Raw genomic sequence first — 225,081 nt, 5'->3', positions numbered from 1 at the left:
GCCCGGCAAGAAACCGCAAGTGATGACGCTGCTCTCCGGCGGCGAGCAGGCGCTGACCGCGACCGCGCTGATCTTCGCGGTGTTCCTGACCAACCCCTCGCCGATCTGCGTGCTCGACGAGGTCGACGCACCGCTCGACGACGCCAATGTCGAGCGCTATTGCGACCTGCTCGTCGACATGGCCCGCAATACGCAGACCCGCTTCATCCTGATCACGCATAACCCGATCACGATGGCGCGGATGGAGCGGCTCTTCGGGGTGACGATGGCCGAGCGCGGGGTCAGCCAGATGGTCTCGGTCGATCTCGCGACGGCCGAGCGCATCCGCGATGCGGGCTGAGGGACCAGCGGCGGGCCCAATCATCCCCAAAAACGAAGCCGGGAACGGCCGCACCCCGCTGAAAAAATGCCACATTCGGTCCCGCAATGCGGCAAGATTGTCGCACTTTGCCAGAATTTATAGATATTCCAATGCGTTAGCTATTATCCACCTGCCTTGACAGCGCCGGGGGCTGCCAATAAAGGAGGCCGTGCTGACGACGGCTCGATGCGCGGGTTTGGTCGTGGTTATAGTGGTTTTTCGCGGGATCGCGGCGTAAACGCGATCAAGACGGAGGCCCAAGACCATGTCCGAACCCGACCCAAACGCCTCAGACTCGGAGTTGCGCGCAAGACTGGGCTCCCTGAAATCCGCGATCAAGCGGGCGGAAGAGAGCGAAAAGCCGGGCGCGAGCCCGGTTAGAGAGGACAAGGCGCTTGCGGGCGCGATGTCCTCAGGCTTTCGCGCCGCGACGGATCTCGCAGGTGGCATCATCGCAGGCGCCCTGATCGGGTACCTCGGCGACCGATGGCTTGGAACGTCCCCGTTCCTGCTGATCGCCTTCCTGGTGATCGGAGCCATCGCGGGCTTCAGATCCGTCTATCGGCTCGGTTCGCGTCCGACCTCCGGGTCGAAGGGCGATCCGAAGGCGAATTGATCGAAAGGCGGCCTTATCCGGCCGCGCGACGAGGAACGAGACCATGGCGGCCGGCGGCGGAATCGATCCGATCCACCAATTCCAAATCACGAATCTCGTTGAGCTGAAGCCGCTCGGCATCAACCTGTCGTTCACCAACACTTCGCTGTGGATGGTGATCGTGCTCGGCGTCGTCTCGGCGCTGATGATCTACGGCTCGAGCCAGCGCGCGGTCGTTCCCGGCCGTCTGCAGTCGCTCGCCGAGATGACCTACGAATTCGTCGCCTCCACGCTGACCGGCGTGATGGGCAAGGAAGGCATGAAGTTCTTCCCGTTCGTGTTCTCGCTGTTCATGTTCGTGCTGGCGAGCAACATGCTCGGCATGATCCCCGGCTCGTTCACCGTCACCAGCCAGATCATCGTCACCGCCGCCTTCGCCGTGCTCATCATCAGCGTCGTCGTGATCTATGGCATCGTGAAGCATGGCAGCCATTTCTTCGGCCTGTTCGTGCCGTCGGGCGTGCCCGGCTGGCTCCTGCCCTTCATCGTGCTGATCGAAATCGTTTCGTTCCTGTCACGCCCGGTTTCGCTGTCGCTTCGTCTGTTCGGCAACATGCTGGCCGGCCATATCGCGCTCAAGGTCTTTGGCGGCTTCGTCGTCGCGCTCATCGCCGCGGGTGGCGCTGCAACCATCATCGCGCCGCTGCCGCTGCTACTGGCGGTCGCGCTCACCGCGATGGAGTTCCTCGTCGCCTTCCTGCAGGCCTATGTCTTCGCGATCCTGACCTGCGTCTATCTCAACGACGCGCTGCACCCCGGCCACTGAGGCCAGGGCAGCGCTCGCGAGAGTTCATCCCACCCCGTTAAAACCTTCCACACTGGAGATAAGACCATGGATCCTGTTGCAGCCAAGTTCATCGGCGCCGGCCTCGCCTCGCTCGGCATGGGCCTCGCCGCCATCGGCGTCGGCACCATCTTCGGCAACTTCCTCTCGGGCGCCCTGCGCAACCCGTCGGCCGCTGACGGCCAGTTCCCGCGCGCCTTCATCGGCGCGGCGCTCGCCGAAGGTCTGGGCATCTTCGCGTTCGTCGTCGCGCTCGTCCTGCTCTTCGTGGTCTGACGCTTTCGTCGACCGCTTTCTCGTCGCGCGTTCGGGCCATCCGGCCAAACGCGCGACGGTTTCCTGTCTTTAAGCGCTGAAAGGCACGCCATGCCGGTTCGATCTTCAGGGTTCGTGCGAAAAGGATGGCCGGTGGCTGTCGCCTCGTTCGCTGCTCTGCTGGCGGGTGCGGCGCAGGCTGCCACTCCGGGCCTGAGCGGCGAGAAGGCCTCCTTCCCGCCCTTCGATCCCACGCATTTCGCCAGCAACCTGTTCTGGCTCGCGGTCACCTTCGGTGCCCTTTACTGGCTGATGTCCAAGGTTGCGCTGCCGCGCCTCGGCTCCATCCTGGAAGAGCGTGCCGACACGATCGGCCGCGATCTCGACCAGGCCACTGAGATGCAGGCCAAGGCCGAGGACATGGCGCAGGCCTATGAGAAGGCCCTCGGCGAAGCCCGGAAGAACGCCCAGGGCATCGCCCAGACGGCGCGCGAAGCCGGCGCCAAGGCGAGCGACGCCCAGCGCCACGCTACCGAGGCCGAGCTTGCCGCCAAGATGGCGCAGGCCGAGGCGACCATCGCCAAGACCAAGACCAAGGCGATGGGCAATGTCCGCGATCTCGGCAGCGACATCGCCACCGCGATCGTCACCAAGCTGACCGGTCAGGCTCCCAGCGCCAGCGAGGCGTCGGCGGCTGTCGACCAGGCCATGACGCGCGGCTGAGGAGAGTTCAGATGGATACTTTCTGGGTCGGCGTCGCGCTCGTCATCTTCCTGGCCATTCTGGTCAAGTTCGGCGTGCCGAGCGCGATCGTGAAGGCGCTCGACGCCCGCGGCGAGAAGGTCGCGCAGGAGCTGGCGGAAGCCCGGCGCCTGCGTCAGGAGGCCGAGAAGCTGCTTGCCGAGTACGATGCCAAGCGCAAGGCCGCCGAGGCCGAAGCCGCCGAGATCGTCTCATCCGCCAATGACGAGGCCAAGCGCCTCGCGGCGGAAGCCGAGGCCAAGCTCGCCGATTTCGTCGCCCGCCGCACCAAGGCGGCCGAGGAGAAGATCGCCCAGGCCGAGAGCCAGGCCGAGGCCGAGGTTCGTGCCGCGGCTGCGGAGGCTGCCACCAAGGCCGCCGAGACCATCCTGCGCGGCCAGATGGCCGGCAAGGCTGGCGAAGCCGCCTTCGCGGCCGGGCTTAGCGAGGTCAAGGCCAAGCTCAACTGAGCTAGTGCCGATTGCTCGATATGATGACGCCGCGCCCGCAAGGCCGCGGCGTTTTTCTTTGCCTCTCTCCCGCCCAGATCGCTGGGCGAGATACGATGACCACGCTCGCCCGCAGCGCCTCCGGAAACGAGGGAGTTTCGGAATGATTGGCCGCCTTGTTCGCGCTTGCGTCATCGCACTTTTCCCGCTCGCAGCGTCACTCAGCCCTGCGAGCGCCTTCGAGAAAGTGGCGTTCCCATCGCGCGATCCGGTTGGTCTCGTCGGCTGGCTGGCGCGGCCGGCAGGAGCGGGCCCCTTCCCGGTCGTCATCGGCCTGCATGGCTGCGCCGGGCTCTATGCGCGCTCAGGCGAGATCAATGCCCGCGAAAGCGACTGGTCGCGGCGCCTGACCAGCGCAGGCTATGCCGTGCTCCTCGTCGACAGCTTCGGGCCTCGCGGCATCAAGGCGCTGTGCAATGACCGGGAGCGCTCGCTGACACCGGCGGGCCGTGCGAGCGATGCCTTCGCCGCGATCGATTGGCTGGACAAGCAGAGCTTCACGATGAAGCAGCGCATAGCGCTGATCGGCTGGTCGAATGGCGGCTCGACGGCGCTGCGCGTCGCCGGTGCATCGGAGGCGAAGCGCCTGCGTCATGTCATCGCCTTCTACCCCGGCTGCCGCGTCATCCTGAAGCGCGGCTGGCAGGCGCAGACGGATACCGCGATCTTACAGGGCCTCGCCGATGACTGGACGCCGGCGGCGCCTTGCGAGGAACTGGCCCGCAGCGGCGGAGCGCGCTTCGTCGGGTTTCCGGGCGCCTATCACGATTTCGACCACCCGAGCTTGCCCCTGCGCGAGCGCAAGGCGGCTTACTCCCAGCGGCCCGACGGCATGGTCACGATCGGCAGCGACCCCAAGGCCCGCGCCGAGGCGATCGACGCGGTGATGGCGATTTTGAAGAAGCCTTAGGCTGCCCGGATTACCGCGGAGCTTTCCAGGCCGACACCACCTTTGTCATTCCGGGGCTTCGCGGGGCGAAGAACCCGGAACCTGCGACGGGGTGAGTCGCTGGCAACCGAACACCTGATGTCTCACCCCGTCGTAGGTTCCGGGTTCGCGCCTATGGCGCGCCCCGGAATGACAAAGGTGGCGTTCGATATGACTCAGTTGCTGGCGGTGGTCGGCGCAGCCGGGGGGTTGCCCGCAGCGGTCTTCGGCGCCGCAGGCGGCCTTGCCGGCGGAACGGCGGCGGTCGCCTTGGGCTTGGGCTTGCGGGCCTGGATCGTCGAGGTGACGATGCCTTGCGGCGTGTCGAGCCCGTAGATGTCGTCGCGGAACTGGACCTGCCCGTCGGCGCCCTGCCAGCCTGTCAGATATACCCAGGCAACCGGCACCTGCTTCTTAAGCGCAATGTTCTTGCGCTCGCCTTTCGCGATCTCGTCCTCGATCGACTGGCGGTTCCATTCCGAACCCTCAAGCAGCCAGGCCGCGAGGTCACGAACGCCCTCGATGCGGGCGCAGCCGGACGAATTGAAGCGCACGTCGTTGCGGAACAGCGCCTTTTTCGGCGTGTCGTGCATGTAGACCGCATCGCTGTTCGGCATGTCGATCTTCATCTGACCGAGCGAGTTGGTCGGGCCCGGCTCCTGACGCACGTAGAAATAGGGGTTCTTCAGGGTCGCCCAGTTGACGCTCGCCGGGTCGATTTCCTTGTTTTCGGCACCGAGCAGCTTCATGTTCGACTTGGCGATGAAGCTCGGATCCTTCCGCATCTGCGGAATAATGTCGGCCTTCACGATCGACATCGGCGCCGTCCAGTAGGGGTTCAGGTTGACCGAGGTGATATTGGCCTGGATCACCGGCGACGGCCGGTCCGGCCGGCCGACAACGGCGAGATGGCGCTGGGCGACCGAGCCGTTCTCGACCGCCTCGACGCTGGCGCCGGGAATGTTCACCACGACATAGCGGCTGGCGAAGTTGAAGCCGTTGCCCTTGAGGCGCTCCAGCGTCGCGGTGAGCTGGTTCAGGCGCGCTTCGACCGGCGTGTTCATCGCTTTGAGGGTCAAGCGGCCGACCGTGCCGAGATCCGACAGGCCGTGACGGCGCTGGAAGTGCTTCACGGCCTCGGTCACGTTGGCATCATAGATATCGCCGGCCATGGCTTCCGGCGCGAGATCGCCGCTGGCGAGCAGGCGCTGCTTCAGCGCGACGACATCCGGCCCTTGCGAATCCGGCTTCAGGGAAGCGGCACTCGCCGGCACCTTGGGCCAGCCGCCACGGTTGGCGACATCCTCATGGGCGCTCAACGCCTCGAGAGTGCGGTCATAGGTATTCGGGCCATAGCTCGGCTCGTTGGCACGCACGAGCGCCGTCGAGGCCAGCAGGGCAGCCGCCGCAAGAGCGAGGATGGAGGGACGCGCAGACATGAAAACCCCCGGGCCGCACAGAGCGGCACCGGGGGATCATTCCGCGACATGGTCAAGGAATGCTTAAGAACCCGCGGATGTCCTCACCATGCTGACGAATGCCGTCAGCATGGCTCGCGGCCTCTTACTCCGCCGCCTTCGCCGCGGCCGGCTTTTCCCATTTCAGGACCGGCGAACGGGCGGCGCGGGTCTCGTCCAGGCGCCGGATCGGGGCGTGATGCGGGGCGCTGGTGAAGCGCTCCTTGTCATTGCCCTTGGCCGCGATGGCGAGGTCGCGCAGCGTCGCGATGAACAGGTCGAGCGCCGCCTTCGATTCCGATTCGGTCGGCTCGATCAGCATGGCGCCGTGGACGACGAGCGGGAAATAAACCGTCATCGGGTGGTAGCCCTCGTCGATCATCGCCTTGGCGAAATCGAGCGTGGAGACGCCCGAGCCCTTCAGCCATTCGTCGTCGAACAACACCTCGTGCATCGACGGATGGTCCGGGAAGGGCAGCGACATCAGGTCACTGAGCCCGGCGCGGATGTAGTTCGCATTGAGAACCGCATCCTCGGAAGCCTGGCGCATGCCGTCCGAGCCATGGCTCAACATGTAGGCCAAGGCGCGGACATACATGCCCATCTGGCCGTGGAAGGCGGTCATGCGGCCGAAGGGCTGGTTGCCCGCCGGCGCCTCGCCGCGCGACTCGACCAGATGCGGCTTGCCGTTCTCGACATGGATGAAGGGCACCGGCGCGAAGGGCGCCAGACGCTCGGAGAGCACCACCGGGCCGGCACCGGGACCACCGCCGCCATGGGGCGTCGAGAAGGTCTTGTGCAGGTTGATATGCATGGCATCGACGCCGAGATCGCCCGGACGGGCTTTGCCGACGATCGCGTTGAAGTTGGCGCCGTCGCAGTAGAAATAGGCGCCGGCCTCATGCATCGCCGCTGCGATCTCGACGATCTGAGGCTCGAAGATGCCGCAGGTGTTCGGATTGGTCAGCATGATCGCGGCGATGTCCGGTCCGAGCAGTGCCTTGACGTCCTCGACCGCGACGGTGCCGTCCGGACGGGCCGGGACCGCCTTCACCGAGAAGCCGATCAGGGCTGCGGTGGCCGGGTTGGTGCCATGGGCCGATTCGGGGACGAGCACGACATTGCGGGTCGCGCCCTCACCCTTGGCGGCGATCGCAGCCTTGATCGCCATCATGCCGCAGGCCTCGCCATGGGCGCCGGCCTTCGGAGAAAGAGCCACGGCCGGCATGCCGGTCAGCGTCATCAGGTAGCGGGCGAGCTCGAGCATCAGGTCGAGCGCGCCGGGCACGGTCGAGGTCGGCTGGAGCGGATGCACGTCGGAGAAACCCGGCAGCCGCGCCACCTTCTCGTTGAGGCGGGCATTGTGCTTCATCGTGCAGGAGCCGAGCGGGAAGAGCCCGGTATCGATGCCGTAGTTCTTCTGGCTGAGGCGCACGAAGTGGCGCATCGTCTCGGGCTCGGAGAGGCCGGGCAGGCCAATCTCGCCCTGGCGGGCATGCTTGCCGAGGCGTGACTTGAAGGGCGCCGGCTTGTCGATATCGACGCCGGTCGACTCATGATGGCCGATCTCGAAGATCAGCGGCTCGACCTGCTGGAGAGCCTTGTTGCCGGTGAAGGTGAGGTGCTCTTCATGCGAGGCCTCGCCGGCCTGGGTGGGACGTCCCTGACGGTTCAACATCACAGCACCTCCACGAGCGCCGCCACGAGGGCCGCCCGATCTTCATCGGTATTCACCTCGGTCGAGGCGACGATCAGCAGGTCGTCCAGTCCGGCCCGGGGCAGGAGCCGCGAGACGGGAACGCCGGCCAGAATGCCCTTGGCGGCGAGCACCTCGACGACCTCGGCGGCGGGCTTCTTCAGCTTCACGGTGAACTCGTTGAAGAAGCTGTCGTTGAGGACGGCCACGCCCTCGACGCCCGCGAGCGCGTCGGCGAGCTTCACGGCATTGGCGTGGTTCACTTCCGCAAGACGGGCGAGGCCGGTCTGGCCCAGCAGCGTCATGTGGATGGTGAAGGCCAGCACGCAGAGGCCGGAATTGGTGCAGATGTTCGAGGTCGCCTTGTCGCGGCGGATATGCTGCTCGCGGGTCGAGAGCGTCAGCACGAAGCCGCGCTGACCGGTCGAATCGACGGTCTCGCCGCAGAGCCGGCCCGGCATCTGGCGGATATATTTGGACTTGGCGGCGAAGAGGCCGACATACGGGCCGCCGAAATTCAGGGCATTGCCGATCGACTGGCCCTCGCCGACGACGATATCGGCGTCCTGCGCACCCGGCGGCACGACGGCGCCGAGCGAGACGACCTCGGTGAAGACCGCGATCAGCAGGGCGCCATGGGCATGGGCCTTCTCGGCGATCGGCTTCAGGTCGCGCAGGTTGCCGAACACGTCCGGCGACTGGACGACGACGCAGGACGTGCTGTCGTCGATCTGGGAAAGAATATCCTCGCTGGCCGAGACGTCGGGCGTCAGGGCCACGACCTCGTCATTGGCCATCTCGGAGAGGGTCTCGACGACCGCGGTGTAATGCGGATGCAGGCCGCCGGAGAGCACCGCCTTGCGACGCCTGGTGACGCGATGCGCCATCAGCACGGCCTCGCCGGTGCCGGTCGAGCCGTCATACATAGAGGCGTTGGCGACCTCCATGCCGGTCAGGGCGGCGACCTGGGTCTGGAACTCGAAGAGATATTGCAGCGTGCCCTGCGCGATCTCGGGCTGATAGGGCGTATAGCTGGTCAGGAATTCCGAGCGCTGGATCAGGTGATCCACCGTCGCCGGGACATGGTGCTTGTAGGCTCCGGCACCAACGAAGAACGGCACAGCCGAGGCGGCGGTGTTCTTGCCGGCCATCTTGCCGAGGATGCGCTCGACCTCGAGCTCGCCCTTGGCGCGGGGCAGATCGACCGGGGCCTTCAGTAGCTTGCCGGCCGGCACGTCGCTGAACAGCGCGTCGACATCGGAGACGCCGATCCGCGCGAGCATGTCCTCGCGGTCGATATCGGTGAGCGGGAGATAGCGCATGGGGTGATTCCGTTTCGGGGTGTCATCCCGTGCGCGCTGCGGCATGGAATGCCGCTGCGCAGACACGGGATCGTGCGACGAGAAGGCGCCTCTTTCGGAAGACGGCCCCGCATCTGCGCAGTAGCACTGACGTGCCGCAGCGCGTGCGGGAAGACCGCGATCAGAGCGACTTCACGTAGTCCTGGTACTCGGCCTCGCTCATCAGCGCGTCGAGCTCGCCGGCGTCCTTGATCTTGATCTTCAGAAACCAGCCCTTGCCGGCCGGGTCCTCGTTGACGGTGCCGGGCGCGCCCTCGAGCTCGCCATTGACCTCGACGACCTCGCCGGAGACCGGGGCGTAGACTTCGGAGGCGGCCTTGACGCTCTCGACCACGGCAGCTTCGCCGCCCTTGGACAGCGCCTTGCCGACGCTCGGGAGCTCGACGAAGACGACGTCGCCGAGCTGCGACTGGGCGTAGTCGGAGATGCCGACGGTGCCGACGTCACCCTCGATGCGGATATACTCGTGGTCCTTGCTGTAACGGGTCTCGGCCATGGTTTCCTCCTGGCGTCGGTTGTCTCGAAAAGAGTTCAGCGCTTGTAGCCGTTCGGCACGAAGGGCATCGTCGCCACGACGGCCGGCAGCGGCTTGCCGCGCACGATCAGGTTGAGCTGGGTGCCCGGCGCGGAATGGGCCTTGGCGACATAACCCATGGCGCAGGGGCCGTTGAGCGTCGGGCCGAAACCGCCGGACGTCACGACGCCGATCACCTCGCCCTCGGGCGTCGCGATCTCGGTGCCCTCGCGGGCGGGAGCGCGGCCTTCCGGCTTCAAGCCGACGCGGATGCGGGAGACGCCCTCGGCCAATTCGCGCTGGACGCGCGCGGCGCCGGGGAAACCGCCTTCCTCGCGGCGGCGTTTCTGGATCGACCAGTTGAGCGCGGCCTCGATCGGCGAAGTGGTGGTGTCGATGTCATGGCCATAGAGGCACAGGCCGGCTTCGAGGCGCAGCGAATCGCGGGCGCCCAACCCGATCGGCTTGACGTTGCCGTCGAGCAGCAGCGTGTCCCAGATCTCGCCGATCCTGTTGGCGGCTGCGGAAATCTCGTAGCCGTCCTCGCCGGTATAGCCTGAGCGGCTGACATTCGCCTTGATTCCCGCGACCTTCATGGTGCGCGAGGACATGAAGCCCATCTCGGCAGCTTCCGGCGCGATGGCGGCCAGCGCCGCTTCGGCACCCGGGCCCTGCAGCGCGATCAGGCCGCGATGCTCGGCCTTGACCAGCCTCACATTGGCCGGCAGGCGAGTCTCGATATGGGCGTAGTCGGCGTCCTTGCAGGCTGCGTTGACGACAAGATAGAGCGCGCCGTCCTCGTCGGGATCGATCGAGCGCGTGATCATCAAGTCGTCGAGGATGCCGCCTTCCTCGTTGAGGAGCTGCGAATAGCGCTGCTTGCCGGGGGCGAGATTGACGATATCGGCGGGAATCAGCGCTTCCAGCGCCTTCGCCGTCGTCTCGTGATCGGGGCCGATCAGGAAGCACTGGCCCATATGCGAGACGTCGAAGAGCCCGGCCTTCTCGCGCGTCCAGTTATGCTCGGTGAGGATGCCCGCCGGATACTGCACCGGCATGTCGTAGCCGGCGAAGGGCACCATGCGGGCGCCGAGCGCGACGTGGCGCGCATGCAGCGGTGTCTTCAGCGGCGCAGCCGCGCCAGCGGTATCGGTATTGGCCTCGGCAGCCATGGCGTGCCCCTCCCAGAGTCAAGCGCAAGCCCCGGACGATAGTGTCCGGAACGCGCCCCCTCTGTCTCGGCACCTGAGAGATTTCCCCGCCCGACCCATAAGATCGCACGAGTTACACCCGTCGGTGGGCGGGCATCGCTGCCCGCCGCTTTCCAGAGCGCCAAATCCCCAGCGGCCCTTTTGCCTGAGCGTTTCCGGGGCGGTTGCGCCTTCGGCGCCGGGCTCGAAGCCCGGTCTCTCCCGCGGGGATATGCGGCTAGGGCACAGATACAAGACGCGCCGACCGAGTCAATCGGCGCGCCATTGTCTTTCACGGCAAAGCAGCTTTGTCAGCGACGCCGGCGTGCCGGCGCTGCAGGCCCGCCGCCACCCAGACTGACGAAGATCTCGACATCGCCCTGGCCGGCCGGCACCAGAATGCCGTCCTCGATATGGGTGAAGTCGGCGCCGCTCTGGCCGGACGGAATCGCCGCGCCGACACGCGCGCTGCGCTTGCCGATGACCTTGTTGGCGCGCGTCACGGTGGTGGTCAGGGTCGCGCCGTAATTGCCGGGGCTGCCAGCCGGGCCGAGCAGCACCCTGCCCTCGACGCCGACCTTGAGAGCGAAGGCACCGTTGCCCGTCGCCGTACACTGGCGCGCGACATTGGCGATCGAGATCTGGTAGCGCAGGCCGCTCGAATCCTGCCCGGATTGAGCGCGGATCGCGGCGCCGCCATCGGCAATGATGACGTCGGGGCAGACCAGAGTCCCATCCTCGTCGTCCTTCGGCAACTGATCGGCCGGCGGCGGCGTAGCGGACTGGAACATGATGACGTTGAGCGCGGTGTTGCCCGCGGAAGAGGACGAGCCCGAACCGCAGCCGGCAAGACCGAGGCACAGCAGCGGCAAGGCGAGCCAGCGGCCCTGGCGAAGAGTTTGATCGATCACGGCAGCGCCTCCACGCCCGGGCCGAAGCCATTGAGGGAGACGGGCACGCCCACCCCCTCTTCCGGCGTCTGGAATACGATGAAAGTCGCGCTCTTTCCGCCCTTGAGCTGGCCGAGCAGGGTATCGTCCATGACGACCTCGGCGACGCAACCGGTGGTCAGGCAGCGCACGAAGCCGGCGCGGCCGATATCCTTGTCGTCGATCTTGAGGCCGAGGCCCGAAGGCAGCAGCACGCCGAGCGGGGCGACGACGCGCAGGAGCCGGCTCTTCTGGTCCGCCGTCTTCAGCACGATGACGAGCAGCGTCAGATTCGGCCGATCCTCGGCCGCGACGTTCTGCACGAGCGCGCATTGCTCGGCCTTCGCGCCGGGCGGCACCTCACAGCGCATCTGCCAGTCGCCATGTGTGGAGCGCACCGCGCCCTGCGCGAAAGCGGAGCCGGCGGCGAGGCTCGTCCCCATGAGCGCCAGCGCCAGCGCGCCCAGCGCTCCGATGATCCTCATCATCCCTGCCATCCCTTACAAACCGGACCTTGAACCGCAGCAGAAGCGCAGAATTCGGGCAAAACGCCGACCGCGCCAGAGAATCCCGCCGCTCCTCAACATAAAATGCGTTCGGACCATGCAGGGTGGGTCCTGTCAAGGCAGCACAGCCGTTCGCAGCCGACTTCAAGGCCTCGTGCGATTATGCCGCATGGTGGATGGGGGCAGTCTTCATTGCCCCTCTGGCGCAAGCGTGATCTTTGATTTATCGCAATCTCGAAGAATGAGGCGACTTCGCGGTCGCCCCTTCATGCGTGGGGCAAGGCCGGTCGGTTCCCATGCAGGTTGATTGAGGAGCATGTCGGATCGATGCGATTTCTGAGCAGGACTTTTGCAACAGCGGCCGCCACGGCCCTTGCCGTCGGCGCGCTGGCGACCGTCCCGGCGATCGCCGGCACCGGCATGCCCTCCCCCTGGCAGATGAACCTGCAGGGCGCGGTGACCCCGGTCGCCGAGTTCATCCACTGGTTCCATGACTGGCTGAACGTCATCATCACCATCGTCACGCTCTTCGTGCTCGGGCTGATGATCTATGTCGTCTTCCGCTTCAACGAGAAGGCGAACCCGGTCCCGTCGAAGACCACGCACAACGCCCTGCTCGAAGTATGCTGGACGGTGATCCCGGTCCTCATCCTCGTCGTCATCGCGATCCCATCCTTCCGCCTGCTCAAGCTGCAGCTCGAGGTGCCGCAGGCCGACATGACCCTGAAGGTCACCGGCAACCAGTGGCGCTGGACCTACGAGTACCCGAAGGAGAACGGCGGCTTCACCTTCGATTCGCTGATGCTGAACGAAGAGGACCGCGCCAAGGCGATCGCCAGCAAGCGCATCGCCGAGGCCGAGGCGCCGCGCCTGCTCGCCGTCGACAACGAGGCCGTCGTCCCGATCGGCAAGATCGTCCGCGTCCAGGTCACCGCCTCCGACGTCATCCACAAGTTCACGGTTCCGTCCTTCGGCATCAAGATCGACGCCATTCCCGGTCGCCTGAACGAAACCTGGTTCAAGGCCGAGCGCGAAGGCATCTATTACGGCCAGTGCTCGTTCATCTGCGGCCAGGACCACTCCTACATGCCGATCGCCGTCCGCGTCGTCAGCCAGGAGCGCTATGCCGCCTGGCTCGCGGAAGCGAAGCAGAAATTCGCCAATGCCGAAGACGCGGGCAGCAAGTTCGCTGCCGCGTCCAAGTAAGTCGCCGAGGAGAAGAAAGATGGCAACAGCGGCTCACGCCCACGGCCATGACGAGGCCCATCACGCCAATCCGACCGGATGGCGCCGGTGGCTCCTGTCGACCAACCACAAGGACATCGGCACGCTCTACCTGATCTTCTCGATCATGGCGGGGCTGGTCGGCGGCTTCCTCTCGATCATGATGCGCATCGAGCTGCAGCAGCCCGGCCTGCAGATCTTCGCCAACGGCCAGAGCTACAACGTCTTCGTCACCGGCCACGGCCTGATCATGATCTTCTTCATGGTCATGCCCGCGGTCATCGGCGGCTTCGGCAACTGGTTCGTGCCGCTGATGATCGGCGCGCCGGACATGGCCTTCCCGCGCATGAACAACATCTCGTTCTGGCTGACGGTCGCCGCCTTCATCCTGATGATCATCTCGATGTTCGTCGAAGGTGCGCCGGGCGCCAAGGGCGTCGGCACGGGCTGGACGATCTATCCGCCGTTCTCCACGACCGGCCACCCCGGCCCGTCCGTCGACTTCGGCATCCTGTCGCTGCACCTTGCCGGTGCGGCCTCGATCCTGGGCGCGATCAACTTCATCACCACGATCCTGAACATGCGCGCGCCGGGCATGACCATGCACCGCATGCCGCTGTTCGCCTGGGGCGTGCTGGTCACCGCCTTCCTGCTGCTGCTGTCGCTGCCGGTCCTCGCCGGCGCGATCACCATGCTGCTGACCGACCGCAATTTCGGCACGACCTTCTATGACCCGGCCGGTGGCGGCGACCCGATCCTGTACCAGCACCTGTTCTGGTTCTTCGGCCACCCCGAAGTGTACATCATGATCCTGCCGGCCTTCGGCATCGTCAGCCACATCATCTCGACCTTCTCGAAGAAGCCTATTTTCGGCTATCTCGGCATGGCCTACGCCATGGTCGCGATCGGCGTCGTCGGCTTCATCGTGTGGGCGCACCACATGTACACCGCCGGCCTGTCGCTCAACACGCAGCGCTATTTCGTGTTCGCGACGATGGTCATCGCAGTGCCGACCGGCATCAAGATCTTCTCCTGGATCGCGACGATGTGGGGCGGCTCGATCCGCTTCACCGCGCCGATGGTCTGGGCGATGGGCTTCATCTTCCTGTTCACCGTCGGTGGCGTCACCGGCGTCGTGCTGGCCAATGCCGGCGTCGACCGCTCGCTGCACGCGACCTACTACGTCGTCGCCCACTTCCACTACGTGCTGTCGCTCGGCGCCGTGTTCGGCATCTTCGCGGGCTTCTACTACTGGTTCCCGAAGATGAGCGGCTACGTGATCCCGGACTGGATCGGCCGCCTGCACTTCTGGGTCGCCTTCGTCGGCGCGAACCTGCTGTTCTTCCCGCAGCACTTCCTCGGGCTCGCCGGCATGCCGCGTCACTATGTCGACTATCCCGATGCCTTCGCCGGCTGGCAATTCTGGTCGTCGATCGGCTCCTACATCTTCGCCTTCGGCCTGCTGATCTTCTTCTACGGCGTCATCGTCGCCTTCACGAAGAAGGAGCTCGCCGGCGACAATCCGTGGGGCGAAGGTGCGACGACTCTGGAGTGGACCCTGTCCTCGCCGCCGCCGTTCCACCAGTTCGAGACGCTGCCGCGCATCACCGGCTCGGACCACTGATACTTCGATCATCGCGCGTCGATGGACGCGCGATGATCTCGCTAGTTGCTGAAGCATCTGATTTTTCCGAAAAGTGGGTTCCACTTTTCGGTCTTGAGGCGGCGAGCCTCGATGGCCCGCCGCCGCCCTTCCCCCGAGCGCCCCGATGGGCGTTCCGGAGACGGGCGGCACATCCGGCCGCGAATACCCTGCGCCCATGGGCGCCGTTCACAAGAGTACGAAGACGATTGGACTGATGTCTGCTGCGTTCGAGACCCGCACCGAGAGCCTGACAGCCTCCTCCGGCGAAGCGCGCGATTTCTTCGCGCTGCTGAAGCCGCGCGTGATGTCGCTGGTCATCGTGACGGCACTGACCGGCATGGCGACCGCACCGGGTTCGGTGCATCCCGTCCTGGGCCTCGCCGCACTGCTGGCGATCGCCGTCGGTGCCGGCGCGTCCGGCTGCCTCAACATGTGGTACGACGCCGATATCGACGCGCTGATGAGCCGCACCGCCAAGCGCCCGATCCCGTCGGGCCGCGTGCTGCCTTCGGAGGCACTGGCCTTCGGGCTGACGCTCTCGATCGGTTCGGTTCTGGTGCTCGGTCTCGTCGCGAACGCGCTGGCGGCTGCGATGCTCGCCTTCACCATCTTCTTCTACGCCGTCGTCTATTCGATGTGGCTGAAGCGCTGGACGCCGCAGAACATCGTGATCGGCGGCGCCGCCGGCGCCTTCCCGCCGATGATCGGCGAGGCCGTCGTGACCGGCGATTTCGGCTGGCACTCCATCGTGCTGTGCGCGATCATCTTCCTGTGGACCCCGCCGCATTTCTGGGCGTTGGCGCTGGTGAAATCCGGCGACTATGCCCGCGCGGGCATCCCGATGATGCCGAATGTCGCCGGCCCCACTGCTACCCGCCGGCAGATCGTGTTCTATTCGCTGATCATGGCGCCGGTCGCGGTCCTGCCCGCGCTGATGGGCTTCGGCGGCCTGCTCTATCTCGCCGTATCGGTCTCGACCGGCCTCGTCATGATCGGCCTGTCGATCCAGGTCTGGCTGCGGACCGAAGGACCGGCCGCGACCAAGGCCTGCTGGTCGCTGTTCGGCTTCTCGATCCTCTACCTGTTCCTGCTGTTCGCCGTGCTGATCGTCGAGAATGGCTTCGGGTTGATGTGGGCTCTGCCGAAGGTGCTGGGATGAGCGACCAGAATCCGCGGCAGACCTCGTCCATCCCGTTCTCGCCCGAGGACATGGCGCGCCGCCGCCGCCGCTCGATAGCGCTGGCGCTGGTGCTCGGTGGGCTCGTGATCTTCTTCTTCGTGGTGACGCTGGTGAAGACCGGCCCCGCGATCCTGAACCGGCCGCTGTGATGACGACGCCTGTCCCGCAATCACGCAAAGTCAATCCGGCCCGCACCGCGCTGATCTGCGCCGGCGTCGCCTTCGGCATGCTCGGCGTGTCCTTCGCGGCGGTGCCGCTCTACAACCTGTTCTGCAAGGTCACCGGCTTCGGCGGCACGCCGATGACCGGAACGGCCGGGGCCGACAAGATCATCGACCGAACGATCGCGGTGCGCTTCGACGCCAATGTCGCGCCCGGGCTCGGCTGGAAATTCGAGGCGGAAAGCCCGGAGATCAAGGCCAGGGTCGGCGAGACCCAGACGGTGTTCTACAAGATGACGAATCGCTCGGACCGCACGGTCACGGGCATCGCGAGCTACAATGTCGCTCCCGAGAAGAGCGCCGCGTACTTCGTCAAGATCCAGTGCTTCTGCTTCACCGAGCACACGCTGAAGCCCGGCGAGAGCTTCACGGCGCCTGTGGTATTCTATATCGACCCCGAAATCGCCCAAAACCGCGAGCTCGACGGGGTTCACGCGATTACGCTGTCCTACACCTATTTCGCCTCCAAGTCGGGCCAGCCCGTCGCGGAGGACAAGGGCGACCCCGTCAAGGGTGACGCGGGCAATTCGAAACTGTAGAACCACGCTAGATCAAAAGCGCGGACAAGACGCCGTACGCGGAGACTGAACACGATGGCCGGGGCCCATACGAAGCACCACGACTACCACCTCGTCGATCCGAGCCCGTGGCCGCTCGTCGGCGCGGCCAGCGCGACGATCATGGCGATCGGCGCGGTGATGTGGATGAAGGCGCTGCCGGTCGGCGGCATGCATATCGGCCCGCTGGTCTTCGGCGTCGGCCTGCTCGGCGTGCTCTACACCATGCTCGCCTGGTGGATGGACGTGATTCGCGAGGCCGAACGCGAGGGCCATCACACCCGCGTCGTCCAGATCCATCACCGCTACGGCATGATCATGTTCATCGCCTCCGAGGTGATGTTCTTCGTCGCCTGGTTCTGGGCCTATTTCGACGCCAGCCTGTTCTCCGGCGAGCAGATCAACTATCTCCGCTACGATTTCACCGGTGGTAGCTGGCCACCGAAGGGCATCGAGACCTTCGATCCCTGGCATCTGCCGCTGCTCAACACGCTGATCCTGCTGACCTCGGGCACGACCGTGACCTGGGCGCACTACGCGCTGCTCAACAACGATCGCGCCGGCCTGAAGCAAGCACTGTGGCTGACCGTCATCCTCGGCGTGCTGTTCACGATCACGCAGGGCTACGAGTACGTCCACGCCACCTTCGCCTTCAAGGGCAACATCTACGGCGCCACCTTCTTCATGGCGACGGGCTTCCACGGCTTCCACGTCATTATCGGCACGATCTTCCTGGCGATCTGCCTGTACCGGGCCTATCTCGGCCACTTCAAGCCGGAGCAGCATCTCGGCTTCGAGTTCGCCGCCTGGTACTGGCATTTCGTCGACGTGGTCTGGCTGTTCCTGTTCGCCGCGATCTATGTCTGGGGCGGCGGCGTGCCGGCCGCCTGATCCCGCACCCGCCACCGCGTCTCGCGGTCAATCTCAGAAAGGCGGCCGCAGGCCGCCTTTCCTACTTGTACCCTTTGATTTCGCATCGGCTTTTCCGAAGACCGCATTCCACGTTTCGGGCCTATGCTCTGGGAGGCTGCGATGGCCGTTCCTGAAACTACCCTCCCCTCTCCCTATTCGACAGGGCTCGCAGGACGCTGCCCGCGCTGCGGCGAGGGGGCCCTGTTCGACGGCTTCCTCAAGCTAAGGCCGAGCTGCAATGCCTGCGGGCTCGACTACAAATTCGCCGACTCGGCCGATGGCCCGGCCGTTTTCATCATGCTGATCGCCGGATTCGTCGTGCTGGGCGCGGCGCTCTATGTCGAAATCGCCTACGAGCCGCCGATCTGGCTGCATCTCATGATCTGGCTGCCGCTCGCCGTCGTGCTCTGCCTAGGCCTGCTCCGGCCGATGAAGGGTCTGGCGGTTGCGCTGCAATTTGCCCACAAGGCCGAAGAAGGCATTCGCGCACCGTGACCGCCGTGTCGACCCCCGCCCCCCGCAAGCCCGGCCTGCTGCTGCCGACGCTGCTGACCATCGTCGCCACCCTGGTGCTGTGCATGCTCGGGGCGTGGCAGCTCGAGCGCATGGGCACGAAGCACGCCTATATCGAGCGCCTGCAGCGGGAGGCTGCGGGGACTCCGGCGCCGATGCCGCCGCGCGCCGACTGGACGAAGCTCGACCCGGCCGCCCTCGACCTGACCCATGTCGCCGCCAGGGGCAGCTATATCGACGACCGCATCGCCGGGGTGCGCACGACCATCGCCGCCGGACCGCCCGGCAGCCGGCAGCTCTCCGGATTCGGGCGCTGGATCTTCCAGGCGTTCAAGCTGGAGGATGGCGGCATCGTTCTGGTCAATCGCGGCTTCGTGCCGGAAGGCCGGCTCGGCCAGATCGGGCCGGCCAGCGGCCCCGATACCATCACAGGCTTCCTGCGGGCGCCGGAAGCCCGCAACAGCTTCACGCCACAGGACCTGCCGGCGATCCGCGAGTTCTACACGCGCGATCCCGCCGCGATCGCAGCCTCGCTCGGCCAGCCGCCGGCGCCATTCTACCTGGAAGCGGCCCGCGATGGCGACGGCATGACCCCACCGGCCGGCGTCGATGTGCGCGAACTGATCGGACGGATTCCTAACAACCACCTGCAATATGCGCTGACCTGGTTCGGGCTGGCGCTGACATTGCTCGGGGTGTTCGCGGCCTGGGTCTGGCAGACCCGCAGGAACACGACGACAGGCTGACCGCGCAACGGTTTTGCCGAATGCGCCGGAGGGGCCTATAGCATCAGGCTGAGATCACCGAGGCCAAGATCGTGCTGCATGTTTCCACCCGGGGTGAAGCCCCGGCGCTGAGCTTTTCCGACGCATTGCTGACCGGGCTCGCCCGCGACGGCGGACTTTACCTGCCGCAGAGCTGGCCCAAACTCTCCGCCACGGAGATCGCCGGTTTCGCAGGGAAACCCTATACGGCGGTGGCCGAGCGCGTGCTTGGTGCGCTGAGCGATGGCGACATCGAGAGCGGCGCGCTTTCCGGCATGATCCAGCAGGCCTATGCCGGCTTCCGTCATCCGGCCGTCTGCCCGCTGACGCAGATCGGCGACAATCTCTTCGTGCTGGAGCTGTTCCACGGCCCGACGCTCGCCTTCAAGGACGTGGCGATGCAGTTGCTCGGGCGCCTGATGGACCATGTGCTCGGCCAGCGTGGCCGGCGCGCCACCATCGTCGGCGCAACCTCGGGCGACACGGGCGGCGCGGCGATCGACGCATTCAAAGGGCTGAAGAGCGTCGACGTCTTCATCCTCTACCCGCAGGGCCGCGTCTCGGATGTGCAGCGCCGGCAGATGACCACGGTCGATGCCGACAACGTCCATGCCATCGCGGTCGAGGGCACCTTCGACGACTGCCAGAACCTCGTGAAGGCAATGTTCAACCATCACGCCTTCCGCGACGAGATTGGCTTGTCGGGCGTCAATTCGATCAACTGGGCGCGCATCGCCGCGCAGGTCGTCTATTATTTCACGGCGGCCGTCTCGCTGGGCGGGCCGGGTCGCAAGGTCTCCTTCACGGTCCCGACCGGCAATTTCGGCGATATCCTCGCCGGCTGGGTCGCCAAGCAGATGGGCCTGCCGATCGAACGGCTGGGCATCGCGACGAACAGCAACGACATCCTGGCGCGCACGCTGGAGACGGGCGCCTATGAGATGCGCGGCGTCCAGGCGACGACCTCGCCATCGATGGACATCCAGATCTCCTCGAATTTCGAGCGCCTGCTGTTCGAGGCGCATGGCCGAGACGGCGCTGCCGTGCGCCGGCTGATGCAGTCCTTGCAGCAATCCGGTCGCTTCGAGATCGCGGGCGAAGCGCTCCAGCGCATCCGCAATGAGTTCGACGCGGCCTCTCAAAGCGAAGGCGAGATCGCCAGCGAGATCAGGAAGAGCTGGACCGAGGCCGGCTATCTGCTCGATCCGCATACCGCGATCGGCGTTGGCGCGGCGCGCCAGGCGCTGAAGCGCGACCCGGCCACGCCGATGATCGTGCTCGGCACGGCCCATCCCGCGAAGTTCCCGGCGGCAGTGAAGGCGGCGAGCGGGGTCGAGCCGGCGCTTCCCGCCCATCTCGCCGACCTGATGGAGCGCAAGGAGCGCGTGACGCTGCTGCCGAACGATCTCGGCAAGATCGAGGCCTTCGTGCGCAAGCATGCGCGGGCCGTGCGCGGGGCGGCAGCGTGAGCGCGACCCCGCCGGTCGAGGAGCATGAGTTGGCCGCGCCTGCCCGGGCCGAGGGTCGACACGACCCCGATGTTGCGCTGACCGCCCTGCCCTCGGGCCTGCGGGTCGTCTCGCAGCGCATGGACCATGCCGCGACCGTCTCGCTCGGCATCTGGATCGGCGCTGGCGCGCGCGACGAATTGCCGAACGAGCATGGCCTCGCGCATCTGCTCGAGCACATGGCGTTCAAGGGCACGGCGCGGCGCAGCGCCCTCCAGATCGCCGAAGAGATCGAGAGCGTCGGCGGCGATCTCAATGCCGCAACCTCCGTCGAGTACACCTGCTACACCGCCCGCGTGCTCGGCTCGGATCTCGGCCTCGCCGTCGATATCCTCGCCGACATCATCACCTCGCCGTCCCTGACGGAGGAGGAGCTGAAGCGCGAGAAGGGTGTGATCCTGCAGGAGATCTCGGCCGTTCAGGATACGCCGGACGATCTCGTCTATGACCGCTTCCTGCAGGCCGCCTTCCCTGACCAGCCGATCGGCCGACCGATCCTGGGCACAGCCAAGACGGTGAAGGGCTTCACGCCCGATGCGATCCGCGCCTATCTCGCCCGCAACTACCATGCCGGCAACATGGTGCTCGCGGCTTCAGGCGCCGTCGACCATGACGAGCTCGTGGCGCTGGCCAGGGAGCATCTGTCGAATCTGCCCCCGATACCCGCCACACCGCTCCCCCGCGAGGGCGGTGAATATCGCGGCGGCGAAGCCCGCATCGGCAGCGACGAGGAACAGGTCCATCTCGTGCTCGGCCTGCCCGGCCTGCCGTTCAAGGGCGGCCAGCATTACGCGCTGCAGATCTTCGCCTCGGTTCTCGGCGGCGGCCTGTCGTCGCGCCTGTTCCAGGAGGTGCGCGAGCAGCGCGGCCTCGCTTATGCGATCGACGCTTTCCACTGGCCCTTCTCCGATTGCGGCGTCTTCGGCATCGGGGCCGGCACGGCGCCGGAGGATGCGGGCGAACTGATCGAGGTCGCACTCGGCTGCCTGCGCCAGGCTGCGGAGGATGTGAGCGAAGCGGAAGTCGCCCGCGCCCGCGCCCAGATGAAGGTCGGGCTGCTGGCGTCGCTCGAAAGCCCCGGCGGCAAGCTGGAGCAGATGGCGCGGCAGGTGCTGCTGTTCAATCGGGCGATCCCTCGCGAGGAACTGGCCGCCCGGCTCGATGCGGTGACGCTCGACGACGTGCGCGCCGCCGGCCGCTCGCTGCTCGGGCACCAGCCGACGATCGCGGCGGTGGGCCCGACCCATGGGCTGCCGCCGGCCAAGCGCCTGCGCCACGCGGCCCGGGCGGCGGACTGACCGGCGATGGCGCTCTTCCGTTTCCCGAGCGAGCCGCCGAGCCGCCCGCTGATCCGGACGCCGAATCTCTATCTGCGCTCACCCCAGGCCAGCGACCATACGGCCTGGGCCGTGCTGCGCATGGAAAGCCGCGAGTTCCTGACGCCCTGGGAGCCGACCTGGAACGAGGACGACCTGACCCGCACCTCGTTCCGCCTGCGTGCCAAGCGCGCCGCCCGCGAGATCTCGACCGACGAGGCCTATTCGCTCTTCATCTTCGAGACGGGCACGGAAACCCTGATCGGCGGCCTCACCCTCGGGCTGATCCGGCGCGGCGTCGCGCAGGCCTGCACGCTCGGCTACTGGATGGGTCGGCGCCATGCCGGCAAGGGCCATATGACGGAGGCCGTGCGCGGCGCCGTGCGCTTCGCCTTCTCCGATCTCGCCCTGCACCGCGTCGAGGCCGCCTGCCTGCCCAACAACGAGCCGTCGCGGCGCCTGCTGGAGCGTGTCGGCTTCCAGCATGAGGGGCTGGCGCGGGCCTATCTCAAGATCAACGGCAACTGGGCCGATCACCTGCTCTATGCCGCGCTTTCCACCGACAGCTTGCCAGGAAACAGGCCGTGACTGCGGCGGTTGATCACAGGCCCGCTCCGCCTTGCCCTTGCCATGAGCGGCCGATAGGGCTTTTCGTTAAACTTCGAATGATCGCTTCCCGCCTGATAGCCGAGCACAGCTTGTCCATTTCCGAGCGCATCTTCCGGGTCGGCCTCGCCCTGGCCGGCCTTGTCCTGTGGTTCTGCGCGGCCGCCCTCCCGGCCCAGGCCGTCGAGCCGGTACGCGTCCCAGTCGACGCACCCGTCATCGACCTGACCAATGTCGTCGAGCGCAACAAGTCGGACGGCGACGTCATCCAGATCTCGACCGCGCCGGGGCCGGACGGCATCGTCAGGCGCATCGCCGTCAAGGCGCGTGAGGCCGGAGCACGCCCGGACTGGATCGTCTTCGCGCTCACCAATGATTCCGACGAGCAGATCGACCGTTTGCTGGTCGCGCCCTTCCACCGGCTGATCGGCTCCGGCGTGATCTGGCCCGATCTCGGCGACAAGCGCATCGAGGCGGTGACGGCGAGCCAAGGCCTCGCGCCCGACCGCGAAGCCAGCCCCGATGCCGACGTCTTCCTGATCACGCTCGACCCCGGCACGACCGTAACCTTCGTCGCCGAGCTCAAGTCGCCGAACCTGCCGCAGCTCTACCTCTACGAATCCGAAGCCTATCGGCAAAAGACCAACGGCCTGACGCTCTACAAGGGCATCATCATCGGCATCGCCGGCCTGCTGGCGCTCTTCCTGACCATTATCTTCGTGGTCAAGGGCGCGGTGATCTTCCCGGCCGCCGCGGCGCTCGCCTGGGCGGTGCTGGCCTATGCCGGCCTCGATTTCGGCTTCTTCCAGCGACTGTTCCCGCTGACGCCCGCGATCGAGCGAATCTACCGGGCCGGCGCCGAGGTCGTGCTCGCCGCGACGCTGCTCGTCTTCCTCTTCGCCTATCTCAACCTGTCGCGCTGGCATGTGCGCTACGGCCATGTCACCGCGCTCTGGATCCTCGGCCTCGCCGGGCTGATCGGGCTTGCGGTCTTCGACGCGCCGATGGCATCCGGCATCGCTCGCATCTCGATCGCGGCGGTCGCGGCGATCGGCTTCATCCTCGTCGTGCATCTCGCCACGCATGGCTACGAGCGCGCGGTGATGCTGATCCCGACCTGGTTCCTGCTCGCCGTCTGGGTCACCGCCGCGAGCTTCACCGTGACCGGGCAGTTCCAGCGCGATCTGGTCGCGCCTGCCCTGCTCGGCGGCCTTGTCCTGATCGTGCTGCTGATCGGCTTCACCGTGATCCAGCATGCCTTCGCGGGCGGTGCGATCTCGCAGGGGCTGGTCTCGGATACGGAGCGCCGGGCGCTCGCGCTGTCGGGCTCGGGCGATCTCGTCTTCGACTGGGATGTCTCTTCCGACAAGGTCTTCGTCTCCCCGCAGATCGAGACGCTGCTCGGCCTGCCCAAAGGCTCGCTCGAAGGCTCGGCCGCGCGTTGGCTGGAGCACATGCATGTCGCCGACCGCGATCGCTATCGCGTCACGCTCGATGCCGTGCTGGAGCAGCGCCGCGGCAAGCTCAATCTCGACCTGCGCCTGCGCGCCGCCAGCGGCGCCTATCACTGGATCAACGTCAAGGCGCGTCCGGTGATCGGCTCGGACGGCGAAGTCATCCGCGTCATCGGCACGCTCGCCGACGTCACCGAGCAGCGCACCGCGCAGGAGCGCCTGCTGCACGACGCCGTCCACGACAACCTGACCGGCCTGCCCAATCGCAAGCTGTTCCAGGACCGGCTCGGCGCGATCTTCGGCTTCACCCGCGCCGACGACAATATCCGCCCGACCGTGCTCGTCATCGATGTCGACCGCTTCAAGCAGGTCAACGAATCGGTCGGCTTCTCGGCCGGCGATTCGATCCTGCTGACGCTGGCGCGGCGCCTGGGACGCCTGCTCAGGGCACAGGACACGCTCGCCCGCATCGGCGGCGACACCTTCGCGATGATCCTCGTCTCCGAGCGCGACCCCGAGCGCATCCTGGCGCTGGCCGAGCTGGTGCGCCGCGCCGTCTCGACGCCGATCACCTATGCCGAGCGCGAGATCGTGCTGACGCCCTCGATCGGGCTCGCCCTGTTCGACCCGGCGCCGGCCTCGCGCAAGGAAGACGCGCTGAAGAATGCCGAGCTCGCCATGGCCCATGCCAAGCGCCAGGGCGGCAACAAGATCGAGGTCTTCGTGCCGGCGATGCGGACCGACCGCAACGACCGCCTCGCTCTTGAAAGCGACCTGCGCCGCGCGATCGAGCGCAACGAGATTCAGGTCATGTACCAGCCGATCGTCCGGCTGGAGGACCGCACCATCGCCGGCTTCGAGGCGCTGGTGCGCTGGGACCATCCGCGCGAAGGCCGCCTGATGCCGCAGGACTTCCTCGCCATCGCCGAGGAGACCGGGCTGATCGTCGATCTCGGCGTCTATGTCATGGACAAGACGGCACGCGAGCTGGAGGCTTGGCAGGCAGCGCTGGAAGTCGACCCGCCGATCTTCGCCAGCGTCAACGTCTCCAGCCGGCAATTGCTGCGCCACGACCTGCTGCACGACGTGAAGACCGTGCTCGGGCGCCGGCGCGTGCTGCCGGGCACGCTCAAGCTCGAGATCACTGAGAGCCTCGTGATGGAGAACCCGGAATATGCCGCGCAGATGCTGCAGCGCATCCGCGATCTCGGCGCCGGCCTTTCGCTCGACGATTTCGGCACGGGCTATTCGTCGCTGTCCTATCTGCAGCGCTTCCCGTTCGATACGATCAAGATCGACCAGAGCTTCGTGCGCCAGATGGGCAATGGCCGCCCGCCGGTGATCCTGCGTTCGATCGTGCAGCTCGCTGCCGACCTCCACATGGATGTCGTCGCCGAGGGCGCGGAGAGCGAGTCGGATGCGATCGAGCTCTACCAGCTCGGCTGCCAGTACGCGCAGGGCTACATCTTCGGCCAGCCGATGACGGCGGCGGAAGCGCGGCGCCTGATGGGCGCAGCGGCGGCGGCGACGACCGAGGCGGCTTAGACAACCGATCGCTGAGTTTCGAGCACGAGCTTTGTCATTCCGGGGCGCCCGCAGGCGTGAACCCGGAATGACAATAGGACAGTTCCTCAGGCGTGCCCCGCCTCGCGCGACAGGAAGGCCGGGTCGATGCCGATCTTGCCGAGCGCGCGCTGGTACTTGGTCTCGACGCCGTCATCGAAGAGCAGTTCGGGATCGGCGGCGCAATGCAGCCATCCATTCGACTGGATCTCGGCCTCCAACTGCCCTGCGGCCCAGCCGGCATAGCCCAACGCCAGCACGGCACTCTCCGGCCCTTCACCGGTGGCGATGGCGCGCAGGATATCCAGAGTCGCCGTCAGGCAGATGCCCTCATCGATCGGCAGGGTCGCCGATTCCAGGAAAAAATCGGCGGTATGCAGGACGAAGCCGCGCTTGGTCTCGACCGGGCCGCCGCGCAGCACCTGCATTCGCTCGGCCCGGCTCGGCAGGCGGATCACCTCCTCGGAGGGAATCACGTCGAGCTGGACCAGCAGCTCCGGGAACTTCGTGTCGCCCGCCGGCTTGTTGACGATGATGCCCATCGCCCCATCCTCGGAATGGGCGCAGACATAGACGACGCTGCGGCTGAAGCGTGTATCGGCCATGCCCGGCATCGCGATCAGGCATTGCCCATCGAGATAGCTGCGGCCGCCGGCGCGCGATTGTGAGCCGATTTTCATGATGCCATGCTAGAGGCTGTCGGGGAGGGTCGGCAAGGCTTGGCTGAAGTCGCCCTCTCTGCAGCGCGCTCACGCTCCGCCACCAGGCCATGCGGATCACATTCGCGTGCGGCGACACGGCCGTGGCGGCCCGAACCGTCGTCACCGCGATTGTGCCCCATTCCTGCGCGAGGTTGGCGACATGTCGCACAGGTGCCGCCCGGCGGAGCAAGACAGGTTTTGTTCGCTTTTCAGGCTCGCAATCGCTAAAGGCTGGGCCGTGAACCGCATTCTTCCCTTGCTGGCCCTGCTGCCGCTGACGCTCGGCCCCGCCGCCCGCGCGCAGGAAGCGGCAAACGAGGCCGCCACCTCGCCGTGGTCGTCTAGCGAGCATGCCAGGTTGCGCTTGATCGCCGGGCCGACCACCGCGACGGGCAAGCAGCGCGTCGGCGTCGAGATCGTGATGTCGCCGGGCTACAAGACCTATTGGCGCAGCCCCGGCCAGTTCGGCGTGCCGCCGGCCTTCGACTGGTCGGGCTCGACCAATATCGGCGGGCTCGACGTGCGCTGGCCGGTGCCGGAGCGCTTCCAGGATTCGGCCGGCTATTCCATCGGCTATGTCGGCGAGGTCGTGATCCCGATCTCCGTCCAGCCTGTCGATCCGTCGCGGCCCGTCTTGGTCGTGCTGAAACTCGACTATGCCGTCTGCGAGAAGATCTGCATTCCCGCCAAGGGCGAGGCGAGCCTGTGGCTCGAACCCGGCGTGACCACGGTGACCTCGCCGCGCCTCGAAGACTACGAGGCGCGCGTGCCGGTCTCCGCCAAGCCCGGCGCGCACAAGGAGAAGATCGCGATCGTCGAGGCTGGCCCCGACGACAGCGTGGTCGATCCGGGCCTGCGCCTCATCCTGCAGCCACCGCCGGAAGGCCGGATCGAGGATATCTTCGTCGAGGGCTCGGGCATGTGGTCCTTCGGCAGGTCGCGGCTGACGCCGCAGGCAGACGGAACGGTCCTCGCCCAGATCCGCATCGACGAGCGGCCGAAGGGTGCGGCCGGCCCGATCCCGCTGATCTTCACGGTGCGCGGCAGGCCGCGGCCAATCGAGACACGACTGGAACTCGACATCCCCGCCGGCAAGCCCTAATCCGTCAGGCCGGGCGGCCCGGTTGGCCGCAGGCTTCACGGAGAGACAGGCTCATGACCATCAAAGTGGGTGACAAGCTTCCCCAGGCGACGTTCCGCGTCATGACCGCCGACGGCCCGGCCGCGCGCACGACCGACGACCTGTTCAGCGGCAAGAAAGTGGTGCTCTTCGCGGTGCCCGGCGCCTTCACCCCGACCTGCCATCGCAACCATCTGCCGGGCTTCCTGGAGAAGGCGGCCGAGATCAAGGCGAAGGGCGTCGACGCCATCATGGTCACCAGCACCAACGACGTCTTCGTCATGGACGCCTGGTCGAAGGCGACCGGCGGCGCCGGCGTGATCGAGTTCCTCTCGGACGGCAATGCCGATTTCGCCAAGGAGATCGGCCTGTCGCTCGACGGTTCGGGCTTCGGCCTCGGCACCCGCTCGCAGCGCTACTCGATGCTGGTCGAGGACGGCGCGGTGAAGGTTCTCAATGTCGAGGAAGCCGCCGGCAAGGCGGAAGTCTCCGGCGCCGAGGCGATGCTCGCCAAGCTCTGAGCCTTAAGGGCACGGAGAGAGATTGGAGCCCGCGCAGCCGCTGCGCGGGCTTTTTTTGTTGGCTGGGCAGGTAAAGCGAGGCTGCACTGGGTCGATAGCGGACTTAGATGTCGCGCTGGTAAAACTAGATAGTCACTCCAACTCGGCGTCACGAAGAAGCGCATCCAGCTTTTCCGGGTCCATGCGTCTTATCTTGGCTTCAAGCCGCCGATCGTATCCACGGTCATTCGGATCCCAGCCCGGATGCGCCTTGCGTGCATATTGCTGCACAAACTTTTGAATGTCCGCGCCTTCCCGAGCTAGGCGGCCAGCTCTCTTTTTTCCATTTTCAGTCATATGGCGATCCGCATCCCAATTCCCATCGCATAATAGCAATAATCGCCTGCTTGGTTAGCTCTCGACGCTATGTAAGCGCCGGCGGTCTATCGAACGAACGAAACGGGTCGCTAGGAGACATGCACGGAGTTGATGAGAACGATGACGAATTGGTCGCCAGCAAGCGAGGACTTCATTCGAGGCAACATTGGAGCTGCCGAGGCTCGCATGCCTGCAGCACAGCTCCTCGTCTGGAGGTGCATCGCCATCACTCCGAGAAAATGGGAACTCAGCCCGCTGGGCGAGCTTGGCGGCGGCTTCTGGGTCGTAGCGATATTTGGCGCCTCAGTCATTTGGTACAACGACATTGAGGACGGCTACAACGTTTCTACGTATCCGACGCTAGGAGAAATCGGCGCATACGGTGCCGATCAGTATGAACTGGAGCACGTTTTGCAGCAGCTCATCAACCGAGCGACGGCATCGGTCGTGCAGTAGCGCTGGCCTAGGTCGCGTTGCACGGAAGTTCTGAATTGGGTCGTAAGCGGACCTAGCTTTTGACATTGCGAGGAATGCACCGCCTCTTAAGCTGCTCCACTTCTCCGGCGCATGGAGAGAGGATATGCCGTTTCAAGGCTTCGTTGTCGAACCTGCAGAGTTGGCAAAATTGGCTCGCGCCTTCGACGCCGCCTGGATGGCGGTGAACAGCGTGAACACCGTCGGTGGCCAGCAGCAGAGGCGGGCGAGAGCCCGCCTGGCAGGCATCATTCTCGATCTCTGGAGAGAGGATTCCGCTCAGGCTTTGAGCGCCAGCGCTGTCGAGCGCTTCCTGGCGTCAGACCAACCCCACTGATCGATCCGATCTGCGCTTGTCATGAGACAAGCCGTGAAGCCCCGGCTAGCTTCCGGGCCGGAGGAGAATACCGATGGCCGAGATCACCATTCGCCCGCTTGCCGCCACCGACCGGGAGGCCTGGACGCCGCTCTGGCATGGCTATCTGACCTTCTACAAGGCGACGCTGCCGCCGGAGATCGATGCGATCACCTTCGGGCGCCTGACCGGCGGCGAGGAGCCGATGGGCGGCTTCCTCGCCTTCGAGGGCGACAAGCCGCTCGGCATGGTCAACTGGGTGCTCCACCGCACGACCTGGAGCGAGAAGCCGATCTGCTATCTGCAGGACCTGTTCACCGTGCCGGAATCGCGCGGCACCGGTGTCGGCCGCAAGCTGATCGAGGCCGTGAACCAGATGGCGCGGGCCAAGAACTGCTACCGCGTCTACTGGCAGACGCATGAATCCAACCTGCAGGGACAGGCGCTCTACGACAAGGTCGCCGACAAGTCCGGCTTCATCGTCTACCGCCAGCCGCTCGGCTGAAAGCCTCGGCCGGAGCGCGCATGATCGCAATCCGGGACAGGGGCGAGATCATCGAGCGGCTCGCTGGCGATCCGCTCGACAATGTCGTGCTGCTGAAGCATCTCGCGGCCTTTCCGCAGAACACACGGGCATTTCAGCGGCTGTCGCCGGCCGGCGCGGCGACGCTCGTCCTGCTCGATACCGCAGCCAGCGTTTACGACCGCAAGACCTACCCGACCGCGGCCCATGCCGCCCTCATGCGCAGCGAAGACGTCGCGCTCACGGAAGCGCTCCTGAGCGAACTTCCGACGACGGGCGGCATCGTCTTCAAGCTGAGCGGCACGGCCGACTACGACCTCGTCCAGCGGCACTATCCGCTCGCACGCAAGACCAGCTTCCTTTCCTTTGCCTCGCCCGAGTGCGTTCCCGGCTATGACGGCGTCCTCGTCGCGGAGAGTGCCACGGATGCCATGTATGCGCTCTATCGCACGCAGGATCACGCGCGGGACTGGCTCGCGCCGCTGCTGGCAAGCGGACGCGCCTTCACGTGCAGGGTCGGCTCGGGCGATCAGCCGCTCTCCGTCTGCTTCGCCTTCGAGAGCTACACCAAAGTCTGGGAAATCGGCGGCGTGGTCACGCGACCCGAGCAGCGCGGGCGCGGCCTTGGATCACGCGTCGTCGGCGCAGCGCTCGGTGAGCTGGCGCGGCGCGATTTGCTGGCCCGCTATCAGGTCCACGAGGACAACACCGCCTCGATCCGGCTGGCCGAAGCGCTCGGCATGCAACCGCTCCTGCGCCTGACCCATTACCTGCATGAGCGCTAAGCGCAGGGAGCAGCGAAGGTCAGCGCCCCGGCTTGAACGGCGCCATGCCGGCGCGTGCGAGGGCGTCGGCACGCTCGTTCATCTCGTCGCCGGCATGGCCCTTGACCCATTTCCACTCGATCTTGTGGCGGCCGAGCGCGGCCTCAAGACGCTGCCAGAGCTCGGCATTCTTGACTGGCTTGCGATCGGCCGTCTTCCAGCCGTTCTTCTTCCAGCCATGAATCCAGCCGGTGATGCCCTGGCGCAGGTATTGGCTGTCGGTGTGGAGCGCGACCGTGACGGGCCGCTTCAGCGCCTCCAGTGCCGCGATCGCCGCCATCAATTCCATGCGGTTGTTGGTGGTTTGCGCCTCGCCGCCGGAGAGCTCCTTCTCGATGCCGTTGAAGGTCAGGATCGCGCCCCAGCCGCCGGGGCCCGGGTTCCCGGAGCAGGCGCCATCCGTCCAGACTTCGACCGTATCGCTCACCGCTTCAATCCGTATTCGCGAGCGTCGGCGACGCGCTGGTGGAAGGCGAGCTTGCGATCGTATTCGAGCGGGTCATGCGGCTTGACCAAGGCACCGGGCGGCACGTTGAGCCAGTCGACCAGGCGCGTCAGCAGGAAGCGCAGCGCCGAGCCGCGGCAGAGCTGCGGCAGCGCCTCGACCTCCGCCTCGTTCAGGGGCCGGACGCTCTCGTAGCCGGCGAGCATGGCCTGGCCCTTGGTCAGGTTGAACGAGCCGTCGGCCTCGAAGCACCAGGAGTTCAGGCAGATCGCGAGGTCATAGGCATAGGCATCGGTGCAGGCGAAATAGAAATCGATCAGGCCCGAGAGCCGGTCGCCGATGAAGAAGACGTTGTTCGGGAAGAGATCCGCATGGATCACGCCGCGCGGCAGGCCCTGCGGCCAGCTCGCCTCATGCACGGCGATCTCGGCGGCGACGCGACGCGCGAGGCCGGGCGAGACCTTGTCGGCATCAGCGCCGGCCTGCTCGGCCAGCGGCCGCCAGCCCGGCACGGAGAGCGCATTGACCCGTTCCATCACGAAATCGGCGCCGGCCTGGTGCAGCAGGGCGAGGCCGCGGCCGAGTTCCTGGCAATGGGCGGATGTCGGGCGGCGCACCGAGAGACCGTCGAGGAAGGTGACGATCGCGGCAGGGCGGCCGGCAAGCTGGCCGAGCATCTCGCCGCGGCTGTCGCTGACCGGCTGCGGGCAAATCACCCCGCGCGAGGCGAGATGCTGGATCAAGCCGAGGAAGAACGGCAGGTCGTCCGGGTTCACCCGCTTCTCGTAAAGCGTGAGGATGAAGGCGCCCTGCGTGGTGCGGATCAGGTAGTTCGAGTTCTCGACGCCCTCGGCGATGCCCTTGGCGGAGAGGAGTTCGCCGATGCCGTAGCGCGCCACGAAGGCGGCCATCTCGTCATCGGGTACTTCGGTATAGACGGCCACGATCGCACTCTTCTGCTGGAATTATTCGGCCGCGTCCGGCGCCGCCTCGCCGCGCAATTCGCGCGGCAGCGGGAAGAAGACGTTCTCGTCGGCGGTCGAGACGGTTTCGACGCGGACATCGTAGCGCGCGGCGAAGGCGTCGATGATCTCCTCGACCAGCACCTCGGGCGCACTGGCGCCGGCCGTGATGCCGAGGCTGCGGATATTGCCGAAGACGGACCAGTCGATCTCGTCGGTGCGCAGGACGAGCCGTGCCACCGGGCAACCGGCGCGCTCGGCGACCTCGCGCAAGCGCTGGGAGTTCGAGGAATTGGGCGAGCCGACCACGATCAGCCCGTCGACCTGCGGCGCGACGCGCTTGACCGCCTCCTGGCGGTTGGTCGTGGCGTAGCAGATGTCTTCCTTGTGCGGGGCGATCAGCTCCGGGAAACGGGCCTGCAAGGCCTCGACGATCCCGCGGGTGTCGTCGACCGAGAGCGTGGTCTGCGTGACATAGGCGAGCGGCTGGCCCTCCGGCGCCTGAAGCGTCGCGACGTCGTCCAGCGTCTCGATCAGCGTGATCGCGCCCTCTGGGAGCTGGCCCATCGTGCCGATCACCTCGGGATGGCCGGCATGGCCGACCAGCAGGATATGGCGGCCCCGCTTGTGATGGACCTCGGCCTCGCGATGGACCTTGGTGACCAGCGGACAGGTCGCATCGATGGCGAAGAGATTGCGCGCCTTCGCCGCCGCCGGCACCGCCTTGGCGACGCCATGGGCCGAGAAGATCACCGGCCGCGTCTCGTCGGGCACCTCGTCGAGCTCGGCGACGAAGACCGCGCCCTTCCGCTTCAGGGATTCGACGACGTATTTGTTATGGACGATCTCGTGGCGGACATAGACCGGCGCGCCATGCAGCTTCAGCGCCTTCTCGACTGCGTCGATGGCGCGCACGACGCCAGCGCAGAAACCGCGCGGGGCGCAAAGCAGGATGTCGAGCGGCGGCTTGGTCACGCGCGAAAAGATCTCCATCGGTCCGCGTCTTCATTCGGCGGGATCAGGGCGATGTCAAGGAAGCGAAGCAGCGCAGGTCGTCCTGATCACCGATTGCCTCTCGCAGGATCGCTGTCGAAGGCCTAGATAGAACGACGGACCGCCACGCAGAGCGTCGCGCCGGACCGCCAAGCCCGTTCCAAAGCACCGAGTTCCGCATGGCCGACGCCGTCTCGCATGCCAGCTATCTCCCGCCGATCCTGACCTTCTGCGCGGGAGCGGTGATCGCCGTGCCCCTGTTCCGCAAGCTCGGCCAGTCGGCTGTGCTGGGCTATCTCGCGGCCGGCATCGTCATCGGCCCGTCGATCCTCGGCGTGATCAAGGATCCCGATGCGATCCGCGGCACGGCCGAGATCGGCGTCGTGCTGCTTCTCTTCCTCGTCGGCCTCGAATTGCAGCCCTCGCGTCTCTACTCGATGCGCAAGGACATTCTCGGCTCCGGCCTCGCGCAGATGGCGCTCAGCGCCGGCGGCATCGGGCTGGCCGGCTGGTATTTCGGCCTTTCGGCGGCGGGCGCGGTCGCGGTCGGCGTGGCGCTTGCCCTGTCGGCGACATCGATCGCGTTGCAATTGCTGGAAGAGCGCGGCGACGGCAACGAGACCTATGGCAGGCGTACCTTCTCCATCCTGCTGTTCCAGGACATGGCGATCGCGCCCGCGCTGGCGCTGCTGCCGCTGCTCGCCACCACGGGCGGGAAGGAAACCGGCAGCCCTATGATGGCGCTGGCGAGCCTCGGTATCGCGCTCCTCGCGCTGGTGCTGATCGTGGTGGCCGGGCGCTACGTGATGAACCCGTTCTTCCGCATCCTCGCCCATACCGGCGCCAAGGACGTGATGACGGCCGCCGCACTGCTGATCGTGCTCGGCGCGGCCTTGCTGATGGAGCATGTCGGGCTTTCGATGGCGATGGGCGCGTTCCTCGCCGGCGTGATGCTGGCCGATTCGCATTTCCGGCATGAGCTCGAAGCCGATATCGAGCCGTTCCGCGGCGTGCTGCTCGGCCTGTTCTTCATGGCGGTCGGCATGTCGCTCGACCTCAAGCTCGTCGCCGACAACTGGATGCTGCTGGCACTCGCCGCGCCGCTGCTGGTGCTGTTCAAGATCGCGGTGGTGACCTCGATCCTGCGGCTGTCCTGCTCGTCCTGGCTCGAAGCGGTCCGGGCCGGCGCCCTGCTCTCGCCTGCCGGCGAATTCGCCTTCGTGCTGCTGCCGCTCGGCCTCGCCAACGGGCTGCTCACCGCGCAGCAATCGGCGATGGTCACCGCGCTCGCGGCGATCAGCATGCTGCTCGGCCCGGTCGTCGCCAAGGTCATCGACGCGGTGCTGCTGGCGCGCATCACGCCGGCGACGATGAACGAGGACTATGAGGGCGCCGGCGACAGCCCGGTGATGGTGATCGGCTTCGGCCGCTTCGGCCAGATCGTGACGCAGGCGCTGCTGCTCCAGCATATCGACGTGACCGTCATCGATTCGGATGTCGAGCGCATTCGCTCGGCATCCCAGTTCGGCTTCAAGATCTATTACGGCGACGGCACGCGGCTCGACGTGCTGCGCGCGGCCGGGGCCGGCAAGGCCCGCGTCATCTGCATCTGCGTCGACGACAAGCAGGCGGCGCTCCGGATCGTCGAGATGGTCAAGGCCGAATTCCCGAGCGTGCGGCTGCATGTGCGGGCCTATGACCGCATCCACGCAATCGAGTTGATGAAGGCGAATGTCGATTTCCAGATGCGCGAGACCTTCGAATCGGCGCTGGGATTCGGCCGCATCACCCTCGAAACCCTGGGCCTGACCCGCGACGAGGCCGAGCTGGTCATCGACCATGTCCGTGACCGCGACGCGCAGCGCATGGAGATCCAGTTCCATGAAGGGCTCGCCGCCGCGATCAACCGCGTGCCGCGCGTCACGCCCGAGCCGCTCGTACCGCCCAAGGCCAAGTCGAGGCCGCTCACGCCCGAGACGCGGCAGGTCATCGAGGATGGCGGGGCGGAGGTCGCCGTCGGCGGCGTCGGAGAGCCCGAACGATGAGCCAGGCTTCGGCCCGGCCGCAGGCCATCTTCCTGGAAGGACCGCTGATGCGCCATGTCGCGGTGATGACCGCGACGAGCTCGGTCGGCCTGATGGCCGTCTTCGTCGTCGACCTTCTGTCGCTGCTCTACGTCTCCTGGCTCGGGCGGCCGGAGGCGACGGCTGGCGTCGGCTTCGCGACGATCGTGCTCTACCTGATGATCTCGGTGAATGTCGGGCTGATGATCGCGGTGACGGCGCTGACCTCGCGCAGCGTCGGGGCGGGCGACCGCCCGGCAGCGCGGCGCATCGCAGCCTCGACCATGGCGCTGTCGGCGCTTGTCGCCCTCGTCATCTCGCTCGCGGCATTGCCGTTCCTGCCGAAACTGCTCGGCCTGCTCGGCGCACGCGAGCAGTCGCATGCCGTCGCCCTTTCCTTCCTCTACATCGTGCTGCCGTCGAATGTCCTGATGGCGATCGGCATGGGCCTTTCCGGCATCCTGCGCGCGGTCGGCGACGCCAGGCGGGCGATGTTCGTGACGCTCGGCGGCGGCATCGTCACGGCCGGGCTCGATCCGCTGCTGATCTTCGGCCTCGGCCTCGGGCCGGATGGCGCCGCCATCGCGATCGTGCTGGCGCGGGTCATCATCGTCGCCATCGGCTTGCACGGCTGCGTGATCGTGCATGACATGATCGCCCGCCCGCGCCTGTCCTTCATCCGGCAGGATGCTGCCCGGACCTTCGCGATCGCGGGGCCGGCGATCCTGACCAATCTCTCGAACCCGATCGCCAATGCGGTTTTCGCCAGCGTCGTCGCCCGCTTCGGCGACGCGGCGGTGGCGGCGCTCGCGATCATGGACCGGCTGGTGCCGGTCGCCTTCGGCGTGCTCTTCGCGCTGTCGGGCTCGGTCGGGCCGATCCTCGGCCAGAACTGGGGTGCCGGGCGTTTCGACCGGATGCGCCGGGGGCTGACCGATGCGGCGATCTTCGCCGGCGCCTCCGTGCTGGTCTCCTGGGCGCTGCTTTTCACCTTCCGCGGCGCCCTCGTCTCCGCCTTCCATGCGACGGGGCTGACCGCGGAGCTGGTGCTGTTCTTCTGCCTGATCGCCGGGCCGATGTGGATCTTCGTCGGCATGCTCTTCGTCGCCAATGCCGCCTTCAACAATCTCGGCATGCCGTTCCTGTCGACGCTGTTCAGTTGGGGCCGCGCCACGCTCGGCACCGTGCCGCTCGCGATCCTCGGCGCCCATCTCGCCGGGCCGAAGGGTGCGATGGCGGGCTCGGCGCTCGGCGCGGTCGCCTTTGGCGTGCTGGCGCTCGTCTTCGCCTATCGCGGCATCACAAGGCTGGAGCGCAAGGCCGCGCAGCGCAGCGCCGCAACCGATTTGCCAGGCAAGGACACCCTGCTATCGTCATCCTAAGGCACGGCGCCAAAGGCCGGCCGGGGAGAAGCGTCCATGATGAATCTGTTCGATATCATGCAATCGGCCCAGAGCGGCCAGGCGCTGCCGAACCTCGCCCAGCAATACGGCCTGACCATGCAGCAGACGCAAGCTGCGCTCGACGCCCTGCTGCCGGCCTTCTCGATGGGGCTGCAGCGGCAGACGCGCGACCCCTACGCCTTCGGCTCGCTGGCCCAGATGATGACGGCCTCGCCCTATGCCCGGTTCTTCGAGGCCGGCGGCTACGGCATTCCGGCCGGCGCCCAGAACGCCGGTAACGACGTGCTGAGCCAGCTCTTCGGCTCGCGCGAGGTCAGCCAGGCGATCGCGGCGCAGGCGGCCGCGACCAGCGGCGTTTCGCAGGCCATCCTCAAGCAGATGCTGCCGGTCATCGCCGCGATGCTGATGGGTGGCCTGTCGAAAACCTCCAGCAACGAGGGGTTGGGCGGCATCCTCGGCCAGTTCGCCGAAATGATGCGCGGCCAGATGCCGGGCATGCAGCCGACACCGCAGCAGCCGCAGATGCCGGCCAACCCGCTCGAGGCGATCCTGAAGGGCATGTTCGGTCAGGGCGGCCAGCCGCAGCCCAATCCGCAAGCCGCTCCCTCCGATCCGTTCGGCGGTGCGCTCGGCCAGATCCTCGGCGGCATGTTCGGCGGCATGGCAGCACCGCAGCCTGAACCCGAGCCCGCCCCCGCTCCGCGCCGCGCGCCGCCGCGGCGTGCGCCGGAACCCGAGCCCGAGGAGGCTGCGCCGTCGTCCTCTGCCAATGGGCCGGGCTCGATCGGTCTCGACGCGCTCAACCAGATGTTCGAGCACGGCCGCCAGATCCAGGACGACCACCAGAACGCGCTGAAATCGATCCTCGACGCCATGCTCGGCGGTGGGCAGGGGCGCCGCTGAGTCGGCTTCAACCTTTCAGCGGTTGCAGACATGAAAAAGGGCGGAAGCACGAAGCTCCCGCCCGCAGGGACGCTGCTGCCAAGGGGTCAGGCGCAGCGTGCAACCACAATATCGGCCTTCTTCGCCAGCATCGGCACCGAGCCGGCATGGCGCAGGGCGTGCTCCCGCCGCGCGGCGGCGAGGTTCGACGACGCGCGCGAGCGCTCGGCCAGCACGGCGGACGGGTCCTCCAGCCAGGAGGTGGCGAGCGCTCCGTCGATATCCGAACGGACGAGACCGAGGTCCTTGAGCCCGCGCTCGTCGAGCTCGGCGGAGAGGCGCATCACTTCGCGACGGTGAGCGAGAGCGCGCACGAATTGAATCGTTCCGCTGATCCCGATGGTGGCAACACGCGTGACGCCGGCCGAAACGGACGAGAGCGACTTCGCGGCAATGGTCATGAGCAGCATGACAGCCTCCTCTGGCGGTGCGGAACGTGGATCTGAGCCTCTCCACCCCGCCCGGACGCGCCATTGACGGGAAAATCTGGAGTGCATCCCGACCTTAGCGAGGCTCTGGTCATCAGCCAAACGAATGGTTATGATGTCTCGCAACACCGATATTGATGAACGGTGGATGGGGATCGCCAATGGCTCATGTGCTCGATGCCGATCAGCTCAAGACCTTCGTCGCGATCGCCGATACCGGCTCCTTCACCCGCGCCGCAGAGATCGTCTTCAAGACGCAATCGGCCGTTTCGATGCAGATGAAGCGGCTGGAGGAGCGAGTTGGAAGGCCCCTGTTCGGGCGCGATGGCCGCCATGCCAAGCTGACCGAGGATGGCGAGCGCCTGCTCGACTATGCCCGCCGGATCGTGCGTCTCAATCTCGAATGCGTGGCGTCCTTCGCCGATGCGGATCTCAAGGGCCGCATCCGCCTCGGCGTGCCCGACGACTATGCCGATCGCTACCTGCCGGAGATCCTGGCGCGCTTCGCCCATTCGAATCCGCGCGCCGAGGTCACGGTGGTCTGCGAGCCGACGCCGATGCTGGCCGAGCGGATCGCGACGGGCGATATCGACCTCGCGATCATCACCCATGTCGAAAGCCGCGGCCAGGGCGAGATCATCCGCATCGAGCCGCTGCTCTGGGTCACCTCGGCGCGTCATAGCGTGCATGAGGAGGACCCGCTACCGCTCGCGCTGGGACGGCCGACCTGCAACTGGCGGCAGGCGGCAGTCGATGCGCTGGAATCGAAGGGGCGGCGCTTCCGGGTGCTCTATGCGAGCTGGAATTCGACCGCTGTCGGCGCAGCCGTCCTCGCCGGGCTCGCGATCTCGGTCCTGCCGGAGAGCGCGGTCAGGCCGGGCATGCGCATCCTTGGGCCCTCGGAAGGCTTCGCGACCTTGCCGTCCTGCAAGATCGGCCTCTTGCGCACCCGCTTCGATCCCTCGGTGCTGTCGAATGCGCTGGCGGAGCACATCATCCAGAGCCTCGACAATCTCGCGAGCTTCAAGACGGCGGCGGAATAGAAGGCAGGCGCCTCAGAATACGTTGAGGCGAGTGGCTGCGGCCGTCAGCATGGTGCTGACGCTCTGCCCGAAGAACGTGGCCGAAGCGATGATCGTGATCGAGATGATGGCCGCGACGAGTCCGTATTCGATCGCGGTCGTGCCGCGCTCGTCCCGAACAAGCTCCAGTAAGCTCAGTCTGATCCGCTCCATGCCGCTAGGTTAGCGGCAAGGCCCATCCAACCGGTTAATTTCCGGCGCGCAATCCGCACGAATCGCGATTTTCGAGCGGACACTGTTTCGTCACGCCGTCAGAGCGCCATCTCGGTCATGACGGGCTCGACCTTGCCATGCCAGGCGTCGCGGTAGCGCGCCTCCAGCGCCTGCGCCAGGTTCTGGCGGCGCTCCAGAATCGCATCCAGCGGCGCCAGGAAACGGGTCTCGTCCTGTCCGGCGCCATTCTTCAGCGCCCGTCGCGCAAGGCCGGCACGCGACAGCGCCACGATTTCGGCAGCGATCTCGCTGAGCTTGCGCCCGCCGATGGTGGCGGCGAGCCCCTTGCCCGGAACCGCGTCGCGCAAGGCCTGCCGCTCCACGGCGCTCCAGCCCTTGACGAGATCCCAGGCCGCATCGAGCGAGACGGAATCGTAGAGCAAGCCGACCCAGAAGGCCGGCATCGCGGCCAGCATCTCCGGCGGGCCGGCGTCGCAGCCACGCATCTCCAGGAAGCGCTTGAGCCGGACCTCGGGGAAGAGCGTCGACAGGTGGTTGGCCCAGTCGGACATCGTCGCCTTCTCGCCCGGCAATTGCGGCAGGCGGCCGGCCAGGAGGTCGCGGAAGGACGCGCCGGCGACGTCGTGATAGGTATCGCCGCGCTTGACGAAGTACATGGGCACGTCGAGCGCCCAGTCGACATAGCCCTCATAGGACATGCCGTCGTCGAAGGCGAAGGCGAGCATGCCGGAGCGGGCGTTGTCGGTGTCGCGCCAGATCTCGGAGCGCATCGACTGGAAGCCGTTGAGCTTGCGTTCCAGGAAAGGCGAGGAGGCGAAGAGCGCGGTGGAAAGCGGCTGCAGCGCCAGCGAGACCCGGAGCTTGCGGACCATGTCCGCCTCGCTGGCGAAGTCGAGATTGACCTGGACCGTGCAGGTCCGGAACATCATGTCGAGGCCCATCGTGCCGACCTTCGGCATGTAGTTCGCCATGATCTTGTAGCGGCCCTTCGGCATCACCGGCGTCTCGGCGCGGGTCCAGAGCGGTGAGGCGCCGAGCGCGACGAAGCCGATGCCGTGAGGCTCAGCCACGGCCTTGACGTCGGCGAGATGGGCCAGAAGCTCGGCCTCGGTCTCGTGCAATGTCGCCAAGGGCGCGCCCGACAATTCAAACTGTCCGCCCGGCTCCAGCGAGATCGCGCCGCCGCCATCCGGCCCGGCCAGGCCGATGATATGGCCGGCGTCGACGATCGGCTCCCAGCCGAGCCGCTGCTGCATGCCTTCGAGCAAGGCACGGATGCCGCCGGCGCCGCCACGGCCTTCGTAAGGGACGGGAGCAAGATCGCTCCGGTAGAACGGGAATTTCTCGTGCTCGGTGCCGATGCGGAAGGACGAGGCCGGTTTCTCGCCGGCGGCGATCCACGCAATCAGTTCGGCCTTGGAACCGATCGGGGTCGAATCGGACACGTCGCGAGCCATGGGCGCTCCGGCAGATGAGTCAGGACGACCGGCCCCCGGCACTGAGCGCGCGGAGGAAGCCGGAAGAGGATGCACAGACATAGGCGAGCGCCGGGCGCTCGACAACGACCGGGATCATGCATTCGCGCAAAGGCGACCGGCGTTGGCGGCACGCCTTGGCCCCCGCGTCAGATGCGAGGCCAGTCGCCGAGAACCGCCTGAACAAGGGCGAGCGCCGCCACTGCTGCGGTGTCCGCCCGGAGGATGCGCGGACCGAGCGAGATCGGCAACGTGTTGGGCCTCGCCCGGATCAGATTCCGCTCGGCCTCGTCGAAGCCGCCCTCGGGACCGATCAGCACGGAGAGCGGGGCGGGCTTGCAATCGGCAAGCGCCGAGACCGGGCTCGCCTCCGCCATGCCCTCGTCGCAGAAGACCAGCAATCGCTCTGGTGCCAGGTTCGCCAGCGCGGCTTCGAGAGGGCGTTCCGCTTCGATCGCCGGCAGGCTCAGGATGCCGCATTGCTCGGCCGCCTCGACGGCATTGGCGCGCAGCCGGTCGAGGTTCAGGCGCGAAACCTGGGTGCGCCGGGTCAGGACGGGCTGAAGCAATCCCGCCCCCATCTCGACCGCCTTCTGCGCCATATAGTCGAGCCGCGCGTGCTTCAGCGGGGCGAAGAGATAGTGCAGGTCGGAGGCCGGCGGCTGCGGCTTCGTCTGCCGGACCAGTTCGAGATTCGCCTGTTTGCGCCCTTCCGGCACGAGCCGCGCCAACCATTCGCCGTCGCGCCCGTTGAAGACGAGCACCGTACCATCGACCCGCAAGCGCAGGACGTTGAGCAGGTAATTGGCCTGCTCGCGCTCGAGCGGGAGAATCGCCGCCGGAGAAAAAGGCTGGTCGAGGAAGAGCCGGTGCCGGGCGAAATCGGGAGCGGACATGAACGCAGGCGTCTCCAGGAGTCGGTGATATCGGTGGCAACAACGCGAAAAACGCCACAATCCCCTTGTAGCAGGCGGCGCATCCCATAAGGCGACCCATGGACTCGCAAGAGTCGTTGGCGTTAACAGCGCCTGCTGTTAAGGACGTATTTAACGATCGGCCGGGCGGGCCGGCAATCCGGAGTAAGGACACCATGCGGCGTTGGATGGCTTCAGGCGTTATCGCGGTGCTCGGCCTTGCCGTGGCCCCGTTCCTGGCGGCTGCTCCCGCAAACGCGCAGGCCTCTGGCTGCGAGCAGATCCAGAAGCTGCTCGGCGAGCGCCAGTCGATCGTGGCGCGGCTTTCGGCCGCCCAGAAGGCCAAGAAGAAGATGACGCCGCAGGAAGCCTGCAGCTCCTTCGGCCGCCTCGTCAGCAATGGCGATGCCGCGATCAAGTTCGCCACGGCCAACCAGGACTGGTGCCAGATCCCCGCGACCTTCATCGAAGGCATGCAGGCCGACAACAAGAAGGTGGCCGGCTTCCGCGCCCAGGCCTGCAACGCCGTGAAGCAGCAGGCCCAGATGATGCGCCGCGCCCAGCAGCAGGCCCAGGGCTCCAGCCCGTTCGGTGGCGCCGATTCCATCACCAGCGGCGCCGGCGGCGGGATGCGCGTTCCGCAGGGCGCGCTCTGACCGGCGCCCAGCGCCATGCCTGATCCGTCACCCTCAGGGGCGATGCCTGGGGGCGGTGCGCCTCTCCCGGATGCGCTGAAGGGGCATTGGGTCGATACGCGGGCGCCGCTTGCGACCCGGCCTTTCCTGAAGCTCGCCCGCATCGAGCGTCCGATCGGCTGGTGGCTCCTGCTGATGCCGTGCTGGTGGGCGGCGGGCCTTGCCGCCATTGCCGCCGGCCAGCCCTATCCCAATCCCTGGCACAGCCTGCTGTTCTTCATCGGCGCGGTGCTGATGCGCGGTGCGGGCTGCACCTTCAACGACATCATCGACCGCAAGCTCGACGCCGAGGTGGCGCGCACCCGTGGCCGCCCGCTCCCGTCCGGACAGGTCACGGCGAAGGCAGCGGCGCTATTCATGGTCGCGCAGGCTCTCGCAGGGCTCGTCGTGCTGCTGCAGTTCAACCGCTTCACGATCATCCTGGGCATCGCCTCGCTCGCGATCGTTGCGATCTATCCGTTCATGAAGCGGATCACGAACATGCCCCAGTTCGTGCTCGGCCTCGCCTTCTCATGGGGCGGACTGATGGGCTGGAGCGCGGTGTTCGGCCGGCTCGACGCGCCGGCCTACCTGATCTATGCGGCGGCCATCGCCTGGACCGTCGGCTACGACACGATCTACGCGATGCAGGATCTGGAAGACGACGTCATCGCCGGCATCCGCTCGAGCGCGCGCTATTTCGGCGATCATACGCGCGAGGCCGTGGCGCTCTGCTTCGCGCTGGCGGCCGTGCTCACGGGGATTGCGATCTGGCTGGTCGGCGGCGGCCCCATCGCCTGGCTCGGCTTCGCCGCCTTTGCCGTTCATCTCGGCCGGCAAGTCACGCGCATCAACGGCGCGACCGCACCCGAAGCCCTCGGGATCTTCCGGTCGAACCGCGATGCGGGATTGCTGCTGGCCGCCGGGTTCGCGCTCGATGCGCTGAGCCGGGGCTGGATCCAATGATCAGTCGGTCATCCGCTCGCCGCTGACGATCACCGGCAATTCGGCGAGGCGGCCGGTCTTGCGGCGGGTCAGGAAGCGCGGACGGCGGCCGTTGAGCAGGCCATGGCGGCGGCGGATGCGCACCGCGCCGAGCGCAACGCGGCCAAGTTGCGGATAGGGCTCGCTCACCACGCCGTCGGCTGCTTCCAGCAAGAGCGGCAAGCCGCTGGTTCGGCCGAAATCACGCCAGAGCGCGACCGCATCCTCCTGATCGACAGACGCCACGACGATAGAGCGGCCGTCGCCGGCGGTCAGGGCCAGCTCGAAACACTCGTCATCACCGGCCGGATCGGCCAGACGCAGCGCGACGCCGCGCCAGTTGACATTGCCCCGCAGGATCCGCACGGAGCCGATACGCTCGATCGCCGGAGCGACCGGCCGGGCCGGCATCGGGTTGCGGGAAACGATCGCTGTGGTTGTCGGACCGCCGGAGAGAACGGGCACAAAACCGCTCTCTCCGGCGGCCGGCGTGACGCTGGCCATCGGTTATAACGCCTCTCTGTAATCCCTGCTGCAACGGAGCCCTCTGTCGATGCCGGGGCTCTCGTGCTTGCCCTGCGAGGATGGCGGCCAGCCGTGTCCGAGCGCTTAAAGGGTTGGGTTAAGGGAAGGTGATTCCGCCCCGATCCGACCCGAAACGAGGGCTTTCCCCCCGGATGCTTGACGGAATCTTTCGATCCGCAGCCGCATTTTCGGCTTGAAACCGCGACTTTCGCGGCCGATAGGAAAGCCATGAACGCAACCACGCTACCGATCGCGGCCGAGCTGCTGAAGGCCGTCGGCGAAAGCTGCCTGGAAGCCGGCGCGATCGCCCTGGATCTGTTCCGACCGGGCGCGGCGACCGCGGCGCGGACCTGGTCCAAGAGCGGCGGATCGCCCGTCACCGAAGCCGATATCGGCGTCGACACCTTCCTGCGGATCCGGCTTTCGGAACTGCTGCCGGAGGCCGCCTGGCTCTCCGAGGAGACGGTCGACGACGCGCAGCGGCTCTCGCATCGCTATGTCTGGGTCGTCGACCCGATCGACGGCACGCGCGCCTTCATGCAGGGCTCGCCGGACTGGGCCGTCTGCGTCGCCCTGCTCGACCAGGGCGCGCCCGTCCTCGGCATCGTCCATGCGCCGGCCTGCAATGCCACCTATCGCGCACTCGCCAGCGGCGGTGCGACGCTCAATGGCCAGACCATCAAAGCCTCTTCCGTGGAAACCCTGACCGGCGCCCGCATCGCCGGTCCCAAGCCGATGCTCGACGCGCTGGCGCAGTCAGAGCGCTTCGAAGCCGTCGGCCGGATTCCGTCCCTGGCGCTGCGCCTGACGCGTATCGCCGACGGCACCATCGATGCCGGGCTGATCTCGCCCGATGCCCGCGACTGGGATCTGGCCGCGGCCGATCTCGTGCTGAGCGAGGCCGGCGGGCGGCTCACCGACGGCGAGGGCCGGCCCGTCGTCTATAATCGCGAGGTGCCGGTCCATGGCATGCTCGCGGCGAGCAACGGCAGGCTCGCGATGCCGCTGCAAGCGGCGATCGAGCGATTGCGCGACGGACGGCCGCAGCCGGCCTGACGATTTTTTTCAATGCTCCCGGCGCGGCCCGCTCGCATGGGCCGCCGGGATGGCTTATGGGGGCGCCACAGCCCTCGCAGGAGAGTTCGATGAGCACCGAGCCGGAACAGAAGCAGCTTCTTCACCTCGTGCTGGGCGGCGAACTCGCCTCGCTCGACGGCATCACCTTCAAGGACCTGTCGAAGCTCGACATCGTCGGCGTCTTCCCGAACTATGCCACCGCGCACTTGGCCTGGAAGGCCAAGGCGCAGCAGACCGTCGACCAGGCGCAGACGCGTTACTTCATCGTGCATCTCCACCGCCTGCTCGACCCTGAGACCGCCAAGGCCTGAGCCACAGCGGTTTCGCAAGACAGGACCCGACGACAGGACCCATGGGTTTTTCGATCCTCAAGACGCGCGTGGCGCAGGAAACGCTCGGCCGCCTGCTGGCCGGCTACCTGCGCCTCGTCCAGCGCACCAACCGGATCGTCTTCGAGCCCGCCGATATCTACGACCATGTCCGGCCGGACCTGCCGCTGATCTTCGCGATGTGGCACGGCCAGCACATCATGATCCCCTTCGCGCGGCCGGACTGGATGCCGGCCTGCTCGCTGGTCTCGCGCCATGGCGATGGCGGCTTCAATGCGGTGGCGCTGCGCGAACTCGGCATCGGCGCGATCCGCGGCTCGGGCGCGCTCGGCAAGAAGATCCGCGAGAAGGGTGGCGCCAGCGCTTTCCTCGCCATGGTCCGGCGCCTTGCGGCCGGCGAAACCATGGTGCTGACCGCCGACGTGCCGAAACGGGCCCGTATCGTCGGCCCCGGCATCATCGCATTGGCCCGCGCCTCCGGCCGGCCGATACGGGCGGTCGCCGTGGTGACGAGCCGCCGCATCGATTTCAACAGTTGGGACCGCGCCTCGATCGGCCTGCCCTTCGGGCGCTGCGCCATCGTCGTCGGCGAACCGATCCTGGTCGCGCGCGACGCCGACGAGGCGACGCAGGAGGCCGCGCGCCTCGCGCTCCAGGCCAGCCTCGACGATGTCCATGCCCGCGGTTACGCGCTGGTCGGCAGCAGCGATCCGGGCGCCGGCCTGCGCGAGAAGCAGCTTGCTGCCGGGGCGCCGGCATGAGCGGCAAGGGCGCGATCCTGCGCAGCTATCGCTACGCGACCTCCCTGCTGGAGCCCGCGGCGGCCGGGCTCCTGCTCTGGCGCCGGCGGCGCGGCAAGGAGGATGCCGCGCGGCTTGCCGAGCGGCGCGGCCATGCCAGCGTCAAGCGACCGAACAAGCCGCTCATCTGGCTGCATGGCGCCAGCGTCGGCGAGACCGTGACGCTGCTGCCCCTGATCGCAAAGTTGCAAAAGCGCGGCTTCGCGGTGCTCGTGACCTCGGGCACAGTCACCTCCGCCAAGCTGATGGCGGCGCGCCTGCCGGGCGGCGTGATCCACCAGTACATCCCGCTCGACGTGCCCCGCTACATGCGTCGCTTCATGGATCACTGGCGGCCAGAGCTTTGCCTGATCTGTGAATCCGAGATCTGGCCGAACCTGCTGGTGGAAGCACAGCGTCGCGACATCCCCGTGGTGATGGTCAACGGCCGGATGTCCGAGCGCTCCTTCGCACGCTGGTACAAGATGCCGAAGACCTCGCGCTTCCTGCTTTCCTGCTTCGAGGCGTGCCTCGCGCAGTCGCAGGGCGATGCCGAGCGGCTGGCTCAGCTCGGCGCACCGCGCGTCAGCGTCGCCGGCAACCTGAAATTCGACGTGCCGGCACCGCCCGCCGACGCCGACACGCTCGCCATCCTCGACGGCCAGACCACGGGGCGCCCAGTCTGGATCGCCGCGAGCACGCATCCGGGCGAGGACGAGCTGGTGCTTGCCGCCCATCTCGCGATCAAGCCCTATCTGCCGAAGCTGCTGACCATCATCGCGCCGCGTCATCCGCAGCGCGGCCCGGAGATCGAGGCTCTGGCCGAGGCGAACGACGTACCTGTCTCGCGCCGCGCGGCCAGCGGCAGCCCGGAGCGCGACGTCGATCTCTATGTCGCCGACACCGTCAACGAGCTCGGCCTGTTCTACCGTCTGTCGCAGGTCGCCTTCCTCGGCGGCTCGCTGGTCGAGGGCATAGGCGGGCATAATCCGATCGAGCCGGCCAAGCTCGGCTGCGCCCTGCTGCACGGGCCCCATGTCCACAATAACGCCGAGATCTTCGCCGCTTTCGATCGCGATGGCGGCTCGCGCGAGGTCGCCGATGCGCAGGCGCTCGCCGGCGCCGTCCATCGCTGGCTGAACAACCCGGCCGAGGCCCGGCAGGCGGCGCGCGCCGCGGCCCAGACCGCGACCGAGCTCGGCGGCGCGCTGAACCGCACGCTGCATGCGATCGAGCCCTTGCTGATGCGGGTCGCGATCGGCCAGCGCGAGAGCGCGCCCTGATGCTGCGTGCCCCGCGCTTCTGGTGGCGGGACAAGCCCACGCTGCTCGCCCGGCTGCTTCAGCCACTCGGTTCTCTCTACGGCGGGATCACCTTGCGACGGATGCGCCAGCCCGGCACCGATGCCGGCCTGCCCGTGATCTGCGTCGGCAATTTCATCGCCGGCGGCGCCGGCAAGACGCCGACGGCGATCGCGATCGCCGACCTGCTCGCTGAACGAGGCGAAAAGCCCTTCGTGCTGATGCGCGGCTATGGCGGACGGCTCGCGGGCCCGATCGAGGTCGATCCGGACCGGCATCGTGCGGTCGATGTCGGCGACGAGCCGCTGCTGATGGCCCGCCATGCCCGCACCGTCATCGCCCGCGACCGGGTGGCCGGCGCAAGGCTCGCGCGCGGGCTCGGCGCCAGCGTCGTCGTGATGGATGACGGATTGCAGAATCCGTCTCTGGTGAAGCAGCTCAAGCTGGCCGTGGTCGACGGTGCGAGCGGCGTCGGCAACGGCTTATGCCTGCCGGCCGGTCCGCTGCGCGCTGCACTTGCCGAGCAGATGAGCGAGGCGGATGCCATCATCGTCATCGGCAAGGGACATGCAGGGCAGCGTGTCGTCGCCGTCGCGCTAGCGCAGAAGAAAACGGTTCTGGCGGCTACGCTCAAGCCCGCCGATGCGGCAGTCGAACGATTGCGCGGGCAGAAAGTCGTCGCGCTGTCGGGGATCGGCCGCCCGGAAAAGTTCGCCGCGACTTTGCGCGAGGCCGGAGCGACCGTGGCGACCGAGCAGGCCCATGGCGATCATCACGCCTATGGGGAGAGCGATGTCGCGGCTGCGCTCGCCACCGCCCGAGAGCACTCGGCCCTTATCGCAACGACAGAAAAGGACTGGACCAAGCTCGCGCAACTCTGGCCCGAGAAGGCCCGTGACGTGCTGGTTGTGGTGCCGGTTACGTTGGCTTTCGCGGAGCCGGCCGCGATCGGTGACCTGCTTGCCGCCCTCGACAAGGCAAGCTGAGATTTCGTCAGGCGCGGCCGGCGCGGCGCAGCCTGAGAAGCGCTGCTTCCGACGAAGAATAAGCTTCCTGCCACTCGATCGACCAGTAGCGGAGATCATCGAGACGGATCGGCGCGCCGGTCACCGCGCAACGCACGAAGGCGCCGGGCTTGACGACGCGGAACTCGCCGGGGCCGTAATCGATGACGGCCTCGGGACCATGAGGCGGAAGGCGCTCGCTGATATTCATCAAAATTGCATCAAATCATTGATCGGGAAACGGAAAGCCGGGATACTCCATGGTTTGTGATAACCTTCTGGTCGGCGATGTCCAGTCTCCTGCGCCTCATGGCGTGCCTGATGAGCCTTGCGTTCTTCGCGGCGCCGGCTGCCCGCGCCGGCGGCTACGAACGCGTGGCCATCACGACCGACCAGGGAACCCTGAACGGCGTCTTCTACCTGCCGGCCGGCCCGGGGCCGTTTCCGGCCGTAGTCGCGCTGCATGGTTGCGGCGGCTTGTGGCGCGAGCAAGGCCAGCTCTCGATGCGCCATGCCGATTGGGGCGAGCGACTGGCGGCCGCCGGCCTCGCCGTCCTGATGCCGGACAGTTACGGTTCCCGCGGACTCGGCTCGCAATGCGGCGTGAAGGACCTGACGGTCCGCGCCAGCCGCGAGCGCGTCGCCGATGCGATGGCCGCGCGGGCCTGGCTGCAGCAGCGCGGCAACATCAGACCTGACTCGATCGCGCTGCTGGGCTGGTCGAGCGGCGGCCTGACCGTGCTGACCGCGATCCGCAAGGAGCGGGCACCGGCCGACGGCAAGCCCGATTTCAAGCGCGCCGCCGCCTTCTACCCTGCCTGCCGGAGCCAGTCGGAATCGCCGAGCTTCGCCGCCCGGCTCCCGCTCCTGATCCTGATGGGCGATGCCGACGACTGGACGCCGGCTGCGCCCTGCAGCCATCTCGCGAAGGCCGCGCAGACGCGAGGCGAGCAGGTCGGGCTCGTGCTCTATCCCGGCGCCCTGCATGATTTCGACCATCCGCGCCTCGAGGTGAAGGAGCGCGAGAACATCGCCTATTCCGCCAGCGGCACCGGCAAGGCCACGGTCGGCACCAATATGGCGGCGCGCGAGGATGCGCTGAAGCGGGTCAAGGCCTTCCTGACCGCGCCTTGATCCCTAGAACAGATCGCCTTGCGATCCCGATGGCGGACCCTTGCGAACCGGGCGTGGCGCAGACGGCTTCGTTCCACCAGCCTCGCCGCCCGAGACGGTGACGCCGAAGCTGCCATCGGCGAGCTGCACCGAGAGCGCCCTGCCCGGCTGGGCGGCCTCGACGCTGCGCACCAGCGCCCCGGCCTCGTCGCGGATCAGGGCATAGCCGCGGGAGAGCACCGCTTCCGGCCCGAGCGAGCGGATCAGCGCCCAGAGCGAGGCCAGCCGGTCAGTGCGGCGATGCAGCGCCTGGCCGAAGGCGCGCTCGGCGCGCTCAGCCACAGCAGTACCGCGTTCGCGACGCTGAATCAGGCTCTGGCCGAAGGCATTGCGTGCGCGCGTTTCCAGCGTAGCGAGGCGATCGCGAGCGTTGGCGATCCGGGTGCGCTCCCCGGCGATGGCGTTGCTCCGCGCTGCGGCTAATACGCGACCGAAACCAACAAGCTCCCCTCGCAATTTCGCAAGGCGAACGCGCGGTGAATTATCCGCGAGGCGTCGTGCAAGTCCCTGAAGCTTCAATTCATGCGTGCGGGCGTTGCGGGCAAGGGCTGGCGCCAGCCGCGTCGCGGCGAGGTCGAGCCGCTGGCGCGGGCCGGAGAGGACGGCCTCAGGCCCCGGCAAGGCGCGCGCGAGCGCGCGCAGGTCGCTGCGGCGGCGATCGGACAAGCGAAGCATCGCCCCGGCATGGCGGCGTGCGAGATCGGCAATGAAGCCCATCAGCTCGGCGCGTACCGGCACGACTTTCTCGGCGGCACCCGTCGGCGTGGGCGCTCGCAGGTCGGCGGCGTGGTCGATCAAGGTCCAGTCGGTCTCGTGGCCGACCGCGGAAACCAGCGGAATCTCCGAGGAGGCGGCGGCACGGACCACGATCTCCTCGTTGAAGCTCATCAGGTCTTCGAGCGAGCCGCCGCCACGCGCGACGATGATGACGTCAGGCCGGGGAATGCGCCCGCCTGCCGGCAACGCGTTGAATCCGGCGATGGCATTGGCGACTTCGGCCGCGCTGGTCTCGCCCTGCACCCTCACCGGCCAGACCAGGACATGGCGCGGAAAGCGATCCTCAAGGCGGTGCAGGATGTCGCGGATGACCGCGCCGGTCGGCGAGGTCACGACGCCGATCACCGTGGGCAGATAGGGGATGAGCTGCTTGCGTTCCTCGGCGAAGAGCCCTTCGGCGGCGAGCCGCTTGCGGCGCTCCTCCAGCAGCGCCATCAGCGCGCCGGCACCGGCCAGCTCCAGCGAATCGATGACGATCTGGTAGCTCGACTTGCCGGCGAAGGTGGTGATCTTGCCGGTGGCGATCACCTCCAGTCCTTCCTGGGGCCGCGTCTTCAGGCGGCCGAACACGCCCTTCCAGATCACCGCATCGATCTTGGCGTTAGTGTCCTTGAGCGAGAAATAGACATGGCCGGAGGCGACCGGGCCGCGATAGCCGGAAATCTCGCCGCGCACGCGCACGAAGCCGAAATTGTCCTCGATCGTGCGCTTCAGCGCTCCCGAGAGGTCCGAGACGCTCCATTCGGGCGCATTGCCGGTCGACTGCTGCGATTCGCTGGTCATGGCCGGACCATAGCCGGACGGGCGATACAGCAGAAGCGTTGCCCGACGGGCGCTGTGCCGCTATTGCGCCCATGACGGAGCGGAGAGCGCAATGAATATTCTTCTGATCGGTTCGGGCGGCCGCGAGCATGCGCTCGCCTGGGCGATTTCGGCTTCGCCGCTCTGCGACACGCTGTTCATCGCGCCGGGCAATCCAGGCACCGCCCATTGCGGCGAGAATGTCGTGATCGATATCGCCGATCATGCCGCCGTCGTCGCCTTCTGCCATCTGCAGGGGATCGGCCTCGTCGTCGTCGGGCCGGAGGGACCGCTCGTCGTCGGCATCGCCGACGATCTCCGCGCCGCCGGAATCAAGGTCTTCGGCCCGTCGAAGGCCGCAGCCCAGCTCGAAGGCTCGAAGGGTTTCACCAAGGAGCTCTGCGCCGAATTCGGCATCCCAACCGCAGGCTTCGGACGCTTCGGCGATGCGGCCTCCGCCAAGGCCTATGTCGCCGCCCAGGGCGCGCCGATCGTGATCAAGGCCGACGGGCTCGCTGCAGGCAAGGGCGTGATCATGGCGCAGACGCTGGATGAGGCGAACGAGGCCATCGACATGATGTTCTCGGGCAGCTTCGGCGCGGCCGGTGCCGAGGTCGTGGTCGAGGAATGGATGATCGGCGAGGAAGCCAGCTTCTTCGCGCTCTGCGACGGCACGCATGCGCTGGCGCTCGCCTCGGCGCAGGACCACAAGCGCGTCGGCGACGGCGATACCGGCCCAAATACCGGCGGCATGGGCGCCTATTCGCCGGCCCCGGTGATGACACCCGCGCTGACAGAGCGCGTCATGGCCGAGATCATCCGGCCGACGCTCGCCGGCATGACGAAGCGCGGCACGCCGTTCCAGGGCGTGCTCTTCGCCGGGCTGATGATCACCGCGCAGGGGCCGAAGCTGATTGAATACAACACCCGCTTCGGCGATCCCGAATGCGAGGTGCTGATGCCGCGCCTGAAAAGCGACATCGTGCCGGCGCTGCTCGCCGCCTGCGACGGCGTGCTCGACCGGGTCGACCTGCGCTGGCGCGACGAGGCGGCGCTGACCGTCGTGCTCGCGGCAAAGGGCTACCCGGCCAAGCCGGAAACCGGCAGCGTCATCCAGGGTGTCGAGAAGGCGGAGGCGCTGGACGAGGTGCTCGTCTTCCATGCCGGCACGAAGCTCTCGAACGGCGATCTCGTCGCCAATGGCGGACGGGTGCTGAACGTCGTCGCGCTCGGCAAGAGCGTCGGCGAGGCGCAGAAGCGGGCCTATGAGGCCGTCGACAAGATCGACTGGCCGGGCGGCTTCTGCCGTCGCGATATCGGCTGGCAGGCGGTGAAGCGCGAGCAAGGCTGACAGGACGTTGTGACGGGCATGACACCAATCGAAATGCAGCATTCGATCGGTGTCATGATTTCTCTCGCATCGACTTGAGCCGAAAACCGGTTCCCACTTTTCGGGCCGATGCCTATGCTCCCGGCCATGGCGAACATCGACTCCCTCTTCCCCGGCTTCAAGGCGCATTGGATCGACGGGCCGGTCGGCAAGATCTTCGCGCGCGTCGGCGGCGAAGGCCCGCCTCTCGTGCTGATCCACGGCTTTCCGCAGACTCATGCCGAATGGCACCGACTGGCGCCGGAACTGGCCAAGACGCACACCGTCGTCTGCCCCGACCTGCGCGGCTATGGCTGGTCGGCCGCGCCGCATGGTGATGGCGGGGAGGAGACCTATACGAAGCGCGGCATGGGCGAGGACATTGTCGCGGTGATGCAGGCGCTCGGCCATATCCGCTTCGGCGTGATCGGCCATGATCGCGGCGCGCGCGTCGCCTACCGCCTCGCGCTCGACCATCCCGGCCGCGTCGAGCACCTCGTCCTGCTCGACATCCTGCCGACCGTCTCGATGTGGGAGGGCATGAACGCGGCACGCGCCATGCAGGTCTATCACTGGACCTTCCTGGCCCAGCCCGAGCCGATCCCGGAGAACCTGCTGAAGGCCGATCCGGCCGGCTGGCTCGACCGCACGATCGCGAGCTGGAGCCGGGCAAAGAACCTCGACCTGTTCGACCCGCTGGCGATGCAATCCTATGCGGAATCCTTCAGCGATCCCTCGCGCACGCACGCGGCCTGTGAGGATTACCGCGCCGGCGCCACGACCGATGTCGAACACGACAAGGCTGATCTCGCGGCGAACAAGCGCATCCTCTGCCCGACGCTCGTGCTTTGGGGCGAAGCAGGAATTCCGGCGAAGGGCGCAAGCCCGCTTGATGTCTGGCGCGAGACTTTCGCCCCGCAGGCTGAGGGACAGGCGATCGACAGCGGCCACTTCCTCCCCGAGGAGAATCCGCAGGACACGCTGGCAGCGCTGAAGCCATTTCTGGCGCAGGCTTCGGCCTGAACCGATCCACGGGAACATTGGGCATGCCGGGTTCCCGTACCGCCAAGTCCGCACAAACCAGGAAAGCGCCCGAGATCGCGCTCGTGCTCGGGGCTGGCGGGGCGCGAGGTCTCAGCCATATTTCCGTGCTGGAGGCCTTTGACGAGCTCGGCCTCAAGCCCGCCCGCATTGCCGGCTGCTCGATCGGCGCCATCATCGGGGCGGCCTACGCGGCCGGGCTGTCCGGCCGGGACTTGCGCGAGCACGTGCTTGCGACCTTCCGCGACCGAGCGCGGGTGATCGCGCGCCTGCTCGATTGCCGCGTCGGCAAGCTCGCCGATCTCGTGCGCGGGCTCGGCAATCCCGTGCTGATCGACGGCGAACGCCTGCTCGACCTGTTCTGGCCGGAGGCGGTGCCCGACCGCTTCGAGGAATTGGCAATCCCGTTCACCGCGATCGCGGCGGATTACCACCGGTATGCCACAGTGACGCTGAGCGAAGGGCCGCTGACGCCGGCCGTCGCCGCTTCGCTCGCCATTCCCGGGCTGGTGCGGCCGGTTGCGCTCGGCGGGCGCGTGCTGATCGATGGCGGCGCGATCGATCCCCTGCCCTATCGCGAGCTGCTGGCGCCCGGCCGCATCACCGTCGCGGTCGATGTCAGCGCACCCATGACAGAGCCCGGCGAGGCCCGCATTCCCGGCGCGTTGGAAGCGATCGTCGGCGCCTCGCAGATCCTGACGCGCACGCTGGTCCAGCGCCTGATCGAGCAGGAGCCGCCGGATATCCTGATCCGGGCGGGTGCCGACCGCATCGGCGGGCTCGATTTCTTCAAGGCGAAGGTGATCCTCGCAGCGGCAGAGCCGATCAAGGACGAGGTCAAGCGAGCGCTGGAACGGGCTCTCGACGCGGAGGGCTGACCGGCTCCGGCGCATCGCAACGGAAGCCGGGCAATGCAGCCTCCAAGACCCCTCGCCCTTCCTCGGTCAGGATGACGGCGCGGCTGTCCTTGCGGCGGCGAACCCAATCCATCTCGAAGCAGCGGCATGCGAGCGTGGCCGCGAGATGGCCGGCAAGATGCGGCCGGCGCTCGCTCCAGTCGAGGCAGGGCCGCAAGGCGGCGCGGCGGCTCCTGGCAGAAGCGTCGGGATCGAGGCCCAGCGCCCGGAAGATCGCCTTGCCCGAGGTCGTCAGCGCATAGCCGCCCTCGCTGGCGGCGAGATGACCGCCGGCCATCAGCGCGTCATGGATGCCGATGCCGAGCCTTCCGGCGAAATGGTCGTAGCAGGTGCGGGCCTGGCTCAGTTCCGCCCCAACGCGGGACGGCAGGCGCCGGCTGGTGCCGTCGAGATTGGCGAGCACCATCAGGCCTTCCAGCGCCGTCGCGACCTCCGGCCCGGCCAGCCGATAATAGCGATGGCGCCCCTGCACGGCGACGTCGATCAGGTTGCCCTGCATCAGCTTGGCCAGATGGCCGCTCGCCGTCTGCGGCGCGACGCCGGCGATCCAGGCGAGTTCCTTCGCCGTCAGCGCGCGGCCGTCCATCAGCGCATGCAGCATGTTGGCGCGGGCCGGATCACCCATCAGATGGGCGATCTCCGCGAGATAGGGACCTTGCGTGCTCATGATCGCATCATGCTCCGCCGCCGCCGCATCGCAAGCAGGAACGCTACGGCGGCGGCCGTAGCATCAGGTCGCGACAGCCGCCGTCAACGATGCCACAAGCAGGGCATGGACAACACGACTCTCCTCCTCTTCGTCACCGCGACCTTCGTGCTCGCCGGCTTCGTCAAGGGCGTGATCGGGCTGGGCTTGCCGACCATCGCGGTGGGTATCCTCGGCGTGGTCATGGCACCCGCGCAGGCGGCGGCCCTGCTGGTCGTGCCCAATCTCGTCACCAATGGCTGGCAGATCGCGACCGGGCCGAAGCTCGGCACCACGCTGAAGCGGCTCTGGCCAATGCTCGCCGCCATCTGCCTCGGCACCTGGGCCGGCGCCGGCCTGCTGCAGCAGCAGAAGGATGGCAGCGCCACGCTCTGGCTCGGCGCGGCGCTCATCCTCTATGCACTCGTCGGCCTGAAGGCTGCAAAGCTGCGCGTGCCGCCCCGCTGGGAAGGCTGGCTCGGCCCGGTCATCGGCTTCACGACCGGTGTCGTCACCGCTGCGACCGGCGTCTTCGTTCTCCCGGCCGTGCCCTATCTGCAGGCGCTGGGCTTCGACAAGGACGAGCTGGTGCAGGCGCTCGGCATCTCCTTCATCGTCTCGACGCTGGCGCTCTCCTTCGGCCTGATCGGCGCCGGAGCGCTCAACGGCACCGTCGCCTGGCAGTCGCTGCTGGCGCTCGTCCCGGCGCTGATCGGCATGAGCGCGGGGCAGTTCATCCGCGGCCGCATCTCGCCCGCGACCTTCAAGATCTGCTTCTTCACAGGGTTGCTGGCGCTCGGCGCCTATCTCTGCTGGCGCAGCCTTGCCTGATGGTCCGGCCCTTGCTTAGGGAAACAGGATCATCTCGCCGGGCTTAACCAAGCGTTCACCATACGGGCGCAGCCTCGACCGGCAGCAACAGGAGCGCCTCGCATGGATGCCTTCACCATGGTCATCATGGCCTGCGTCGCCGGCGAGACGCATTGCGCGACCAGCCGCATCAGCGAAATGGGCTTCACCACGGTGCAGGCCTGCGAGGCGCGGATCGACGACATAGCCAGCACGATGACCCGGGAATTCGGCAAACGCCCGGAATTCAAGGGCCGGCAGGTGACCTATGACGTCTCCTGCATGGACCGCGCGCAGCTCTCCGCGAAATTCGGCATCGCCTCGTCCGATACCTGAGCGTCAGCGCCTGTCGCGGAAGAAGTCCCGCAACAGCGCCGCGGCTTCCGTCTCGCGCAGGCCGCCATAGATTTCGGGCGCATGATGGCAGGTCGGGCTCTCATAGAGCCTGACGCCGTTCTCGACCGCGCCGCCCTTCGGATCGCCCGCGCCGAAATAGAGCCGCCTGATCCGGGAAAACGATATCGCCGCCGCGCACATCGGGCAGGGTTCGAGCGTGACATAGAGATCGCAGCCGACCAGCCGCTCGCTGCCGATCGCTTCGCAGGCCAACCGCAGCGCAAGCATCTCGGCATGGGCGGTCGGGTCGTTCAGCTCCAGCGTGCGGTTGCCGGCACGGCCGAGGACCACGCCGTCGCGCATGATCACCGCGCCAACCGGCACCTCGCCACGCAGGGCAGCCGCCTTCGCCTCGTCGAAGGCGAGCGCCATGGCGTCGATCGTGGATGAGTGTTGCGGCGGCGACATCGAAAACCCCAGCTTTGGCGCTCGCAGCAAGGGAAAGCCTCTGCTACAAGCGCCGGTTATAGCGAATAAGCGAGCCAGGCCTTTCCCGCAAAGCGGTTGTGCTCGGCCGGCTCAGGAGCAACCATGAAAGACGACGACAACAACAGAGGCCGCGGCCCACGCAAGGGCGGCGGCGCCGGCGGCCGTGGACCCGGCTCCGGCGGCAAAGGCTTCGGTGGCAAGCCGTTCGGCAGCCGTTCAGGCGGCGAAGGCCGTGGACCTGCGCGCGATGGCGAGCGCAAGCCGTTCCGCAGCCGTTCGGGCGGCGATGATCGCCCTGCCCGGGACGGCGAGCGCAAGCCGTTCCGCGGCCACTCGGCCGGTGACGAACGCCCGACCCGCCGCTTCGATCGCCCCACTGGCGCCGAGGGTGAGGCTCCGCGCCCGCGCCGCTTCGATGGCGACCGGCCGGTTCGCGCCAGGGCCGAAGGCGAAGGCCGTGGCTTCCGCGAGCGCTCCGGCGAGGAGCGTCCGCGCCGCACAGGCGACCGTCCCTTCGCCGGCCGCGACCGGCCGCAGGGCGACCGGCCGCCGCGCGGCGAGGGCCGCGATGGCGAGAAGCGTTTTTCGCGTCCGCGCGCGCCGCGCTTCGAGGGTCAGGATGACCGCCCGCGCCGTCCGCGCGAGGCTCAGCCCGAGCGCAAGCTGATCACGGCGGAGGAGCCGGAGCGGATCGCCAAGGTGATGGCGCGGGCCGGCGTCGCCTCGCGCCGCGACAGCGAGGCGATGATCGCAGAAGGCCGCGTGAGCGTGAACGGCACTGTGCTGGACAGCCCGGCCCTCGACGTGAAGCCGACCGATATCGTGCTGATCGACGGCGAGCCCTTGCCGGCCCGCGAGCGCACGCGGCTCTGGCTCTACCACAAGCCCCGCGGCGTGGTGACGACCAATTTCGACCCGGAAGGCCGCCCGACCGTCTTCGACGTGCTGCCGGAAGACCTGCCGCGCGTGCTGACGATCGGCCGGCTCGACATCAACACCGAAGGCCTGCTGCTGCTGACCAACGATGGCGGGCTGGCGCGCGTGCTGGAGCTGCCGGAGACCGGCTGGCTCCGGCGCTACCGCGTGCGCGCCTTCGGCGAGGTGACGCAGGACATGCTCGACACGGTGAGGGACGGCGTCACCATCGACGGCATCCAGTATGGCCCGGTGACCGCCCGCTTCGAGCGCCAGCAGGGCTTCAACACCTGGCTGACAGTCGACCTGCGCGAGGGCAAGAACCGCGAGGTCAAGACCGTGCTCGAGCATCTCGGGCTGACGGTGAACCGGCTGATCCGCATCTCCTTCGGGCCGTTCCAGCTCGGCGATCTCGAAGAGGGCGAGGTCGACGAGATCCGCTCGCGCGTGCTGCAGGACCAGCTCGGCACCGAACTCGCAGCCAAGGCCGGCGCCGATTTCGAATCGCCGCGCCGCGATGCCCTGCCTGCCGCGCCGCGCCCAGCGCCGGCCGGCGACGACCGCCCGCGCCGCCGTCGCGAACCCGACGAGGATGAACACGAGACGCGCCGCGACGCCGTGCGCGAATTGCGCGGCGACAAGCCCTGGACCCGCACCACCTGGCGCGATGCCGAGACCGAGCCGCAGCGCGCCCGCAAGGCGCCGCCGCGCCGCGGCGCCGATCCGAAGCTGGAGCGGCAGGAGCGAGAGGCCTCGGGCGACGTGAAACGTCGTCGCGACACGCCGATCGCCGATCCCAAGGGCCGGCGCGTGCTGGTCGAGCGCGTCAGCGCGCCCGTAGCGGAGGAGCGCGACGCTCCCGCCCGCGAGAGCAAGCGCAGGCCCGACCGCATGCCGCGCCAGCAGCGCGGTGCCCAGGACCGTGGTAACGACGAGATGCGCACGTCACGTCCCCTCTCGCGCACCAGTGGCGACGAGCGGCCGGCGCGGCGCCCGCGCAGCGATGCCGGCGAGCGTGACCGCGGCGGCGACCGCCCCTGGGAGGATCGCGCGCCACGCGGCGAGCGTCCCGAGCGCGCGCCACGCGATGGCGCCGAGCGCCCTGCCCGCGCCTTCCGTGAACGCTCGGCCGAGGACCGGCCGCGCGGTCGCAGCTTCGGCGACAAGCCAGGCGGCAGGGATTTCGGGGCCAAGAGCTTCGGGAGCCGCTCTTCGGAGCGCTCAGGCGACGATCGGCCCCGCGGCCGCAGCTTCGGCGACAAGCCGGGCGGCAAGGGCTTCGGTTCCCGCTCTTCGGAAAGGCCGGCCGGCGGCGGCCGTCCCTTCGGTGGCAAGCCGGGTGGCAGGCGCCCGGGCGGACGTGGTCCGCGCCCGGGCGGCGGCCCGCGCGGCGGCAAGCGCGACTAAGCGATGCGGATCGTCGGCGGACGCCTGGGCGGCCGGCCCCTGGCCGGTCCAAAACCGGGGATCGGCAGCATCCGGCCGACCTCGGACCGTCTGCGCGAATCCCTGTTCAACGTGCTCGTGCATGCCTATGGCGACGCGGTCGAGGGCGCGCGCGTGCTCGATCTCTTCGCCGGCACGGGTGCGCTCGGCTTCGAGGCGCTTTCGCGCGGCGCGGGCTTCGCGCTGCTGGTCGATGACGGCACCGAGGCACGCGGCATCATCCGCGAGAACCAGATGGCGCTCGGTGTCGCCGGCTTCAGCCGCATCTTCCGCCGGGACGCCACCAAGCTCGGCCCGATCACCGGCATGGCGCCGTTCGGCCTCGTCTTCTGCGACCCTCCTTATCGCAAGGGCCTTGGCGAGAAGGCGCTCATCTCAGCCCGCGAAGGTGGCTGGCTCGCGCCGGACGCGCTGATCGTGCTGGAAGAGGCCGCCGATGCCGAGATCAGCCCCCCCAAGGGCTTCGAGGAGCTGGAGCGGCGGGCTTACGGCGAGACGCAGGTGCTGCTGCTGCGGGTGACTTCCTAGGCACCCGGCGCTGCACCCGCCTTGCAGACCTCAGCCCTGGGTCGGCTCGTAGCGCAGGATGCCCGCGATCCCCGCCTTCGACCCGGCGGGCCTATCGCTGGGGTGGTTGATGCCGTCATTGACCTGCAGCTCCCGGAAATCGAAGGGGCTGGCGCCAGCGATGCAGGCGACGTTTACCCCGAGCTGACCGGGATTCGAGCGGCGCTGGTGATGGGTGTAGATGCCGCAGCCCAGGCAGAAATAGTGCTTCGCCGTCCGGGTGTTGAACTGGTACTCGCCGAGCTTGTCATCGCCCGAGACGATCCGGACCTCGCTCGCCGACACGACGACCGCGCCGCGCATGCGGCAGAACGAGCAATCGCAGCGGCGCGCGGTGTTCATGCCGTCGACCAATGTCGCTTCGAAGCGGACGCCTTTGCAGTGACAGGCCGCCTGAACGATGTTGCTGTCTGCCATCGCCGTCTCCTTGATGGATATCCCGGCGCCTTATACGCGCTTACCGTCGCCCGAACAGCCGCTCGATGTCCGACAGCTTCAATTCGACATAGGTCGGCCGGCCGTGGTTGCACTGGCCGGAATTGGGCGTGATCTCCATCTCGCGCAGCAACGCGTCCATCTCCTCCGGGCGCATCCGGCGGCCGGCGCGGACCGAGTTATGGCATGCCATCGTCGCCAGCACATGGTCGAGCCGGCGCTCCAGCGAGCCCGCCGTGCCGTGTTCAGCGAGCGCATCGGCGACGTCGCTGACGAGGCGCTGGAGATTGCCGCCGGCAAGCTGGCTCGGCGCCTCGCGCACCAGCACCGCGCCCGGACCAAAGGATTCAAGCACGAGCCCGAGGCTTTCGAGCTCGCCGCCCGCCGCGATCAGGCGGTCGGCATCGACCGGGTCGAGCTCGACCACTTCGGGCAGGAGCAGGGGCTGGCGCGCGATGCCATTGCGGGCGCGCTCGGCCTTGAGGCGTTCATAGACCAGCCGCTCATGGGCGGCGTGCTGGTCGACGATGACGACGCCCTCGCGGGTCTGGGCGACGATATAGGTCTCGTGGACCTGGGCGCGCGCAGCGCCGAGCGGCCGGTCGAGCGCGTCGGGCGAAGGCTCCGCGAGATGGGCGCGGGCGTCCGCTGAAGGCGCAGCGAAATCCGAGAAGCCGGGTTGCGGGGCGCTTGCCGGGTGCGGGGTCGGCGCGCTCCAGCTCTGCGCCTGCGGGAAGGACGGGCGCGGGATCGCGCTGCCGCTGCCGCCCATCGAGAGCACGGCGCGGAAGGCGTCGAGCGTGCGGGCGCCGCCCGTCGTGGTGGCGCGATGGCCGGCGGCAGCGAGCGCGGCCTTCAGGCCGGAGACGACGAGGCCGCGCACCAATGCAGGATCACGGAAGCGGACCTCGCTCTTGGCGGGGTGGACGTTGACGTCGACCGAGCGCGGATCGCAGCCGATATCGAGGAAGAGCACCGGATGGCGGTCGGAGGGCACGACATCGGCATAGGCGCCGCGCACGGCCGAGAGCAGCAATTTATCGCGCACCGGCCGGCCGTTGACGGAAAGATGCACGCCGGCCGAGGTGCCACGATGGAAGGTCGGCAGGCCGGCGAAGCCGGAGATGCCGAAACCCTCGCGCTCAGCCTCGATCCTGAGCGCATTCTCGGGAAAGTCGCGACCAAGCGCGCGGCCGAGACGGCGCAGCAGGCCCTCCTCGCCGATCGGCTCCGCCGGCCAGTCGAAGGCGCTGATATGCTCGCCTTCGAGCGAGAAGCGGATCTCGGGATGGGCGATGGCGAGGCGCCTCAGCATCTCGGAGACGGCCTGCGCCTCGGCCCGGTCGCTCTTCAGGAATTTCAGGCGGGCCGGGGTGAAGATGAAGAGGTCGCTGACCTCGATGCGCGTGCCGGGCGCCGCGGCGACGGGGCGGACCACGCCCTTCTCTCCGGCTTCGACGACAAGACCTGACCCCTGAGCTGCGTCGCGCCGGCGTGTCGCGATCGAGAGCCTTGCGACCGACCCGATCGAAGGCAGCGCCTCGCCACGGAAGCCGAGCGTGTCGATGGCAAAGAGATCGCCGTCGGGGAGTTTCGAGGTGGCATGACGGTCGACAGCGAGCTCGAGGTCTTCCGGCGTCATGCCCGCGCCGTCATCGACGACGCGGATCAGTTCACGCCCGCCGCCCTGAATGGTCACCGCGATCGACCGCGCGCCGGCATCGATCGCGTTCTCGACCAGCTCCTTTACGGCCGCAGCCGGCCGCTCGATCACCTCGCCGGCGGCGATGCGATCGACCAGGATGGGATCGAGGCGGCGGACGGTCATGGAACTCTGGCGATCATCGGCAAACTGGGCTCGTCATTCTCGGGCGGAGCGAAGCGCAGACCCGAGAATCTCTCTCCGAAAGAGGCTCCTGAGCCTTCATGTCATGAGATGCTCGGGTCAAGCCCGAGCATGACGTGCCTCTACCGGAAAACGCGCCTCAGGCCCGCCCTTCGGCAAGATAGCGCTTGGCGAGGAGCTTAGCCTCCTCCACCGCCGGCTGGTCGAACGGGTCCACGCCCATCGCATAACCGGTCAGGATCGTCTCCAGCATGAAATGCATCAGCATCTCGCCATGGCTGGTCTCGTCTATATGTTCGACATGGAAGCGTCTGACAGCGCAGCTGTTCTTGGCGAAGGTGTCGATCATAGCGACACCCTGCGCCGCGACGAGGTCGCCAATCGTCTTGCCGGCGAAATCGGCCTGCCCGATCTTCTCGGCGAGGGCGGCGTCGATCTGCGGCCCCTTGCCCTTCACGCTCGTGGTGATGACCGTGAAGAACTTGTCCTTGGGGCCGGCGAGATAGAGCTGCTGCTGCGAATGCTGGTCGACCGGGCCGAGCGCGCCGACGGGCTGGGTGCCCTGCCCGTCCTTGCCGAGGCTCTCCGCCCAGAGCTGCATCCACCAGCGGGTGAGCAAGGCGAGCTTGTCGGCATAGGGCATGAGCACGGCGATGTTCTTGCCCGAGCGCATCGCGGCAAGATGCAACGCCGCACCGACCGCAGCCGGCGTCTCGCGGACGTCTTTGCCGGCGAAGAGCGGCGCGACGGCACGGCCGGCGCCGAGGCGCAGCGCCTCGATGTCGAGGCCGAGCACGGCGGCCGGCAGCAGGCCGCAATTGGTCAGCACGGAATAGCGGCCGCCGACATCGGTATGGTGTTCAAGGAAGGGCGTACCGAAGGGCTCGAGCAAGGCGCGCAGCGGATGCAGCTTGCCGGATTTGGCGGGCTCTGACAGGCCCTCGAAATGCTGGCCGATCTGCGGGTCGGTCAGATGCGCGCCACGCAAGGCCTCGATCGCCGCGATCGATTGCAGCAGGGTCTCGCCGGTGCCGCCCGATTTCGAGATCGCGACGAATTTGGTCGTCTTGAGCGGAAGCTTCGCGAGCAAGGCCGCATAGGTCGCCGGGTCGAGATTGTCGATGAAATGGACATGCGGGCCGGGCGTGAACTGCGACAGGCCGGCGATGCCGTAGCCGGTGAGTTGCGCCAGGGTCTGGCCGCCGAGGCTGGAGCCGCCGGTGCCGAGCACGAGGACATCGGTCGTGCCGCCGGATTTCAGCCGCGCAGCAGCGGCCTTCACGGGGCCGAGATCGGCCGTGTCGCTCGGCAGCTTCAGCAGCGGCAGCGTGCCATCCTTGGCCTGCGCCTGCAGCTTCGCCAACGCGGGCTTGAGATCGGCCAGCGCCGTCTCGAAGGCCGCATCGGGAATGCCGCCCTTGCCGACCTTGGATTCAAGCGCGAGATCGAAGCTTTGCTGGAGCATGTAGACCTATCCGTATCGACGAGAAGACGAAGGCTATTTCAGACGAGGGCGACCGGCTTGCCAACCGCCTGCACGAGCAGTTCGGGGTTGCCGAAGAGGCGATGCGCAACGCGCTTGACGTCGGCCAGCGTCACCGCGGCGAAAAGGCCGTTGCGCCGGGCGAGGAAATCCGGCGTGTCGCCGCGCAAGGCAAGCGCCAGCAATTCGCCGGCGATCTTCGGCGAGGTGTCGAAGCGCAACGGGTAGGAGCCGACGATGTAGCGCTTGGCCTCCTCGACCTCGTGCTCGGTCGGGCCTTCCTCGGCGAGCTTGAGCATCTCCTCGCGGATCACCTTCATCGACTCAGCCGCGCGGTCGTTGCGGGTGGCGGTGCCGCCGACCAGCATGGCGCTCTCGCGCAGGGGCATCAGGCTGGAGGAGACGCCATAGGCGAGGCCGCGCTTCTCGCGCACTTCCATGAAGAGGCGCGAGGTGAAGGCCGAGCCGCCGAGGATGTGGTTCAGCACGCTCGCGGTGATGAAATCCGGATCGTCCCACATCAGGCCGGGCCCGACGAAACGCAGCACGGTCTGCGGCACGTCGAGATCGATGACATGGGTCTGGCCGAGCCCCTGGATCGGCAGGGCTTGAGCCGGACGGGCCCGCACCTCGCCCTTGGGCAGGCCGCCGAACAGCGCATCCAGCCGCCCGGCCAACTCGGTCGCGGTGATGTCACCGACGACGACGATCTTGAGGCCCGCACGATCCAACAGCGTCGGCCGCAGCGCCTTGAGCGCCGGAGCTTCCAGCCTGGAGACGCTGTCGAGATCGCCCTTCTCGGACCGGCCATAGGCATGGCCCGGGAAGGCCGCGGCATAGAGCGCGTTGCGGCACATCACCTCGGGGTTCTTCGCCTGGCGCTGCAGGCCGGCGATGACCTGGGCACGGACACGGGCGACGGCGTCGGCATCGAAGCGCGGCTGGTTGAGCGCCAGCCCGAGCAGGTCGAAGGCCGTGTCGCGATGCGTCGAAAGCGTCTGGAGATAGCCGTGGAAATCGTCGCGGCGGGCGTCGAAGCCGAGGCTGATGGCATGGTCGGCCATGCGGCCCTGGAAGGCCTCGGCATCGAGATCGCCGGCGCCCTCGTCGAGCAGGCCGGAAATCAGATAGGCGCTGCCGGCGGCGTTCTCGGGATCGCGGCTGGCGCCACCATCGAAGGCGAAATCGACCGCGATCAGCGGCAGGCTGTGCTCCTCGACCAGCCAGGCCTCGACGCCGCCGGGCGAGCGGACGGTCTGGACGGCGATGGCGGGGCCGGCGGTATTGAGCTTGGGCGTCGGAATCGGGGCGTTCATGGCGCTTCCTGTCGGCGGGACGCGAAGGACCCGCCCGTTCGAACACGGGGCGGCGGCGTCAGGCCGGCAGCAGCAGGCCGGTGACGCTGCGATCAGGCTTGAGATAACGGCGAGCCGCCTCGACCACGGCCTCGCGGCTGACCGCCTCGATACGCTCGGGCCAGGCCAGCACGTCCTCGACCGTCTCGCCCACGGCGAGCGCCGAGCCGAAGATGCGGGCGAGCGAGGCCTGATTGTCGCGAGCGAAGACCGTCTCCGCCACCAGCCGCGTGCGGGCGCGGGCCAGTTCCAGCTCGCTCGGCCCATCCGCCAGGAAAGCGGCTAGCGCCGCATCGAGCCCGGCTTCCATTGCCGCCATCTCGACGCCGGGGCGCGGACTGGCGGAGATCTGGAAGGCGGCGCGATCGACCATCGAGCCCATGAAATAGGCGCTGGCTCCGGCGGCCAGTTCGTCCTCGACGCAGAGCCTGCGATAGAGCCGCGAGGTGGTGCCGCCACCGAGGATCTCGGCAACGAGTTCGAGCGCGAGCACCTCGTCGCGCGCGCCGGCGGTATAGGTCGGGGTCAGCCAGCCTCGGCGCAAAGAGGGCTGCTGCACGCGTGGATCGTTGAGCTGGACACGGCGCGAGGCGCGAGGCTCCGGCTCGATCGGGCGGGAACGGACAGGTGCCGCGCCACGGGCCGCGATCTTGCCGTAGGTTTCCTCGGCGAGACGGCGGACCTCGGCGGCATCGGTATCCCCGGCGACAACGAGGATCGCGTTCTCGGGCGTGTAGAAGCGCTGGTAATAGGCGAAGGCGTCGTCCCGGCTCAGGCGCTCGATCTCATGCTCCCAGCCGATGATCGGCGTGCCATACGGGTGATGGAAGAACAGCGTCGCTGAGAATTCCTCGCCGAGCTGGGCGGACGGGTCGGAATCGACGCGCATGCGCCGCTCCTCCAGCACCACGTCGCGCTCGGGGGCGACCACGCTCTCGTCAAAGGAGAGGCCGGTCATGCGGTCGGCTTCGTAATCCATCATCGCGCGCAGATGTTCTTTCGGCACGCGCTGGAAATAGGCGGTGTAGTCGAAGGAGGTGAAGGCGTTCTCCTGGCCGCCATAGCCGGCAACGATCTTGGAGAATTCGCCCGCCGGCCAGCGTTCGGTGCCTTTGAACATCAGGTGCTCGAGGAAATGCGCGATGCCCGACTTGCCGGTCGGATCATCGGCCGAGCCGTTGCGATACCAGACCATATGGGTCACGACCGGCGCACGCCGGTCCTTCACGACGACGACATCGAGGCCATTGGCCAACCGGAAGGATTCGACCGGCTCCGCCAGGTCGGTCCGGTGCGCATGGATGTTCACCTGTTGCCGTCTCCTCAATCGAAAAAAGGGCGGGCGCGACGCGCCCGCCCTTCATGACAACTTGGTCGGGCATCCCCGCTTCGGCAAGAGGCGATCGCAACCGGCGATCAAAGCAGAACGATGGCCCTCGCCTTTGCCGGGATGCTTACTCGATCACCGGGATACGGCCGGTCGAGAACTCGCGGATACCGGCAGACTGCTTGTCCTCGACGGGGCCACCCTTGCCCGGGCCGAGGGCAGCCGTCCCAGCCGGGCGGCGATAGCCGGTCGGCGGCTCGGTGAGCGTGCGGCGCGGCGGCTCGGAGCCGTAGGCAGCGGCATTCTCGTCGACCTTGGCCTGACGCGCGGCCATCTCGCGCCCAACCACGATCGGCTTGATGATGTTGTTGTAGTTGTTGTCGTCCTCCGCGAAGCGCGGCCCGACCGGCGCACGCGTCGTCCGGCCGCGGCGAATCTCCTCGGGCGACATGCGCGCGATGTTCTTCAGGCCGAGAGGCTCCTCGTAAGGTGCCGGATTGGCCGCATCCTTGCGGCGCTGGACGTCAGGATCGTTCGGCCAGGCGGCATTGCGCTCGCTGGCGGCCTGCTGCGGACGCGGCAGCGTCGAGTTCGGCGGCACGACCAGCGGGGCGCGGGCACGATAGTCGATGTCGGCCCCTTCTCCCTTGCCGAAGACGCCCTGCATGAAGTTGTAGATGAGCGAGCCTTCCTGCGCGAAGGCAGGCGACGCCCCGAGCACAAGCCCGCCGACGATGAGCAGATGAGCCACGCGGATGCGTTTGGCCATGTCAAATCTCCCTTCGGACAATCTCGCCATGTCTGAAACCCAGACGAACGGCAAAACAATGGCGAAACCGTCGTTAAGCTGTTTTTTCCACGCTCGGGCGGAAGGACTCATATAGCAGGCCGAGCACCCCGACAACGATCGCGACATCGGCGATGTTGAAGATATACCAGCTAAAGCTGCCCCAGTGGAAATGGACGAAGTCGACGACCGCGCCATAGACGGCACGATCGACCCCGTTGCCGAGCGCCCCGCCGATGATCAGCGCAAGGCTGAACACGGAGAAGCCTCGCGGCTCGCGCCACATCCAGCGCCAGAGCCAGACGGCCGCGACGAAGGAAATGACCACGAGGAACCAGCGGCCGAGATCGGTGCCCTGCTGAAACAGCCCGTAGGAGATACCGCGATTCCAGGCGAGCACGATCGTCAGGAAGGAGGCGAGATCGTACGGCCCGTTCTCCGCCAGCCCGACGCTGTAGAGCAGCCACGACTTCAGGAGCTGATCGGAAATGAAGACGATCAGGACCGTCAGCAGACCAAGGCGGCGGGCTGGCGTCATCAGGCGCGCACTCCCAGCTCCTTGAGAGCCTTGGCATCGCGCGGCGTCACCCGGGGATAAGCCTTGTCAGCGCTCGCCGGGTCGAAATACTTCCACGACCGCGCGCATTTGATCCCGGCCGCGCGATGCGGCACGACCGCGACGCCCGGCACGTCGGCGAGGCGGAAGGCTTCGGCCGGCCCCTCCCCGCTCTCGACGCGGATGCCCGACGTGATGCTGATCTCGGCGAGATCGGCGCCCGACAGGGCGGCATAGAGATCGCTGTCCGAGACGAAGACCTGCGGCGCCGCCTCCAGCGAGGAACCAAGGCGCTTGGCCGCGCGCTCGAGCTCCAGGGCGCCGGTGACGACACGGCGCACGCGGCGGATCTTGGCCCAGCGCTCGGCGAGCTCGGGGTCGAGCCACTCGGCCTTGGCCGCGACGAAGCGCTCGAGATGGACCGAGCCCTCGCCCGCCTTCTGGTCGGGATAGCGATCGAGCCAGGCTTCCTCGGCGGTGAAGACCAGGATGGGTGCGAGCCAGGTGGTCAGGCAGCGGAAGAGGTGATCGACGACGGTGAGCGCGCTCTTGCGGACATGGCTGGAGAGCGGATCGCAGTAAAGCGCGTCCTTGCGGACGTCGAAATAGAAGGCCGAAAGCTCCGTGTTCATGAACTGCGAAAGCAGGAACACGACCTTCTTGTAGTCGTAGGTGCGATAGGCTTCCTCGACCTGCGGACCAAGCTCGGCGAGGCGGTGCAGCATCAACCGCTCCAGCTCCGGCATGGTCTGCGGGTCGGAGACACGGACATCCTCGCTGAAATGGGCGAGCGTGCCGAGCATCCAGCGCATGGTGTTGCGCAGCTTGCGATAGGTCTCGACGAAGGTCTTGAGGATCTCCTTGCCGATGCGCAGGTCGTCCGAATAGTCCGCGGCCGCGACCCAAAGGCGCAGGATGTCGGCGCCGGAGTCCTTGATGATGTCCTGCGGCGCGGTGACGTTGCCCTTCGACTTCGACATCTTCTCGCCCTTCTCGTCCAGGCAGAAGCCATGGGTGAGGACGATATCGTAGGGCGCCCGGCCGCGCGTGCCGCAGCTCTCCAGCAGGCTCGAATGGAACCAGCCGCGATGCTGGTCCGATCCTTCGAGATACATCACGCGGTCCTTGCCGCCATCGCCGCGGCGGCGGGCACGCAGGTCGGCGCGCTTCTCCAGCGTGAAGGCGTGGGTCGACCCGGAGTCGAACCAGACGTCGAGCACGTCGGTGACGCGCTCGTACCTGGCCGGATCATAGCCGAAGGGCTTGAGGAAGCGGGCGCCATCCAGATCGGTGAACCAGGCATCGGCGCCCTCGGCCTCGAATACCTCCGCGATCGCCGCATTGACCCGGGCATCGACGAGGATGTCCTTGGTCTCCTTCTCGACGAAGACGGTGATCGGCACGCCCCAGGCGCGCTGGCGCGAGACGACCCAGTCCGGCCGGTTGGCGATCATGCCGGTGATGCGGTTCTCGCCGGCAGCGGGAACCCACTCGGTCTCCTTGATCGCCTTCAGCGCGCGGTTGCGCAGCGTGTCGGCATTGCCACCCGCGACCGGCTGCGGATCGGCCGCATCCGGCGCGCCGGCCTCGCCGATCGGCTTGTCCATGGCGATGAACCATTGCGGCGTGTTGCGGAAGATCACCGGCTTTTTCGAGCGCCAGGAATGCGGGTACTGATGCTTCAGGCGGCCGCGCGCGATGATGTTGCCGGCCTCGACCAGCGCCTTGATGACGACGTCGTTGGCATTGCCCTTGTCGCCCTTGTCGGTGATGACCTGCGCGCCCTCAAAACCCGGCGCCTCCTTGGTGAAGCGGCCATCGGCATCGACGGTGTAGGGGATGCGGGTGTCGATGCCGCGCTCGGTGAGCTGGCGGCCATTGGCCATCCAGACGTCGAAGTCCTCGCGGCCATGGCTGGGCGCCGTGTGGACAAAGCCGGTACCGGCATCGTCGGTGACATGATCGCCGTCGAGCAGCGGGACGTCGAAGTCGTAGCCGTGGCCGCGCAGGGGATGGGCTGCGGTTGCCTCAGCAAGCCATTCCGTCGGAACATCCATAACAGGCTTAAAGGCCTCAACCTTCGCTGCTTTGAAAACGCTTTCGGCGAGGTTCTTGGCGAGAATGTAGCTGGCGCCCACCTTGGCCCAGTTATTCTCCGGAGCAGCAGTTACCGTATAAAGGCCATAGGCGATCTTGCGATTAAACGAGATCGCTCGGTTACCAGGGATTGTCCAAGGCGTAGTTGTCCAGATTACGACCGAAGCAGCCATCATTGCATCGACATCGGCAATTGCTGAGTGCTCAGGCGAGGTCACGAAATGCCCCGCCAGCGGCGGCTTATCGCGATCAAGAGGAAACGCCACGAAGACCGTGTCGCTGGTGTGCTCCTCGTACTCGACCTCGGCCTCGGCCAGCGCCGTCTTCTCGACCACCGACCACATCACCGGCTTGGAGCCGCGATAGAGCTGGCCGGTCTCGGCGAACTTCATGATCTCGCGGGCGATCTGCGCCTCTGCCGGATAGGCCATGGTCAGATAGGGATGGGCCCAGTCACCCTCGACGCCCAAGCGCTTGAACTCCTCGCGCTGGACATCGACCCAGTGCTCGGCGAAGGCGCGGCATTCCTTGCGGAACTCGACGACCGGGACGTCATCCTTGTTCAGGCCCTTGGCGCGGTACTGCTCCTCGATCTTCCACTCGATCGGCAGGCCGTGGCAGTCCCAGCCCGGAACGTAGTTGGAATCGTAACCGAGCATCTGCTGCGAGCGCGTGACGAGGTCCTTGAGGACCTTGTTCAGCGCGTGGCCGATATGGATGTTGCCATTGGCATAGGGAGGGCCGTCATGCAGGACGAAACGGTCCCGGCCCTGCCCCGCTTCGCGCAGCTTGCGGTAGAGGTCCATCTTCGCCCAACGGGCCAGCAATTCCGGCTCGCGCTGCGGCAGGCCGGCGCGCATCGGGAACTCGGTCTGGGGCAGGAACAGCGTCTGCGAGTAGTCGACGCCGTCGGCAGCGGTCTCGGCAGCTTTGGCGGTGTTGGTCTTGTCGGTCATCATCCGGCTCGGACAGTCGGGACGGCGGGCCGGTCAGGGGCCGCGGGCGTCCACGCGTAAAACGGGAAAAGCGGTCTTCAACCCGGACTGCGCAAGCGCCCGCGCTTGTCTAGCGCGAGGCGGCAGCCGGGCCCGTAATTCGCCGGGAAAGATCGATCAGCATGGCGCGTTTGGCGGGCATGAGGGGCTTCTAGCAGGCGCGGCTTACGGAAGGAAGGGCGGCGTTCCCACCAGAATGTCGCGTGCGTGGGCGCTGTCGGCATCCATCTGGACGATCAGGGCCTCCAGCGAGTCGAACTTCTCCTCGCCGCGCAGCCAGTCGACGAAGGCGACATCGACGCGCTGGCCATAGAGATCGCCGGAGAAATCGAAGACGAAGGTTTCGAGGCGCGGCGCGCCGTCGTCGAAGGTCGGGCGACGGCCGAAGCTGGCGACGCCGTCATGCCAGGTGCCGTCGATCTTCATCCGGACCGCATAGATGCCGTGGCGCAGCCTGCAATCGCGGGCGAGCTGCATGTTGGCAGTGGGATAGCCGAGCTCGCGCCCGCGCTTGTCGCCGTGCGCAATAAGGCCGCGCACCTGCCAGGGCCGGCCGAGGAACGTCGCGGCGCGCGCGACATCTCCGGCCTCCAGCGCCGTGCGGATCAGCGTCGAGGAAACAGGCTCGCCCTGCCAGGAATAGGGCGACACGACCGACACCGGTATGCCCGCGGCAAGCCCATGGGCCTGCAGCATCTCGGGCGAGCCGGTGCGGCCCTTGCCGAAATGGAAATCGTAGCCGCAGACCAGGCCGGCGGCACCGAGCCGGCCGATCAGCAGGTCATCGACGAAGCTTTCGGCGGGGACCGCCGCGATATCGCGGTCGAACGGCAGGACGAAGACCTGACGCAGGCCGGCATCGGCCAGCCATTCCAGCTTGAGCTGGGGCGAAGTCAGCCGGAAGATCGGCTCCTCGGGCCGGAAGACGCTGCGCGGATGCGGTTCGAAGGTGAAGGCGGCGGGCCTGGTCCCCAACTCCGCGGCAAGAGATACGGCGCGGCGCGCCAGTTCGGCATGGCCGCGATGGACGCCGTCGAAATTGCCCAGCGCCAGGACGGCGCCGCGCAAGACTTCGGGAAGGGGCTTGTCGAGGTCGAGGACTACGGCCGTCGGCTCGGGGCGGTCAGGCGCATCGGCTTGGGATGGCATCAATCGGTAACGTCCACCTGCCCTGAAACGCGGGCGATGATCGTCTTTGCGGCGAAGCCCGGCGGGGCGTCAAGGCCGCGCGCCGGCCGAAAGCCTCAACTGCGCGACCTCGGCGGCATCGCGACCCAGGCCTCGCCTTCCATCACGGCCTTGCCGTCGACGAGGCATTCGCAGAAGAAGCGCGCCCGGCGGCGCTCCGACACCAGCTCGACCACCTCGACGCGGGCCGTGACGACATCGCCGATCTTGACCGGGGCGAGGAAGGTCAGCGTCTGCGAGAGATAGACAGCACCGGGGCCAGGCAAACGCGTACCGAGCAGCGCGGAAACCAGGCTCGCCGTCAGCATGCCATGGGCGATGCGCTGGCCGAATTTGGTGTTGGCAGCGAACTGGTCGCAGAGATGGATCGGGTTGGCATCGCCGGACAGCTCCGCGAAGAGCGCGACATCCCGCTCCATCACGGTCCGCATCAGGCTTTCGCTCCGGCCGATGGCCAGATCCTCGAAGGCGTGGACGGTGTAGAGCCCGCCGGGCATCGGCTGAACGGCCATGGATCACGCGCGGCCCGCGGGCCTGCGCCCTCCTGTCTGCGGTCCGGTTAAACATCTCGCAACCGCAACATGAAGGCAATTGGACTTTGGTGCAGCGCACCGTTCTACCCTTGCGTCAGTTCGCAATCGGATTAACCGGTTCGCAAGGCCGCGCCGCTATCACTCAGACAAGCGGCACGGCGCTGGTATCTCCCAGCACCGCAACCGTCATGCCTGGAGCACCAGAATGGCTCTCGATCCGTCCATGCCGATCCTCGTCGTCGACGATTACCAGACGATGGTCCGCATCATCCGCAACCTGCTTAAGCAGCTCGGCTTCGAGAATGTCGACGATGCCTCGGACGGCTCGACCGCGATCTCGAAGATGCGCGACAAGAAATACGGCCTGGTCATTTCCGACTGGAACATGGAGCCGATGAGCGGCTTCGAGCTGCTCCAGAAAGTCCGCGAGGAGACGGCGCTGTCGGAAACGCCGTTCATCATCGTCACCGCCGAATCGAAGACCGAGAACGTCGTCGCCGCCAAGAAGGCAGGCGTCAGCAACTATATCGTCAAGCCGTTCAACGCGCAGACGCTGAAGACGAAGATCGAATCGGTCTGCTCGGCGGCCTGAGAGGCCTCACCAGACCAGATGCGGCATCGCGTAGGCCGGGCGATGCGTCTGCCGGCCGAACCAGCCGTGACGCTCATCCCATGACGCTTCCATCAGATCCTGGGCGTGGATGCCGGCCAGCACCATGATGCCGGCCGCGCCGAAGGCGTCGGCCCCGGCGATGTCGGTGCGGATCGCATCGCCGATCGCGCAGATCCTGTCCCGGGCGATCGCGGTTCCACGCGCCTTCTCGGCCGCCGCCACCGCCGCCTCGTAGATCGGCCGATGCGGCTTGCCGGCATAGATCACCCGGCCACCGATCTCCTCATAGGCGAGCGCGACCGATCCGGCGCAGGGGATGATGCGCCCGCCACGCTCGACGACGAGATCCGGATTGGCGCAGATCAGCGGCAGACCGCGCGCGGCGAAGCCGGCGAGCAGATCGGCGTAGGTCGCCGCCGTGTCCTTCTCGTCGTCGAACAGGCCGGTGCAGAGCACATAGGCCGCCTCGTCGGGGGAGGTCTCGCGCACGTCGAGCCCGGCGATCAAGGGCAGGTCGCGATCGGGGCCGAGCCGGTACATCGGCTGGCCGGCGCGCTCGCGGATCAACGAGCGGCAGACATCGCCGGAGGCGACGATCGCATCCCAGGCCTCGCGCGGCACGGCGAAGCCGTCGAGCTGGCCGACGATGACATCGGCCGGGCGCGGCGCGTTGGTGACGAGAACGACGCTGATGCCATGCTCGCGCATCCGCATCAGGGCGGCGACCGCGTCGCGATAGGCGGCGACGCCGTTATGGACCACGCCCCAGACATCGCACAGGCAGAGATCGAAGCGATCGGCGACCTCCGAGAAACCCGAAAGCGGAAGGGTGGAAGCGATCCCCGATGGCGACACTGTCTCTATCTCCGGCAGCTTCATGGGAAAGGCGAGCTTCGCCCTTCAACAAGGCCTGATCTAGACGGGATTCGCCGGAAGCGGAACCGGAGAGCGCGGGAAACGGTCGTGCGTCAGGCGCTGGCGCGACGCAGCACGGCCCGGAAGGGCAACCGCTCCGGGCGGGTTTGCGACGCGGCCGGCTCGGGCGCTGCGGCGAGAGACTGGGCAAGGCGCTCCTGCCCAAGCAAGCGCTCGACGATGCTTTCCGGCTGACGAGCGGGTTCGGCCGGTGCCGGCGGTGCCGCGAGCGCCGGTTCCGGCTCGGCGAAGATCTCGGGCTTGACGGGGCGCGGCGGCGAGAAGGCCTGTCCCTGCCCCATCGTGGCGCCGAGCTCGATCATGTCGGCGGCGGCGGGGTTGTCCGCGACCTCGTCAGCCACGAGGGTGATCGAGACGCGCGCCAGCAAGGCGGCGAGGTCGCCGGCGTCGATATCGCTCTGGATCCGGCCGTCGAGATGAGCCTGCAGCAGCGCGGCCGGCGCCTTCACGTAGCGGATACCGCGATCGAACAGGCCGCGCGGATCGAGGCGCAGGTCGACGAGCTGGTCGAGCGCGAAACGCACCCCGTTCGCCGACATCGCGCCGAGCAGGCCGAGACTGGTCGGGTCGAGTTCACGGAAGATCGCCTGCGGCATCTCGATGACGAGATGGCCGGTATGTTCACGATATTTGTCGAGGATACGGGTCAGGGTGGCCAGCGCCCGCGACGACGTCCAGGTCGCGTTGCTGAAATTGCAGGAGACGAAGATGCCGCCATCCTTCGAGCCGAGATGGCGCGCGATCGCCAGCGCCCGCGTCAGGACGAGCGCGTCCAGCGTCGGCCCGAAACCGCGTGTCTCGACGGTGTCGATGAATTCGTGCGGCAGCAGCAGCGTGCTCTCGTCCAGCCGAAGGCGCGCCAGCGCCTCATAACCACAGGTCCGGCGCTGCGGCAGCGAAACGATCGGCTGCAGATGGACTTCGAGCCCGCCTTCACTGAGCGCCTTGCCGATCAGGGCAGCGCGCTCGGCCTCGGCTTCCTCGCGCGCGGCGGCTGCGGCGGCGGCACGCTCGGCTGCAAGCTTGTCGGCCCGCTCCCGGCGCACCGCCTCAGGATCGAGCACCACCTCGGGCACTGGCGCCGGAAGCGCTACGGCGGGATCAGGCAGGCGGGCCAGGACGGTCTCGTGATCGGCGAGCGTCGTCGCGACCTGATGGATCAGATCGCCGAGCAGGCCGACCTCGGCCGTCAATTCATGGATGGCGGCGCGCGCGGGCGCGGCATCGGCATCGCGCATCGGCATCTGCTGGACGCGCTGCGACAGCGCGTCGAGACGGATGGCATTGGTCGCGAGTCTGACCTTGACCTCGCCTACGCCCGCCATGGCCAGTTCGTGACGGGCGAGGCTGCGGCGCTCGAAGGCACGCATCGCCAGCATGCAACCGGCGCCGGACGCGAGCAGGCCGAGCGCCACGCCGAGCCCGCCCGGGAGCAGGATCGCAGTCGCGGCGCCGGCCGACAGGCCGGTGACGGCGCCGGCGAGAGGATGCAGGGCTTTCAGGCGGGCAGGTGCCACGGCAGCGCTCGCGCTAGGTCAGGGGATCGGAAAGGGAACGAATCACGGCTCGAACCGCAGATTAACCTTGCCGGCGCGGTTATGCGAGCGATGCGCCACAGTTCCGCCACAGCTTGCGCCGGGGGCCGGCCGCTAGGGTGTGTTCAGCCCTAGCGCGGCCAGGATTCGGTCAATGACAGAACCGGCAAATCCGCGTCTTTCGAGGAAGGCACGCGGGTCCTGCCCGAACAGCGGAGATTTCTCGGTCAACTGCGAAAGGGCCTTTGCCCGCTTTTCGGTGTCGCTGCCGGCGGCGAGCGCCTGACCGAGCAGGCTGAGCGGGCTGGAATCGGCTGCCAGCATCGCAGCATAGCTTTCGGACGCCTTCCCGGCGCCGACCAGATAGGAACCGAGAAACGCATAGAAATCGTAGCGCGGCGGACGCGCGACGCTGAGCGAGGTCGCCCGCTCCAGCAGCGGCAACCCTTCGAGCGGGCGATCGAGCCGGACGTAGAGAGCTCCGACCTCCGCCATGATCTCCGGATCATAGGGATTGCGGGCCTGCGCCTCGCGGCCCATCTGGATGGCGTCGTCGGCCGCGCCGCGCAGCAGCATCACCTTCATCAGCGCCTGGTAGGCGCGCGCACCCGACGGCGCGAGGCGGACCGCCGTCAAGGCCGCAGCGAGGGAGCGATCAAGTGGAGGCCGCACGTCGTCCGCGTCATCCGGCGGGGTCGCGGCCGGCGCAGCCGGCGCAGCGCCATGTTCGGCGAGCGTCATGATGGCGAGATGGGCCCAGGCCGGATAGAAGCCCGGCTCCTGCTCGGTCAGTTGCGCAAGGCAAACTCGGGCCGCCAGATGCATTTCGGGGAGCACGGTGCGGCGCGCGTCGAATGCCTTCAGGATGCAGCGGACGGCGGGCGAGGTCGTGAACTGGCGCGCATCGGCGGGAATCACGCCGAAGGGCTCGGCCAGCCGGGTCGCCAGCCGCCGCGCCATCTCGGCCAGATCGCTTTCATGGAGCGTCGCAAGCGAGGAGCGGCTCGACGAGGTCGTCCAGACGATGCGCCCGTCCCGCACGGAGCGCAGGCGGGCGAGCCCGACCGCCCCGCTGTCGAGGCCCTGGGCGTCGATCTCGATGACATAATCGACCTCCTCCGCGAGGGCGGACCCGGGAGGGGGCGCCTTGATGGTCACGAGATCGTCGAAACGGGCCATGGCGTCGACGAGCAGCGCGGAGAAGCGGCGCAGAACGTCGGCCAGTTTCGGATCGGAAGGCGGAGCGGGAATCGTGATCGCGACCCGCGCGAGGGCGAGCGCCGCCGGAGCCTCGGACCGCGCGCCGGCAACCTGCTCGGTCGCGGCGGATTTCACCGGCTCGCGGGCCGGCTTCATATACCACCAGCCCAGCGCAAGCAGCCCCAGCGCCAGCGCGGCGAGCGTCAGGCCGGCCCAGCGGCGGGCCGCGCGACGATCCGGCTCGGGCGCATCATCGGTGGACTCGGCCGGAGCCCGGCTCCCCTCCCCGCCGAACCAGGTGAACACCGGAACATAGCCGCCAACCGGCATCGAAATCTGCACGGGGTCGCCGCGGCCGTCACCGGCATAATATTGCGCCAGCGCCCGCCTGAGGCGACCGGCCTCGACGCGGACGATCGGATCGAGCTGGGGATTGAAGTCGGCGGGGCGACCGAGCCCTTCCACCGCGATCGTGTAGCCTTTCAGCTCGGCCGCGCGCCCCTCGACCGTGCGTTCGACGACGAAGTTCAGGAAGGCCGAAAGCTGGGGAGCGGCGCGAAACGCATCCGACACGAGGACGCGGTCGAGACCCGCGCGAATAATCGCCGCGGCTCGGACATCCAGCCGTCCAGGATCCTCTGCGCCTTCCACCATCGGGGTCCGTTCAATTTGCGCCCCTTCTGGGGAGTTTACGCCATTGGCGACCTAACGTCACCCATAGGCGGGCTCCAGCCGTCATCCGTCGGACGCAGCCTTGGGGCGCCATGATGGCGATTTACAGGCCGCTGGCTCCTGCTAGCTTTAACCAAGGTTAATCCACAGGGGTTTCGAATGACGTCCGCATCCTCCGCCATCGCCACGCCGAACGACCTCGAAGCCTACTGGATGCCGTTCACGGCCAACCGGTCGTTCAAGAAGAACCCGCGCATGGTCGCACGCGCCGAGGGCATGTTCTACTACACGCCGGACAACAAGCCGGTCATGGACGGCACCGCGGGCCTGTGGTGCTGCAATGCCGGCCACGCCCGCGAGCCGATCATCCAGGCGATCCAGGCCCAGGCGCGCGACCTCGACTACGCCCCGTCCTTCCAGTACGGCCACCCGAAGGTCTTCGCGGCTGCCGCCCGTATCGCGGCGCTGGCGCCGGGCGATCTCGACCATGTCTTCTTCGCCGGATCGGGCTCCGAAGCGGGTGACTCTGCGCTCAAGATCGCGCTCGCCTACTGGAACGTGTCGGGCAAGGCCGCCAAGACCCGCCTGATCGGCCGCGAGCGCGGCTATCATGGCGTCGGCTTCGGCGGCATCTCGGTCGGCGGCATGTCGAACAACCGCAAGTTCTTCGGCTCGCTGCTCACCGGCGTCGACCACCTCGCCCACACCTATGACCGCGAGAAGCAGGCCTTCAGCAAGGGCGAGCCGGACTACGGCGCGCATTTCGCCGATGATCTCGAGCGCATCGTCGCGCTGCACGACGCCTCGACCATCGCCGCCGTGATCGTCGAGCCGATGGCGGGCTCGACCGGCGCGCTGCCGCCGCCGAAGGGCTATCTCAAGCGCTTGCGCGAGATCTGCGACAAGCACAACATCCTGCTGATCTTCGACGAGGTCATCACCGGCTTCGGGCGGCTGGGCTTCGCCTTCGCGGCCGAACGCTACGGCGTGATCCCCGACATGATCACCTTCGCCAAGGGCGTGACCTCCGGCACCGTGCCGATGGGTGGCGTGATCGTGCGCAAGCACATCTACGACGCCTTCATGGGCGGCCCGGACAACGTCATAGAGCTGTTCCACGGCTATACCTATTCGGGCCATCCGCTGGCGGCAGCCGCCTGCCTGGCCTCGCTCGACATCTACCGCGACGAAGGCCTGTTCGAGCGGGCTCGCGCCATGGAGGGTACCTGGGCCGATGCGGTGATGAGCCTGAAGGGCGAACCCAACGTCGTCGACATCCGCACGCTCGGCATCGTCGGCGCCGTCGACCTCGCAACCCGCGCCGACGGCGTCGGCAAGCGGGCCTTCGAAGCCATGGACCGCCTCTTCCGCGAGGAAGGGCTGATGGTGCGGACGGCCGCCGATACGATCGCCTTCTCGCCGCCGCTGATCATCACGGAGTCGCAGGTCGACGAATTGATCGGCAAGCTGCGCCGGGTAATCCGGGCCGTGGCGAACTAAAGCACACGGGCGCCCGCCACCCCTGCGCCATACGGACGAAGGGCCACCTCCCGCGAGGTGGCCCTTCGCGCACCTGTCAACGCGCGACGCGCCAGGCGATCAGCAGAGCGAGCAAGGCCGGCACGGCGAAGACCAGTACGAGGATCGGCAATTCCTCGCGCACGGAATAGCCGGCCTTTGTGACGCCGACCCACAGATTGATCACCGCGATCACGAGCCAGACCGGCACGAAAAGCTTGGCTGCCAGACCATAATCGGGCTGGGTCCCGCCCCATAGCTTGCCGAAGAGCAGGAACAGACCGAGCAGCACCACGCCACCGCCGATCACCATCGCCACATGCATCTGCCTGCTCCTCACCGTCGAACCACCGGAAAATAGATATTGCGGCCCCCTGCCCCGCAAGGCAGCCGGGCAAACACAGTCGAAGCTCGTCTGCGCTCAGTTCCGCCCCAGCTTGCGATAGCGCGCGATCAGCCGGTCACGCTTGAGTCGCGACAGGCGGTCGATCCAGAAGACGCCGTCGAGCTGGTCGATCTCATGCTGATGGCAGACGGCCAGCAGGCCGTCGGCTTCCTCGCTCTGCTCCACCCCGTCGAGATCGTGATAGCGCACGCGGACATGGGCATGGCGCTCCAGCTCTTCGGTGACGCCGGGCATCGAGACGCTGCCCTCGACATGGCGGATGGTCTCACGCGAGACACCGTCCAGCACCGGATTGGCATAGGTCCGGACGTCGCCGGGCGTGAGCTCCAGCACGAACAGCCGCAACGACACGCCGATATGCGGCGCGGTGATACCGATGCCGGGCGCCGCCCGCATCGTATCCAGCAGATCGTCCGCGAGTTCACGCAGATCGGCATCGAAGCGCGTGACGGCTGCCGCCGCCACGCGCAGACGCGGATCGGGAAAGCTCAGGATCGGACGTGGAGGCATGCGTAGGCTCGGTCTTCGCTATCCCGGTTCAGGACCCGCTTCCTAGCGGATCGCGGGTCCTGACCCCAGTGGGACGTCTTCACTTCGTCGTGTAGCCGCCATTGACCAGGATGGTCTGGCCCGTCATCCACCAGCCGTCCGAGACGAGGAAGCGGATCCAGGGCACGATATCCCGGATATCGGTCAGGCCGGTCTTCGAGAAGGGCGAGAGCGCGGCGGCCGTCTTGTGATAGGCGACCGCGTCGGCGCCTTCGGCCGGGTAGAAGAACGGCGTGTCCATCGGGCCGGGCCCGATCGCGGTGACCGAGATGCCGCGGGCGCCGAACTCCTTTGAAGCCGCGCGGGTGTAATGCTCGACCGGCGCCTTGGTGCCGGCATAGCTCGCATAGAACGGCGTAAAGGCACCGAGCAGCGAGGTCACCAGCGTGCAGACCTTGCCGTTGTCGCTGACCTGCTTGCCGGCCTCCTTGAGGAAGAAGAAGGCCGTCTTCGAATTGACCGCGCTCATCTCGTCGAACTCGGCCTCGCTGATCTCGACCATCGGCTTCTTCAGCACCTTGCCGACCGTGTTGACCGCGATGTCGATCGAGCCCATCGCCGTCTTGGCGTTGGTGAAGAGCTTTTCCATGGCGGAAGCCGAGGTCAGATCGGCCTGGAAGGCATAGGCTTCCGCACCAGCCGCCTTGATCGCGGCTATTGTCTTTTCGGCTTCGGCTTTGGCCGGAGCGCTGTTGTAGTGGATGGCGACAGCCTTCGCGCCTTGCGCTGCCAGGTCCTTCGCCAGCAAGCCGCCGAGATTCTTGGCGCCGCCGGCGATCAGAACCGTCTTACCCTTGATGCCGTGATCGGCCATCGCATGCTCCTGTTCGCTGCAATCGATGGTTACAAGATATCGTCCTGAAATCGGCTATAAAGATTGCGATCGAGACATCACTGGTCAGATATTGCGAACAATTAGGATGCCAATTTGGACCGCATCGACCTCTTCCGCATCTATGCCCGCGTCGTGGAGTGCGAGAGCTTCACCCTGGCGGCCAAGGCGCTCGGACTGCCGCGCTCCTCGGTCTCGGCAGCGGTCGCGGCGCTGGAGCAGCGGATCGGCGCGAGACTGCTCCAGCGCACGACGCGGCGCGTCTCGGCGACCCAGGACGGCGCCGCCTTCTACGAGCATTGCGCGCGGCTCGTCGCCGATGTCGAGGAAACCGAGGCTCTGTTCCGGCAGAGCGCCGCGAGCCCGACCGGGCGACTCAGGATCGACGTGCCCGGCCGGATCGGCCGCCTGATCATCGCGCCGGCCCTGCCCGATTTCCTCGCCCGCTATCCCGAGATCGATATCGACCTCAGCGTGACGGACCGGGCGAGCAACCTGATCGAGGACGGGATCGACTGCGTGCTCCGCGTCGGCCCCTTGAGCGATTCAGGACTGATCGCGCGCTCGGTCGGGGAATTGCCGCTGATCAATGTCGCCAGCCCCGGCTATCTCGCGACGCATGGCACGCCCGGCCACCCCGGCGAACTCGACGGGCATAAAGCAGTCAACTACGCCTCGCCGACGACGGGGCGCATCGCGCCCTGGGAGTGGCTGGAGGATGGCGCGCTTCATGGCCGCACGCTGCCAGGGCGCGTCACCGTCAACAGCGCGGAGGCCTATATCGCCTGCTGCCTCGCCGGACTCGGCCTGATCCAGATCCCGGCCTATGACGTGGCCGAGCATCTCGCAGCGGGCGAACTCGTCGAGGTCATGCCCCGGCACCGGGCTGCACCGATGCCAATGACGTTGCTCTATCCCCACCGCCGGCACCTGTCGCGCCGGCTGCAGGTTTTCGCCGACTGGCTCGTCGCGCTGCTGCGCACGCGGCTGGCGACATGAGCCCGAAGGCTCAGGCCGCCGACTTCTTCTCGGCCGCGCTGTAGAAGCTCTCGCCGGTCTTGGCCATGCGCTTCAGCAGGCGGTTCGGCTTGAAGCGCTCGCCATGGGTCTTGGCCAGCTTCTCGCAGAGCTTCACGAAAGCGGCCGCGCCCATATTGTCGATATAGGACAGCGTGCCACCCGAGTAAGGTGCGAAGCCGAAACCGATGATCGAGCCGACGTCGGCCTCGCGCGGATCGGTGACGACGCCCTCCTCATAGGTCTTCGCCGCTTCGAGCGCCTGCGTCACCAGCAGGCGGTGCTTCAGCTCCTCCATGTCGACGCTCTCGGGATCGAGCCGCTTGCCGACGAGGTCGGCGAGGCCCGGCCAGAGGCGCTTCGGGCCGGCTTCCGGATAATCGTAGAAGCCCTTCTTGTTCTTGCGACCGAGGCGGCCATGCTTCTCGACCATGTCGGCGAGCAGCTTCTCCTGCGCCGGATCGACCGCGCCCTCGCCGAGCTGCGCCTTGGTCGCCTTCAACACCTTGTAGGCGAGATCGACCGCGACTTCGTCATTGAGCGAGAGCGGGCCGACCGGCATGCCGGCCTGCTTGCCGGCAGCCTCGATCATCGCCGGCGGCACGCCTTCCATCAGCATCAGATGGCCTTCGCGGATGTAGTTGCCGACGCAGCGATTGGCGTAGAAGCCGCGAGTGTCGTTGACGACGATCGGCGTCTTCTTGATCGCGCGGACATAGTCCAGCGCCATGGCGAGCGCCTTCTTGCCGGTCTTCCTGGCCATGATGACCTCGACCAGCAGCATCTTCTCGACCGGCGAGAAGAAATGGATGCCGATGAAGTTCTTCGGGCGCTGGCTGGTCTCGGCGAGGCCGGTGATCGGCAGCGTCGAGGTGTTGGAGCCGAAGATCGTGCGCGGGCCGACCACGGCCTCGACCTTGGCGATGACCTCGGCCTTGACCTTCGGGTCCTCGAACACGGCCTCGACGATCAGGTCGCAGCCCTTGAGATCTGCATAGTCGGCGGAGGCCTTGATGCGGCCGAGCAGCGCGTCGCGATCAGCGGTCTTGGCGCGGCCCTTCATGATCTGGTCGGAGACCAGCTTGTGCGAATAGGCCTTGCCCTTCTCGGCCGCCTCGATGTCCCTGTCGACCAGCACGACCTCCAGGCCAGCATTGGCCGTGACATAGGCGATGCCGGCGCCCATGAAGCCCGCGCCGATGACGCCGACCTTCTTGAGCTTCGACGGCGGCACGTCGGCCGGGCGGCGGGCGCCCTTGTTCAATTCCTGCATCGAGACGAAGAGCGAGCGGATCATCGAGGCCGCCTCCTTCGTCCGGAGGATCTTGGCGAAGTAGCGGCTCTCGACCTTCAGGCCGAGATCTATCGGCAGTTGCAGGCCCTCGTAGACCGCCGAGAGGATGGCGCGGGCGGCCGGGTAGTTGTCGTTCGTCTCGCGGCGATAGATCGCGTTGGCCGGCGGCCAGATTTGCATGCCGGCCGGCGAATGCACCTTGTTGGAGGGCAGCTTGAAGCCCTTCTGGTCCCAGGGGGCGGTCGCCTGCGGATTGGCCTTGAGCCAGTCCTTGGCGTTCTGGACGATGTCGGCGCGCGGCGCGACGGCATGGACGAGGCCGGAATTGCGCGCCGGCAGCGCCTTCACCTGCTCGCCCTTGAACATCATCTGGAGCGCGTCGCCGGTCTGCATCAGGCGCGCCACGCGCTGGGTGCCGCCGGCGCCGGGGAAGAGCCCGACCTTGATCTCGGGCAGGCCGACGCGGGTCGAGGCATCGTCCGAGACGACGCGGTACTGACAGGACAGCGAAAGCTCGAAGGCGCCGCCGAGGCAAACGCCGTGGATCGCGGCGGCGAAGGGCTTCCCGCAGGTTTCGAGCTTGCGGTAGAGCAGCGAGAGCTTGCGGCTCTCGTCGAAGAAGCTCTGCATCGCGACCGCCTCGCCCTTTTCCCTGGCGAGCTTCACATAGAGGTCGCGCAGGCCCTGGAGCATGGTGAGATCGGCGCCGCCGGAGAAGCTCTCCTTGCCGGAGGTGATGACGCAGCCCTTGATGGCTTCATCGCCCGCGACCTTGTCGACGATCTGGTTGAGCTCTTCCATCACCTCGGGGGTGATGACGTTCATCGAGCGGCCCGGCATGTCCCAGGTAGCGACGGCGATGCCGTCGGCGTCGGTCTCGAAGCGGAAATTGGTGAGGTTCATGATCTCTCTCCCTACCGTTCCGCTCAGACGCGCTCGATGATGGTGGCGACGCCCATGCCGACGGCGACGCAGAGCGTCACCAGCGCGGTCTGCTTGTCCTGCCGCTCCAGCTCGTCGAGCACGGTGCCCAGCACCATCGCACCGGTCGCGCCGAGCGGATGGCCCATGGCGATGGCGCCGCCATTCACGTTCAGGATGGCGTCGTCGATGTCGAGCGCCTGCTGGTAGCGCAGCACGACCGAGGAGAAGGCCTCGTTCAGCTCGAACAGGTCGATGTCCTTGATAGACATGCCGGCCTTCTTCAGCACGCGCTCGGTGACGTCGACCGGGCCGGTCAGCATCAGCGCGAGATCGGAGCCGACGGTGGCGAAAGCCCTGATGCGGGCGCGCGGCTTGAGGCCAGCAGCCTTGCCGGCCTTCTTCGAGCCGACGAGCACGGCAGCCGCGCCATCGACGATGCCCGAGGAATTGCCGGCATGATGGACGTGGTTGACGAACTCGACATCCGGGTGCGCGGCGGTCGCGACCGCGTCGAAGCCGCCCATCTCGCCCATCTGGACGAAGGAGGCCTTGAGCGCGGCCAGCGCCTGCATGTCGGTGCCCGGCCGGATCGTCTCGTCGCGGTCGAGCAGGACGAGGCCGTTGACGTCGGTGACGGGAATCACCGAGTTCTTGAAGCGGCCCTCGGCCCAGGCCTTTGCGGCGCGCTGGTGCGAACGCACGGCGAAGGCGTCGACATCGTCGCGCGAGAAGCCGTATTTGGTCGCGATCAGGTCCGCGGCCACGCCCTGCGGCATGAAATAGGTGTCGATGGCGACTGATGGATCGACCGCGATGCCGAAGCCCGAGGCGCCCATGCCGACGCGCGACATCGACTCGACGCCGCCGCCGATCGCCATCTCCTTCTGGCCGGACATGACCTGCGCCGCGGCGAGGTTCACCGCATCGAGGCCCGAGGCGCAGAAGCGGTTGATCTGCACGCCCGGCACTTCCTTGCCGTAGCCGGCCTTGAGCGCAACGGTGCGGGCGATATCGGCACCGGCCTCGCCGACCGGGTCGACGCAGCCCATCACCACGTCCTCGACGAGGAGCGGATCGAGGTTGTTGCGGTCCTTGATGGCGCGCAGCGCCTGGGTGCCGAGCTCGATCGCCGTGACCTCATGAAGCGAGCCGTCGGCCTTGCCCTTGCCGCGCGGCGTCCGGACGTGATCGTAGATGAATGCGTCTGCCATCGAGGGATCTCCCTGGCCTGCCGCGACCCGGCGGCTTGTTTTCCTGCCGGACGTCGTGGTCGGCTTGGGCCGACCATCTTCCCATCCGGCGAACTCATCAAGATATGCCCGGGCCAGGCCCGGGCACGATGGCAATGCGATCAGAACTGCTCGGCGCTGAGCGCCATCGTCGTGTCCGCACCGGAGGTGATACGCGCCAGATGGGCGGCGGTTTCCGGCAAGGTACGCTCCATGAAGAACCGCGCCGTGACAAGCTTGCCGCTCATCCGCTCGTCGGCACCGGCCTTGAGCTTTTCCTGCGCGGCCTTGGCCATCTTCACCCACATATAGCCGAGCGAGACCAGCCCGAGCAGGTGCATGAAGTCGTTGGCGCCGGCGCCGGCATTGTCCGGCTTGGCGAGGGCGTTGTTCATGAACCACATCGCCGCCTGCTGGAGATGGCCCAACGAAACCTGCAAAGGTCCGAGCAGCGGCTTCAGAGCCTCGTCCTCGGCATTCTCCTTCAGAAAGCCGCCGACCTCGTTGAAGAAGGCCATGATGCCGCGGCCGCCATCGCGGCCGAGTTTGCGGCCGACGAGGTCCATCGCCTGCACGCCGTTGGCGCCCTCGTAGATCATGGCGATGCGGGCATCGCGGACGAACTGCTCGACGCCGGTCTCGGCGATATAGCCGTGACCGCCGAACATCTGCTGGGCCTTCACCGCGTTATCGAAGCCGACATCCGTGAGCACGCCCTTGAGCACCGGGGTCATCAGGCCAAGCTGGTCGTCGGCCGCCTGACGCTCGGCCGCGTCGCCGGAGCGATGGGCGATGTCGGACTTCAGCGCATTCCAGAGCACGAAGGCGCGCGCGGCCTCGTTGAAGGCCTTGATCGACATCAGCGTGCGGCGCACGTCGGGGTGGACGATGATCGGGTCGGCCGGCTTGGCCGGCTCCTTGGCGCCGGTCAGCGCGCGGCCCTGCAAGCGCTCCTTCGCATAGGCGACGGCGTTCTGATAGGCGACCTCGGACTGGGCGAGGCCCTGGATCGCGACGCCGAGGCGGGCCTCGTTCATCATCACGAACATGGCGTTGAGGCCCTTGTTCTCCGCCCCGACCAGCCAGCCCTGCGCGCCGTCATAGTTCATGACGCAGGTCGCGTTGCCGTGGATGCCCATCTTGTGCTCGATCGAGCCGCAGGACACGCCGTTATTGGCGCCGACCGAGCCGTCCGCGCCCAGCTTGTTGCGCGGCACGACGAAGAGCGAGATGCCCTTCACGCCGGCCGGCGCGCCCTCGATCCGGGCGAGCACGAGATGGATGATGTTCCCGGTGATGTCCTGCTCGCCGGCCGAGATGAAGATCTTGGTGCCGGAGATGGCATAGGAGCCGTCGCCGTTCGGCACGGCCTTGGTCTTGAGCAGGCCGAGATCGGTGCCGCAATGCGGCTCGGTCAGGTTCATGGTGCCCGACCAGGTGCCGTCGATCATCTTCGGCAGATAGGTGCGCTTGATCTCGTCGGAACCATGGACGTAGAGCGCGGCGATCGCGCCCATGGTCAGGCCCGGATACATGGCGAAGGCCATGTTCGCCGCCGAGGCGTATTCGTTCATCACGGCGCCGAGCGTATAGGGCAGGCCCTGGCCGCCATATTCCGGGTCCATCGCAAGCCCGATCCAGCCGCCGCCGGCATAGGCCTCATAAGCCGCCTTGAAGCCCTTCGGCGTCGTGACGCGGCCGTCGGCGTGGCGGGTGCAGCCCTCCTGATCACCGGAATAGTTGATCGGCTGGAGGACCTCCTCGCAGAGCTTGGCGCCCTCGCCGAGCACGGCCTCGATCACGTCGGAGGACGCGTCGGCGAAGCCCGGCAGGTTGTTGTAGCGTTCGATGTTGAAGACGTCGTTGAGCAGGAAAAGCGTGTCGTCGACGGGTGCCTTGTAGACCGGCATCTGATCCTCCCTCTCGTCGCAAAGGCGGCGCCTGATCGCTATCGCCGCATCAAGATAGTTCATATATAAACAATCTCGACAGGCGACGCAACCGCGACATTGCGATTTTGTCGTCCTCGGGATGGCGGGAGCGTGACGCGGCCATGAAAAAAGCCCCGGCGAAGCCGGGGCTTTGTGGAGGCCACTGTCATCCCATGCCTGCGCAGCAGCGTTTCACGCTACGGCGCGCACGGAATGACGCGCTTACGGGGGCTGGGGAGCCGTCGCTCAGGCCTTGCCAAGCCGCGAGAGCGACGCTTCGAGCTCGGCGATCGCGCTCTCGATCTCGGCGCGCTGGCTGCGCAGCAGGTCGAGCTGCTCCACGATCTGATCCCGGCTGAGCTGGAGGCCTCCGACGGTGGCGGCGCTATCGCCCGCCCCACCCTTCTTGTCCTCGTTGGCCAGCATGGCGCGGATCTCGACGAGCGTGAACCCGAGCTGCTTGCCCTTGAGGATCAGGGCGAGACGCGCCCGGTCGCGGGCCGAGTAGATGCGCGTCATGCCGGAGCGGCTCGGCGCGATCAGGCCCCGCGACTCGTAGAAGCGGAGCGTGCGCAGCGTCACGCCGAAATCGCGGGCGAGGTCGCTGATGGTGAAATCGCCGGCCTGGTCGGCTTCGGCAGAGGAGGCGGAGCGGGTTTCATGAATCGGAGAACCCGCCATAGCCAAGCTTTGGCGTGACATGAAAGCTGCAATCCTTGCGATGGGATCGAATCGCCGTCCTTCTGACGGCGTCGATCGATGTCACAGTGATAAAGGGGGCGCTCCCGCAGCGTCAGGTAATACGTGGCTCCGGCGGGGTAAGTTACCGTTACATGTCCCTGACGAGCCGCTTCCCATGGGGCATTCGCAAAAAATTAACGATCGGGACCCCGGTTATTAACCTGCTGTTTACCATGCCGGCCAAATGTCGGGAACGCGCATCGGCGTCGTGGCTTCGTCAACGGTATTTTCACGATCAGCCAAGGTTCGCGCGGAAGGCGACGGCACCAGGGGGCCTCGCCTGCCGCAGACAAGGTCCCCCTTAGGCGAGCGAGATCATGGCCAATAGCTTGCCCTGGAGCGTCAAGGGCGTTGATCCCCGGACGCGCGATGCAGCCAAGGCGGCAGCCCGCCGGGCGGGCATGACACTGGGCGAATGGCTCGACCACAAGATCCGCGACGAGAGCGAGGAGGCGCACTTCCCCGCCGCGGTCCCTGCCCCGGCCGCGCCGGAGCAGCTCGACATCGCCGCCCTGTCCGAGCGCCTGGCTCGCCTGTCGCAGGGTCGGACCGACACCGCGCCGCGCCAACCGGCTCCGAATCCGTCACGCGAGGCGATCGACAGCCTCGTCGGCCAGGCGGCCGCGCTCGAAAGCCTGACACGCGAAGCCAATACCCGCACGGCCGGCGCGCTGGATTCAATCACCCGCTGGATCGAGAAGACCGAGGACCGCCTGTCGTCGAGCGAGCGTGGCTCGGCCGAGCGGCAGGAACGCGCCACCAACGTCATCGCGGACGCGATCAAGACGATGGGCGAGCGCATCGCCGAGATCGAGCGCCGCGGCGCCGAAGTGCAGCAGGCCCGTGCCGAGCAGGCGCCGCGCCTCGCCTTCAGCCGCGAGGGGCTCGCCGCCGCCGTCACCGATATCCGCACGCGCCAGCGCTTCCTCGACACCGACGAGATGGCCGCTCCGCGACAGCCCGCGGTCGCGCCCGAGCGCATCTCGGCCTTGCGCGAGGACCTGCGCGAGATCGGCTCGCGTCTCTCCCATGAAAGCCGCCGCCCGGCCCAGCCGCAGCGGCCCGCCGCCCCGGTGCGTGTCGACACCAGCGCCATCGAGGCCAAGATCGGCCTGCTGGCCGACCGGCTCGACCGGCTCGACCGGCGCGACCAGTTCGAGCCCCTGCTCAAGCCTCTCACCCGCATCGAGGCGGAGGTCTCGCGGCTGTCGCAGGACCGCGCCGGCGAGAGCTACCAGCGCTTCCAGCTCGAGATCGCGCATCTGGCCGCCAAGGTCGATGCGCTGGCGACCCGCGGCGGACAGGTCACCAATCTCGACCCCGTCAGGCGCGATATCGCGGAGCTCCGCGACCTCCTCGGCAGCGGCGGGCAGGATCACAAGCTGGACGACCTCTCGCAACAGGTCGCCACGCTCGGCTTCGAGATCGGCCGCCTGCGCGACGTGCAGCCCGACATGAGCGAGTTGCGCAGCCTGGCGAACGCGATCGACGACGTGCGCGGCGCCGTGCTGTCGCAGCGAGGACAGGTTCCGGGCGCCAGCCTGCTGACGGCTCTCGGCACGCAGATCGACGCGCTCTCGCGCAAGTTTGACGAAGTTGCCACGCAGAAGCTCGACGAGACGGCTTCGCAGCGCCAGAGCGACTATCTCGCCAGCCGTATCGACTCGCTGCAGCAGCGCATCGAAACGCTGGCCGAACAGGGGCCCTCCGCCGTCACGCGCCAGATCGAGGCGCTATCCGGCCGGGTCGAGAGCCTGGCCGCCTCCAGCCAGTTGACCAGGATGGTCGGCGAAGGCACGGCTGCCGTCGATCTCAACCCGATCGAGCAGATGCTGAAGCATCTCGCCGAGAAGATCGACGAAGCCGGCGCGCCCGGCGCGAACGCCGAATCCTTCGACGCCCTCGAACGGCAGATCTCCGGCATCGCCAGCCGCCTCGACGAGGCATCCGCGACCCGCTCGGCCGAAAACGGCATGGAGCGCACGCTGCAGGACCTGGTCGTACACCTGCGCTCGATGCGCGAGGAAACGGCCGCCGAGCGCGCCGCCCTCGTTCAGGCCGCCAGCACCGCCGCCCCCGGCAAGGGGATTGCGGAATTGTCCAGCCTGGTCACGGGCCTGCGCGACACCCATGTCTCATCGGATCGCCAGACCCGCGACGCGCTCGGCGCCGTGCATGGCTCGCTCGAGACGATCATGTCGCGTCTCGCCAGCCTCGAGGCCGAATTGCAGGGCGAGCGCCGCCCCCAGGCAAATGGACTGGCCGCAGCGATGCGGGCCGGCGACGGCGTCGTCCGGACCAGCCCCGCATCGATCCGCGACAACCTGAACCTCTCGGTCGGCGCCGCCGCGCAGGACCGCTTCGCCGCCCCGGCCGGCGAGCCCGACCGCAGCGAACCCGCCCTGCCGGTCAGCACGGCCTTCGACATTCCGCTGGAGCCCGGCTCCGGGCGCCCGCGTCCCGAGGCCGCGGTCGTCGGCGCGCAGGACCCGCAATCGGTGCGCCAGAGCCTGATCGCCGCCGCGCGACGCTCGGCCAAGGCGGCCAGCGAAGCGGCCGCTTCCGCGCCCTCGCCTGCCGCGGAGCCGGCGGCCAAGAGCCCGAGCCGACTCAAGGAGATCCTGGAGAAGCGCAAGCGCCCGCTGCTGCTCGGTCTCGCCGCGCTGATCCTCGCCATGGGCACCGCCCATCTCGTGACGAACTCGCTGCGCGGCAATGGCGGCAAGGCTGCCAATAGCGAGGCGCGCAGCCTGATCGCGCCGCCGGCCGCCCAGCCGGAGGTGCCTGCGGCGCCTGCACGGGCTCCCGCCAAGGATCAGTCCTCGGCACTGCCCGCCGCCTCGCAGGACGCGCCGGCCCAGTCCGCGGCCAGCAATGCCGCGCCCGAACCGTCCGTCACTGCCCCGGGTGTGCCTTCTACCCCGCCGGCGGCTGAAACCGCATCCGCTCTTCCCGCCGCGCCGGCCGAATCGGCCCAGCTCGTGACCGGAATCGGCGACCTGCCGGCCGGCTTCGGCAGTGCCGGCCTGCGCAAGGCGGCCCAGGACGGCGATGCCCGCGCGGTCTACGAACTGGCGAGCAAAGCCGCCGACGGCCCCGCCAACCAGCGCGATCCCAAGCTGGCCCTGCGCCTGTTCGAGCGCGCCGCTGTCGCCGGCCTTGCACCGGCCCAGTTCCGCGTCGGCAACATGTTCGAAAAGGGTATCGGCACCCCGCGCGACCTGTCGCTCGCCCGGATCTGGTATCAGCGCGCCGCCGAGCGCGGCAACGCCAAGGCGATGCACAACCTCGCCGTCCTCCATGCCGAGGGCGTCGCCGGCAAGCCGGATTACGCCCAGGCGACGGAGTGGTTCCGCCGCGCCGCCGAGCTCGGCGTCCGCGACAGCCAGTACAATCTCGCCGTGCTGCTCGGACGCGGCCTCGGCGCGCCGACCGATCTCGCCCAGTCCTTCGTCTGGTTCTCTGTCGCGGCCGGCCAGGGCGACGAGGATGCCGGCCGCAAGCGCGACGAGGTGGCCCAGCGCCTGAAGGCGGAGGATCTCACCGCCGCCAAGGGACTAGCTGCAAGCTGGAAGCCCAAGACGCTCGACGCCGCCTCGAACGAGGTTGCACCGCCCGCCAAGGGCTGGGATCCCCAGCCGACCGCGGCGGCGCCCAAGCCGGCCAAGCAGTCCCGGACCTGAGCCGCATCGCGCAGCGTCATGCTTTCGACGTGTTGACGCGAGAGGAAGAACAATCGTTTCCTAGGGCGGGCCGGAAGCGGCCCGCCTTTCCATTTCAGGAACTTGTTTTAACCCGGGCGATCTAGTCTGGGACCAATCCGGCGCAGGCAATGGACCATGCGCCCGCCTTGCGAGGGGTAAGCGTGCAGATCTACCTGCCGATCGCCGAGCTGCCGATCAGCGTCCTGATGGTCCTCGGCCTGAGTGGCGCGGTGGGCTTCATCTCCGGCCTGTTCGGCGTCGGCGGCGGCTTCCTGCTCACACCCCTCCTGATCTTCCTCGACATCCCGCCGGCGGTCGCTGTCGCGACGGTCGCGGCGCAGGTTGCCGGCTCCTCTATGACCGGCGTCCTCACCTATCTCCGGCGCAAGGCGCTCGACCTCAAGCTCGGCGGTGTGCTGGTCAGCGGCGGCATCCTCGGCACCGTGCTCGGCGTGCTGTTCTTCAACACCATGCGCCGGCTCGGCCAGCTCGAACTCGTCATCACGCTGTCCTATGTCACGCTGTTCTCGATCATCGGCGGGCTGATGCTCTACGACGCGCTGCGCGCCATGCTTCGCGTCCGGGCCGGCAAGCCGGCGCGGCTGAAGCGGCGCGGCGGCATGCATCCCTGGTGGATGGGCCTGCCCTTCCGCCAGCGCTTCTACCGTTCCGGTCTCTATTGCAGCGTTTTGCCGATCGCATTTCTCGCCATCATCATCGGCTTCATCGGCGCCGTTCTCGGCGTCGGCGGCGGCTTCATCCTCGTGCCAGGCCTGATCTATTTTTTCCGGATTCCGCCGGCCGTGGTCGTCGGCACCTCGCTGTTCCAGATTCTGGTGACGATGACCGGCGCCACGATCCTGCACGCCGTCACCAACCAATCGGTCGATATCGTGCTCGCCGTATTGCTGCTGGTCGGCGGCGTCATCGGCGCGCAGTTCGGCGGGCGGGCAGCCCGCAATCTCAATGTCGAATCCTTCCGCCTGCTGCTGGCGCTGCTGATCCTCTCGGTCGGCCTTCGTTTTGCCATCGAGCTCTTCATCCCGCCGAGCGAGCCCTTCTCGGTCGTCGTGCCGGAGGGCGCGCGATGAGGTGGCTCGCCGCAATCCTCGCTACTCTCGCGATCTGGCTTACGGCCGGGGCGGCCCGCGCCGAGACGCTGATCGCGGCGATGTCGAGCCACCAGATCCAGATCACCTCGAACTATACCGGCAGCCAGCTCACCGTGTTCGGACTGGTCGAGCGCGATGGCCGCACCGTCGCGCGCGGCGATCCCTACGACATCATCGTCACCGTGCGCGGGCCGCGGCGCATGCTGCTCGTGCGCGAGAAGGAGCGGCTCGGCCCGATCTGGATCAACCGGACGCAGCGGCGTTTTCCCGACAACCCCGTCTTCCTGCATGTCGCCAGCAACCGCCCGATCGCGGAGATGATGTCGAACGAGACGGCGCAGCGCGAGCGGATCGGCCTCGTCAATGCCGAGCGGCCCTCCGGCAGTTGGGTCGATCTCGATCCGGGTGCGCGACGCTTCCGCGAGAGCCTCGTGCGGATCATGCAGGGCAAGGATCTCTACGGCTACGAGGAGCGCGGCGTCACCTTCCTGTCGAGCGCACTGTTCAGCGCACCGGTCGACATCCCCGCGACGGCCCCGACCGGCTCCTACACCGTCGATATCGTGCTCTATTCCGGCGGGGTGCCACTAGCCCGGCAGCAGACGAATTTCGAGGTGATCAAGACCGGCATCGAGCAGCGCCTCGCCCAGGGGGCCTATGACTGGGCGATCCTCTACGGTCTCGTCACGGTGCTGCTGGCGCTCTTCCTCGGCTGGGGCGCGAGTGTGATCTTCAGGCGCGACTAGAGAAGTTCGGCATAGGACAGGAAGGGAGCGCAATCTCCCGCCTCGACCGCAGCGACCTCCTCGGCAAGCACGACAAGCCCATCCGACTGCGCAAGCGAGGCGAGCGACCCCGCGCCCTCGCCAGGGTGTTTGCGCGCGACGATGATGCCATCGGCACCCTGCTCCAGCGAAACGCGCAGGAACTCGCGGCGACCCGGCTTGCTGGCATGCGCGAAACCCAGCTTGACCGGCTGGGTTCGCGGCAGAGCATAGGTTTCGCCAGCCAGCCGGGCGAGCAGCGGGCGGGCGACGAAGGCGAAGCCGACGAAGACCGCGACCGGGTTTCCGGGCAAGCCGATGAAAGGCGTGCCTGCGACGCTGCCGATCGCGATCGGCTTCCCCGGCTTGATCGCCACGCGCCAGAGATCGAGCGCGCCGCAGGCGAGGACCGCATCGCGGACATGATCGGCCTCGCCGACCGAGACACCGCCGGAGGTGAGCACGAGATCGCAACCGGAAGCGGCCTCGCGCAGTTGCGCTTCCAGCGCTTGCGCCTCGTCGCGCAGGATGCCGAGATCGACGATTTCGGCGCCGGCTCGCGCCAGCATGGCCCGCAACATCGCCCGGTTGGCGTCATAGATCGCGCCGGGGCCGAGCGCCTGACCAGGCTCCGCGAGTTCGTCGCCGGTCGAGAACAGCGCGACGCGCGGGCGACGGCGCACGGTGACCTCCGCCAGTCCAAGCGCAGCGAGCAGGCCGAGATCCTGCGGACGCAGGCGCCGGCCGGCCGGCAAGACCTCCTGCCCGCGCGCGACATCCTCGCCGGCCAGGCGCAGATTGGCGCCGCGCTTGATGCCGGCTGGCAGGACAACCGCGCCATTCTCCGCGACGACATCCTCCTGCATCACGATGGTGTCGGCGCCCTCGGGGACAGGCGCGCCGGTGAAGATGCGCCAGGCTCCGTGTTCCTCCAATATCGCGGGCTCCTCGCCGGCCGTCGTCCGGCCGCGGACAGGCAGGCTTGTCGCCGCGCCGGCAACGAGATCGGCAAAGCGAATGGCATAGCCATCCACCGCGGAATTGGCGAAGGGGGGCAGGTCGCGCGGCGCGATCAGCGCTTGCGCCAGCACGTAGCCATCGGCTTTCGCAAGAGGCAGCTCCGGCGTGCCGGAAACCGGATGCACGCGCGAGACCGCGTCGGCCGCCGCCTCGTCGAGCGTAACGAGCCCGGAATCGCTGCGATTGCCGCCCAATCGCGCCATCACGGCCCTCGCCTGCTTCGGCCGCCTGAGCGCATGGCCACCCGCTTCCTCCCGATCGATCGCTTCTTCATCGACGCCGCCGTTAGTGTGGTCAAGCGACCTGCGTCAAGGCGGCGGTTGCCGCGCCCCGAACTGCCGTCCTATGAAGCAGCATGACGATAACGGCCCCTGCGGGCGCGACCCCGGACACGATTCCGCTCGATCTGCGCGGCCTGAAATGCCCGCTCCCGGTGCTGCGCGTGCGCAAGGCGCTGATCGCCGCGCGCGCCGGCAGCCTGCTGATCGTGGCATGCACCGACCCGATGGCGGCGATCGACCTGCCGAACCTCGCGCGCGAAACCGGCAGCATCATAGAGCGGCAGGGGGATGCGGACGGCGCCCTTGTCTTCCATATCCGCAAGGCCGCCTGAAACCGTGAGTGAACGGAGTCCAACGACGTGACCGTCTCCCAAGCCGATGTCCTGCGGGCGCTCGAACTGGTGAAACTGCCGGCCAGCGGGCAATCGCTCGCTGCCTCCGGCCGCATCGGCGATGTCCTCGTCGATGGCGGCAAGGTTATCTTCGCGATCGGCATCGACGCGACCGAGGCCGCAGCAATGGAACCGGTGCGCAAGGCGGCCGAGAGCGCCGTCGGCGGCCTGCCCGGCGTGACGCAGGTTCTGGTCGGGCTGACAGCCGACAAGGCCGGCCCCTCGGCCGGCATGCAGGCGCGCCAGCAGGCGCAGCGCCCGGGACCGGGCAGTGCGCCGAAGCCCACCGGCGTGCCGGGCGTGAAGCAGATCATCGCCGTTGCAAGCGGCAAGGGCGGCGTCGGCAAGTCAACCACCGCGGCCAATCTCGCCGTGGCGCTCTCGACGCTCGGCCTCAAGGTCGGCGTGCTCGATTCCGACATCTACGGACCGTCCATGCCGAAGATCTTCGGCATCACCGGCAAGCCGCAGATCGTCTCGGGCCGCACGCTCGCACCGATGGAGGCCTATGGCCTCAAGGTGATGTCGATCGGCTTCCTCGTCGACGAGGAGACGCCGATGATCTGGCGCGGACCGATGGTGATCTCGGCGATCACCCAGATGCTGCGCGAGGTGGCCTGGGGCGAGCTCGACGTACTCGTCGTCGACATGCCGCCCGGCACCGGCGACGCGCAACTCACCATGGCCCAGCAGGTGCCCCTCGCGGGCGCCGTCATCGTCTCGACGCCGCAGGATCTCGCCCTGCTCGATGCGCGCCGCGGCGTCGCGATGTTCCGGAAGGTCGCGGTACCGATCCTCGGCCTCGTCGAGAACATGAGCTATTTCACCTGCCCGGCCTGCGGACACCGCTCCGACATCTTCGCCCATGGCGGTGCCCGGCACGAAGCCGAGCGGCTCGGCATCCCCTTCCTCGGCGAGATCCCGCTCGCCATGCCGATCCGCGAGACCTCCGATGGCGGCCGGCCGATCGTCGCCAGCGATCCCGCGAGCGCCCATGCCAAGGCCTATGTCGCACTGGCGCGGCAGGTACAGGCCAGCCTCGGCGGTGCGGTGCGGGCGGCCCCGCGCATCGTCATCGAGTAGCGCCCGGTTGCAGGTGGCGACGGCGGCTTGACAGGCCGCTCAATTTGTTCTTCTTTTGTTCTATATTTGAGAGGATGAAAGCCATGGCCGTCCAGCGCGCCCGCCATATCGGGATCGGCATCGACCGGCCGGTCGAGGAGGTCTACGCCTTCCTTGCCGAGCCCGCGAACTTCCCGCGCTGGGCAGAAGGGCTCGGCCATAGCTTCGTGCCGGTCGAGGGCATGACCTGGCGGGCAGAGACGCCGATGGGGCCGATGCGCATCCTGTTCAGCGAACCGAACAACCATGGCGTGCTCGACCATGCCGTCATCCCCGAGCACGGCCCGGCCATGCACAACCCGATGCGCGTCGTCGCCAATGGCGACGGGGCCGAAATCGTCTTTACGCTGTTCCAGCGCGACGACATGTCCGATGACGAGATGGCGCGTGACGCAGCGATGGTCGCCCGCGACCTCGCAGCGCTGAAGGCACTGCTGGAGGGATAGCCGAGATCAGGCCGCGCTCACGGCCAGACGCTCCGCATCGGCGAGTTCTTCAGGCGTGTTGACGTTGAAGAAGGGATCGAGCGGCCCGACCGGCCATTCGGTGACGGCGACGCCATGACGCTGCGTCCAGCGACCGAGCTTGCGCTCGCCTGCGGCCAAGGTTCGGCGCAAATCCTCCCGCAGTGCGACCGGCCAGAGACCGATGGTATGATGCTGCCGTCCGTCCGAGGCCGCGCAGGCGAGCGGGGTCCCGGCAGCGACACGCGCGTAATGCAATCGCGCGGCGAGATCATCGGGAATGAAGGGCGTGTCGGCGGCCACGCTGAGCAGCCAATCGGTTTGCGGCCGATGAGCTGCAGTCCAGTCGAGCCCGGCAAGGATACCGGCGAGAGGCCCCGCGAAATCCGGCACCGTATCGGCGACGACCGGCAGACCGAAGCCAGCCAGGCGGGCGGGATCGCCATTGGCGTTGAGCAGGAGATCGTCGCATTGGCCGCGCAGGCGCTCGATGACATGGGCGAGGATCGGCCGGCCCGCGAGCAGCTTCAGCGCCTTGTCGCCGCCGCCCATTCGCCGGGCGAGTCCTCCGGCGAGGATCAGACCGACGGTGGCAGGCTCGGCGCGCCCGGTCATTCCCATGCCGCTCCGGATGGCATCATGAGGCGATCAAGCCGCGACCGATGTCGCCGCCAGCGCCCAGCGCTCGACCGCAACCTCGTCAGCGGGCAATTCGAGCCATTCATCGCCGGCGAATTCGCGCCAAGCCGGCAGGAAATCGCTGCGGACGGCGATCAGCAGCGGCAGGCCGGCCAGCAACGCGCCGGCGATCTCCTGCCGCAGGCCCTCGCCAACCGCCTCCTGCTTGCCGAAGCGATTGACGATGACGAGATCGACCCGCCCGGCCATTGCATCGGAGAAAGCGGCCGCGGCAGCGGCCAAACCAGCGGCATCGAGATGGCAGCCCGAAGCGCCTGCGCCGAGATCCTGGCTGATCGGGAAACGGCGACCGCTGGCGACATCTTCCAGCGACATCGCCATGCAGCGGTCGTCGCAGGTGGCGTCATTGTGCTGGACCACGCCGCCGAGGCGCAGGCCTTGCCGCTTCAGCCGGCCGACGAGGCCATGCATGAGGGCATCGATCGGAAAGCCGCTCGCAAAGGGGATGGCTGCCAGCATGGTCATGCCGGTTTCTCTCACGAACGCCGCCGCTTCGCCAGAGCCCCGGTGCCGCACCGCTCGGGCGCCGGGAAGATGCCGGCGGAGATCATCTCGCTCCACAGCGCCGATTGGACGATGTCAAAACAGCTTGCAGTGTTGCGCCGCACCTACAGTCGGGCGTCGTTCCGCCCGCTAGGGTGGCAGCGGCTCATCCCGGGCGGCCGGGCAGGCCGAGAGGCTGTCAGGACCCGCCGGAACGCATGATCCGAAACAACGCCCAAGCCCCGCTCGACCCGGCGACCGACGCCGCGCTGCTGCTGCGGCGCATCGGCTTCGGCACGCTGGCGCTTGTCCTGCCGCTGGCCGCGCTGGTCTCGCGTCGGGCCGCCGTCGTGCTGGTGCCGATCGGCATCGCGCTGCTGATCATCGCGGCTTTGATCGAAGACCCCCGCAAATTCGTCGGCACATTCCGGGCGCTGCTGGTCAGCCGCCCCGGCCTGATCCTGATCGGCCTGATCGCCTGGGCCTTTCTCTCGCTGGTCTGGAGCCCGTTTCCGGCCGCGGCGGCCGAGAAGGCCGGCAATCTGATGCTGGCCGCCGTGCTCGGCTTCGTCGGCCTGTCCGCCCTGCCCGAGCGGATGCGCTCCTCGAACCTCAACCTCGTTGCGCTCGGCACCGGCAGCGCCGGCATCTTCGCGCTCGGGCTGATCGCGGTCGCGGCGCTGCGCCATGCCGAGACACCGCCCGGCGCCGTCGAGCGCGGCGTCTCGATCATCCTGATCATGGCCTGGCCGGCGCTGGCCTGGCTGCTCTCGCGCGAGCGCGGCCTCAGCGCGCTCGGCCTGGCGCTGGTCGTGACGCTGCTGGCGCTGACCCGTTTCGAGGACGGCGAAACGATCGCCATGATCTTCGGCGCCGTCGCCTTCGGCGCGGTCACGGCCAATCCGGAACGGGCCGCGCAGATCATCGCGGCGATCGTCGCCGGGCTGATGCTGTTCGCGCCGGTCCTGCCTTTCCTGATGGCGCCGCTTGTCGCGGTCCTGCCCGACAGTGCCGACGATTTCGCGCAGATGCTGTCGATCTGGGCGGACGTGATCCGGCAATCGCCGATCGAGCTGATCACCGGGCATGGGCTGGACACCGTGGTGCGCGGCCAGATGAACGGCACGTTGCCACAGCCCGTTCCCGCAACCCTGCTGTTCGAGACCTGGTACGAGCTCGGACTGGTTGGGGCTGCTGCCGGCGCAACCTGCCTCTATTTCGCGATCCGCGCCGCCGGGCGCATGACCGGGGCGCTCGCCGCCGGCGGCGTCGCCGCCTTCACCACGGCCTTCGCGCTCAGCGTCTTCGGTTTCGCGCCGCTGCTGCCCTGGTGGCTGATGACCCTGACCGCCGTGATGCTCCTGTTCGGCGCCGTCGCGCGGGGCCAGTACCGCACCGACCGGCCGGCCGTGCCACTGCCGACGCGTGCGCCCAACCATACGCGCCCCAAGGCCGGCCAGCCGCCGCGCCAGTAGCCGCCCGAACGGCCGGTGCTTGACGGCCGGGCATCCGCCGCGCTCTCGTGCCGCCGGACAGGAATCGCCCGGCAGAGGATCAGCCCGCCATGACAATCGACGTCACTGCATTCGACGTCACCCTTGCCGACGTCCAGGCCGCCGCGGCGCGCATCGCCGGCAAGGTCCGCCGCACGCCGACCTATTACAGCGCGGGGCTGTCCGCGCGGCTCGGTGTCGAGACCTGGGTCAAGGTCGAGAGCCTGCAGCTCGGTGGCTCATTCAAGGTCCGCGGCTGCTACAACAAGCTGATGGGGCTGGGCGAAGCCGAACTGGGGCGCGGCGTCGTCACCGTGTCGGGTGGCAATCATGCCATCGCCGTCTCGCTGGTTGCGCGCGCGGTCGGCACACGGGCGCTCGTGCTGATGCCGAAAGCAACACCGGCGCTGAACATCCGCCTGACCGAGGAGGCCGGCGGGCAGGTCGAGCTCTGCGAGGATTCCCTGGCCGCCTTCGCCAGGGCGGAAGACTACGCCGCTCAGGGCATGACGCATGTCCATTCCTATGACGACCCGGCGATCATCGCCGGCCATGGCACGCTCGGCCTCGAACTGGCGGCCGATGCCGGCGGGCGGCTCGACCATGTCTTCATCTCGGTCGGCGGCGGCGGCTTTTCGGCGGGTGTCGGAACGGCACTCAAGGGCCTCGATCCGGCCGTGCGGCTGCATGGCGTCGAGACGGAAGGCGCCACGACGATGACGCAGGCGCTGGCCGCCGGCGAACCGGTCGCGATCCGCCCGACCTCGATCGCCCGCACGCTCGGCGCCCCCTTCGCGACGAAGCGCACCATGGCGGCCGCGCGGCAGTTCCTCGAGGAGATCGTCGTGGTGCCAGACGCGGAAGCTGTCCGCGAACTCGTCTGGGTTCTTCAGAACGGGCGGGTATTGCTGGAGCCGGCGGCGGCCTGCGTGGTCGCGGCCGCATTGGCGCGCAGGGACAGCTTCCGACCCGAAGAGAGGATCTGCCTCGTGCTCTGCGGCTCGAACGTCGCGCTCGAAGACATCGAGAGCTGGCGCTCGGAGTTCGGGGTTTAAGATCGCCCGATCAGCGGTTGTTGCGGGCCAGACGCGTGTAGTGGCTGCGCTTGCCGGCCGAGGCGTAGCGGCTGCGCTTGTGGCCGTACCAGGACAGCTCGCGCGCGCCGACATCGGCATGGACCAGACCGTTGGAATAGGTACCGACACCGCCAACGCTCTCGATCGCACGAGCGGCGGCGGCAGCCTTGCGCGACGAGGTCGCCATCGGCCGGAAGTCGATCGCCCGGCCGCTGTAATGCTGGGAGTTGCGGGCGTGGCGGCCGCCGCAGGTCGAAGTGATCTGGATCGGGCCGATCTTCACGACGAGCTCGTCGATCATCGCCTTCGTCTCGGGCTTGAGGCAGCCCAGACTTTTGACCTGCGGCTGAAAGGATATTTTCTCGGGCGTGACATCAGCAAGGGCGGCGGCAGGCAAGAAACCGCACAGTAACGCAAGCAACGACAAGCGACGCATCATGAACCAGACATGTAAGGGGGAATTGGAAAGGATCAGGCCAGATAATCTCGATGGCCCGAGCGGATGCCGCCTCCGCTAATCGCGAAGCAAGGCCAAATCATGGCTGGCACGTTTTCAGGATATTTCACTATCGTGATCCAGATCGTTCATGGCCCTTGGTCAAATCGCCGAGAAGGTGCCTCTGCTCGCCGCCTCCGAGAAGGCGCCCTTTCTGAAGACGATCCCGTGTCTGCGCAGCAGCGTTTCACGCCGCAGTGCGCACGGGATGCCCCGGTGGATTGGCCTTGCGAGCGCCCGCCATTCCACGAAGGCCCATCCCCTGCGCGCCACCGGCTTGGACAGGCAGGGCGCGGCTGGGCTAGCCTGCGCGACGGCACCCGCTTTCTGCGCGGTCGCCCCATACCATCTCAGAGGATACGATGCCCAAGACCGACATCATCGCGGCGCTGACCCCGGAAATCACCGCGATCCGCCGCGACATCCATCGCCACCCCGAGCTGATGTACGACGTCCACCGCACCGCTGGCCTCGTTGCCGACAAGCTCCGGGAATGGGGCGTCGACGAAGTCGCCACCGGCGTGGGCCAGACCGGCGTGGTCGGCATCATCAAGGGCAAAAGCCAAGGTTCCGGCCGCGTCATCGCCATGCGCGCCGACATGGACGCACTGCCGATCCATGAGGAGACCAATCTTCCGCACCGCTCGACCGTGCCCGGCAAGATGCATGCCTGCGGCCATGACGGTCATACCGCCATGCTGCTCGGCGCCGCCAAGTACCTGACCGAGACCCGCGATTTCGATGGCACCGCCGTGCTGATCTTCCAGCCGGCCGAGGAAGGCGGCGCCGGCGCCAAGGCGATGATCGACGACGGGATGATCACCCGCTTCGGCATCCAGGAAGTCTACGGCATGCACAACAAGCCGGGCGTGCCCGTCGGCAAGTTCGAGATCCGCAAGGGCCCCGCGATGGCCGCGGCCGACCGCATCCATATCAAGATCGAGGGCCTGGGCGGCCACGCGGCGGCGCCGCACCGCGTCAACGACCCGATCGTCGCCTCCTGTGCGCTCGTCACCGCGCTGCAGACCGTGTCCTCGCGCAATGCCGATCCGCTCGATTCCATCGTGGTCTCGGTGACCGCGCTGAATGCCGGGGAGGCGTTCAACGTCATCCCGCAGACCGCCGAGATCAAGGGTTCGGTCCGCACGCTGACGCCGGAGATGCGCACGCTGGCGCAGAAGCGCATCACCGAGATCGTCGAGGGCGTGATGAAGGCCTTCGGCATGAAGTACGACCTGGAGTACCATCTCGGCTACCCCGTGACCTTCAACCATGCCGGCCAGACCGATTTCGCCACCAGCGTGACCAAGGAGGCCTTCGGCTCGGACGCGATCAATACCGAGGTGCCGCCGACCATGGGTTCGGAAGACTTCTCCTACATGCTGGAGGAGCGCCCCGGCGCCTTCATCAATATCGGCAACGGCGACTCGGCCGGCCTGCACAACCCGGCCTACGAGTTCAACGATGCGGCGATCCCGGTGGGCGTGAACTACTGGGCGAGCCTCATCGAGATCGCCATGCCGCAGCGGGCCTGACGGCTTAGGCGATGAGCGAGATCGATTGTCTGGTGATCGGGGCCGGCGTCGTCGGCCTCGCGGTTGCCCGTGAACTGGCGCTGGCCGGGCGCGAGGTCGTCATCGCCGAAGCGGCCGAGGGCATCGGCACCCAGACCTCGGCGCGCAATTCCGAGGTCATCCATGCCGGGATCTACTACCCTCCCGGTTCGCTGAAGGCCCGCGTCTGCGTCGCGGGCCGCAGCAAGCTTTACCGCTACCTGCAAGAGCGCGGTCTGCCGCACAAGGCCTGCGGCAAGCTGATCGTCGCCACCTCCGAGGCCCAGAAGCCGGCGCTGGAGACGATCATGGCCCGCGCCAGGGCTTCGGGCGTCGATACGCTGCGCTGGCTCTCCGGCGCCGAGGCCAAGGTGATGGAGCCGGAGGTGCGCTGCGAGATCGCGCTCGTCTCGCCCGAGACAGGCGTGGTCGACAGCCATGCGCTGATGCTCTCGCTGCTCGGCGAATGCGAGGCAGCCGGCGGTTCACTCGCGCTCAACACGCCGATCGCCGGCTGGCGGCGCGGCGCGGAAGGCTTCAGCGTCGATTTCGGCGGCGACGATCCGGCGACCTATTCTGTGCGGACCGTGGTCAATTCGGCCGGCCACGGCGCGCCGAAGCTGCTTGGCCTGCTCGACGGATTCCCGGCGGAGCATGTGCCGGTGCAGCATTATGCCAAGGGCAATTACTTTGCGCTGACCGGCAAGCAGCCTTTCAGCCACCTCGTCTACCCGGTGCCGGAGGCGGCGGGCCTGGGCATCCACGCCACGATCGACATGGGCGGGCGGGTCAAGTTCGGCCCCGATGTCGAATGGGTCGAGAGCGATCAGGATCTGGTGGTCGACCCGGCGCGGGCGGAAAAATTCTACGCGGCGATCCGAACCTATTGGCCGGGACTGGCGGATGGCGCGCTGGTCGCGGACTACGCCGGCATCCGGCCGAAGCTGCATGGGCCGAGCGAGCCGATGCCGGATTTCCGCATCGACGGGCCGGAGGTGCATGGCGTGCCCGGTCTGGTCAACCTGCTGGGTATCGAGAGCCCGGGGCTGACGAGTTCGCTGGCGATCGCGGAGATGGTGCGGGAAAAACTCGCGGCGTGAAGGGTGTCTTCCCGCACGCGCTGCGGCACGAAAGTGCTGCTGCGCAGATGCGGGACCGTCCTCAGGAAAAGGCGCCTTCTCGTCACGCGGTCCCGTGTCTGCGCAGCGGCATTCACATGCCGCAGCGCGCACGGGATGACACCCTTCTTTTCCCGCGATCTTATCCGCGCGCCTTCACAAACGCTTCCTTCGCCTCGCGCGCCAGCGTCTCGATCCGCTTCCAATCACCCGCGGCGATCGCATCGGCCGGGACCAGCCAGGAGCCGCCGACGCAGATGACCTGCGGCAGGGCGAGGTAATCAGCAAGATTCTTGAGCCCCACCCCCCCGGTCGGGCAGAACGTCATCTGCGGGAACGGACCGGAGAGCGCCTTCAGGGCCGGCGGGCCGCCGGCCTGCTCGGCCGGGAAGAATTTTGCAGTGGAGCGGCCGGCCGCGACGGCACGCATGCAATCGGACGCCGTGGCGACGCCCGGCAGCCAGGGCAGACCCGCCTTGCGCAGCGCCTCGTCGACGCTCTCGCTGAAGCCGGGGCTGACCACGGCCTGCGCGCCGGCATCCTTGACCTGGTGAGCCTGAGCCGAAGTCACGACCGTGCCGGCAACCGCCAAAGCCTTCGGCACCGATTTCGCGATCGCGGCGAGGGCTTCCATCGCGGCCGGGCGGCGCAGCGTGACCTCGACGACATCGATGCCGCCGGCGACCAGTGCATGGGCGAGGTCGATGGCGCGCGAGGCGTCCTCGATCACCACGACGGGGATCACGCCGCAATTCTTCAACCGGGCAATCGCGGCAGTCTCGTCCATGGTCTCGTCTTTCAATCGATTTGAACTTGAAACCGGGCTCTACTCCTTCGCCCAGTAGACGTCGAGCCCTCGCGCGCTGCCGAGCAGAAGATCGACCGGCAGCGGCTGCTGCTCGCGCTCCTGGGCAGCCTTGAGCACCGCTTCCTTGGCGACGCCGGAAACGAGCAGGCTTGCCCAGCCGGCGCCGAGCAGGCGAGCGGGGGAAAGCGACAAGCGCGGCGGCAGCCCCGGCGGGCGGGCGACGACGATGCCGCTGTCCAGCGCCGTATCGAAGGTCGCCTCGGCCCCGGGAAAGAGCGAGGCGATATGTCCATCCGCGCCCATGCCGCTCACGAGGAGGTCGATATCAGGCAATTCGGCGAGCTTGGCGCAAAGCAGCGCGGCGGCGGCCTCGATATCGCTGCCATGTTCGTGGAAGGACAGGAAGAGCGCGCGCCCAGCCGCAAGCGGCGCGAATTGAGCGCGGATCATCCGCTCGTTCGAGGCGGCATCATCGGCCGCGACGAAGCGCTCGTCGGTCGGCAGCAGTGTCACCTGCTCCCAGGGCAAATCATGCTGCCCGAGCGCCGCGAGGAAGCCGGCCGGGGTCGTACCACCGGGCACGGCGAGAAGCGCCCTGCCCTTTCCGGCAAGCAGATCCTTCAAGCGGATCGCAACCGCTTCTGCCAGCGCCTCGGACGCATCGGCCAGCGTGGCGAAGCGATGCCAGGCGAGCGGGCCGGCCATCAGACCAGATCCGGGTCGGCCCAGGAGCGGCCGTCGCGCTCGATCAGGCCGATGGCCTGCGACGGGCCCCAGGAGCCGGCGGCATAGCGATGCGGATGCGGGTAGTAGTCCTGCCAGCCGGCGATGATGGGATCGACCCAGGTCCAGGCCTGCTCGACCTCGTCGCGATGCATGAACAGCGTCTGGTCGCCGCGGATCACGTCGGTCAGCAGGCGCTCATAGGCATCCGGCGTGCGCTCGTCGAAGGCGGTGGAGTAGCGCAGATCGAGCTGGCGCGGCACGATCTTGAGGCGGCCGGAACCCGGCACCTTCATCATCAACTGAAGCTGTACGCCATCGTTCGGCTGCAGGCGGATGAAGAGGCGGTTGGCGTCGAGCCGGTCGCAGGAGCCGCCGCCGAAGATCGAATGCGGGACCGGCTTGAAGGTGACGGCGATCTCGGAATAGCGCTGTGCCATACGCTTGCCCGTGCGCAGGTAGATCGGCACGCCGGCCCAGCGCCAGTTGTCGACCTCGCAGCGGATGGCGACGAAGGTCTCGGTGTTGGAACCGTGGCCGAGCTCCTCGGAATAGCCGCGCACGCGCTGGCCGTCGATCTGGCCGGCGCCGTACTGTCCGCGCACGGTGTAGCGCTGGACATCCGGCCCGACGATGGGGCGCAGCGCCTTCAGCACCTTGATCTTCTCCTCGCGGACGGCGCCAGCCTCCAGCATGTTCGGCGGCTCGATCGCGAAGAGGGTCAGCAACTGCATAAGATGGTTCTGGACCATGTCGCGCATATGCCCGGACTTGTCGTAATAGCCGGCGCGCTGCTCCAGACCGACCGTCTCGGCCACCGTGATCTGGACATGGTCAATGTCGCGGCTCGACCAGGAGCGCTCGAACAGCGTGTTGGCAAAGCGCAGGACGAGCAGGTTCTGCACCGTCTCCTTGCCGAGATAGTGATCGATCCGATAGGTCCGGCTTTCCGGCAGGATGCGCGCGACGGCATCGTTGATCGCCCGCGCCGATGCGAGATCGCGGCCGAGCGGCTTCTCCAGGATGACGCGCGAGGTCGGCGTCAGGATCTCGGCCTTGGCGAGGTTCTCGCAGATCGGGATGAAGAGGTCCGGCGGCGTCGAGAGATAGAAGGAGCGCACGCGCTCGCTGTCGCCCAGCGCCTTCTTCAGAGCCTTGTAGGTCTCGGGCTTCACGGCATCGAGCATCACGATGGTCAGGCGGCGCAAGAACGGCTCGACCTGATCCTTGGGGATGCCCTCCTCGTCGAGGCGCTTGGCGATCTGCTTCGGCAGGCCTTCGACATCCTCCTCCTTGCGCACGATCGCGAGGATGCGGCTCTCGCCGGGCAAAACGCCTTCGCGGTTGCGCTGTGCCAGCGCCGGGAAGAGCTTGCGCAGGGCAAGGTCACCGCCCGCGCCGAAGATCACGAGATCAAAGGGCGGGACCGGCGTCCGTTCGGGAATGGTCTCGGGCCGAAGCGCGTTGTCCACGATGGCGTCCATAAGTCCTGTAACTCCGTCAGGCGGTGCCGGTTCGCTGGGCCGGCCGAAGCCTCACAGGCCAGCTACGGTCGGAACCGGACACGAAGCAGCTAGCGCAAGGCTGCGACCAGAGTGAGACGGATTTGCCGCGCTGCAAAGAGGGCGCGGCGCAAGGCCGTTGCCCGCGCTGTTCACGATGCGACCGCACACCCCGTGAGCCCTCATCCTGAGGAGCCATTCCCTTGGGAATGGCGTCTCGAAGGATGCTCCAGGAGGCTCCCGTGCAAGCTGGACTATCCTTCGAGACGCAGCCTTCGGCTGCTCCTCAGGATGAGGGCTGAGATTGGAGAGTTCGCTCAGCCCGCGCGCCGGAAGCCCGCGCTCGCCGTCAGCAATTGCTGGGCATAGGCCGTCTGCGGCTGGCGCGCGGCAAGCGTCTCGACCGTCATTTCCTCGACGGCGCGGCCGAACTGCATGACCAGCAGGCGCTCGCACATATGGCCGACGACGGAGAGATCGTGGCTGACGAGGATATATGTCAGCTTGCGCTCGTGCCGGAGTGCCGCGAGCAGGTTCAGCACCTCCGCCTGGATCGAGACGTCGAGCGCCGAGGTCGGCTCGTCGAGCAGCAGGATCGAGGGTTCGAGCACCAGCGCTCGCGCGATCGCGACGCGCTGGCGCTGGCCGCCCGAAAGCTGATGCGGGTAGCGGAAACGGAAGGAGGCGGGCAGGCCGACATCGGAGAGCGCCTTGCCGATCCGGGCTTCGGCATTGTCTAGGCCGTGGATCGCGAGCGGCTCGGCCAGCGTGTCGTCGACCGTCTTCTTGGGATGCAGCGAACCATAGGGGTCCTGGAAGACCATCTGGACGTTGCGGTAGAACGCCTTGTCTCGGACCTTGGGCTGGACGGCGCCCTCGATCGCGACATTGCCGCTCCACTCCCGGTTGAGCCCGGAGAGCACGCGCAGAACGGTCGATTTGCCCGAGCCGGACTCGCCGACGAGGCCATAGCTCTCGCCCTTGCGGACATCGAAGGAGAGGTCCTTCACGACATGGGAATCGCCGAAGGAGACGTTGAGCTTGTCGACGGAGATCGCTGCGTTCGTCATGCCAGCCACGCCGGGTCGCGGTTGAGGGTGGCGAGCTTCGCCCGCGGGTGATCGAGGTCCGGCAGGCATTCGAGCAGGCCGAGCGTATAGGGATGGCGGCGGCTGCGCGCGGATGGATCGGCGAGCTCGGCCGCCGGCAGCGTCTCCATGACCTTGCCGCCATACATGACGATGACGCGGTCGCAGAAGGACTGCACGAGATGCAGGTCGTGGCTGATGAAGATCAGCCCCATGCCGCGCTCGGCGACAAGATCGTCGAGGATCTTGAGGATCTGGAGCTGGACCGTGACGTCGAGCGCCGAAGTCGGCTCGTCGGCGATCAGGACCTCAGGCTCGGCGATCAGCATCATCGCGATCATGACGCGCTGGCCCATGCCGCCCGAAACCTCGTGCGGATAGAGGTCGTAGACGCGGGCGGGCTCGCGGATCTGCACCTGTTCCAGCATGGCGAGGCTGCGTTCGCGCGCCTCGCGGGGGCCGGCCTTGCGGTGGATGCGATAGGCCTCGGCGATCTGGCTGCCTACGGTCTCGACCGGGTTCAGCGAGAATTTCGGGTCCTGCATCACCATGGAGATGTGGCGGCCGCGGAGCTTGCGCCTGGTGCCCTTATCCATCGTCATCAGGTCTTGGCCGCGGAAGCGCATGTGATCGGCACTGACGACGCCCGGATGCGGTATCAGGTCGAGGATGGCGCGGCCGGTCATCGACTTGCCCGAGCCGGACTCGCCGACGATGCCAAGCCGCTCGCGGCCGAGCGTGAAGGAGAGGCCGCGCACAGCCCGGACGATGCCGGTCGGCGTGTGGAAATCGACCTTGAGATTGTCGATCTCGAGAAGAGGCTGCTCGCTCGTCATCAGCTTACCTCGCATCCATGACGTCGCGAAGCCCGTCGCCGAGCAGATTGAAGCCGAGCGCGACGATGCAGATCGCGACGCCGGGGAAGGTCGCGACCCACCACTGGTCGAAGATCTGCTCGCGGCCTGCCGAGATCATCGCGCCCCATTCCGGCATCGGCGGCTGGGCGCCGAGGCCGAGGAAGCCGAGGCCGGCGGCGGTCAGGATGATACCCGCCATGTCGAAGGTGGTGCGCACGATCAGCGAGGACATGCACATCGGCACGACATGCTTCCAGATGATGCGGGCCTGCGAGGCGCCCTGCAGGCGCATCGCGGCGATGTAATCCTGGTTGCGGATCACCATGGTCTCGGCGCGGGCGACGCGGGCGTAAGGAGGCCAGGTCGTGATCGCGATGGCGATGATGGCGTTGACGATGCCGGGGCCGAGCGCCGCGACGAAGGCCAGCGCCAGCACGAGGCGTGGGAAAGCGAGGAAGACGTCGGTGATGCGCATCAGCAGACGGTCGACCCAGCCGCCGTAATAGCCGGAGATCGCGCCGATCAGCAGGCCGAAGGGGCCAACGGTGACGACGACCAGCAGCACGATGACCAGCGTGATCCGCGTGCCGTAGACAATGCGGCTGAAGATGTCGCGGCCGAGCGCGTCGGTGCCGAACCAATTGGTCGCCGAGGGCGGCATCAGCCGCTTGTCGAGCGCCTGCGCGATCGGGTCGAAGGGCGCGATCAGGGGCGCGAAGGCGGCAACCAGCAGCAGCAGGACGATGATGACGAGGCCCGCCACCGCCATCGGGTTGCGCTTGAAGGCGAGCCATTGCCGGTAGAGCTGGCCGAGCCGGGCCTGGCGGCGCGACTCCGGCGAGTCGCTGATCAGCCAGGCATGCAGGCCGGCGGAGGAGGTATCGCTCATGTCCGCCTCCTCAGCGCACGCGCGGATCGGCCAGGCGGCCGATGATGTCGGTCAGCAGATTGACCGCGATGAAGACGACGCCGACCACCAGCGTGCCGCCGAGCACGGCGTTCATGTCGGCGTTCAGCAGCGCATTGGTGAGATAGCGGCCGAGGCCCGGCCAGGCGAAGATCGTCTCGGTCAGCACCGAGCCCTCCAGCAGATGCATGTAGGAGAGCGCGATCACGGTGAAGAGCGGCACGGCGGCGTTGCGCAGCGCGTGGCGCCAGATCACGGCGGTCTCGGAGACGCCCTTCACGCGGGCGGCGATGACGTATTGCTGCTGCAGCTCGGTGATCATGAAGCTGCGCGTCATGCGGCTGATATAGGCGACCGAGAGCAGGCCGAGCACCAGCGCCGGCAGGATCAGATGCGAGAAGGCGTCCCAGAACGCCTCCCATTCGCCCTCCAGCGCGGCGTCGATCATGATGACACCGGTGCGGGTGGTGACGATATCCTGCCAGACGACCGAGATGCGGCCCGGTCCCGAGACCCAGCCGAGCTTGGCGTAGAACAGCAGGAGCGCCATCAGGCCGATCCAGAAGACCGGGACGGAATAGCCGACGAGGCCGACCACGCGCGCAACCTGGTCCTGCCAGCGGCCCTGGTTGACGGCCGCGAGGATGCCGAGCGGCACGCCGATGAGGACGCCGATCAGGGTGCCGAGCGTGGCGAGTTCGAGAGTCGCCGGGAAGACGCGCTTGATGTCCTCGACGACCGGGTTCGAGGTCAGCACGGAGGTGCCGAGATTCCCGGTGAAGACCTTGCCGATATAGATGGCGAATTGCTGCCAGAGCGGCTTGTCGAGCCCGAGCTCGATGCGCGCCGCCTCATAGGTCTCGGGCCGGGCATTGTCGCCGACGACGGCGAGCACCGGGTCGATCGGGATGACGCGGGCGATGAAGAAGGTGACCAGCAGCAGGCCGAACATGGTGATGACCACGGTCGTCAACTCGCGCGAAAGCGCGCGGCCCCAGCGCCGCAGCCTGCCCGGCGCGGCGGCCTTGCCTGTGGGAGCTTGCGTCACGGCTGTCATGACCCGCCTCCGTTTCTAGTGTTTTTCTTCGGAGTGCCGGAAGCGACCGCAAGCGTTTCAAGCCGCGCCGAATTCCAGGTCATGTCCGAGATGAGCATGAAAGGAAGCCCGCCGCGACCTTTCGGGATCGCGGCGGGCTCCTGAGCCAGGAGGCTCAGTTCTTGGTGATGGTGGCGTAGCGGTTGGTGTCGGAGCTCGGTCCGATGACCCAGCCGTTCACGTTCTTGCGCTCGGCCGAGACCTCGATCTGCTGGAACATGATGACGAACGGCGAGACCTTCTGGTGGTCGCGCTGCAGCGTCTCATAGGTCGCCTTGCGCTTGGCGGCGTCCGATTCCAGCACGGCGCCCTGCGTGACCTTGGTCATGTCCGGGATGTCCCAGGCATTGCGCCAGGCCAGCGTCTTCGACTTCGCCTCTTCGCCGTTGTCCTCGTTGATGGCGAAGGTCTCGGCATTGGTGTGCGGGTCGAGATAGTCCGGGCCCCACTGGCCGATATAGATGTCGTGGGTCCGGGCGCGGTACTTGGTCAGCGTCTGCTTGCCGTCGCCGGGGACGATATCGAGCTTGACGTTGGCCTGGGCCCACGTCGCCTGGATCGCCTGCGCGATATCCGTGATCGGGGAGACCGAGCGGGTGTCCATGGTCACGGTGAAGCCGTTGCTGAGGCCGGCCTTGGCGAGCAGCTCCTTCGCCTTGGCGACGTTGAGCTGGTAGGGCTTGTCCGAGATCGCGCCGAGGAAGCCCTGCGGCAGGAATGACTCGTGGCCCTTGTAGGTGCCTTCGAGGATGTTCTTCTCGATCGAGGCGTAATCGACCAGGAGCTTCAGCGCCTCGCGGACCTCGGGCTTGGCGAGGTTCGGGTTCTTCTGGTTCAGGCCAAGATAGAGGATATAGCCCTTGTCGCCCTGGACGATCTCGATGTCCTTGTTGTTCTTGACCGCCGCGAGCTGATCCTTCGAGAGGTTGCGGGCGATGTCGACGTCACCCTTCTCGACGAGGAGGCGCTGCGAGGCCGGCTCGGCGACATGGCGCACGACGATGCGCTTGCTCTTCGGCGCACCCTTCCACCAGCTCTCGTTGGCGTCGAGCGTGTACTGCTCGTTCGGGCGATAGCTGCGGACCTTGAAGGCACCCGAGCCGGCCGAGTTCAGCTTGAGCCAGCCATTGCCCCAGTCGCCGTCCTTCTCGTTGGCCTTGACCAGCTTGGAGTCGACGATCGCCGCGACGCCAGAGGTCAGGCAGTTATAGAAGAAGGTTGGAGCGAAGGGCTTGGAGACCGTGATCTGGACGGTGTTCTCATCGACGGCCTTGACCTTGTCGAGCACGTTCTCGGCGACGAAGCCGAACTGGCGCAGGATGAAGCCCGGCGACTTGTTGAGCGTGACGGCGCGCTGGAAGGAATAGACCACGTCGGCGGCCGTCATCGGATTGCCCGAGTGGAACTTGACGCCTTTGCGCAACTTGAAGGTGTAGGTCAGGTTGTCGGGGCTGACGGTCCAGCTCTCGGCAAGGTCCGGGATCAGCTCGTTGTTCTTGGAAATGTCGATGTTGATCAGCTTGTCGTAGACATTCGCGCCGACCTCGACGCCCGAGAACTCGAAGGCCTCGGCCGGGTCGAGCGTGATGATGTCGTCGATCTGCTTGGCCATCACGATCGTGTCCTTCGGCGTCTGTGCGAAGGCGGCGGTGGTCGACATCAGGGCCGTAAAGGCCGAAACCGCCATCAATTTGGCTACGTGACGCATCGGATTCCCCATCGTTCGTGTTGCGCGGGCGCTGTCCGCCCGTTGGGCGCTATCTGCAACCAGTCCGGTGCGGCTGTCCAGTCGACCAACGGCCATGCAAAGGGCGGAACGGAGCATTTTGCACATCTCTTGAGCAGCCATCCGGGGCTGAGGCGCCACCAGGGCGCCGGCTACGCCTTGCGCATGCCAGCCGCCTCGCTAACCTGACGTTGCAGGCGGCTATCGCCTCAGACCAGGGGGCGAAACTTGGCCATCATCGCCGCGCTGAACCATGTCACGCATTACCGCTACGACCGGCCGGTCACGCTCGGGCCGCAGATCGTGCGCCTGCGGCCGGCGCCGCATTGCCGGGCCGGAATCGAGAGCTATTCGCTGAAGGTGACGCCGGCACAGCATTTCGTGAACTGGCAGCAGGACCCGGCCGGCAACTGGCTGGCGCGCTATGTCTTCCCGGAGCCGGTGACCGAGTTCCGGATCGAGGTCGATGTCGTCACCGAACTGTCGATCATCAACCCGTTCGACTTTTTCGTCGAGACACAAGCCGAGACCTTCCCCTTCGCCTATGCGCCTGAGCAGACCGAGGAGCTCGCGCCCTATCTGGTCACGGAGCCGGCCGGACCGCTGCTTTCGGCCTTCCTCGCCGAACTGCCGCGCGAGCCCGTCAACACGGTCAATTTCATCGTCGACCTCAACGCACGCCTGCAGCGGCGCATCGCCTATGGCATCCGCATGGAGCCCGGCGTGCAGGACCCGGAGCATACGCTCTCGATCGGGTCCGGCTCCTGCCGCGACACGAGCTGGCTGCTGGTCCAAGCGCTCCGGCATCTCGGCCTCGCGGCGCGCTTCGTCTCCGGCTACCTGATCCAGATGAAGGCGGATATCGATCCGCTCGAAGGCCCGCGCGGCACGGACAAGGACTTCACCGACCTGCATGCCTGGGCCGAGGTCTATATCCCCGGCGCCGGCTGGGTCGGACTCGATCCGACCTCGGGCCTGCTCACCGGAGAGGGCCACCTGCCGCTGGCGGCGACCGCGCATTATCGCGCGGCCGCGCCGGTCTCGGGCGTCGCGAGCTATGCCGAGACGACATTCGACTTCCAGATGAGCGTGACGCGCGTGCATGAGGTGCCGCGCATCACCCTGCCCTTCTCCGATGCGTCCTGGGCCGAGCTCGATGCGCTCGGCGGCAAGGTCGAGGCCGATCTCCAGGCGCAGGATGTCCACCTCACCATGGGCGGCGAGCCGACCTTCGTCTCGATCGACGACCAGACCGGCGCGGAATGGAACACCGCCGCCGTCGGGCCGACCAAGCGCCAGCGCGCCGACACGCTGATCCGGCGGCTGCGTGAGCGTTTCGCGCCGGGCGGAATGCTGCATTATGGCCAGGGCAAGTGGTATCCGGGCGAAACCCTGCCGCGCTGGGCCTTTGCCTTGTACTGGCGCCGCGACGGCCAGCCGATCTGGCGCAATGCCGATCTCATCGCCCGCGAACCGGAGGCGCAGACCGGCGGCGACCGCGAGCTGGAGATCGCCGCCACCATTCGCGATGCCGAGGCGCTGGCGCAGGGGCTCTCCGAAAAGCTCGGGCTCGGCGCCGATTTCGTGGTGCCGGCTTATGAGGATACCGGCGTCTGGCTGCTCAAGGAGGCGCAACTCCCTGACAATGTCGACCCGCTCGACTCGCGCTTGTCCGATCCGGAGGAGCGGTCGCGGATGGCGCGGGTCTTCGAGCTCGGTCTCGGCAATCCGCGCGGCTATGTCATCCCCGTGCAGCGCTGGCAGGCCGGCGCGAACGACCGGCGCTGGCGCTCGGAGAAATGGAAGCTGCGGCGGGGCCAGCTCTTTCTGGTGCCTGGCGACTCGCCGGTCGGCTACCGCCTGCCCCTGGGCTCGCTGCCGGTCGTACCCAAGGCCGAATACCCGCATATCCACCCGCAGGACCCGCTGGAGCCGCGCCCGCCCTTGGCGGCCGCCGGACCGGCCGGAGCAAGTTGGACCGATCATCCCGAAGCCCGCCCGGCAGAGCCGACGACCACGGAGGAGCGGCCCGGCCCAGCGCAGATGAGCATCGGGACGTCTGCCGCATCAGGGCCCGTCCAAGACCGGCGCGAGCAGGAGATCGGCGGCGATCACGTCCGCACCGCGCTCAGCCTCGAAATCCGCGACAACGTGCTCTGCGTCTTCCTGCCCCCGGTCGAGCGGCTGGAGGATTATCTCGACCTCGTCGCCTCGGTCGAAGCGGTGGCGGAGCAGCTCGGCCAACCCGTGCATATCGAGGGTTACGCGCCGCCCTTCGACCCGCGGCTCGACGTCATCAAGGTCACGCCCGATCCCGGCGTGATCGAGGTCAATATTCATCCGGCCACGAATTGGCGCGAGGCGGCGGCGATCACCCAGGGCGTCTACGAGGAGGCGCGGCTGGCGCGGCTCTGCGCCGAGAAATTCATGGTCGACGGCCGCCATACCGGCACGGGCGGCGGCAACCATGTCGTGCTCGGCGGCGTGACGCCGGCCGACTCGCCATTCCTGCGCCGGCCGGACCTGCTCAAGAGCATCATCCTCTACTGGAACCGGCACCCGTCGCTCTCCTACCTGTTCTCCGGCCTGTTCATCGGCCCGACCAGCCAGGCACCACGCATCGACGAGGCCCGGCAGGATCAGCTCTACGAGCTGGAGATTGCTCTGGCGCAGGTGCCGGGGCCGGATGGGAAGCCGATCCCGCTCTGGCTGGTCGACCGCCTGTTCCGCAACCTGCTGGTTGACGTCTCCGGCAATACGCACCGCACCGAGATCTGCATCGACAAGCTCTATTCCCCGGACGGACCGACCGGGCGACTCGGGCTCGTCGAGTTCCGCGGCTTCGAGATGCCGCCGGATGCGCGGATGTCGCTCGCCCAGCAGTTGCTGCTGAGGGCGCTGATCGCCTGGTTCTGGCGCGAGCCGCTGGAGGGCAAACTCACCCGGTGGGGCACCGCCCTGCATGACCGTTTCATGCTGCCGGAGATGGTCTGGCAGGATTTCAAGGATGTCCTCGGCGACCTCCAGCGCGCCGGCTATGCTTTCGATCCCGTCTGGTTCGAGGCGCAGGCCGAGTTCCGCTTCCCCTTCTTCGGCAAGGTCGCGCATGGCGGCGTCGAGATCGAGATCCGGCAGGCGCTCGAGCCCTGGCATGTCATGGGCGAAGAAGGCGCAATCGGCGGCACGGTGCGCTATGTCGATAGCTCGATCGAGCGTCTGCAGGTCAAGGCGACCGGGCTGGTGCCGGGCCGCCACCTGATCACCTGCAACGGAAGGCGCCTGCCGATGACGGCGACCGGCATATCCGGCGAGGCGGTCGCGGCAGTGCGCTTCAAGGCCTGGCAGCCAGCGTCAGGCCTGCATCCGACGATCCCCGTGCATGCGCCCCTGACCTTCGACATCGTCGATCTCTGGTCCGGCCGCTCGCTCGGTGGTTGCGTCTATCATGTCGCCCATCCCGGGGGTCGCAATTACGAGACACCTCCGGTCAATTCCTACGAGGCGGAGGCAAGACGGCTCGCGCGTTTCGAGGCGATCGGTCATAGTCCCGGCCCTCTGGCGATTCCGCCGGAGGAACGCAGCGCCGAATTTCCGCTCACGCTGGATCTGAGGCGCCCGACAGGGATCTGACGCGAAGAATGCCGGTGCAAGGCCGCATCCGATCGGGACGCAGCAGGGCCGAGCGGCGCGCCGCGCTGCTCGCCGGCTATCGCCCGCTGCCGGGCGTCTTCGACGAGTTCATCGACGAGAACGGCGACGTGCGCCCGCATTGGGAGCCGTTCCTCTCCGCCTGGTGCGCGCTCTCGCCCTCAGAATTGACCCAGCGCTTCGGCCTCGCCGACCGGCATGTCCGCGATACCGGCGTGTCCTACCGCGTCCATGGCGATATCGACGAGCGCGATCCCGGCGTCGGCGAACGCGCCTGGCCGCTGTCGCATGTGCCGCTGGTCATCCCCGAGGCGGAATGGCAGGTGATCGCGGCCGGCGTGACGCAGCGCGCCGAATTGCTCTCGACCGTACTCGACGACATCTACGGGCCGGGCGAATTGATCGCTGACGGCCACCTGCCAGCCGCCGTCGTCACCGGCAGCCCCGATTATCTGCGCCCGCTGCACGGCATCGCCGGCGGTGGCACGCTGCAGCTCTATGCCGCCGATCTTGGGCGTGGGCCCGACGGGCGCTGGTGGGTGCTGCAGGATCGCACTCAGGCCCCGTCCGGCACCGGCTATGCGCTGGAGAACCGGCTGGCGCTGGCGCGCGCCTTCCCCGACATGTTCCGCAATATGAACATCGAGCGGCTGGCCGCCTTCTTCCAGAGCTTCCGCGCCGGGCTCGTCGCGCGCTCCAAGCGCGTCGAGCCACGCATCGCCCTGCTGACGCCCGGCTCGCTCAACGAGAGCTATTTCGAGCAGGCCTATCTCGCGCGCTATCTCGGCTTCCTTCTGGTCGAGGGCGGCGACCTCTTGATGCGCGAAGGCCGGGTGCATGTGCGCACCATTGCCGGCCTGAAGCGCGCCGACGTGATCTGGCGACGGATCGACGGCGATTTCGCCGATCCGCTGGAGCTCAATTCCGGCTCGGCGCTCGGCGTCGCCGGGCTGGTCGAGGCCGCCCGGCAAGGCCAGGTCCATATCGCCAACGGGCTCGGCTCCGGCGTGGTCGAGGCGCGCGCCCTGATGGGTTTCCTGCCGGCGCTCGCGCAACAAGTACTCGGCCAGGATCTGATCCTGCCGAATATCGCGACCTGGTGGTGCGGCCAGCCGCAGGAGCGCCAGACCGTGCTCGACGGGCTCGACGAGATGAGTGTCGCGCCGGCCTTCCGCAGCGCCGGCAACGGGTTCGACACGACGCAGGTCGTGGTCGGCGAACTACCGGAAGCGGAGCGCGCTGCCCTGCGCGAGCGCATCGAAGCGCGCGGCATGGATTATGTCGGGCAGGAGGTCGTCCGGCTCTCGACCATGCCGGTCTTCCAGAACGGCCGGCTCGAACCGCATCCAATGACGCTGCGCGTCTTCGCCGCGGCGACGCCCGACGGCTGGAAGGTGATGCCGGGCGGCTTCTGCCGCATCTCCGACGAGCCCGATGCACGCGCGGTCAGCATGCGCAACGGCGTGCGTTCCAGCGACGTCTGGGTCACCTCGGAAGAGCCCGTCGCACAGGTCAGCCTGCTGCCGACGCCGGACCGGGTCAGCATTCGCCGCGTCACCGGCACCTTGCCGAGCCGGGCCGCCGACAACCTGTTCTGGCTCGGGCGCTATCTGGAGCGCGGCGAGGCGACGTTGCGGCTCGTGCGCGCCCTGCTCGGCCGCCTGATCGATCCGGACCCGGCGCCGGGGCGCAACGACACGGTGCGTCAGCTCGCCGGCATGCTCGTCGCCTCGGGCGCCGCACCAGGCGGGCAAGAGAAGCGGACGCCGGCAGCGCAGGCCTATGCCGCGATCTACAGCCTCGATGATTACGGCTCTGCCGCCGCTTCGCTCCGCGAAGCCCGCCGCACCGCCTCGGTGATCCGCGAGCGCCTCTCCGTCGATGCCTGGCGGTTGTTCGGCGACCTCCAGCACCAGCTCGCCCCCGAGGACGCACGCAAGCCGAGCGAGGGCGAGGCCTATGAGATCGCCGACCGGGCGCTGAAATCGCTCGCCGCCTTCTCCGGCCTCGGTCAGGAGAACATGGTGCGCGGCAATGGCTGGCGCTTCCTCGATATCGGCAGGCGCCTGGAGCGCGGCATCGCGACCTGCCGCTTCGCCCGGCAGCTCGCCGACAGCAACGCCTCCGGCGACAATCTCGACGCCCTGCTCGACCTGACGGATTCGCAGATCACCTACCGCTCGCGCTACCTGCTCGGCGCGAGCCTGCAGCCGGTGCTCGATCTCGTCATGCTCGACCCCTACAACCCGCGCTCCGTCGCCTTCCAGGTCGAGCGGTTGGACACCGAGATCGCCAACCTGCCGACGCTCGCCGATGACGGCATGCTGGAGGCGCCGCGCCGGCTGGTGCTGCGGCTCGCCGCCGATTGCCGGACGATGGAGGCGAGCCGGCTCGACCGGACCAGCATCCTCCTGTTCGAGCAGTTGCTGATGGGGCTCTCGGGCGCGATCGCCGATCGCTATTTCCTGCAGAACAGCGGCCCCGAAGGCTCGCGGATGACGAGCATCGCGTGATCTACGAGCTGCGCCACGTCACGACCTACGGCTATAGCCGGTCGGTGCCCTTTTCCCGCTGCATCCTGCGCCTGCTGCCGCGTGACGGCGGCGGCCAGCGCGTGCTGAAAAGCGAGTTGCTGATCACGCCCCGCCCGGCCGAACGCAGTGACGGGATCTGCTTCTTCGGCAACCACATGACCACGATCACCATCACCAGGCCGCATCGCGAGCTGAAGCTCGAGATGCGGGCGCGGATCGAGGTCGATCGGCCGCCGCCGCCCCATGCCGGACTGACGCGGAACTGGGAGGATGTCGCGGCGCTCGCGCTCGATTCCCGGAGTCTGGCGCCGGATTCGCCGGCGCATCATCTCTATCCGAGCCGGCTTGTGCCGCAGGTTCCAGCCGTGGTCGATTATGCACGGTCGAGCTTCGCGACAGGCCGGCCCGTGCTGGAAGCGGCCTGCGACCTGATGGCCCGGATCAGGCGCGACTTCGTCTACGATCCCGAAGCGACGGAGGTGACGACGCCGCTGGCGGAGGCTTTCGCCCAGCGTCACGGCGTCTGCCAGGATTTCGCGCATATCATGATCGCCGGGCTCAGGGGGCTCGGCCTGCCGGCGGCCTATGTCTCCGGCTATATCCGCACCATCCCGCCGCCGGGCCAGAAGCGGCTCGAAGGCGCCGATGCCAGCCATGCCTGGGCGATGCTGTGGTGCGGGCCGGAGATCGGCTGGGTCGGGCTCGACCCGACCAACGACCTGATCGTCGCCGACGACCATATCGTTACCGCCTTCGGCCGCGACTATGCCGATGTCGCCCCACTCGACGGCGTGGTGATCGGGCCGGGCACGCAGAAGGTCGGCGTAGCCGTGGACGTGGTTCCGGTCGGCTGAGCCCTCAGGCGGCGAGCGCGGCGCAGGCCTTGGCACAGGCCCGGCAAGCGGCAACGCAGGATTCCATGTCGCCGACCCGGGCACAGTCGGCCGCGCAAGCCTCGCAGACCTCGGCGCATTCCCTGGCCATGTGACGGCCATGGACCGAATCCATCAGCAGCAGATGCGCGGTCGTCCGGCAGATTTCGGCACAGGCCGCCATCAGTCGAAGATGGTCGGGCTCGGCATGAGCACCGCCCACCTTCAGGCAATGCGTCATCGCCATGCCGTGACAGTGCTTGTAGCAGTCGAGCGCGAGGTCGGCTGCGTTGCGCGTCTTAGGGTCGAGATGGTGCATGTCGCGATTCCGTTCGGGAGGGGTATCCCGATCAACCGCCGCGACATGCGACCTGTTCCGACAATCAGGCCAGCGTGTAGGCCGTCTTGACCGTGGTGTAGAACTCCTTGGCGTAGGCGCCCTGCTCGCGCGGGCCGTAGCTGGAGCCTTTCCGGCCGCCGAACGGCACGTGGTAGTCGACACCCGCCGTCGGCAGATTGACCATCACCATGCCGGCCTCGCTGTTGCGCTTGAAATGCGTCGCATGCTTCAGCGAGGTCGTGCAGATGCCGGAGGAGAGGCCGAACTCGGTGTCGTTGGCGACGGCCAGCGCCTCGTCATAGTCCTTGACGCGGACGATGTTGGCGACCGGGCCGAAGACCTCCTCGCGCGAGATGCGCATCGAATTGGTCGTCTCGGTGAAGAGCGCCGGGGCGAGATAGAAGCCGGGGGTATCGCGCTTCAAAAGCTCGCCGCCGAAGACCAGCTTGCCGCCCTCGTCCTTGGCGATCTGGATGTATTTCAGATCCTGGTCGAGCTGGCTCTGGTCGACGACCGGGCCGATATGGGTGCCGGCTTTGAGCGCATCGTCGACGACGACGGTCTTGAGGCGCTCGATGCAGGCCTCGACGAACTTGTCGTGGATGCCGGCCTGGACGATCAGGCGCGAGGAGGCGGTGCAGCGCTGGCCGGTCGAGAAGAAGGCGCCGTTGACGGCGACTTCGACGGCGACCTTCAGGTCGGCATCGTCGAGCACGACGAGCGGGTTCTTGCCGCCCATCTCGAGCTGGACCTTCTTCATCGGATTGCCGGCGATGCAGGCGGCCGCGACCTTCCGGCCCGTGCTGACCGAGCCGGTGAAGGAGATGGCGGCGACGTCCTTATGCTCCAGCAGCGCCTGGCCGACGACCGAGCCGCGGCCCATGACGAGGTTGAGCACGCCCTTTGGCAGGCCGGCCCGCTGCAGGATATCGACCAGCGCCCAGGCCGAGCCCGGCACGAGATCGGCGGGCTTCAGGACGACGCAATTGCCCCAGGCCAGCGCCGGGGCGATCTTCCAGGCCGGTATCGCGATCGGGAAGTTCCAGGGCGTGATCATGCCGACGATGCCGACCGCCTCGCGGGTGATCTCGACGCCGACGCCCGGACGCACCGACGGAACCATCTCGCCACCGAGGCGGAGGCACTCACCGGCGAAGAAGGCGAAGACCTGGCCGGCGCGGGTCGCCTCGCCAATGCCCTCGGCCAGCGTCTTGCCCTCCTCGCGCGACAGCAGACGGCCGAGCTCGTCCTTGCGGGCGAGGATCTCGTCGGAGGCCTTCTTCAGGATGTCATAACGCTCTTGCGGGGTGGAGCGGCTCCAGGCCGGGAAGGCAGCCTTGGCGGCGGCGACCGCATTGTTCAGATCCTCGACCGAGCCTTGCGTGTACTCGCCGACGACATCGTTGGTGTTCGAGGGATTGATGTTGCGCGAAGCGTTGGCGCCGCCGGCCCATTCGCCGGCGATGAGGTTCTTGAAGGGCGCGTTCATCTCGTTCTCCCACGACACTGGTTCGTGGTTCGGGTGTTAGCGCCTTTGAACCGTCAAGGCCAATCCCTCTTCGTCAAGTGGCGACCCCTTTGAGTGATTTTACACGCAACGGTTGCGATGCCACTACTTTTCCTTGATGGACAACCCGTTCTTGCCGACCGAGATCTCGATCCCGTCCGGCTGCTTCTTCTCCTGGTAGAGCGAATAGCCGGTCACGACGAGCGCTGCGACGAGCACGAGGACCAGAACGGCCAGGAGGTTGCGCGAGAGAGCCATGGATATTCCCGATAATGGCGGCCAGGCCGCGAGCCCATCCAAAACGCGGAACGGGTCGCGATGTTCCCGAATGTGTCGGGAACGATGCCTGCGACGCGGCGTTGGCATGACGCACAGGCCGGTTTCCACAGGGGGCCGACCATGACAGGATCGCACCGGCAGGAGGTTGCCATGGCCGACACCGAACTGCAGGAACGCATCTGGGCCGCGCTGGCCGCGCACCCGGTCTACATGGTTTCGCTCGTCGGCGAGGGCGACATCAGGACCAGGCCGATGTCCGGCCATCTCGACCGCGACCATCACCGCCTGCTCTTCATCACGCACCGGCATACCGGTATCATCGGGGCAGCCCTGCGCTCGCCCTCCGTCAGCGTGGCGATCAGCCATGAGGACCGCAATTTCTACGCGGCGATCTCCTGCTCGGCCTCGGAAGTGCCGGGCCGTGAGACGCTGCGCAGCGTCTGGACACCGATCGCGAGCGCCTGGTTCCCGAACGGCCCGGACGATCCCGACGCGACCCTGCTGGCGCTGACACCGACCTCGGCCGAGATCTGGGACGGACCTTCGAGCAGCGTGCTCGTCGCCTTCAAGCTGGCGACCGCCAAGATCCTCGGCCGCACGCCTGATCTCGGCGTCAACGCCACCATCGACATGCGCTGAGCCCGTTCAGGCCGGATCGGAATCCGCCATCCTGCGGCCGAGCCAGGCCGTCGCGGCGCTCGACCAGACGATCCCGAGCGCCCAGCCGCCGAGGACATCGGACGGCCAGTGTACACCGAGATAGATCCGGCTCAGCCCGATCAGGCCGACCATGGTCACGGCCATGATCATGCAGAAGCGGGCGATATCCGCCCGCCGCGAAGCGAGACCGACGAAACCTGCGATCGTCAACAGCGTCACGGCCGAGAGGAAGGCATGGCCGCTGGGGAAGCTCGCGGTGAAGGTCAGGGCCGCAGGCTCGACGATATCCGGCCGCTCGCGGGCGATCACGATCTTCAGGCCGGTGCTCACCAGGAAAGCCGCCGCGAGGCTGACGACGAGCCCGATGGCGAGATGGCGATAGCCGCAGAGCCAGAGCGCCAGCGTCGCCGTCAGCGCCATGAAGAACAGGACGATGAAGCTGCCGAGCGCCGTCATGTCGCGCACGGCCTCCTGGAACCAGGCCGGCCCGAGCGGAACCGCCGGATTGGCCGCGTCGCGGAACAGCATGATCAGCGTCGTATCGAGGGAGAAGCTGCCCCCGGAGACGATCAGTAGCGCCAGCCCGAGAAAGACCACGGCGGCGGCTGCAGGAACCATGATGCGAGGCTGGGGCAAGAAAGGCGGTCTCCGGGAGGGATCGGGCGGAAGACTACCCGCGCTGGCCGATATCGAACAGGCGGCGTTCTGCCGCTATGATCCCCCCGTTCAATCACTGGCGGGTCGCGCCGCGATCACCCGCAGCGCCTTGGGCAGCAGGCCGTAGCTCAGCGGTCCGGCCTTGCGCTCGACCTCGCCATCGAAAGTGATGTGCCCACGGCGCTTGTCACGCCGGATCAGCGTCACCGCGTCGCCGGTGAAGGAGGTCAGGTTGTGCGAGTTGCGCCAATGGCCCGAGACCACCGAGAGCGCCGCCTTGCTGCGTGAATAGAGCCCGCCGGCATTGAGGACGTGAACCTCGAAGACGCCCTCGTCGAGCCGGGGACGGCGCCAGTCCGCTCCTTCGAAGCAGTTCACCGTGACGAGCACGGCATCGGCCTCGACGATGCGGTGCTCGCCGCCGACGGTGATGTCCAGCGTCACCGGCCGGGTGAACAGGATCGAGCGCGTCGCGGCGATGCCGAAGGCGGCGGCGCGGCTGAAGGGGAATCGGCGGCGCGCATATTCGCGCTCGCGCGCCATCAGGCTGAAGAAGCCCATGCCGGACAGCGAATGGAACAGCCGGTCGTTGACCCGGCCGACATCCATCTCGACCGGCTCGCCCCCGCAGAGCGCGGCGACCTGCTGCTCCAGCGTGCCGAGCAGCCCAAGATCGCGGCCGAGCACGTTGACCGTGCCCATCGGCAGGATGCCGATCGGGCGGGCGGCCTGGATCAGGACCGGCAGCGCGCCGTTGATGGTGCCGTCGCCGCCGGCCAGGACGGGCAACGCATGCTTGTCCTCGATCGCGAGCGAGAGCGCGTCATCGATCTCGCGCGGTGGCACGAGATGCACGTCCGCACCGCAGCCCTGGGCGGCGAAGGCCGCCTCCAGTCGGGCCGCGAAAGCATCGGCACCGGCTTCGAGAACGGTTCCGGCACGGGCATTGACGACGATCGTGTAGCGCATGGTGCTGGTCTAAATGGGGGGCGTTCGACCACGCGCAAGGGCGTTCAGGCAGCGGCCGGGCGGGCGTCGAACTGTTCCGGCATCGGCGGCATCAGAGGCATCGGTACGTCCTCGATCTCCTCGGTGACGACCTCGAAATGCTGCAGCGTATGCGTCCCGAAGGAGCTGATCATCGCGACATCGGTCGCGTCGCGGCCACGCGCGATGACGACCCGGCCGATGCGCGGCTCGTTGTGGCGGGCATCGAAGGTGTACCAGCGCCCGCCGAGGAAGACCTCGAACCAGGCATTGAAATCCATCGGCGCCGGATTGAGAGGCACGCCGATATCGCCGAGATAGCCGTTGCAGTAGCGCGCCGGGATGTTCATGCAGCGGCAGAGCGCGACGGCGAGATGCGCGAAGTCGCGGCAGACGCCGATCCGCTCCTCGAAAGCCTCGGCGGCGGTGCGGGTATTGCGGGCGAAATGATAGCCGAAGCTCAGGTGATTATGGACGAAGTCGACGATCGCCTGGACGCGCGACCAGCCCGGCTGGATCTGCCCGAACAGGCTCCAGGCCTGATCGTAGAGCTTGTCGGTCTCGCAATAGCGGCTGCCCAGGAGGTAGACGAGAGCCGAATCCGGAAGGCGCGCGGGCGAGACCTCGCGGGCGGTCGGGTGGACTATGTCGAGCTCGCCGGAATCATGGACGATCCCCTCCGATTCCAGGCGAATGCCACCCGGCGGCGCGATCATGCGCCGGCGGATATTGCCGAAGGCGTCGAGATCCTGCGTCATCGTGATCGGCCGTGAGGGATCGGCCAAAGCGGTCAGCTTCATCTCGTCCGGCATCGTCAGGTCGTGCCGACGCGACGGATGCACGTCGAGCAGCGTGATCAGGGGCATGTCGTGGGCACAGACCAACTCGATCCGATAGCCGTAGCGGATGCGCATCTCGCCTTCTCCTGATGTGAGGGCCGGGACCGCCGCGCGAACTCGCTGCTGCGGATCATCGGGTATCGTAATCCCCCGGCGACTAGACGCGCGAAGAGCGTCGCTGTTCCCGCTGATCGACAAAAATCCCCCGGAAACCGCGAAATCCCGATATTCTGCGGAGCCCAAAAAGAAGATGCGGGCCTTTCGGCCCGCATCCCGCCGCCACGACGGTTCGGCTGGGGGGATAGCAACCGCCGCGACCTGCGCCCTGATCGTGTCCGCACTTCCCCGAAGTGCGGACACGATTCAAACCTTCGATTTGTCGCTATTTCTTCATTCTGACCGGTGTGAGACCCGAATGAAGACGCCGGGCCGCTACATCATCCAGTAGGGCATCGTACCGTAGTAGTCGTGGACACGCTTGCCGTAAGCCTTGTCGTCCCAGTCGGGCTCGCCTTCGCTGTCATACATCGGCGCGGCCTCGAGTTGCTCCTTGGTCAGCGGTACGACATAGCCGCCGCGCTGCGTGTCGTAATCGAGAACGCTCCACGGGATCGGGTGATACTTCTCGCCCAGTCCGAGGAAGCCGCCGAAGGACATGATCGCGTAGGCGACCTTCCCCGTAAGCTTGTCGAGCATCACGTCGTAGATCTCGCCGAGATGATCGCCAGCTGTATTGTAGATATCGGTACCTGCAACACGGGCGCCCGCAATCAACGGGTTGGCCGTGGCGGCGGAGGTCATGGGAACATCGGTCATCTTTTCCCCCTTTGTCTCGCGATGGGAAGCCGGAGAAAGCGTCCTCCGGCGGGACTTGCCTCACCAACCGGCGCTGCGGCGATAGGTTCCGGCACGGCCGGGAAATTTCGCGGCCTTTCTGAAGACACAAAACGCGTCTCCAAAACGGGAGACCGATGGGCGAAGCCGATAGCGGCTTGCTGCCCGGCGGAACCTTCGTCGCCCGACACGGTTTGGTGCTTCGAGCGACCCGTCATCTCACGGAGGAGAGAGATCATGATCATCAAGAAGCTGCTGCTCGTCGCGGCGCTTGGCGCCGCACTCGGTGCCTGTACGGCCCGCGAACAGAATGCCGGCACGGGTGCGCTGATCGGCGCGGGCGCCGGTGCCATCATCGGCGGCGCAGCCACGGGGCGCGCCGGCGGCGCATTGGCAGGTGCCGCGATCGGCGGAGCGAGCGGCGCCATCATTGGCGGCGCGGCCACACCGCAGCGCTGCTACGGACGCGACGAATGGGGCCGCCGCGTGGTCTACGACTGCTGAGGCACGAGCAACCCAATGAAGGCCCGCCCCAACGGCGGGCCTTTATCTTTTGCGCGGAGCTACAGGCGCCTGCCCTTTAGGCAGCGCCATAAGGTCCGAAGCGGCCGACGAAGCGGTGGCGGAAACCGGGATAGAGCAGGCGCACGGCCGTCACCGGATGAGACTGGTTCCAGGTCCGCCGCTCGACCAGCAGGCAGGGCTCGCCCTCCGCGATCTCAAGCAAAGCAGCCTGCTCCTCGCCCGCGCCGATCGCGCTGATCGCATGCTCGGCCTGGGACCAGAGGCTGTGCTGCAGCAGCCAGTCGCCGGGCGGGGTCGCCGCGAAATCCTCATCTGCCAGCCCGGTCACGCCGTCGGCATGGATGACGCGCTCTTCCAGGACATGGGGCTTGCCGTCGGCGCGGTGCAGCACGATGAGATGCGCGACCTTGTCGGAGCGCTTGAGACTGAAGAGCTCGGCCACTTCGGGCGAAGGCCGGCCATCGGTGCGAGCCAGCACGTCATAGGCATAGGCTTGGCCGAGCTGGCGCACCTCCTCCGGGATCGAGAGGATGTCGAGCATCGCGTGGCTCGTGGGGGGCGTCGCGACCACCGTGCCCGAGCGGCGGCGGCGGATGATCAGACCTTCGCGTGCAAGCTGGACCAGCGCGCGATGCACGGTCATGCGGGACGCGCCGAGCTGCTCCATCAGCGCATGCTCGGGCGGCACGCTGGTGCCCGGCTGCCATTCCCCGCTGACGACGAGATCGCGGATCGCCCGCCGGATCTGGTCATAGACCGGCCCGGCACCGTCCAGTTTCACCGCGTCGAGCCGGGTTTCCGTCATCGTCGTCCTTGGTTAGTCTGCTGCGAGGAGGCGCCGCATCACGCTGGCGAAGCGCGAGCGCACCGAATCGCGGGCGACATGGCGCCCCTCGGCCACCACCCTCCTGCCACCGACGACGACATCGCGCAAAGGCATGGCGTTGGCGGCGAAGATCGCGCTGTCGACAGCCTCGGGGCCGGACCGGCCGACAAGCGCCGGATGGTCGGTGTCGAGCGTGATGAAATCGGCGCGGTGGCCCGGCGCGATGGCACCGATGGCGCGGCCGCAGGCGCGGGCGCCGCCGGCGCAGGCCGCCTGCCAGAGCGCGAGTCCGGTCGAGGCCTTTTCCTCGGCGAAGAGCGCGCGACGGCGATCGCGCAGGCGCTGCGAATATTCGAGCTGGCGCAGTTCGGAGCCGGCATCGATCTGGATGTTGGAATCGCTGCCGACGCCATAGGCGCCACCGGCCTGCGCGTAGCGAATACCGTCGAAAATGCCGTCGCCGAGGCTGGATTCGGTGATCGGGCAGAGGCCTGCGACCGCGCCGCTGCGGGCGATGCCGTCGCGCTCGGCATCGCTCAAGTGGGTCGCATGGATCAGACACCAGCGCTTGTCGAGCGGGATCGTGTCCATCAGCAGTTCGACCGGGCGCTTGCCGGTGATCTTCAGGCTCGCCTCGACCTCCGGCACCTGCTCGGCGACATGGATATGGACGGGGTCGTTCGGGCGCAGCGACGAGACCCAGCCGAGATCGTCGAGCGCGACGGCGCGCAGCGAGTGCGGGGCAACGCCGAGCCGTGCATCCGGCAGGTCGCGGATCGCGGCGAGGCTGCCCTCCAGCAGGCGCTGATAGGCATCGCGCTCGTTGACGAAACGGCGCTGGCCATGGACCGAGGGCGCCTGGCCGAAATTGCCGAAGCGGTAGAGCACCGGCAGCAGCGTAAGGCCGAGGCCGGTTTCCTGCGCGGCCGACGCGATCGCCTGCCCCATCGTCGCGATATTCGCGTAGGCGCGCCCGTCCTTGTCGTGATGGAGATAGTGGAACTCGGCGAGCGCGGTGAAGCCGCCTTCCAGCATCTCGACGAAGGCCTGCGCGGCGATGGCCTGCACGTCATCGGGATCGAGCCGGTCGAGAAAGCGGTACATCACCTCGCGCCAGGTCCAGAAGGAATCCTCCGGCGCGCCGCGACGCTCGGACAAGCCCGCCATGCCGCGCTGGAAAGCGTGGCTGTGCAGGTTCGGCATGCCGGGCAGAGCGATCCCTGAGAAGCTGCGGTTATCCGCGGCCGGCTTCACCCCCGCCTCGACGGATGTGATCGTGCCGTCGGCGACGGTCAGCTTCACATCGCTGGCAAAACCTTCGGGCAGAAGAGCCTCGGCCAGATGCAGGGTCTCGGTCACCGTTTCGCTCCGTCGCTCGCTGGCGCTTAATTGCATATGCAAATAATACTTGCAAATTGCATATGCAATTGGATAGCATGGCTTCAAATCAAAGAGTAGCGGGAGGACGCACGGTGGCGAAAGCGCCTGGTGAGACGCTTGTTTGTGACAAGCTCTGGACGAATGCGCGATTGGCGACGATGTCGGCCGCGGTCGATGCGCCCTATGGCGCGATCGAGGATGGCGTCATCGCAGCCCGTGACGGGCACATCGTCTATGCCGGCCCACGCAGCGCGGCGCCCGCTTTCCAGGCCGCCGAGACCGTCGATTGCGCGGGTCGCTGGATCACGCCCGGCTTGATCGATTGCCACACCCATCTCGTCTATGGCGGCGACCGGGCGCATGAGTTCGAGCTACGCCTGCAGGGCGCGACCTATGAGGAGATCGCACGAGCCGGCGGCGGCATCCTCTCCACCGTCAAGGCGACGCGCGAGGCGAGCGAGGATACGCTCTTCGCCTCCGCCGATAGGCGCCTCGCTGCGCTGATCGCCGAGGGCGTCACCACCGTCGAGATCAAGTCCGGCTACGGGCTGGAGCAGCAGGCGGAGCTCAAGCAACTGCGCGTCGCGCGCCGGATCGGCCGGGAGCGCCCCGTCACCGTCCGCACCACCTTCCTCGGCGCCCATGCCGTGCCGCCGGAATACAAGGGCCGCTCGGGCGACTACACCGCGCTCGTCGCCGGGCCGCTGCTCAATGCCGTCGCCGCCGAGGGGCTGGCGGACGCCGTCGATGCCTTCTGCGAAGGCATCGCCTTCTCGCCGGAAGAGACCAGGACCGTATTCACGGCCGCCAAGGCCAAGGGCCTCGCGATCAAGGTCCATGCCGAGCAGCTCTCCAACCTGCATGGCGCCAAGCTCGCCGCCGAGATGGGCGCGCTCTCCGCCGACCATCTCGAATATCTCGACGAGGACGGCGTCATCGCCATGGCCAAGGCCGGCACGGTCGCGGTCGTGCTGCCGGGCGCCTTCTATTTCCTGCGCGAAACGCAGAAGCCGCCGATCGAATTGATGCGCAAGCATGGTGCGGCCATCGCGCTGGCGACCGACGCCAATCCCGGCTCCTCGCCGCTGACCTCGCCTTTGCTCGTGCTCAACATGGCCTGCACGCTCTTCCGGATGACGCCGGAAGAGGCGCTCGCCGGCCTCACCCGCCATGCCGCGACCGCGCTCGGCCTCCAGAACGAGGTCGGCACGCTGGAAGCCGGCAAGCGCTGCGATCTAGCCATCTGGGAGATCGGGCGCCCCGCCGAACTCGCCTACCGCATCGGCTTCAATCCCCTTCACACCCGCATCTGGAACGGACAATGACCACGGTTTCGCTGAACCCGGGCGCAGCCCATCTCACCGACTGGCGCGCGATCCTCGACGGCGCCGTCGCCTCGCTCGGCGGCGAGAGCGCGGGGAATATCGCCTCTGGCCAGAAGATCGTCGACGAGATCGTCGCCGCCGGCACCGTGACCTATGGCGTCAATACCGGCTTCGGCAAACTCGCCAGCGTTCGCATCGCCGATGCGGATCTCGCCAAGCTGCAGAGCAACCTGATCGTCTCGCATGCGGTCGGCACCGGCCCGGCCCTGCCCGACGGCGTCGTCCGCCTGCTGCTGGCGATGAAGGCGGCGAGCCTGGCGCGCGGCGCCTCCGGCGTGCGCCCCGTCGTGATCGAGGCCCTGACCAATGCGCTCAAGGCCGACGCCCTGCCCGTCATCCCGGCCAAGGGCTCGGTCGGCGCTTCCGGCGACCTCGCGCCGCTCGCCCATATGACCGCGGCCCTGATGGGGTTCGGCGATATCCGCCTGAAGGGCGAGACCCTGCCGGCGACTGACGCGCTGAAGCGCGCCGGCCTCACCACGCTGGCGCTCGGCGCCAAGGAAGGCCTCGCGCTAATCAACGGCACGCAGGTCTCGACCACGCTGGCGCTGACCGGCCTCGCCGCCATCGCCCGCGTCTTCGACGCCGCGCTCGTCGCCGGCGCGCTCTCGGTCGATGCGCTGAAGGGCTCCGATACGCCGTTCGACCCGCGCATCCAGACGCTGCGCGGCCAGCCCGGCCAGATCAAGGTCGCAAAAATCCTGCTCGACCTGATCGCCGGCAGCGCCATCCGCGAGAGCCATCGCCATGGCGATACGAAGGTGCAGGACCCCTACTCGCTGCGCTGCCAACCGCAGGTGATGGGCGCGGTCCATGGGCTGCTGTCGAATGTCGCCGCGACGCTTTCGATCGAGGCCAATGCCGTCACCGACAATCCGCTGGTGCTCGGCCCCGGCGAGATCGTCTCGGGCGGCAACTTCCACGCCGAGCCGATCGCCTTCGCCGCCGATATCCTGGCGATGGCAGTCTGCGAGATCGGCAATCTCTCCGAGCGCCGCATGGCGCTGCTGGTCGACCCCGTGATGAGCGGCCTGCCGCCCTTCCTCGCCCGCGATGCCGGCCTGAATTCGGGCTTCATGATCGCGCAGGTCACCGCTGCCGCGCTCGCCTCCGAGAACAAGCAGAAGGCCTATCCGGCTTCGGTCGACACCATCCCGACCTCGGCCAACCAGGAAGACCATGTCTCGATGGCGACGCATGGCGCCTTCCGCCTGATCGACATGGCGAAGAATGCCGCCAGCGTCATCGGCGTCGAGCTGATGGCGGCGGCGGAAGCGATCGAGCATCACCGCCCGCTCAAGACCAGTGCGCGTCTGGAGCCGGTGCTCGCCCTGCTGCGCAGCAAGATCGCGCCGCTGACCGAGGACCGCTATCTCGCCCCGGACCTCGCGGCCGCGACCGAGTTCGTGCTCTCCGGCGCCGTCGGCAAGGCGGCCGGTCTCGACAGCTTTGCCGAGTGCAGCGCATGAGCGCCGAGATCGTCACAGTCACGCGGGGCTCGTCCCCGCTCATCCTCTCGATGCCGCATCCCGGCACCGGCGTCCCGCCGGAGGTCGCGGCGCAGCTCAACGAGCGCGGCCGGCTGGTCGAGGATACCGACTGGCACATGCGCCAGCTCTACGGCTTCGCCGCGCCGTTCGCGCCGAGCGTCGTCGAGGCGCAGCTTTCGCGCTTCGTCATCGACGTCAACCGCGACCCGTCCGGCGTCTCGCTCTATCCGGGGCAGGCGACGACCGAGCTCGTGCCAAGCACGACCTTCGACGGCGCGCCAATCTGGCAGACAGCGCCCGACGCCAACGAGATCGAGCGGCGCAAGGCGGCCTATTTCCAGCCCTATCATGCGGCGCTGGCCGCCGAGATCGAACGGGTGAAGGCCGAGCACGGCTATTGCGTGCTCTGGGACTGCCACTCGATCAAATCGGTGATCCCGCGCCTGTTTCCGGGCACGCTGCCGACGCTAAACCTCGGCACCAATTCCGGCGAAAGCTGCGCCGGAAGCATCGAGGCCGCCGCCGTCACCGCGATGGCCCGGCATCCCTTCACCCAGATAGCCAATGGTCGCTTCAAGGGCGGCTGGATCACGCGCCATTACGGGCGCCCCTCAAGCCAAGTCCACGCGCTCCAGATGGAAATCGCGCTCTCGGCCTATCTCTCCGAGGAGACCGCGCCCTGGACCTTCGACGCGCCGAAGGCCGCCGTCTTGCAAACCGCCTTGTCCGCCATCATCGCCGCCGCCCTCGACGCGGCCAAGACCCTCGAACGGAGCCGTTCATGACCCGCCTGGACAATACCCGCGTCATCCGACCCGCCACCGGCACCGAACTCAGCGCCAAGAGCTGGCTGACCGAAGCGCCGCTGCGCATGCTGATGAACAACCTGCATCCGGACGTCGCCGAGAACCCGCAGGAGCTCGTGGTCTATGGCGGCATCGGCCGCGCCGCCCGCTCCTGGGAGGATTTCGACCGCATCGTCGCGACGCTGCGGCAGCTCGAGGCCGACGAGACCCTGCTCGTCCAGTCCGGCAAGCCGGTCGGCGTGTTCCGCACCCATAAGGATGCGCCGCGCGTCCTGATCGCCAACTCGAACCTCGTCCCGCATTGGGCCAACTGGGATCATTTCAACGAGCTCGATAAGAAGGGGCTCGCGATGTACGGCCAGATGACGGCCGGCTCCTGGATCTATATCGGCACCCAGGGCATCGTTCAGGGCACCTACGAGACCTTCGTCGAGGCCGGCCGCCAGCACTATGGCGGCAATCTCAAGGGACGCTGGGTGCTGACCGGCGGCCTCGGCGGCATGGGCGGCGCGCAGCCTCTGGCGGCCGTGATGGCCGGCGCCTCTTGCCTCGCCGTCGAGTGCAATCCGGACTCGATCGATTTCCGCCTGCGCACCCGCTATCTCGACGAGAAGGCATCGAGCCTCGACGAGGCGCTGGAGATGATCGCCCGCTGGACCAAGAACGGCGAGGCGAAGTCGGTCGGCCTGCTCGGCAACTGCGCCGAGGTCCTGCCCGAGATGGTCCACCGCGGCATCCGCCCGGACATGGTCACCGACCAGACCTCGGCGCATGACCCGATCAACGGCTACCTGCCGAAGGGCTGGACCATGGGCCAGTGGAAGCAGGCGCGCGAGGCCAATCCGAAATCCGTGGAGAAAGCGGCCCGCGCCTCGATGCGTGAGCATGTCGAGGCGATGATCGCCTTCCAGGACATGGGCATCCCGACCTTCGATTACGGCAACAACATCCGCCAGGTCGCCAAGGAAGAGGGCCTCGAGAACGCCTTCGCCTTCCCGGGCTTCGTGCCGGCCTATATCCGCCCGCTGTTCTGCCGTGGCATCGGCCCGTTCCGCTGGGCCGCGCTCTCGGGCGATCCGGAGGACATCTACAAGACCGACGCCAAGGTGAAGGAGCTGCTGCCCGACAACAAGCACCTGCATAACTGGCTCGACATGGCGCGCGAGCGCATCGCGTTCCAGGGCGTGCCGGCGCGCATCTGCTGGGTCGGCCTCGGCGACCGTCACCGCCTCGGCCTCGCCTTCAACGAGATGGTCAGGAACGGCGAGCTCAAGGCGCCGGTCGTGATCGGCCGCGACCATCTCGATTCCGGCTCGGTCGCCTCACCGAATCGCGAAACCGAAGCGATGAAGGACGGCTCGGACGCGGTCTCCGACTGGCCGCTGCTCAACGCCCTGCTCAACACGGCGTCCGGCGCGACCTGGGTCTCGCTGCACCATGGCGGCGGCGTCGGCATGGGCTTCTCGCAGCATTCGGGCGTCGTGATCTGCGCCGACGGCACGGATGACGCGGCCGCCCGCCTCTCGCGCGTGCTCTGGAACGACCCGGCGACCGGCGTGATGCGCCATGCCGATGCCGGCTACGAGATCGCGCTGGACTGCGCCCGCGAGAAGCAGCTCAACCTGCCGGGGATTTTGGGCTGAGCTGACCTATTGTCATTCCGGGGCGCCCGAAGGGTGAACCCGGAAGCCACGACTGGGTGTGACGCCGTGACCGGGCCGGCTCGCCCGGTCGTGGGTTCCGGGTTCTCCGCTACGCGGAGCCCCGGAATGACAACCGTGACCGCCTGAATTCCAAGGACGATTCCATGCGCATCATCCGCGCCGCCGATTGCAAGGTCATGCCGTGGAAGAACGGCGGCGGCACCACGACCGAGATCGCTGTTTCTCCAGAGGGGGCTCCCCTCAGCGATTTCGACTGGCGCATCTCGATGGCCCATGTCGGACAGGACGGGCCGTTCTCGTCCTTCCTCGGCATCGACCGGACGCTGTCAGTGCTGACCGGTAACGGCATTCGCCTCGCCTTCGGCGATGGCGAGACGGTGGCGCTCGATCGCGCGACCGCACCGTTCTTCTTCGCCGCCGACCGGGCGGTGGATGGCGTACTGGTCGACGGGGCGATCGACGACCTCAACGTCATGAGCCGGCGCGGCGCGTGGAGCCATAGCGTCGAGCGCCTGGCGGGCGGACCGCATGAGGTCGCAGCCGAGCGTGGCTTGCTGGTTCTGGTGGCCCGCCACGGCGATTGGCAGGTCAACGGTTCGGCTCTGGCCGCTGGGGACAACGCCGTGCTACAGGCCCCCGTCACCGCAAAACTCGCCGCGGAAAATGGCGGCGAGCTGTTCGTCGTGAAGCTGGCTCCGGCGCGCTAGGCGGCCTGACGCGGCTGCGGGCCGACATAGACCGATTGCGGCCGGATCAGGCGGCCGCCGGCGATCTGCTCCTTGGCATGGGCGAGCCAGCCCGTCGTCCGCCCCAGCGCGAAGACGCAAGTGAACGAGTCCGGGGTGAAGCCAAGCGCCTCCAGCAGGAGCGCCGTGTAGAATTCGACGTTGGTCTCCAGCGTCCGGTTGGGCTTGCGCTCGCGCAGGATGGCGAGCGCCGCCTGCTCGACCGCCTCAGCCAGGGCGAGGCGCCCGCTATCGGCGCCGAGCCGGCGGATCGCACCCTTCAACGCGTCGGCACGCGGATCGCGGACGCGATAGATACGATGGCCAAAGCCCATCAGCCGATCGCCGCGATCGAGGGCCGTCTCCAGCCAGGCGCGGGCATTGCCGGGCGCGCCGATCGCATCGAGCATCTCGATCACCGGGCCGGGCGCGCCGCCATGGAGCGGCCCCTTGAGCGCGCCGATGCCGGCGAGCACCGCCGAGACCAATCCCGCGCGGGTGGAAGCGACGACGCGGGAGGCGAAGGTTGAGGCGTTGAGGCCGTGATCGGCAACGGTCACGAGATAGGTGTCGAGCGCGGCGGCCTGCTGCTTCGTCGGCGCCTTGCCGGTGAGCATGCGTAGCGTATCGGCGGCTTGCGACAGAGAGGGATCGGGCGCGACCGGCGCGAGACCCTGACGCAGGCGCAGCGACGCCGCCGTGAAGACGGCCGGCGCTGCCAAAAGCCGCAGAACCGTGCCGGCCTCCTCGCCATCGGGGATCAGCGCCGTCATCGCCCGGATCATCTCGACCGGACCGAGCGTGACAGGAACGACGGCTTTTTGGACCACCGTCTCGAACAGCTCCTGCCGGGCGGCACCCAGCGCTGCGGGCAGGTCCTTCATTGCCGGCATGTCCGGCACGAAACCATCGAGCATCAGTGCGGCCATCTCCTCGAACGAGGTATGGCCTGCAAGCTCATCAAGGCTGTGGCCGCGCATCACCAGCCGGCCCGCCGCCCCATCGACTTCCGAGAGCACGGTATGGGCGGCAACGACATCTTCAAGGCCATCGGACATGGCGGATTCTCCTCAACAACCGAGGCCTTGAAGATTGATAGCTTCATCAGTATAATCAATCTTGAACAATATAATCAATCTATTTTCCCATGACCGACTGGCTGACGGCGCAACAGGTGATGCAGCGGCTCGGGCTGAAGCCGCAGACACTCTATGCCTATGTCAGCCGCGGGCTGATCGAGGCGCGCGGCGATGCGGGCGACTCGCGGCGACGGCTCTACCGCGCCGAGGATGTGGCGCGGCTGGAGCATCGCAAGGCGCGGGGGCGGAAACCGGCCGCCATCGCCGAGGATGCGATCGCCTTCGGCGAGCCGATCCTGGCCTCGGGCATCGCCACGATCCAGCGTGGCAAGCTCTGGTATCGCGGGCAGGACGCGGAAATGCTGGCCGAGACGGCGAAGCTGGAGGATGTTGCAAGGCTGCTCTGGGATTGCGGCTCGCAGCGCTTTCCGCCGCTGTTCACGATCGTGCCGGAGGCGCCGGCCCGGCAGCGCATATTCGCGGTGATCGCAGCGCGCGCCGCCAGCGATCCCGCCATGGCCGGCCGCACCAAGAAGGCGCTCTATCTGGAGGCTGCTTCCGTCATCGACTCGCTCGTCGATGCCATTGCCGGGCGGCCGGGACAGGGACCGATCCATCACCGGCTGGCACAGGCCTGGGGCTGTGACGCTGATGGCGCCGACCTGATCCGCCGTGCGCTGGTGCTGCTCGCCGACCATGAGCTCAACGCCTCGACCTTCGCGGTCCGGGTCGCGGCCTCGACGCGCGCCTCGCTGGCGGCCTGCATCCTGGCCGGGCTCGCGACATTGTCGGGGCCGCTGCATGGCGGGATGACGCCGCGCGTGCTCGGTCTGATGCGCGAGATCGCCAGCGAGGGCGTCGAGATGGCGGTCTCCGCCCGCCTCGCGACGGGCATGCCCCTGCCCGGCTTCGGCCATCCGCTCTACCCCGACGGCGATCCGCGAGCCCGAGCGCTGCTCACTGTGTTTACGCTGCCGCCGGCCTATGCGGAGACACGCCGGGCCGTCACGACGCTGACCGGCGAGGAGCCGAATATCGATTTCGTGCTGACGGCGATCACGAGCGAACTCGGGCTCGCGCCGGATGTCTCGTTCCAGATCTTTGCTGCCGCACGCTGCGCCGGCTGGATCGCGCATGCGCTGGAACAGGGCGAGACCGGACGCCTGATCCGGCCTCGCGCCCGCTATGTCGGGCCGGAGCCGGCCTAGGCCGGCTCGAACCACCTTTGTCATTCCGGGGCTTCGCGCAGCGAAGAACCCGGAATCCACAACTGGGTGAGCCGCTCGCAACCGAACGCCTGATGTTCCGCCCAGTCGTAGGTTCCGGGTTCGCGCCTGTGGCGCGCCCCGGAATGACAAGCGTGGAACTTGCCTAGGCCGCCTTCCCCAGCTCGCCCTCGCGCTCCGCGATATAGCCGCGCGTGATTGGCAGGCCGTCGAGCTTCTTGGCGAGCTGGAACTGGAACACCACCAGATCGTCATGCCGGAAGCTCGCCTCGCAGGCGGCGAGATAGAACTCCCACATCCGGGCGAAGCGCTCGTCATACATGGCGACAGCCTCGTCGCGGCGGGCGAGGAAATTCTCGCGCCAGACCTTCAGCGTCTCGGCATAGTGCAGGCGCAGCACCTCGACATCGGTGATGACCAGCCCCTCCTGCTCGACCGCCGCCGCCACCTCGGACATGGCGGGGATATAGCCGCCGGGGAAGATGTACTTGGCGATGAAGGGATTGGTCGCGCCTGGCGGTGTCGAGCGGCCGATGGTGTGGACCAGCGCCACGCCGTCGTCGCTCAGCAATTCCCGGATCTTTCGGAAATAATCGCGGTAATAGCCGACGCCGACATGCTCGAACATGCCGACCGAGACGATGCGGTCGAAGGGCTCGTTCAGGTGGCGATAATCCTGCAGCCGGAACGCGACCGGCAGGCCGGATTCGGCGCCGCGCTGCTTGGCGATGGCAAGCTGCTCCTCGGAGAGCGTAATGCCGGTGACCGAAGCCCCGGTCTCGCCGGCGATCGAAAGCGCCATGCCGCCCCAGCCGCAGCCGATGTCGAGCACGCGCTGGCCCGGCCGGAGATCGAGCTTGCCCATGATGTGGCGCTTCTTGGCGAGCTGCGCCTCGGCTAGGGTCATATCGGGCTCGGCGAAATAGGCGCAGGAATACTGCATGTCCGGATCGAGGAAGAGCCGGAAGAAGTCACTCCTGAGGTCGTAGTGATGCGCGACATTGCGCCGGGCGAGGGCCGGCGTGTTGTGCTGGTGGAAGCGCCGCACCGCGGTGCGCAGGCCTTCCAGGACCTTGCCCCAGCCCTTGGGGCGGGCGCGGTGAACGGCGGCGACCAGCGCGTCGAGAAGATCGTAGAGCGAGCCCTGCTCGACCACGACGCGGCCGTCCATTACGGCCTCGCCAAGGGCGAGCTCTGGATTGAGCGCGAGCTTCAGCTCCGTCGGGGAATCGACGATGCGCATGCGCAAGCGCGGCGCAACGCCCTGTCCGACCGATTGCAAAGTCCCGTCGGGAAACACGACATCGATACGTGGCTCGATCGCGAGCCGAGACAACATCCTGGCAATCAGCGAATGCATTGGCCCCACCTTCGGCAGCGCCCCTTTCGCTCAAGATGGCAACTCGGCATGCGGCCGTAACGGCCCTTACGCGCAACGCCGCCCCTCGCCTGTGACATGACCACGCAGACGAAGTCGATTGGTTCCGCTACGGAAGCATAGCGGGCGGCAGAGCTAATGATCCGCGGCGATCACCTCGGCGCGGATCTCCTCGACCAGTCGCTCCTTGAGGGCGACGAATTCCGGCGTCGTCTTGATGGTGTAAGGACGCGGATGCGGCAGGTCGACCGCGATATCGGCCTTGATCCGGCCGGGACGCGCGCTCATCACCACGACGCGGGAGCCGACGAAGATCGCCTCCTCGATATCGTGGGTGACGAAGAGCACGGTCTTCTGCTCGCGCTCCCAGATGCCGAGCAGCATTTCCTGCATCAGGGCGCGGGTCTGGTTGTCGAGCGCGCCGAAGGGCTCGTCGAGCAAGAGGATCTTGGGGTCGTTGGCGAGTGCGCGGGCGATCGCCGTGCGCTGCTGCATGCCGCCGGAGAGCTGTTTCGGGAAATGCCCGATGAACTGGCCCAGCCCGACACGCACTGCCCAGTCGCGGGCGATCTTCAGGCGCGCGGCCTCCGGCACCCCCTTCTCGCGCAGGCCGAAGGCGATGTTCTGCTGCACCGTCAGCCAAGGGAAGAGCGTGTAGCTCTGGAAGACGAAGCCGCGATCGGCGCCCGGCCCGGAAACGGCCGAGCCGTCGAGCAGGACGCGGCCTTCGCTCGCCGTCTCCAGCCCGCCGATGATGCGCAGCAAGGTCGACTTGCCGCAGCCGGAGGGGCCGAGAATGGTGATGAAGTCGTTGTCGGCGACGCTGAGCGAGGTCGGCATCAGGGCGCGCGTCGGCTCAGCCCCGCGCTGCGCCGGAAAGACCTTGCCGACATTCTCGACGAGAAGCTTGCTCATGTGCGCGCCCGATTCATGCTCGTGCCCACGGAAACAGGCGCTGGTTGACCGCCTTGAAAAGGAAATCGGAGACGAGGCCGATCAGGCCGATCACGATGATGCCGAAGATGATCTGCCCGGTGTTCAGCAGCGCCTGGCTGTTGGTGATCATGTGGCCGATGCCGGAGGAGGAGCCGATCAGCTCGGCGACGATGACATAGGTCCAGGCCCAGCCGAGCACGAGGCGGAAGATCTCGGCGATCTCAGGGGCGGCGTTCGGCAGCATGACGCGGCGCACGACGGAGCTGTCGGTCGCGCCCAGCGTATAGGCGGCGTCGACGAGGTCGCGCCGGATCGAGCCGACGGATACCGCGATCATCAGGATGAGCTGGAAGACCGAGCCGATGAAGATGACGAGCAGCTTCTGCGTCTCGCCGATACCGGCCCAGAGGATCAGGAGCGGGATGAAGGCAGAGGCTGGCAGATAGCGCGCGAAGGAGACGAAGGGCTCCAGGAAAGCCTCGATCGGCTTGTAGGCGCCCATCATGATGCCGAGCGGCAGGGCGACGATGACGGCGAGGATGAAGCCGCCGACGACGCGCCAGATCGTCATCATGATGTCGAAGCCGAAGCCGTAGCGGACCATCAGGCTGTAGCCCTCGCCGACCATGGTCAGCGGATCGGCCAGAAAGAGCTTCTGCACGTAGCCGCCGAAGGTCGCGACAGACCAGAGCGCGACGAAGAGCGCGAAGAAGGCCAGGCCATAGCCGATGCGGGCCGTGGCAGAGACGGGTTGCAAAGGTCTCATCGCGATAGGGTTCCGGTCACGGCCATGGCCAGTTGCTTCCAGGGTTCGATCGACCAGAAACCGGCGGCGGCGCCGGAGGTCGAGGGGAGGACATAGGTTTCGGCATCGGCCAGTCCGTGCGCCTGCAGCCCGTAGGCGAGCCGTCCCTCGCTGATGCCGAGGGCGACCTGGGCCGCGCGCTTGCCGTTGAAGGCGAGGATGCGAGGCCGATTCGCGGCGATCCTCGCCGTGAAGCCGGCCACGTCGAAATGGCCGCCGCGCAGCGCGGAATCCGGTCCTGATGTGCGCTTGGCGACATCGGTCAGGCCGATGCCATAGCGCGGCAGGGTCGGGAACTCCTCCGGATGGAACTTCACCGGGACAAGCCCGATCTGGTGAAGCACCGGCCAGAATTTGTTGCCCGGCCCGGCATAGTAGGCGCCGCGCCTGGCCGAGGCGGCACCAGCCTGCGTGCCGCAGAAGACGACACGCAGGCCGGGCTCCAGAACATCCGGGAGGATGTCGCCGTCCACGCGGCGGCGATTACTTGGCGGCGACGAACCGCGTATCGATCAGCGAAGCGAGATCGGGCTTGGCCTTGACCAGGCCGATCTCCAGCAGGAGGTCGGCGGCCTTGGCCGAGAAGGCCTGCCATTCGCCGGCAAAGAACGTCTTGTTGCCCTCGGCATCCGACCAGCGCAGGAACGCCGCCGACTTGCCGAACTGCTCGCCGGTCTGCTTCACGTCGGCGCCCATGATCTCGTAGGCCTTGGCCTGATCCTTCTTGATCATCTCCAGCGCCTCGAAATAGCTCTGGGTCAGCGCCGCCGCAGCCTTGTCGTTGACGAGGAAGGCGGGCGTGCAGCCGAAAGTGTCCATCACCATCGGATAGTCGAGGGTCGTCGCGATGATCTTGCCGGCATCCGGCTTGTCGCGGACGGTGGAGAGATAGGGCTCATAGGTCATCGCGGCGTCGTTCTGGCCGGCGATGAAGGCCTGCGCGGCCGGGCCGGGCTCCATGTTGACGACCTTGACGTCCTTCACGGACAGGCCGTTCTCCTTGAGCATCCAGGCCAGCGCGAAATAGGGCGAGGTGCCCGGCGCCGAGGCCGCCACCGTCTTGCCCTTAAGGTCCTTGATCGCGGCGACATCCTTTCGCACGGCCATGCCGTCGGCGCCGTAGCTCTTGTCGAGCTGGAAGATCTGCTTGGTCTTGATGCCGGCCGCATCCCAGACGATCCAGGTCTCGACCGTGGTCGCGGCACATTGGATGTCGCCCGAGGCGATGGCGAGGTGGCGGTCCTTCTGCGGAATCTTCTTGATGGTGACGTCGAGGCCGTTCTTGGCGAAGATGCCGGCCTCCTTGGCGAGCACCAGCGGCGCGAAGCCGGTCCAGCCGGAAATGCCGATATTGACCTTGGTCTGCGCCTCAGCACCGCCCGCCGCGAGAAGTGCCGCGAGGCCAAAACCGACCGCTGCGCCGGCGCGCTTGAAAATTGCCATGGTTGAAACCCTTCCCCTGTTTTTTGGCTGACGCCCACTCAGACGCCTGAACGTCATCCATGCTGCGATGCAACCTTCGTTCCAAGACAGCCTAATTGCATATGCAAAAACGTCAAGCGGCCGATCAGCGCCGCTTGGGGAAGTCATGACATTCTCTCGTTTGACAGGGCAGAGGGAATTTCCTCCTCTTTCGCCCGCCGGCGCGCAGACGCCCTTATTTCTTTCGAGTCGAGGTTTCCCGATGAACGGCGCCGACCGCCTTTGCGACACGCTTCTGATCAACGGCGTCGATACCTGCTTCGCCAATCCCGGCACCTCCGAGATGCATTTCGTCGCGGCGCTCGACAGGAAGCCCGAGATGCGCTGCGTGCTCGGCCTGTTCGAGGGCGTGGTGACGGGCGCGGCCGACGGCTATGCCCGCATGGCAGACAAGCCGGCAGCGACGCTGCTGCATTGCGGCCCGGGCATGGCGAATGCGCTCGCCAATATGCACAACGCAAGGCGTGCCCGCACGCCGATGATCAATGTCGTCGGCGACCACGCGACCTATCACCTCCAGCATGACGCACCGCTGACCAGCGATATCGAGAGCCTGGCCGAGCCGATGTCGCATTTCGTCCGTCGCATCGCGACGGCCGAGGATGTCGGCCCGGCGATCGGTGAAGCCTATGTCGCATCGCTGACCCTGCCCGGCGTCACCACCGTGATCCTGCCGGCGGACTGCGCCTGGGGCAGCGTCGAGCCTGCCACCCTGAAGCCGACCGAGCTGCCGGCGCTGAAGAGCGTCGACGGCGCGACGATCCGCGAGGTCGCGGCCGGCCTGCGCAAGCATGGCAAGCGGGCTGCGATCATGCTGACGGGCCTTGCCCTGCGCGAAAAGCCGATGGAGATGGCCGCCCGCATCTGCGCCGTCACCGGCGCCCAGATCTTCAGCCAGATGTCGAACGGGCGCATCCAGCGCGGGGCCGGCCGCGTCGCCATGCCGAAGGTGTTCTACCCGATCGACAAGGCGCTCGAGCAGCTCAAGGACGTCGATTATCTCGTGCTCGTCGGCGCGCAGGTTCCGGTCGGCTTCTTCGCCTATCCCGGCAAGCCCGGCCGGCTGATCCATGACGGCTGCGAGGTCGCCAAGCTCGCGATTCCCGGCGACGATCTGCCGGCCGCGATCACCGGGCTCGCCGAGGAGATGGGCGCGACCAAGACCGCCCCGCTCTACATCGCCCCGGCGCGCAAGGAGCAGCCAGGCCTGCCGACCGGCAAGCTCGACGCCGACAAGGCCTGCGCCATCGTCTCGGCGCTGCTGCCGGAGAACTGCATCGTCTGCGACGAGTCGGTCTCGTCCGGCCGCAGCTTCTACTATGACTGCCACAGCGCGCCGCAGCACGACTATATCCAGCTCACCGGCGGCGCGATCGGCGAGGGCATCCCGCTCGCCATCGGCGCGGCCGTCGCCTGCCCTGACCGCAAGGTCATCGGCATGCAGGCCGACGGCTCGGGCATGTACACGGTACAGGGGCTGTGGACGCAGGCGCGCGAGAATCTCGACATCGTCACCGTCGTCTTCGCCAACCGGACCTACCAGATCCTGCATGGCGAGATGCGCGCCGTCGGCGTCAATGATTTCGGCCGCAACGCCACGCTGATGCTGAACATCGACGAGCCGGCGCTGGACTGGGTGATGATGGCCAAGGGCATGGGCGTCGAAGCCGCGCGGGCGACGACGGCCGAGGAATTCGCGAGCCTGTTCAAGGCGGCGCTGAGCCGCAAGGGGCCGTTCCTGATCGAGGCGGCGATCTGAGGTGTTTAAGGCGGCACTGAAGGGTGTCATCCCGCACGCGCTGCGGCACGTCAGTGCTGCGGCGCAGATGCGGGATCGTTTGCAGGAAGAGGCGCCTTCTCGTCGCACGGTCCCGTGTCTGCGCAGCGGCATTAACATGCCGCAGCGCGCACGGGATGACAGGCGCCCCGGAGATAAGCGCTACTTGAACCCGTCGAGGAACGCGTCGAGGCAGTCGCCGATCGCCTCGATGGCGTAGCCGCCCTCCTGCACCACCAGCGTCGGCAGGCCGAAATCCTTCACCTGCCGGCCGATCGTGCCGAAGTCGCTGGCCTCCAACTTCAGGACGCCGATCGGGTCGTCCTTGTGGGCGTCGTAGCCGAGCGCGATCACCACGACCTCGGCACCGAAATCGCGGATCGCCTTGCCGGCCTCGGCAACCGCAGCCTCCATCGCGGCACCGCCGGCACCATGCGCCAATGGCAGGTTCAGGTTGAAGCCGTCGCCCGGGCCATTGCCACGCTCGTCGGCGTAGCCGGTGAAGAACGGATAATAGTTCGTCGGATCGGCATGGACCGAGATCGTCAGCACGTCGTTGCGGCGATAGAAAATCTGCTGCGTGCCGTCGCCGTGATGGGCGTCGACATCGAGAATCGCCACCTTGCCGAATTTCGAGCGCAGGCGCTGGGCCGCGATCGCGGTGTTGTTGAGATAGCAGAAGCCGGTGGCACGATCGGCGCGGGCATGGTGGCCGGACGGGCGGCAGAGCGAATAGACGGCGCGCTCGCCGGCCAGGATCGCATCGGCCGCGGACACCGCGGTCTCCGACGAGCGCAGCGTCGAATGCCAGCAATGCTCGCCGATCGGCACCGAGAGATCGCCGAGATACCAGCCGAGCTGACCGATGAAGCCGGTCGGGCGGCAGGGCGGGCGGACATCCTCGTCCGGGCGGCCGCTCCAATAGGGGAAGGTGCTCGGCCAGACCTCCGGCCCGCGCTCGGCCGGAAGGTCCTGCCAGCGCGCCCAGGCGGTCTCCAGGAACCTGACGAAGCCGGCATCATGGATCGCCAGGACCGGGTCCGTGCCATGCGCCGCCGGCTTTTCCGGCGCGATGCCATGCTTCTTCAGTGCTCCGAGCAGGCGCTCCGTCCGCTCCGGCAGGTCCTTGGGAGCCACGACCTTGCCGAAGCGCATATATTGCTGGGGATCGTGAAGGGCTTGGTCGGGGTGATAGAAGGCGCGCATCAGGCGAAGCATCCTCGTCAGATCGCGAGGCGACCGTCAGCCCCGCTGCGGGATGCTAGCAAGCGCCGAAGCGCCGGTCAGCCACGACGATGCCGCCCGCCCCTGCGTAGAGGGCGGGGCTGAGCTCAATGCGGCGAGAGCAGCGCCACGAATTCGCGTGCCAAGGCGTCGATCGCATGGCGTTCCGGCCGGTACCAGTCGGTCGAGCCGTTGAGCGCGCCGAGCAGGAAGAGCCTGAGCACGTCGGGCGAATTGCCGGGCGGCATGCCGCCGGCCTGCTGCCATTCTGCGATGAGCCGGCGCCAGACGTCCTCATAGGCGCGGCGCACGGCGCGCACGCTTTCCGGCGCCGGCGACGCGCCGAAGGTGAAGACCTTGATGCTGGCCGAGGTGTAGTCGCCATGGCCGTGCAGGGCTGAGAGATGCGCCCTGACTGCCGCTTCCAGCCGCACGCGCGGGGAAGCCCCCTCCTCGGCTGCGAGCGCGGCGACGACCGCCTCGTGAACGAAGCGGACGCCATCGTTGACGACCGCCTCGACGATCTCCTCCTTCGAGCCGAAATGGTAGTAGAGGCTCGCCTTGCGGATACCGACGGCCTCGGCGATCTCGCGCAGGGTGGTCTGATGATAGCCGCCGCCGCGCAGCAACCGCGCGGCATGGTCGAGGATCAGCCGGCGTGAGCCGCCTTCGGTTGCCGCGCGCGTCGTTGGCGCTTCGGTCAAAGTCGCTTCGCCACTTCCTCGAGCATGACCTCGGTGGCCCCGCCGCCGATCGCCTGGACGCGGGCGTCGCGGGTCATGCGCTCGATCGCGCTCTCGCGCATGTAGCCCATGCCGCCATGGAACTGCAGGCAGTCGTACATCACCTCGTTGACCAGCTCGCCGCAATAGGCCTTGGCCATCGAGACCTCGCGGGTGGCGTCGAAGCCCTGCGCGTCGAGCCAGGCGGCGTGGTAGACGAGCTGGCGGCCGGCCTCGACCTTGCCCGCAAGCTCGGCCAGGCGCTGGCGGATCGCCTGCTTCTCCCAGAGCGGTACGCCGAAGGCCTTTCGCGTCCGGACATAGTCCAGCGTCAGATCGATCGCGGCCTGCGCCTCGCCCATCGCCATGGCGCCGATCACGGTGCGCTCGTTCTGGAAATTGCTCATGATCGCGTAGAAGCCGCGCCCCTCCTGCCCGAGCAGGTTCTCGGCCGGCACGCGGCAATCGACGAAGGAGAGTTCGGCAGTATCGGATGAGCGCCAGCCATGCTTGTCGAGCGCACGCGAGATCGAGAAGCCGGGAGTGCCTTTCTCGACGAGGAAGATCGAGACCGACTGCGAAGGCTTGCCTTGCGGGTCCGTCTTGGCGGCGACGCAATAGAGATCGGCATGGACACCGTTGGTGATGAACATCTTGGCGCCGTTGAGGACGTAATGGTCGCCCTCGCGCCGCGCGGTGGTGCGAATGCCCTTCACGTCCGAGCCGGCATCGGGCTCGGTGACGGCAACCGCAACGATCTTCTCGCCGGCGATGATGCCGGGCAGGTACTTGTCCTTCTGCGCCTGGCTGCCGGCATTGGCGATATGGACCGAGGCCATGTCGGTATGGACCAGGGCGGTGATCGCGACGCCGGAGAAGGTCGAGCGGCCCAGCTCCTCGGCGAGCACGACGGTCGCCATCGTGTCCATCTCGGAGCCGCCATAATCGGCGGGGTAGCGGATGCCGAAGAAGCCGAGCTCGCCCATCTTGCGCAACACGTCGCGCGGGACGAAGCCGTCGTCCTCCCATTGCAGGGCATGCGGCTTGATCTCGGCCTCGACGAAGCGGCGGACCTGGTCGCGCAGCGCCTCATGCTCCTCGGTGAAGTAAGGCGAGCGGCGCGCGCCCTCCGCGACAAGCTTTCCGCCTGATGACATCGCCCTCTCCCGTCTCGGTGCAGCGCCATCGGCGAGCTACCTGCCGGACGGTAGGTGATTAGCCCGCCGAGATCAAGCTATCTGGAGTTCGCGGCGATGTCAGGCGACGTCGTCCCAATGGGCGATCATGCTACGGCCCTTGCCGGCGCGCTTGGCGCCGTAAAGCGCCTGGTCGGCGGCGCGCGTCAGCACTTCGGCTGTCCAGTGCTCGGAATCTCTCTCGGGCTTGACGGAAACCCCGACGCTGGCGCCGACGCTGACGAGCTGCCCCATCAGCATGAACGGCGCCTTGACCACCGACACTGCCCGGTCGGCGACTTCGGAGAGCGCAACCGCATCCGCGACACCGCGCACGACAAGGGCGAATTCGTCACCGCCCAGCCGGGCGACGCTGTCGCCGGGCCGGACGACGCCTTTCAGCCGCATCGCGACCTGCTGCAGCAACTCGTCGCCGGCCTGATGGCCATGGCGATCGTTGATCAGCTTGAAGCCGTCGAGATCGAGCAGCAGGAGGCCAAGCGCCTCGCCGCTCTCGCCGGCTTCGCGCAGCACGCGGTCGAGCCCGCGGCGGTTGACGAGCCCGGTCAGAGGATCGTGGCTTGCGGCAAAGTCGAGCTCGCGGCGTACCATCAGCAACTCCTCGAACTGGCCGATGATGTGATCTGAGCTCTCGTAGATCGAATAGAGATAGACGAGCAGGAGCAGGCTGAGCGCCTGATAGAGCGGATCACCAGAAGCCAGGAAGGCGGCGACCAGCGTGCCGATCGCGATGGTCGAGAGCACCGCGCAGATCCAGTAGCGCAGCGTGCGCAGATAAGATCCGGCCGTCAGCGCCATGGTCAATCCGAGGCTGAGCACGAAACCGCCGGCATGGTCGGAGGCAGCAGCAGCCAGCGTCAGCGCGGCGATGACCAGCGTGAAGGCGAAGGCGGTATAGGCGTAGCCGGCTTCCCAGCGCCGCGCCTCCGCGAGGGAGAGCTTACGCGCGGGGTCGCGCCGCTTGAACCCGACGATATTGGCGATGCGCAGCAGCGTCGTCACGACGCCGGCTCCGGTCAGCCACCAGAAGACCGCGTCGCCCGTCTGCACGGCCATGATGGCGGAGCCGACGATCAGCCCGGCCGCGATGCAGAGTATCTGGGGCAGGGCCGCGAAGAGACGCGAGATGATCTCGATCTCGATATCCGCGGGCAACTGCGCGGCGCGTTTACGGGGCCTCATCAGCAGATGCATGCGCACGGCTCTACGCGTGAGGCTCTAAGAAGCCGTCAGCCCGATCCCCGGCATTTTAGGCATCGGACAGCCGACGGCCGAGCGCGCAATGAAAGAGGGGCCAGCCCAAGGCCAGCCCCGTTCCAAGTTGCAGATGGGGAGACCGAACCTGTCGCGGTCAGTTGCAGCCGCAGCCGTGACCGCGGCCGCCGAGCAGGCCGCCGGCGATGCCGTTCTTGCTGACGATCGCCTTCACCGGAGCGACGATGCCGACCTTGTTGCCGTTGGCGATGCCGTTGCCACTGAGGACGCTGACATTGTTGAGCGCGTTGATCTTGACGCCCGAGACCGCCGTCGTCACCGGCACGACGACGCCGCCGAGAAGAGAACCGCCCCGCCCGCCGGCCATGGCCGGAGAAAAGGCGAAAGCCGCAACCGTGGCGAGAGTAACCGCATATTTCATCTTGCTTCTCCCTGTCTTCGCCTCCGGGCCGGAAGCGACGAGACACGTATAGGTTGCAACAATCGATATGAACAACCTTATCCCAACGTTAACCATACCGAGTAAAGTTAATCGGCACCTTGAAATGTATTCAAAGAAACTTATGCGGATCAGTCAGCGCGACACCTGAATACATTGAAACGTAACTTTCAGAAAAACTGGTAAAACTTACAATCTATTAACCAATATGATCCATGATTGCGAAAGCATTGGTGAGATCATGGCGACACCGGCACGCTTCATTATCGTTTCTACCTTGATTTTTCACGTATCCTTGGCCTTCGCTTCCGAGAAAAACAGCGAGGAGAAGGAAAATTCGGTCGCCGTCATCGGGCTTCGCGGCGGCTTCGACAGCAATCCCGCCGGCATCCAGGGCGCGAACGGCACGCCCGTCGCCACAACCTATGCAACCTGGGATTACCTGCACGGCACATTGCAGGATGGCTACGGTCTCAACCTGTCGCTCGTCGAGACGCATTACGATCCGCGCGCGCTCGCCTCGGCCCGTGCCCATTCGCTGGCGCTGAAGCACGGAATCAGCTTCGGCGAGGCCAGCGCGCTGCAATCCTCGCTCGCGGCGAGCAGCGAGCAGAGCTGGTCGCGCCGGAAGAGCAGCCTGGCCTGGCGCGAGCGCTTCGACCATGGCATCGGCCCGTTCCGCCTCTTCGCCAGCGGAGAGGCGCGCATCACCGCGCTGAACGAGCGCAACGTCTTCAATCTCGGCGACTTCCTGCCGCGCGACGAGAATTTCGGCACGCTCGGATTGACGACGGGTGCAGCCTGGCGAACGGGCGAAACCGAGGTCGGTCTCTCCTTCAGCGCATCGCGCGTCCACTACATCGAGGGCGTCGACTATCTAGGCTTCCGCCGCGACCATAACCGGCTGCAACCCAACCTGTTTTTCTCAACGGTGCTGGGCGGAGCCGCGATCGAGGGCTCGCTCTCGCCGTTCCGGGCCTATTTCCCGGAGAAGGAATTCGATGCAGTCGAAAGCCTGCTTTACACCGCGAAGCTGCGCCTGCCCTATGAGCGCTTCACGCTCGATCTCGGCTCGACCCGCACGGTAGAAGACACCACCCTGCCCTTCTCGGTCATCAACCTGACCACCGCGCATGAAGCAAAGCTGACGGCGCGGATCGACGATGACAATGCCGTCATCCTTTCCGCCCGCCGCAAGACCGACGACTATGTCGGCCTCGATGCCCGCTCGGACCAGAAGAGCATCGGCCTCGACTACCAGCGCAACCTGGGCAAGGGCTTCACCGCCATCGCCGCAGGGGCCTGGCGCAAGACCAAGGAGACCGGACTGACACCCGTGACCTCCTTCAGCGTGATGCTCGGCCTGCAGAAGCAGATCGATCTCAGCCGCATCGGCAAACCCGACAAGAGCGGCAGCTAGGATCGCAGCCTCGCCGTCCGTTTTGCCGTTCCGGGGCTTCGCACAGCGCCGAACCCGGCTCTCCTCGACCGGCCTTTCCCGCGCCTCCCAGCCGGCCTCAGCATCCGTTCATCGGCGACCCGCTAGGACGCGACACGTCTCGCCCGGCCCGCTTGCCGGCGAACGAATGGAAAGGAAGAACCATGCTGCGTCGCCAGCTCACGGTTTCGGCCCTCGCCTGCGCCGTCCTGCTCAGTGCCCTCCCGGCCCAGGCCCAATATTATGGCAGCCCTTATCGCGGCGCGCCGTCCTACAACGACGATGACGACGATGACGATGATCGTCCGCCACCGCGCCGCTACCGCCGCGACTACGGCTATGAGCGCCCGTATTACGGGCAGCCGCGCTACGGCAATATCTGCGTCACCGGCCGGGGCGACTGCCCGACGCCGCCCCTGCCCTATGGCTCAGGCTGCGGCTGCCATATCCCCGGCTTCGGCAGCAAGCGAGGCGTCGTGCAGTAGCCGGGTTCAGACCCGGCGAGTGCTTTCCGTCCCGAGATAGCAGATGCCCTCGCCGGGCTTGGCCTTGGGATTGGGGAAGATGATGAAGCCATCGCGCGGCATCGTCACGACCGTGCCGTCGGCGCGGCGGGCGATCGGCGTGCCCTTGGCGACGCGGTCGCCAGTCTTCCAGGTGCCTTCGACGTGATCGCCCTCGGCCTCGCAGATGACGAGGTCGTCCATGTGTACGACGACGCGCTTCTCGGGAGCCGGCGGCGCTTCGTCCGTCAGGCCGAGATGGGCGAGTACGTTGCGGATCGCCTTGTAGCCGACATCGACGGAGGCCGGGTCCTCGTGGCGTCCGCATTCGAGTGTCACGGCGTAGCCGCCGGCGAAGCGCATGAACTCCGTCGTGCCGAAGCCCTCGGTGACGGCGAGCCGCGGCAGGTTCAGCCGCTCGCGCGCGGCGATCAAGCGGACATAGATGTCGAGCCAGCCATGGATCATCAGGTCGACGCCGAGGCAGGCGGCGAAGGCGGCCTCGGCCGCGCCATGGCGGAAGGGTTCGAGCGTGCCGCGATTGTCGTCCGGCCCGAAGAAGACGAAGGGCACGCCCTCACCGGTGAAGGAATGGACGTCGAGCAGCATATCGTGCTGGCGCAGGATGGCCGAGAGGCGGTTGCCGAGCCGGTCCTCGTTGTCGACAGGCTGCGGACGCTCGCGCAGGTCGCGGTTGAGGTTGCGGTCGCCCTCGCGGGTGTTCTGCCGATAGGCCTTGGGATTGGCGACGGGGAGGAAGGTGACCTCGCCGCGCTGGACCACGACGCGGCCCGCCCGGCAATCCTCGATCACGCGGGCGATGGCGTTCGGCCCGCAGGTCTCGTTGCCATGGACGGCGCCGAAGACGAGGAGCTTCGGCCCCGCCTTCAGTCCGTGGAAGCGGATGGTCTCGAGCGGCGGATCGATCAGGGCTGGCGTGGTCATAGGTTCTACTTTCAGGCTTTGCGAAGCTGCGAATGCGGGTCGAGGATGTCGCGCAGGCCGTCACCCAGCAGGTTGAGGCCGAGCACGGTCATGAAGATGGCGAGGCCGGGGAAGATAGAGATCCAGGGCGCCGTGGTGATCTGGTCGCGCGCATCGGAAAGCATCGAACCCCAGCTCGGGAAGGGCGGGCGGATGCCGAGGCCGAGGAAGGAGAGCGCCGCCTCCGCCAGCACGGCGCCGCCCATGCCGAGCGTGCCGATGACGATGATCGGGCCGGCGATGTTTGGCAGGATCTGCAGCAGCATGATGCGCAGGTTGCTCGAACCGAAGGAACGCGCCGCCTCGACATAACCCTGCTGCTTGATCGACAGCGTCGCGGCCCGCGACAGCCGGCAGGTATAGGACCAGTTGGTCAGGCCGAGCGCGATCAGCAGGCTGGTCAGGCCCGGCTGGAGGATCGCCATGATGGCGAGCGCGAAGACCAGCGAGGGGATCGACAGGATGAGATTGGTCAGGCCGTTGACGAAATCGTCCCACCAGCCGCCGAAATAGCCCGCCGACATGCCCAGAGCCACGCCGATCACCGTGTTGATCAACTGCGAGACGATGCCGACCGTCAGCGAAATGCGCGCGCCGTAGAGCACGCGGCTGTAGATGTCGCGGCCCTGCGCATCCGTGCCGAACCAGAACTCGGCACCGGGCGGAACCTCGGCATTCATCAGGTTGGCGTCCATGACGGGATCGGTATGCGCCAGCCAGGGCGCCAGCGTCCCACCGATCACGACGGCGGCGAAGAGCGCGCCGCCGATCCACAGATTAGCCCGGAATTTCATGCCCCGCCCCTAGGTGTATTTGATGCGCGGATCGATCAGAGCGCAGAGCACGTCCACGATGATGTTCACGACGAGGAAAAAAAGCACGAGCAGCAGGATGCAGGCCTGGACGACGGGGATGTCGCGCAGCGACACGCTGTCGACCAGGAGCGAGCCGATGCCCGGCCAGGCGAAAAGCTTCTCGATGACGACAGCGCCGCCCATGATCGAGCCGAATTGCAGGCCAAGCGTCGTCAGCACGATGACCATGGCGTTGCGCGCCACATGCCAGCGCATCACCCGGACCTCGCTGTTGCCCTTGGCGCGGGCAGTGCGGACGAAGTCGGCGTTCATCACCTCGAGCACGGCGGCGCGCGTGGTGCGTGCGAGCAGCGCGAGCGGCGCCACGCCGAGCGCAACGGCCGGCAGCACGATGTAACGCGGATTGCCGTCGCCATAGCCGAAGCTCGGGAACCAGCCGAGAACCAGCGCGAAGGCATACATCAGCATCAGTCCGAGCCAGAACTGCGGCAGGGACAGGCCGGACACGGCGACGAACATCGACTGCATGTCGAGCCAGCCGCCCGGTTTCAGCGCCGCCAGGAAGCCGAGCGGAATCCCCAAGGCGATGGCGAAGGCCATGGCGGCGATGGCCAGTTGAAGACTGGGCCAGATCCGCTCAAGCAGCGAATTGATCACCGGCTGGCGGGTGCGGAAGGAGGTGCCGAGATCGAGCGTCGCGAGCTTCATCGCGTAATTGGCGAAGCGCACATGGACGGGATCGTCGAGGCCGAATTGCTTGTTCATGCGCGCGACCTGCTCGGCATCGACGACCGAACGGCCATCGGCCATCTGTGTCGAGGCGAAATCGCCGGGAATGACGCTGAACATCACAAAGATGAGCCCGGCGACCGCAAGCAGGATCGGAACGGCCTGCAGCAGGCGGCGGATGACATAGGGTAGCATGGTCAACTCCTGATCGCCGCCGCAGGGCGGACTCAGGTCAAGGCCCGAAAATCGCCGTCACCCCGGACGGGCAGCATGGCTGCCGGCCCGGGGTACGGGTGCCATCGAGCTGGCGGAAACCTCCGCGGAGGCGCGCTTACTTCGCCGCGGGCGAAGTGGCGTCGACCCAAAGGTCCTCGTAGCGCTGGAGCGCGAGCTCCGTCGCATTCGCCTGCAAGCCGTGCAGCCAGGGCTGATAGGCCAGCACCGCCTTGTTGTAGTTGAAGAACCAGACCGGCGCCTCTTCCTGCAGCAGCGCATTGGCCTTCTTCATGATCTCGACCTTCTTGCCGGCATCCCTCTCGGCCGCGGCCTCTTCGAACAACTTGTCAAAAGCGGCGCTCTTGAAGGTGGTGTAGTTGCAGGAGGAGCGCGGTGTCGACGAGTGGAAGCACTTCAGCGCGGTCAACGGATCGGGCCCCGAGGTGTTCGACCAGATGTAAGCCTGGAAGTCACCCTTCGCGACGACACCACCGAGCGCCGAGGTCTCGACCGGCTTGACCTTCACCTTGATGCCGACCTTGGCGAGCATCGGAATCGTCGCCTCGACGATCGGGATGCCCCAGCTCTCGTTCGGCGTCGCCGTCCATTCGAACTCGAAGCCATCGGGATAGCCGGCTTCCGTCAGGAGCTTCTTGGCCTTCTCCGGATCGAAGGCGTAGGGCTTGGCGTCCTTGTCGAAGGCCGGGACCGAGCTCGGCAGCCAGCTCACCGCGCGATAGGCCTTGTCGCGGACGAGGCGCTTGATGATCAGGTCGCTGTCGATGGCGTAGTTGATCGCCTGGCGCACCCGCTTGTCGGAGAATGGCTTGAACTCGGGGTTCATGCCCATGTTGCGGGTGAAGACCTCCGCGACCTCCAGGATGCCCTTGGAGAGGTTCGGGTCGGCCTTGTAGGCGACATACTGGGTCGAGCCGAGGATCGAGACGTCGATCTCCTTGTTGCGGAAGGCGACGTCGCGCGCGGCAGCCTCGCCCATCGGCGAGATCACCAGCTTGTCGGCGTAGGGCTTGCCGGGCTTGTAGTATTTCTCCCAACGCTCGAAGACCATGCGCGAGCCGGGGACGTGCTCGACGAACTTGAACGGGCCGAGGCCGATCGGCTTGTTGAAGAAGTCCGGCGCCTGCGCTTCCTTGGCCGGCATGATCGCCGTGGTGGCGGCGTAGAACAGGAAGCTGGGATCGGCCGGATCGGTCAGCGTCATCTCGATGGTGAAGTCATCGATCTTCTTGAGGCCCGAAATCTCCTTGGCCTCGCCCTTGCGAACGGCCTCGGCGCCCTTGATGCGCACGACGCGGCTCGCACCCGGATAGTTCTTGGAACCGTCGACCAGACGCGTGAACGACCAGATCACATCGTCGGCCGTCATCTTGCGGCCATTGTGGAAGAAGGCGTCATCGCGCAGCTTCAGCGTGTGCGTCAGCCCGTCCGCGGCGGTGGTGAAGCTCTTGACCAGCTCGGGCTCCGGCTTGCCGGCCTTCGAATCCCAGCGGAACAGCATGCCGTGCAGCGCATAGCCGTAGATCTCGTCCTGGATCTGGTTCGAGACATGGCTGTCATTGCTGACGAAGGAGGCGCCATAGGGCGCCGTGAAGCGGATCGTCCCACCGCGGCGCGGTTCCTGGGCCTGTGCAGATACGGTGAAGGCTACCAGCGTCAGCGCGGTAGCGAAGGCAAGTTTCTTCAACAACACGATCAATCCTCCCGTTTCCCATCTGCTCCGGCTGATCCGGAGTTGTTTGCTTTGAAGTGGAACCATAACGGCTTTGCCGCGCTTGTCTTCCCCCCGCGCGGTCAAATTCCCAAAACAGCTCCGCGATTCAGGGCGTTGCGAAGCTGCCGGGATTCCTTTTCGCATTTTCTTCACGAGAACCGATCTTCCTCGCTCGAAAATGCTCCGGCTCAAACGCCGTGTTCGTAGACGACCTCCCCGCCGAGAATCGTGAGATCGCAACGGGTATCCTTGAGGATGTCGGCGGGGTCGGCAGTCAGCAGGTCGCGAGAGAACACTGCGATATCGGCCAGGAAGCCCGGTGCAAGCTTGCCCTTCACAGTCTCCTGCTTCTGCGAGAAGGCGCCGAACTCGGTATAGGCCTGCAGCGCTTCCTCGATCGAGACGCGCTGGGCGGCGTCCATCACGGTGCCCTTCCAGGTCTCGCGCGTCAGCATGGTGTGGAAATTCGGGAAGGGGTTGGGGTCGCAGACCGGCGCATCGCTGCCCGTCGCCGGCTTCAGGCCGAGATCGAACCATGTGCGGAAGGGATAGCTCGACAGCGCGCGTTCCGGGCCGATCACCTTCACATAGGCATCGCCGAAATCATGGATGAAGACCTGCTGCGGGCAGGGATAGATGCCGGCCTTGACCATGCGTTCATGCTGGGCCGGGGTCGAGAAGCCGCAATGCTCGATACGGTGGCGCCGGTCCGGATCGGGATAAGCGGCGAGCGCCTTCTCATAGGCGGTGATCAGCTGCTCGATAGCGGCGTCGCCGATGGCGTGACAGACGAGCTGATAGCCCTTCTTGTGGGCGTCGAGCACCATGCGTTCGAGCTCGGCATCCTCCCACATCCAGACGCCGGTGGTCTTGTCCTCGCCGAGATAGGGCTCGGTCATCCAGGCGGTGCGGCCGCCGGCCGAGCCGTCGAGGAAGAGCTTGACGCCGCCGATCATCAGCATCTCGTCGCCGGTGCCGGAGATCAGGCCCGCATCGTAGCATTGCGGCACGATCGAGCGGCCATCGTCGCCGAGCAGGGTCAGCCAGGTGCGGACCGGCAGGCGGCCGTCGCGCTTGGCGCGGTGATAGGCCGCGATCTCGCGGAAGCCGCCCTTCTGGCCGACGGCAGCATCCATGCAACTGGTGATGCCGAGCGAGAGCAGATACTGCCCGCCGCGCTCGATGCCGGCGATGATGTCTTCTTCCGTCGCCGCCGGGATCGCGGCCTGGACCGGGGCGCGGGCGTTCTCGGCGAGCAGGCCGGTCAAGCGGCCGTTCTGCTGCTCGATCAGGCCGCCCTGTGGCGTCGGCGACTTTTCGTCGATGCCACCGAGGCGCAGCGCTTCGGAATTGCAGATCGCGATATGGCCGCAGGCGCGCACCAGCATCACCGGGTTGTTCGGCGCTGCGCGGTCTAGCTCCTCGCGATAGGGATGGCGGCCGGTATCGAGCTTGGTCTGGTCATAGCCGCGCGAGAGAATCCATTCACCGGGCTTGGAGGTCGCGGCGCGGGCCGAGATCGCGCCGAGCAGGGCTTCCAGAGTCGGCGCACTCTCGGGCTTGGAATCGACCCAACCCATGGTCATGCCGAGCGAGACCAGATGCAGGTGGGAATCGTTCAGGCCCGGCGTCGCCAGCCGGCCCTTCAGGTCGATGACGCGGGTCTTCGGGCCGATCAGCGGCTTGATCTCGGCATCGCTGCCGGCGGCCAGCACCTTGTCGCGGAAGATCGCCAGCGCCTCGACGACGCCCTCCTCGCGCCCGCACCAGATCGGCCCGTTGCGCAATACGATATCGGCCTGAAACGCCATGGTGTTCTCCTCAAATCCAGTCGTCGCGGCTCTTGGAAGCGGCGGTCAGATATCGTCGAGCGGGAAGATCGGGCGGCGCACCTTCTTGTAGGGCCGCTCCTTGAAATTGCGGGTCGAGAGCGCGCCTGTATCGACCTCCAGGACCTCGCGTGCGATCGGCTGGAAGGCGGCGCGGAAATGCTGCATCGACTTGACGATCACCGTCGACTTGCGGGTCGGGTCGACGCCGAGCGAGGTGAACTGTGCGAGATCGGTCGCCTGGCCGTTATGGGTGATGACGATGATCTCGACATCATCGACGCGCAGCAGGGCCGAGAGCCCGTAATTGCGCCAGACGCCGCCGGCCATCGGGCCATGGCAGAGGAAATAGCCGTCGGTGATGGCGACGACATGGGCGTCGAGATCGAGCGGTCCGCCGCCCATAGTCGGATCGACCTTGCCGCCGAGCTTGATCCGGCCGCGCTTGCCGACGCCGATCGCCTGAGCGGCGATCACGGCCTCAGGATCGTTGATCGCGTGGAAGCCGACATTCTTCAGACCGGCATCGAGCACGGCGCGCAGCAGGTTGGTGGCATCGCCATAGGCGCCGGAGCCGGGGTTGTCGGAATAATCCGAGATCACCACCGGCTTGTACCCGGGCTTGCCCGTATCGGCCTCGCCGGCCTTGGCGCGGGCCATCGCTTCGGCCAGCGGCGTGAAATGGATCGAGGAGAAGCGGCGCTGCTCCCAGGCATAGTCCATCAGCTCCTCGGCGATGGCCTGAGCCTTGCCGCGATCATCGGCCGTGACCGCGATCGAGGGGCCGATATCGTGAACGTCGGCGGAGGAGAAGCCGGCCTGGACGCTGACGACGAGGGCATCGCCGGAGGCCTCCAGCGCATCGCCCCGCCGCAGCAATTCGAGGAAAGGCGGCGAGGTCGTGCGCCCGCCATCGAGCGCGTAGAGGATCGGCCGGCGGGCTAGCGCGACCTTCGGCTTGATCTCGCCCTTGATCGCGCGCTGGAGCAATTCGGCCGCCTGCCAGGTCCGCTCGTACTGGTCGATATGCGGATAGGTGCGGTAGGAGATCAGCGCATTGGCGTTGTCGGCCATGAGCTGTGTGACCGTGGCGTGCAGGTCGAGCACCGCGACGACGGGCACGTCCGGACCGATGCGCTTGCGCAGCCGGGCGAGCAGTTCGCCCTCGCCGTCATCCGAGCTTTCGGTCGACATCGCGCCATGGAGATGCAGCAGCACGCCGTCGACGCCCGGAGCGGCATCGACGATCTGGCCGGCGAAGAGATCGAAGGCGGCATCGGTGACGCGGCCGGAGGGGTTGGCGCCGGTCACCAGCGGATGAACGAGGCTCCAGCCGAACTTGTCGGCGGCCTCGAAGGCCGCACCCATCGAGGTGCGCGTGCCGCGGAAGGCACCGGGGATCTCGTTGTCGCGAAAGGCCCCATGCGCCCGAAAGGTGGCCTCGTCCGTGAGCTGAACACTGAAGGTGTTCGTCTCATGCATGAACTCGGCGATCAAAACGCGCGGCACCGGCATCTCCCCAAAGCAGTCGTTCAATTTTTTTGACAGTTTGGGCGATGCGCCCGCTTTCTGGCCACTGGTTTTCGCGCATACATCCCTAGAAACCTGCGCGCTTGTCGAAATGTGGTGAATATGCTCGACTGAGCGGAACCAACTGGATGATGGCGTCGTTTCCGCAGCGTAGCTCTGCGAGCCCGCCAATGCCGGTTTCCCCGCACGCCAAACAGCCTTCCGCCGCGACGCGACTGCGGCGCGTTTCGTCTGACGAGCTCACGATCCGCCGCATCCGCCACGGCCGTTCCTTCGGCTATCGCGATGCGGAGGGCGGCAAGATCACCGACGAGGACACGCTCGCGCGCATCCGCTCGCTGGCCATACCGCCTGCCTATGCGGATGTCCGCATCGCGACCGACCCGCGCGCGCATCTCCAGGCCGTCGGCCATGACGAGGCCGGCCGCATCCAGCACCGTTACCACCCCGATTGGGAGAAGGTGCGAGAGCGGCGCAAGCTGAAGCGGCTCGCCCGCCTGATCGAGGCCCTCCCGAAGCTGCGCGCCCGCATCGCGGCCGACGTCAAGGCGCGGGTGCTGTCGCGCGACAAGGCGCTGGCCTGCGCCGCCGCGATCATCGACCGCTGCCACCTGCGCGTCGGCAACGAGGTCTACGCGAAGGAGAATGGCAGCCACGGCACGTCGACCCTGCTAAAGCGGCACGTCACACTGACGAGCGCACGGGTCGCGCTGCATTTCCGCGGCAAGAGCGGCAAGGAGATTTCCTGCGCGATCGACGATGCGCCGCTCGCGCGCGCGATCGCGCGGATCATCACCCTCCCTGGCCGGCGCCTGCTGCAATATCGCGGCGAGGACGGCGCCGCCGCGCCGATCCATGCGGCCGAGATCAACGCCTATCTCAAGCGCGCCTGCGGCCTGCCCGTCAGCAGCAAGGACCTGCGCATGCTCGCCGCCAATGCGGCCGCGGCCGAATTGCTGCTCGCCGGCGAGGCGGTGGCGAGCGAGGCCGGGCGCAAGCGCCAGCTCGCCGACATCATGCGTTCGATCTCGCAGAAGCTGGTCAACACGCCCGCCGTCGTCCGCAAGAGCTATGTCCACGCGATCGTCATCGACGCCTATGCCAGCGGCCGCCTGCAGAAGAGCTATGCGAAGGCGCGCGCCAAGCCCGGCTGCTCGCGGATCGAGCGGGCTCTGGGGCTCCTGGCGGCCTGACCGATCGCGGAACAATGCGGCGGTTGAGAGCTTGCTCCTGAAAGCCCGATTCAGAGGAGAGCCGCCATGGCCAAGGCCGACAGGAAGCGCGAGAATCCCGCGCTGCTCGAAGACGAACGCAAGCCCGCGAATACCGGCCAGACCGCCATCGAGGCCGATCCCACCGAGAGCCGTCGCGTCAGCGACCGCACCAATGTCCATGACGCCGGAAGCGACGCCAACGACACGCCCGACGGGCTGACGGAATCGGAAGAGGCCGTACGGCAGGCGGCGGAGGACGTGCCGGTCGGCAGGCCGCTGCGCGGGAGAACCGAGTCGATCCCGGTCTTCGATCGCGGCTCGCTTCCACCAAAGACCTGAGCCCTGCAAGGAGGGATATCGCGTGACCGGCGATTGGAACTTCGTTGTCTGGATCGTCGTGATCGGCGTACCTGTGGGGATCGCGCTCACGACCTTGTGGGCACGTTCACGCGGCGCCGGCAGCGCGATGCTCGACAAGCCCAGCGCCGACGATCCGCGCGACCCGATCTAGGCGGGCAGCCAGAACCCGAGCCGCAGCCTAGATCGACTTGAAGCTCGGATAGTGGCCGCGATAGCTCTTCTCGAGGATCGCGACGCCGCCCTTTTCCTTTAGGATCTGCGCGACGGAAAGGCCGAGTTCGCGCGCCTGCTCCGGCGGCGCGCTCTGATCGGCGACGACGCGCTCGGTGCCCTCGATCGAGGTCACCTGCGCATGCAGCGTCAGGCGGCCCTCCTGCCACGTCGCGCAGGCGCCGACCGGCAGGCTGCAACCGGCTCCGAGCGCATGCATCATCTCGCGCTCGGCCTCGGCCTCGGCGCGGGCCTTGGGGCATTCGATCGCCTTGAGCACCTCGATCACCGCCGTATCCTCGGCGCGGGCTTCGAGCCCGAGCGCGCCCTGCCCGACCGCATAGGGGAACAGCGACGGGGCGAGCACCTCCGACGACGCATCGTCCATGCCGAGCCGGCGCAGGCCGGCATGGGCGAGGATCACGGCGTCGAGCGCATCCTCCCCGCCGATCTTGGCGAGGCGCGGGCCGACATTGCCGCGGATCGGAACGACGGTGACGTCCGGGCGCAGGTTCAGGATCTGGGCGCGGCGGCGGAGCGAGCCCGTGCCGACGCGCGCGCCCTGGCGCAGCGAGGCCATGGTCGACCCGCAAAGCGCATCACGCGGGTCCTCGCGCGGCGGCACCGAGGCCAGGACGAGGCCTTCATGCAGGGTGGTCGGCAGGTCTTTGAGCGAATGGACGACGAAATCGACTTCGCGATTGACCAGTTGCTGCTCGTGCTCGACGGCGAAGACGCCGACCATGCCGAACTGGTGGAACTCGGAGACGCGGTCGCGATCGGCGATCGTGGCGATCTGGCAGAGGGTGAATTCCGCCTGCGGGAACTTCTCCCGGATCAGTCCCATGACGTGGTTGGTCTGGGCCATCGCCAGCGGGCTGCGGCGCGTGCCGATCCTCAGATGCATGATCTCAAAACTCTCGGGTCCTGTCCGGCCGGGCCGGTTATTGCGGCGGTCTATAACAGTGGGGCGCAGGGCTGACGAGTGCGGCATAGGCCCATACTGCGCTGGATCAACCGCGGATGGCTGCCCCTTTCTGCGATCGCATGGTCGCCATCGCCTGTCCGAGCACCGTGAACACGCGCGGATCGCGCGACTGGGCGACGTTGAAGCGCATGAAGTTACCGGCCGTCTGGGCGACGCTGAAGACATTGCCCGGCGCCAGCACCACACCCTGCATCACGGCGAGCTGGGCCAATTCGGCGGAATCGATGCCTTCAGGCAAGCGGCACCAGAGATAGAAGCCGCCGCGCGGCATCAGCCAGGGGCGAATCCCGAGCGCCTCAAGCCTAGCGGCGATCTCGCGCCGCGCCTGGGCCAGGCGGCGGTGCAGCTCTTCCATATGCTTGCGATAGCTGCCACCGGCGAGGACGCCCGCCAGCAATTCCGTCGAGACCGGGCTTGGCCCGCCGAAGCTGGTCGCGACCTGCAGATCGACGAGCCCTTCGATCCAATCGGCGCGTGCCGCGATATAGCCGCAGCGGACGGCGGCCGAGAGCGTCTTCGAAAAGCTGCCGATCCGGATGACACGCTCCAGCCCGTCGAGCGCCGCCAATCGCGACGAGGGTTCGGGCTCGAAATCGGCGAAGATGTCGTCCTCGACGATGATCATGTCATGGGCTGCAGCGGCACTCAGCACGCGATAGGCGGCCTGCGGCGACAGGCTGGCGCCGGTCGGATTGTGCAAGCCGGAATTGGTCAGGTAGAGGCGCGGGCGCTCGCTCGCCACGACGGCCTCGAATGCCGCGATGTCGGGGCCAGTAGGCGTATAAGGCACGCTCAGGACCCGCACCTGATGGGCCCGCAGCAGAGCCTGGAAATTGAAATAGCAGGGATCGTCGACGAGGACGGCGTCGCCCGGCCGCAGCAGGAAGCGGCAGATCAGGTCGAGCGCCTGCGTGCCCGAGCCGGTCAGCATGAGTTGCTCCGGCGACACCACGAGCCCGGCCTCGGCGAAGCGCCCGAGCAGGAGCCGGCGCAGCACGGAGGCGCCGCGCGTGCCGCCGTAATCGGTCAGGATCGCGCCATCGGCCCGCGCCAGCGCGCGGAAGCCGCGACGCAAGGCCTCGTCCGGCATCCAGTCGGCAGGGAGCCAGCCGCAACCCGGCTTCAGCGCGCCCGGCTCGGCATCGAGCGACTGGCGCGAGACCCAGAAGGGATCGACCGCGAGCTCCTGTGGCGAAGCGGCTTGCGTCAGCGCCAGTGGCGGCAGGCCGCCGCCGGTCACGTAGAAACCGGAACCCTGCCTCGCGCGGATCAGGCCTTCGGCCGCGAGGCGGTCATAGGCCTCGACGACGGTGGAGGGGGAGACCTTCATCGTCGCAGCGAAGCCGCGGATCGAAGGCAGCCGGTCGCCGGGCGCCAGCGTCCGCGCCGCCAGCCGGCCGCGGATCGCCGCCATCACCGCTTCCGTTCGCGTTGCAGCGGGCTCGATTGCACTGATTGTATGGCGGTCCATAGCCATACAGTTTGCCATGAATGTATCGGTCTGTCGCTGGCTTAGTCGGCTACCCGCGCCTAGAGCACGACTTCCGGTGAAGGCGCAGGATGGATCGCATGTTCGGGAATTGGGGTGGCAAGGGCTGGGGCAGCGGGCTCATCGGCGTGCTGATCTTCAGCGGCTCGCTGCCGGCGACGCGCGTCGCGGTGACCGGCTTCTCGCCCCTGTTCCTGACCGGTGCCCGCGCCGCGATCGCCGCGCTACTCGGCGCCACCTGTCTCATGCTTCTGCGCCAGCAATGGCCGAGCCGCGCGGATATTCGCCCGCTTGCGATCGTCGCACTGGGCGTCGTCCTCGGCTTTCCGCTGCTGACGGCGCTCGCCCTGCAGCATATTCCCTCGGCGCGCTCGATCGTCTTCATCGGCTTGCTGCCGCTCGCGACCGCGCTTTTCGGCGTGCTGCGCGGCGGCGAACGACCGAAGCCGGTGTTCTGGCTGTTCTCGGGAATCGGCAGCGCCACCGTCGCAGGCTTCGCGCTCGCCAACAGCGACAGCGGCTCGCTGACGGGCGACCTGCTGATGGTCGCGGCCGTCCTGCTCTGCGGGCTCGGTTATGCCGAAGGCGCTACGCTTTCGCGCCGGCTCGGCGGATGGCAGGTGATCTCCTGGGCGCTCCTGCTGTCGCTGCCGGCGATGGGCGCGATTGCGCTGCTGTTCTGGCCATCGACATGGCAGGGCATCGGCACGCCGGCCTGGATCAGCCTTGCCTATGTCTCGGTCTTCAGCATGCTGGTCGGCTTCGTGTTCTGGTATCGGGGCCTCGCACTCGGCGGCATCGCCAGCGTCGGCCAGCTCCAGCTCCTGCAACCGTTCTTCGGTCTCATGCTGGCGGGCTGGCTGCTCGGCGAGCCGATTGCCTGGACGATGATCGCCGCGACCGCTGTCGTCGTGCTCTGCGTCGCCGGGGCGAAGCGCTTCGCCTGAGCGGACGCTCTTGGATTTCGCGCGACCCGAGGCCATCTTGTGGCGATCGGAGGTTGCGTGATGGCAAGCGGATGGGCTCCGGACGGAGCGGTTCAGGACCAGATCGACGGCTCGATCACGGACGCGGTTCGCCTCGCGCGCTCGCGCCTGCCGAGTGGCCCCGGCGAGACCTACTGCCAGGATTGCGGGGATGAAATTCCCGAAGCGCGGCGCCTGGCCATGCCCAGCGCCCGGCTCTGCGTCGCCTGCCAGTCCGGCCAGGACCGCTCGGCGGCGCAGTCCGGCTACAACCGGCGCGGCAGCAAGGACAGCCAGCTCAAATAGGCCGCGACTGTCCTACGCGGCGGCAAGGCCGCCGTTCTTCTCGATGAAGGCGACGATGTCTTCCACACCGACGAGCCGGTTCAGGTCGCTGAAGACGAAGGGCCGGCTGCCGCGCTGCTTTTCGGTGTCCGCGCGCATCACGTCGAGATTGGCGCCGACATAAGGCGCGAGATCGATCTTGTTGATGATCAGCAGGTCGGAGCGGGTGATGCCGGGCCCGCCCTTGCGCGGGATCTTCTCGCCGCCGGCGACATCGATGACATAGAGCGTGATGTCGGCGAGATCGGGCGAGAAGGTCGCGGCAAGGTTGTCGCCGCCGGATTCGATGAAGACGATGTCGAGATCCGGAAAGCGGCGGCGCATCTCGGCGATGGCGGCCAGATTGATCGAGGCGTCCTCGCGGATCGCGGTATGCGGGCAGCCGCCGGTCTCGACGCCGATGATGCGCTCCTCCGGCAGAGCCTGCAGCCGGTTGAGGATCAGCTCGTCCTCCTTCGTGAAGATGTCGTTGGTGACGACGGCGACCGAATAGCGCTCGCGCATCGCCTTGCAGAGCTTTTCGGTGAGCGTGGTCTTGCCGACGCCGACCGGGCCGCCGATGCCGACGCGGAGCGGGCCATTGGAGGAGTTCACGAGCGAAAGACCCTCGAATACTGTGTTTCGTGGTTCATCGACAGGATGTCGGCGCGGATGGTGCAGGAGCCGAGATCGTCGAGCGTCGAGGCTGCAGCGCGCCCGGCGGTGCGCAGGATGACCGGCTCCAGCGCCGCGAGCGTCGCCACCCCGTCGCGCTGGCCGAGCGGCACCAGCCGCACGCAGGTCTGGACGAGGTTGGAGGCGAAGGCGTGGAGATAGGCGGTGAGCGTATCCTCCAGCGCGACGCCGTGGCGCGCGGCGGCTGAGCCTACGGCCACGGGATAGGCGATTGGCCTCTCCTCGCCTGCCGGCAGCTCGCCGCTCCAGGCCGCCATCGCATCGACGAAGGCGCTGCCTTGCAGCGTGGTTTCCATGTGGCGTTCGCGCGAGCCGGATATGGCTGCGGCCAGTTCAGCGACTTCCGCAACCTCTTCACCGCTGCTGATCCTGCGCCAGACTTCTGCCAGCAGGACAGCGTCATTCCAGGCCGATCCCTGCTCCAGCAGTGCCTCCAGCCATTCGCGCAGGCTCCGCCGATCCCTGATCAACCCATCATGGATCGCTCGCTCCAGCCCGTGGCTGTAAGCGAAAGACCCGACCGGAAAGGCCGGGGAAAGCCAGGTCATCAGGCGGGCAAGCGCGGCAGTGTCAGTCATGGTGATGATGGCCGTGGCCATGCGCGTGACCATGATGATGGCCATGCCCGTGATCATGCCCATGGGCATGATAGGCGCCATGCACCGGCTGGAAGCGCGCCACCACTTCGCGCACGGAGGCGCCGAGCCCTTCCAGCATCGCCCGGATGACGTGGTCGCGCTGGATCAGGATGCGGCCCTCGTCGATCTGAGCAGGCAAGTGGCGGTTTCCGAGATGCCAGGCGAGATGGCGCAAGGGACATGTGCCCGGCAGCACCTCGTAGAGCTCCTCCTCAGCCGCGACGATCGCGACGGCGCGACCGTCGTCGAGCACGAGCCGGTCACCGTCGGCGAAGAGCACCGGCTCGGGCAGGTCGACCATGATCTCCTCACCCTGATCGGTGGTGACGAGCTTGCGGCGCAGGTGCCGGGCAGCGTGATCGAGCCGGAGCGTGCCGGCGGTCTCGCCGCCGCCGTGGCTATGGGAAATGGCGCGGAGCATCGCTTGGCCTCGGATCAGAACAGGAAATAGCGCTGCGCCATCGGGAGCACGGTCGCGGGTTCGCAGGTCAGGAGCTCGCCATCGGCACGCACCTCGTAGGTCTCGGGATCGACCTCCATATGCGGCGTGGCGTCGTTCAGGACCATCGAGGCCTTGGAGATGCCGCCGCGCGTGTTCTCAACGGCGAGCATGTCCTTGGCCACGCCAAGCCGCTCTTGCAGGCCGTTGGTGATCGCTGCCTGGCTCACGAAGGTGACCGAGGACACGGCCGGAGCGCGGCCCATGGCGCCGAACATCGGCCGGTAGTGCATCGGCTGCGGCGTCGGGATCGAGGCGTTGGGGTCACCCATCGGGGCCGCCGCGATCATGCCGCCGACCAGCACCATCTCCGGCTTCACGCCGAAGAAGGCCGGATTCCAGAGCACGAGATCGGCACGCTTGCCCACCTCGACGGAGCCGACATGCTTCGACAGGCCCTGCGCGATCGCCGGGTTGATCGTGTATTTCGCGATGTAGCGGCGCACCCGCAGATTGTCGTTCTCGCCCGTCTCCCCAGGCAGGCGCCCGCGCTGGACCTTCATCTTGTGCGCGGTCTGCCAGGTCCGGATCGGCACCTCGCCGACGCGGCCCATGGCCTGGCTGTCGGAGGAGATGATCGAGAAGGCGCCGATATCGTGCAGGATGTCCTCGGCCGCGATCGTCTCCTTGCGGATGCGGCTCTCGGCGAAGGCGATATCCTCGGGGATCGAGGGCGACAGGTGATGGCAGACCATCAGCATGTCGAGATGCTCGGCGATGGTGTTCTTCGTATAGGGCCGCGTCGGGTTGGTCGAGGACGGGATGACGTTCGCGAGACCGCAGACCTTGATGATATCGGGCGCATGGCCGCCGCCCGCCCCCTCGGTGTGGAAGGCGTGGATGGTGCGGCCCTTGAAGGCGGCGACCGTGTCCTCGACGAAGCCGCTCTCGTTCAGCGTATCCGTGTGGATCATGACCTGAACGTCGTGGTCGTCGGCTACAGTGAGGCAGTTGTCGATCGCGGCCGGCGTCGTACCCCAATCCTCGTGGAGCTTCAGCGCGCAGGCGCCACCCTCGATCATCTCGACGAGCGCGGCGGGCTTCGAGGCATTGCCCTTGCCGGAGAGGCCGAGATTGATCGGCACCGCGTCGAAGGACTGGATCATCCGGCCGAGATGCCAGGGGCCGGGCGTGCAGGTCGTCGCCAGCGTGCCATGGGCCGGGCCGGTGCCGCCGCCGAGCATGGTGGTGACGCCGGACATCAGCGCCTCGTCGATCTGCTGGGGGCAGATGAAATGGATATGGGCATCGACGCCGCCGGCGGTGAGAATCTTGCCCTCGCCGGCGATCGCCTCGGTTCCGGGGCCGATGACGATGGTGACGCCCGCTTGCGTATCCGGGTTGCCGGCCTTGCCGATGGCGACGATCAGCCCGTCCTTCAGGCCGATATCGGCCTTCACGATGCCCCAGTGGTCGACGATCAGCGCGTTGGTGATGACGGTATCGACCGCGCCTTCGGCGCGGCTCGCCTGGCTCTGGCCCATGCCGTCGCGGATGACCTTGCCGCCGCCGAACTTCACCTCCTCGCCATAGATCGTGAAATCCTTCTCGACCTCGATGATCAGCTCGGTATCGGCGAGGCGGACTCGGTCACCGACTGTGGGTCCGTACATCTGCGCGTAAGCGGCGTGGGAGAGCTTGGCCGGCATCAGAGTTTCCCCATCACCTTCTGCTGGAAGCCGTAGACCTCGCGGCTGCCGTCGAGCGGAACAAGGCGGACCTCGCGCTGCTGGCCGGGCTCGAAGCGCACCGCTGTGCCGGCCGCGATGTCGAGCCGCATACCGCGGGCGAGCGTGCGGTCGAAATCGAGCGCGTCGTTGGTCTCGAAGAAATGGTAGTGCGAGCCGACCTGGATCGGCCGGTCGCCGGTATTGGCGACGAGCAACACGACCTGCTGGGCGCCCGCGTTGAGGACGATGTCACCCGCCGCGGGAAAGACCTCTCCGGGGATCATCGGGTCAGGCTCCCGCGACCAGCCAGAGACCGCCGAGCGCCGTCAACCCACCGGCGATGCGTGCGGCGATCCGGCCGCGATGCGAGAGCGCGTTGCCGGCGAGGCCAATGCCGATGCCGACCGCATGCAGCAGCGCGGTCGCCAGCGCGAAGCCGGTCATGAAGGACAGGCTCGTCGCCTTGCCGAGCTCACTGCCATGGGCATAGCCATGGAACAGCGCGAAGAAGCCGACCACGGCCATGCCGACCGCAACCGGGACCTGCAGAGCGACCAAAGCCAGCAGGCCGAGCACCACGACGGAGGCCGCGATGGTCGGCTCGACGAAAGGCAGGCCGACGCCCGCGAGCGCAGCGGCGAAGCCGAGCATCATCGTGACGACGAAGGCCGTGGGGATCATCCAGACCGCACGCCCGCCGACGAGGAAGGCCCAGAGGCCGACGCCGACCATCGCCAGGATATGGTCCGTGCCGAAAAGCGGGTGTGAGAAGCCGGCGGCGAAGGAGCCGTGCTCGGCCGGGTTGAGATGGGCGAAGGCCGGGCTCGCGGCACCGACGCTCAGGATCAGGGCGATCGACAATCTCTTCATGACAGCCTCCGGCTTGCGCTCTCAACGGATCGGTTCGTGGACGGTGACGAGCTTGGTGCCGTCCGGGAAAGTGGCTTCGACCTGCACGTCGTGGATCATCTCGGCGACGCCCTCCATGACCTGCGCGCGGCTGACGACATGGGCGCCGGCTTCCATCAGCTCGGCAACGCTGCGGCCATCGCGCGCGCCCTCGACGACAAAATCGCTGATCAGGGCAATGGCCTCGGGATGGTTGAGCTTCACGCCGCGCTCGAGCCGGCGCCGGGCGACCATGGCCGCCATGGAGACCAGGAGCTTGTCCTTCTCGCGCGGTGTCAGGTTCATGAGAGCCTCTAGAGTTGCCAGACCTTGGGCAGCGGACGGCCACCCAGGAGAAGGGTGAGCAGCGGCTCCAGCCGCCGCCGGAGCGCAAGCCCGGTCTCCTCGACCAGTCGCGCCAGAAACTTGCCGTTCCAGACGCTGGCACCGCCGCCCGGTCCGATGATCGCGCGGGCTTGATCCAGGAAGCGCTCGGGCGTGGCGCCGACGAAAAGCACCGTCGCCATGGCGCGGCAGCCGGCCATGGCGGGCTGCGGCGCGAGACGAGCGGCGATATCGCCCTCGACGCGCAGATCGTCTGCGAAGATCAGGCGGCCGTCGCGCCGGATGCGCCAGCGGTCGTGCAGGTGGCCGCCCTGCAAGGTCTCGCCCATCGCCTGCCGGCCGAAGAGCACGGCCTCGACCGCGACCAGCTCGGCATCCTCGGCGAGCTCGACGTCGAGCGAACGGGACAGGCGCCCGCCGCCGAACAGGATCGTCTCCTGCGGCAGCCAGGCGAGCCGGGCGCCGGGCGCAAGATGCAGGCGGTTGGTCACTGCGGCATCTGCCCCGGTCGAGCGATAGACGCGCTCGCAGGCCTGGGTGGTGACGCTCGCGGCGGCACCGGCGGCAAGGATCACCTCAGTGCCGAAGCGATCTCCTCCGGTCAGCCCGCCCGCCGTGTTGATGATGATGGCTTGCGGATCGTCGGCTCCCAGCGGGCGCGGGAAACGCAGTTTCGCGCAGCCCTCCTGAAACAGCCGGTCGAGGCAGGTTTGGCCGTCGCGCAAGCGGAAAGAGACGTTGGCCTGCCCCCGCGCGCGCTGCATCCGGGGCGGAACCGCACTCTGGAGATCGCCAATCGCCAGCATCGTCAGGGCCGCTTCGCATGCAGCAGGGCTTGCAGAAGACGCTGCATCTAGATCTGAATCAAGCGCTGGACCTGCGCCCCATCGAGCTCGGCCATCGGGCCGGACAGTACGACCTCGCCGCGATCCATCACGAACATCGTGTCGGCGAGATCGCGGGCGAAATCGAAATACTGCTCGACCAGCACGATCGCCATGCCGCCCTTGCTGCGGAGATAGTCGATGGCACGGCCGATATCCTTGATGATCGAAGGCTGGATGCCCTCGGTCGGCTCGTCCAGCACCAGCAGCCTGGGTCGGGTGACCAGCGCCCGCGCAATCGCGAGTTGCTGCTGCTGGCCACCCGAGAGGTCTCCGCCGCGCCGGCCCAGCATGGTCTTCAGCACGGGGAACAGGTCGAAGAGCTCATCCGGAACGAAGCGCTCGCGGCGCTTCAGCGGCGCGAAGCCGGTCTCCAGATTCTCCTTCACCGTCAGCAGCGGGAAAATCTCCCGCCCCTGTGGCACATAGGCGATGCCGGCCCGTGCGCGATCCTCGCTGCGCAGGGTCGAGATATCGTCTCCGTCGAGGCTGATGTAGCCGCCGGAAATCGGCTGATGGCCGACGATGGCGCGCATCAGCGAAGTCTTGCCGACGCCGTTGCGGCCCATCACGCAAGTGACCTTGCCGGTCTCGGCCGTGACGGAGACACGGCGGAGCGCCTGAGCGGCGCCGTAATGCAGGTTGATGGCGTCGACGGTCAGCATCGTGTCGCCCCCACCATGACCTTGCAGGAAAAAGCGCGGGTCATCCCGAGCGGAGCGAAGCGCAGACCCGGGATCCATGCCGGAACCTTCATCGGCAACGCTCCGGCATGGATCCCGGATCGGCGCCGCTGCGCGGCTTGTCCGGGATGACGGCAGAGGAAAATCAAGGCTCGTGTCATGACCGTCCCTCACCGCCCGAGGTAGACTTCGACGACGCGCTCATTGGCGCTGACATGGTCGAGCGGGCCTTCGGCCAGCACCGCGCCCTCGTGCAGCACCGTGACCTTCACGCCGAGTTCGCGGATGAAGCCCATGTCGTGCTCGACGACGATCACCGAATGATCCCGGGCGATTTCTTTGAGCAGAACCGCGGTCTGCGCCGTCTCGCCATCGGTCATGCCGGCGGCGGGTTCGTCGACGAGCAGGAGCTTGGGGTCCTGTGCCAGCAGCATGCCGATCTCCAGCCACTGCTTCTGGCCGTGCGAGAGCGAGCCTGCGAGCAGGCCTCGCCTGTCGGTAAGGCGGATGATGCCGAGGATGTCGTCGATGCGCTTCTGCTGCGGTGCCTCGGTCTTCCAGAACAGCGTTCGGCCGACCGTGCGCTTCGACTTCAGCGCGAGCAGGATGTTGTCCTCGATGGTGTGGAAGTCGAAGACAGTCGGCTTCTGGAACTTGCGGCCGATGCCGAGATTGGCGATCGCCGCCTCGTCGAGCCTGGTCAGGTCGACCGAGCCGCCGAACATCACCGTGCCGACATCGGGCTTCGTCTTGCCGGTGATGATGTCCATCATCGTAGTCTTGCCAGCGCCGTTGGGGCCGATAATCGCGCGCATCTCGCCGGGCTCGATCGTCAAGGAGAGGCCGCGGATCGCCTTGAAACCGTCGAAGGAGACACTGACGCCGTCGAGATAGAGCAGCGAGGAGGTCAGCGCGCCGGGCACGGGAGCGTTCATCGCCTTCACTCCGCCGGGGCCGGCTCAGCGGCCGGCGTTGCATCGGGCTTGCGGCGGCGTGCCCACAGGGCTTCGGCAGTGCCGAGGATGCCCTTGGGCAGGAAGAGTGTGACGACGACGAAGAGGCCACCCAGCGCGAAGAGCCAGTACGGCGCCATGAATCCCGAGGTGAAGACGGTCTTGGCCCAGTTGACCACGACGGCACCGAGCGCCGCGCCGACCAGCGTGCCACGGCCGCCGACCGCGACCCAGATCACGGTCTCGATCGAGTTGGCCGGGGCGAACTCGCTGGGATTGATGATGCCGACCTGCGGCACGTAGAGCGCCCCCGCCACGCCCGCCATGCAGGCCGAGACCGTGAAGACGAAGAGCTTGAAGCGGTCTACCCGGTAGCCGAGGAAGCGGGTGCGGGACTCGGCGTCGCGGATCGCGATGACGACCTTGCCGAGCTTCGAGACCACGATGCCGCGCGCGATCAGGAAGCCGGCCGCGAGCATCACGCAAGTCATCGCGAACAGGGCGGCGCGCGTCGTCTGCGCCTGGATGTTGAAGCCGAGAATGTCCTTGAAATCGGTCAGGCCATTATTGCCGCCGAAGCCCATGTCATTGCGGAAGAAGGCGAGCAGCAGCGCATAGGTCAGCGCCTGCGTGATGATCGAGAGATAGACGCCGGTGACGCGCGAGCGGAAGGCGAACCAGCCGAAGACGAAGGCGAGCAGGCCGGGCACGGCCAGAACCATCAGCATGGCAAAGGGGAAGGAGGAGAACCCCCACCAGTACCAGGGCAGCTCCTGCCAGTTCAGGAAGACCATGAAATCCGGCAGGACCGGATTGCCATAGACACCGCGCGAGCCGATCTGGCGCATCAGGTAGAGGCCCATGGCGTAGCCGCCGAGCGCGAAGAAGGCGCCATGGCCGAGGCTCAGGATGCCGCAATAGCCCCAGACGAGATCGAGCGAGACCGCGAGAAGCGCGTAGCAGAGATATTTGCCCCAGAGCGACATGGTCGAGGTCGGGACATGGAAGGGCGACGACACCGGCAAAAGCAGGTTCGACAGCGGAACCAGCACGGCCAAACCCAGCAGGATCACGAGGAAGATGCCGCCGCGCTTGTCCATGTTCTGCAGGAGGAAGCGGGTGATCATGCCTCCACCGCCCGGCCCTTGAGCGCGAACAGGCCGCGCGGGCGCTTCTGGATGAAGAGGATGATGCAGACGAGAAGCGCGATCTTGCCGAGCACGGCGCCGGCATAGGGTTCGAGCAGCTTGTTGGCGACGCCCAGCGTCATCGCGCCGACCAGCGTGCCCCACAAATTGCCGACGCCGCCGAAGACCACGACCATGAACGAGTCGATGATGTAGCTCTGGCCGAGATTGGGGCTGACATTGTCGATCTGCGAGAGCGCGACGCCGGCCAGCCCCGCGACGCCGGAACCCAGCCCGAAGGTCAGCGCGTCGATGCGGCCGGTGCGGATGCCCATGGCCGAGGCCATGCGCCGGTTCTGGGTGACCGCGCGCATCTGCAGGCCCATCGGCGTGAGCTTCAGGATGGCGAGCAGCGCGGCGAAGACCAGCCCGGCAAAGACGATGATCCAGAGCCGGTTATAGGTGATGGCCAGGCCGCCGAGCTCGAAGGCGCCCGACATGAAGGAGGGCGCGCCGACCTCGCGATTGGTCGGGCCGAAGGCGGTGCGCACCGCCTGCTGCAGCATCAGGCTGATGCCCCAGGTGGCGAGCAGCGTCTCCAGCGGGCGGCCGTAGAGGAAGCGGATGACGCCGCGCTCGATGGCGATGCCGACCGCGCCAGCGACGATGAAGGCAGCCGGTAGCGCGATGGCCAGCGACCAGTCGAACAGCCAGGGCGCGTTGCTGCGGATCAGCTCCTGCACCACGAAGGTCGTGTAGGCGCCGAGCATCACCATCTCGCCATGGGCCATGTTGATGACGCCCATGACACCGAATGTGATGGCGAGGCCGATGGCGGCAAGCAGCAAGACCGAGCCGAGCGAGAGCCCGTACCAGAGGTTCTGCGCAGCGGCCCAGAGCTTCAGGCGGCCCTCAATCGCGGTGATCGCCTTGGCCTGCGCATCCTTGAGGGCCGGCGTCGCATCGCCCGGCAGCGCGCGTAGCGTCGCCAGCGCATCCTGGTCGCCACGCTCGCGCAGGACCTCGATCGCCGCGAACCGATCCAGCGGCAGCGTGTCCGGCCTGGCGATCAGGATCGCGGCCTGGGCCTGGCGCAGAGCGGCGAGCGCGCGCGGATGGGTCTCCTTGCCGATCGTGGCCTCGATGATCGGCAGCAGGCCGGGATCGCGGGATTTGAACACCGCTTCGGCCGCAGCCACGCGCTTCGCCGGATCGGGATTGAGCAGGCCGAGGCCGCCGAGCGCGGCCTGCACCGCGCGACGCACGGCATTGTTGAGGCGAACGGGCTTCATATCGGCGGGAGCGGTTGCGAGTGCGGCGCCGGTCTTCGCATCGACGAAGCCGCCGGCTGCCGTCCTGATTGCGACACCGCGGGGGCCAGCGAGCAGGCGCCCGTCGCTCAGGGCTTCGACGATCAGCGCCGCATTCGGATGGGCCGTCGAAACCAGAAGCTCGATGGCGCGGGAGGTATCCGCATAGCTGTCCGCGGCCAGCCGCATGAAGGCGTCGTCGGCGGTCTGCGCGATCGAAGCAACCGAGGCCGCGACCAGCGCGACAAGGATGACGAGCGCATGCTTCAGGCGTTGGAAGATCGGCATCGATCCGGTTCACAATTCGGCTGATGATTGCCTGGAAAAGCCGTGCCGCGAGGCGGCGAATGGAGGGCGACCGGGATTTTTCCCGTGCCGCCCTCCCCCCTCATGACCTCAGACGCCGCCGCACTTGCCTGTCTTGACGTTGAAATTGCCGCATTTCTTCTCGACCCAGTCGCCGACGAGATCCCTGGAGCCGTCGAGTTCCTTCGACCAGGCATCGCCGGGGACGAGGCCCGAGGTCTTCCAGACCACGTCGAACTGGCCGTCGTCCTTGATCTCGCCGATGAAGACCGGCTTGGTGATGTGGTGGTTCGGGAGCATCTTCGAGATGCCGCCGGTCAGGTTCGGAGCCTCGATACCGGGCAGCGCGTCGATGACCTTGTCCGGATCGGTCGACTTCACCTTCTCGACCGCCTTCACCCACATGGCGAAGCCGACGACATGGGCCTCCATCGGGTCGTTGGTGACGCGCTTCGGATTCTTGGTGAAGGCCTGCCACTGCTTGATGAAGGCCTCGTTCTCCGGGGTCTTGATCGACTGGAAGTAGTTCCAGGCAGCGAGATGGCCGACGAGCGGCTTGGTGTCGATGCCGGCCAGCTCCTCCTCGCCGACCGAGAAAGCCACGACCGGAATGTCGGTCGCCTTGATGCCCTGGTTGCCGAGCTCCTTGTAGAACGGCACGTTGGCATCGCCGTTGATGGTCGAGACCACTGCCGTCTTCTTGCCGGCCGAGCCGAACTTCTTGATATCGGAGACGATGGTCTGCCAGTCGGAATGGCCGAAGGGCGTGTAGTTGATCAGGATGTCCTCGGGCTTGACGCCCTTGGACTTGAGATAGGCCTCGAGAATCTTGTTGGTCGTACGCGGATAGACATAGTCGGTGCCGGCGAGCACCCAGCGCTCGACTTTCTCTTCCTTGGCGAGATAGTCGACGGCGGGGATCGCCTGCTGGTTCGGCGCCGCGCCGGTATAGAAGACGTTGCGCTCGCTTTCCTCGCCCTCGTACTGGACGGGGTAGAACAAGATGTTGTTGAGCTCCTTGAAGACCGGCAGCACCGACTTGCGCGACACCGAGGTCCAGCAGCCGAAGGTGGCCGCGACCTTGTCCTTGGTGATCAGCTCGCGCGCCTTCTCGGCGAAGAGCGGCCAGTTCGAAGCGGGATCGACGACGACTGCCTCGAGCTTCTTGCCGAGCAGACCGCCCTTTTTGTTCTGCTCCTCAATGAGCATGAGCATGACGTCCTTCAACGTCGTCTCGGAGATCGCCATCGTGCCCGAGAGCGAATGAAGGATGCCGACCTTGATGGTCTCCTGCTGCGCCACCGCCGGCAGGTGGGACGATCCGAGGAAAGCGGCACCGGCCAGGGCGGTGCCGAGAAATTCACGACGGTTGCTGTTCACGGCCATCTCCCGAAGGATCGTTGTTGACGGCGCCCCCTCGACGCCGACGGGCCGTGCGGCCCATGAACCCCAGCTTCGCAAGCGATGTGCCAACACCTCCGTCGCCGCCGTTCCATGAGGCCGGACGGGCATTTTCGAGGAGGCGGCGGGCCAACGGATGGCTGGCCGCCGGGAAAGCGCCCGTCGCGGCGATGCGGGCGCGCCTATTTTGTAAGCAAGAAAGGCGGCGCGGGAAAAATTGGCGCCGTTCTAGGCAATATTCCGAGCTTTGCGGCGACAACAGTGCGGAACCCGTAAAAGCCCAACAAAAAGCCGCCCTTTCGGGGCGGCTGCGGGCGTCTTGGGCAGTAAAAGTGGTGCCGCTTGAGGGATTCGAACCCCCGACCCCCTCATTACGAATGAGGTGCTCTACCAGCTGAGCTAAAGCGGCAACGGGTGGCGCTGTACCAGTAGGCGCCGGGCTTGGCAAGCCAATCTCGCCGTCATGCACAGTGCCTCCGCACGGCCTGGTCCGAAGCTGTCAATCCTTGCGCAGCTTCTCCGTCTCCGGCTTCTCCTGGCCAAGCGCGACGATGCCGCGACGGATCGCGCGCGTGCGGGTGAAGTGCTTGTGCAGGGTCTCGCCGTCGCCATAGCGGATGGCGCGGGTGAGCAGGGCGAGGTCCTCGTTGAAGCGGCCGAGCATCTCCAGCACCGCTTCCTTGTTGTGCAGGAAGACGTCGCGCCACATCGTCGGATCGGAGGCCGCGATGCGAGTGAAATCGCGGAAGCCGCCGGCCGAGAACTTGATCACTTCGGACTGCGTCACTGCCTCCAGGTCCTCGGCCGTGCCGACGATGTTGTAGGCGATGAGATGCGGCAGATGGCTGGTGACGGCGAGCACGAGGTCATGATGCTGCGCGCTCATCACCTCGACCAGCGCGCCCATCCCCTCCCAGAACTGGCGGGTCTTTGCGATGGCCGCAGCGTCGGTGCCTTCCGGGGGGGTCAGGATGCACCAGCGATTGAGGAAGAGGCTCGGGAAGCCGGCATCGGGGCCGGAATTCTCGGTGCCCGCCACCGGATGGGCCGGCACGAAGGCGACGCCTTCCGGCAGATGCGGCGAGACGGCATCGACGACCGAGCCCTTGACCGAGCCGACATCGGAGACGATCGCGCCAGGCTTCAGCTCGCTGGCGATCTCGGCCGCAACCGGCCCGCAGGCGCCGACGGGAACGCAGAAGATGATGTGATCGGCATCGTGGGCCGCTTCCGCCGCCGTCTCCGCGACAACATGGCCGAGGCCGAGCTCGCGTGCCCGCTTGCGGACGGCTTCGTCGCGATCGGCCAGCACGATCGTGCCGGCAAGGTTCAGCTCCTTCGCCGCGCGCGCGATCGATGAACCAATCAGCCCGATGCCGATGATGGCGAGGCGAGCGAAGACCGGTGTGGGCAGGCGCGGCGCGAAGCTTTCCGCCATCTCGGTCACGCCTTGAGGAAATCGGTGAGAGCGGCGACGACGAGGCGGTTCGCCTCTTCGCTGCCGATGGTCATGCGCAGCGCGTCCGGCAGGCCATAGCCGCCGACGGCGCGCAGGATCAGGCCGCGCTGGGTCAGGAAGGCGTCGGCATCCTTGGCGGTCTTGCCGGCCGTCCTGGTGAAATGAATCAGCACGAAATTGCCGACCGACGGCGTGACGGTAAGTCCGAGCTTCTCCAGTTCTGCCGTCGTCCAGGCGAGCCACTTCTCGTTGTGCTCGAGCGCGGCGGCGACATGCGCCTCGTCGGCGACGGCGGCGGCGCCGGCATCGATCGCGGCGCCATTCACGTTGAACGGGCCGCGGATGCGTTCGAGCGCGTCGATGATATGCGCCGGCGCATACATCCAGCCGATGCGCAGATTGGCGAGACCGTAGATCTTCGAGAAGGTGCGGGTCATCACGACATTCTCGCTCTCGGCGACGAGCTCGATGCCGGAGGCGTAGTCGTTGCGGCGGACATATTCGGCATAGGCCGCGTCGAGCACGAGCAGGACGTCAGGCGGCAGGCCGGCCTGCAAGCGCTTGACCTCGTCGAAGGGCAGATAGGTGCCGGTCGGGTTGTTGGGGTTGGCGAGGAAGACGATCTTCGTCTTCGGCGTCACCGCGGCGAGGATGCCGTCGACATCGGCCGTATAGTTCTTCTCGGGCACGATGACCGGCTTGCCGCCCATGGCGAGGATGGCGATGCGGTAAACCAGGAAGCCGTACTGGCTGTAGATGCCCTCGTCGCCGGCGCCGAGATAGGCCTTGGTGACGAGCTCCAGCAGTTCATCCGAGCCGTTGCCGCAGATGATCCGTTGGGGGTCGAGGCCATAGCGGCCGGCGATCGCCTGCTTGAGCTTGGTCGAGGTGCCGTCGGGGTAGAGCTCCAGCTTGGCAGCGAGGCCCTCGAAGGCGGCGATGGCCTTGGGACTCGGGCCGAGCGGCGTCTCGTTGGAAGAAAGCTTGTGCAGCTTCACGCCGGCGGGCGCGGCGGATTTGCCGGGGACATAGGCCTCGATATCGAGGACGCCGGAACGCGGGACAGGACGGGTCGCCATGACGATTGACCTTGCTGCAGCAGTAAGCGATGCCAGCCCGTTCAGCGGGCGGATTTGACGGAGAAGCGGGCGGCGTGGCTGCCAACCTCGGCGAAGTCGCTGAGGCCCGCCGGCACGAGCGCCTGCCGGATCGCGGCCTGGTCGACCTCGCCGGAGGCCGCGACCAGAAGCGAGAGATGCGAGCCGTCGGCGGCAGAGGCCGAGACCTCCGCCAGATGCTCGGCGAGGCCGTGGCGCAGGTTTTCAGACCAGCGTTCGACGCGGGCGGCGTAAAGCACGATCTCGCGCACGGCAGCGTCCGCCAATGGCTTGGCGATGCAGTAGACCGGTGTTCCCGCCGGATGGTTCGGCCGCTCGACAAAAGGCAGGCGCGCGATGATCTTGGGCGCATCCGGCCCGATCAGGTCGCGCCACCAGATGCCGGCGCTGGCGCCCTGGTCCATGCGGAAGATGCCGAGATCGCCGGCCGATTCCGCCACGGCCCGGATGACGGAGCGCGCATCCTCATGCGGGAGGTAGGGCACGGTGAAGCCGAAATGGAAGCGGGCGGAATCGCGCATCGCCGCATCGCCGCCGGACGTGTCGGCGTGAACGGAATAGTTCGCCTGCACATAGGTGAAGGTCGCGATGATGATGCGCCAGACGCTCTCGACCGTGTCGAGCGGCAGCAGGCCCTTATGGCTGAGCGCGAGGCGCTTCATGATGTCGGCCTCGCGGCCGGGACGGAAAGCAGAACCCGAGGCTTGGGTCTTCTTGATCGAGATCAGCGTCTCGATGATCTGCGAACGCTCCATCAGCAGCGCATGCATCTCGCTGTCGATACGATCGATACCCGCGCGCAGATCGGCGAGGGTGGTGGGGGCGGCTTCGGTCATGGCAACGCGCTTTCCGGCAAGGCCACGCTCCTTAGCGCTCCCGCCGCGCCTTGGCAAAGCCGGCTGCGCAGTCCCGCGTTGACAGGAGCGCTTCGGCAAGTCATCGCTAGAGTTCGATTTTCCGAACGCCTGGACCGGCAAGACAAATCCTACTGTCGAAGCGGACGATATGAGCGATCTCTCCCCCAGCCTGGCCGATCCGCAGAAGGAGGCGAACGAGCCGTCCAGTCCGGTCGCGCGCTTCGGGCCCGACACGCCCTTGCTGATGGATTGCGGCGTCGTGCTCGACCACTGGCAGATCGCCTACCAGACCTACGGCACGTTGAACGCCGACAAGTCGAACGCCATTCTCGTCTGCCACGCGCTGACCGGCGACCAATATGTCGCGAGCCGCAACCCGATCACCGGCAAGGGCGGCTGGTGGACCGCGATGATCGGGCCGGGCAAGCCTGTCGATACCGACCGCTTCTTCGTGATCTCAGCCAATGTCATCGGCGGCTGTACCGGCACGACCGGGCCGGCTTCCACCGACCCGACAACCGGCAAGCCATGGGGTCTGTCCTTCCCGGTCGTGACCATCCGCGACATGGTGCGGGCGCAGGCCGCGCTCGTCGACTCGCTGGGTATCGAAACTCTGTTCTGCGTCGCCGGTGGCTCGATGGGCGGCATGCAGGTGCTGCAATGGGCGGCGAGCTATCCGAACCGCGTGTTCTCGGCGCTACCGCTGGCGACCGGCGCCAAGCACTCGGCCCAGAACATCGCCTTCCACGAGGTCGGCCGGCAGGCGGTGATGGCCGATCCCGAATGGCGGCAGGGGCGCTATCTCGAAGAAGGCACGCGCCCGGCCAAGGGGCTCTCGGTCGCGCGGATGGGCGCGCACATCACCTATCTCTCGGAGCAGGCTCTGCACCGCAAGTTCGGCCGCAAGCTGCAGGACCGGGAGGCGCCGACCTTCTCCTTCGATGCAGACTTTCAGGTGGAGAGCTATCTCCGCCACCAGGGGCTGAGCTTCGTCGAGCGCTTCGACGCCAATTCCTATCTCTACGTGACGCGGGCGATGGATTATTTCGACCTCGCCGCCGATCATGACGGCGTGCTGGCCCGGGCTTTCGCAGGCACGAAGACGCGCTTCTGCGTGGCCTCCTTCACCTCGGACTGGCTGTTCCCGACAGCGGATTCGCGCGCGATCGTGCATGCGCTGAACGCGGCCGGCGCCTCGGTCTCCTTCGTCGAGCTGGAGAGCGACAAGGGTCACGACGCCTTCCTGCTGGAAGAGCCCAATCTCTTCGCCACGACGCGCGGCTTCATCGGCGCGGCGGCCCGGGCACGCGGACTTTAAACGATGGCCTTCAGCGACAACCAGACCAACCGCATCGACCTCAAGCTCGTCGCCGAGATGGTGCAGCCCGGCACGCGCGTGCTCGATGTCGGCTGCGGCGATGGCGCCCTGCTCGCGCTGCTGGCCGAGAGCCGCCAGGTCGATGCACGCGGGATCGAACTCTCACGCGAGGGCGTCGCCGGTTGCGTGGCGCGCGGTCTCTCGGTGATCCAGGGCGACGCCGATACCGATCTAGGCGACTACCCCGACGACTCGTTCGATTACGTCATCCTGTCCCAGACGATCCAGGCGACGCGCAATCCGCGCCTCGTGCTGGAGCAGATGCTGCGCATCGGCCGGCACGCCATCGTCTCCTTCCCCAACTTCGGGCATTGGCGGATGCGCTCGCAGGTCTTCTTCCAGGGGCGAATGCCGGTGACCGAATCCCTGCCCTATGCCTGGTGGGACACACCCAACATCCATTTCTGCACGATCCGGGACTTCGTCACGCTCTGCGACCAGATCGGCGCCAAAAAGGAGCGCGCAGTCGCGCTCGATGCTGCCGGCGGCAAGGTCGGCGTCAACGCGCCCTGGTGGTTCTGGAACCTGTTCGGCGCGCAGGCGGTGTTTCTGCTCAAGCGCGGCTGAGAAGCGATCAACCCGCCGAGGCGAGTGCCCGCGCGGTGTTTCGCTCACCCGTCTTATCCGCCTCGGCGCGAACGACCGGCAATGCCTCGGGATGGTGGCGCTGCAGGAAATCGACCAGCTTCTCGCGGACTTCACAGCGCAGGTCGAAGACGCGCGGCGAAGTGCGCGCGCTGGCGAGAATGCGTAGCTCCATCGTGTTCTGCCGGAAATCCGTGACCTGCACCGCCAGCACACGCCCGTCCCAGAGCGGCGTCGCCTTGGCGATCTCGGCGACCTTCTCGCGGATGACCGTAACCGGCGCGCGATAGTCGAGATAGATCATCACCGTGCCGATCAGCGCCGATTCCTCGCGGGTCCAGTTCTGAAAGGGCTTCTCGATGAAGTAGCTCAGCGGCAGGATCAGCCGGCGCCAGTCCCAGAGCCGCAGCACGACATAGGTCGAGGTGATCTCCTCGACATTGCCCCATTCGCCTTCAACCAGCAGCGCATCGTCGATGCGGATCGGCTGGGTGACGGCGAGCTGGATGCCGGCGAAGATGTTCTTCAAGAGCGGCTGCAACGCCAGGCCGGCGACGATGCCAGCGGCGCCGGCAGAAGCCAACAAGCTCACGCCATACTGCCTGACGCCGTCGAAGCTCATCAGCACAGATGCGACCGTCAGGAGCAGGATGACGAGTTCGACCACGCGCCGCAGGATCCGGGTCTGGGTGACGTGCTTGCGCGCCAGCAGATTGTCGTCGGCATCGAGCTTGAAACGACGGAGATAGACGGTGGTCCAGATATGCAGGGCCGTCTTCGCGATCCAGCCGAGCAGGACGATGAAGCCGATCAGGAGAACCTGCTTGAGCAACTCGGCCTGATCCGGCGTCAACGGAGCGACCCGCGCGGCGAAGCCGAGCGCGAGGATGATGATCGCAAACCGTGTCGGGCCATGCGTGCGCGAGACCAGCGAGCGCCAGAACAGGTCCATCCCGCTGACGATCCGCGTCACGATCGCGAAGGCGACGCGATGGACGAAGATGCCAAGCGCGATGGCCAGTGCAAACAGGATGAGGCTGATCAGCCAGTTCGGCAGGAAGCCGAGATAACCACCGATCGCGATGAAAATGTCATGGAGCGTCATGAGCCTCGCGCAGCACGTTGGTTTCGATCACTTCGCAACGCAGCATAACGCGGGAGGTTCGGCGAAAACGTGACCCGATAGGGAAACGCCCCCGAGGAGACCTCGAGGGCGTCGTCCTTCATCCGGAACGGAAGGCTCAGTTCAGCGCGACGCCGGCCGGCCGCTTCTCCTTCACCGCCGCGACCGAGCCCAGCATCAGAGAACCCGGCCCCACGGTGATCGGCACATCCTCGCCATCGACGATCTCGCCCGCGAGGATCGCTTCCGCCAGCGGGTCCTGCACCGACTTCTGGATCACGCGCTTCAGCGGGCGCGCGCCGTAAGCCGGGTCGTAGCCCTTGTCGGCCAGCCACTCGCGCGCCTCCTTCGAGAGCTCGAGCGTGATCTTGCGATCGGTCAGCAGCTTCTGGAGCCGGGCCATCTGGATATCGACGATCGCGTCCATGTCCTTCCGCCTGAGGCGATGGAACAGGATGATGTCGTCGATCCGGTTCAGGAACTCGGGCCGGAAGGCGTGGCGGACCACGCCCATGACCTCGTCGCGAACCGCGTCGCTGTCCTGCCCCTCGGGCTGGTTCACCAGGAACTCCGAACCCAGGTTCGAGGTCATGATGATCAGCACGTTGCGGAAATCGACGGTGCGGCCCTGACCATCGGTCAGGCGGCCGTCATCGAGCACCTGCAGCAGGACGTTGAAGACGTCCGGATGCGCCTTCTCGACCTCGTCGAACAGCACGACCTGATAGGGCCGGCGCCGCACGGCCTCCGTCAGCGCCCCGCCCTCCTCATAGCCGACATAGCCGGGAGGAGCGCCGATGAGGCGAGCGACCGAATGCTTCTCCATGTACTCGGACATGTCGATGCGCACGAGCGCGGTGTCGTCGTCGAACAGGAACGAGGCCAGGGCCTTGGTCAGCTCGGTCTTGCCGACGCCAGTGGGGCCGAGGAACATGAAGGAGCCGATCGGGCGGTTCGGATCCTGCAACCCGGCACGAGCGCGACGGACCGCGGTCGAGACCGCCTCCACCGCTTCGTGCTGCCCGACGACGCGAGCGCCGAGAACCTCCTCCATGCGGAGCAGCTTCTCCTTCTCACCCTCAAGCATCCGGTCGACCGGCACGCCGGTCCAGCGCGAGACGACGGCGGCAACGTGATCGGGCGTCACCGCCTCCTCGACCATGCCGGCGCTGTCACCCTTCTCCTCGATCTCGGCCAGACGCTTCTCAAGCCCAGGGATCTCGCCATAGGCGAGCTCGCCCGCGCGCTGATACTCGCCCTTGCGCTGCGCCTGGGCGAGCTCGTTGCGGGCATTGTCGAGCTTGGTCTTGATCTCCGCGGCGTGACCGAGCTTGTCCTTCTCGGCCTTCCACTTGGTGGTGATCGTGTCGGAGCGCGTCTCCAGATCGGCCAGCTCGGATTCCAGCCGCTTCAGCCGCTCCTTCGAGCCGGCATCGCTCTCCTTCTTGAGCGCCTCCTGCTCGATCTTGAGACGGACGATTTCGCGATCGATCGAATCCAGCTCCTCGGGCTTGGAATCGACCTGCATGCGCAGGCGCGCCCCGGCCTCGTCGACCAGGTCGATCGCCTTGTCCGGCAGGAAGCGATCGGTGATGTAGCGGTTCGACAGGGTCGCAGCCGAGACAAGCGCCGAATCCGTGATGCGGACGCGGTGATGCTGCTCGTATTTCTCCTTGAGGCCGCGCAGGATCGAGATGGTGTCCTCGACCGTGGGTTCCTCGACGAAGACCGGCTGGAAGCGCCGCGCCAAGGCCGCGTCCTTCTCGACATATTTGCGGTACTCGTCGAGCGTGGTCGCGCCGACGCAGTGCAACTCGCCCCGCGCCAGAGCCGGCTTCAGCAGGTTCGACGCATCCATCGCGCCATCGGTCTTGCCGGCGCCAACCAAGGTATGCATCTCGTCGATGAACAGGATGACCCCGCCATCCGAGGACGAGACCTCGGTCAGCACAGCCTTCAGCCGCTCCTCGAACTCGCCGCGATATTTCGCGCCGGCGATCAGCGAGCCCATATCGAGAGCGAGCAATTCCTTGTCCTTCAGGCTCTCGGGCACGTCGCCATTGACGATGCGCAGCGCCAAACCCTCGGCGATGGCGGTCTTGCCGACGCCGGGCTCGCCGATCAGGACGGGATTGTTCTTGGTCCTGCGCGACAGCACCTGGATGGTGCGGCGGATCTCCTCGTCGCGGCCGATGACAGGGTCGAGCTTGCCCTCGCGCGCCGCGGCGGTGAGGTCGCGGGCGTATTTCTTCAGCGCGTCATAGGCCTGCTCGGCCGATGCGGAATCGGCAGTGCGGCCCTTGCGGATCGCCTCGATCGCGGCGTTCAGCGCCTGCGGCGTCACGCCGGCCTTCGACAGCGCCTTGCCGGCCTCGCTGTCCTTCTCGATCGCGAGCGCAAGCAGCAGCCGCTCGACCGTGACGAACGAGTCGCCGGCCTTCTCCGCCGCCTTCTCCGCGGTGTCGAAGACACGCGCCAGACCCGGCGTCAGGTTGAGCCCACCCGAGCCGCCCGAGACCTTCGGGAGCTTGGCCAAAGCCTGATCGACAGACTGCAAGGCAACGCGCGACTGACCGCCGGCCCGGTCGATCAGACCAGCCGCCATGCCTTCGTTATCGTCGAGCAAGGCCTTGAGAAGATGTTCGGGGGTGAACTGCTGGTTCCCCTCGCGCAAGGCGATCGTCTGCGCCGCCTGGAGGAAACCCTTCGCCCGATCCGTATATTTCTCGATATTCATTCAGCTATCTCCGCCCGCAGGCCGCGCCCCGTAGCGACGTGAACCTGCTGCCTTTCGTCAGGATGGAGCGCCCAATGGGCCGCCCCTCGCCCTCCAAGATAGTGTGGCTTTCACGCAACGGAAGAGGTGCGCCCCAGAATTGACCTGGCGCAAGCGGCAGGCACAGATCGGGCATGGCCGGGACCAAGCGACAGCAGGCGATTCGCAAGGCGTTGAGGGCGCTCGCGCCGGGCATCCCGCTCTCGGATGCCGAGGCCGTGGTCACGCTGGCGGAACGGCGCCACATGAAGGAGCTGCCGCCCTCGACCGCGCTCTGGCTGGCGCTCGGCAGCCATGTCCGCCACCTCCATACCGATTACGAGCGCCTGCTGGGCGAGGGCTACGACCGCGACGCGGCCCGCTTCTTCGTTGCTGATGACACCGATGCCGTGCTCGCCGGCTGGGGCTGCCAGCGTTCGGTGAGCGATGGCGAGGACGACGCCTCCGGTTGATCGAAACCGATACAAGATTTGATCTGTCAGGATCGGCCGGCAAGGCTATGGTCCGCGACCTTGCCTGAACGGGACACGACCATGCGCATCGAAACGCTCTACCGCTATCCGGTGAAGGGGCTCTCGCCGGAACGGCTGAAGCGCGCCGCGCTCCCGGCCGGCGGCTATTTCCCCGGCGACCGGCTCTTCGCCATCGAGAACGGCCCTTCCGGCTTCGATGCCGCCGATCCCGTCCACCAGCCCAAGATCAAGTACCTGATGCTGATGCGCAACGAGTCGCTGGCGCGGCTGAAGACCCGCTACGACGACGCCAGCGGCGACCTCGTCATCCATGAGGGCGGGCGGGAGGTACTGCGTGCGCCGACCGCCAGCAACGAGGGCCACGCTGCGATCTCGCGCTTCTTCACCGGCTTCATGCCGGAGGAGCTGCGCGGCGAGCCGAAGCTGCTGACGGCACCTCCGACCTATCGCTTCACCGATTCGCGCTCCGGCTTCGTTTCGATCATCAACCTCGCCAGCGTTGCTGACCTAGAGCAGCGCCTCGGGCAGCCGGTCGATCCCTTGCGCTTCCGCGGCAACCTGATGGTCAGCGGGCTCGCGCCCTGGGCGGAGAACGAGCTCGTCGAGCGCGAACTCACCGGCCCCGGCGGCCTGCGCCTGCAGGTGATCAAGCGGATCGAGCGTTGCGCAGCGACCAATGTCGACCCCGAGACCGGCGCCCGCGACATGCAGATCCCGAAGGCGCTGATGAAGAATTACGGCCATGTCGATTGCGGCATCTATTGCCGCGTCCTCGCCGATGGCGCGCTCGGCGAAGGCGACAGCCTGGCGATCGCGGACGCGCCGGTCGAACTGGGCATCGCCTGATCTCAGAGGCAAAGAAAAAGGGCCCTTTCGGGCCCTTTTCCGTATCCAATCGCGGATGCCGGAGATTACTCGGCAGAGCCTTCCGTCTCCGAACCCAGCGCGTCCATGACCTCGCGCGGCGAGCGGCGGCGGCGGGTGCGCTTGGGCGCAGCCTCAGCACCATCCGCGGCCGGCTCAGCCTGGGCGGCCGCAACCGGCTCGGCGGCAGGCGCCTCGACCGGCTCGGGCGCCGCGACGCGCACGGGGTTGGTCAGGAAGGACGGCAGCGCGGAGGCGACGTCGTCGCCCGCATCGGCCTCGACCTCACGCTCGCGGCGCGGACGACGCTCGCGCTGCGGACGCTCGCTCCGCTCGGGACGCGGCTCGAAGCGGCGCTGTTCGCCCTGAGCCTGCTCGGGAGCAGCCTCGACGGCGCCACCTTCGCTGACCGGGATGTCGGAGCGCGGCGCGTCGGGGCGCGGCGCGTAACCGCCGGGAGCGCCCTGGCCGCCTTCGGTATTGCGGTCGAAGCGACGCTCGCCGCGATCCTGGCGATCGAAGCGGCGCTCGTTGTTATTGTTGTTGCGATCGTTGTTGAAACGCTCGCGGCGGCCCTGGCGGTCGAAACGCTGGCCACCTTGCTGCTGGCCCTCGCCGCCCTCGCCCTCGGCACGCTGGCCGCCGCCATGGCCGTTATAGCCATTGGGGTTGCCATAGCCGTTGGAGCGCATCTCCGGCTGCGGGCCGGTGCCGGGCTGGAAGGTCTGGCCCTCCTCGTCGCCCTCTTCCTCTCCTTCGTCCGCATCTTCGACGAAGGCGCGATTCGGCGGGAAGGAATGGCCGAACTGCTGAGCCATCTGCTCCTGCGCCGCGAGCAGGATGCGATAATAGTGCTCGGCGTACTGGAAGTAGCTCTCGGCAGCAACGGTGTCGCCCGAAGACTGGGCATCACGCGCGAGCTGCAGATATTTCTCCGCGACATGCTGCGCGGTACCGCGAACCTTTACGTCCGGCCCGTTGGATTCGTAGCTACGCTGCAACGGATTCGGAGATTTGCGATTGCCGTTATTGTTGCCGCCGCCGCTATTATTGCGGCCGCGCATACGCCGGTTCTGACCTGGTCTCATTCGCGTCTGTCTCGCGCTTCTGTGCTCAAAGCAACCGTGGTGCCGTCATGCGCGTCGCGAAGCACAGCGGGTTGCAACGCTGTGTCGGGCTAAGGTGACCTGAAGGGGCGATACGCCGTTTCTGGTCTTCACGCGCTCTTTTCCAAAAAGGGGGTTCAACCCCACGAGCCGATCGGCGCCACGCGCCTTCGGGGCTCCATCCGGCTTGTCAGTTGCACCGTCTCGGGAACACGCCCGCAAACAATGCCGAACTCGAGCAAATCCTGTACGATCGGGAAGTGCCCAGAGGCCCGGCTCTGACGCCACCAGCTTCGGCTGGATGCTGCATAGCTGCTTTCGGCTGCTTCTCCAAGCGAAATCGACCAAAAGCCTGTGCATTCTCAAGCGAGCGTGAAGATCAACGCCCGCTCATGCCCTCCAAGATCGTTACGACTGCCACGGAATTCAAGTCCTCCCGCCCGCATCAGCGCGATGACGTCCGGCCCCTGCCCCGCCCCGATCTCGAAGACGACGACGCCGCCCGGCGCCAGCAAGGGCGGCAGCGCGGAGGCGAAGAGGCGATAGGGTCCAAGCCCGTCGGCGCCGCCATCGAGCGCCAGCAGAGGGTCGTGCTCGCGCACCTCCACGGAAAGCGTCGCGATCTCGGCCGAAGGAATATAGGGCGGGTTCGAGACGATGAGGTCGAAGCGTCCGGCCAGGCCCTCCGTCCAGCTCCCCTGCCGGAATGTCGCCCGGCCCTCGACGCCATTGAGAGCGGCATTGCCGGCAGCCGTCCGGCAGGCTTCGTCCGACAGATCGACGCCAAGGCCGCGCGCTTGCGTCAGCTCACTCAGCAGCGCGATCAGCAGGCAGCCCGTACCGGTCCCGAGGTCGAGCAATTCCAGTTTCTCGTTGCGGCGTTCCACCAGGCGGGCGAGCGCCGTCTCGACGATCGTCTCGCTGTCGGGGCGCGGCTCCAGCGTCGCCGGCGACAGGCGGAAGGGCAGCCCCCAGAACTCGCGTTCGCCGAGAATGCGCCAGACCGGCTCTCCGGCGATGCGGCGCGCCGCGAAACCGCCCAACCGGGTGAGCGTTTCGGCCGTCAGGGGCAAATCCGGATCGGCATTCTCGACGCCGAGACTGCCTTCGACCAGCAGACGGGCATCGAGACCCGGACTGACCAAGCCCGCGCGCAGGAGCGCCTGCGCAAGCAGACGCCGCGCCTCCCTGACGGTCGGCGCGGCGCCCTCCCCTTGTGCGTTTCCAGCGAGGCCCGTGCCGGGCTTCGCAATCCCCGAAGCGGCGACTAGTTGCCGTTCATCTTCAGGTCCATGCAGGTCCTCATCTTCTTGTTGATCGAGGCCTTGCTTTCGCGGGTGCCCGCCATCTCGGCCCGGCACGCCTTGCGTGCCTGCGACTGCGTCATCGCGCCCTGCAGCGCGGCCGGCTGACCCGAGGTCATTTTCTTGAACGTGCGTTCCTGAGCCTGCGAAGCGCCGCTCATCGCCAGCGCCATAAGCCCGGTCACCGCTATCGTCGAGAGCATCTTGATCATGAGAGGGTCCCCCCTTCGCTGGTGTTGATGCCGGATGAACGCAGGACGGCGATTTTTGTTTCATCGCGCGGGCCTCACGCCATGCCCTCGGCCGCCAGCAGCTTGGCCTGATGCTCGGCGGTCAGCGCATCGATGATCTCGTCGAGAACGAGGCCCTGCATCATCTCGTCGAGCTTGTAGAGCGTCAGGTTGATGCGGTGGTCGGTGACGCGCCCCTGCGGGAAGTTATAGGTGCGGATGCGCTCGGAGCGATCGCCCGAACCGACCTGCGAGCGCCGATCGGCAGAGCGCTCGGCATCGATGCGCAGGCGCTCCATGTCGAAGAGCTTTGCGCGCAGCAATTCATAGGCCCGCGCCTTGTTCTTGTGCTGGGAGCGCTCGTCCTGAACCAGCACGACGGTGTTGGTCGGGATATGGGTGAGGCGTACCGCCGATTCCGTCTTGTTGACGTGCTGGCCGCCGGCGCCGCCCGAGCGGAGCGTGTCGATGCGGATATCCGAATCGTTGAGGGTGACGTCGACATCGGTCGCGAGCGGCAGCGTCGCGACCGTCGCGGCGGAGGTATGGATGCGCCCGCTCGCCTCGGTATCCGGCACGCGCTGGACGCGGTGGACGCCGGATTCGAACTTGAGCCTGGCATAGACGCCGCGGCCGTTGATCTCGGCGACGACCTCCTTGTAGCCGCCCATCGTCCCCTCGCTCTCGGAGAGGATGTCGACGCTCCAGCCCTTCTGGGCGGCGTGGCGCTGGTACATGCGCAGCAGGTCGCCGGCGAAGAGCGAGGCCTCGTCGCCGCCGGTGCCGGCCCGGATTTCGAGGATGACACCGCGCTCGTCGGCAGCGTCCTTCGGCAGCAGGGCGACGAGGATCTCGCGGGCGCGAGCCTCGATCTCGGCGCGGGCCGCGTCGCGCTCCTCATAAGCAAGGTCGCGGAACTCGGCATCGGTCGCGGGATCGGCGATCAGCGCCTCGGCCTCTTCCAGTGAGACCTGCGCCTGCCGCCAGGAAGCGATGGCCGCAACGACGGGATCGAGTTCCGCCAGCTCCTTCGCCAGCTCGACGGTACGTGCCGCCTCGGTCGCGTGGTTGATCTCGTCGGTCGCCGTGGCATGGCGCGCCACGATGATGTCGAGACGATCCTGGGGAAGCTGGAGGGACATAAGCGAACTCGTAAAACGATAGGGAAAGCGGCAGCGACGGCGAACTTGAGCGTCGCTAGACCGGGACCTTGAACTCGGTCGCAAAGGCCGCGAGTTGCGGGCGCAGATTGGTGGCGCCCTCAGGCGAGGCCAGCATCCAGTCCATGCGCTCGCGCAGCTTCACCGTATCGAGCGCGCGCAGCATCGCCTTGACCGGCCCGATCGACGCAGCCGACATCGAGAAGCCGCGATAGCCCAGGCCGATCAGGGCCATGGTCTCCAGCGGCTTGCCACCCATCTCGCCGCAGACGGTGACGGGGCAACCGGTCTCGGCGGCCGCCTCGATGATGCGCCGGAGCGCCCGGAGCGGACCGACGCCGAGCGGATCGAAGCGATCGGCGACGCGCTTGTTCTCGCGATCGGCGGCGAAGAGGAACTGCATGAGATCGTTGGTGCCGATCGACAGGAAATCGGCTTCGCGCGCGATCTCCGGCAGTTCGAAGAGCAGCGAGGGCACCTCGACCATGACGCCGACCCTGAGGTCGCGCGGCGGCGTCACCCCCTGCTTCTCCAGCATGGCCTGCTCGCGGCGGATGATCATGCGGGCGCGGCGGAACTCCTCGGTGGTCGCGACCATCGGCAGCATGATCTTGAGGTCGCGGCCGGCACCGGCCCGCAGCATCGCACGCACCTGCGCCCTGAGCAGCCGCGGCTTGTCGAGGCCGATGCGGATCGCGCGCCAGCCGAGCGCCGGGTTCTCCTCCTCGACGCGCTCCATATAGGGCAGCACCTTGTCGCCGCCGATATCGAGGGTGCGGAAGGTCACCGGCAATTCCGCCGCTGCCTCCAGCACGGCCGCATAGAGCGCCTGCTGCTCGGCGGTGGTCGGCATGTGCTGCGCCACCATGAACTGCAACTCGGTGCGGAACAGGCCGATGCCTGAGGCGGCCGTCGCCTCGATATTCGGCATGTCGACGATCAGGCCGGCATTGATCTGCAGGGTGATGCCGACCCCGTCGCGCGTGACGGCCGGGAGCTCCTTGAGCTTCTGGTACTGCTTCTGCTTGCGGGCGCGCAGCCGCGCCTTGTCCTTGTAGGCGTTCTCGACATCGGGCTGCGGGCGGATCTGCACCTCGCCGGCCTGGCCATCGACGATGATGGCATCGCCGGCCTCGACCAGCGCGGTCGCGTTGACGACCTCGCCGACGGCGGGGATGCCGAGCGCGCGGGCGACGATGGCGATGTGGCTGGTCGGCCCGCCCTCCTCCAATACGAGGCCGCGCAGATGGGCGCGGTCATAGTCGAGCAGCGCCGCCGGCCCCATCGAGCGGGCGACGAGGATGGCGTTCTCCGGCAGGTTCTCGCGAGCGACGCCGTTCGCCTTGCCGACCAGGGTGCGCAGCAGGCGGTTGGCGAGATCGTCGAGATCATGCAGCCGCTCGCGGAGATAGGGGTCGGTCTGGCGCAGCATCTTGGCGCGCGTGTCGGACTGGACGCGCTCGACCGCTGCCTCGGCGGTGAGGCCGGTCATCACGACCTCGCGCATGCGGCGCAGCCAGCCCTGGTCATGGGCGAACATGCGGAAGGTCTCGAGCACGTCGCGATGCTCGCCGGTATGGGCGACGTCGCCGCGCTCGACGAGTTCGTCGATCGAGGCGCGCATCTCGCCGATCGCGGCTTCGAGCCGGCCGACCTCGGCCGCGGGGTTCTCGGCGATGAGATTGGTGATCGCGACGCGCGGCTCATGCAGCACGACGTGGCCGAGGCCGACGCCATCGGCCAAAGCCACGCCGACGCCGTGAATCGGCCGGTCGAGGCCGATCGAGGCGCCTGGCGCCGCCAGCGACTTGAGGCCGCCGGCCGCGATCATCTCCGCCATCAGCATGGCGGTGGTCTGGAGCGTCTCGATCTCGTCTTCGGAATAGAGCCGCGTCGCCCGGTTCTGGATGACGAGCACGCCCATCACGGCGCCGCCGCGCAGGATCGGCACGCCGAGGAAGGAGCGGTAGACCTCTTCGCCCGTTTCCGGACGGTAGGAGAAGGAGGGATGCGCCTGCGCGTCAGACAGCGCCAGCGGCTCGGCCTCGCTCGCGATCAGGCCAACGAGGCCTTCGCCCGCCCGCATGGTGGTGAGGTGGACCGCCTCGCGGTTGAGACCTTCGGTAGCGTAGAGTTCGAGCGAGCCGTCCTCGCGCAGGACGTAGACGGAACAGACCTCGGCGACGAGATTGCCGGCGATCAGGACGACGAGCCGGTCGAGCCGCTCCTGCGGGCTGATCGACGCCGCCATGACCTCGCGGAGACGGCGCAACAGAACGCCCGGTCCTCCGAGAGCGCCTCGCATCGATCTCAGCCCTCCGCCCGCCTCCTCAGCCATCGACGATACGATGCCTGTCCAGACCTGAGTCGCCCACTCCGATCCTGCTGCCTTCTAGCGACGAAAGACCTTATTCGGCAAGGGCCGCGAACGGGGCACGCAGCATCCCCCCAAGATTTCGGTGGTTTCCCTGACCCAAGAGCCAAGTCTCAAGGTCGCACCAGGGCGAGATGAGAAGCTCCCGCAGCGCCGCGCTTTCCGCGCGATCCTGCCGACATCTTCCGTACACCGGCATCGGGAGGCGGCGATGACGCGGCCGATGCCTCGGCCCGTCCCGCCCGCCGCGCGCCGGAACGCGGCTCACTGCGCGTCCCGCCGACGGCCAATGCCTCGGCGGCGGAGTTCTCCCCCGACAACGCCAGCAGATATTGCCGCGTCCACCAGTCGATATCGGTCGCCGCGATGACGGCATAGAGCCTCTCGAAGCGGCGGATGCGCTCGGATTTCGGCATGGCGAGCGCGGTGCGGATCGCTTCCGCCACCTCATGGGAATCGAAGGGGTTGACGATCAGCGCCTCACTCATCTGCTGGGCTGCGCCGGCAAACCGCGAAAGCACGAGCACGCCGGGATCGGCTGGGTCCTGCGCCGCGACATACTCCTTGGCGACGAGGTTCATGCCGTCACGCATCGGCGTGACCAGCCCGACCTGGGCACGGCGGTAGAAGCCGGCCAGCGCCTTGCGCGAATAGGCCTTCTTGACCACGCGGATCGGCGTCCAGTCGAATTCGCCGAGCTGGGCGTTGAGGCGGCCGGCGACCTCGTCGGACTGGCGGTCGAGCTCGGCATATTCGGGCACGTCGCTGCGCGAGGGAGGCGCGATCTGCAGCAGGCTGACCCGTCCGCGATCCTCGGGATGATTGCGCAGGAACTCGCCGAAGGCTTCAAGGCGCTGCACGATGCCCTTGGAGTAGTCGAGCCGGTCGACGCCGATGACGAGCTTGCGCTCGCCGAGCGATTCCCGCGTCGCCCTGAGCGGCGTCGCCGCCTTGCGAACAGAGGCGGCGGCAAGCTTGCGGAAGCCCTCGACATCGATGCCGATCGGGAAGGCCTGCACCGCCGTCTCGCGCGGTCCGAGCCGCACACGCCTGCCATCCGTACGGGCGCCGCAGAGGGAGACGAGCCCGCCGATCAGGTTGCGGGCGTCGACCTCGGTCTGCATCCCGACGAGATCATAGGCGGCCATGGTGCGGATCAGCGTCGCGCTGAAGGGCAAGGCGTCGATGACTTCCGCCGCCGGCCAGGGAATGTGATGGAAATAGCCGATGCGATTGGTCACCCCGCGCCGGCGCAGTTCCGCGGCCAGCGGGATCAGGTGATAATCGTGAATCCAGATGAGATCGTCGGGCTTGATCAGGCCGGCAAGGGCCCGGGCGAAGCGGCGGTTGACGCCGAGATAGCCCATGTAGTCGCTGCGCTGGAACTCGGTGAGGCCGAGCCGATAATGCATCAGCGGCCAGAGCGCGCGGTTCGAGAAGCCGAGATAGTAGCTCTGGCGCTCGGCCTCGCTCAGATCGGTCACGGCATAGGTGACATTGCCGCGCTCGACCTGCCGGACCTGCGTCGAGGCGCTCTCGCTGACAGTGCCGCTCCAGCCGAACCAGAGGCCGCCGCGCTGCTCCAGCGCCTCGCGCAAGGCGACCGCCAGCCCCCCCGCCATCACCTTCTCATGGCGATCGGGAATCGTGACGCGGTTGGAAACGACGACAAGACGCATAGGCTTTGCATTCTCCGGCAGGGCCGCCCGCATTTCGCCATCGGCGGCAGGAACAGAACGCTTCCGAAAGCGTAATGTTTCCGTGGTGCAGACGCGGTCACATGGCAGCCCTGTGGCAGCCGTGCGGTGAAATCGCGACTGCCATGGTAGGCTTTCGACAGATCGAGGCAACCCCTCGAACCCGATTTTCGACGAGGCCATCGCCAAGCGATAAATCAGAAAAGGATATCATTGGCCGGACGGCCGCTCTTCTGCCGCCTTCTCTGCCCAGATACGAGATGATGACGACCCTGACCGAACCCGATATTGCCGCAAGGCCCGACGAGATCGCTGCCTCCAATCGCGAGATCGCTCTGTTCCTCGATTTCGACGGCACGCTCGTGGAAATCGCGCCCTCCCCGGAGGACGTGAATCTCGACCGGCGCGTGGCGCCGGCGCTGACGATGCTGCGTGCGCAGCTCGGCGGCGCGCTGGCGCTGGTCTCCGGCCGGCCGATCGCTTTCCTCGACGGCGTCCTGGCCCCGCATCGCTTCGACATCGCCGGGCTGCACGGCGCCCAGATTCGCGCCGACGACGAGATCCGCTCACAGGCCAATACGCATGAGGGCATGCGCGCGGCGCTGCGCGATCTCGTCCGCTTCGCCAACAGTCATGTCGGCATCATCGTCGAGGACAAGCGCATTTCGGTCGCGCTGCACTGGCGCCTGGCACCGTCTCTGGAAGACGAGGCGCTGGCCCTGATGCGCAGCATCGCCGCGCGGATGGGGCCGGGCATGCGCCTGCAGGAGGGCAAGGCCGTCGCGGAACTGGTCCCGGCCAGCGCCAGCAAGGGCAGCGCCATCGCCTGGCTGATGGCGACCCCGACCTATGCCGGTCGCATCCCGGTCTTCATCGGCGACGACATCACCGACGAGGACGGGTTCGAGGCGGTCAATGCGATGGGCGGCGTCTCCGTCCGCATCGGCGCCGATCGCGAGAGCCATGCCACCTGCCGGCTGGCTTCGCCCACCGTACTCAGGCACATCCTTCTCGAAGCCGCCGAAGGCGGCCACCTTTCCGCTTCCAGCTTCAAGCAGGACTGACCGACCATGACCGTTACGACCTCGACCGCGGGGCATCACTCCGCCTCGCTCGATCTCGGCGTGATCGGCAATTGCTCGATCGCCGCTCTCGTCGACCGCCGCGCCCGCATCGTCTGGGGCTGCTTTCCGCGCTTCGACCGCGACCCCGTCTTCTGCTCGCTGATCGACAACCAGGCCGAGGACGGCGATGCCGAGCCCGAAAAGGGCGTCTTCGCCATCGAGCTCGTCGGCATGACGCGCTGCGAGCAGAGCTATCTCGACAACACCGCGATCCTATCCTCCGTGCTCTCGGACGATCAGGGCAACGCCATCGAGATCCTCGATTTCGCGCCGCGCTTCGTGCGTTACGAGCGCTTTTTCCGGCCACCGCAGCTCGTGCGGCGGGTCCGGCGCGTCTCGGGGCGGCCGCGCATCCGCGTGCTGGTCAGGCCCAGCCTCGGCATCGGCGAGGCACCCGACGAGATCACGCGCGGCTCCAACCATGTCCGCTTCGTCGGCGCCGACCAGACGATCCGCCTGACCACCAATGCGCCGCTCTCCTATGTCGTGGAAGGCACGCCCTTCGCCGTCGACCAGGCCTATTCCTTCTTCATCGGCTCGGACGAGGCCCTGCGCGCCGAGATCGAGACGACCTCGCGCGAATTCCTCGACAAGACCACAGACTACTGGCGCGACTGGGTGCGCTCGCTCTCGATCCCCTTCGAGTATCAGAAGGAGGTAATCCGGGCCGCGATCACGCTGAAGCTCTGCGCCTTCGAGGAGACCGGGGCGATCGTGGCAGCCTTGACGACCTCGATCCCCGAGGCGCCCGGAACGCAGCGTAACTGGGACTATCGCTATTGCTGGCTGCGCGACGCCTATTTCGTCGTGCATGCGCTGAACCGGCTCGGCACGACGCGGACGATGGAGGACTATCTCGGCTTCATCACCAATATCGTCGACACCTTCACCGAAAGCGGGGCCGAGCACCTGCCACCGCTCTATCCGATCACACGCGGCGGCACGCTGGACGAGTTCGAGGCCAGCAACCTCTCAGGCTATCGCGGGCACAGGCCGGTGCGGTTCGGCAACGGCGCGGCGACACAGATCCAGAACGATGGCTACGGAGCCGTGGTGCTGGCCGCCACGCATTCCTTCTTCGATCGCCGTCTGATCCAGCCGGGCAAGGAGACGCTGTTCGGCCAGCTCGAACGCATGGGCGAGCTCGCCATCGCGGTCTTCGACAAGCCAGATGCCGGTCCCTGGGAGCTGCGCGAGAAGGAAGCCGTGCATTCCTTCTCAAGCGTGATGTGCTGGGCCGCCTGCGACCGGCTCGCCCGCATCGCCGGCACGCTCGGCCGTGCCGACCGCAAGGATTACTGGAAGGGCGAGGCCAAGCGGCTGAAGAACACCATCGCCGAGCAGATCTGGAATGAGGCCAAGGGTCATTTCGTCTCGACCTTCGGCGGCGAGGATCTCGACGCGACGCTGCTGCTCCTGGCCGAACTCGGCTTCGTCAAGGCCGACGATGCCCGCTTCGTCGCCACCGTCGAGGCGATCGGCCGCGATCTCAAGCGCGGCGACCTCCTGCTGCGTTACGCCACGCAGGACGATTTCGGCTACATGCATACCGGCTTCCTGATCTGCGCCTTCTGGTATGTCGATGCGCTGAATGCGATCGGACGCAGCGAGGAGGCGAAGGAACTGTTCGGGCGCATCCTGCAGCGCCGCAACAGCTTCGGCCTGCTCTCGGAGGATGCCGACCTCAAGACCGGCGAGCTCTGGGGCAATTTCCCGCAGACCTATTCGCATGTCGGCCTGATCAACTGCGCGATGCGCCTGAGCCGCGACTGGGAAGAGGCGTTCTGAGGCCGTCGACTTCGGTCGCCTCTCCTCCGGGCTCGCGGTCTCTCAGCGCGGCGCGCCGAAGCGGAAGGCGACCGGAATCACCCCGTAGACCATCGCCAGCACCATGGGCGGTACGGCCAGCGCCGTGACGCCAAGAACAGGCCAGCCCGCGGTGAACGGCGCCAGCGCGGCCAGTACGAGATTGATGGCGGCATAGGCGCCCAAGGTCGCGACGACCAGAAAGCGCAGACGCGACGCCAGGCGCGACAGAAAAGGCAGAGCCATCGGGCTTCTCCGTATAACGAAACGTTTCGTTTCTATTAGTTGATCTAAACGGACCGTTTCGTTATGTCAAGATGCGAGGGGATGAGCTGACAGGATCAGAGGGACATGGAGACGAAGCCGAAGCGCCGCGCCTCGATCGGCGCCCGCCGCAGCCCGGAGACCGAGGCAGCCGTAAAGGCGGCGGCGCGCGAACTGCTGGCCGAGAAGGGCTATGCAGGTTTCTCAATCGAGGAGGTCGCGCGGCGCGCCGGCGCGGGTAAGCCAACGATTTATCGTTGGTGGCCGAACAAGGCCGAGCTCTTCATCGCGATCTACGGTGTCGAGAAGGATGCGGCCATCCCTCTCCCGGACGAAGGCTCGCTGCGCGCGGACCTGCTACGCTACACGAAAGACCTCTGGCGCTTCTGGCGCGAGGATGCGGCGGGGCGCGTTTTCCGCGGCTTGATCGCCGAGGCGCAGACCAGCGAGGATGCGCTCGCCGCCTTGCGCTTCAAGTTCATGCCGGAGCGGCTGGCATCACCGCGCCGGATGTTCGTGCGCGCCGCCGAGCGCGGCGAGTTTTCACCCGAAGAGATCGACGATCGCCTGGAACTCTGGGTCGGCTTCAACTGGCTGCATGTGCTGACCGACCGGCTGAGCGAGGACGAACCTTCGCTCAGCCGCAAGATCGACCTGCTCTGCCGCTGACGGCGTTCACTCCACCTTCGCTGCCGCGCGCATCACGGCGAGCGCCAGAACCTGCGCGGCCGGGACGATGCTTTCGACCTCCAGGAACTCGTCCGGCGTGTGGGCCATGCCGCCGATCGGGCCGACGCTGCACAGCGTCGGAGTGCCCTGCGCGGCGGTGAAGCCGGAATCGGCACAGCCGCCGGTGAATTCCGCGGTGACGCCGATGCCAAAGCTGGCCGCCGCGTCGCGATAGGTGTCGTAGAGCGCGGCGGATTCCGAGGAGCGCTCCAGCGGCAGGAACTCGCCCTTGATCGAGAGCACGGCGCTGGTGCCGGCAACTTCCGGCGCCTCGATGATCGCCTTGATCTTGCCGACCATCTCGTCGCGCTGGGCGGCGGTGACATAGCGCAGGTCGATCTCGCACCAAGCGCTGGGCGCGATGGTGTTGACCGTCTGGCCGCCGCCGATCAGGCCGACATTGACGGTGATGCCCTTCTCCAGATCGGTAAGCCCCTGCAACTTCGGGATCTTGTGGCCGAGATCGACGATGGCCGAGGCGCCCTTCTCGTAATTCGCGCCGGAATGGGCCGGCTTGCCGGTGAATTCGGCCCGCATGAAGACGCCACCCTTGCGGCCGCTGGTGACCGACTGCCTGTGGTCCTTCGCGAAATCGGTGCCGGCCGGCAGGCGGCTCGGCTCGGCATTGAAGACGCAGCGCGATTCGCGGGCGGCAGCCTCGATGACCGGGCGAGAGGACGGCGAGCCGATCTCCTCGTCGCTGGTCGTCAGCATCAGGAGCGGCGCGGCCAGGCCGCCGCATTCGGCGAAGGCTGCGGCGACGAAGGCCGAGATCATCACGCCCGCCTTCATGTCGGCGACGCCCGGGCCATAGGCGCGGCCACCCTTGATGGTGAACGGCCGGCGGGTCGGCTCGCCCTGCGGGAAGACCGTGTCGCGATGGCCGAGCAGCATGACCGGGCGCTGGTCGTTGGCCGTGGGGTTGGGCAGGCGCGCGCGGACAGCGTCGCCGAAGCGGCTGTCCGGCACGATCTCAACCTCGAGCCCGTTCGCCCGATGGAAGCGCGCAACGACATCGCCGGCGCGGTCGACGCCGGCCTTGTCGTAGGAGCCCGAGTCGGTGTCGACCAGTTCGCGCAGCAGCGCGACCATGCCTTCCTTGCGGCTCGCCAGCCACTCGGTGACCTTCTTCTCCTCGGGGGTCAGGGCGCTCATCGTTTCACTCGCATTCGTTCCGGATGGGACAATGCGGGCGAGATTAGCGCCATTGCCGCGAGCGGCAATGGCAGAGGGCAGAGGCCATACCATTCATGCCGCGCATGGCCGGTCCCGCGCCTATTTCGGCGCGGCCATACGGCGGATCAGCGCATCGCGGGCGTTGCGGGCCGCATCGCGGATGGCTTCATCGGATGGCGCGCGCGCCGGCTGTTCCAGCGCCTTGGCGTAATAGCCGAGCGCGAGCTGGTCCGAGGCGATCCCGGCATAGAGATCGCCCAAACGCTTATTGGCCTGGAGCGAGGCTTCGGGCCGTGCCATTGCCGCCTCGAAGGCACCGATCGCTCCCGGCACGTCACCCAGCTTTGCCTTGAGCTCCGCCCTCGCGAGCAAAAGGCGTGGGTCGCCCGCCTTCACACCGATCGCCGTCTCGATGTCGGCGAGCGCGGCAGTCGCATCGCCCTGCCCGATCCGGGCATCGCTGCGCAGCAGCAGGGCCTCGGCATCGTTCGGCGCTGCCGCGAGCCGGGCCGTCGCATCCTCCGCCGCCTCAGGAAAGCGCCCGAGGCCGAGCCTCGCCTTTGCACGCAGCAGCAGCATGTCCGCTTCCGGCGAGGGGGCTGCGAGCGCGGCGGCGGCGAAGCGCTCCGCTGCGGCCGCATCACCCGTCGCGAGGTTGATCCGGGCGGCGAGCGCCTGCCAGCGCGGCTCGTTCGGCTCGATCCGCAGCGCCATCGCGATATCGGTCAGGGCAGCCGGGTTGTCGGAGCGCAGGTTCAACTTGGCCCGTTCGGCATAGGCCTGCGCCCGGTCCGGCGCCCGTTTGATGACCTCGGCGAAATCGCCGCGGGCCGCATTGACCCGGTTCAATTGCACGCGGGCGATACCGCGCCAGAGGAAGAGATCGGCGACATGGCCCGGCGTCAAGCCGGAGGTGCGGGCCCGGAAGGGAATGGGAGCGGCATCGTCGATGACCTTACTCAGATCCGATTCCGCCTCGAGCGCATCGCCCAGGCGGGCAGCGGCAAGGCCACGGACAGCCTGCGCCGCGATGTTGAAGCGGTTGTCGGTGAGCGCTGCCGCAGCCAGTTCGCGGGCTGCCGCCACGTCGCCCCGTGCCAGCGCGACACGCGCCCGCAGAGCCTGCTCGGCATAGGCGCCGGGCAGTCGGTTGGTCCGCCAGTTGTCGAGCACGGAAACCGCCTCGTCGAACGCTCCGGTCTCGATCAGCGCGACGACAAGATCGTCCTCACCCAGTTGCCCGGTGACCTCCGTCGGCAATTGCGCCCTCTCGCGCAGATCCTCCAGCGCCTGAGCGGGCTTGCCGGCCATCAGGAAGGCGCTTGCGCGGTCCGCGCGATAGAAGCGCGCCTGCGGGTCGCTTGCGACGAGTTCGCTGAGATCGGCGACCGCCGCCTCGTAGTTGCCGCGGCCCAGGGAGACGGATGCGCGCGCCAGCATGGCCTGCGCCCACATCTCCTTGTCCGCCCCCGAGCGCCGCACGACGCTATCGGCATCGCCCCAGGCCCGGTCGAAAGGCGTCAGGTCCTTGCCGTAGCGATAATCCCGCATATGCGCATAGGCGCGGGCCAGGGTGGCCGGGAGATATTCGGGCGCCGCCGCCACGGCCAGATCGTAATCGCCCATCTGACTGTCGAAGGGCCGGACCTTGGCGCGCTCGATCAGCCGGCCGGCCTTGTCCTGCGGCGTGGCAGCCGTTTCGACGAGGCGGTCGCAGCTCTGCATGCGCAAGGGATCGTCGCGCGTGGCGCAGCGCTTCTTCAATTCGGCCTCGTCGAGATCGGCGACGACGATCGGCTTCGGCTTGTCGAACTCGGCCACGCGCGCCGCGTGGCGCTCCCGCGAGGCGATATCATAGGCCATCTTGGCGTCGGTCCGCGCCGCGGAGCGAGCGAGGATGGCGCGAGCGCCGGGCTGATCGCCCGCAGCCAGCAGAATCTCCGCCTTCAGTTCATGGGCGTCGAACAGGCCGGGATCGAGCTCGATTGCCTTGTCGGCATCGGCGGTCGCGGCAGCGACATCCTTCATCGCGAGCTTCACCGCTCCGCGCGTCGCATAGGCGCGGCCAAAGCGCGGCTGCGCCTCGGCGACCACCTCGGCATCGACGAGCGCCTCCGGCCATTCGCGGCGGGCCAGTCGGGCTCGGGCGCGGATTTCGATCAGGTCGACCTGCTTCGGGAAGGCGACAAGCCCTTCGCTCGCTTCCTTCGCGGCGGCTTCGAACATGCCGAGATAGTACAGGCTGCGGGCGCGGGTGATGAAGGTTTCCGAGGTGCGGAAGCCGCCTTCGCGCCCCTTGTCGATCTGCGCGACCGCGTCGGTATAGCGGCCGGTGGCATAAGCGAGCAGACCGAGAAGATAGTCGCTGCGCGGGTGCTGCTTCTGCCAGAACAGGCCCTTGCGCAAATCCTCGCCCGCGCCAGCGAAATCGTATTGCAGCAGCCTGAGATAACCGCGATTGGCGTGATTGTCCGGATCGAACGGGTCGTTCTCGATCGCGGCGGTGAAATCCGCCATGGCGCCATCACGGTTGCCGAGAGTGAAGCGGACGCGGCCGCGATCCCGGTAGAGCGCCGCGAATTTCGGCGCGATGACCAGCGCCTCCGTGTAGTCCTTCTCCGCCTCGGCGGGACGGCCGAGCGCGAGCTGGGTATGGCCGCGCGCGACATGGGCCATCGCCTTGACCTTGCGGTCCGGGCGCCCCTTCAGCAGGGCGTTGCAGGCCGCGAGCCCCTTCTCGGTGCGATCATCCTTGCAGAGCGCGACATTACCCGCCTTCTGCGCGAAGGCCGGCCGCGTACCGACAGCGCAGAGCAGCGACAGTGCGAAGACAAGGAACGCTATCCGCCAGAGCGAGCAAGGCATGCCGACCTCCCTGACAACCACGTTCCGATTACGGAATGACGTTTGGAGAGGCTAACATGCTGCAGGGACGGCGTCATGCCATCCCCCGAATGAACGATCCGAAGACGGGAAGCGTTCAGGCGATGCCGGCAGTCGAGGCGAGGACATAGGTCAGCGTCCCGATCGCCATCGGCACGAGCGGGTTGACCTTGGAGCGATAGGTCACGAGTGCGGTCGCCACCGTGATCGCATAGCCGATGAGGCCGGCACCGGCGGCGAGCGTCGCGACCACGCCGCTCGCCAGCATCAGGCCGAGCGCGATCGGCACCAGCGCCAGCGTGAGGACCCTGACCAGGCGGCTGCCGCCGAAGCGCCGTAAGCCGCGGCTGGAGGCAAGCGCCAGCAGGCAGGACGGCAGAAGGAGCGCCGCCGTCGCGACCAGCAAGCCGGCCGTACCCGCGACATGCCAGCCGATGATGCTGCCGAGCATGATGTTGGGGCCGGGCGCCGTCTGCGCGATGGCGAAGAGCCGGGCGAAGGTCGGCGCATCCATCCAGCCGAGAATCTCGACGACCTGGCGGTGAATCTCCGGCACGACGGCATTGGCACCGCCGATCGCCATCAGCGAGATCGTGCCGAAGGTGACAATGAGTTGGAAAAAGACGCCGCGCTCCATCAGATCCGCCGCGCTCCGAGCGTCGCTGCCACAAGGCCGAGCGGCACGAGAACCAGCAGGGTCGGCAGCATCGGCAGCCGCAGCAGGCCGACCGCAACGAAGGCAGCCGCGGCCATGACCCAAGCCCAGCGCGCGAGGCCGGCCTTCGTCAGAAGCCGCAGCGCTGTGCCGAGAATGAGCCCGGCAGCGCTGGCGGCGGCGCCGGTCAAGGCGATCTGCGCCAGCGGGTGGCCGGATACCGCGTCATAGCCATTCGCGAGTGCGACGAGGCAAAGCAGCGGCATCGCCATCAGCGCGAAGACGCAGGTCAGGGCGCCGACCCCGCCGCGGAAGCGATCGCCCAGCATCACGGCAGCGTTGACGGTATTGGCGCCGGGCAGCGCCTGGCAGATGCCCATCAATTCGGCATAGCCGCGATCGTCGAGCCAGTTGCGCTCGGCGACGATGATATGGCGCGCAACCGGCCCGACGCCGCCGAAGCCCATCAGGCCGATCTTGAGGAACCCGGTGAACAGGTCCGGCAGGCTTGGCCGCGGGGCTTCCGATGCGGTCTCCAGGCTCGACATCCGGGGCGGCTAACGGCGCGATTCCATCGCCATGCGCAGCGCAAAGCCGGCGAGCACCGTGCCCATCAGCCAGCGCTGGACCAGCGACCAGAACGGCCGCGTCCTGAGGAACAGCGCGATGCTGCCGGCAGCCGTCGCGATCAGGGCGTTGACGCTGCCGCTGATCGCGATCTGGACGAAGCCGAGCACGACCGACTGGCTGAGCACATGGCCGGCGGCGGGATCGATGAATTGCGGCAGCAGCGCGAGATAGAACATCGCGATCTTCGGATTGAGCAGGCTGGTCAGGAAGCCCATGGCGAAGAGCTTGCGCGGCCCGTCATGGGGCAGATCGCGGACATGGAAGGGCGAGCGCCCGCCCGGCCGCACCGCCTGCCAGGCGAGCCAGAGCAGATAGGCCGCGCCGCCGAGCCGGAGCGCGTCATAGGCATAGGGCACGGCGAAGAGCAGCGCCGTGATGCCGAAGGCGGCGCAGAACATGTAGACGAAGAAGCCGAGGATCACGCCGCCAAGCGAGATGAGGCCGGCGCCCCTGCCCTGCGCGATCGAGCGCGAGATCAGGTAAATCATGTTGGGGCCGGGCGTCAGCACCATGCCGAGCGCGATCAGCGAGAAGGTGATGAGGGTCGTCGTCTCGGGCATGAGAAGCGCTCCGGCGGAACTCAGCGCTTGGACCATGGATCGCGGTAGCCGGCAATCGGCTGCGCCATGGGAGCGGCCATGCAAGCCCCGCTACCCCGGAACCCCTCATCCGCCGCAACGGAACCCACCGGTCTGCCGGTGGTTGTCGCCTGCAAGCGCATCGGGGGGAAACATGACGCTGTTCAGCCGGCTGCTCTACACCATCATCTCCTTCGCGCTGCTCGGCGCCTCGATCGTGCTGATCGGCGTCGCGGTCTGGCGTACGTCGCAGGGCTTCTGGACCGGCGAGGGCGCGCTCGACACGATGCTCGACGGGATCGGCCTCGTGATCATCGCGGTCGCGGTCGCCGATGTCGGCAAGTTCCTGTTCGAGGAGGAGGTCGTCGCCGATCGCGAGATGCGCCGCCCGGCCGAAGCGCGGGGCTCGCTGACCAAGTTCATGTCGATCATGATCGTGGCGCTTTCGCTGGAATCGCTGGTGCTGATCGCCAAGACCTCGCGCGAGACGATGGGCGATGTCGTCTATCCCGGCCTGCTGATGCTGCTCGCCGTACTGGCGCTCGTCGGGCTCGGGTTGTTCCAGAAACTCAGCCAGCACGCGACGGCTGCGGTGCCGCCGGATAAGGATGAGGATGAGAACGACGAAGCCGAGAAACGACCGCTTGCGATCGGCAAACCGTCCACACGTTCCAGACGTCGCCCGGCTGCGCCAGCCGCTGATCCTGCCTAGCGCGGCTCGTCGACCAGGAACAGGTCGGTATCATCCGGCTTCACGCCTGCCGCCGTGAGCATGGCGTGTATCTGGCCGCGGTGATGGGTCTGGTGGTTGAAGAAATGCGCGATCACAAAGCCGCGCGGCCTGCCCATCTCGCGGCCGGCCGCGCCCGAGTACCAGATCAGCGTGCCTCGCAGCCAATCGGCCGTGACCTTGTCCGCCCAGTCGAGAATGAACTGGTCGCGCTGGCGCCGCCGCGCGCAGAACTGCTCCCAGCCCGCGAAATAAACAGCCGAGTCGCGCCCACCCACGGAAGGCTTCTCGCTGCCGGCAAGACGGCTGAGCCAGGTCTCGTCACCCCAGAGAACATGGTTGAAGGTGCCGTGAATCGACTTGAAGAAGGCGCCGCGATCGAGCTTGCGCGCTTCGTCGGTCAAGCCGTCCGCAGCCGCCATCAGACTGCGGTTCTGCCAGGCATTGTAGCGGGCCATGGTCTGGACGAAAGCGGGATCGACCATGGCGGCCTCCTCGTCAGATGACGTTGGCCTCCTTGAGCGGCCGGCCCGCAACGATGCGCTCGTGGCCGAGATCGGCAAGGTCGAGCGAGCGATAGCGGCCATGCGCGATATGCTCGGCGAGCCCGCGCCCGACCGCCGGCGCCTGCTGCAGGCCGTGGCCGGAGAAGCCGTTGGCGAGATAGAGATTGGGGAGGCCGACCGCCGGGCCGATGATGGCGTTATGGTCGAGCCCGCACATGTCGTAGGGGCCAGCCCAGGCGCGGCCGGGCTTGATCTGCTCGAAGGCCGGGATACGGGTCGCAAGCGAAGGCCAGACCACCTCCTCGAAGAAGCCCCAGTCGACATCCTCGGCGGCAGGATCGGTCTCGATCCATTCGACATCCTGCTCCGGCGTCAGGGGCGAGCAGCTGCCGATGAAGAGTTGGCCTTCCGCCGTACGCTTGCCCTCCTGCCGGCACCAGGCGCCGGTCGTGTCGATCAGGAGCGGGCAGCCGTCGACATCGCCCTTGCAGGTGAAGGAGAAGACATAGCGCTTCATCGACTTCACGGGGATCGCGATACCGGCAGTCGCGGCGAGCTTCGCACCATGGGTGCCGCTGGCATTGACCACGGCACCGCAGGCGATGCGGCTGCCATCCGCGAGCTCAACCGCGGTGACGCGGCCACCTTCGGTGACATAGCCGGCGACCTCGCCCTGTCGGTATTCGACGCCGAGGCTGCGCGCCTTCTTGCGGAAGGCCTGAAGCAGTGCCCAGCCGTCGAACCAGCCTTCGCCACTGACACCGAAGGTGCCGCAGACGAGATCCTCGGTGTTGAGCCAGGGGAAGCGCTGCTTCAGCGTGGCCGGATCGTAGAGAGCGATATCGGCGCCCTCGGCGGCCTGGAGCTTCTGGTTGGCTTCGAGGATCGGCGCGCCGGCATCACTGGCGAGATAGAGATAGCCGCCTTCGTGCAGGTCGATCGCGGGAACCTCGCCATCGACCGCGAGATGCTGGCCGATATTGCGCAGGAAATCGACGCCGAAGAGCGAGATGCGGATGTTCACCGCGCTGGAGAATTGCTGGCGGATCGAGGCGGCCGAGAGCGCAGATGCCGAGAAGCGGTAGGTCGGATCCTTCTCGATCACCACGACCTTGCCCGTGAAGCCGGGATCGGCGGCGAGATGATAGGCGACGGAGGAGCCGATCGCGGCACCCCCACAGATCACGACATCGGCGCTTTCGGAGACGGGCGGCATGGCAGGCCTCGCGCAGCCGGCTTCTCTGGGAAAAGCCGGGTTGGTGAATTTCGCGCATGAATGAACGAGCGCGGGGCGCTTGTCGAGTGTCGACTTAATTCGCCGGCGCGCATTCCCCGAGCAGCCAGTCGCGGAAGGCGATCACGGTCGGCAGATTGGCCTTCTCCTCCGGATAGACGAGATAGTAGCCCTCCTTGCCGGTCACCGGCCGGTCGATCGGGATGACCAGCGAACCCGAGCGCAATTCCTCCTCGACCAGGAAACGCGGCACGATCGCGAGGCCGAGGCCCGCGACCGCCGCCTGTGCGATCATGGCGAACTGCTCGAAACGCGGCCCCATCAAGGCCCGCTCCGGCGCCAGTCCCTGCTGCTCCAGCCAGTTCGCCCAGGCACGCGGGCGCGTCGATTGCTGCAGCAAGGGCGCGCGCAGCATGTCGGCCGCCTCGGCGATGCCGACGCGCGCCAGCAGCGAGGGCGCGGCGACGGGCACGACCTCCTCCCCCATCAGGCGGTGGAGCCGCGCACCCGGCCAGTTCTCCGCACCGAAATGCACGGCGGCATCGACCGGCTCGCGGGCGAAATCGAAGGGCACCAGCCGCGTGGTGAAGTTGATGGTGATGCCGGGATGCGCCTCGGTGAAGCGCGGCAGGCGCGGGATCAGCCAGCGCGTGCCGAAGGTCGGCAAGGTCGCGAGGTTGAGCACGCCGGCTGCACCACGAAAGGCCATGGCGGAGACGGTCGCCGCCGCGAGACGGGAGAGACCGTCACGAATATCGTTGGCATAGGCAGCGCCGGCCGCGGTCAGGCTGACGCGCTTCTTGACGCGCTCGAACAGGCTGACGCCGAGCACCTTTTCGAGATGCGCGACCTGCCGGCTGACCGCGCCCTGCGTGAGGTTCAACTCCTCCGCCGCCCGCGTGAAGCTGCCATGCCTTGCCGCCGCCTCGAAGGCGGCGAGCGCGGAGAGCGAGGGCACCGAAAGGCGGCCGGGAACGAGGGCGTCATCCATGATTAATTCTCATCAAGTGGTGAGAACATATCGGTTGCTCAAGCCACGCGAAAGAGGGCATTCTGCCGGCCTCAAGCGCGGCGACCTCGGTTCCCGCGCCTTTATGTCATGTGCCCCGGGGCATGCGCCCTTCGGCTCCCGCTCGCGACCGCTGGAAGACAAAGATGGCCACATCCCTGCCGAAAGACACGCTCGCCCTGCTCAAGCGCCTCGGCGTCTCCGAGAGCGCTTATGCCGATGCCGGTCTCTCGGCCCGCTCGCCGATCACCGGCGAGACCGTCGTGACCCTGCGCGAGACCTCGCCGGCCGAGGCCGAGGCCGCGATCGGCCGGGCCCAGTCCGCCTATCTCGCCTGGCGCAAGGTGCCGGCGCCGCGCCGCGGCGAGTTCGTGCGCCTGCTCGGCGAGGAATTGCGCGCCGCCAAGACCGATCTCGGCCTGCTGGTGACGCTCGAAGCCGGCAAGGTCACCTCCGAGGGCCTCGGCGAGGTCCAGGAGATGATCGACATCTGCGACTTCGCCGTCGGCCTGTCGCGCCAGCTCTACGGCCTGACCATCGCGACCGAGCGCCCGAACCATCGTATGATGGAGACCTGGCATCCGATCGGCGTCGTGGGCGTGATCTCGGCGTTCAATTTCCCGGTCGCGGTCTGGTGCTGGAACGCGGCGCTCGCCTTCGTCTGCGGCGACAGCGTCGTCTGGAAGCCCTCCGAGAAGACCCCGCTGACCGCGCTCGCCGTGCAGGCGATCGTCGAGAAGACGATGAAGCGCTTTGGTTCGGAAGCTCCGATCGGCCTCTCCGAGGTCCTCGTCGGCGGCCGCGAGCTCGGCGACATCCTCGTGCAGGATCACCGCGTCCCGGTCGTCTCGGCCACCGGCTCGACCCGCATGGGCAAGGAAGTCGGCCAGAAGCTCGCCGCACGCTTCGCCCGCGCCATCCTGGAGCTCGGCGGCAACAATGCCGCGATCGTCGCTCCCTCGGCCGATCTCGACATCGCGTTGCGCGGCATCGCCTTCGCGGCGATGGGCACCGCCGGCCAGCGCTGCACCACTTTGCGCCGCCTGATCGTGCATGAAAGCGTCTATGACGCGCTCGTGCCGAAGCTCGCCAAGGTCTACGGCTCGGTGAAGATCGGCGATCCCCGCGAAGCCGGCGTGCTGGTCGGCCCGTTGGTCGACGAGGCCGCCTATCAGGGCATGCAGAAGGCGCTATCGGAGGCCAAGGCCGAGGGCGGCAAGGTCCATGGCGGCGAGAAGGTCGATGTCGGCTCGGGCGGCTTCTATGTCCGTCCGGCCCTGGTCGAGATGCCCAGGCAATGCGGCCCGGTCGAGCGCGAGACCTTCGCCCCGATCCTCTATGTGATGAAGTACAAGTCCATCGACGAGGCGATCTCGATCCAGAACGCCGTCGGCGCCGGCCTGTCCTCCTCGATCTTCACGCTGAACATGCGCGAGGCCGAACTCTTCGTCTCCGACGAGGGTTCGGATTGCGGCATCGCCAACGTCAATATCGGCCCCTCGGGCGCCGAGATCGGCGGCGCGTTCGGCGGCGAGAAGGAGACGGGCGGCGGCCGCGAAGCCGGCTCGGACGCCTGGAAGGCCTATATGCGCCGCGCCACCAACACGCTGAACTACGGCACCACCCTGCCGCTGGCGCAGGGCGTCAGCTTCGACGTGGATGCGTGATCGGTAGGCTCTAACAACATCCGCGCCGTCATCCCGGCCGGAGCGAAGCGCAGAGCCGGGATCCCTGCCTGAACCGTTCAGGAATGGATCCCGGGTCTCCCTCCGGTCGCCCGGGATGACATCGCAACAAGTTCAAGGGAGACGAACACCATGGCCGGCAGCCACAAGCTCGCGAAGTTCACCTGGGACGATGCCTACCTGCTCGACGAGCAGTTGAACGAGGACGAGCGGCTGATCCGTGACACGGCCCGCGCCTATGCGCAGGAGAAGCTCGCCCCGCGCATCCATGACGCCTATCTCGACGAGAAGACCGATCGCTCGATCTTCAACGAAATGGGCGAGCTCGGCCTGCTCGGCGTCACCGTCCCCGAGGAGTACGGCTGCGCCGGCGCTAACTACGTCTCCTACGGACTCGTCGCCCGCGAGGTCGAGCGCATCGACTCCGGCTATCGCTCGATGATGTCGGTGCAGTCCTCGCTCGTGATGTTCCCGATCTATGCCTATGGCAGCGAGGAGCAGCGCAAGAAGTACCTGCCGAAGCTGGGCTCGGGCGAATGGGTCGGCTGCTTCGGCCTGACCGAGCCGGATGCCGGCTCCGATCCCGGCGGCATGAAGACCCGCGCCGAGAAGGTCGCCGACGGCTACAAGCTGACCGGCTCCAAGATGTGGATCTCAAACTCGCCGATCGCCGACGTCTTCGTCGTCTGGGCGAAGTCATCAGCGCATGACAACCAGATCCGCGGCTTCGTCCTCGAAAAGGGCATGAAGGGCCTCTCCGCGCCGAAGATTGGCGGCAAGCTTTCGCTCCGTGCCTCGATCACCGGCGAGGTGGTCATGGACGGCGTCATCGTTCCCGAGGAGAACCTGCTGCCGAACGTCTCGGGCCTGTCGGGCCCGTTCGGCTGCCTCAACCGTGCCCGCTACGGCATCTCCTGGGGCGTGATGGGCGCCGCCGAGGATTGCTTCCACCGCGCCCGCCAGTACGGGCTCGACCGCAAGCAGTTCAACAAGCCGCTCGCCCAGACGCAGCTCTACCAGAAGAAGCTCGCGGACATGCTGACCGAGATCACGCTCGGCCTGCAGGGCTCGCTCCGCGTCGGGCGGCTGCTCGACGACGGCAAGATGGCCCCGGAGATGATCTCGCTGGTCAAGCGCAACAATTGCGGCAAGGCGCTCGACATCGCCCGCCAGGCCCGCGACATGCACGGCGGCAACGGCATCCAGATCGAGTATCAGGTGATGCGCCACGCCGCGAACCTCGAGACGGTGAACACCTATGAGGGCACGCATGACGTCCACGCGCTGATCCTCGGCCGGGCGATCACCGGCCTGCAGGCGTTCTTCTGAGAACCGTCAGCCGTCATGCCCGGGCCTGGCCCGGGCATCTCGTCCCACGCGAACCTCCCCGGAGATGGTCGGGCCCAGTCCGACCATGACGCCCGAGTCGAACCCGCCATGACGACCTCTCCCCTCGCCGGCCTGCGCGTCCTCGAACTGGCGCGCATCCTCGCAGGTCCCTGGATCGGCCAGCTCCTGGCCGATCTCGGTGCCGATGTCGTGAAGGTCGAGGCGCCCGAGGGCGACGACACCCGCAAATGGGGCCCGCCCTTCGTCGAAGGCACCGGCGACGAGCATCTCTCCGCCGCCTATTTCCACGCTGCCAATCGCGGCAAGCGCTCGATCACCGCCGATTTCCGCACGCCGGAAGGTCAGGCGCTGGTTCGGCGTCTCGCCGCCCATGCCGATGTCGTCATCGAGAACTTCAAGGTCGGCGGCCTCTCGAAATACGGGCTCGACGCGGCCTCGCTGCGCAAGGATTTCCCGCGCCTCGTCTATTGCTCGGTCACCGGCTTCGGGCAGGACGGCCCCTATGCGCCGCGCGCCGGCTACGACTTCCTCGTCCAGGGCATGGGCGGGGCGATGTCGATCACCGGCGAGCCCGCGGGCGCGCCGATGAAGGCGGGCTATGCGGTCGCCGACATCTATACTGGGCTCTATGCCACGGTCGGCATCCTCTCGGCTTTGCGCCAGCGCGACGCCACCGGCGAGGGCGCGACGCTCGATCTCGCCTTGCTCGACTCGCAGGTCGCCGTGCTCGGCAACCAGGCGATGAACTACCTCGTCGGCGGCAATCCGCCGCCGCGGCTCGGCAACGCCCATCCGAACATCGTGCCCTATGACGTGTTCCCGGTTGCGGACGGCCATATCATCATCGCGACCGGCAATGACGGGCAGTGGCGCAAGCTCTGCGAGGTGCTGAGCGAGCCGGCTTTGGCCGACCACCCGGATTACGTCGACAACAAATCGCGGGTGAAGAACCGCGTCGCGCTGACCGCCAGACTGCATCTGCTCTGCCAGCGCTATGCCAAGCTCGATCTGCTGGCAGCGCTGGAGAAGGTCGGCGTACCGGCCGGCCCGATCAACGATATCGGCGAGGTCTTCGCCGACCCGCAGGTGATCGCGCGCGGTGTCAGGGTCGACCTGCCGAGTGACGCCGCAAAAGCGGGCCACATTCCGACCGTCGCCTCGCCCATCATCATGAACGGCGTGCGGCAAGTGACGGGACGTCCGAGCCCGCGGCTCGGCGAACATGCCGACGACATTTTGAACGACCCGGCCTGGGGAGGGCCGCAGCATGGCTAATCGCACTGGCGGGCAGATCCTCGTCGACCAGCTTCTGATCCACGGCGCCACCGACGCCTTCTGCGTGCCGGGCGAGAGCTATCTCGCCGTGCTCGACGCGCTGCACGACGCCTCGATGCAGGTCACCATCTGCCGGGCCGAGGGCGGCGCCTGCATGATGGCGGAAGCCGCCGGCAAGCTCACCGGCAAGCCCGGCATCTGCTTCGTGACGCGCGGCCCCGGCGCCACCAACGCCTCGCCGGGCATCCATATCGCCGATCAGGATTCGACCCCGCTGATCCTCTTCGTCGGCCAGATCGACGGCAGCATGCGCGAGCGCGAGGCCTTCCAGGAGCTCGACTACCGCGCCGTCTTCGGCACCATGACCAAATGGGCGACCGAGATCGACGATGCCGCACGCATCCCGGAGATCATCAGCCGCGCCTTCCATGTCGCGACCTCGGGCCGCCCCGGCCCGGTCGTGATCGCGCTGCCCGAGGACGTGCTGATCGATCTCGCCGATGTCGCCGACGCCGAGCCCTATCAGGTCACAGAGCAGCACCCTGCCCCGGCGCAGATGGCCGATCTCGCCAAGCGCCTCGCCGCGGCCAAGTCGCCGGTCGCGATCCTCGGCGGCTCGCGCTGGAGCCCGGAGGCGATCGCCGATTTCCAGGCTTTCGCCGAGCGTTTCGACCTGCCCGTCGCGGTCTCCTTCCGCCGGCAGATGCTTTTCCCCGCCGACCACCCGAATTTCGCCGGCGATCTCGGCATCGGCCCAAACCCGAAGCTGCTCGCCCGCATCAAGGAGAGCGACCTCGTCCTGCTGGTCGGTGGGCGCCTCTCGGAGATGCCGAGCCAGTCCTACACCCTGTTCGGCATCCCCAATCCGGGCCGGCCGCTGGTCCATGTCCATGCCGATCCGGAAGAGCTCGGCCGGGTCTACCGTCCGACGCTGGCGATCAACGCCTCACCCGCCGGCTTCTGCGCCGCGCTCAAGACGATCGAGCCGCCCAAGGCCCCCGCCTGGAAGGGCGCCGGCGCTGCCGCGCATGAAGCCTATATCGCCTGGAGCGAGCAGCCGGCGCCCGTGCCCGGCGAGTTCCACCCCGGCGAGATGGTGCGCTGGCTGCGCAGCCAGCTCCCCGAGGACGCCATCATGTGCAACGGCGCGGGCAATTACGCGACCTGGGTGCATCGCTTCCACCGCTTCAACAAGTTCGCGACGCAGCTCGCGCCGACCTGCGGCTCGATGGGTTATGGCGTGCCGGCCGCGATCGGCGCCAAGCGGATTTTCCCGGAGCGCACCGTCATCGCCTTTGCCGGCGACGGCTGCTTCCTGATGAACGGCCAGGATTTCGCAACCGCCGTGCAATACGACCTGCCGGTCATCGTCATCGTCGTCGATAACGGCATGTACGGCACGATCCGCATGCATCAGGAGCGCGAATATCCCGGCCGCGTCTCGGCGACGACGCTGAAGAACCCGGATTTCGCGGCTTACGCCAAGGCCTTCGGCGGCCATGGCGAACGTGTCGAGAAGACCGAAGAGTTCGCGCCGGCCTTCGAGCGCGCGGTGAAGAGCGGCAAGCCCGCGATCATCCACTGCCTGCTCGATCCCGAGGCAATCACCCCGGCCAAGTCGCTCTCGACGATCCGGGCCGAGGCTTTCGCGGCTCAAAGTAAAAAGTAAACGCCCCGAACGAGAATCTTAACCTCGTCCGTGAACCTGAACCGAACCTTTCGCGACCATTCAGCGTTGGGCTGATGGTAGCGGAGGGCAAGGCGATGGCACGTAACGGGATGGCGCGGTTCGGACTCGCGGCGGCGCTCCTTGTGGCGGCCGCGCCTGCAGCAGAAGCGGCCGGCCTGTTCGACGATCTCGCCCGCGCGCTGTTCGGCGGCGGGCCTCGCCTGCGGGCTTCCCCGATTTACGAGTATGACGACGAGCCGCGTGTGCGGGCGCCGCGCGCCCGGGCTCCCGCGTCGGAGGTTTCCTCGAAGCCGAAGCCACCCGTCGTCCAGCTCGATCCCCAGGCCGACAAGCAATGGTATCTCAAGGACCCGACGCTGCGGCGCGGCGACATCGTCGTGACCGCGCGCGGCGTGCTGGTCTATCAGGGCCGCGATGCCGACGCCTCGCGCCCGGCCGATTTCGTTGCGCTCGGCGGCAGCGACGCCAAGGGCTGGAAACAGCAATTGCAGACTGCAGCGGCCGGCGGACGCGCCCGTTTCAGCGATCTCAGCACGCCGACCAAGGCCACCGTGACGGCCGAGGTCGCGGAGTAAGAAGCGAGTTTCAGCGCGGCTTCACGCCGTCGAAGGTCGAGCGGATCGCACGCGCGAGTGCGATCGCGGCCCAGCCCTGAAAGATCAACTCGACCGCAAAGAAGGTGCCAAGCACCCAGAGGCTCGAGCCCGGCCATTGCGCCAGGATCATGCCGCCGAGCAGAAGCGATAGCACTCCCGAGAGAGCGAGCCATCGCCAGGCCGGCAATTCCCGGTTCTGGAAGGCGACGACGAGGCGCAGCACGCCGGTCGCGACCAGCGCAGCGCCGACCAGCAGCGTCAGCGAGGCCGTGGCGAGCAGCGGATTGGCAAAGGTCATCAGGCCGACCGCGACATAGAGCAGGCCTATGAGAATGTGCAGCACCCGGCTCTTCCAGCCCTGATGCCGGAAGGCGTCGATCAGCACGACGACGCCACCTACGAGGATCATCGCCCCGAACCAGATCGCGCTGGCGAGGCTGAGCATGGCCACGGCGCCGAGGCCGACCACGCCGAGGATGACGAGCGCGATGCCCGCCGCCATCAGCCAGCCGGAATTACGCCGGAGCGGGACGAGATGGGTGGCGAGCGAAGAGCCCGTACGGGACGAAGACTCTGCAGGCGTGGTCATGGCCGACTCCGGTTGGGCGGGCCGCGACAGCCGGTGCGGCCTCGTCAGGACATGCCTCATCAGAAGCCCGCACGCGGGCCGCGTCAATGATCTGACGCAAGGCGCCGTGTCAGTAGGTGGCGCGACCGCCCGAGAGATCGAAGACCGCGCCGGTCGAGAAGCTGCAGCGCTCGCTCGCAAGCCAGGCGACGAGTTCGGCCAATTCATCGACCGTTCCCAGTCGCTTCAGTGGGCTCTTGCCGATCATGGTCGCGACCGTCTCAGCGCTCATCTGTTGGAGCAGATCGGTCTCGATCGCCGCCGGCGCGATGGCATTCACCAGCACGCCGGTGCCGGCCACCTCCTTGCCATGGGCCTTGGTGAAGGCGATGACGCCGGCCTTGGCGGCGCTATAGGCCGAGAGCGTCGGCGTGCCCTCCTTACCGGCGAGCGAGGCGATATTGACGATGCGGCCGTAAGCCCGCGGCACCATCACGCTCGCCACGGCCCGCGAGCAGAGGAAGGTGCCGGTCAGGTTGATCGCCTGCACCTTCTGCCATTGCGCCAGCGGCGTCTCAGCCACCGTGGTCGAGGGGCCGGTCAGGCCGGCATTGTTGACGAGCACGGCGATGGGGCCGTGCTCGCGCTCGGTCGCAGCCAGGGCCTGGGCGACCGAGTTCTCGTCGGAGACATCGCAGGCCAGATGCAGGCGCCCGGCTTTCGCGGGCGCCACGATATCCCAAGCGACCGGGACGAAACCGTCCTTCTCCAGCCGATCGGCCACCGCGGCGCCGATACCCTTGGCGCCGCCGGTGACGACGGCGATCCGCCGCTCGGTCATGCCCGGCTCAGCCGAGCTTCGCGGCGACGAGCTTGCGCAGGCCGCGCAGGTCCTTGACGAAGCCGCGAATACCCTCGGCGAGCTTCTCGGTCGCCATCGCGTCCTCGTTCATGGCGAAGCGGAAGGCCTTCTCGTCGAAGCCGAGCTTCCGGCTGACGCCCCCTTCCATCTGAGGCGAAGAAGCCGGCGAGAGGCGGCGCGGCAGGTCACCGGTCGCAGCAGCCAACTCGTCGAGCAGGCCCGGCCCGATGGTCAGGCGGTCGCAGCCGGCCAGTGCCTCGATCTCGCCGGTGTTGCGGAAGGAAGCGCCCATCACCACCGTCTTGATGCCGAAGGCCTTGTAATAGGCGTAGATGCTCTTGACCGAGACGACGCCCGGATCGGTCTCGGCGGTGTAGGGGCCGCCGCCGGCCTTGACGTGCCAGTCGAGGATGCGGCCAACGAAGGGCGAGATCAGGAAGGCATTGGCCTCGGCCGCCGCGACCGCCTGTGGCAAGGCGAAAAGCAGGGTCAGGTTGCAGTCGATGCCCTCGCCCTGCAGCACCTTGGCGGCCTGCAGGCCCTCCCAGGTCGAGGCGATCTTGATGAGAATGCGGTCCTTCTCGACGCCGCGCTCCTTGTAGGCGGCAATGACGGCGCGCGCCTTCGTGAGGGTCGCGTCCGTGTCGAAGGAAAGATCGGCATCGACCTCGGTCGAGACGCGGCCGGGAACGATCTTGGTCAGCTCCGCACCGAAGCTCACGGCGAGGCGGTCGCAGACCGCATGGACAGCCTTCTCACCACCCCCCTGCTTCTTGCCCCAGCCGATCGCCTCGTCGACGAGATGGGCGTAGGCCGGCGTCTCCACCGCCTTGAGGATCAGGGTCGGGTTGGTGGTGCAGTCGACGGGCTTCAGGCGACGCACGGCCTCGATGTCGCCGGTGTCGGCGACGACGGTGGTCATCTGGCGGAGCTGGTCGAGCTTGGAGGCGGTCATCGGTCTATCCTCGGCAATTCTTCTTGTCGTAACGCATTCACTGTGGCGCCTGTTCATCGCCATGGCGAGAGCGATGAAGCAATCCGGCCATGCGGCGCGCTGACGCCGTGTATCATGCCCGGGGGCTTGATCCGGGCATCTGGTCAAGGAAGTGCGCCTTTTCCGGCCTAGCTCTTCACCGCACCGGAAGTGAGCCCGCCGACCATGTTCTTGCGGAACAGGTAGTAGATCACCGCCGGCGGGATGGCATAGAGCAGGCCGGCCGCCATCAGCAGGTTCCAGGGCGCATCGTCGGCCGAAAGGAAGAGGCCGAGGCCAACGGCCAGCGGAACCGCCTTCTCCGAGGAGAGCAGCAGGAAGGCGTAGAGATACTCGTTCCAGGCGAGCAGCAGCGCATAGATGCCGATCACCACCATCGAGGGTTTCATCAGCGGCAGGTAGACCAGCCGGAAGAGCTGGATCGAGGTGGCGCCGTCCATCACCGCGGCCTCGTCGAGCTCCTTCGGCAGCTTGTCCGAGGCCTGTTTCAGCACCCAGATCGCATAGGGCGAGGCGAGCGCGACCATCGCCAGGATCAGCGAGGCCTGCGTGTTGAGCAGGCCATAGGAACCCATCGCCTTGTACATGGGAATGGCGAGGAAGGCGGCCGGGATCAGGTAGGTCGCGAGCGCGAGGTTCATCATCGTGCGCCCGCCCCTCACCTTAAGGCGCGCGATGGCAAAGGCCGCAAAGGTCGCAACGAAGAGCGTGATCAGCCCCGTCGCCACCGCAATGAAGAAGCTGTTGAACATCTGCCGCCAGAAATTGTTCAGGTAGTAGTGCTGCTGGGCGAAGACGATCTGGAAGTTCTGCAGCGTCGGCTGGTCGGGCCAGAGCTTGCCGGCCAGCATCGATTCCTGGTTGGAGATCGAGAGCACGAAGAGGTGGTAGATCGGCAGCAGCGTCCAGACCAGGACAGGTATCGCGACCAGCAGCAGCTTGCCTTCGTCGAGGAACTTCTTCATGCGTCCGGCCCCTTCGACAGGCGCTTCACCATCACGAAGACCATCGGCAGGATCAGCGGCATCGCGACGATGATCGAGGCGATGCCGAGATCGAGATTGTTGTTGCGCATGTAGCGGATGCCGAGCGTTGCCAGCACATGGTTGAGATCGCCCGGCCCGCCGCCGGTGAGCAGGTAGACGCTGTTGAAGTCACCCAGCGTCCAGATCATCGAGAGCATGGTCGAGGTGACATAGAGCGTCGCCAGCGACGGCCAGGTGATGAAGCGGAACTGCTGCCAGCGATTGGCGCCGTCGACGCTCGCGGCCTCGTAGAGGTCCTGCGCGATCGCGAGCCGGCCGGTGATCAGGATCAGCGTCCAGAACGGCAGCGACTTCCAGATATGGACGAATATCGAGGAGATGAAGGCGAGCGTCGGATCGGTCAGCCAGCCCGGTCCCTCCATGATGCCGAACCACTGGAAAAGCTGCTGGTTAAGCATGCCGTTCTCGGGGTTCAGCATTACCCGGAAGGACAGGATGGTCGGGATCGACGGCACCGCCCAGGGCAGGATGAACAGCACCAGCACGATCCGGATCCAGGGCCGCTGCTGCACGAAGAAACCCGACAGCATGAGCGCGATCAGGAATTTCAGGTTCACCGCCACGAACAGGAAGATGATCGTGTTGACGACGGTGCGGATGAAGATCGGGTCGGCGAAGAGAGCGCGGTAGGAATTCCAGTTCAGGCCGAGCCAGAGGCCATAGGCCACCGGATAGACCACCATGACGGCGAAGACGAGCACATAGGGGGCCAGCATGATGGCGCCCCACATCGCGCGGTCGCGCGTAAAGGCCGATGCATCCTCGCGCGGCGCCGCTAGCGGCGCGGTCATGGCGGCTGTGCTCATGGACTCTCCGTCGAATGTTCACCCTGTGAAAGATACGCCGCGGCAATCCTTGCCGCGGCGGGTTCTCGATGCAAGCGGAACGAGCGCCGGGCTCAGCCGGCGATCTGCTTGATGCGGGCGATCATCTCGTCCACGGCCTGCTCGGCCGGGATCTTGTCCTGAACCACGCGATTCACGGCCTTGGCCCAGACGTTCTCGGCGTTCACGGTCGTGAAATTGTAGTTGTAGACGAATTGGAACGGCACGGTGCCGTCCTTGTACTGCTTGTAGACGACGGCGCGATGCGGGTCCTTGCCATCCGACCAGAACGGCGCCTCAATCGCCTTCAGCGTCGTCGGCACCCAGCGGCCGGCCGAGCCCTCGACGAAGGGCCGCAGGTTCTCATCCTTCATGAAGAAGGCCATGAACTCCTTGGCGCGCTTCTTGTTCTTGGCCTCGGCGAAGATCACCGCGGTCTTCACGGCGGCGAGGTTGGTCATCTTGCTGCCGTCCGCCTTGAGCGGGAACTCGGCCGTGCGGATGTTGTCCTCGTAGTTCTTCTTGGCCGTCGCACGCTGCTCGGCGGTGAGCGCCTGGTTGCTCATGTCGTCCATGTGCTTGCCGGCGATCGAGATCGTGGCGTTGTGCGTGGCGACCGTGGTGCGGTTGTGGAAGGCGACGTTGTTGTCGGGGTCGAGCCAGTTCACCGAAGACGGCGGCGTGCAGCCGCGCTGGAAGATGTTCGAGTAGGCTTTCACCGCCTCGACCATAGCCGCCTTGTTCTTGGGCTGATCGAGAACGATCTTGCCGTTTTCGTCGACGACCTGGGCGTCAAAAGCGTTGGCGAAGGTCAGGAACGAGTAGAACGTGTCGGAGGCGGCGATGCCCATCGGGTGGCCGATGCCATAGACGCGCTTGCCCTTGGCGCGCATCGCACCCTGGACCTTGTCGCACCAGAAATCCCAGTAGCCGTTGAAGGTCTTCGGGATGTCGGACTCCTTGAAGCCGGCCTCCTCCAGCATGTCCTTCCAGTAGGTGATGTGCATCATCTGCTGCTCGACCGGGAAGGCGTAGTACGACTTCTTGCCGGTCTTGCCGTTCATCAGGAAGGTGGTCGAGACCGCCATCGGCTGGAACTCGGCCTTCATCGGCTCGATCACGTCCGAGACGTCCTCGAGCTTGCCGTCATAGGCCCACTTGCCGGTAGTGCGGAAATCATAGGTGGTGCAGAAGCCGACATCCGGCGGCGTGCCGGCATCGACCGCGCCGACCGATTTGGTGACGCAGTCCTCGGTGGCGTAGAGCGAAAGCTCGACCTTGACGCCCGTCGCCTTCTGGAACTTGTCGACGACGGCGAGCAGCGCATCGTCCTCGCCCTTGTAGAAGCCCTTGGTGAACCAGGCCGTCAGCGTCTCCTGCGCCATGGCGGCGCCGGACCAGCCCGCGACAACCGCCGCGACAGCCGTTCCCATGGCAAAATGCCGTACAAGCTTCATCCGATATCCTCCCGTTTAAACCGTTTTAAAGCGACCTTATGGTCGTCTTGCCGCGAGCCTAGTCGAAAAGCCCGGCTCGAAACAAGCCGGGCTGACTCGGCCAAATAGTATTTCTAGTTCCGCAGTGCGCAAGCGGCCCCCGGCCTCGAAACTGACAGCCTCCCTTCATGGAACTGTCATGTGCCGGGACTACCGGCAGCGCCATCTCGCAGACGCGATCAAGAGATGGAGTTCCGACATGCAGCGCAAGGCCTTGAGCGCCTTCATTCTCGCGGCCGGCCTTGCGGCTGCGCCGCAGGTCCTCGCCGCCGAGGGCAAGCTGGTGCTCTATACCAGCCAGCCCAATACCGACGCCCAGCAGACGATCGACGCCTTCAAGGCGAAATACCCGAAGGTCGAGGTCTCCTTCGTCCGCGACGGCACGCCGCGCGTCATGGCGAAGCTCAAGGCCGAGTTCGAGGCCGGCGCGCCGCAGGCCGACGTGCTGCTCATCGCCGATGCCGTGACTATGGAAGGCCTGAAGAAGGAAGGCCGCCTGCTCGCCCATGACAAGGCAGATGTCACGGCCTATCCGGCCGGCATCCACGATCCCCAGAAGATGTGGTTCGCGACCAAGCTGATCACCACCGGCATCGTCTACAACACGAAGGCCGCGATGAAGCCCGCGAGCTGGACCGATCTCGTCAAGCCGGAGGCGAAGAACCAGTTGGCCATGCCGAGCCCGCTGAACTCGGGCGCCGCGCTGATCCACACGATCACGCTCACCAGTAATCTCAAAGAAGGCTGGGGCTTCTACGAAAAGCTCAAGGAGAACGGTACGCTCGCCGCCGGCGCCAATGGCGACATCCTGCGCCAGGTCGCGACCGGCGAGAAGCTCTACGGCATGATTGTCGACTTCATGCCGATCCGCGAGAAGGCCAAGGGCGCTCCGGTCGAGTTCGTCTTCCCGAGCGAGGGCGTCTCGGCGGTCAGCGAACCGGTCGCGATCCTGAAGAGCAGCAAGAACCCGGAAGCCGCCAAGGCCTTCATCGACTTCCTGCTCTCCAAGGACGGCCAGGAGCTCGCGCTGAAGCAGGGCTACGTCGCGGCTCATCCGGAGGTCGCCCTGCCGGCTGGCTATCCCGCCCGCAGCGCGATCAAGCTGATGAGCTTCGACGCCGCCAAGGCGCTGACCGACGAGACCACCGCCCGCAAGCGCTTCGGATCGATCTTCGAGTGATGACGGCTTTGCTGCCGCGGTGGCTGGCGCGATGACGCTGGCCCTCGTCCGAAATGGCCGGCGGGAGCCCGCGATCGCGGCCCCGCTGGCTCCACGCATCCGTCTGCCGGAAGGCTGGGGCCTGCCGGCGCTCGTCGTCGCGGTTGCGCTGCTGCTGGGCGGCCTCCCCTTCTTCCGGCTGGTCGCGGCTGCCTTCGCGCCCGGCTGGCAATTCGCGCCGGCCGAAGCCTTCGCCGAGATGACGAGCCGTGCAGCGGTGACCGCGACCTGGCATACGCTGGAGACGGCCTCGCTCTCGGCGCTCGGCGCTCTCTTCGTCGGCGGAATCGTCGCGCTGGCGCTCGGCGTCACCGATGTCAGGGGCAAACGCCCGCTGGCCTTCGCCTTCGTCTTCTCGATGATGATCGCGCCGCAGGTGGCAGCGCTGGCCTTCCTCAGCCTGCTCGCGCCGAACTCGCCGATACTCTCGCTGATCGGGCTCGCGCCGCCACCGGGCACGCCGAACCCGCTGCTCGGGCGCGGCGGCATCATCCTCGTCATGGCGCTGCATCATGCGCCGCTCGTCGCTATCACGCTCTGGACCGGCCTGCGCAGCATCCCGCAATCGCTGATCGAGGCCGCGCAGATGGAAGGCGCCGCGCCGGCGACCGTCACGGCGCGGATCGTCATTCCGGTGCTGCGGCCGCAGATCATCGCCGCCGGGCTGATCGCCTTCGTCGCGGGCGTCGGCAATTTCGGGATTCCGGCCCTGCTCGGCCTGCCGGTGAACTATCTGACGCTGCCGACGCTGATCTACCGCCGGCTGTCGAGCTTCGGCCCGTCGAGCCTCGGCGAGACGGCGGCGCTGGCCGTGCTCGTCGGCATCGTCGCGGCGCTCGGCATCGTCGCGGCCGCGCTCGCCGCCCGCAACCAGCGCGGCAAGGTCGAGATCGAGCGCCCGCTGGAGCCCTACTGGCTGCTCGGCCCGGCCCGTCCGCTCGTCGCGGCCGGGCTCTGGCTGCTGCTCACCCTGAAGCTCGGGCTACCACTGCTGGCCCTGCTGAGCGAAGCGCTGACGCCGGCACTGGGCGTCGCTCTCTCCTGGCAGACGCTGACCTTCGACAAATTCACGGAAGTTCTGTTCCGGCAGACCGTGACCATGCGCGCCTTCCGCAATTCGCTGCTCTTCGCCGGCAGCGCCGCGTTGATCCTCGCCATCGTCGCGATCGTCTTCGCCTATGCGCTGGAAAGGCGGCTCGGCAAGCTCCGGCGAGCGGTCGAGCTGATGATCGAACTGCCCTATGCCCTGCCCGGCATCGTGCTCGCCATCGCCTGCATCCTGATCTTCCTGAAGCCGCTGCCGCTGATCGGCATCAGCATCTACGGCACGCCCTTCATCATCCTCTTCGCCTATCTCGCCCGCTTCCTGCCGCTGGCGCTGAAGGCGCCGGTCGCGGCGATGGCCCAGATCGAGGCGCATCACGAGGATGCCGCGAAGCTCGACGGCGCCGGCCTCACGCAGATGCTGCGCTTCGTCGTGGCGCCGATCCTGGCGCCGGCCGCGGCGGTCTCGGCGCTGATGGTCTTCCTCGTCGCCTTCAACGAACTCACCGTCTCGGCCCTGCTCTGGTCCTCGGGCACGGAGACGCTCGGCGTCGTGCTGTTCAGCCTCAAGGAAGCTGGCCTCGCCGGCGAAGCTGCCGCTGTGGCGATCAGCGCCTGCGCGGTCATCCTCGCCGTCATGCTGGCGCTCGATCTGATCGGCCGCAACCGGCAGCACAACATCCTGCCCTGGCGGATTTGACGGGCCTGCCGGGCAGATGTGACGGAAAATTAAACTTGCGAGCGCCCTAGATGGAGCATGGGTGCCCATCAGACCTTGCAGGCCAGACCAGAGTCGGTGCCGGACGACCGGCAAATCCTCGTCATCGAGGATTCGCGAACCTTCTCGCTCGCCCTACGCCAGCTCCTTCAGGCCGAAACCGGGCTGCCGGTCACGACCTGCGCATCCCTGAAAGAGGTCAGCGACCAGATCATCGCCGCGCCCGGCGCCTATGCGATCGCCGTCGTCGACCTCAACCTGCCGGACGCCCCGCGCGGCGAGGCGCTCGACTGGACCGTGACGCACGGCATTCCGTCAGTCGTCTTCACCGCGACCTTCGATCTTGCCACGCGCGGGCGGATCATGGAGCGCGAGGTCATCGACTACGTCCTGAAGGACAACGAGTTCGCCCTTCCCAACATCGTCGGCACGGTCAAGCGGGCGCTGAACAATCGCAATACCCGCATCCTCGTCGTCGACGACACCCGCACGACCCGCAAGGTGCTCGCGCGGATGCTGTCGATCCAGCAATACGCGGTGGTCGAGGCCGGGTCCGGGCAGGAAGCGCTGGCGATCCTCGACAGCAATCCCGATATCCAGCTCGTCGTCAGCGACTATTACATGCCCGACATGGACGGTTTCGAGCTGGCGCGGCGCATCCGCCGCCAGCACACGGGCGTGCGCGTCCTCGGCATCTCGTCCTCGACCGACCGCCAGACCTCGGCCGGTTTCCTCAAGGCCGGCGCGCATGATTTCGTCTCGCGCCCTTTCGTGCTGGAGGAGCTGCAATGCCGCATCGCCTCCAATGTCGAGGTGCTCGACCAGCTCAGGCAATTGCGGGACCTCGCCGCGCGCGACTTCCTGACCGGACTGTTCAACCGCCGCCATTTCTTCGCGCGGGGGCGGCAGCTCGTCTGCGAGGCGCGCGAGATGGGTCTGCCGATCTCGGTCGCCATTCTCGACATCGATCATTTCAAGCGGCTCAACGACCGACACGGCCATGATGGCGGCGACCAGGCCCTGACCGCGGTCGCAAGGACGCTCGGCATGATGGCGGAGCGCGGCTTCAACCTGCTAGCCCGCATCGGCGGCGAGGAATTCGCCATCATCTTCCCCGGCGCCGACCTCGCCGAGGCCGAACGCCTGTGCGGCGACATCCGGGCAGCCATCGCGGATACGTCCCTCGTCATCAACGGGGAATCGCTGCCGCTCACCGTCTCGATCGGCGTCGCCGCCCTCGCGCCCGATGCCTTGCTCGAGACCTGTCTCGGCCAGGCGGACGAGGCGCTTTACGCCGCCAAGCAGGATGGGCGCGACAGGGTTCGCACCGCGGCCTGACAAGCGATCGCTACTCCGCCGCGATGCGCGGCTCGGCCCGCGGCTCACCCATCAGGAGGGCGCGCGAGGCCTTCGTCTCGCGCACGATGAAATCGACGATGGCGCGAACCCGCGCGACATCCTTCAGGTCGGCATGGACGAGCAGCCAGAAAGACCGGGTGATCGAGACCGTCTCGGGCAGGACAGGCACGAGCCGCTTCTCGCCTTCCGCCATGAAGTGATGGATCACGCCGATGCCCGCGCCGGCCACCACGGCGTTCATCTGGGCGATGACGCTTGAACTCTGGACATGGGCGCGCAGGCCCTTGGCGACCTCGTCGAGATAATCGAGCTCGGGCGAAAAGATGAGGTCGTCGATATAGCCGATGATGCGGTGCTCGAAGAGATCCTCGGGCTTGGTCACCGGCGGCATCGAGGCCAGGTATTCCGGTGAGGCATAGAGCCCGAGACGGTAATCCGAGAGCTTGCGGGCCACGACCTTGCCTTCCTTGGGCGGGGCGAGCGTGATCGCGACATCGGCCTCGCGCTTCGACAGCGAAAGCAGGCGCGGCATGGCGATGAGCTGGATCTCCAGGCCGGGATAGGATTTCGCGAACAGCGCCAGCCGCGAGGCCAGGAAGGATGTGCCGAAGCCGTCGGGCGCACCGATCCTGACGGTGCCGGACAAGGCCATGTCGGCACCGCCGATATCGCTCTGGATCGCGAGCGCCTCTGTCTCCATGCTCTCGGCCTTGGCAAGCAGGCGCTCGCCGTGGGCGGTCAGCGTGTAGCCTTGCGGGCGGCGCTCGAAGAGCTTGGCCTTGAGCGCCTCCTCCAGCGAGGTGATGCGGCGCGAGACGGTGGCGTGATCGGCGCCGAGCCGGCGCGCGGCGGCGGTCAGGCGCCCGGAACGCGCCACGGCGAGAAAAAAGCGGAGGTCATCCCAGTCGAAGCGCTCCAAGGCTCTCTCCCATATTTGTGTTTTCGCACGACCGACGTTTCACTCTCGCTATAGCCGTGCGCAAACGAGAATGGTAGGGAGACGACGGGATCAACACACCATCAGTTCGTAGGGAGGGCGCGATGCGTCAGGTTGGGCATTTCATCGGCGGCAAGCATGTCGCGGGCACCTCGGGCCGCACGGCCGACATCTACCAGCCGATGGACGGCACGATCATCGGCAAGGTCGCCCTCGCTTCGGCGGCCGAACTCGACGCCGCCGTGCAGAACGCCGCCGAGGCGCAGCCGAAATGGGCCGCGGTCAATCCGCAGCGCCGTGCCCGCGTGCTGATGAAGTTCCTCGACCTGATCGCGCAGAACAACGACGAGCTCGCCGAGCTCCTCGCCCGCGAGCACGGCAAGACCATTCCAGACGCCAAGGGCGACATCCAGCGCGGCGTCGAGGTGATCGAGTACTCGCTCGGCGTGCCCGGCCTGATGAAGGGCGAATACACCGACGGCGCCGGCCCCGGCATCGACATCTACTCGATGCGCCAGCCGCTCGGCGTCTGCGCCGGCATCACCCCGTTCAACTTCCCGGCGATGATACCGCTCTGGAAGCTCGGCCCCGCGATCGCCTGCGGCAACGCCTTCATCCTGAAGCCCTCCGAGCGTGATCCCGGCGTGCCGATGCGCCTTGCCGAGCTGTTCATCGAGGCGGGCGGCCCTCCCGGCATCCTCAACGTCGTCAACGGCGACAAGGAATCGGTCGACGCCATCCTCGACAATCCCGAGATCAAGGCGGTCGGCTTCGTCGGCTCGACCCCGATCGCGGAGTACATCTACAGCCGCGGCTGCGCCAACGGTAAGCGCGTGCAGTGCTTCGGCGGCGCCAAGAACCACATGATCATCATGCCCGACGCCGACATGGACCAGACGGTCGATGCACTGATCGGCGCCGGCTACGGCTCCGCCGGCGAGCGCTGCATGGCGATCTCGGTCGCCGTCCCCGTCGGCAAGGGCACCGCCGACGAGCTGGTCAAGCGCCTGATCCCGCGCGTCGAGAGCCTGAAGATCGGCCCGTCGACCGACGTCAACGCCGATTACGGCCCGGTCGTCACCAAGGCGGCGATGGAGAAGATCAAGCAGTACGTCGATGTCGGCGTCCAGGAAGGCGCCAAACTCCTGGTCGACGGCCGCGACTTCAAGATGCAGGGCTACGAGAACGGCTTCTATGTCGGCGGCTGCCTGTTCGACAACGTCACCAAGGACATGCGCATCTACAAGGAAGAGATCTTCGGGCCGGTGCTCTCGGTGCTGCGCGCCGACACCTATGAAGAGGCGCTGAAGCTCACCAACGACCACGAATACGGCAACGGCACCGCGATCTTCACCCGCGATGGCGACGCGGCGCGCGACTTCGCCTCGAAGGTCCAGGTCGGCATGGTCGGCATCAACCTGCCGATCCCGGTTCCGCTGGCCTATTACACCTTCGGCGGCTGGAAGCGTTCCTCCTTCGGCGACCTCAACCAGCACGGCCCGGACTCGATCCGCTTCTACACCAAGACCAAGACGGTGACGGCGCGCTGGCCGAGCGGTATCAAGGACGGTGCGAGCTTCGTCATCCCGACGATGAACTGAGGCGCCATCGACGGAGGAGGCCATGGAGCGATCGCTGCGCATCATCGCATCGTCGCTCGTCCTGCTCTGCGGCACGGTGCCGGCCCGCGCGGCCGGCCCCTCCCCCGACGCCTTTCCCGCGGCCGAGGATGCGCTCTGCGAACCGGGCGCATCCGACAATGCGCCGTTGAACGAAGCGCAACTCGCCCGCTGCCGCCAAC

At 67.1% G+C, this 225,081-nt stretch carries 215 protein-coding genes, 1 tRNA gene and 1 riboswitch (2 of these 217 only partly in view); of the genes, 94 read left to right on the top strand and 122 right to left on the bottom strand.

What is annotated here, in order from left to right:
* The 7 genes from Q9235_RS11095 to Q9235_RS11065 form a co-directional block, all read left to right on the top strand.
* On the top strand, positions 1–340 hold the 3' portion of the coding sequence (locus Q9235_RS11095; protein ID WP_306227218.1) for a chromosome segregation SMC family protein. 3,116 nt of this gene lie to the left of the window's left edge; the window shows 340 of its 3,456 coding nt (coding positions 3,117–3,456); the start codon falls outside the window, past its left edge; the stop codon is at positions 338–340.
* Positions 341–626: 286 nt separating this feature from the next.
* Positions 627–977 carry an AtpZ/AtpI family protein gene (locus Q9235_RS11090; protein WP_306227217.1) on the top strand — a complete coding sequence of 117 codons (351 nt, stop codon included), beginning with the start codon at positions 627–629 and terminating at the stop codon, positions 975–977.
* A gap of 43 nt (positions 978–1,020) precedes the next feature.
* Positions 1,021–1,782, top strand: coding sequence for a F0F1 ATP synthase subunit A (locus Q9235_RS11085; protein WP_306227216.1), 762 nt, complete (start codon positions 1,021–1,023; stop codon positions 1,780–1,782).
* Between the two features lie 66 nt (positions 1,783–1,848).
* The gene (locus tag Q9235_RS11080; RefSeq protein ID WP_038360954.1) at positions 1,849–2,076 is read left to right on the top strand and encodes a F0F1 ATP synthase subunit C; all 228 of its coding nucleotides are present in this window, start codon (positions 1,849–1,851) and stop codon (positions 2,074–2,076) included.
* A 132-nt stretch (positions 2,077–2,208) separates the two neighbouring features.
* Entirely contained in the window at positions 2,209–2,778 is a 570-nt protein-coding gene (locus Q9235_RS11075) for a F0F1 ATP synthase subunit B family protein (RefSeq protein WP_306227207.1), read from the top strand.
* 11 nt (positions 2,779–2,789) lie between these two features.
* The gene (locus Q9235_RS11070; protein ID WP_306227204.1) at positions 2,790–3,266 is read left to right on the top strand and encodes a F0F1 ATP synthase subunit B family protein; all 477 of its coding nucleotides are present in this window, start codon (positions 2,790–2,792) and stop codon (positions 3,264–3,266) included.
* Positions 3,267–3,408: 142 nt separating this feature from the next.
* Positions 3,409–4,215 (top strand): dienelactone hydrolase family protein, encoded by an 807-nt coding sequence (locus Q9235_RS11065; protein WP_306227201.1) that lies wholly within the window; start codon positions 3,409–3,411, stop codon positions 4,213–4,215.
* Positions 4,216–4,409: 194 nt separating this feature from the next.
* On the opposite strand, the gene Q9235_RS11060 is transcribed toward Q9235_RS11065, so the two are convergent.
* The 7 genes from Q9235_RS11060 to Q9235_RS11030 all read right to left on the bottom strand — a co-directional run bounded on the left by Q9235_RS11060 (position 4,410) and on the right by Q9235_RS11030 (position 11,865).
* Positions 4,410–5,672 carry a L,D-transpeptidase family protein gene (locus Q9235_RS11060; protein WP_306227199.1) on the bottom strand — a complete coding sequence of 421 codons (1,263 nt, stop codon included), beginning with the start codon at positions 5,670–5,672 and terminating at the stop codon, positions 4,410–4,412.
* A gap of 124 nt (positions 5,673–5,796) precedes the next feature.
* Positions 5,797–7,368, bottom strand: a complete 1,572-nt coding sequence (gene gcvPB, locus Q9235_RS11055; RefSeq protein WP_306227198.1) for an aminomethyl-transferring glycine dehydrogenase subunit GcvPB — start codon at positions 7,366–7,368, stop codon at positions 5,797–5,799.
* Positions 7,368–8,708: an aminomethyl-transferring glycine dehydrogenase subunit GcvPA gene (gcvPA, locus tag Q9235_RS11050; protein ID WP_306227196.1), complete on the bottom strand. Its 1,341-nt coding sequence runs from the start codon at positions 8,706–8,708 to the stop codon at positions 7,368–7,370. Before gcvPA ends, gcvPB begins: the two co-directional genes overlap by 1 nt.
* A gap of 160 nt (positions 8,709–8,868) precedes the next feature.
* Positions 8,869–9,243, bottom strand: a complete 375-nt coding sequence (gene gcvH / locus Q9235_RS11045) for a glycine cleavage system protein GcvH (RefSeq protein ID WP_306227194.1) — start codon at positions 9,241–9,243, stop codon at positions 8,869–8,871.
* 35 nt (positions 9,244–9,278) lie between these two features.
* On the bottom strand, positions 9,279–10,433 hold the full coding sequence (gene gcvT, locus Q9235_RS11040; RefSeq protein WP_306227191.1) for a glycine cleavage system aminomethyltransferase GcvT: 1,155 nt from the start codon (positions 10,431–10,433) through the stop codon (positions 9,279–9,281).
* 162 nt (positions 10,434–10,595) lie between these two features.
* A riboswitch (glycine riboswitch) is annotated at positions 10,596–10,686 on the bottom strand.
* Positions 10,687–10,762: 76 nt separating this feature from the next.
* Positions 10,763–11,362, bottom strand: a complete 600-nt coding sequence (locus tag Q9235_RS11035) for a hypothetical protein (protein ID WP_306227188.1) — start codon at positions 11,360–11,362, stop codon at positions 10,763–10,765.
* Positions 11,359–11,865, bottom strand: a complete 507-nt coding sequence (locus Q9235_RS11030; RefSeq protein ID WP_047574150.1) for an invasion associated locus B family protein — start codon at positions 11,863–11,865, stop codon at positions 11,359–11,361. Before Q9235_RS11030 ends, Q9235_RS11035 begins: the two co-directional genes overlap by 4 nt.
* Positions 11,866–12,213: 348 nt before the next feature.
* Here Q9235_RS11030 and coxB point away from each other — a divergent pair, with 348 nt between their 5' ends.
* From coxB to Q9235_RS10970, 12 genes are all read left to right on the top strand, one after another.
* Positions 12,214–13,092, top strand: coding sequence for a cytochrome c oxidase subunit II (coxB, locus tag Q9235_RS11025; protein ID WP_422678311.1), 879 nt, complete (start codon positions 12,214–12,216; stop codon positions 13,090–13,092).
* Between the two features lie 19 nt (positions 13,093–13,111).
* Positions 13,112–14,734 carry a cytochrome c oxidase subunit I gene (gene ctaD, locus Q9235_RS11020; RefSeq protein ID WP_306227186.1) on the top strand — a complete coding sequence of 541 codons (1,623 nt, stop codon included), beginning with the start codon at positions 13,112–13,114 and terminating at the stop codon, positions 14,732–14,734.
* A gap of 235 nt (positions 14,735–14,969) precedes the next feature.
* Entirely contained in the window at positions 14,970–15,914 is a 945-nt protein-coding gene (locus Q9235_RS11015) for a heme o synthase (protein WP_306227183.1), read from the top strand.
* Positions 15,911–16,084 (top strand): hypothetical protein, encoded by a 174-nt coding sequence (locus tag Q9235_RS11010; protein ID WP_306228488.1) that lies wholly within the window; start codon positions 15,911–15,913, stop codon positions 16,082–16,084. The genes Q9235_RS11015 and Q9235_RS11010 overlap by 4 nt, the downstream gene beginning before the upstream one ends.
* Positions 16,084–16,695, top strand: coding sequence for a cytochrome c oxidase assembly protein (locus Q9235_RS11005; RefSeq protein ID WP_306227180.1), 612 nt, complete (start codon positions 16,084–16,086; stop codon positions 16,693–16,695). The genes Q9235_RS11010 and Q9235_RS11005 overlap by 1 nt, the downstream gene beginning before the upstream one ends.
* 54 nt (positions 16,696–16,749) lie before the next feature.
* Positions 16,750–17,604: a cytochrome c oxidase subunit 3 gene (locus Q9235_RS11000; protein WP_306227178.1), complete on the top strand. Its 855-nt coding sequence runs from the start codon at positions 16,750–16,752 to the stop codon at positions 17,602–17,604.
* A 141-nt stretch (positions 17,605–17,745) separates the two neighbouring features.
* Positions 17,746–18,120 carry a DUF983 domain-containing protein gene (locus Q9235_RS10995; protein ID WP_306227175.1) on the top strand — a complete coding sequence of 125 codons (375 nt, stop codon included), beginning with the start codon at positions 17,746–17,748 and terminating at the stop codon, positions 18,118–18,120.
* A 5-nt stretch (positions 18,121–18,125) separates the two neighbouring features.
* On the top strand, positions 18,126–18,884 hold the full coding sequence (locus tag Q9235_RS10990; protein WP_306227173.1) for an SURF1 family protein: 759 nt from the start codon (positions 18,126–18,128) through the stop codon (positions 18,882–18,884).
* A gap of 71 nt (positions 18,885–18,955) precedes the next feature.
* The gene (gene thrC / locus Q9235_RS10985; protein ID WP_306227170.1) at positions 18,956–20,371 is read left to right on the top strand and encodes a threonine synthase; all 1,416 of its coding nucleotides are present in this window, start codon (positions 18,956–18,958) and stop codon (positions 20,369–20,371) included.
* Between the two features lie 29 nt (positions 20,372–20,400).
* Positions 20,401–21,708 (top strand): M16 family metallopeptidase, encoded by a 1,308-nt coding sequence (locus Q9235_RS10980; RefSeq protein WP_306228212.1) that lies wholly within the window; start codon positions 20,401–20,403, stop codon positions 21,706–21,708.
* A 6-nt stretch (positions 21,709–21,714) separates the two neighbouring features.
* Positions 21,715–22,314: a GNAT family N-acetyltransferase gene (locus tag Q9235_RS10975; RefSeq protein ID WP_306227168.1), complete on the top strand. Its 600-nt coding sequence runs from the start codon at positions 21,715–21,717 to the stop codon at positions 22,312–22,314.
* Between the two features lie 77 nt (positions 22,315–22,391).
* Positions 22,392–25,331, top strand: a complete 2,940-nt coding sequence (locus tag Q9235_RS10970) for an EAL domain-containing protein (protein WP_422678310.1) — start codon at positions 22,392–22,394, stop codon at positions 25,329–25,331.
* A gap of 86 nt (positions 25,332–25,417) precedes the next feature.
* Here Q9235_RS10970 and Q9235_RS10965 read toward each other — a convergent pair whose 3' ends face one another.
* Positions 25,418–26,029, bottom strand: coding sequence for a YqgE/AlgH family protein (locus Q9235_RS10965; RefSeq protein ID WP_306227165.1), 612 nt, complete (start codon positions 26,027–26,029; stop codon positions 25,418–25,420).
* Positions 26,030–26,288: 259 nt separating this feature from the next.
* Between Q9235_RS10965 and Q9235_RS10960 the strand changes: the two genes are divergently transcribed.
* Together Q9235_RS10960 and Q9235_RS10955 are read left to right on the top strand one after the other, a co-directional pair.
* Positions 26,289–27,152 carry a protein-disulfide reductase DsbD domain-containing protein gene (locus Q9235_RS10960; protein ID WP_306227163.1) on the top strand — a complete coding sequence of 288 codons (864 nt, stop codon included), beginning with the start codon at positions 26,289–26,291 and terminating at the stop codon, positions 27,150–27,152.
* 53 nt (positions 27,153–27,205) lie between these two features.
* Positions 27,206–27,691 (top strand): peroxiredoxin, encoded by a 486-nt coding sequence (locus tag Q9235_RS10955; protein ID WP_306227160.1) that lies wholly within the window; start codon positions 27,206–27,208, stop codon positions 27,689–27,691.
* 132 nt (positions 27,692–27,823) lie between these two features.
* Here the strand turns inward: Q9235_RS10955 and Q9235_RS10950 are convergent, their stop codons facing one another.
* Positions 27,824–28,027 carry a hypothetical protein gene (locus Q9235_RS10950; protein ID WP_306227157.1) on the bottom strand — a complete coding sequence of 68 codons (204 nt, stop codon included), beginning with the start codon at positions 28,025–28,027 and terminating at the stop codon, positions 27,824–27,826.
* Between the two features lie 207 nt (positions 28,028–28,234).
* Between Q9235_RS10950 and Q9235_RS10945 the strand changes: the two genes are divergently transcribed.
* The 4 genes from Q9235_RS10945 to Q9235_RS10930 all read left to right on the top strand — a co-directional run bounded on the left by Q9235_RS10945 (position 28,235) and on the right by Q9235_RS10930 (position 30,185).
* A complete protein-coding gene (locus Q9235_RS10945; protein ID WP_306227153.1) occupies positions 28,235–28,504 on the top strand; it encodes a hypothetical protein in 270 nt (89 codons plus the stop codon).
* A gap of 124 nt (positions 28,505–28,628) precedes the next feature.
* Positions 28,629–28,859 (top strand): hypothetical protein, encoded by a 231-nt coding sequence (locus Q9235_RS10940; protein WP_306227150.1) that lies wholly within the window; start codon positions 28,629–28,631, stop codon positions 28,857–28,859.
* A 73-nt stretch (positions 28,860–28,932) separates the two neighbouring features.
* Positions 28,933–29,382 carry a GNAT family N-acetyltransferase gene (locus tag Q9235_RS10935; RefSeq protein ID WP_306227148.1) on the top strand — a complete coding sequence of 150 codons (450 nt, stop codon included), beginning with the start codon at positions 28,933–28,935 and terminating at the stop codon, positions 29,380–29,382.
* A 20-nt stretch (positions 29,383–29,402) separates the two neighbouring features.
* On the top strand, positions 29,403–30,185 hold the full coding sequence (locus Q9235_RS10930) for a GNAT family N-acetyltransferase (RefSeq protein ID WP_306227147.1): 783 nt from the start codon (positions 29,403–29,405) through the stop codon (positions 30,183–30,185).
* 19 nt (positions 30,186–30,204) lie between these two features.
* Here the strand turns inward: Q9235_RS10930 and rnhA are convergent, their stop codons facing one another.
* Genes rnhA through ispH form a run of 3 tightly spaced genes read right to left on the bottom strand, consistent with a single transcriptional unit; the run spans position 30,205 to position 32,624 of the window.
* Positions 30,205–30,651: a ribonuclease HI gene (gene rnhA / locus Q9235_RS10925; RefSeq protein ID WP_306227145.1), complete on the bottom strand. Its 447-nt coding sequence runs from the start codon at positions 30,649–30,651 to the stop codon at positions 30,205–30,207.
* Positions 30,648–31,613, bottom strand: a complete 966-nt coding sequence (locus Q9235_RS10920; protein WP_306227142.1) for a homoserine kinase — start codon at positions 31,611–31,613, stop codon at positions 30,648–30,650. The genes rnhA and Q9235_RS10920 overlap by 4 nt, the downstream gene beginning before the upstream one ends.
* A gap of 21 nt (positions 31,614–31,634) precedes the next feature.
* Positions 31,635–32,624, bottom strand: a complete 990-nt coding sequence (gene ispH, locus Q9235_RS10915; protein ID WP_306227140.1) for a 4-hydroxy-3-methylbut-2-enyl diphosphate reductase — start codon at positions 32,622–32,624, stop codon at positions 31,635–31,637.
* A gap of 179 nt (positions 32,625–32,803) precedes the next feature.
* On the opposite strand from ispH, the gene Q9235_RS10910 reads away from it, so the two are divergent.
* Genes Q9235_RS10910 through Q9235_RS10900 form a run of 3 tightly spaced genes read left to right on the top strand, consistent with a single transcriptional unit; the run spans position 32,804 to position 36,993 of the window.
* On the top strand, positions 32,804–34,669 hold the full coding sequence (locus tag Q9235_RS10910; protein WP_306227138.1) for a monovalent cation:proton antiporter-2 (CPA2) family protein: 1,866 nt from the start codon (positions 32,804–32,806) through the stop codon (positions 34,667–34,669).
* Positions 34,666–36,069: an MATE family efflux transporter gene (locus tag Q9235_RS10905; RefSeq protein ID WP_306227137.1), complete on the top strand. Its 1,404-nt coding sequence runs from the start codon at positions 34,666–34,668 to the stop codon at positions 36,067–36,069. The genes Q9235_RS10910 and Q9235_RS10905 overlap by 4 nt, the downstream gene beginning before the upstream one ends.
* A gap of 36 nt (positions 36,070–36,105) precedes the next feature.
* On the top strand, positions 36,106–36,993 hold the full coding sequence (locus Q9235_RS10900) for a DUF937 domain-containing protein (protein ID WP_306227135.1): 888 nt from the start codon (positions 36,106–36,108) through the stop codon (positions 36,991–36,993).
* 86 nt (positions 36,994–37,079) lie between these two features.
* Here Q9235_RS10900 and Q9235_RS10895 read toward each other — a convergent pair whose 3' ends face one another.
* Entirely contained in the window at positions 37,080–37,442 is a 363-nt protein-coding gene (locus Q9235_RS10895) for a DUF1127 domain-containing protein (protein WP_306227133.1), read from the bottom strand.
* Between the two features lie 179 nt (positions 37,443–37,621).
* Here Q9235_RS10895 and Q9235_RS10890 point away from each other — a divergent pair, with 179 nt between their 5' ends.
* Positions 37,622–38,503, top strand: coding sequence for a LysR substrate-binding domain-containing protein (locus Q9235_RS10890; RefSeq protein ID WP_047580398.1), 882 nt, complete (start codon positions 37,622–37,624; stop codon positions 38,501–38,503).
* Positions 38,504–38,515: 12 nt separating this feature from the next.
* Here the strand turns inward: Q9235_RS10890 and Q9235_RS10885 are convergent, their stop codons facing one another.
* The 3 genes from Q9235_RS10885 to Q9235_RS10875 all read right to left on the bottom strand — a co-directional run bounded on the left by Q9235_RS10885 (position 38,516) and on the right by Q9235_RS10875 (position 41,087).
* Entirely contained in the window at positions 38,516–38,695 is a 180-nt protein-coding gene (locus tag Q9235_RS10885) for a Flp family type IVb pilin (RefSeq protein WP_306227130.1), read from the bottom strand.
* A 98-nt stretch (positions 38,696–38,793) separates the two neighbouring features.
* Positions 38,794–40,173 carry a glutamate--cysteine ligase gene (locus Q9235_RS10880; RefSeq protein ID WP_306227129.1) on the bottom strand — a complete coding sequence of 460 codons (1,380 nt, stop codon included), beginning with the start codon at positions 40,171–40,173 and terminating at the stop codon, positions 38,794–38,796.
* Between the two features lie 167 nt (positions 40,174–40,340).
* On the bottom strand, positions 40,341–41,087 hold the full coding sequence (locus Q9235_RS10875; protein ID WP_306227128.1) for a 16S rRNA (uracil(1498)-N(3))-methyltransferase: 747 nt from the start codon (positions 41,085–41,087) through the stop codon (positions 40,341–40,343).
* 206 nt (positions 41,088–41,293) lie between these two features.
* Between Q9235_RS10875 and Q9235_RS10870 the strand changes: the two genes are divergently transcribed.
* Positions 41,294–41,761, top strand: coding sequence for a hypothetical protein (locus Q9235_RS10870; RefSeq protein WP_306227127.1), 468 nt, complete (start codon positions 41,294–41,296; stop codon positions 41,759–41,761).
* Positions 41,762–41,776: 15 nt separating this feature from the next.
* Complete coding sequence (gene ubiA / locus Q9235_RS10865; RefSeq protein WP_306227126.1) at positions 41,777–42,745, top strand: 4-hydroxybenzoate octaprenyltransferase; 969 nt, start codon at positions 41,777–41,779, stop codon at positions 42,743–42,745.
* Here the strand turns inward: ubiA and Q9235_RS10860 are convergent, their stop codons facing one another.
* The gene (locus Q9235_RS10860) at positions 42,746–43,267 is read right to left on the bottom strand and encodes a DUF6101 family protein (RefSeq protein ID WP_306227123.1); all 522 of its coding nucleotides are present in this window, start codon (positions 43,265–43,267) and stop codon (positions 42,746–42,748) included. It abuts the gene before it with no gap.
* 249 nt (positions 43,268–43,516) lie between these two features.
* Here Q9235_RS10860 and Q9235_RS10855 point away from each other — a divergent pair, with 249 nt between their 5' ends.
* From Q9235_RS10855 to lpxK, 5 genes are all read left to right on the top strand, one after another.
* Positions 43,517–44,344 (top strand): 3'(2'),5'-bisphosphate nucleotidase CysQ, encoded by an 828-nt coding sequence (locus tag Q9235_RS10855; protein ID WP_306227122.1) that lies wholly within the window; start codon positions 43,517–43,519, stop codon positions 44,342–44,344.
* 89 nt (positions 44,345–44,433) lie between these two features.
* Positions 44,434–44,676, top strand: coding sequence for a DUF4170 domain-containing protein (locus Q9235_RS10850; RefSeq protein WP_306227120.1), 243 nt, complete (start codon positions 44,434–44,436; stop codon positions 44,674–44,676).
* A gap of 41 nt (positions 44,677–44,717) precedes the next feature.
* On the top strand, positions 44,718–45,455 hold the full coding sequence (locus tag Q9235_RS10845) for a lysophospholipid acyltransferase family protein (RefSeq protein WP_306227118.1): 738 nt from the start codon (positions 44,718–44,720) through the stop codon (positions 45,453–45,455).
* Complete coding sequence (locus Q9235_RS10840; protein ID WP_306227117.1) at positions 45,452–46,756, top strand: 3-deoxy-D-manno-octulosonic acid transferase; 1,305 nt, start codon at positions 45,452–45,454, stop codon at positions 46,754–46,756. The genes Q9235_RS10845 and Q9235_RS10840 overlap by 4 nt, the downstream gene beginning before the upstream one ends.
* Complete coding sequence (gene lpxK, locus Q9235_RS10835) at positions 46,756–47,760, top strand: tetraacyldisaccharide 4'-kinase (protein WP_306227115.1); 1,005 nt, start codon at positions 46,756–46,758, stop codon at positions 47,758–47,760. Before Q9235_RS10840 ends, lpxK begins: the two co-directional genes overlap by 1 nt.
* A gap of 7 nt (positions 47,761–47,767) precedes the next feature.
* Here the strand turns inward: lpxK and Q9235_RS10830 are convergent, their stop codons facing one another.
* Positions 47,768–47,989, bottom strand: coding sequence for a DUF2093 domain-containing protein (locus Q9235_RS10830; RefSeq protein ID WP_306227113.1), 222 nt, complete (start codon positions 47,987–47,989; stop codon positions 47,768–47,770).
* 110 nt (positions 47,990–48,099) lie between these two features.
* Between Q9235_RS10830 and Q9235_RS10825 the strand changes: the two genes are divergently transcribed.
* The gene (locus Q9235_RS10825) at positions 48,100–48,912 is read left to right on the top strand and encodes a dienelactone hydrolase family protein (protein ID WP_306227111.1); all 813 of its coding nucleotides are present in this window, start codon (positions 48,100–48,102) and stop codon (positions 48,910–48,912) included.
* 3 nt (positions 48,913–48,915) lie between these two features.
* On the opposite strand, the gene xseA is transcribed toward Q9235_RS10825, so the two are convergent.
* Positions 48,916–50,511: an exodeoxyribonuclease VII large subunit gene (gene xseA, locus Q9235_RS10820; protein WP_306227109.1), complete on the bottom strand. Its 1,596-nt coding sequence runs from the start codon at positions 50,509–50,511 to the stop codon at positions 48,916–48,918.
* A 91-nt stretch (positions 50,512–50,602) separates the two neighbouring features.
* Between xseA and purD the strand changes: the two genes are divergently transcribed.
* From purD to Q9235_RS10805, 3 genes are all read left to right on the top strand, one after another.
* Positions 50,603–51,880 carry a phosphoribosylamine--glycine ligase gene (purD, locus tag Q9235_RS10815; protein ID WP_306227107.1) on the top strand — a complete coding sequence of 426 codons (1,278 nt, stop codon included), beginning with the start codon at positions 50,603–50,605 and terminating at the stop codon, positions 51,878–51,880.
* Positions 51,881–52,006: 126 nt separating this feature from the next.
* Complete coding sequence (locus tag Q9235_RS10810) at positions 52,007–52,921, top strand: alpha/beta fold hydrolase (RefSeq protein WP_306227105.1); 915 nt, start codon at positions 52,007–52,009, stop codon at positions 52,919–52,921.
* A 23-nt stretch (positions 52,922–52,944) separates the two neighbouring features.
* Entirely contained in the window at positions 52,945–53,817 is an 873-nt protein-coding gene (locus tag Q9235_RS10805; RefSeq protein WP_306227103.1) for a patatin-like phospholipase family protein, read from the top strand.
* Here Q9235_RS10805 and Q9235_RS10800 read toward each other — a convergent pair.
* Entirely contained in the window at positions 53,777–54,523 is a 747-nt protein-coding gene (locus Q9235_RS10800; RefSeq protein ID WP_306227100.1) for an ArsR/SmtB family transcription factor, read from the bottom strand. The two genes, Q9235_RS10805 and Q9235_RS10800, sit on opposite strands and share 41 nt — an antisense overlap.
* A 105-nt stretch (positions 54,524–54,628) precedes the next feature.
* Between Q9235_RS10800 and Q9235_RS10795 the strand changes: the two genes are divergently transcribed.
* Both Q9235_RS10795 and Q9235_RS10790 read left to right on the top strand, forming a co-directional pair.
* On the top strand, positions 54,629–55,372 hold the full coding sequence (locus Q9235_RS10795; RefSeq protein WP_306227098.1) for a sulfite exporter TauE/SafE family protein: 744 nt from the start codon (positions 54,629–54,631) through the stop codon (positions 55,370–55,372).
* Between the two features lie 102 nt (positions 55,373–55,474).
* Complete coding sequence (locus Q9235_RS10790; RefSeq protein WP_306227097.1) at positions 55,475–55,726, top strand: hypothetical protein; 252 nt, start codon at positions 55,475–55,477, stop codon at positions 55,724–55,726.
* A gap of 3 nt (positions 55,727–55,729) precedes the next feature.
* Here the strand turns inward: Q9235_RS10790 and Q9235_RS10785 are convergent, their stop codons facing one another.
* A complete protein-coding gene (locus Q9235_RS10785) occupies positions 55,730–56,194 on the bottom strand; it encodes a nucleoside deaminase (protein WP_306227096.1) in 465 nt (154 codons plus the stop codon).
* 684 nt (positions 56,195–56,878) lie between these two features.
* Here Q9235_RS10785 and Q9235_RS10780 point away from each other — a divergent pair.
* Both Q9235_RS10780 and rsmD read left to right on the top strand, forming a co-directional pair.
* The gene (locus tag Q9235_RS10780) at positions 56,879–58,537 is read left to right on the top strand and encodes a pseudouridine synthase (protein ID WP_422678365.1); all 1,659 of its coding nucleotides are present in this window, start codon (positions 56,879–56,881) and stop codon (positions 58,535–58,537) included.
* A gap of 3 nt (positions 58,538–58,540) precedes the next feature.
* The gene (gene rsmD / locus Q9235_RS10775) at positions 58,541–59,104 is read left to right on the top strand and encodes a 16S rRNA (guanine(966)-N(2))-methyltransferase RsmD (RefSeq protein ID WP_306227093.1); all 564 of its coding nucleotides are present in this window, start codon (positions 58,541–58,543) and stop codon (positions 59,102–59,104) included.
* Positions 59,105–59,134: 30 nt separating this feature from the next.
* Here rsmD and Q9235_RS10770 read toward each other — a convergent pair whose 3' ends face one another.
* The 10 genes from Q9235_RS10770 to Q9235_RS10725 all read right to left on the bottom strand — a co-directional run bounded on the left by Q9235_RS10770 (position 59,135) and on the right by Q9235_RS10725 (position 71,724).
* Complete coding sequence (locus tag Q9235_RS10770) at positions 59,135–59,560, bottom strand: GFA family protein (RefSeq protein ID WP_306227091.1); 426 nt, start codon at positions 59,558–59,560, stop codon at positions 59,135–59,137.
* Positions 59,561–59,600: 40 nt separating this feature from the next.
* Entirely contained in the window at positions 59,601–61,406 is a 1,806-nt protein-coding gene (gene mutL, locus Q9235_RS10765; protein ID WP_306227089.1) for a DNA mismatch repair endonuclease MutL, read from the bottom strand.
* Positions 61,407–61,563: 157 nt separating this feature from the next.
* On the bottom strand, positions 61,564–62,889 hold the full coding sequence (locus Q9235_RS10760) for a glucose-6-phosphate isomerase (protein ID WP_306227087.1): 1,326 nt from the start codon (positions 62,887–62,889) through the stop codon (positions 61,564–61,566).
* A 38-nt stretch (positions 62,890–62,927) separates the two neighbouring features.
* Positions 62,928–64,223, bottom strand: coding sequence for a M16 family metallopeptidase (locus Q9235_RS10755; protein WP_306227086.1), 1,296 nt, complete (start codon positions 64,221–64,223; stop codon positions 62,928–62,930).
* Between the two features lie 58 nt (positions 64,224–64,281).
* Positions 64,282–65,571, bottom strand: a complete 1,290-nt coding sequence (locus tag Q9235_RS10750; RefSeq protein WP_306227084.1) for a M16 family metallopeptidase — start codon at positions 65,569–65,571, stop codon at positions 64,282–64,284.
* Positions 65,572–65,716: 145 nt separating this feature from the next.
* On the bottom strand, positions 65,717–66,358 hold the full coding sequence (locus Q9235_RS10745) for a hypothetical protein (protein ID WP_306227081.1): 642 nt from the start codon (positions 66,356–66,358) through the stop codon (positions 65,717–65,719).
* Between the two features lie 73 nt (positions 66,359–66,431).
* Positions 66,432–66,914, bottom strand: coding sequence for a signal peptidase II (gene lspA, locus Q9235_RS10740; protein WP_306227079.1), 483 nt, complete (start codon positions 66,912–66,914; stop codon positions 66,432–66,434).
* Positions 66,914–69,985 carry an isoleucine--tRNA ligase gene (ileS, locus tag Q9235_RS10735; RefSeq protein ID WP_306228207.1) on the bottom strand — a complete coding sequence of 1,024 codons (3,072 nt, stop codon included), beginning with the start codon at positions 69,983–69,985 and terminating at the stop codon, positions 66,914–66,916. The genes lspA and ileS overlap by 1 nt, the downstream gene beginning before the upstream one ends.
* A 204-nt stretch (positions 69,986–70,189) precedes the next feature.
* Complete coding sequence (locus Q9235_RS10730; RefSeq protein ID WP_306227078.1) at positions 70,190–71,173, bottom strand: bifunctional riboflavin kinase/FAD synthetase; 984 nt, start codon at positions 71,171–71,173, stop codon at positions 70,190–70,192.
* Between the two features lie 95 nt (positions 71,174–71,268).
* Positions 71,269–71,724, bottom strand: coding sequence for a MaoC family dehydratase (locus Q9235_RS10725; protein WP_306227076.1), 456 nt, complete (start codon positions 71,722–71,724; stop codon positions 71,269–71,271).
* A 226-nt stretch (positions 71,725–71,950) separates the two neighbouring features.
* Here Q9235_RS10725 and Q9235_RS10720 point away from each other — a divergent pair, with 226 nt between their 5' ends.
* Positions 71,951–72,337: a response regulator gene (locus Q9235_RS10720; RefSeq protein ID WP_306227074.1), complete on the top strand. Its 387-nt coding sequence runs from the start codon at positions 71,951–71,953 to the stop codon at positions 72,335–72,337.
* A 6-nt stretch (positions 72,338–72,343) separates the two neighbouring features.
* On the opposite strand, the gene Q9235_RS10715 is transcribed toward Q9235_RS10720, so the two are convergent.
* The 3 genes from Q9235_RS10715 to Q9235_RS10705 all read right to left on the bottom strand — a co-directional run bounded on the left by Q9235_RS10715 (position 72,344) and on the right by Q9235_RS10705 (position 76,602).
* The gene (locus tag Q9235_RS10715) at positions 72,344–73,213 is read right to left on the bottom strand and encodes a TIGR01459 family HAD-type hydrolase (protein WP_306227072.1); all 870 of its coding nucleotides are present in this window, start codon (positions 73,211–73,213) and stop codon (positions 72,344–72,346) included.
* A gap of 113 nt (positions 73,214–73,326) precedes the next feature.
* Positions 73,327–74,811 (bottom strand): EAL domain-containing protein, encoded by a 1,485-nt coding sequence (locus Q9235_RS10710; protein ID WP_306227070.1) that lies wholly within the window; start codon positions 74,809–74,811, stop codon positions 73,327–73,329.
* Between the two features lie 132 nt (positions 74,812–74,943).
* Positions 74,944–76,602, bottom strand: a complete 1,659-nt coding sequence (locus Q9235_RS10705) for a tetratricopeptide repeat protein (protein ID WP_306227068.1) — start codon at positions 76,600–76,602, stop codon at positions 74,944–74,946.
* A gap of 258 nt (positions 76,603–76,860) precedes the next feature.
* Between Q9235_RS10705 and aptA the strand changes: the two genes are divergently transcribed.
* The gene (gene aptA, locus Q9235_RS10700) at positions 76,861–78,201 is read left to right on the top strand and encodes an omega-aminotransferase AptA (protein WP_306227065.1); all 1,341 of its coding nucleotides are present in this window, start codon (positions 76,861–76,863) and stop codon (positions 78,199–78,201) included.
* Between the two features lie 76 nt (positions 78,202–78,277).
* Here the strand turns inward: aptA and Q9235_RS10695 are convergent, their stop codons facing one another.
* The 3 genes from Q9235_RS10695 to Q9235_RS10685 form a co-directional block, all read right to left on the bottom strand.
* Entirely contained in the window at positions 78,278–78,544 is a 267-nt protein-coding gene (locus tag Q9235_RS10695) for a hypothetical protein (RefSeq protein WP_306227062.1), read from the bottom strand.
* Between the two features lie 96 nt (positions 78,545–78,640).
* Positions 78,641–79,135, bottom strand: coding sequence for a peptide deformylase (locus tag Q9235_RS10690; protein WP_306227059.1), 495 nt, complete (start codon positions 79,133–79,135; stop codon positions 78,641–78,643).
* 79 nt (positions 79,136–79,214) lie between these two features.
* Positions 79,215–79,988: an SDR family oxidoreductase gene (locus tag Q9235_RS10685; protein ID WP_306227056.1), complete on the bottom strand. Its 774-nt coding sequence runs from the start codon at positions 79,986–79,988 to the stop codon at positions 79,215–79,217.
* 114 nt (positions 79,989–80,102) lie between these two features.
* Between Q9235_RS10685 and Q9235_RS10680 the strand changes: the two genes are divergently transcribed.
* Positions 80,103–81,005: a LysR family transcriptional regulator gene (locus Q9235_RS10680; protein ID WP_306227053.1), complete on the top strand. Its 903-nt coding sequence runs from the start codon at positions 80,103–80,105 to the stop codon at positions 81,003–81,005.
* A 10-nt stretch (positions 81,006–81,015) separates the two neighbouring features.
* Here the strand turns inward: Q9235_RS10680 and Q9235_RS10675 are convergent, their stop codons facing one another.
* The 4 genes from Q9235_RS10675 to Q9235_RS10660 form a co-directional block, all read right to left on the bottom strand.
* Positions 81,016–83,220, bottom strand: a complete 2,205-nt coding sequence (locus tag Q9235_RS10675) for a 3-hydroxyacyl-CoA dehydrogenase NAD-binding domain-containing protein (protein WP_306227051.1) — start codon at positions 83,218–83,220, stop codon at positions 81,016–81,018.
* 23 nt (positions 83,221–83,243) lie between these two features.
* Positions 83,244–84,452, bottom strand: coding sequence for an acetyl-CoA C-acetyltransferase (locus Q9235_RS10670; protein ID WP_306227050.1), 1,209 nt, complete (start codon positions 84,450–84,452; stop codon positions 83,244–83,246).
* Positions 84,453–84,592: 140 nt separating this feature from the next.
* A complete protein-coding gene (locus Q9235_RS10665) occupies positions 84,593–86,380 on the bottom strand; it encodes an acyl-CoA dehydrogenase C-terminal domain-containing protein (RefSeq protein WP_306227048.1) in 1,788 nt (595 codons plus the stop codon).
* 267 nt (positions 86,381–86,647) lie between these two features.
* Positions 86,648–87,103 carry a MerR family transcriptional regulator gene (locus tag Q9235_RS10660; RefSeq protein WP_306227046.1) on the bottom strand — a complete coding sequence of 152 codons (456 nt, stop codon included), beginning with the start codon at positions 87,101–87,103 and terminating at the stop codon, positions 86,648–86,650.
* A 356-nt stretch (positions 87,104–87,459) separates the two neighbouring features.
* Here Q9235_RS10660 and Q9235_RS10655 point away from each other — a divergent pair, with 356 nt between their 5' ends.
* From Q9235_RS10655 to Q9235_RS10645, 3 genes are all read left to right on the top strand, one after another.
* Entirely contained in the window at positions 87,460–90,825 is a 3,366-nt protein-coding gene (locus Q9235_RS10655) for an SEL1-like repeat protein (protein WP_306227043.1), read from the top strand.
* A gap of 182 nt (positions 90,826–91,007) precedes the next feature.
* A complete protein-coding gene (locus Q9235_RS10650) occupies positions 91,008–91,937 on the top strand; it encodes a sulfite exporter TauE/SafE family protein (protein ID WP_306228205.1) in 930 nt (309 codons plus the stop codon).
* Entirely contained in the window at positions 91,934–92,704 is a 771-nt protein-coding gene (locus Q9235_RS10645) for a TIGR02186 family protein (protein ID WP_306227040.1), read from the top strand. The genes Q9235_RS10650 and Q9235_RS10645 overlap by 4 nt, the downstream gene beginning before the upstream one ends.
* Here the strand turns inward: Q9235_RS10645 and Q9235_RS10640 are convergent.
* Positions 92,701–93,945, bottom strand: a complete 1,245-nt coding sequence (locus tag Q9235_RS10640; RefSeq protein ID WP_306227037.1) for a molybdopterin molybdotransferase MoeA — start codon at positions 93,943–93,945, stop codon at positions 92,701–92,703. The genes Q9235_RS10645 and Q9235_RS10640 overlap by 4 nt on opposite strands.
* Positions 93,946–94,097: 152 nt before the next feature.
* On the opposite strand from Q9235_RS10640, the gene Q9235_RS10635 reads away from it, so the two are divergent.
* From Q9235_RS10635 to Q9235_RS10625, 3 genes are all read left to right on the top strand, one after another.
* Complete coding sequence (locus Q9235_RS10635) at positions 94,098–94,355, top strand: sulfurtransferase TusA family protein (RefSeq protein ID WP_306227034.1); 258 nt, start codon at positions 94,098–94,100, stop codon at positions 94,353–94,355.
* 27 nt (positions 94,356–94,382) lie between these two features.
* Positions 94,383–95,498, top strand: a complete 1,116-nt coding sequence (locus tag Q9235_RS10630) for an Mrp/NBP35 family ATP-binding protein (protein WP_306227031.1) — start codon at positions 94,383–94,385, stop codon at positions 95,496–95,498.
* Positions 95,499–95,581: 83 nt separating this feature from the next.
* Positions 95,582–95,983: an SRPBCC family protein gene (locus tag Q9235_RS10625; protein WP_306227029.1), complete on the top strand. Its 402-nt coding sequence runs from the start codon at positions 95,582–95,584 to the stop codon at positions 95,981–95,983.
* Positions 95,984–95,989: 6 nt separating this feature from the next.
* On the opposite strand, the gene mobA is transcribed toward Q9235_RS10625, so the two are convergent.
* Positions 95,990–96,616 (bottom strand): molybdenum cofactor guanylyltransferase MobA, encoded by a 627-nt coding sequence (mobA, locus tag Q9235_RS10620; protein ID WP_306227027.1) that lies wholly within the window; start codon positions 96,614–96,616, stop codon positions 95,990–95,992.
* A 33-nt stretch (positions 96,617–96,649) separates the two neighbouring features.
* A complete protein-coding gene (locus Q9235_RS10615; RefSeq protein WP_306227024.1) occupies positions 96,650–97,165 on the bottom strand; it encodes a DUF2478 domain-containing protein in 516 nt (171 codons plus the stop codon).
* 236 nt (positions 97,166–97,401) lie between these two features.
* Between Q9235_RS10615 and Q9235_RS10610 the strand changes: the two genes are divergently transcribed.
* Together Q9235_RS10610 and Q9235_RS10605 are read left to right on the top strand one after the other, a co-directional pair.
* Complete coding sequence (locus Q9235_RS10610) at positions 97,402–98,658, top strand: peptide ABC transporter permease (RefSeq protein WP_306227021.1); 1,257 nt, start codon at positions 97,402–97,404, stop codon at positions 98,656–98,658.
* A gap of 89 nt (positions 98,659–98,747) precedes the next feature.
* A complete protein-coding gene (locus Q9235_RS10605; protein ID WP_306227019.1) occupies positions 98,748–99,731 on the top strand; it encodes a threonine ammonia-lyase in 984 nt (327 codons plus the stop codon).
* Positions 99,732–99,741: 10 nt separating this feature from the next.
* Here the strand turns inward: Q9235_RS10605 and Q9235_RS10600 are convergent, their stop codons facing one another.
* Positions 99,742–100,053: a peptidoglycan L,D-endopeptidase MepK gene (locus tag Q9235_RS10600; RefSeq protein WP_306227017.1), complete on the bottom strand. Its 312-nt coding sequence runs from the start codon at positions 100,051–100,053 to the stop codon at positions 99,742–99,744.
* Between the two features lie 557 nt (positions 100,054–100,610).
* Between Q9235_RS10600 and Q9235_RS10595 the strand changes: the two genes are divergently transcribed.
* Positions 100,611–101,783 carry a M20 aminoacylase family protein gene (locus tag Q9235_RS10595; RefSeq protein WP_306227015.1) on the top strand — a complete coding sequence of 391 codons (1,173 nt, stop codon included), beginning with the start codon at positions 100,611–100,613 and terminating at the stop codon, positions 101,781–101,783.
* 11 nt (positions 101,784–101,794) lie between these two features.
* Positions 101,795–102,901 carry an NAD(P)/FAD-dependent oxidoreductase gene (locus Q9235_RS10590; RefSeq protein WP_306227013.1) on the top strand — a complete coding sequence of 369 codons (1,107 nt, stop codon included), beginning with the start codon at positions 101,795–101,797 and terminating at the stop codon, positions 102,899–102,901.
* A 160-nt stretch (positions 102,902–103,061) separates the two neighbouring features.
* On the opposite strand, the gene eda is transcribed toward Q9235_RS10590, so the two are convergent.
* The 8 genes from eda to Q9235_RS10550 all read right to left on the bottom strand — a co-directional run bounded on the left by eda (position 103,062) and on the right by Q9235_RS10550 (position 111,608).
* Positions 103,062–103,706: a bifunctional 4-hydroxy-2-oxoglutarate aldolase/2-dehydro-3-deoxy-phosphogluconate aldolase gene (gene eda / locus Q9235_RS10585; protein ID WP_306227009.1), complete on the bottom strand. Its 645-nt coding sequence runs from the start codon at positions 103,704–103,706 to the stop codon at positions 103,062–103,064.
* Between the two features lie 39 nt (positions 103,707–103,745).
* Entirely contained in the window at positions 103,746–104,432 is a 687-nt protein-coding gene (pgl, locus tag Q9235_RS10580; RefSeq protein WP_306227006.1) for a 6-phosphogluconolactonase, read from the bottom strand.
* On the bottom strand, positions 104,432–105,934 hold the full coding sequence (gene zwf, locus Q9235_RS10575) for a glucose-6-phosphate dehydrogenase (protein ID WP_306227005.1): 1,503 nt from the start codon (positions 105,932–105,934) through the stop codon (positions 104,432–104,434). The genes pgl and zwf overlap by 1 nt, the downstream gene beginning before the upstream one ends.
* 335 nt (positions 105,935–106,269) lie before the next feature.
* Complete coding sequence (locus Q9235_RS10570) at positions 106,270–107,022, bottom strand: ABC transporter ATP-binding protein (RefSeq protein WP_306227004.1); 753 nt, start codon at positions 107,020–107,022, stop codon at positions 106,270–106,272.
* A complete protein-coding gene (locus Q9235_RS10565; protein ID WP_306227002.1) occupies positions 107,019–107,876 on the bottom strand; it encodes an ABC transporter ATP-binding protein in 858 nt (285 codons plus the stop codon). Before Q9235_RS10565 ends, Q9235_RS10570 begins: the two co-directional genes overlap by 4 nt.
* 4 nt (positions 107,877–107,880) lie before the next feature.
* Positions 107,881–108,786 (bottom strand): nickel transporter permease, encoded by a 906-nt coding sequence (nikC, locus tag Q9235_RS10560; protein ID WP_306226999.1) that lies wholly within the window; start codon positions 108,784–108,786, stop codon positions 107,881–107,883.
* Positions 108,787–108,796: 10 nt separating this feature from the next.
* Positions 108,797–109,861: an ABC transporter permease gene (locus Q9235_RS10555; RefSeq protein WP_306226996.1), complete on the bottom strand. Its 1,065-nt coding sequence runs from the start codon at positions 109,859–109,861 to the stop codon at positions 108,797–108,799.
* 154 nt (positions 109,862–110,015) lie between these two features.
* Positions 110,016–111,608, bottom strand: a complete 1,593-nt coding sequence (locus tag Q9235_RS10550) for an ABC transporter substrate-binding protein (RefSeq protein ID WP_306226994.1) — start codon at positions 111,606–111,608, stop codon at positions 110,016–110,018.
* A 246-nt stretch (positions 111,609–111,854) separates the two neighbouring features.
* On the opposite strand from Q9235_RS10550, the gene Q9235_RS10545 reads away from it, so the two are divergent.
* Genes Q9235_RS10545 through Q9235_RS10535 form a run of 3 tightly spaced genes read left to right on the top strand, consistent with a single transcriptional unit; the run spans position 111,855 to position 118,662 of the window.
* Positions 111,855–115,256, top strand: coding sequence for a transglutaminase family protein (locus tag Q9235_RS10545; RefSeq protein ID WP_306226992.1), 3,402 nt, complete (start codon positions 111,855–111,857; stop codon positions 115,254–115,256).
* Positions 115,257–115,264: 8 nt separating this feature from the next.
* Positions 115,265–117,787 carry a circularly permuted type 2 ATP-grasp protein gene (locus Q9235_RS10540; protein WP_306226991.1) on the top strand — a complete coding sequence of 841 codons (2,523 nt, stop codon included), beginning with the start codon at positions 115,265–115,267 and terminating at the stop codon, positions 117,785–117,787.
* Positions 117,784–118,662, top strand: coding sequence for a transglutaminase family protein (locus Q9235_RS10535; protein ID WP_306226989.1), 879 nt, complete (start codon positions 117,784–117,786; stop codon positions 118,660–118,662). The genes Q9235_RS10540 and Q9235_RS10535 overlap by 4 nt, the downstream gene beginning before the upstream one ends.
* Before the next feature lie 4 nt (positions 118,663–118,666).
* Here the strand turns inward: Q9235_RS10535 and Q9235_RS10530 are convergent, their stop codons facing one another.
* From Q9235_RS10530 to Q9235_RS10520, 3 genes are all read right to left on the bottom strand, one after another.
* Positions 118,667–118,999 carry a four-helix bundle copper-binding protein gene (locus Q9235_RS10530; RefSeq protein WP_306226986.1) on the bottom strand — a complete coding sequence of 111 codons (333 nt, stop codon included), beginning with the start codon at positions 118,997–118,999 and terminating at the stop codon, positions 118,667–118,669.
* A gap of 64 nt (positions 119,000–119,063) precedes the next feature.
* Positions 119,064–120,509: an aldehyde dehydrogenase family protein gene (locus tag Q9235_RS10525; protein ID WP_306226985.1), complete on the bottom strand. Its 1,446-nt coding sequence runs from the start codon at positions 120,507–120,509 to the stop codon at positions 119,064–119,066.
* Between the two features lie 123 nt (positions 120,510–120,632).
* Positions 120,633–120,785, bottom strand: a complete 153-nt coding sequence (locus Q9235_RS10520; RefSeq protein ID WP_306226982.1) for a hypothetical protein — start codon at positions 120,783–120,785, stop codon at positions 120,633–120,635.
* A 171-nt stretch (positions 120,786–120,956) separates the two neighbouring features.
* Here Q9235_RS10520 and Q9235_RS10515 point away from each other — a divergent pair, with 171 nt between their 5' ends.
* Positions 120,957–121,445: a pyridoxamine 5'-phosphate oxidase family protein gene (locus Q9235_RS10515; protein WP_306226979.1), complete on the top strand. Its 489-nt coding sequence runs from the start codon at positions 120,957–120,959 to the stop codon at positions 121,443–121,445.
* Between the two features lie 6 nt (positions 121,446–121,451).
* On the opposite strand, the gene Q9235_RS10510 is transcribed toward Q9235_RS10515, so the two are convergent.
* The 4 genes from Q9235_RS10510 to Q9235_RS10495 all read right to left on the bottom strand — a co-directional run bounded on the left by Q9235_RS10510 (position 121,452) and on the right by Q9235_RS10495 (position 124,765).
* A complete protein-coding gene (locus Q9235_RS10510; RefSeq protein ID WP_306226976.1) occupies positions 121,452–122,102 on the bottom strand; it encodes a phosphatase PAP2 family protein in 651 nt (216 codons plus the stop codon).
* Between the two features lie 90 nt (positions 122,103–122,192).
* Positions 122,193–123,092: a diacylglycerol/lipid kinase family protein gene (locus Q9235_RS10505; RefSeq protein WP_306226973.1), complete on the bottom strand. Its 900-nt coding sequence runs from the start codon at positions 123,090–123,092 to the stop codon at positions 122,193–122,195.
* A gap of 44 nt (positions 123,093–123,136) precedes the next feature.
* A complete protein-coding gene (locus Q9235_RS10500) occupies positions 123,137–124,024 on the bottom strand; it encodes a transglutaminase-like domain-containing protein (protein WP_306226970.1) in 888 nt (295 codons plus the stop codon).
* A 357-nt stretch (positions 124,025–124,381) separates the two neighbouring features.
* Positions 124,382–124,765 (bottom strand): PRC-barrel domain-containing protein, encoded by a 384-nt coding sequence (locus Q9235_RS10495; protein WP_306226967.1) that lies wholly within the window; start codon positions 124,763–124,765, stop codon positions 124,382–124,384.
* 255 nt (positions 124,766–125,020) lie between these two features.
* Between Q9235_RS10495 and Q9235_RS10490 the strand changes: the two genes are divergently transcribed.
* Positions 125,021–125,287, top strand: coding sequence for a glycine zipper domain-containing protein (locus Q9235_RS10490; protein ID WP_422678308.1), 267 nt, complete (start codon positions 125,021–125,023; stop codon positions 125,285–125,287).
* A gap of 76 nt (positions 125,288–125,363) precedes the next feature.
* On the opposite strand, the gene Q9235_RS10485 is transcribed toward Q9235_RS10490, so the two are convergent.
* Positions 125,364–126,113 (bottom strand): UTRA domain-containing protein, encoded by a 750-nt coding sequence (locus Q9235_RS10485; protein WP_306226965.1) that lies wholly within the window; start codon positions 126,111–126,113, stop codon positions 125,364–125,366.
* 12 nt (positions 126,114–126,125) lie between these two features.
* Complete coding sequence (locus tag Q9235_RS10480; protein WP_422678364.1) at positions 126,126–127,529, bottom strand: formimidoylglutamate deiminase; 1,404 nt, start codon at positions 127,527–127,529, stop codon at positions 126,126–126,128.
* Positions 127,530–127,672: 143 nt separating this feature from the next.
* Here Q9235_RS10480 and hutI point away from each other — a divergent pair, with 143 nt between their 5' ends.
* The 5 genes from hutI (at position 127,673) to Q9235_RS10455 (ending at position 133,566) form a co-directional block, all read left to right on the top strand.
* On the top strand, positions 127,673–128,839 hold the full coding sequence (hutI, locus tag Q9235_RS10475) for an imidazolonepropionase (RefSeq protein ID WP_306228200.1): 1,167 nt from the start codon (positions 127,673–127,675) through the stop codon (positions 128,837–128,839).
* On the top strand, positions 128,836–130,368 hold the full coding sequence (hutH, locus tag Q9235_RS10470) for a histidine ammonia-lyase (RefSeq protein ID WP_306226961.1): 1,533 nt from the start codon (positions 128,836–128,838) through the stop codon (positions 130,366–130,368). The genes hutI and hutH overlap by 4 nt, the downstream gene beginning before the upstream one ends.
* On the top strand, positions 130,365–131,174 hold the full coding sequence (gene hutG / locus Q9235_RS10465; RefSeq protein WP_306226960.1) for an N-formylglutamate deformylase: 810 nt from the start codon (positions 130,365–130,367) through the stop codon (positions 131,172–131,174). Before hutH ends, hutG begins: the two co-directional genes overlap by 4 nt.
* Positions 131,171–132,838, top strand: coding sequence for a urocanate hydratase (gene hutU / locus Q9235_RS10460; RefSeq protein WP_306226958.1), 1,668 nt, complete (start codon positions 131,171–131,173; stop codon positions 132,836–132,838). Before hutG ends, hutU begins: the two co-directional genes overlap by 4 nt.
* A 164-nt stretch (positions 132,839–133,002) precedes the next feature.
* Positions 133,003–133,566, top strand: a complete 564-nt coding sequence (locus Q9235_RS10455) for a HutD/Ves family protein (RefSeq protein WP_306226956.1) — start codon at positions 133,003–133,005, stop codon at positions 133,564–133,566.
* Here the strand turns inward: Q9235_RS10455 and Q9235_RS10450 are convergent.
* Complete coding sequence (locus Q9235_RS10450; protein WP_306226955.1) at positions 133,563–134,642, bottom strand: citrate synthase/methylcitrate synthase; 1,080 nt, start codon at positions 134,640–134,642, stop codon at positions 133,563–133,565. The two genes, Q9235_RS10455 and Q9235_RS10450, sit on opposite strands and share 4 nt — an antisense overlap.
* Before the next feature lie 89 nt (positions 134,643–134,731).
* Here Q9235_RS10450 and Q9235_RS10445 point away from each other — a divergent pair, with 89 nt between their 5' ends.
* Entirely contained in the window at positions 134,732–135,871 is a 1,140-nt protein-coding gene (locus Q9235_RS10445; protein ID WP_306226954.1) for a citrate synthase family protein, read from the top strand.
* A gap of 163 nt (positions 135,872–136,034) precedes the next feature.
* On the opposite strand, the gene Q9235_RS10440 is transcribed toward Q9235_RS10445, so the two are convergent.
* The 5 genes from Q9235_RS10440 to Q9235_RS10420 form a co-directional block, all read right to left on the bottom strand.
* Complete coding sequence (locus Q9235_RS10440; RefSeq protein WP_306226953.1) at positions 136,035–137,228, bottom strand: SAM-dependent methyltransferase; 1,194 nt, start codon at positions 137,226–137,228, stop codon at positions 136,035–136,037.
* 174 nt (positions 137,229–137,402) lie between these two features.
* The gene (locus Q9235_RS10435) at positions 137,403–138,182 is read right to left on the bottom strand and encodes an ABC transporter ATP-binding protein (RefSeq protein ID WP_306226951.1); all 780 of its coding nucleotides are present in this window, start codon (positions 138,180–138,182) and stop codon (positions 137,403–137,405) included.
* A gap of 13 nt (positions 138,183–138,195) precedes the next feature.
* Positions 138,196–138,969, bottom strand: a complete 774-nt coding sequence (locus tag Q9235_RS10430; protein WP_306226949.1) for an ABC transporter permease — start codon at positions 138,967–138,969, stop codon at positions 138,196–138,198.
* Positions 138,966–139,481 (bottom strand): mismatch-specific DNA-glycosylase, encoded by a 516-nt coding sequence (locus Q9235_RS10425; RefSeq protein WP_306226948.1) that lies wholly within the window; start codon positions 139,479–139,481, stop codon positions 138,966–138,968. Before Q9235_RS10425 ends, Q9235_RS10430 begins: the two co-directional genes overlap by 4 nt.
* 10 nt (positions 139,482–139,491) lie before the next feature.
* Positions 139,492–140,451, bottom strand: coding sequence for an ABC transporter substrate-binding protein (locus Q9235_RS10420; RefSeq protein WP_306226947.1), 960 nt, complete (start codon positions 140,449–140,451; stop codon positions 139,492–139,494).
* A 241-nt stretch (positions 140,452–140,692) separates the two neighbouring features.
* Between Q9235_RS10420 and Q9235_RS10415 the strand changes: the two genes are divergently transcribed.
* The gene (locus Q9235_RS10415) at positions 140,693–142,249 is read left to right on the top strand and encodes an acetolactate synthase large subunit (protein WP_306226946.1); all 1,557 of its coding nucleotides are present in this window, start codon (positions 140,693–140,695) and stop codon (positions 142,247–142,249) included.
* 180 nt (positions 142,250–142,429) lie between these two features.
* On the opposite strand, the gene Q9235_RS10410 is transcribed toward Q9235_RS10415, so the two are convergent.
* The 5 genes from Q9235_RS10410 to Q9235_RS10390 form a co-directional block, all read right to left on the bottom strand.
* Positions 142,430–143,473 (bottom strand): histone deacetylase family protein, encoded by a 1,044-nt coding sequence (locus Q9235_RS10410; protein ID WP_306226944.1) that lies wholly within the window; start codon positions 143,471–143,473, stop codon positions 142,430–142,432.
* A 125-nt stretch (positions 143,474–143,598) separates the two neighbouring features.
* The gene (locus Q9235_RS10405; protein WP_306226942.1) at positions 143,599–144,195 is read right to left on the bottom strand and encodes a TetR/AcrR family transcriptional regulator; all 597 of its coding nucleotides are present in this window, start codon (positions 144,193–144,195) and stop codon (positions 143,599–143,601) included.
* Positions 144,192–145,370 carry an acyl-CoA dehydrogenase family protein gene (locus Q9235_RS10400; protein ID WP_306226940.1) on the bottom strand — a complete coding sequence of 393 codons (1,179 nt, stop codon included), beginning with the start codon at positions 145,368–145,370 and terminating at the stop codon, positions 144,192–144,194. The genes Q9235_RS10405 and Q9235_RS10400 overlap by 4 nt, the downstream gene beginning before the upstream one ends.
* A 99-nt stretch (positions 145,371–145,469) precedes the next feature.
* Complete coding sequence (locus tag Q9235_RS10395; protein ID WP_306226939.1) at positions 145,470–146,591, bottom strand: GGDEF domain-containing protein; 1,122 nt, start codon at positions 146,589–146,591, stop codon at positions 145,470–145,472.
* A gap of 169 nt (positions 146,592–146,760) precedes the next feature.
* On the bottom strand, positions 146,761–147,045 hold the full coding sequence (locus tag Q9235_RS10390) for a hypothetical protein (RefSeq protein ID WP_306226938.1): 285 nt from the start codon (positions 147,043–147,045) through the stop codon (positions 146,761–146,763).
* A gap of 313 nt (positions 147,046–147,358) precedes the next feature.
* On the opposite strand from Q9235_RS10390, the gene Q9235_RS10385 reads away from it, so the two are divergent.
* Positions 147,359–148,483 carry a hypothetical protein gene (locus Q9235_RS10385; RefSeq protein ID WP_306226936.1) on the top strand — a complete coding sequence of 375 codons (1,125 nt, stop codon included), beginning with the start codon at positions 147,359–147,361 and terminating at the stop codon, positions 148,481–148,483.
* A gap of 182 nt (positions 148,484–148,665) precedes the next feature.
* Entirely contained in the window at positions 148,666–148,986 is a 321-nt protein-coding gene (locus Q9235_RS10380; RefSeq protein WP_306226934.1) for a hypothetical protein, read from the top strand.
* Between the two features lie 6 nt (positions 148,987–148,992).
* Here the strand turns inward: Q9235_RS10380 and Q9235_RS10375 are convergent, their stop codons facing one another.
* The 6 genes from Q9235_RS10375 to Q9235_RS10350 form a co-directional block, all read right to left on the bottom strand.
* On the bottom strand, positions 148,993–149,949 hold the full coding sequence (locus tag Q9235_RS10375; RefSeq protein WP_306226932.1) for a succinylglutamate desuccinylase/aspartoacylase family protein: 957 nt from the start codon (positions 149,947–149,949) through the stop codon (positions 148,993–148,995).
* A gap of 11 nt (positions 149,950–149,960) precedes the next feature.
* Positions 149,961–150,782 (bottom strand): ABC transporter permease, encoded by an 822-nt coding sequence (locus tag Q9235_RS10370; protein WP_306226930.1) that lies wholly within the window; start codon positions 150,780–150,782, stop codon positions 149,961–149,963.
* Positions 150,783–150,791: 9 nt separating this feature from the next.
* Positions 150,792–151,727, bottom strand: coding sequence for an ABC transporter permease (locus Q9235_RS10365; RefSeq protein ID WP_306226929.1), 936 nt, complete (start codon positions 151,725–151,727; stop codon positions 150,792–150,794).
* 136 nt (positions 151,728–151,863) lie between these two features.
* Entirely contained in the window at positions 151,864–153,453 is a 1,590-nt protein-coding gene (locus Q9235_RS10360; RefSeq protein ID WP_306228197.1) for an ABC transporter substrate-binding protein, read from the bottom strand.
* Positions 153,454–153,668: 215 nt separating this feature from the next.
* Positions 153,669–155,291 (bottom strand): amidohydrolase, encoded by a 1,623-nt coding sequence (locus tag Q9235_RS10355; RefSeq protein ID WP_306226927.1) that lies wholly within the window; start codon positions 155,289–155,291, stop codon positions 153,669–153,671.
* A 45-nt stretch (positions 155,292–155,336) separates the two neighbouring features.
* Positions 155,337–156,818, bottom strand: coding sequence for a M81 family metallopeptidase (locus tag Q9235_RS10350; protein ID WP_306226926.1), 1,482 nt, complete (start codon positions 156,816–156,818; stop codon positions 155,337–155,339).
* 191 nt (positions 156,819–157,009) lie between these two features.
* Here Q9235_RS10350 and Q9235_RS10345 point away from each other — a divergent pair, with 191 nt between their 5' ends.
* From Q9235_RS10345 to Q9235_RS10335, 3 genes are all read left to right on the top strand, one after another.
* A complete protein-coding gene (locus Q9235_RS10345; RefSeq protein WP_306226923.1) occupies positions 157,010–158,032 on the top strand; it encodes a DNA topoisomerase IB in 1,023 nt (340 codons plus the stop codon).
* A gap of 66 nt (positions 158,033–158,098) precedes the next feature.
* Positions 158,099–158,392 carry a hypothetical protein gene (locus tag Q9235_RS10340; RefSeq protein WP_306226921.1) on the top strand — a complete coding sequence of 98 codons (294 nt, stop codon included), beginning with the start codon at positions 158,099–158,101 and terminating at the stop codon, positions 158,390–158,392.
* A 22-nt stretch (positions 158,393–158,414) separates the two neighbouring features.
* Positions 158,415–158,564, top strand: a complete 150-nt coding sequence (locus Q9235_RS10335; protein WP_306226919.1) for a hypothetical protein — start codon at positions 158,415–158,417, stop codon at positions 158,562–158,564.
* Positions 158,565–158,591: 27 nt separating this feature from the next.
* Here the strand turns inward: Q9235_RS10335 and hemC are convergent, their stop codons facing one another.
* Together hemC and Q9235_RS10325 are read right to left on the bottom strand one after the other, a co-directional pair.
* Entirely contained in the window at positions 158,592–159,530 is a 939-nt protein-coding gene (gene hemC / locus Q9235_RS10330) for a hydroxymethylbilane synthase (protein ID WP_306226918.1), read from the bottom strand.
* A gap of 106 nt (positions 159,531–159,636) precedes the next feature.
* Positions 159,637–161,025, bottom strand: coding sequence for an aminotransferase-like domain-containing protein (locus Q9235_RS10325; protein WP_306226917.1), 1,389 nt, complete (start codon positions 161,023–161,025; stop codon positions 159,637–159,639).
* Positions 161,026–161,180: 155 nt separating this feature from the next.
* On the opposite strand from Q9235_RS10325, the gene Q9235_RS10320 reads away from it, so the two are divergent.
* Both Q9235_RS10320 and Q9235_RS10315 read left to right on the top strand, forming a co-directional pair.
* On the top strand, positions 161,181–162,047 hold the full coding sequence (locus tag Q9235_RS10320) for a DMT family transporter (protein WP_306226914.1): 867 nt from the start codon (positions 161,181–161,183) through the stop codon (positions 162,045–162,047).
* A 60-nt stretch (positions 162,048–162,107) separates the two neighbouring features.
* Entirely contained in the window at positions 162,108–162,371 is a 264-nt protein-coding gene (locus Q9235_RS10315) for a DksA/TraR family C4-type zinc finger protein (RefSeq protein WP_306226913.1), read from the top strand.
* Positions 162,372–162,383: 12 nt separating this feature from the next.
* On the opposite strand, the gene ureG is transcribed toward Q9235_RS10315, so the two are convergent.
* From ureG to Q9235_RS10230, 17 genes are all read right to left on the bottom strand, one after another.
* Positions 162,384–163,004 carry an urease accessory protein UreG gene (gene ureG / locus Q9235_RS10310; RefSeq protein WP_306226911.1) on the bottom strand — a complete coding sequence of 207 codons (621 nt, stop codon included), beginning with the start codon at positions 163,002–163,004 and terminating at the stop codon, positions 162,384–162,386.
* Positions 163,001–163,720 carry an urease accessory protein UreF gene (locus Q9235_RS10305; RefSeq protein ID WP_422678363.1) on the bottom strand — a complete coding sequence of 240 codons (720 nt, stop codon included), beginning with the start codon at positions 163,718–163,720 and terminating at the stop codon, positions 163,001–163,003. Before Q9235_RS10305 ends, ureG begins: the two co-directional genes overlap by 4 nt.
* The gene (locus Q9235_RS10300) at positions 163,656–164,144 is read right to left on the bottom strand and encodes an urease accessory protein UreE (RefSeq protein WP_306226910.1); all 489 of its coding nucleotides are present in this window, start codon (positions 164,142–164,144) and stop codon (positions 163,656–163,658) included. The genes Q9235_RS10305 and Q9235_RS10300 overlap by 65 nt, the downstream gene beginning before the upstream one ends.
* Before the next feature lie 14 nt (positions 164,145–164,158).
* Positions 164,159–165,871: an urease subunit alpha gene (gene ureC / locus Q9235_RS10295; RefSeq protein WP_306226909.1), complete on the bottom strand. Its 1,713-nt coding sequence runs from the start codon at positions 165,869–165,871 to the stop codon at positions 164,159–164,161.
* Positions 165,871–166,176 (bottom strand): urease subunit beta, encoded by a 306-nt coding sequence (locus Q9235_RS10290; protein WP_306226908.1) that lies wholly within the window; start codon positions 166,174–166,176, stop codon positions 165,871–165,873. The genes ureC and Q9235_RS10290 overlap by 1 nt, the downstream gene beginning before the upstream one ends.
* A gap of 4 nt (positions 166,177–166,180) precedes the next feature.
* Positions 166,181–166,762, bottom strand: a complete 582-nt coding sequence (locus Q9235_RS10285) for a HupE/UreJ family protein (RefSeq protein ID WP_306226906.1) — start codon at positions 166,760–166,762, stop codon at positions 166,181–166,183.
* A 21-nt stretch (positions 166,763–166,783) separates the two neighbouring features.
* Positions 166,784–167,086 (bottom strand): urease subunit gamma, encoded by a 303-nt coding sequence (locus Q9235_RS10280; RefSeq protein WP_306226904.1) that lies wholly within the window; start codon positions 167,084–167,086, stop codon positions 166,784–166,786.
* A gap of 8 nt (positions 167,087–167,094) precedes the next feature.
* Positions 167,095–167,931, bottom strand: a complete 837-nt coding sequence (locus Q9235_RS10275; RefSeq protein WP_306226902.1) for an urease accessory protein UreD — start codon at positions 167,929–167,931, stop codon at positions 167,095–167,097.
* 47 nt (positions 167,932–167,978) lie between these two features.
* A complete protein-coding gene (gene urtE, locus Q9235_RS10270; protein WP_306226900.1) occupies positions 167,979–168,674 on the bottom strand; it encodes an urea ABC transporter ATP-binding subunit UrtE in 696 nt (231 codons plus the stop codon).
* 188 nt (positions 168,675–168,862) lie between these two features.
* Positions 168,863–169,627: an urea ABC transporter ATP-binding protein UrtD gene (gene urtD, locus Q9235_RS10265; protein WP_306226899.1), complete on the bottom strand. Its 765-nt coding sequence runs from the start codon at positions 169,625–169,627 to the stop codon at positions 168,863–168,865.
* 5 nt (positions 169,628–169,632) lie between these two features.
* Positions 169,633–170,745 (bottom strand): urea ABC transporter permease subunit UrtC, encoded by a 1,113-nt coding sequence (gene urtC / locus Q9235_RS10260; RefSeq protein ID WP_422678362.1) that lies wholly within the window; start codon positions 170,743–170,745, stop codon positions 169,633–169,635.
* A gap of 23 nt (positions 170,746–170,768) precedes the next feature.
* Positions 170,769–172,370 carry an urea ABC transporter permease subunit UrtB gene (gene urtB / locus Q9235_RS10255; protein ID WP_306226895.1) on the bottom strand — a complete coding sequence of 534 codons (1,602 nt, stop codon included), beginning with the start codon at positions 172,368–172,370 and terminating at the stop codon, positions 170,769–170,771.
* Between the two features lie 108 nt (positions 172,371–172,478).
* Positions 172,479–173,732 carry an urea ABC transporter substrate-binding protein gene (gene urtA, locus Q9235_RS10250; RefSeq protein WP_422678361.1) on the bottom strand — a complete coding sequence of 418 codons (1,254 nt, stop codon included), beginning with the start codon at positions 173,730–173,732 and terminating at the stop codon, positions 172,479–172,481.
* Positions 173,733–174,122: 390 nt separating this feature from the next.
* Positions 174,123–174,198, bottom strand: a tRNA-Thr gene (locus Q9235_RS10245).
* A 90-nt stretch (positions 174,199–174,288) separates the two neighbouring features.
* Positions 174,289–175,227 carry a prephenate/arogenate dehydrogenase family protein gene (locus Q9235_RS10240; protein ID WP_306226893.1) on the bottom strand — a complete coding sequence of 313 codons (939 nt, stop codon included), beginning with the start codon at positions 175,225–175,227 and terminating at the stop codon, positions 174,289–174,291.
* A gap of 5 nt (positions 175,228–175,232) precedes the next feature.
* Complete coding sequence (hisC, locus tag Q9235_RS10235) at positions 175,233–176,333, bottom strand: histidinol-phosphate transaminase (RefSeq protein ID WP_306228195.1); 1,101 nt, start codon at positions 176,331–176,333, stop codon at positions 175,233–175,235.
* Positions 176,334–176,368: 35 nt separating this feature from the next.
* The gene (locus tag Q9235_RS10230) at positions 176,369–177,202 is read right to left on the bottom strand and encodes a chorismate mutase (protein WP_306226892.1); all 834 of its coding nucleotides are present in this window, start codon (positions 177,200–177,202) and stop codon (positions 176,369–176,371) included.
* 169 nt (positions 177,203–177,371) lie between these two features.
* On the opposite strand from Q9235_RS10230, the gene metX reads away from it, so the two are divergent.
* Positions 177,372–178,541, top strand: coding sequence for a homoserine O-acetyltransferase MetX (metX, locus tag Q9235_RS10225; protein WP_306226891.1), 1,170 nt, complete (start codon positions 177,372–177,374; stop codon positions 178,539–178,541).
* 3 nt (positions 178,542–178,544) lie between these two features.
* Positions 178,545–179,168: a methionine biosynthesis protein MetW gene (metW, locus tag Q9235_RS10220; protein ID WP_306226889.1), complete on the top strand. Its 624-nt coding sequence runs from the start codon at positions 178,545–178,547 to the stop codon at positions 179,166–179,168.
* A 7-nt stretch (positions 179,169–179,175) separates the two neighbouring features.
* Here metW and Q9235_RS10215 read toward each other — a convergent pair whose 3' ends face one another.
* Complete coding sequence (locus Q9235_RS10215) at positions 179,176–180,291, bottom strand: mechanosensitive ion channel family protein (protein ID WP_306226887.1); 1,116 nt, start codon at positions 180,289–180,291, stop codon at positions 179,176–179,178.
* Between the two features lie 136 nt (positions 180,292–180,427).
* Positions 180,428–183,046, bottom strand: a complete 2,619-nt coding sequence (gene clpB / locus Q9235_RS10210) for an ATP-dependent chaperone ClpB (RefSeq protein ID WP_306226885.1) — start codon at positions 183,044–183,046, stop codon at positions 180,428–180,430.
* A gap of 173 nt (positions 183,047–183,219) precedes the next feature.
* Between clpB and Q9235_RS10205 the strand changes: the two genes are divergently transcribed.
* Both Q9235_RS10205 and Q9235_RS10200 read left to right on the top strand, forming a co-directional pair.
* Entirely contained in the window at positions 183,220–183,537 is a 318-nt protein-coding gene (locus tag Q9235_RS10205; RefSeq protein ID WP_306226883.1) for a DUF2293 domain-containing protein, read from the top strand.
* A gap of 81 nt (positions 183,538–183,618) precedes the next feature.
* A complete protein-coding gene (locus tag Q9235_RS10200) occupies positions 183,619–184,404 on the top strand; it encodes an MOSC domain-containing protein (RefSeq protein ID WP_306226881.1) in 786 nt (261 codons plus the stop codon).
* A gap of 65 nt (positions 184,405–184,469) precedes the next feature.
* On the opposite strand, the gene Q9235_RS10195 is transcribed toward Q9235_RS10200, so the two are convergent.
* The 6 genes from Q9235_RS10195 to otsA all read right to left on the bottom strand — a co-directional run bounded on the left by Q9235_RS10195 (position 184,470) and on the right by otsA (position 192,275).
* Positions 184,470–185,486, bottom strand: coding sequence for a DUF4167 domain-containing protein (locus tag Q9235_RS10195; protein ID WP_306226879.1), 1,017 nt, complete (start codon positions 185,484–185,486; stop codon positions 184,470–184,472).
* Between the two features lie 404 nt (positions 185,487–185,890).
* Positions 185,891–186,673 (bottom strand): peptide chain release factor N(5)-glutamine methyltransferase, encoded by a 783-nt coding sequence (prmC, locus tag Q9235_RS10190; RefSeq protein ID WP_422678307.1) that lies wholly within the window; start codon positions 186,671–186,673, stop codon positions 185,891–185,893.
* Between the two features lie 122 nt (positions 186,674–186,795).
* Positions 186,796–187,044: a hypothetical protein gene (locus Q9235_RS10185; protein ID WP_306226877.1), complete on the bottom strand. Its 249-nt coding sequence runs from the start codon at positions 187,042–187,044 to the stop codon at positions 186,796–186,798.
* Between the two features lie 74 nt (positions 187,045–187,118).
* A complete protein-coding gene (gene prfA / locus Q9235_RS10180) occupies positions 187,119–188,204 on the bottom strand; it encodes a peptide chain release factor 1 (RefSeq protein WP_306226875.1) in 1,086 nt (361 codons plus the stop codon).
* Positions 188,205–188,259: 55 nt separating this feature from the next.
* On the bottom strand, positions 188,260–190,527 hold the full coding sequence (gene ptsP, locus Q9235_RS10175) for a phosphoenolpyruvate--protein phosphotransferase (protein ID WP_306226872.1): 2,268 nt from the start codon (positions 190,525–190,527) through the stop codon (positions 188,260–188,262).
* Between the two features lie 182 nt (positions 190,528–190,709).
* Entirely contained in the window at positions 190,710–192,275 is a 1,566-nt protein-coding gene (gene otsA, locus Q9235_RS10170; protein WP_306226869.1) for an alpha,alpha-trehalose-phosphate synthase (UDP-forming), read from the bottom strand.
* A 278-nt stretch (positions 192,276–192,553) separates the two neighbouring features.
* Between otsA and otsB the strand changes: the two genes are divergently transcribed.
* Together otsB and Q9235_RS10160 are read left to right on the top strand one after the other, a co-directional pair.
* Positions 192,554–193,357, top strand: a complete 804-nt coding sequence (gene otsB / locus Q9235_RS10165) for a trehalose-phosphatase (RefSeq protein ID WP_306226867.1) — start codon at positions 192,554–192,556, stop codon at positions 193,355–193,357.
* Positions 193,358–193,363: 6 nt separating this feature from the next.
* Positions 193,364–195,205, top strand: coding sequence for a glycoside hydrolase family 15 protein (locus tag Q9235_RS10160; protein WP_306226863.1), 1,842 nt, complete (start codon positions 193,364–193,366; stop codon positions 195,203–195,205).
* A 42-nt stretch (positions 195,206–195,247) separates the two neighbouring features.
* Here the strand turns inward: Q9235_RS10160 and Q9235_RS10155 are convergent, their stop codons facing one another.
* On the bottom strand, positions 195,248–195,469 hold the full coding sequence (locus Q9235_RS10155; RefSeq protein ID WP_306226861.1) for a putative antibiotic biosynthesis monooxygenase: 222 nt from the start codon (positions 195,467–195,469) through the stop codon (positions 195,248–195,250).
* Positions 195,470–195,574: 105 nt separating this feature from the next.
* On the opposite strand from Q9235_RS10155, the gene Q9235_RS10150 reads away from it, so the two are divergent.
* Positions 195,575–196,156: a TetR/AcrR family transcriptional regulator gene (locus Q9235_RS10150; protein WP_306226859.1), complete on the top strand. Its 582-nt coding sequence runs from the start codon at positions 195,575–195,577 to the stop codon at positions 196,154–196,156.
* Between the two features lie 6 nt (positions 196,157–196,162).
* On the opposite strand, the gene Q9235_RS10145 is transcribed toward Q9235_RS10150, so the two are convergent.
* The 5 genes from Q9235_RS10145 to Q9235_RS10125 all read right to left on the bottom strand — a co-directional run bounded on the left by Q9235_RS10145 (position 196,163) and on the right by Q9235_RS10125 (position 202,120).
* Positions 196,163–197,371, bottom strand: coding sequence for a M20 family metallopeptidase (locus Q9235_RS10145; RefSeq protein WP_306226856.1), 1,209 nt, complete (start codon positions 197,369–197,371; stop codon positions 196,163–196,165).
* Between the two features lie 120 nt (positions 197,372–197,491).
* On the bottom strand, positions 197,492–200,257 hold the full coding sequence (locus Q9235_RS10140) for a tetratricopeptide repeat protein (RefSeq protein WP_306226854.1): 2,766 nt from the start codon (positions 200,255–200,257) through the stop codon (positions 197,492–197,494).
* A 115-nt stretch (positions 200,258–200,372) separates the two neighbouring features.
* Entirely contained in the window at positions 200,373–200,912 is a 540-nt protein-coding gene (locus tag Q9235_RS10135; protein ID WP_306226853.1) for a chromate transporter, read from the bottom strand.
* Entirely contained in the window at positions 200,912–201,478 is a 567-nt protein-coding gene (locus Q9235_RS10130; protein ID WP_306226849.1) for a chromate transporter, read from the bottom strand. The genes Q9235_RS10135 and Q9235_RS10130 overlap by 1 nt, the downstream gene beginning before the upstream one ends.
* Before the next feature lie 9 nt (positions 201,479–201,487).
* Entirely contained in the window at positions 201,488–202,120 is a 633-nt protein-coding gene (locus tag Q9235_RS10125) for a LysE family translocator (protein ID WP_306226846.1), read from the bottom strand.
* Between the two features lie 172 nt (positions 202,121–202,292).
* Here Q9235_RS10125 and Q9235_RS10120 point away from each other — a divergent pair, with 172 nt between their 5' ends.
* Positions 202,293–202,850, top strand: a complete 558-nt coding sequence (locus tag Q9235_RS10120) for a GNAT family acetyltransferase (protein WP_306226845.1) — start codon at positions 202,293–202,295, stop codon at positions 202,848–202,850.
* On the opposite strand, the gene Q9235_RS10115 is transcribed toward Q9235_RS10120, so the two are convergent.
* The 3 genes from Q9235_RS10115 to Q9235_RS10105 form a co-directional block, all read right to left on the bottom strand.
* Positions 202,847–203,353, bottom strand: a complete 507-nt coding sequence (locus Q9235_RS10115) for a DinB family protein (protein ID WP_306226842.1) — start codon at positions 203,351–203,353, stop codon at positions 202,847–202,849. The genes Q9235_RS10120 and Q9235_RS10115 overlap by 4 nt on opposite strands.
* A gap of 13 nt (positions 203,354–203,366) precedes the next feature.
* Positions 203,367–204,590 carry an NAD(P)/FAD-dependent oxidoreductase gene (locus Q9235_RS10110; protein ID WP_306226840.1) on the bottom strand — a complete coding sequence of 408 codons (1,224 nt, stop codon included), beginning with the start codon at positions 204,588–204,590 and terminating at the stop codon, positions 203,367–203,369.
* A 94-nt stretch (positions 204,591–204,684) separates the two neighbouring features.
* Positions 204,685–205,599, bottom strand: a complete 915-nt coding sequence (locus Q9235_RS10105) for a LysR family transcriptional regulator (RefSeq protein ID WP_306226838.1) — start codon at positions 205,597–205,599, stop codon at positions 204,685–204,687.
* A 164-nt stretch (positions 205,600–205,763) separates the two neighbouring features.
* Here Q9235_RS10105 and amaB point away from each other — a divergent pair, with 164 nt between their 5' ends.
* The 5 genes from amaB (at position 205,764) to Q9235_RS10080 (ending at position 212,192) form a co-directional block, all read left to right on the top strand.
* Positions 205,764–207,284: an L-piperidine-6-carboxylate dehydrogenase gene (gene amaB / locus Q9235_RS10100; protein ID WP_306226837.1), complete on the top strand. Its 1,521-nt coding sequence runs from the start codon at positions 205,764–205,766 to the stop codon at positions 207,282–207,284.
* Between the two features lie 150 nt (positions 207,285–207,434).
* Positions 207,435–208,631: an acyl-CoA dehydrogenase gene (locus Q9235_RS10095; RefSeq protein ID WP_306226835.1), complete on the top strand. Its 1,197-nt coding sequence runs from the start codon at positions 207,435–207,437 to the stop codon at positions 208,629–208,631.
* A gap of 108 nt (positions 208,632–208,739) precedes the next feature.
* Positions 208,740–209,927, top strand: coding sequence for a CaiB/BaiF CoA transferase family protein (locus Q9235_RS10090; RefSeq protein ID WP_306226833.1), 1,188 nt, complete (start codon positions 208,740–208,742; stop codon positions 209,925–209,927).
* Positions 209,920–211,596 carry a thiamine pyrophosphate-binding protein gene (locus Q9235_RS10085; RefSeq protein ID WP_306226830.1) on the top strand — a complete coding sequence of 559 codons (1,677 nt, stop codon included), beginning with the start codon at positions 209,920–209,922 and terminating at the stop codon, positions 211,594–211,596. The genes Q9235_RS10090 and Q9235_RS10085 overlap by 8 nt, the downstream gene beginning before the upstream one ends.
* A gap of 95 nt (positions 211,597–211,691) precedes the next feature.
* Positions 211,692–212,192: a hypothetical protein gene (locus Q9235_RS10080; RefSeq protein WP_306226828.1), complete on the top strand. Its 501-nt coding sequence runs from the start codon at positions 211,692–211,694 to the stop codon at positions 212,190–212,192.
* A 10-nt stretch (positions 212,193–212,202) separates the two neighbouring features.
* Here the strand turns inward: Q9235_RS10080 and Q9235_RS10075 are convergent, their stop codons facing one another.
* The 6 genes from Q9235_RS10075 to Q9235_RS10050 form a co-directional block, all read right to left on the bottom strand.
* A complete protein-coding gene (locus Q9235_RS10075) occupies positions 212,203–212,802 on the bottom strand; it encodes an HdeD family acid-resistance protein (protein ID WP_306226827.1) in 600 nt (199 codons plus the stop codon).
* Positions 212,803–212,911: 109 nt separating this feature from the next.
* A complete protein-coding gene (locus tag Q9235_RS10070) occupies positions 212,912–213,622 on the bottom strand; it encodes an SDR family NAD(P)-dependent oxidoreductase (protein ID WP_306226825.1) in 711 nt (236 codons plus the stop codon).
* A 7-nt stretch (positions 213,623–213,629) separates the two neighbouring features.
* Positions 213,630–214,598, bottom strand: coding sequence for a transaldolase (gene tal / locus Q9235_RS10065; protein ID WP_306226822.1), 969 nt, complete (start codon positions 214,596–214,598; stop codon positions 213,630–213,632).
* Positions 214,599–214,765: 167 nt separating this feature from the next.
* Entirely contained in the window at positions 214,766–215,602 is an 837-nt protein-coding gene (locus Q9235_RS10060) for a carbohydrate ABC transporter permease (protein WP_306226819.1), read from the bottom strand.
* Positions 215,599–216,474 carry a carbohydrate ABC transporter permease gene (locus Q9235_RS10055; RefSeq protein WP_306228189.1) on the bottom strand — a complete coding sequence of 292 codons (876 nt, stop codon included), beginning with the start codon at positions 216,472–216,474 and terminating at the stop codon, positions 215,599–215,601. Before Q9235_RS10055 ends, Q9235_RS10060 begins: the two co-directional genes overlap by 4 nt.
* Positions 216,475–216,581: 107 nt before the next feature.
* Positions 216,582–217,964, bottom strand: coding sequence for an ABC transporter substrate-binding protein (locus tag Q9235_RS10050; protein WP_306226816.1), 1,383 nt, complete (start codon positions 217,962–217,964; stop codon positions 216,582–216,584).
* Positions 217,965–218,202: 238 nt separating this feature from the next.
* Between Q9235_RS10050 and Q9235_RS10045 the strand changes: the two genes are divergently transcribed.
* The 3 genes from Q9235_RS10045 to Q9235_RS10035 are packed head-to-tail and all read left to right on the top strand — an operon-like array spanning position 218,203 to position 222,322.
* Positions 218,203–219,183: an ABC transporter substrate-binding protein gene (locus tag Q9235_RS10045; RefSeq protein WP_306226813.1), complete on the top strand. Its 981-nt coding sequence runs from the start codon at positions 218,203–218,205 to the stop codon at positions 219,181–219,183.
* Between the two features lie 31 nt (positions 219,184–219,214).
* On the top strand, positions 219,215–220,966 hold the full coding sequence (locus tag Q9235_RS10040; RefSeq protein ID WP_306226811.1) for an ABC transporter permease: 1,752 nt from the start codon (positions 219,215–219,217) through the stop codon (positions 220,964–220,966).
* 57 nt (positions 220,967–221,023) lie between these two features.
* Positions 221,024–222,322, top strand: a complete 1,299-nt coding sequence (locus tag Q9235_RS10035; protein WP_306226809.1) for a GGDEF domain-containing response regulator — start codon at positions 221,024–221,026, stop codon at positions 222,320–222,322.
* A 10-nt stretch (positions 222,323–222,332) separates the two neighbouring features.
* Here Q9235_RS10035 and Q9235_RS10030 read toward each other — a convergent pair whose 3' ends face one another.
* The gene (locus tag Q9235_RS10030) at positions 222,333–223,262 is read right to left on the bottom strand and encodes a LysR family transcriptional regulator (RefSeq protein ID WP_306226807.1); all 930 of its coding nucleotides are present in this window, start codon (positions 223,260–223,262) and stop codon (positions 222,333–222,335) included.
* A gap of 122 nt (positions 223,263–223,384) precedes the next feature.
* On the opposite strand from Q9235_RS10030, the gene Q9235_RS10025 reads away from it, so the two are divergent.
* Positions 223,385–224,881, top strand: coding sequence for a CoA-acylating methylmalonate-semialdehyde dehydrogenase (locus tag Q9235_RS10025; protein ID WP_306226804.1), 1,497 nt, complete (start codon positions 223,385–223,387; stop codon positions 224,879–224,881).
* 22 nt (positions 224,882–224,903) lie between these two features.
* Positions 224,904–225,081: the 5' portion of a hypothetical protein gene (locus Q9235_RS10020; protein ID WP_306226802.1), read on the top strand. It continues 377 nt past the right edge of the window; only the first 178 of its 555 coding nucleotides appear in the window; the start codon lies at positions 224,904–224,906; its stop codon lies beyond the right edge, outside the window.

Source organism: Bosea beijingensis, from assembly GCF_030758975.1.
GTDB classification, from domain to species: Bacteria; Pseudomonadota; Alphaproteobacteria; order Rhizobiales; family Beijerinckiaceae; genus Allobosea; species Allobosea beijingensis.
This window is presented reverse-complemented; position numbering and strand designations above follow the sequence as displayed.

Excerpts from the sequence above, each read along its gene's own strand:
- Q9235_RS10050 (WP_306226816.1), bottom strand. The coding sequence starts at position 217,964 with ATGAAGCTTGTACGGCATTTTGCCATGGGAACGGCTGTCGCGGCGGTT.
- lpxK (WP_306227115.1), top strand. The coding sequence starts at position 46,756 with ATGCTGCGTGCCCCGCGCTTCTGGTGGCGGGACAAGCCCACGCTGCTC.
- Q9235_RS10060 (WP_306226819.1), bottom strand. The coding sequence starts at position 215,602 with ATGAAGAAGTTCCTCGACGAAGGCAAGCTGCTGCTGGTCGCGATACCT.
- Q9235_RS10300 (WP_306226910.1), bottom strand. The coding sequence starts at position 164,144 with ATGCTCCGCGCCATTTCCCATAGCCACGGCGGCGGCGAGACCGCCGGC.
- Q9235_RS10200 (WP_306226881.1), top strand. The coding sequence starts at position 183,619 with ATGCGCATCGAAACGCTCTACCGCTATCCGGTGAAGGGGCTCTCGCCG.
- Q9235_RS10905 (WP_306227137.1), top strand. The coding sequence starts at position 34,666 with ATGAGCCAGGCTTCGGCCCGGCCGCAGGCCATCTTCCTGGAAGGACCG.
- urtD (WP_306226899.1), bottom strand. The coding sequence starts at position 169,627 with ATGAACGCTCCCGTGCCCGGCGCGCTGACCTCCTCGCTGCTCTATCTC.
- gcvH (WP_306227194.1), bottom strand. The coding sequence starts at position 9,243 with ATGGCCGAGACCCGTTACAGCAAGGACCACGAGTATATCCGCATCGAG.
- Q9235_RS10975 (WP_306227168.1), top strand. The coding sequence starts at position 21,715 with ATGGCGCTCTTCCGTTTCCCGAGCGAGCCGCCGAGCCGCCCGCTGATC.
- xseA (WP_306227109.1), bottom strand. The coding sequence starts at position 50,511 with ATGACCAGCGAATCGCAGCAGTCGACCGGCAATGCGCCCGAATGGAGC.
- pgl (WP_306227006.1), bottom strand. The coding sequence starts at position 104,432 with ATGGCCGGCCCGCTCGCCTGGCATCGCTTCGCCACGCTGGCCGATGCG.
- coxB (WP_422678311.1), top strand. The coding sequence starts at position 12,214 with ATGCGATTTCTGAGCAGGACTTTTGCAACAGCGGCCGCCACGGCCCTT.
- Q9235_RS10840 (WP_306227117.1), top strand. The coding sequence starts at position 45,452 with ATGAGCGGCAAGGGCGCGATCCTGCGCAGCTATCGCTACGCGACCTCC.
- ileS (WP_306228207.1), bottom strand. The coding sequence starts at position 69,985 with ATGACCGACAAGACCAACACCGCCAAAGCTGCCGAGACCGCTGCCGAC.
- Q9235_RS10390 (WP_306226938.1), bottom strand. The coding sequence starts at position 147,045 with ATGAAATATGCGGTTACTCTCGCCACGGTTGCGGCTTTCGCCTTTTCT.
- Q9235_RS10760 (WP_306227087.1), bottom strand. The coding sequence starts at position 62,889 with ATGCTCCAGCAAAGCTTCGATCTCGCGCTTGAATCCAAGGTCGGCAAG.
- Q9235_RS10160 (WP_306226863.1), top strand. The coding sequence starts at position 193,364 with ATGACCGTTACGACCTCGACCGCGGGGCATCACTCCGCCTCGCTCGAT.
- Q9235_RS10970 (WP_422678310.1), top strand. The coding sequence starts at position 22,392 with ATGATCGCTTCCCGCCTGATAGCCGAGCACAGCTTGTCCATTTCCGAG.
- hutG (WP_306226960.1), top strand. The coding sequence starts at position 130,365 with ATGAGCGCCGAGATCGTCACAGTCACGCGGGGCTCGTCCCCGCTCATC.
- Q9235_RS10900 (WP_306227135.1), top strand. The coding sequence starts at position 36,106 with ATGATGAATCTGTTCGATATCATGCAATCGGCCCAGAGCGGCCAGGCG.
- Q9235_RS10345 (WP_306226923.1), top strand. The coding sequence starts at position 157,010 with ATGCCGGTTTCCCCGCACGCCAAACAGCCTTCCGCCGCGACGCGACTG.
- Q9235_RS10145 (WP_306226856.1), bottom strand. The coding sequence starts at position 197,371 with ATGAGCGCCCTGACCCCCGAGGAGAAGAAGGTCACCGAGTGGCTGGCG.
- prfA (WP_306226875.1), bottom strand. The coding sequence starts at position 188,204 with ATGTCCCTCCAGCTTCCCCAGGATCGTCTCGACATCATCGTGGCGCGC.
- Q9235_RS10675 (WP_306227051.1), bottom strand. The coding sequence starts at position 83,220 with ATGAACCTCACCAATTTCCGCTTCGAGACCGACGCCGACGGCATCGCC.
- Q9235_RS10625 (WP_306227029.1), top strand. The coding sequence starts at position 95,582 with ATGGCCGTCCAGCGCGCCCGCCATATCGGGATCGGCATCGACCGGCCG.
- Q9235_RS10555 (WP_306226996.1), bottom strand. The coding sequence starts at position 109,861 with ATGACAGCCGTGACGCAAGCTCCCACAGGCAAGGCCGCCGCGCCGGGC.
- Q9235_RS10515 (WP_306226979.1), top strand. The coding sequence starts at position 120,957 with ATGGCCGACACCGAACTGCAGGAACGCATCTGGGCCGCGCTGGCCGCG.
- mutL (WP_306227089.1), bottom strand. The coding sequence starts at position 61,406 with ATGACCGTCCGCCGCCTCGATCCCATCCTGGTCGATCGCATCGCCGCC.
- Q9235_RS10530 (WP_306226986.1), bottom strand. The coding sequence starts at position 118,999 with ATGCACCATCTCGACCCTAAGACGCGCAACGCAGCCGACCTCGCGCTC.
- Q9235_RS10890 (WP_047580398.1), top strand. The coding sequence starts at position 37,622 with ATGGCTCATGTGCTCGATGCCGATCAGCTCAAGACCTTCGTCGCGATC.
- Q9235_RS10500 (WP_306226970.1), bottom strand. The coding sequence starts at position 124,024 with ATGCGCATCCGCTACGGCTATCGGATCGAGTTGGTCTGTGCCCACGAC.
- Q9235_RS10285 (WP_306226906.1), bottom strand. The coding sequence starts at position 166,762 with ATGAAGAGATTGTCGATCGCCCTGATCCTGAGCGTCGGTGCCGCGAGC.
- Q9235_RS10445 (WP_306226954.1), top strand. The coding sequence starts at position 134,732 with ATGACCGACTGGCTGACGGCGCAACAGGTGATGCAGCGGCTCGGGCTG.
- Q9235_RS10950 (WP_306227157.1), bottom strand. The coding sequence starts at position 28,027 with ATGACTGAAAATGGAAAAAAGAGAGCTGGCCGCCTAGCTCGGGAAGGC.
- Q9235_RS10205 (WP_306226883.1), top strand. The coding sequence starts at position 183,220 with ATGGCCGGGACCAAGCGACAGCAGGCGATTCGCAAGGCGTTGAGGGCG.
- tal (WP_306226822.1), bottom strand. The coding sequence starts at position 214,598 with ATGACCGCCTCCAAGCTCGACCAGCTCCGCCAGATGACCACCGTCGTC.
- Q9235_RS10720 (WP_306227074.1), top strand. The coding sequence starts at position 71,951 with ATGGCTCTCGATCCGTCCATGCCGATCCTCGTCGTCGACGATTACCAG.
- Q9235_RS10455 (WP_306226956.1), top strand. The coding sequence starts at position 133,003 with ATGCGCATCATCCGCGCCGCCGATTGCAAGGTCATGCCGTGGAAGAAC.
- gcvPB (WP_306227198.1), bottom strand. The coding sequence starts at position 7,368 with ATGTTGAACCGTCAGGGACGTCCCACCCAGGCCGGCGAGGCCTCGCAT.
- Q9235_RS10195 (WP_306226879.1), bottom strand. The coding sequence starts at position 185,486 with ATGCGCGGCCGCAATAATAGCGGCGGCGGCAACAATAACGGCAATCGC.
- Q9235_RS10995 (WP_306227175.1), top strand. The coding sequence starts at position 17,746 with ATGGCCGTTCCTGAAACTACCCTCCCCTCTCCCTATTCGACAGGGCTC.
- Q9235_RS10375 (WP_306226932.1), bottom strand. The coding sequence starts at position 149,949 with ATGACCACGCCAGCCCTGATCGATCCGCCGCTCGAGACCATCCGCTTC.
- Q9235_RS10355 (WP_306226927.1), bottom strand. The coding sequence starts at position 155,291 with ATGGCGTTTCAGGCCGATATCGTATTGCGCAACGGGCCGATCTGGTGC.
- Q9235_RS10275 (WP_306226902.1), bottom strand. The coding sequence starts at position 167,931 with ATGCTGGCGATTGGCGATCTCCAGAGTGCGGTTCCGCCCCGGATGCAG.
- Q9235_RS10695 (WP_306227062.1), bottom strand. The coding sequence starts at position 78,544 with ATGCATGTGGCGATGGTGATCGGCGGTGGCGTGGTGCTGCTCGGTCTG.
- Q9235_RS10325 (WP_306226917.1), bottom strand. The coding sequence starts at position 161,025 with ATGGCGGCGATCCGCGGCCGGCTGGCGGCGCGGACGCTGGCGCCCGGC.
- metW (WP_306226889.1), top strand. The coding sequence starts at position 178,545 with ATGGCCTTCAGCGACAACCAGACCAACCGCATCGACCTCAAGCTCGTC.
- ubiA (WP_306227126.1), top strand. The coding sequence starts at position 41,777 with ATGCCTGATCCGTCACCCTCAGGGGCGATGCCTGGGGGCGGTGCGCCT.
- Q9235_RS10320 (WP_306226914.1), top strand. The coding sequence starts at position 161,181 with ATGTTCGGGAATTGGGGTGGCAAGGGCTGGGGCAGCGGGCTCATCGGC.
- Q9235_RS10370 (WP_306226930.1), bottom strand. The coding sequence starts at position 150,782 with ATGAAATTCCGGGCTAATCTGTGGATCGGCGGCGCGCTCTTCGCCGCC.
- lspA (WP_306227079.1), bottom strand. The coding sequence starts at position 66,914 with ATGACGCCAGCCCGCCGCCTTGGTCTGCTGACGGTCCTGATCGTCTTC.
- zwf (WP_306227005.1), bottom strand. The coding sequence starts at position 105,934 with ATGGACGCCATCGTGGACAACGCGCTTCGGCCCGAGACCATTCCCGAA.
- Q9235_RS10125 (WP_306226846.1), bottom strand. The coding sequence starts at position 202,120 with ATGCCCGAGACGACGACCCTCATCACCTTCTCGCTGATCGCGCTCGGC.
- gcvT (WP_306227191.1), bottom strand. The coding sequence starts at position 10,433 with ATGGCTGCCGAGGCCAATACCGATACCGCTGGCGCGGCTGCGCCGCTG.
- Q9235_RS10185 (WP_306226877.1), bottom strand. The coding sequence starts at position 187,044 with ATGATCAAGATGCTCTCGACGATAGCGGTGACCGGGCTTATGGCGCTG.
- Q9235_RS10745 (WP_306227081.1), bottom strand. The coding sequence starts at position 66,358 with ATGGCCAAACGCATCCGCGTGGCTCATCTGCTCATCGTCGGCGGGCTT.
- Q9235_RS10795 (WP_306227098.1), top strand. The coding sequence starts at position 54,629 with ATGGACAACACGACTCTCCTCCTCTTCGTCACCGCGACCTTCGTGCTC.
- Q9235_RS10605 (WP_306227019.1), top strand. The coding sequence starts at position 98,748 with ATGACAATCGACGTCACTGCATTCGACGTCACCCTTGCCGACGTCCAG.
- Q9235_RS10040 (WP_306226811.1), top strand. The coding sequence starts at position 219,215 with ATGACGCTGGCCCTCGTCCGAAATGGCCGGCGGGAGCCCGCGATCGCG.
- ptsP (WP_306226872.1), bottom strand. The coding sequence starts at position 190,527 with ATGCGAGGCGCTCTCGGAGGACCGGGCGTTCTGTTGCGCCGTCTCCGC.
- Q9235_RS11010 (WP_306228488.1), top strand. The coding sequence starts at position 15,911 with ATGAGCGACCAGAATCCGCGGCAGACCTCGTCCATCCCGTTCTCGCCC.
- Q9235_RS10785 (WP_306227096.1), bottom strand. The coding sequence starts at position 56,194 with ATGTCGCCGCCGCAACACTCATCCACGATCGACGCCATGGCGCTCGCC.
- Q9235_RS10935 (WP_306227148.1), top strand. The coding sequence starts at position 28,933 with ATGGCCGAGATCACCATTCGCCCGCTTGCCGCCACCGACCGGGAGGCC.
- Q9235_RS10315 (WP_306226913.1), top strand. The coding sequence starts at position 162,108 with ATGGCAAGCGGATGGGCTCCGGACGGAGCGGTTCAGGACCAGATCGAC.
- Q9235_RS10230 (WP_306226892.1), bottom strand. The coding sequence starts at position 177,202 with ATGACCGAAGCCGCCCCCACCACCCTCGCCGATCTGCGCGCGGGTATC.
- Q9235_RS10240 (WP_306226893.1), bottom strand. The coding sequence starts at position 175,227 with ATGGCGGAAAGCTTCGCGCCGCGCCTGCCCACACCGGTCTTCGCTCGC.
- Q9235_RS10870 (WP_306227127.1), top strand. The coding sequence starts at position 41,294 with ATGGCTTCAGGCGTTATCGCGGTGCTCGGCCTTGCCGTGGCCCCGTTC.
- Q9235_RS10895 (WP_306227133.1), bottom strand. The coding sequence starts at position 37,442 with ATGCTGCTCATGACCATTGCCGCGAAGTCGCTCTCGTCCGTTTCGGCC.
- Q9235_RS10140 (WP_306226854.1), bottom strand. The coding sequence starts at position 200,257 with ATGCCTTGCTCGCTCTGGCGGATAGCGTTCCTTGTCTTCGCACTGTCG.
- Q9235_RS10640 (WP_306227037.1), bottom strand. The coding sequence starts at position 93,945 with ATGGCGCGATTGGGCGGCAATCGCAGCGATTCCGGGCTCGTTACGCTC.
- Q9235_RS10420 (WP_306226947.1), bottom strand. The coding sequence starts at position 140,451 with ATGGCAATTTTCAAGCGCGCCGGCGCAGCGGTCGGTTTTGGCCTCGCG.
- Q9235_RS11060 (WP_306227199.1), bottom strand. The coding sequence starts at position 5,672 with ATGTCTGCGCGTCCCTCCATCCTCGCTCTTGCGGCGGCTGCCCTGCTG.
- Q9235_RS10805 (WP_306227103.1), top strand. The coding sequence starts at position 52,945 with ATGCCGGGTTCCCGTACCGCCAAGTCCGCACAAACCAGGAAAGCGCCC.
- Q9235_RS10930 (WP_306227147.1), top strand. The coding sequence starts at position 29,403 with ATGATCGCAATCCGGGACAGGGGCGAGATCATCGAGCGGCTCGCTGGC.
- otsB (WP_306226867.1), top strand. The coding sequence starts at position 192,554 with ATGATGACGACCCTGACCGAACCCGATATTGCCGCAAGGCCCGACGAG.
- Q9235_RS10850 (WP_306227120.1), top strand. The coding sequence starts at position 44,434 with ATGAGCACCGAGCCGGAACAGAAGCAGCTTCTTCACCTCGTGCTGGGC.
- Q9235_RS10665 (WP_306227048.1), bottom strand. The coding sequence starts at position 86,380 with ATGCCGGTCTACAAGGCACCCGTCGACGACACGCTTTTCCTGCTCAAC.
- urtB (WP_306226895.1), bottom strand. The coding sequence starts at position 172,370 with ATGCCGATCTTCCAACGCCTGAAGCATGCGCTCGTCATCCTTGTCGCG.
- ispH (WP_306227140.1), bottom strand. The coding sequence starts at position 32,624 with ATGGAGATCTTTTCGCGCGTGACCAAGCCGCCGCTCGACATCCTGCTT.
- hutH (WP_306226961.1), top strand. The coding sequence starts at position 128,836 with ATGACCACGGTTTCGCTGAACCCGGGCGCAGCCCATCTCACCGACTGG.
- Q9235_RS10080 (WP_306226828.1), top strand. The coding sequence starts at position 211,692 with ATGGCACGTAACGGGATGGCGCGGTTCGGACTCGCGGCGGCGCTCCTT.
- Q9235_RS10025 (WP_306226804.1), top strand. The coding sequence starts at position 223,385 with ATGCGTCAGGTTGGGCATTTCATCGGCGGCAAGCATGTCGCGGGCACC.
- Q9235_RS10085 (WP_306226830.1), top strand. The coding sequence starts at position 209,920 with ATGGCTAATCGCACTGGCGGGCAGATCCTCGTCGACCAGCTTCTGATC.
- Q9235_RS10635 (WP_306227034.1), top strand. The coding sequence starts at position 94,098 with ATGACGATAACGGCCCCTGCGGGCGCGACCCCGGACACGATTCCGCTC.
- Q9235_RS10490 (WP_422678308.1), top strand. The coding sequence starts at position 125,021 with ATGATCATCAAGAAGCTGCTGCTCGTCGCGGCGCTTGGCGCCGCACTC.
- nikC (WP_306226999.1), bottom strand. The coding sequence starts at position 108,786 with ATGAGCGATACCTCCTCCGCCGGCCTGCATGCCTGGCTGATCAGCGAC.
- aptA (WP_306227065.1), top strand. The coding sequence starts at position 76,861 with ATGACGTCCGCATCCTCCGCCATCGCCACGCCGAACGACCTCGAAGCC.
- Q9235_RS11070 (WP_306227204.1), top strand. The coding sequence starts at position 2,790 with ATGGATACTTTCTGGGTCGGCGTCGCGCTCGTCATCTTCCTGGCCATT.
- Q9235_RS10155 (WP_306226861.1), bottom strand. The coding sequence starts at position 195,469 with ATGGCTCTGCCTTTTCTGTCGCGCCTGGCGTCGCGTCTGCGCTTTCTG.
- urtE (WP_306226900.1), bottom strand. The coding sequence starts at position 168,674 with ATGCTGACCGTCGACGCCATCAACCTGCATTACGGCGCCGCTCAGGCG.
- Q9235_RS10755 (WP_306227086.1), bottom strand. The coding sequence starts at position 64,223 with ATGAACGCCCCGATTCCGACGCCCAAGCTCAATACCGCCGGCCCCGCC.
- Q9235_RS10690 (WP_306227059.1), bottom strand. The coding sequence starts at position 79,135 with ATGCCTCCACGTCCGATCCTGAGCTTTCCCGATCCGCGTCTGCGCGTG.
- Q9235_RS10645 (WP_306227040.1), top strand. The coding sequence starts at position 91,934 with ATGAGGTGGCTCGCCGCAATCCTCGCTACTCTCGCGATCTGGCTTACG.
- Q9235_RS10045 (WP_306226813.1), top strand. The coding sequence starts at position 218,203 with ATGCAGCGCAAGGCCTTGAGCGCCTTCATTCTCGCGGCCGGCCTTGCG.
- Q9235_RS11065 (WP_306227201.1), top strand. The coding sequence starts at position 3,409 with ATGATTGGCCGCCTTGTTCGCGCTTGCGTCATCGCACTTTTCCCGCTC.
- purD (WP_306227107.1), top strand. The coding sequence starts at position 50,603 with ATGAATATTCTTCTGATCGGTTCGGGCGGCCGCGAGCATGCGCTCGCC.
- Q9235_RS10105 (WP_306226838.1), bottom strand. The coding sequence starts at position 205,599 with ATGGATGACGCCCTCGTTCCCGGCCGCCTTTCGGTGCCCTCGCTCTCC.
- Q9235_RS10615 (WP_306227024.1), bottom strand. The coding sequence starts at position 97,165 with ATGACCATGCTGGCAGCCATCCCCTTTGCGAGCGGCTTTCCGATCGAT.
- Q9235_RS10480 (WP_422678364.1), bottom strand. The coding sequence starts at position 127,529 with ATGCAATTAAGCGCCAGCGAGCGACGGAGCGAAACGGTGACCGAGACC.
- mobA (WP_306227027.1), bottom strand. The coding sequence starts at position 96,616 with ATGACCGGGCGCGCCGAGCCTGCCACCGTCGGTCTGATCCTCGCCGGA.
- Q9235_RS10120 (WP_306226845.1), top strand. The coding sequence starts at position 202,293 with ATGACGCTGTTCAGCCGGCTGCTCTACACCATCATCTCCTTCGCGCTG.
- Q9235_RS10825 (WP_306227111.1), top strand. The coding sequence starts at position 48,100 with ATGAGCCTTGCGTTCTTCGCGGCGCCGGCTGCCCGCGCCGGCGGCTAC.
- Q9235_RS10395 (WP_306226939.1), bottom strand. The coding sequence starts at position 146,591 with ATGAGGCCCCGTAAACGCGCCGCGCAGTTGCCCGCGGATATCGAGATC.
- Q9235_RS10525 (WP_306226985.1), bottom strand. The coding sequence starts at position 120,509 with ATGAACGCGCCCTTCAAGAACCTCATCGCCGGCGAATGGGCCGGCGGC.
- Q9235_RS10035 (WP_306226809.1), top strand. The coding sequence starts at position 221,024 with ATGGGTGCCCATCAGACCTTGCAGGCCAGACCAGAGTCGGTGCCGGAC.
- urtC (WP_422678362.1), bottom strand. The coding sequence starts at position 170,745 with ATGGACAAGCGCGGCGGCATCTTCCTCGTGATCCTGCTGGGTTTGGCC.
- gcvPA (WP_306227196.1), bottom strand. The coding sequence starts at position 8,708 with ATGCGCTATCTCCCGCTCACCGATATCGACCGCGAGGACATGCTCGCG.
- Q9235_RS10880 (WP_306227129.1), bottom strand. The coding sequence starts at position 40,173 with ATGGCTCGCGACGTGTCCGATTCGACCCCGATCGGTTCCAAGGCCGAA.
- Q9235_RS10540 (WP_306226991.1), top strand. The coding sequence starts at position 115,265 with ATGCCGGTGCAAGGCCGCATCCGATCGGGACGCAGCAGGGCCGAGCGG.
- Q9235_RS11015 (WP_306227183.1), top strand. The coding sequence starts at position 14,970 with ATGTCTGCTGCGTTCGAGACCCGCACCGAGAGCCTGACAGCCTCCTCC.
- Q9235_RS10655 (WP_306227043.1), top strand. The coding sequence starts at position 87,460 with ATGGCCAATAGCTTGCCCTGGAGCGTCAAGGGCGTTGATCCCCGGACG.
- Q9235_RS10110 (WP_306226840.1), bottom strand. The coding sequence starts at position 204,590 with ATGCCGCCCGTCTCCGAAAGCGCCGATGTCGTGATCTGTGGGGGTGCC.
- Q9235_RS10290 (WP_306226908.1), bottom strand. The coding sequence starts at position 166,176 with ATGATCCCCGGAGAGGTCTTTCCCGCGGCGGGTGACATCGTCCTCAAC.
- Q9235_RS11005 (WP_306227180.1), top strand. The coding sequence starts at position 16,084 with ATGACGACGCCTGTCCCGCAATCACGCAAAGTCAATCCGGCCCGCACC.
- Q9235_RS10800 (WP_306227100.1), bottom strand. The coding sequence starts at position 54,523 with ATGAGCACGCAAGGTCCCTATCTCGCGGAGATCGCCCATCTGATGGGT.
- Q9235_RS11000 (WP_306227178.1), top strand. The coding sequence starts at position 16,750 with ATGGCCGGGGCCCATACGAAGCACCACGACTACCACCTCGTCGATCCG.
- Q9235_RS10770 (WP_306227091.1), bottom strand. The coding sequence starts at position 59,560 with ATGGCAGACAGCAACATCGTTCAGGCGGCCTGTCACTGCAAAGGCGTC.
- Q9235_RS10485 (WP_306226965.1), bottom strand. The coding sequence starts at position 126,113 with ATGACGGAAACCCGGCTCGACGCGGTGAAACTGGACGGTGCCGGGCCG.
- Q9235_RS10440 (WP_306226953.1), bottom strand. The coding sequence starts at position 137,228 with ATGTTGTCTCGGCTCGCGATCGAGCCACGTATCGATGTCGTGTTTCCC.
- Q9235_RS10790 (WP_306227097.1), top strand. The coding sequence starts at position 55,475 with ATGGATGCCTTCACCATGGTCATCATGGCCTGCGTCGCCGGCGAGACG.
- Q9235_RS10910 (WP_306227138.1), top strand. The coding sequence starts at position 32,804 with ATGGCCGACGCCGTCTCGCATGCCAGCTATCTCCCGCCGATCCTGACC.
- Q9235_RS10595 (WP_306227015.1), top strand. The coding sequence starts at position 100,611 with ATGCCCAAGACCGACATCATCGCGGCGCTGACCCCGGAAATCACCGCG.
- Q9235_RS10135 (WP_306226853.1), bottom strand. The coding sequence starts at position 200,912 with ATGGAGCGCGGCGTCTTTTTCCAACTCATTGTCACCTTCGGCACGATC.
- Q9235_RS10955 (WP_306227160.1), top strand. The coding sequence starts at position 27,206 with ATGACCATCAAAGTGGGTGACAAGCTTCCCCAGGCGACGTTCCGCGTC.
- Q9235_RS10550 (WP_306226994.1), bottom strand. The coding sequence starts at position 111,608 with ATGCGTCACGTAGCCAAATTGATGGCGGTTTCGGCCTTTACGGCCCTG.
- Q9235_RS10730 (WP_306227078.1), bottom strand. The coding sequence starts at position 71,173 with ATGCCATCCCAAGCCGATGCGCCTGACCGCCCCGAGCCGACGGCCGTA.
- Q9235_RS10570 (WP_306227004.1), bottom strand. The coding sequence starts at position 107,022 with ATGACGAACGCAGCGATCTCCGTCGACAAGCTCAACGTCTCCTTCGGC.
- Q9235_RS10965 (WP_306227165.1), bottom strand. The coding sequence starts at position 26,029 with ATGAAAATCGGCTCACAATCGCGCGCCGGCGGCCGCAGCTATCTCGAT.
- Q9235_RS10415 (WP_306226946.1), top strand. The coding sequence starts at position 140,693 with ATGAACGGCGCCGACCGCCTTTGCGACACGCTTCTGATCAACGGCGTC.
- Q9235_RS10860 (WP_306227123.1), bottom strand. The coding sequence starts at position 43,267 with ATGGCCAGCGTCACGCCGGCCGCCGGAGAGAGCGGTTTTGTGCCCGTT.
- Q9235_RS11030 (WP_047574150.1), bottom strand. The coding sequence starts at position 11,865 with ATGAGGATCATCGGAGCGCTGGGCGCGCTGGCGCTGGCGCTCATGGGG.
- hutU (WP_306226958.1), top strand. The coding sequence starts at position 131,171 with ATGACCCGCCTGGACAATACCCGCGTCATCCGACCCGCCACCGGCACC.
- Q9235_RS10215 (WP_306226887.1), bottom strand. The coding sequence starts at position 180,291 with ATGACGCTCCATGACATTTTCATCGCGATCGGTGGTTATCTCGGCTTC.
- Q9235_RS10520 (WP_306226982.1), bottom strand. The coding sequence starts at position 120,785 with ATGGCTCTCTCGCGCAACCTCCTGGCCGTTCTGGTCCTCGTGCTCGTC.
- Q9235_RS10670 (WP_306227050.1), bottom strand. The coding sequence starts at position 84,452 with ATGGCAGACGCATTCATCTACGATCACGTCCGGACGCCGCGCGGCAAG.
- Q9235_RS10150 (WP_306226859.1), top strand. The coding sequence starts at position 195,575 with ATGGAGACGAAGCCGAAGCGCCGCGCCTCGATCGGCGCCCGCCGCAGC.
- Q9235_RS10660 (WP_306227046.1), bottom strand. The coding sequence starts at position 87,103 with ATGTCACGCCAAAGCTTGGCTATGGCGGGTTCTCCGATTCATGAAACC.
- Q9235_RS10725 (WP_306227076.1), bottom strand. The coding sequence starts at position 71,724 with ATGGCCGTTCAGCCGATGCCCGGCGGGCTCTACACCGTCCACGCCTTC.
- Q9235_RS10280 (WP_306226904.1), bottom strand. The coding sequence starts at position 167,086 with ATGAACCTGACACCGCGCGAGAAGGACAAGCTCCTGGTCTCCATGGCG.
- Q9235_RS10340 (WP_306226921.1), top strand. The coding sequence starts at position 158,099 with ATGGCCAAGGCCGACAGGAAGCGCGAGAATCCCGCGCTGCTCGAAGAC.
- Q9235_RS10450 (WP_306226955.1), bottom strand. The coding sequence starts at position 134,642 with ATGTCCGATGGCCTTGAAGATGTCGTTGCCGCCCATACCGTGCTCTCG.
- hutI (WP_306228200.1), top strand. The coding sequence starts at position 127,673 with ATGTCGGCCGCGGTCGATGCGCCCTATGGCGCGATCGAGGATGGCGTC.
- hemC (WP_306226918.1), bottom strand. The coding sequence starts at position 159,530 with ATGCATCTGAGGATCGGCACGCGCCGCAGCCCGCTGGCGATGGCCCAG.
- Q9235_RS10495 (WP_306226967.1), bottom strand. The coding sequence starts at position 124,765 with ATGACCGATGTTCCCATGACCTCCGCCGCCACGGCCAACCCGTTGATT.
- Q9235_RS11080 (WP_038360954.1), top strand. The coding sequence starts at position 1,849 with ATGGATCCTGTTGCAGCCAAGTTCATCGGCGCCGGCCTCGCCTCGCTC.
- Q9235_RS10855 (WP_306227122.1), top strand. The coding sequence starts at position 43,517 with ATGAACGCAACCACGCTACCGATCGCGGCCGAGCTGCTGAAGGCCGTC.
- Q9235_RS10610 (WP_306227021.1), top strand. The coding sequence starts at position 97,402 with ATGATCCGAAACAACGCCCAAGCCCCGCTCGACCCGGCGACCGACGCC.
- metX (WP_306226891.1), top strand. The coding sequence starts at position 177,372 with ATGAGCGATCTCTCCCCCAGCCTGGCCGATCCGCAGAAGGAGGCGAAC.
- Q9235_RS10095 (WP_306226835.1), top strand. The coding sequence starts at position 207,435 with ATGGCCGGCAGCCACAAGCTCGCGAAGTTCACCTGGGACGATGCCTAC.
- otsA (WP_306226869.1), bottom strand. The coding sequence starts at position 192,275 with ATGCGTCTTGTCGTCGTTTCCAACCGCGTCACGATTCCCGATCGCCAT.
- Q9235_RS10430 (WP_306226949.1), bottom strand. The coding sequence starts at position 138,969 with ATGAGACCTTTGCAACCCGTCTCTGCCACGGCCCGCATCGGCTATGGC.
- rsmD (WP_306227093.1), top strand. The coding sequence starts at position 58,541 with ATGCGGATCGTCGGCGGACGCCTGGGCGGCCGGCCCCTGGCCGGTCCA.
- Q9235_RS11085 (WP_306227216.1), top strand. The coding sequence starts at position 1,021 with ATGGCGGCCGGCGGCGGAATCGATCCGATCCACCAATTCCAAATCACG.
- Q9235_RS10505 (WP_306226973.1), bottom strand. The coding sequence starts at position 123,092 with ATGCGCTACACGATCGTCGTCAATGCCCGTGCCGGAACCGTTCTCGAA.
- Q9235_RS10845 (WP_306227118.1), top strand. The coding sequence starts at position 44,718 with ATGGGTTTTTCGATCCTCAAGACGCGCGTGGCGCAGGAAACGCTCGGC.
- Q9235_RS10380 (WP_306226934.1), top strand. The coding sequence starts at position 148,666 with ATGCTGCGTCGCCAGCTCACGGTTTCGGCCCTCGCCTGCGCCGTCCTG.
- Q9235_RS10400 (WP_306226940.1), bottom strand. The coding sequence starts at position 145,370 with ATGTCATCAGGCGGAAAGCTTGTCGCGGAGGGCGCGCGCCGCTCGCCT.
- Q9235_RS10945 (WP_306227153.1), top strand. The coding sequence starts at position 28,235 with ATGCCTGCAGCACAGCTCCTCGTCTGGAGGTGCATCGCCATCACTCCG.
- amaB (WP_306226837.1), top strand. The coding sequence starts at position 205,764 with ATGGCCACATCCCTGCCGAAAGACACGCTCGCCCTGCTCAAGCGCCTC.
- Q9235_RS10590 (WP_306227013.1), top strand. The coding sequence starts at position 101,795 with ATGAGCGAGATCGATTGTCTGGTGATCGGGGCCGGCGTCGTCGGCCTC.
- Q9235_RS10940 (WP_306227150.1), top strand. The coding sequence starts at position 28,629 with ATGCCGTTTCAAGGCTTCGTTGTCGAACCTGCAGAGTTGGCAAAATTG.
- eda (WP_306227009.1), bottom strand. The coding sequence starts at position 103,706 with ATGGACGAGACTGCCGCGATTGCCCGGTTGAAGAATTGCGGCGTGATC.
- Q9235_RS10130 (WP_306226849.1), bottom strand. The coding sequence starts at position 201,478 with ATGTCGAGCCTGGAGACCGCATCGGAAGCCCCGCGGCCAAGCCTGCCG.
- ctaD (WP_306227186.1), top strand. The coding sequence starts at position 13,112 with ATGGCAACAGCGGCTCACGCCCACGGCCATGACGAGGCCCATCACGCC.
- Q9235_RS10115 (WP_306226842.1), bottom strand. The coding sequence starts at position 203,353 with ATGGTCGATCCCGCTTTCGTCCAGACCATGGCCCGCTACAATGCCTGG.
- Q9235_RS10055 (WP_306228189.1), bottom strand. The coding sequence starts at position 216,474 with ATGACCGCGCCGCTAGCGGCGCCGCGCGAGGATGCATCGGCCTTTACG.
- Q9235_RS11090 (WP_306227217.1), top strand. The coding sequence starts at position 627 with ATGTCCGAACCCGACCCAAACGCCTCAGACTCGGAGTTGCGCGCAAGA.
- Q9235_RS10830 (WP_306227113.1), bottom strand. The coding sequence starts at position 47,989 with ATGAATATCAGCGAGCGCCTTCCGCCTCATGGTCCCGAGGCCGTCATC.
- Q9235_RS10810 (WP_306227105.1), top strand. The coding sequence starts at position 52,007 with ATGGCGAACATCGACTCCCTCTTCCCCGGCTTCAAGGCGCATTGGATC.
- Q9235_RS10435 (WP_306226951.1), bottom strand. The coding sequence starts at position 138,182 with ATGAGCAAGCTTCTCGTCGAGAATGTCGGCAAGGTCTTTCCGGCGCAG.
- Q9235_RS10600 (WP_306227017.1), bottom strand. The coding sequence starts at position 100,053 with ATGATCGACGAGCTCGTCGTGAAGATCGGCCCGATCCAGATCACTTCG.
- Q9235_RS10875 (WP_306227128.1), bottom strand. The coding sequence starts at position 41,087 with ATGTCCGCTCCCGATTTCGCCCGGCACCGGCTCTTCCTCGACCAGCCT.
- Q9235_RS10365 (WP_306226929.1), bottom strand. The coding sequence starts at position 151,727 with ATGCTACCCTATGTCATCCGCCGCCTGCTGCAGGCCGTTCCGATCCTG.
- Q9235_RS10070 (WP_306226825.1), bottom strand. The coding sequence starts at position 213,622 with ATGACCGAGCGGCGGATCGCCGTCGTCACCGGCGGCGCCAAGGGTATC.
- Q9235_RS10090 (WP_306226833.1), top strand. The coding sequence starts at position 208,740 with ATGACGACCTCTCCCCTCGCCGGCCTGCGCGTCCTCGAACTGGCGCGC.
- clpB (WP_306226885.1), bottom strand. The coding sequence starts at position 183,046 with ATGAATATCGAGAAATATACGGATCGGGCGAAGGGTTTCCTCCAGGCG.
- Q9235_RS10565 (WP_306227002.1), bottom strand. The coding sequence starts at position 107,876 with ATGACGAGCGAGCAGCCTCTTCTCGAGATCGACAATCTCAAGGTCGAT.
- Q9235_RS10410 (WP_306226944.1), bottom strand. The coding sequence starts at position 143,473 with ATGCGCGCCTTCTATCACCCCGACCAAGCCCTTCACGATCCCCAGCAA.
- Q9235_RS10075 (WP_306226827.1), bottom strand. The coding sequence starts at position 212,802 with ATGACCACGCCTGCAGAGTCTTCGTCCCGTACGGGCTCTTCGCTCGCC.
- Q9235_RS10685 (WP_306227056.1), bottom strand. The coding sequence starts at position 79,988 with ATGGCCGATCACGGCATCAAGGGTAAGACGGTTCTGATCGCCGGCGGC.
- Q9235_RS10885 (WP_306227130.1), bottom strand. The coding sequence starts at position 38,695 with ATGGAGCGGATCAGACTGAGCTTACTGGAGCTTGTTCGGGACGAGCGC.
- Q9235_RS10305 (WP_422678363.1), bottom strand. The coding sequence starts at position 163,720 with ATGATCACGGGCATGGCCATCATCATGGTCACGCGCATGGCCACGGCC.
- ureC (WP_306226909.1), bottom strand. The coding sequence starts at position 165,871 with ATGCCGGCCAAGCTCTCCCACGCCGCTTACGCGCAGATGTACGGACCC.